The following is a 230,686-nucleotide window of genomic DNA, read 5'->3' as shown; positions in this document are numbered from 1 at the left end:
ATGCTTTTATAATTTTGCCCTCAGGCATAAAGTCCCTCCTTTATTCATCATCAGGGTATTCGATCGTTTTCGAGCTGACGACTTTATCATCCACCGTCACTTGATAATATCCTTTTTGACCTGGTTCAATCTTAAATTTAATGGTCCGTTCAGTCGGCGCAGTGATTTTAAAGCTTTCGTATGAATCAGAGATGCTATGCTCCGCATCATCAATGGAAATTTGGACATTCATCTCCTGCCCTTCCGCTTCTGGTTCATAAGGGATCGCAATCTTTTCAGTCACCGTTTTGGCTGGTTTTTCCTTCGGTCCAAGAGAGAATGTAATCTTGACCGTGTCACCTGGTTTAACAGCCGTCCCTGCTCCCGGTTCCTGCTTCATGACCTCGCCTTTTGGCACATCGTCAGAATGCGCTTCTTTTTCATCGAGCTTTAAACCGTTATCCTCTAAATAATTCGATGCCGCTTGCTTACTATACGTCGTTAAATCACGTAATGTAATATCGGCAGGACCTATGCTGACAGTCAACGTGACCTCTTCATCTGCTGCTACAAGCTCAGTATTCGCTGAAGGACTCTGTTCCATGACAATCCCAGACTCGGTGTCATTATCATTCACTTCCTCCACAACGACCTGTTTAAACCCTTTTTTCTCTAATATTTCTTTTGCTTTATCGACCTTTTCGCCTGTAACATCAGGTAATTCGGTCTTTTCCTTGCCAGTACTTTCGTAAAGCTGAATCTCTGTTCCTTCTTTGACCTTTGTGCCGATTTTCGGGTCTGTTTTGACGACGAGACCTTTTTCAATTTTCTCATCAGCGATCTCTATTGACTCCGAAGCGACGGTGAACCCAGCTTTCTTCAAGGTATCTTCTGCTTTTTCAACCGTCATGCCAGATACGTCTGTGACTTCCACATCTTTTGGAAAAAGCAGCCCTGGAAACACAGTGATGGCTAAAATTGTCGCAGCAGTCAATATAAATAAGATGGATGCCACAATCCATGGCCATTTTTTTCGTTTCTTTTTCGGCTTTTGTTTCTTTTTTTTCTTCGGTTTTTGAGCCGAGTGGACGGCTGTTTTTTCATTGTCTTGATCAATTTGATGATCTTGAATGATTGGGATCGCTTTCGTTGCTTCATGGTCTTCTTCAATAACAAAGCGTTTTTCTTTTAGTCTGGCTGGATCGAAAGCGGTTTTTAAGTCTTTTTGCATTTCAGATGCATCTTCATATCGATAAAATGGATCTTTGGCCATCGCCTTTAAAATGATGTTTTCCACGCTTTGTGGAACAGAAGGATTCCATCTTCTCACAGATGGTGGCTCTGATTGCAAATGCTTCAGTGCAACACTGACAGCCGATTCCCCTTCAAATGGCATGCGTCCTGAGATGAGTTCATAGAGCACAATCCCAAGCGAATAGATGTCTGACTTTTTCGTTGCAAGTCCCCCGCGTGCTTGTTCTGGAGACAAGTAGTGCACGGAGCCTAGGACAGAATTTGTATGGGTAATGGTCGCTGAGCTGAGTGCCATGGCAATCCCAAAATCAGTGACTTTGATGTTCCCCATATTGTCTATTAATATATTGTGAGGCTTAATGTCACGGTGAACGAGCTGTTTCGCATGGGCTTCTTCCATCGCCGCAACGACTTGCTCCATGATGCGAACGGCTTCTTTCGGATGAAGCGGGCCATTGGCGTGTATGTATTCCTTCAGCGTCATTCCCTCGACATATTCCATGACAATATAATAAATGTCATCTTCTTCCCCGACATCGTAGATGCTGACAATATTCGAATGATCTAAGCTTGCAGCTGACTGCGCTTCCCTCCGGAAACGTCTAATAAAATCATCATCGCTCGCAAAGTCAAACCGCAAAATTTTAATCGCTACTTCGCGATCTAAAATCATATCCTCCGCCAAATAGACGTTTGCCATTCCGCCTCCGCCTATGACGCGAAGAATCTGATAACGGCCGCTGATCCTTTTTCCGATCAACACTTGCTGTCACCCTCCTCTGGCTGGGAGGAGATTTCTAACAATACTGCTGTAATGTTATCTTCACCGCCGTTGTCATTCGCTGTTTGTATTAACTCTGTTACTTTTTCCTCTGGTGCGGTCGTTTGCGTTAATATATGAGTCAAATTCTCTTCTTCTACTTTATTCGATAGACCATCTGAGCAAAGCAGGATTTGATCTCCTGGGTCCACTTCAAAAGTGCGTGCATCAATTTGAACACGTTTATCTGTTCCTAATGCTTTCGTGAGCACATTTTTTCTTGGATGATATTCTGCATCCGCTTTTGAAATTTCACCCGTTTTCACAAGCTCATTCACGAGTGAATGATCATCTGTTAATTGGGTCAGCGCTCCTTCTCTTAGCAGGTAGCAGCGGCTGTCTCCAATATGCGCAATTGTGACCGTTTGCAAATGAACGAGCGCGCATACAATGGTCGTCCCCATTCCTTGGCACTCCTCATTGTTTTGCGCATGTTCATAAACTTGGTCATTAATGTCACTGATTTTTGAGATTAACCAGCTTTCTTGATCGGCTGGCTTTTCTGGAATTGAAGATGTTTCTTCCCAGTATTCTTTTAAAGAAGAGACTGCCATCTTGCTGGCGACATCACCAGCAAGATGACCTCCCATGCCGTCTGCTACAACAGCGAGAAGTGAATCTTCTTTTGCTGCAAAAATACCTGCATCATCTTCATTATGCTGACGGACTTTTCCTGTATCGGTAAGAAAGGCTGCCCTTATCAACATTCGTCACCTCGTCTCTTCCTGACGCTCCTTCGCTCTTAGCTGACCGCAAGCAGCATCAATGTCATGGCCTTGCTCTCGTCTAATCGTTACGTTTACGCCTCGTTCTTTCAGCGTTTTTTCAAATAGGAAGATTTGTTCTCTAGGTGTTCTCACATAATCTCTCTCTGGTACATAGTTCACCGGAATGAGATTCACGTGGCACTTAATTCCTTTTAATAGGTCTGCAAGTTCTTCAGCATGGTGAACTTGATCATTTACTCCGCCAAACAGACCGTATTCAAAGCTGACACGTCTACCCGTCTTTTGAATGTAGTATTCGATGGCTTCCATTAATTTTGGCAGCTTATATGCCTTATTGATCGGCATTAGGCGGCTTCTGATCTCTGTGTTCGGTGCGTGCAATGACACAGCAAAGTTGATTTGCATTTGCTCATCAGCGAATTGATAGATCTTTGGAATGATTCCGCTTGTCGAAACCGTAATATGGCGTGCACCAATATTTAAGCCATGATCATGGTTGATGATTTTAAGGAAAGCAAGCATTTCTTCAAAGTTATCAAACGGTTCGCCAATTCCCATGATGACAACAGAGCTGACTCTCTCGTCTGTTTCGTCAAGTGCCTGCTGTACTTTCAATACTTGTGCAACGATTTCTCCGGCTTCAAGGTTTCGTTTTAAACCGCCAAGTGTAGATGCACAGAATGTACAACCAATTCTACAGCCAACCTGTGTTGTCACGCAGACAGAGTTTCCATATTCATGACGCATAAGCACTGTTTCAATTGTATAACCATCATGCAGTTCAAATAAAAACTTGATCGTTCCGTCTTGAGACGTTTGTTTGATCACGGTTTTTAATGTTGTGATTGTAAATTGATCTTTTAATTTTTCTCTTAAATCTTTGGAGAGGTTAGACATTTCATCAAAGGATGTCACACGTTTCTCATAAAGCCACTCAAAAATTTGCGCTGCGCGGAAAGGTTTTTCGTCTTGTTCTTTTAACCATTCTTTCATTTCGTGAAGCTCAAATGAATAGATCGACGGCATATCTGTTTTCAGTTCTTTTCTTACTTTTTGTTCTGTCATTTTTTATCCCTTCTTTCTCATGCTGCAAATAAAGAAACCATCTGTTCCGAAATAATGAGGAAGAATTTGCACACTTCCGTTTTGAACAAACGGAGCAACCTGCTCAGGCAGCCGTTCATTAAGAGATAGATCGGGTTCGAAGTCTTGGTGTTCTTGTAAAAACGCATGGATCACTTGTTGATTTTCTGTTGGGTCCATTGTACATGTACTATATACAAGGGTTCCGCCAGGCTTTAAAAGCGGAGCTGTTTCTTTTAAGATTGCCTGCTGAATTGCAGCAAGCCTTGCTGAGTCTTCTTTAGACTTTGTATATTTCATATCTGGTTTTCGTCTAATGACGCCAAATCCAGAACACGGCGCATCAATCAGAATCCGGTCAAATGAAGCTTCGCTGTAATCGCCCTTTGCTTTCCTTGCATCAAGCGCTTTTGCCTCAATTTGAGTAAGGTTCAGACGTTTTGCTGCTTGTTTGATGAGTTTCACTTTATGTTCGTGCAAATCTAGTGAAACAATTTGTCCTTCGTCGTTCATACGCTCTGCGATATGTGTTGATTTTCCGCCTGGAGCCGCACAGGCGTCAAGCACAGCTTCTCCCGGCTGAGGGTCTAGTGCTCTTGCGACAAGCATTGAGCTTTCATCTTGAATGGTCACATAGCCTTCTTGAAAAGAAGGGGTTGAAACGATGGACCCTTTCATCAGCTTAAGTGCATCTTCTGATAAGTCGCCAAGCTCCGTTTCAATTCCGACATCCAGCAGTTCTTGCTGCAGTGCTGCGCGGCCGGTTTTCATTCGATTGACACGAAGGGTTTGCTTTGGCGGTACTAAATGAATGCGGCACATGCTTTCTGCCGCTTCAAATCCGTACGACTGAACCCATTCCTGCACGAGCCATAATGGGTGGCTTGTCTCAATCGAAAGCCGCTTGACTGGATCTTTGATGTCATCAAAAGCCGGAACGCCTTCTCTTTGCACGGATCGAAGAACGCCGTTCACAAGTGAAGATATACCCTTGTGCCCTCTCTTTTTCGTTAGCTCAACTGCTTCATGGATGGCTGCACGATCTGGAATCTTTTCAAGGTACACCATTTGATAAAGGGACATCCGCAAAAGTTGCATGACCCACGGAGCCACCTTTTGCGGTTTTTTCACAAATGGTACCAGCATATAATCTAATGCCAGCTTGTTTTGCAGTGTACCGTACACAAGCTCTGTTAAGAGCGGTTTGTCCTGATCTGCCAAGTCTTTGTCTTTCATGACTGACTGTAAAAGTAAATTACTGTAAGCTTGGTTTTGTTCGAGTTTGATTAAAGCGTCCAGCGCTACTTCTCTCACATTACTTTTCTTCATTCATTAACCCTAATTTCTGTCCCATTTCGATATTTGCGCCTCTTAGGAAGTCTTCGCCGCTCATCTTTTTCTTACCAGCTGGCTGTACACCTGTTAATAAAAGGCCTTGTTTATTCCCAGTTCCAATGACTGGACCTTCTTTTTGAAGCTCAATCACTTTCCCAGGTTCTTCTTGCGCTTCGAGTGGAACTTTTTTCGCTTCCCATACTTTTAGATGAGCCCCGTTCCATTCAGTATAGGCAACTGGCCACGGATTTAAGCCGCGAACTTGGTTGTAAAGCTCTTCACCAGTTTTTGCCCAATCTATTCTTTCTTGCTCCCGCTTAATATTAGGTGCGTACGTTGCCGCTTCTTCATTTTGCGGAATTGGCGAAATAGATCCGCTCAGAACATTTGGCACAGTATCTTTCAATAGTGCAGCGCCTGCAACACTTAATTTGTCATGCAATGTTCCGACATTGTCTAATTCGTCAATTTCTACTTCTACTTTACTGATCATGTCCCCTGCATCAAGTCGTTCCACCATGTACATGATCGTGACGCCTGTTTTCTTTTTGCCTTGAAGGATCGCATAATGGATCGGCGCGCCCCCTCTTAGTTCTGGCAGCAGTGAGGCATGTACATTGATACAGCCAAACTGAGGTTCATCTAGTAATCGTTTTGGCAAAATTTGTCCAAATGCCGCCGTGACAATTAAATCCGGCTTTAAGGCAAGCACTTTATCAATTTCTTCATCAAGGCGCACCTTTTCAGGCTGCAAGACCGGAATGCCGTGCTTTAAGGCTTCCACTTTCACAGGAGGCGGCGTGAGTACTCGTTTTCTGCCTTTCGGGCGATCTGGCTGCGTGACGACCCCGACAACTTCGTATCCTTCTGTTATGAGTGTTTGCAGCACAGGTACTGAGAAATCAGGGGTTCCCATAAATACAATACGTGCCATTTTCTTCACCCTTCCATTTCCGCAAGTTCTTTTTCTGTATAGGTTTGAATGATTTTGGACGTAAATAATATCCCGTCTAAATGATCAATTTCGTGCAATAAGGCTCTTGCTAAAAATCCTTCTGCTTCTATTGTAAATGGTTTGCCTTTCTTATCAAAGGCTTTTACCTTCACATAGCTCGGTCTTTCTACTGTGCCGTATAAAGATGGAAAGCTCAGGCAGCCTTCAATATCTGTTTGATATCCTTTTATTTCAAGAACCTCAGGATTCACTAAATCAATTCTGCCAGGTTCTTCTCCGATATCGACAACAGCAATTCTTTGTGAAATGCCAATTTGTGGTGCTGCTAGTCCGACTCCATCTAGCTCAAGCATTGTATCATACATATCATCAAGCAGTTTTTTGAGCTTTTTATCGAACGTATCGACAGGCTCTGCCTTTTGTTCAAGTACTTCTGCCGGATGCATGACTATTGGTTTTACTGCCACTTAAAGCCCTCCGTTTTACATCATCATATATGGATTCATATCTATTGAAATCATCAATTGTTTTTGTTCCATTTCCTTTTGATAATGATCTTGTATTTTCCGTAGTAAACTTGCCAGTTCATTTTCCCTTTTGTATTTTATCACGCATTGATATCGATATCTATCTTTGATCTTAGCGATTGGTGATGCAGCCGGACCAAGAATTCTTGTATTCGGTGCACAGTTCATTTTGAGGAACTGAACAATTTGATCCGTGACATGTGCTGCCTTCGTCACTTCCTCATGTGATACTGTCACCATCGCCAAAAAGTAATACGGCGGATAGGACTGGTGGCGGCGATGCAGCATCTCCTGTTCATAAAAGGCTTCGTAGTCATGCTGCTTCGTTAATTCAATACTATAGTGAGAAGGCGTATACGATTGAATGATTACAGAGCCCTCTTTTTCATGTCGTCCTGCCCTGCCGCTGACCTGCGTGAGAAGCTGAAATGTTTTTTCACTTGAACGGAAATCAGGGATATGAAGAGACGTATCCGCACTTAGAACACCAACAAGTGTGACATCTGGGAAATCTAGCCCTTTTGCAATCATCTGCGTCCCAAGCAAAATATCTGCTTCTTTATTGCCAAAAGATGTGAGGAGCTTTTCGTGAGCACCTTTACGAGACGTTGTATCCACATCCATTCGGATGACTCTTGCCTCTGGCAGTACTTTTGTCAGCTCTTCTTCTACACGCTGCGTACCCGTACCAAAATAGCGAATATGCTCACTATGGCATTCTGGACATTCAGCTGGCACCGGTGCCTCGTGACCGCAATAATGGCATTTCAGCCGTTTTTGATAGCGGTGATAGGTGAGAGAAATTTCGCAATGAGGACATTGCTCCACATATCCGCAATCACGGCACATCACAAAGGATGAATAGCCCCTTTTATTCAGAAATAAGACGGCTTGTTCTTTTCTTTCAAGCACTTCCTTTAATCTGAGCATTAATTCTTCTGAAAACATGGACCTGTTGCCATTTCTCAATTCTTCTCTCATATCAATTAACGAAACGTGCGGCAGCTGCTGCTGGTTGACTCGGTTTTTGAGCGTCAACAATGTAAACACGCCTTTTTTGGCACGCGCATAGGTTTCAAGTGAAGGAGTTGCACTACCTAAAACAACTGGGCAACGATGCCTTCTGGCTCGTTCAATGGCGACGTCCTTGGCATGATAACGAGGCATTTCCTCTTGTTTATAAGAAGATTCATGCTCTTCATCTATGATAATCATGCCTAGATTTTCAAATGGTGCGAAAACAGCCGATCTCGCGCCCACGACAAGTTTGACTTCCTTGCGGTGGATTTTCCGCCATTCATCATATTTTTCCCCTGTCGATAAGCCGCTATGAAGTACAGCCACATTTGAACCGAATCGTTCTTTAAACCTCTGAACCATTTGAGGGGTTAACGAGATTTCTGGAACGAGGACGATCGCTTCTTTTCCTTTTTGTAGGGCATGATCAATCGTCTGCAAGTAAATCTCCGTTTTACCGCTTCCTGTCACCCCGTGCAGCAGAAAGGTTTCATGCCGGTCACCGCTGACTGCTTGATGAATATGTTTTGCCGCTTCTGCTTGTTCTGGCATAAGGTCAAGTGAAGCAGAAGGTGTAAATGCCCGGTCACGATAAGGATCCCGGTAGACCTCTTCATAGCTTTCTGTTAGCAGCCCCTCTTGAATAAAGGTTTTAAGCGTTTGAGAACTCGCGCCTGTTTGCTGCTGCAAGTCTTTCGCTAAAAAGGTCGTCTCACTCGCTTGAAGCAAAAAGGAGAGCAGAGCCTTTTGTTTCACCGCATTTTTCTTCAGCTGCTGCTGTTTTTCTTCAAGCTTATCTTTTGATGCAGCTAGTTGGAGCGTGCGCACTTTTTTCTTTCCAGATTTTTGCGAGACGTGATACCTTACCTCTAAATGACCTTTTTGGACATGCTTTTGAATCTGTTTTAGTTGTTCGGCTGGGATGTCAGCGTAAAGAATGCTGTCTCGCTGACCGAAAAGCTCTTTCAATGACTGCGGAAGTTCTTCATCTGACAGCACTTGAATTTCTTTTTCATACTTCGCCTTCATGGCTGCAGGCAGCATCGATTGAAGTGCCGTAATGTGATAGGACAATGTTTTTTCCGTCAGCCAGTGGGAAAGCTCCAATAGCTCATCTGTCAGAACAGGTGATAAATCAAATAAATCGACAATGTCCTTTATGCTTCCTGTTTTTACATCTGTTTCTTCTTTGACTTTTGTCACAAACCCTTGAATCTTCCTCGGGCCAAAGGGGACGACCACCCTCATTCCCGCTTTGACGAGATCTTTGAATCGATCTGGTACACGGTAATCGAATGGCCGGTCAATGGCTTTCGTTGTGACATCTACGATGACTTCAGCAATCATGCGCGATCACGCTCTTTTGGCAACAGCTGTTTTGCCTCCTTTAAGATTTCAAAAGCGAGGTCTTTTTTGCTCATCATCGGCAGTTCTGTTGTTGTACCATCTGCTTTGATGATTGCTGCTACATTTGTGTCTGTGCCAAAACCTGCACCTTCTTTTGTGACATTGTTGGCTACAATCATATCTAAATGCTTGGATTCGATTTTCTTTTTCGCATAATATTCTACATCCTGCGTTTCAGCTGCAAAACCGACAAGAACTTGATGCTCTTTTCTTTTCCCCAGCTCTTTTAAAATATCTTTTGTCCGGGTGAATTCAATTTCTAAGCCGCCGTCCTGTTTTTTCATTTTATGAGGATATGAGGTCACAGGGGTATAGTCGGCGACTGCTGCTGATTTAATGACAAGGTCCGCTTCCTCGTACACAGCTAATGCGGCTTGATACATGTCCTCTGCCGATTCAACGTGTACCACATGTACATGATCAGGTGCCGTTAAAGAAACAGGTCCTGAAATAAGCGTGACATCAGCTCCCATCTGCTGCGCAGCCTCTGCAATTGCATAGCCCATTTTTCCTGACGATCGATTTGTAAAGAAACGCACAGGATCGATGACTTCTCGTGTAGGACCTGCTGTCACCACGACTTTTTTACCTGAAAGTGGTAAATTTTTTGGCTCTTCAAAAAATGCACGGATGTGCTCAACTATTTTTTCAGGCTCCTCTAATCGCCCTTTTCCAATATAGCCACAGGCTAAATAACCTTCACTCGGTTCAATAAACCGGTAGCCGTCCTCATATAATGTGCGAATGTTCCGCTTTACAGCCGGGTGATCATACATATGCACATTCATAGCTGGTGCGATCCATACAGGAGCAGTTGAAGCAAGTAAGGTCGTCGTGAGCATATCATCTGCAAGCCCTGCCGCCATTTTGCCAATCGTATGTGCTGTTGCAGGGGCAACAAGAATGAGGTCGGCCCAGTCAGCTACGTCAATATGCGCAATGACTTTTGGATTGTTTTCTTTAAATGTATCCACATACACCTCATGTCGAGACAGTGCTTGGAAGGTAAGCGGAGACACAAACTCACGGGCAGATTCTGTCATAATCACTCTTACATTTGCGCCCGCCTGTACGAGTTTACTAGTAAGTGCAGCTGCTTTATATACGGCGATTCCTCCGCTGACGCCGAGCAAAATATTTTTTGACTGTAACATTCGTTTGTCCCCCTTAACGGCCTTTTTCACAAATTCGTCTACAATTCAAAAAAGTCAAAACCAATCATAGTTTTGACTTTTTTGAACGTATCGTATCTGCATAGCAGAAGCGATGTGTTATTCTTGATCCTCTTTTTCAAATGTCAAAAGACCGGCATCAATTTCTTCAAGTGCTTTGCCTACAAATTTGTAAGACTTTGTATTTTCAATTTGCTGATCTTGATGGATCTGCATTTCACGTGCACGGCGTGCAGACACTGTCACAAGTGTGTATTTTGAATCAAGTTTGTTCATCAATGAGTCAATTGAAGGATCTAACATAGTTTATTCTACCCCCAGCATTTTTTTATATCTTGGTGCGACTCTGTCTCTGCGCAGGTGTTCTGCAAGGACGATCGCTTTGATTCTTTCACAAGCAAGCTCGACATCATCGTTTTCCACGACATAGTCGTAAGCATCCATCATTTCAATCTCTTCTTTTGCAGCAGCCATTCGATTTCGAATGAGCTCCTCAGACTCTGTACCACGTGTAATGATGCGGTTCTGAAGTTCTGAAAGACTAGGCGGTGCAAGGAAAATAAAAAGACCTTCTGGGAATGCTTCTCTTACTTGAAGTGCACCTTGCACTTCGATTTCAAGGAAAACATCTTTTCCTTCGCTTAATGTCTGTTCTACATAGTCAACAGGCGTGCCGTAGTAATTCCCGACATACTCTGCCCATTCTAACAGCTTTTTGTTTTCAATCATATGTTCAAATTCTTCCCTGGATTTAAAGAAATAATCGACACCATTTCTTTCACCTTCACGCGGTTTACGTGTTGTCACAGAAATTGAGTATTCAAATTTCGTATCTTTCTGGGAGAAAATGGCTTGTCTGACCGTTCCTTTTCCAACTCCCGAAGGTCCAGAGAGAACGATTAATAGTCCTCTTTCTTTCATAATGGCGTATTACCCCTGCCCTTCATCTATGATTTCTTCTTTTACAGAAAGTCTTTGCGCGACAGTCTCAGGCTGAACGGCAGATAAGATGACATGGTCACTGTCCATAATGACAACAGCACGGGTTCTTCTTCCGTATGTAGCATCTATGAGCATGCCTCGATCTCTTGCGTCTTGTATCATTCGTTTAATCGGTGCTGATTCCGGACTGACGATCGAAATCATCCGATTCGCTGAAATGATGTTTCCAAATCCGATATTGATCAACTTTATGGTCATCTTCTAACGTCCCCCTGTATTATAAACGTCTCTAGTCTCGCCGAAAGAGACGTACTGTAAACAGCATACACAATGACTATTCTATATTTTGCACTTGTTCTTTTATTTTTTCAATAGCACTTTTCATTTCAACCACCAGCTTTGTTAAGTGATGATGGTTCGCTTTTGAGCCAATGGTGTTCACTTCACGGTTGAGCTCCTGTACAAGAAAATCAAGTTTTCTGCCAGCAGCACCGCCTTGCATCAAGATTTGCTGGAATTGCTGAAAGTGACTTTTCAATCTCGTAATCTCTTCTGTAATGTCACAGCGGTCAGCAAAGATCGCAGCCTCTGTTGTCAATCTGCTTTCGTCAAGCGCCTCTCCGATCCATTCTTGCAATCTCTGATTGAGCCTGTCTTTATACTGACTCACAACCTCTGGTGCAAAGACTTTGATTTCTTCTGTATAGGCCTCTAATTCAGAAAGCCTCAACTCACAGTCTTTTTGAAGTGATGTTCCCTCCTGCTCTCTCATGAAGCAAAGCTCCTTGACAGCCGTTTCACAAGCTTCCATCAGCAATTGCTCTAATTGCTCATTTCGGCTGGACGATTCTTCTACTTGAACGGCATGCTCTAGCCCCAGTAAGTCATGTGCATGCTGAATGCCTGAAATGTGATAGCGTTTCTCGAGATCTTTTGCGGCTTTCATGTATTCATCAAGCAGCGGCCAGTCGATCTGCAAGGACCGGCTTGCTAGTTTACCGCCTTCAATCGTAACAAACAACTCAATTCTACCACGCTGCACGTGACGAAGAATGATTTTTTTTAATGTGTCTTCGAAATATAAAAGCGGCCTCGGCAAACGGGCATGAACCTCTTTAAAACGGTGATTGACCGATTTTAACTCAACTGACACTGTCAGTTCTCCATCCGTTTTACTCGCTTGACCGAATCCCGTCATACTGCGTATCATGTCAAAACACCCAATTCTTTCATATTAATAAATGAAAAAGGTAATAGCAGACACTATTACCTCAAAATTATACCATAACGAATTATTTTTTTCTTGTCAAAAGTGATCCTGCCAGTAAAAAAGTTGGCAGTGCAGACATACCGATGATCAGCAGCCAATCAATTGGTGCAATCGCCACCGTTTTGAAAATCGGCTGAAGCGGCGGATAATAAATGACCACAAACATCAGTAAAAGTGATGACAAAACCGCACCGATTAAGTAGAGATTCCCGAATGGATTGCGTTCAAAGATAGATCGTTCACTTCGGCAGTCAAATACATGAATGAGCTGCGCCAACACAAGCGTACTAAATGCAACAGTCTGTGCATATGGCAGGTTGTTTGGATCACGGTGATACACAAACATAAATGCTAAAAGGGTCGCAAGTCCAATGAGGAACCCTCTAGATACAACCTTCCAGCCGAGCCCTCTAGCAAAAATCCCCTCTTTCATATTCCTCGGCTTCCTTTTCATGACATCGCCTTCTGGCTTATCCATACCAAGCGCCATCGCCGGAAGACCATCTGTGACAAGGTTGACCCATAAAATTTGAATAGGAACGAGAGGAAGCGGAAGCGCTAGAAGCATCGCAAACAGCATAACCAAAATTTCTCCCACATTTGATGCGAGCAAATAGCGAACAAATTTACGAATGTTTTCATAAATATTTCGGCCTTCTTTAATGGCCGATTTAATGGTCGCAAAGTTGTCATCAAGTAAAATAAGAGAGGACGCTTCCTTGGCTACGTCTGTTCCAGTGATGCCCATGGAGATACCGATATCTGCTTGCTTAATTGCAGGCGCATCATTGACCCCGTCACCTGTCATCGCTACAATATGTCCATTTTTTTGATAAGCCTTCACAATTCTCAGCTTATGCTCCGGTGATACCCGTGCAAAGACGTATACATTTTCAGCCGTTTGCTCAAGCTCTTTGTCACTCAGCTGATCCAGCGCTTTTCCGTCGAGCACCTTTCCTTGCTTTGGTAAAAGGCTCAAGTCTTTTGCGATCGCTTTGGCTGTTTCCACGTGATCCCCTGTAATCATGACTGTTTTTATGCCCGCATCCCTACACTCTTTAATCGCTCGTCTCACTTCAGGACGAGGCGGGTCGATCATGCCCTCTAGTCCGATAAATGTTAAATCAGTTTCAGCCTGCTGGACAGTGGTGATTTTCTCTGTCAGACCAACTTTTTTATACGCAATGGCAATCGTTCTCAGCGCTTGTCTTGCTAATCCTTGAATCGCAGCCTCTGTTTCTTGCCTGTGAGTGGTTGAAAATGAAGCTGTGCGTCCGCCGTGCATGATATGGCTTGAACGGTTCATCAAGACATCCGGCGCACCTTTTGCAATGACGTACCGCTCTTTTTGATTCGTTTCGACGACGACTGACATCATCTTTCTTTCTGAATCAAAAGGAAACTCTTCTACTACGTGAAATCCTGCTTCAATGAATTGCTCTGTAAAACCCGCTTTACGTGCTGCGGTGAGAAGTGCCCCCTCTGTCGGATCACCATCAAGCCTCATTTCGCCATCTTTTTCAACGATGGTCGATGTATTACAAAGCGCCCCGTATAATAACACCTTTTGCAGGCTTGGATGTTTGTCTACATGGACAAGTTCTCCGTTCAAGGTGAAATCACCAGATGGCTCATAGCCCGTACCAGAAATATTCCACGTTTTGCCCTCTGCCCATACATGGGTCACAGTCATTTTATTTTGCGTCATGGTTCCTGTTTTGTCTGAGCAAATAATCGACGCACAGCCAAGAGTCTCCACCGCCGGGAGCTTTCTGACAATCGATTTTTGTTTGATCATCCGCTGTACTCCTAAGGAAAGTGCGACGGTGACAATCGCCGGCAGCCCTTCAGGAATGGCAGCAACCGCAAGAGATACTCCCGCCAGGAACATATGATACAAATCATGTCCTTGCACAATGCCAAGAACCACAACGAGCACAGTTAAAAATAAAGCAGCCACAATGAGGATTTTCCCCAGCTGTTCGAGACGTCTTTGCAGCGGTGTTTCCATATTCCCTGCTGCATCCAGCATGCCGGCAATTTGTCCCATCGCTGTATTCATTCCTGTACCAATGACAACGCCCACGCCGCTTCCTCTAGTGACAAGCGTCCCCATAAAGGTCATGTTCGTCAAATCTCCAAGCGAGACATGATTACTAGAAAGCGGACTTGCGTGTTTGACTGCTGGAATGGATTCGCCAGTGAGAGCAGACTCCTCGATTTCCAGGCTCTTTGTTTCTAGTAATCTAATATCTGCCCCAATCCGGTCTCCACTTGAAAATTTCACAATATCCCCTGGCACGAGATGTTTGGACGGGATCTTGATCCATTCATTATTTCTCCTTGCATACACATGCGGGGTTGATAATTCCTTTAGCGCTTGAAGGGATTTTTCCGCCCGGCGTTCTTGATAAAATCCGAGCACTCCATTAATTAGAACAATCGCTACAATGGCGACTGCATCAATGTATTCGCCTAGAAAAGCAGAAATGATCGTTGCTGCAAGCAAGATTAACACCATAAAGTCTTTAAATTGCGCTAAAAAAATGATCAGAGCCGACGCCTTTTTCCCTTCTTGCAATTCATTTGGCCCGTGTTTTTCAAGCCGTTTTTGTACATCTTTTTCTGACAGTCCGTCACCTATCGATGTATTCATTGTTTTTAATAAATCGGTTTGGTTCAGTTCATGCCAATTCATTTGACCTCGTCCACTCCTCTTTTGTTCTCTCTCATATGCAGTGTTCTATAAGCCAGTTTATTCAGACTCGTCCTAAATCATGCTATAATAATAAGACTGCCTAAAGAACGAGAAATGGAAGGTTCTTTCAGTAGATTTGTGTGAAAGAAGAGGGTGTATCCAACATGTCATTTGACGGCATTTTTACATATGGTATGACAAATGAATTGCAAGAGACATTAACTGGTGGAAGAATTTCAAAAATTCATCAGCCATATAAGCACGAGTTGATTTTTCATATCCGGGCAAACGGAAAAAATCATAAGCTCCTTTTATCCGCTCATCCGAGCTACGCTAGAGTGCAGCTCACAGAGCAGCAATATGACAATCCAAGCGAACCTCCAATGTTTTGTATGCTCCTTAGAAAACATCTTGAGGGCGGATTCATTGAGCGTTTTGAACAAATTGGATTTGACCGTGTGATCGTACTTCATGTACGAAGTCGCAATGAAATTGGCGACGAACAGACTCGAAAGCTCTACATTGAAATCATGGGAAGGCATAGTAATTTGATTCTTGTCGAAGATGACACGCAGCAGATCATCGATGGCTTGAAGCATCTTTCTCCATCTGTGAACAGCTATCGAACAGTGCTTCCTGGTCACGAATACCTTCTGCCGCCTGCGCAGCAAAAATTAAATCCGTTTGCAGTAACGAAGGACGATATTTTAAAGCATTTACGCTTTCAAGAAGGAATGATCGCAAAGCAAATTGTCGAAACATTCTCTGGGGTTTCTCCGCTGTTTGCAAAGGAAGCTGTACACAGGGCCGGTCTTGCCAATAAGGAAACTATTCCAAATACGCTACTCGACATGTTCCAGCTGATTCGCATGCATTCCTTTACCCCGCAGCTCACAAGAAAAGACGGGAAAGAATATTTCTATTTATTAGAACTGCAGCATGTCGATGGTGAAATAAAGACATTCGACTCTCTCAGCCAGCTGCTTGACCGCTTTTATTTCGGCAAAGCTGAAAGAGACAGAGTGAAACAACAAGCGTCTGACCTTGAACGGTTTGTCGTAAATGAAAAAAAGAAAAATGAAAACAAACTCAAAAAACTGAACAGAACCCTTGAAGAATCTCAAAATGCCCATAAATACCAGCTCTATGGCGAATTGCTAACAGCCAATTTATATGCCATCAAAAAAGGGGATAAAGAAGCGACTGTCATCAATTATTACGATGAAGATGGCGGAGAAATCACAATACCGCTCAAAACAAACAAAACCCCTTCTGAAAATGCGCAAGCATATTTCATAAAATATCAAAAGGCAAAAAATGCAGTAGAAGCGGTCAATGAGCAAATTGAGCGGACGCATGAAGAGATTGCTTATTTTGATGAGTTGATTCAGCAGCTCTCCTCTGCCTCACCGAAGGATTTAGAGGAAATGAGAGAAGAGCTTGTTGAAGGGAAATATTTACGCGCCAAACAAAAGCGTAACGCCAAAAAGAAAAAAACGGCGGCCATTCAGCTTGAAGCGTATGAATCGTCTCAAGGGATTCCGATATTAGTCGGAAAAAACAACAAACAAAACGAGTATTTAACCATAAAGGCGGCTGCCCGTGACGACATTTGGCTACACACGAAGGATATTCCTGGATCACATGTCGTCATCCGGCATCAAACGCCTGATGAACAGACGCTACTTGAAGCGGCTCAAATCGCTGCCTACTTCTCGAAGGCAAAAGAGTCGAGCTCCGTTCCTGTCGATTACACGAAAATCCGGCATGTGAAAAAACCAAAGGGAGCCAAGCCCGGATTTGTGACGTATGATCAACAGCAAACATTATTTGTCACGCCTGACGAAGATGTGGTGCTAAAGCTGCGAAAATAATAAAAGCCGATAAAATCTTTTCAAGAGATTTTATCGGCTTTTTCTTTGTTGTTTTTTTCTTTCGATATAGAGAGCATCAAGTGTATCTACATCCTCTTGTTCAAGCAATGTCTCAATTTCCGCAGCCAGCTGTTTTGTCCGGGCTGGGCTCGCACCGCTTGTAGAGACTGAAATCGTCACTTTCCCTGCTTTGACCACCTTTGGCACGATCACATTGCCAAGCTCTGATTGACTCACACAATTCACAAGCTGGTGAGGTCGTGCTGTTTGTGCAATCCATTCATTTACAGCCGGATCGTTTGTAGCAGCGACAATGAAAAACACATCCTCTACATCTTCAGCTTCCACTTTCTTTTCTTTCCAATTGAGGTTGTATGTATCAATGAGACGTGCCATCTCTTTAGAAATGTCAGGACTCACGATGGTGATGTGGCAAGGCTCTATGCATAGCGCCTCTGCCCTTCTTGCGGCTATTTTTCCACCGCCAGCGATGAGCACTTGTTGATTGGTTAAATCAAGATGGACTGGAAGCATGGCTTTCTCCTTGGAAATGAAACACATCGTCTTTGTTTAAAATGGTTTCTTGCACGCGTTCAATATAAGCTGCTTTTACATGCGGATGAAAGCCAATATACCGGCATACCCGGACATCTTTCAGCCTCTCTCTCGCCTGAGCCGCTTCATTTTCAATCTCTTTCATTAAAATACCCGTAAACAACAGATAAGGAACGAGATAGACAGGCGTATCATCATCTGCTGTTAATTGCGCAAGAACATCTCGGTAATTTGGCTCACATGCTGTAATAAAACATGGCAAGACCTCAGCAAGAGGCAGCAGGCGCCGGACATCGTCCGCAATGCCAAACACATCTCGCTTCACATCTGGATCAGAGCTTCCGCGGCCAATTAAAAGAATCCGTGCTTTCCCGCTTTGATATCCTGCTTCTTCAATTCTTGCAGCAACTGCTTTTGTCACTTCTTGATTGACCCCAATTGGTTTCCCGTATGTGACCTTCACTTGCGGGTATCGTTTTTGAACTTTCTCAATCTCAACTGGAATATCCGATTTAGCATGCATAGCAGTTAAAAGGAGGAGCGGGACAATTGCAATGTGTGTAGCTCCTTTTTTCACACAGGCTTCAAAACCTTCCTCTATAGAAGGGGCTGTCAGTTCTAAAAAACAAATTTCTTGTATTTCGGCTTCTACTAACGGCATACAGCTTTTCATAAAAGAAATGGCTTTATCTTGTGCTTCTTTTACCCTGCTTCCATGCCCAACGTAAAGTACAGCTTGTTTCATGCGGCTCCTCCCTCTCACTTGTTTTGTTCAGACGAAAAGACACGATCAATGTACGTGTCTTGTCTTTATCAATCTCATTTCTCAATAAGGGCAGGTTCAAACCAGTTCAGCTTTTGGTGAAAATGAACGACATCTCCAACAACTATTAAGCTTGGATGCTCGATGCCTTCTTTTTCAACGGTTTCAGACAGTGTCGCCACAGTGCAGCAAGTCGTCTTTTGCCTTGTCGTGGTTCCCCAGTGTATAAAGGCTGCTGGCGTTTCAGGATCACGTCCATTTTTTAAAAGAAGCTGCTGCACTCTTTCTACGTTTTTGACGCCCATGTAAATCACAAGGGTATCAATCCCCGTAGCCAGTGCCTCCCACTTTTCTTCAAAATGCTCATCTTTTTGATAGTGACCCGTGACAAACGCAACATTCGAGCTGAATTCACGGTGCGTCACAGGAATGCCTGCATAAGCAGCTGCTGCAATACCAGAGGTAATCCCCGGGACAACTTCATATGGAATTCCGTGCTCAGCTAAGCATTCGATTTCTTCACCGCCGCGGCCAAATACGAAGGGGTCGCCGCCTTTCAGACGGACGACAACATTCCCTTCCTTTGCATGGGTCACAAGGGCTTCATTGATGGCTTCCTGTCTCATCGTATGATGATTCGGGAGCTTGCCGCAATAGATTAATTCCGCCTCGAGTTTGGCGTGGGCGAGTATATCTTGATTGACAAGGCGATCATATAAAATGACATCTGCCTGCTGTATTGCCTTATGGGCTTTTAATGTAATTAAGTCTGGATCCCCAGGTCCAGCCCCCACAATGTATACTTTCCCCATCGTGCTTTTCTCCCCCTGCCATCAGGCGATTATTTCGCTCTTCCCTTTACATAATCAACAAGACGCTGTTTGGACTCTTCACGCGATAATTCACCTGTATCTAGAACGAGCTCAGGTGCAGCTGGCTCTTCATACGGTGAATCAATTCCGGTGAAAAATGGAATTTCACCATTTCTAGCTTTTTTATATAAACCCTTTGGGTCACGCTCTTCGCATACGTTCAGATCACATTTCACAAACACTTCGTGAAATTCTCCCGCTTCAACTAACTGTCTGACAATGCGGCGGTCTTCTTGAAATGGTGAAATAAAAGCCGTGATGACAATCGTTCCTTGCTCAACAAATAATTTCGCCACTTCTCCGATACGTCGGATGTTCTCTTTTCTGTCATCATCTGAAAACCCTAAATCTTTATTCAGTCCATGCCGCACATTATCGCCATCAAGAACAGTGACTTGATAACCTTGTTCAAACAGCTCTCTAGCCGCTGCATTTGCGATTGTTGATTTACCTGATCCACTTAGACCTGTGAGCCAAATAATGCCGCTTTTATGATTGTTTTTTTGTTGATATTCTTTTTTTGTAATAGATGAATCATGCCACACGATATGTTCGTTGCTCATGTCATACCCTCCCATTAAGATACCGTCGTTTTTAATCCTTCGATTAATGTTTCAATGACTTCTTTTCGGCTGAACGTGCTTGGCGGTAATTCTCCGTTTCTCAGCATCGTTCGAACCTTTGTACCTGAAAGAATGACATGCTCGCTTTTATCGTGAGGACATGTTTTTGGTGTTGCCATTGCTTCACATGTATTACAGTAGAAGCTATGTTCAAATTTTAACGGGGTAATGCCAATTTCTTCGCTTGTAAATTGTTCAAATAACTCCTGCGCCTCGTATGTGCCGTAATAATCACCAACACCTGCATGATCTCTTCCCACAATAAAGTGAGTACAGCCGTAATTTTTACGAACAAGCGCGTGAAAGATTGCTTCCTTTGGTCCAGCATAACGCATTGCCGCAGGAAAAACACCTAAAAAGACGCGATCCTTTGGGTAATAACCGTTCAATAACACTTGATAGCTTTTCATTCTCACGTCTGCCGGAATATCGTCTGATTTTGTTTCACCGACAAGTGGATTTAAAAATAAACCATCGACGGTTTCAAGTGCTGTCTTTTGAATATATTCATGGGCACGGTGAACAGGGTTTCTCGTTTGGAAACCAACAATCGTTTTCCAGCCGTTCTCTTTAAAATGACGTCTTGTTTCTTCCGGCTCATACGTAAATTGAGGGAATGGTTTTTCGCTGCGTTTTATCAGTGTAATTTTACCACCAATGTACGTGTCACCGCGTTCAAATAATTTTTTCACACCTGGATGATTGCGGTCATCAGTTTTATACACATTCACCGCTTCTTTTTCCTTATCTGGTGTGTATTGATCCTCTACTTCAATCACGCCATATACAGTTCCGTTATACGATAGACGCACAATATCGCCTCGATGGATTTCCGTTGCCTTTTCCTTTGTCACTGGCAGTGTAATTGGAAGAGACCAAACGACACCACTTGCTAGCCGCATACTGCTCACAACCGCTTCATAATCAGCTTTTGTTAAAAACCCTTCAATTGGACTATACCCGCCAATTGCTATGAGTTCAAGGTCTGCAAAAGAGATAGCATCTAGTTCAATTTCCTTCGCAGCCATGCTGAGGTCATACTCTTCATTTACTCGATTAATTAATACGCCACCATGTGGTGTTAAACTCATTTGTTCATCTTCCTCTCAATGTTCTTATTTATTAGATGTAAATAGTCGGATTTGTCGTTAAATCCCGCCGCCCTGTTCATGAATCGAGCTGCTTTCATTTTTGACTGCCTTCATCAGACTTAGCGCACCAAGTGAGGCAAGCAGTACACTCATCATGATAAAGATAGAGTAATAGTCTCCTTTTAAGAAAAGACTCACCAGCAAATACGATAGACTGAGTGATAAAAAGGGTGATACAACCCACACTTTCAGCATTTTTTTCACCACATGTTTATGAAAAATATTAGGTCCGCCTTTTGCCATGCCAAGCCCAATGATAGACGAGGAGGTGATTTGGGTAAGTGGGACTGGTAGCCCAAAAATAGAGCTGACGATGACAAGTCCAGCACCGGTACTCGAAAGCAATATCCCTTCGCCCGTTTGATAGCGGGTAATTTTCTTTCCGTTTGTTTCCAGTACTCTTCTACCAAGCAAGAGGGCTCCAATAGCGACAAAGATTCCGCCGTAAAGCGTTCCTTGCCCAACTGACAAAACGCCCGCGGCAACAAGTGGACCGACTGCATTTGCCACATTGTTCATGCCTGCTGAAAATGCTTCTAAAAATCCACTAAGGATTAAAACAATGGATAAAATAATTGTTCCTTTTTTAGACAACTTACGTTTAGGGAACATTCTGATGATTTTGACTACAACAAAGGTAAAAAGAAAGGCGACAAGCGGAATGATGACCCAAAATGCCACAATGACTAAAATGGATTTCACATACAATACTTTATATGCGACCGCGACACCAACTACAGCTCCTACTGTCACCTCACTCGTTGACAAAGGAATGGCCATCAGATTCGCTATAAAGAGTGATAATGCAGCAGAACCAATAATAATACAAACAATTTCAAGTGTAATGACGGATTCAGGCATAATCCCAGAGCTAATCGTTTTGACAACCTCACCACCGCCAATAACTGAACCTGCTAAAATCCCAACTGCGCATACACTGAGTGCATAGATCGGCTTTCGAATCGCACCTGATCCGTACGCGATTCCCATCGAAGCTGCTGCACCACTCGCGCCAATGTTTAGAGCGAAAAATAAACTAAATAAAATTGCGGCAATTTCCATACACTATGCTCCCTTACTCATGTAATCCGCACTCAGTCTTAGCTGTGCCTGACCATCTGCCAGACCGCAGATCTTCGGCAGTAAATGCTGGCTGTGTACACGGGGCACACCCGATACTTGGATATCCCTGATCATGCAGCGGATTATAAGTAAGTTCCTCTCTAGATGCATATCTCCATATGTCCTTCCACGTCCAGTGGATAAGCGGACATACTTTCACTGATTTGAATTTTTCATCCTTATTTAAAAAGTTCGTCCCTGCTCGCTTAGGTGACTGCTCTCTCCTTAAGCCAGAAAGCCATGCCGGATAGCCAGATAGCGCTTCTTGCAAAGGAATGACCTTACGCATATGGCAGCAGCTTTGAGGATCTGTTTTCCATAGCTGATCACCATGCTGCTCGTTTTGCTCCTCAACCGTCAGCTCAGGGGTTTTCAGCACAATATCTAAACCCGGGTATCTTTCCTTTACCGCATCAATTGTGTCGTACGTTTCCTTAAAATGCAGACCTGTATCTAAAAAGACAATTCTTGCATCCTTTTTTACTTTCGCAATCAGATCAATGAGGACGATGCCTTCAATACCAAAACTGCATGCATAAACGAGCTGATCACCATAATGACCGTATGCCCATTTCAGCACAGATAAGGCCCCTTTATACAAATCATCTTCTTGAAATGTAATGGACGGCTCTTGCCAATTTTCATAAGTTAACATTGTTTCTCCCCTTCCGGAGTATCACTACTCTCCGCACTACGTCAACTGAATTTTTTTCTGTCTTCTGCCACTTGAATCACTTGACCGTCCTGAACAATCAGTGTAACTAAACTGAATTTATATCCCCAATCAGTTTATGCATAGGCTTCAATTAAGTCTTCATCCTGCTTTTGCTTCACTTCCCCCTCACCGTTAAAATAAAAAAACTTCCTTTCAGTCCGAAAGAAAGATGAGGAAGCTCACGATTTCCTTATCTTTCAAAATAGAATCATTTTGTAGGAAGTAGCACCTTGCAAATCGCAGGTTGCCGGGCTTCATCGGGCCAGTCCCTCCACCTCTCTGGATAAGTGTTTTAATTTGTCTTAAATATTAACACAATTCAAACAAAAGTCAACCCGACTTTATTGATAGGATTAGTTTTTATTTAAATTTGAGTCTATTTTACTATTTTTAACCAAATAAAAAAGCTGTGCGGGGAGGCGCAGCTTTTTAGACGGTTTCTTCCATCCAAGATTCAGAGGAAGGATCTTGTCTCCAGCGTTTCAATTTATTCATAGCAGAAGGCTCAATCGCTTTCAGCTCAAGTGCCACGTCTGTGAGGGTATCATAGTCTGTTAGGGTGACATATGGAATGTTTTTCTCTTGGAATGCTGCCGCAGCTTTTGGCAGACCGTATGTGAAGATCGCGGCAACGCCTAGTACGTCACAGCCCGCTTCTTGAAGAGCAGCGACCACTTCAAGCACACTGCCTCCTGTTGAAATCAGGTCTTCTACGACGACCACCTTTTGGCCTTTAGATACGGCGCCTTCAATTTGATTTCCTTTTCCATGTGCTTTTGGCTTACTTCTGACATAACACATTGGGACGTTCAGACGGTCTGCCGCTAATGCCGCATGCGGGATGCCTGCTGTTGCAGTACCAGCAATCACCTCTGCTCCCTCAAAATGAGTGAGAATCAGCTCTTTAAGACCTTCAGCAATGTCATGTCTGACTTCTGGATAGGACAAGGTGAGACGGTTGTCACAATAGATCGGTGATTTGATACCGCTTGCCCATGTAAACGGTTCGTCTGGTTTCAATGAGACCGCTTTGATTTGTAATAGGTGTTTAGCGATTTTTGTTTTCATCTGGCAGTCACTCCCACTCTTTCAAAATTTGATGATAGGCTTCCAATGGTTCTTCAGCTTTTGTGATTGACCTTCCGACAACAATTTGTGAAACACCTTGCTCTTTTGCATAAGCAGGGGTTGCCACACGCTTTTGATCATCGGTTTGATCATTTAGTAAACGAATCCCTGGCGTAACAGTGAGGAAGTCAGGTGAGATGTGCTCATGAAGGGCTTTGGATTCATGAACAGAGCAAACAACACCGTCTAGTCCACTTTCATATGCCAATTGACCGTACCGGATAACAGTCTCTTGCAGCGGACGGTCTATGAGTAATTCACTTCTCATCATGTCTTCAGATGTACTCGTCAGCTGAGTCACTGCAATAATGCACGGACGTTTTTGTCCAGCAGGCGTTCCGCTTTCAAGCCCTTCTAACGCAGCTTGCATCATCTGTTTCCCGCCAGCAGCATGGACATTGACTAGATCAACGCCAAGTGCGGCAAGCCGGTTCATTGCTTTTTGCACCGTTGTTGGAATGTCATGTAATTTGAGGTCGAGGAAAATGCGACAGTTTTTTTCTTTAAGTGCGTCAAGGATGGCAGGTCCTTCTTGGTAAAACAGCTCCATGCCGACCTTCACAAATAATGGTGTCCCTTCAAAGGGTTCTAAAAAGGCAAGCGCCTCCTGCCCTGATGGAAAATCAAGCGCGATGATGGGCGAGTGCTTCATGTTTCCAGCTCCTTCCTGTACATTCCTCTACAGATGAATACCCGTAGGCTGCTAATACATTCGGCAGTTCTTCAATGATTTCTGGGCAAATAAATGGGTTTACAAAATTGGCTGTGCCAACAGCTACTGCACTCGCACCTGCTAGTAAAAATTCAAGTACATCTTCAGCATTTTGCACTCCGCCCATTCCGATAATCGGGATAGAAACCGCTTGACTGACCTCATGTACCATGCGCACAGCGACAGGTTTGACAGCAGGGCCTGATAATCCGCCTGTTTTATTGGCAAGAATCGGTTTCCCCGTTTTTAAATCTAAACGCATACCGATTAACGTGTTAATCATCGTGAGTCCATCCGCTCCAGCAGATTCAATCGCTTGAGCAATCTCCACAATATTGGCTACGTTAGGAGACAGTTTGACATAGACAGGAACGGAGGACACGTCCTTCACCGCTTTTGTCAATGCTGCTGCCATTTGAGGATCTGTACCAAAAGCAATTCCGCCTGTTTTGACATTCGGACACGAGATATTCAGTTCAAGGGCATGGACATTTTTTGCTTGGCTGATCTGCTTCGCTACTTCAACATAATCATCGACCTGTGAGCCAGCGACGTTTGCAATAATAGGCGTATCAAACTGCTCAAGCCAAGGCAATTCATTTTCCAGCACGCCTTTTAGGCCAGGATTTTGAAGACCGATGGCATTGAGCATCCCGGCACCTGTCTCTGCTACCCTTGGTGTCGGGTTGCCAAATCTCGGTTCTAAGGTTGTGGCTTTGATCATGATACCGCCAAGCACGGATAAGTCGTATAATGAAGCAAATTCTCTCCCGAATCCAAAGCAGCCTGATGCAGGGATAATCGGATTCTTTAAAGATAAGCCTGGTAACTCAACGTTTAGCATGACAACGCCACCTCCTCTGCTTTAAATACAGGTCCATCCAAACAGACTTTGACGTAAGCTTTTTCGTGCTGGTCTGTATGACAGACACATGCAAAGCAAGCACCAATTCCGCAGCCCATTCGTTCTTCCATTGAAATGTAGACAGGCTTATCAGGGTAAGAGTCTTTTAGTGCTTTTAACATAGGGGTCGGCCCGCAGGAAAGCATGACATCAAAGCTCAAATCATTCTCTTCAATGACACTTGTCACGAAGCCCTTTGCGCCATATGTTCCATCAACTGTCGCGATAAATGTATCTCCGAGTGCTTGGAATTTCTCCTCGTAAAATACATCCTTTTTCGATTGAAAGCCAAGGACATGCTTGACGATGACGCCTTTTTTCGTTAAACGCTTGGACAGCTCATATAAAGGCGGTACTCCAATTCCACCACCGACTAGTAACGCTGTCTGACCTGGCTGAACAACTGATGGATCATACCCGTTGCCAAGCGGCCCTAATACATCGATGGATTCCCCATCGCGCCTTTGGGAAAGGAGTTTTGTGCCCTCTCCCTCTGCACGGTAGATGATGGTTGCTTCTTGTTTCTCGGCATGAATATTGGCAATACTGATCGGTCTTCTCAGCAGCGGTGTCATGGACTCGCTGACCTTGATATGAAGAAATTGTCCAGCCGTTTGAAAGGAGTCCACAAGGTCACCTTTTAATGTCATTTCGTAAATATGATCAGCGATCTCTCGATTTGAGACGACCGTCAAGTATGCTTTTTTCATATCGTTACTGTCACCTCAGCATTCGTTTTCACTTCTGGCATTTCGTCCGCTCTAAATGTCATGCTTTCTAGTACTCTTAAAATCGCTTCTGCTGTATCTAGCGACGTTAAGCAAGCTACGCCATTTTCAACAGCTTCCCGTCTGATTCTAAAGCCGTCTCTTGCCGGCTGTTTTCCTTTTGTCAGAGTGTTGATAACAAATTGTGCTTCCCCGTTTCGAATGACATCGAGAAGATTTTTGCCTTCTTCTCCTATTTTGCCAACAACACTTGATGGGATGGAAGCTTGTTTTAAGTACTTCGCCGTTCCTTCTGTCGCTAAAATATGGTAGCCGATTGAATGGAATCTTCTCGCAATCTCAAGTCCTTCTTCTTTATCCTTATCAGCCACTGTCAGAAGAACTGTCCCGTCTTTAGGAATTTGAATGCCTGATGCAATTAATCCTTTGTAAAGAGCTTTTTCGATTGTGACATCTTTCCCCATGACTTCACCTGTTGATTTCATTTCAGGTCCGAGTGTAATATCGACTCTTCTTAGTTTTGCAAAAGAGAAGACTGGAACTTTGACGTACACCCCTTCTTGCTCTGTGTGAAGTCCTTCTTCGTAGCCATAGTTTTTCAGTTTTTCTCCTAAAATGACTTTTGTCGCAAGGTTTGCCATCGGGATGCCCGTGATTTTACTTAAGAAAGGAACTGTCCGGCTTGAACGCGGGTTCACTTCAAGTACGAACACTTCACCTTTTGAGAGAACAAATTGAATGTTTAGCAGCCCAATAATATTGAGTCCTTTTGCGAGCTTGATCGTGTATTCTGCGATCTTCTCTTTGATCTCTTCAGACAATGTTTGCGGCGGGTAAACCGCAATCGAGTCACCAGAGTGAACCCCAGCTCTTTCAATATGTTCCATAATGCCTGGGATCACGACAGTTTCGCCATCAGACACGGCATCTACTTCGATTTCTTTTCCTGTCAAATACTTGTCAATTAGCACTGGGTGCTGCGGATTGACTTTCACTGCATTCTCCATGTAGTGAAGAAGCTCAGCTTCTTGATAAACAATTTCCATTGCGCGACCGCCTAATACATAGGAAGGACGGACAAGGACTGGGTAGCCGATCTGATTGGCAATCGCTACAGCTTCTGGCACAGACGTAGCTGTTTTCCCTTTAGGCTGCGGCACGCCGAGTGCTTCTAATGTTTGTTCAAACTTGTCCCTGTTTTCGGCTCGGTCTAGGTCTTCAAGAGAAGTGCCGAGAATCTTCACCCCTCTATTTGATAATTCATCTGCTAGGTTGATTGCTGTTTGTCCGCCGAACTGGACAACGACTCCTTCAGGCTGCTCAAGATCGATAATGTGCATTACATCTTCTACAGTAAGTGGTTCAAAGTAGAGCTTGTCTGAAATACTAAAGTCTGTTGAGACCGTTTCAGGGTTGTTGTTAATAATGATTGCTTCATAGCCTGCTTGTTTGATTGCCCACACAGAATGAACGGTCGCATAATCAAATTCTACTCCTTGACCGATTCTGATAGGACCTGAGCCTAATACGATGACACTTTTCTTGTCTGTACGTTCTGATTCATTTTCATCTTCATACGTGCTGTAGAAATATGGCGTCTCGGATTCAAATTCAGCCGCACAAGTATCTACCATTTTGTAAACAGGTACGATGCCTGCTTCTTGTCTTAGCGTGTAGACGTCCGCTTCATTCATATTCCACTCGCGGCTAATATAGATGTCTGAGAAGCCTTTTTCTTTCGCTTCTTTTAATACGTCTGTATTGCCTTTGTTTTCTTTTAATGTCTTTTCAAAAGCGATGATGCCTTCCAGTTTATGAAGGAAGAAGTAATCAATTTTTGAGAATTCATGTATTTGTTCAACCGTATAGCTTCTTCTAAGCGCCTCGGCGATATAGAATAATCGTTCGTCTCCCGCCTTGATAATCCGCTTTTCAAGCACTTCGTTTGTGATATCTGCTTCATCTTTTAATTCAATGTGATGCACATCAGCTTCAAGTGAACGGACAGCTTTTAGAAGAGACTCTTCTAATGTACGGCCGATCGCCATCACTTCACCCGTTGCTTTCATTTGCGTACCAAGACGTCTGTTGGCAGATTCGAATTTATCAAACGGCCAGCGCGGGATTTTAGACACAATATAGTCGAGTGCCGGTTCGAAGGCGGCATAGGTTTTACCTGTGACTGGGTTCATCATTTCATCAAGCGTTAAGCCGACAGCAATTTTCGCTGCAAGTTTGGCAATTGGATAACCTGTTGCTTTCGACGCAAGTGCAGAAGAACGACTCACGCGCGGGTTTACTTCGATGATATAGTATTGAAAGCTGTCTGGGTCAATCGCCAACTGTACGTTACATCCACCTTCAATCCCAAGTGCTCGGATTAGCTTGAGCGACACATTGCGAAGCAGCTGATATTCACGGTCACTTAACGTTTGGCTTGGCGCCACAACGATACTGTCACCTGTGTGGATACCGACTGGATCAAAGTTTTCCATGTTACAAACAACGATCGCAGTATCACCGCTATCACGCATGACTTCATATTCAATTTCTTTAAAGCCTGCAATACTTTTTTCAAGTAAACATTGTGTGACTGGGCTTAGCTTCAAACCATTTTCGACGATTTCCTTCAGCTCTTGCTCGTTTGTACAAATTCCGCCGCCTGTTCCGCCTAATGTATAAGCTGGTCTCACAATGACAGGGAAACCGATTTGATTCGTAAACGCCATCGCTTCTTCTAGGTTATGGATGATTGCACTTTCTGGTACAGGCTCATTTAGTTCATTCATCAGATTACGGAATAGATCTCTGTCTTCTGCTTTTTGGATTGCTGACAGCTTTGTACCGAGTACTTCAACGCCGCATTCAGCTAATACACCAAGGTCTGATAATTCAACAGCAAGGTTAAGTCCAGTTTGTCCGCCAAGTGTTGGCAAGATCGCATCAGGACGTTCTTTTCGAATGATTCGTGTTAAGAATTCTGGTGTCAGTGGTTCGATGTATACCTTATCGGCCATTTCTGTATCTGTCATGATGGTCGCTGGATTGGAATTCACAAGAACGACTTCATAGCCTTCTTCTTTTAGTGCTAAGCAAGCCTGTGTGCCTGCATAGTCAAACTCCGCTGCCTGACCGATGATGATTGGACCTGATCCGATAACTAAAATCTTTTTGATATCTACGCGTTTTGGCATACTTCTTCCCCTTCTTTCTCAGTTGTATGAATCATGTCCATAAACTGGTCGAATAAGTAGTTCGCATCTTCTGGACCTGGTGATGCTTCTGGGTGGTACTGGACAGTGAATGCTGGTGCTTCTTTATGTTTTAACCCTTCAATCGTATTGTCGTTTAGTGCGATATGTGTGACTTCAAGCACGTCCTCGTTAATCGCACTGACTGTGTAGCCGTGGTTTTGAGCTGTCAATGTCACCTTGCCAGTTGCTAGTTCCTTGACTGGGTGGTTCGAGCCTCTGTGACCGAATTTCATTTTTTCAGTACTTGCACCGCACGCAAGAGCGAATAATTGATGTCCAAGGCAAATGCCAAAGAGTGGAACTTTCCCAATCAAGTGCTGAATCATCTCGACTGCTTCTGGTACATCAGCAGGATCCCCGGGGCCGTTTGAAAGCATGATTCCATCAGGCTTTAACTGCAATACTTCATCTGCCGTGATATTGTACGGCACCACGATGACATCACAGTCACGTTTATTGAGTTCGCGCAAAATGCCGTGCTTCATGCCGAAATCGACAAGGACAATTCTTTTTCCTCTTCCTGGGCTTGGATACGCATTTTTCACAGATACTTGACTTACTTGATCAGTTGGCAGCTGCATTGTTTGAAGGCGGCGGACCACATATTCCACTTGTTCATCCGGTCCTGCAAATGCCCCTCTTAAAGTACCTGCACTTCGAATCATTCTCGTCAGCTTCCGTGTATCGATTCCGCTAAGGCCTGGAATGTTTTTCATTTTCAAATACTCATCAAGCGAGTATGAAGAGCGCCAGTTTGAGGGCTTTTCACAAAGCTCCTTCACAATCAGCCCTTTTACAAACGGTGTGATCGATTCAAAATCATCACGGTTGATGCCATAGTTGCCGATAAGCGGGTAAGTGAGTGTGACAATTTGTCCGCAGTATGATGGATCAGACAAAATTTCTTGATAGCCCGTCATCCCTGTATTAAAGACGACTTCTCCGACTGACGATTCTAAGCTGCCGAAGCCTGTTCCTTCGAATACTGTTCCGTTTTCTAGCACTAAGCGTCTCTTCATTTTACTAGTCTCCCCTCTTCATACACGACTTTCCCAGATGCAAGTGTCATGACCGGCCATCCTGATACAGTCAATTTGTCAAACGGTGTATTTTGTCCTTTAGATAAGAAGCTTTTTTTATCGATTGCCATTTCTTTGTTTAAATCAATGAGTGTAATATCAGCTGTTTGTCCTTCTTCCAGCTTTCCATAAGGAAGGGAGAAAGCTTCTGCTGGCTTGATCGTCATATAATCAACGAGTTCTTTTAATGTCCATTCGCCCGTTTTGACAAATCGTGTGTACAGAAGCGGGAACGCTGTTTCAAGTCCGACTATTCCAAAAGGTGCGCGCTGCATCGTTTCGTTCTTTTCTTCTTCTGTATGCGGTGCATGGTCTGTTGCGATGAAATCAATCGTTCCATCTAACAGTCCCTCAATTAGTGCCTCGCGATCCTCTTTTCCTCTGAGCGGCGGGTTCATTTTATAATTTGTGTCAAGTCCTGGGATGTCTGCATCACATAAGAGCAGGTGATGCGGTGACACCTCTGCCGTCACACGGATGCCTGCTTTTTTTGCATCGCGAACGACTCGCACAGATTCTTTCGTACTGATATGACATACATGATAATGACAGTTCGCTGCTTCTGCTAAAAGAACATCTCTTGCAATATGCACCGATTCACAAATGGACGGTATTCCGTTTAATTCATTTGCTTTTGAAAATTCTCCTTCATGAACGCATCCTCCGTAAATGAGCGAGTTATCTTCACAGTGTGCCACAATCGCTTGATCAAGACTTGCTGCCTTTTTCATCGCTTCGTACATCATGCCTGCTGTTTGGATGCCAACCCCGTCATCTGTGAAAGCGAAGGCGCCTGCTTCTTTTAGTGCTGCAAAGTCTGTCATCTCTTCCCCAATTTGCCTAGTTGTGATGGAGGCGTATGGCAGTACTCTGACAGAAGAGGTCTCTTCGATCCGATTCATGAGCCATTCCATTTGCTCTTTTGTATCTGGAACTGGGCGTGTATTCGGCATCGCTGCAATCGTTGTATAGCCGCCTCTTGCTGCTGCTTTAGAGCCTGTTTCAATCGTTTCCTTTTTCTCTCCACCTGGCTCTCTTAAATGTACATGCAGATCAATTAAGCCTGGTGAAACAAATAGCCCTTTAGCATCAATGACCTCTTCTCCATCTTCTCTTTCTAAGTGACCAATCGCTTGAATCACTTCTCCTTCTACCCTAATATCCTGCTTCACTTTTTCACCTGTGCTTGTTAAGATAAAACCGTTTTTAATGAGATACGACATAGACAGAATCTCTCCCTTTTTGATGTAGTCTGCTATTTTGAAAAGCTCTTTTTAATACCGCCATTCGGACATAAACGCCATTTTCCATTTGCTTGAAAATTCGTGACTGCTCTGATTCCACTAAAGAATCATCTATCTCCACACCTCTGTTTACTGGTGCTGGATGCATGATAATGGCTCGTTCTTTCATGTTGTTTGCCCTGTTTACTGTTAATCCATAAGTCGATAAGTAATCTTCATTGCCCATTTTTTCAGCGTGCCGTTCATGCTGGATTCTAAGCAGCATCACCACATCAGATTGTCTAATGGCTTCGTCTACTTGGACATACGTTCCGTGAGGGTTTTGCTCATCTTGGAAGGAAGCAGGCCCTGAGAAAAGGACTGTCGCTCCGAGCCTTGAGAGTACTTCAGCATTCGACCTTGCCACCCTGCTGTGCTTGATGTCTCCATGAATCGAAATCGTTAAGCCCTCAAAGCCGCCAAACTCTTCATAGATGGTCATTAGGTCAAGCAGTGATTGGGTCGGGTGCTGCCCGCAGCCATCTCCAGCATTGATGATGGGAATCCCAACCTTCCCGATTAGCTCGTTGTAATATTCATCAGTGCTGTCTCTGATCACACAAGCTTTCACACCGATGGATTCAAGCGTTTTTACCGTATCGTATAGGGTTTCGCCTTTTTGAACGGAGGTGCTTGCCGCATCTAAGCTCAGTACATTCATCCCCAGTTTCTTTTCGGCGACTTCGAAGCTAAATCGTGTTCTTGTGCTTGGTTCAAAGAAGAGGTTTGCTACAAATTCTCCCGCTAAGCCAGGCTCTTGCTTCCCCTTTTTGAGAGCCGTTGCTTCTTCAATCAGCTGTAAAATCTCTTCTGTAGACAAGCTGCTCATAGTCGATAGATCATTCATTTTTTCTTCCCCCTCTAGTTTTTCATCACTTTCAGGTTCAAAAAAACCCTAAGCCTCGGCAGCTTAGGGTTCTCCAAAAGAAGCAGCGGCACGTTCGTGCATTCTGCTCATTTTAGAACCCTTGTCAGCCTCACTGGACTTCTTTTAAAAGGTTTTCTGTATTCGATTCATTTGACTCGTCATCATCCGCTTTTTGCTGCGGCAGGATCAGGTTTAACAGGACACCCGTGATGGCAGCAAGTGCCATTCCAGATAGTGTGAGGTTGATTTGTTTCACCTCAATGAATGCCCCGCCAATTCCGATGACTAAGATGACTGATGCGATAATGAGATTACGCTTTTCTTCAAAATTCACTTTATGATCAATCAGGATTCTCAGACCGCTTGAGGCAATGATCCCAAAGAGCAGGAATGAAACGCCTCCCATGACCGCGGACGGCACTGTACTGATTAATGCTGAAATTTTTCCGACAAAGCCGAAGCAGATTGCAAATACTGCTGCTCCGCCGATGACGAAGATACTGAACACTCTTGTGATGGCAAGGACGCCGATATTCTCTCCATACGTTGTTGTCGGCGGTCCGCCAATGAGTGAAGCGAAAATTGTCGCCGCACTGTCTCCTAAAATGGAGCGGTGAAGACCAGGTTTTTTAATGAAATCTTGCCCTACAACTTTACTTAACACCACTTGGTGGCCGATGTGCTCAGACATTGTCACAAAGGCAACCGGCACCATTACGGTGAGAATGCTTAAAGTCACAGCTGGTGTGTAGTCCACAAATGGTACAACGAAGTCTGGTACAGCAAACCATTTTGCATCAATGACCGGCTGGAAGTTCACAATTCCTTGTGATAAGGCAAAGAGATAGCCGCTGATAATGCCGATTAATACTGGGATCAAGCTAAGGAATCCTCTTAGGAAAATCATGCTGATAATCGTGACAGCCAGTGTGAAGCCGGCGACCATTAAGTGCTTCAGGCTGTAAACAAGCTCGGTTGCATTCGGATCAACATACATCGCCATGTTGACAGCTGTTCCAGCGAGTCCGAGTCCGATGACCATAATGACCGGTCCTACGACGACAGGCGGTAGAAGCTTCATCAGCCAGCCTGTGCCGAGCCATTTAATAAATAGTGCAATGAGTGCATAAGCGACACCCGCCATGAAGGCACCGACCATTGCGGCTCCAGGGCCGCCTGTGGCTTTCACATTCAGTATGGGGGCGATAAAGGCAAAGGACGATCCAAGATACGCCGGAATTTGGCCTCTTGTGATGATTAAGTAAACAATGGTTCCAACACCACTTGAGATGAGCGCGACTGCTGGACTCATATCAATAATCTTTGGTACAAGTATGGTCGCTCCAAACATGGCAAACAAATGCTGAAGGCTAAGTGATAGCCATGTGAACGGTTTTGGGATATCTCGAATGCCTAAATTGGCTTTTTGCTGACTCATGATTTTTCCTCCTAGATGTGTCCTTCTTCATTAAAAAAGCCTCTTTGCGAGTATGCGCAAAGAGGCCTAGAAAAACCGTACACGTCATGTTTGCCGTGCTCGGTATCTCTGTTATTGCCCTCTTTGCAAACTCTCTGGAATGCATTTAAAAAGGTTATTTTTCATATATAGCGACAAGGTCGTTTTGATCTACTTCATTCAGCTGAACCATAACTGTCTCTGCTTTTGATGTCGGAATGTTCTTCCCGATATAATCCGCTCGAATCGGCAGCTCCCGGTGTCCCCGGTCGACGAGAACAGCAAGCTGAATGGAAGATGGTCTTCCTACATCCACAAGGGCATCCATGGCCGCTCTGACGGTTCTGCCTGTAAACAGGACATCGTCAACGACGATCAGTGTTTTGTCATTAATGTCAGCTGGGATGTCTGCACCCTTTACAAGCGGGTCTTGGTTGTCTGTCTTTTTTGTCAGGTCATCACGGTATAGCGTAATATCAAGTTCACCCACTATGACTGGATTTCCTTCAATTTGCTCGATGCGCTCTGCAAGGCGCTTTGCAAGATGAATGCCTCTTGTCTTGATCCCCGCAAGGATGACATCTTTCATCCCTTTGTTGCGCTCAATCATTTCATGTGCAATTCGGGTAAGCGCTCGTCTGATCGCTTGTTCATCAAGAATGACTGCTTTTTGTTCCATCTTTTACACCTCTTTTTGACAAATAAAAAGCCCCTTCTGCAAAGGGCAGAGAGGGGCGTTCATTTGTGCATACACGTGCACAAATTGATCCGTTATCCTTCTCAGCCTCTCTGGACTGTTTTAAAGAATCTTCATTTCTTCGTTTATTATTTCAAAAAAAGAACGGCCTGTCAATCGTTATTTCTTAATGAATCGATAAAAGCTTGCATATCAGCAGGAATCGGTGCTGTGAACTCGATATATTCTCCTGTTCTAGGATGATCAAATCCTAAAACACCTGCATGCAGCAGCTGACCATTGAAATCGACTGTCTTTCTCGGTCCATATTTCGGATCTCCTGCAAGCGGATAACCGATATATTTCATATGAACACGAATCTGGTGTGTTCTTCCTGTTTCAAGTCGGCACTCCACCACCGTGAAGTCCTCAAAGCGTTCAATCACATCAAAGTGAGTGACGGCTTGTTTTGCACTTTCTTTTGTCACCGTCATGCTTTGGCGGTCTTTTTTGTCTCTGCCAATTGGGGCATCAATTGTGCCTGTATCATGCTGGATAATGCCATGGACAACGGCCGTATATTTTCTTGTGACGGTCTTAGCCACAAGCTGATTGACGAGTGATTCATGCGCCATATCGTTTTTTGCGACCATTAACAGTCCAGACGTGTCTTTATCAATTCGGTGGACAATTCCAGGACGCATCACACCATTAATGCCTGATAAGTCCGTGCAATGTGCCATCAGGCCATTCACAAGTGTTCCGGAGACGTGACCTGGCGCTGGATGAACAACCATTCCTCGAGGTTTATTCACCACTAGCACATCTGCATCCTCATAATAAATATCAAGATCCATTGGTTCTGCTTCTACATCTAGTACTTCTGGGTCTGGAATCTCGACTTTAATCTGATCTCCAGGTTGTACTTTGTAATTGGCTTTCACTTGTTTCCCGTTTACTTCGATCAGCCCATCCTTTACCCACTGCTGGACCTGGGTTCTTGACCATTCTGGTTCTGTCGTGCTTAGAAATTTATCAAGCCGTTCACTCGTTTGTTCTTCTGAAACGGCAATATTTACTTGATTCATGTAGTTGACTCCTTCGTTTTCTTTCCATCTAAAAGCATTTGAATAAAGAGCAGAATAACCCCTACACATAGAGAAGAATCTGCAATATTAAAGATTGGGTAGTGATAATTCCCAAAGACGAAATGAGCAAAATCTACCACTTCCTGACGGAAAACGCGGTCGATAAAATTCCCAATCGCTCCGCCAAGCATTAAGGCCAGCGCAACTCCAAGCAGCTTGTCCTTTTGTCCATGCTTTTGCAAATAATAAACAATTCCCGCAATAACAACGAGTGTGATCACATAGAAAAACCACATTTGTCCTTGGAGAATTCCCCACGCGGCGCCTGAATTTCGGTGTGACGTGATATAAAAGAAGCCATCAATCACTGGATAAGAATCTCCGAGCATCATATTTTTGACAATGAGCCATTTTGTTAATTGATCTAAACAAATCATCACGAATGCGATTATGTAATAGAACACACACGTTCCTCCACTTTCATACTTTGATCTTTAAGCATTTTATCAAGAAAACAGGGAGGAGTAAAGAAACTTTAGTTGACAGACAAAAACCTCCCTACATGTGGAAGGCTTCAAAATGAGAATCATCTGATTCATGAGGATAAGGAGTGAATGCTTTTTTCTCGTATTGCTTATGATATAAAAAGTCGTCAGCCGTGCGGGCGGTAGGAAGAATAATCATTTGTTCAAGCGGAATGACATGACCTGTCGCCTCACATATACCATAGGTTCCTTGTTCAATTTTTGCAATAGCGAGAGACACATCTTGCAGCTCTTCTTTGATGTGATAAAGAAGCGTGGTCGTTTGGACCTCGTTCATTGAGACATGCTCAGCGGGTGAACGAAATGATGCGTATTCAAACAGTTTAGCTTGCAGCTCTTCTTTCATTTGAAGGAGTTCCGTGTAAATCGTCTCTAGATCGCCATTCATGTCGCTATTTCAACTCCTGCCCTGTCGTGATAATCATATTGTTACCCCGCCTGATCACTTTAAAGCCATAAGATTTTTCCTTTCGTTCTAAACGCTGTCATTTTCTCAGAATAGAAAACGCCCCGCTTATGGCGGGGCGCTAGTTGGTCATATCACACTGTTAATTCTGGTAATATTTTTCCACGATTTCAGCATTTTTAAGTGACAATGTTGGATATTTCGGATTTGCACCAACATCTTTTGAAATAACGCGAGAACGTTCGCACAATTCTCCTTCTGCTTTTTGAACCACAATACGTCCTGATGTGTATTCAGGTGCTGATGCATCTGCATTCTGCTTATCTTCTACCGCTAGTTCAGAGATGATAAAGAGCTGCTTCACATCTTCTTTAATGGATGCAAGAAGGTCTTTCACTTCATCTGTCGCGTAAAGTGTCACACTTGCTTCAAGAGAACGTCCGATGACTTTTTCGTTACGCGCAATTTCGAGCGCTTTTAGCACATCGTCACGCACTTCCATGAAGCGGTCGAACTTCGCTTCTGTCGCTTCTGCTTGAGAAACAGCCACACCTTCTGGCATATCTGTTAACTGAACACTTGGCTCTTCAACAAAGCTTAAGTGGCTCCATAATTCATCTGCTGTATGCGGAAGAATTGGTGCAGTCAGCTTCACTAACGCCATTAATGTTTCGTAGAAGACGGTCTGCATGCTGCGGCGGTCTGGATGATCTGCATGCTCAATGTACACGACATCCTTTGCAAAATCGAGATAGAATGAGCTTAGCTCAATCGTACAGAAATTGTGAATTGCATGATACACGACCGCAAATTCGTAATCATCATAAGCCTTTTTCACTTTATCAATCAGTTTGTTTAATTTGATCAAAATATATTGATCCACTTCGCGAAGCTCTTCTACAGGTACTGCATTGACTGCTGGGTCAAAGTCAAATAGGTTACCGTGCAGGAAGCGGAACGTGTTACGGATTTTACGATAGACCTCTGCTACTTGTTTTAAGATATCATCAGACACCGGGTGATCGGCTTGATAGTTAACAGAAGATACCCAAAGTCTAAGAATTTCAGCACCTAGTTGTTTAGCTACTTTGTCAGGTTCAATGGTATTTCCTAAGGATTTACTCATTTTACGTCCTTCTTTATCCAAAGTCATTCCATGGCTAACCACTCCTTTATAAGGTGCTTTTCCTGTGATAGCTACAGAAGTAGATAAAGATGAGTTGAACCATCCACGATACTGGTCAGAACCTTCAAGGTAAAGGTCTGCCGGACGAACAAGGTCATTTCTTTCTTCTAAAACAGCTTGGTGAGAAGAACCAGAATCAAACCATACATCCATGATGTCCTGCTCTTTTGTGAATTCTCCGTTCGGGCTGCCTGGATGTGTAAAGCCTTCTGGCAATAGTTCTTTCGCTTCTTTTTCAAACCAAATATTCGAGCCATGTTCTCTAAATAATTGAGAGACATGCTGAATGGTTTCATCTGTGATGATTGGCTCACCATTTTCGGCATAAAAGACCGGAATTGGAACGCCCCATACACGCTGTCTTGAAATGCACCAGTCACCTCTGTCACGCACCATATTGAATAGGCGTGTCTCGCCCCATGCTGGCACCCATTTCGTTTCTTTAATATTGTCTAGTAGCGCTTCTCTAAAGTCTTTAATCGATGCAAACCACTGAGCGGTTGCACGATAAATCGTTGGTTTTTTCGTTCTCCAGTCATGCGGGTAAGAGTGCGTGATAAAGTCGAGCTTTTTCAGCGCGCCTTTTGCTTCAAGCTGTTCTGTGATGGCTTTATTGGCATCTTCGTAGAATAGTCCTTCAAAACCAGGCGCTTCTTCTGTCATGACACCTTTTTCGTCTACTGGACATAGTACGTCAAGACCGTACTTCATGCTGACAACAAAGTCATCTTCCCCGTGACCTGGTGCTGTATGAACACAGCCTGTACCTGCATCCGTTGTCACGTGGTCACCAAGCATCACAAGTGAATCTCTACCATAGATCGGATGCTCTGCAACGACGTTATCTAATTCTTTTCCTTTTAATGTTTTCACGACTTCATACTCTTCAAAGCCAAGCGTTTTTGCCACTTGTTCAACAAGCTCAGATGCGACAACATATCGCTCAGCACCTACTTGAAGAACGCTGTACTCTAGGTTTGGATGAACACAAATGCCAAGGTTTGCAGGAAGTGTCCAAGGTGTTGTTGTCCAGATGATGAATTGTTCGTCATTTTCAAGTACGCCTTTTCCATCTTTCACTTTAAATGAAACGTAAATGGATGGTGAACGTTTGTCTTTATATTCAATTTCCGCTTCAGCAAGAGCTGACTCACTCGAAGGAGACCAGTTAACAGGTTTTAGTCCTTTGTAAATATAGCCTCTCTTCGCCATTTCACCGAAGACAAGAATTTGTTGCGCTTCATACTCAGGCTTTAACGTGACATATGGATTATCCCAGTCTGCTCTGACGCCTAATCGCTTAAATTGATTGCGCTGACCTTCGATTTGCTTCCAAGCATACTCCTCGCATAGTTTGCGGAATTCAGCTGTCGACATTTCTTTACGTTTGACTTTTTTATTTTTAGTGAGCGCTGTTTCAATTGGTAAGCCGTGTGTATCCCAGCCCGGTACGTACGGTGCATGGAAGCCATTCATTGATTTAAAACGGACAATAAAATCTTTTAGGATTTTATTGAGTGCGTGCCCCATATGAATGTCACCATTCGCATATGGAGGTCCATCATGCAAAATAAAGGTCGGGCGTCCTTTTGTACGCTCTAAAACCATTTGATAGATGTCTTTTTCTGCCCACTCCTCTTGGATTTCAGGCTCTTTGTTCGGCAAGTTCCCTCTCATTGGGAATTCTGTTTTCGGCATTAATAAGGTGTCTTTGTAGTTCATACCCATTCCTCCATATGCAAATTCTGATTAAAAAACAATAAAAAAAGCCCTCTCATCCCATAAGGGACGAGAAGGCTTGTCTCGCGGTACCACCCTTTTAGACAAGCGCTATGACACAGCCGCTTATCCACTCTAAAATCGTAACGTGATCAGACGCCTTTTCTTACTGGTCATTTCAGAAAAGGAACTAAAGGGGTGATCTCATTGCAGCGTCTCGTAATGTCAGGCTTCCACCATCCCTGATTCGCTTTATTACGCATATGACAACTGCGAGTGTCCCTTTCAAACGTTTATCTCTTGTTAATTTATGATGGTATTATATGCAACTTGCACACATCATGTCAAGATGATGCGCTTATTCTTTTTCGTCAAAGACAGCGTCAACTTCATATTCCAGTAAATGATCCCAATCGTCATTTTTTAGAAGATCAAGCTGAGCTTCGATGAGCATTTGGAATCGAGTTCTAAAGACTTTCGACTGCTTCTTCAGCTCTTCGATTTCCATCGCAATCTTTCGTGATTTAGATAGCGCTTCGTTGATAATACGATCTGCATTTTTCTCCGCTTCACGAATAATCAATTTCGCTTCTTTATCAGAATGACGTTTGACGTCTTCTGCTGCTTCCTGCGCCACAAGAATTGATTTGTTTAATGTTTCTTCAATTATTGCAAAATGACCTAGTCTTTCGTCAAGCTCGTTTACTTTTTCTTCGAGTTCATTCTTTTTGCGAAGCACGATTTCGTAATCTTTACGTACTTGGCTTAAAAACTCGTTTACTTCATCTTCGTCATATCCGCGAAAGCTTTTTGTGAACGTTTTATTATGAATATCATTAGGTGTTAATGGCAACCTCGCCACCTCCAGATTCAAGTTCGTTATATCAGAAGCTCAAATGTTACTTTAAATTTATCTTTTTTGGTCTTCCCATCAATCGTTTTGAGGCTAAAGCGGCCAAACCCCCTGACAGAGAGCTGATCGCCTTCGCCAATTGTAAAGGAAGGGTCCTCAGTGACTTTCCAGTTAACTTTGACAAGCCCATTTTTGACCAAAAGCTGTGCCTTTTGCCGAGACTGACGGCTGATTGCAGCACATACCGCATCAAGCCGCAGTGAAGAAATTGTATCTTCTTTGATGTCAGTCTTGCTGATAACCGGCTTTAAATCTGCTTGCGTGATTTCCTCTAATGAAACGGAGGCTCTGCCGACATGCGTCAGCTGCGCTCGAACAAAATCGGCGACATCACTCGTACAAATAAACTGCACATCTTCCTCTGAAAATAACAAATCTCCAAACTTTTGACGCTTCAAGCCTGTCCCAATCAGTGAACCAAGGAGCTTCGGGTGTTCTAACGAAATAAATTTTTTCGCATAGTTCACCTGAAAATAAGACAGCTCAGTATCCTGAGTAGCCGGTTCTAAATATTCAGGATAAATGAGCGCTCTTTTACGCTCCGCTCCTTCATACCCGCCAAAAAACATGATTCCAAGCTCATCAGCATGCTGGATGACGGACTCGGTAATAAACTGCTCACGCGGATCAAGAAAGTCTGTTAATTTCAAACGATACTGGTCGAGTGCGATTTTTTTCCAGCCTAACACTTGGTCGACAAATGGCTGTTCGTCTTTTCTAAAATGTTGATAAATATCGCTCATTTTGTTCCCCTCTTATGTAAAAGAGCCTGGCAGCGCCAAGCCCGGCAGCCTGTCTACATGAAGCGTGCAATCATATTGTAAAGACCAGTTAGTCCATATGTTGATGCAAAACGAATCACAAGCAATGCCACAATTGGCGAGATGTCAATCATGCCAATTGGCGGAATAATTTTACGAAATGGTTCTAAATACGGTTCGCAAATATTTGTCAAAAAACGCCCAATTGCTGTTTCTCTTGCAGATGGCACCCATGACATAAAGATGTAAATAATAATCGCGAATGAGTAAATCGTTAATACCGTTCCTAAAATATTAAAAATGAAATTTAGAATCACTATGATTTACCACCTCTGAGGTTCTTCCTCTGTCAAAAGTTCTGATATTGTGCCAGATACATCCACATTATCAGGTGTGCAGAGGAATATATTCGAGCCAATGCGCTGGATGTCTCCACCGATTGCATAAACAGTTCCGCTTAAGAAGTCGATGATTCGCTTTGCTTGATCGTGCTGAATGCGCTGCAAATTTACGACGACTGCACGTCTGTTTTTAATATGGTCTGCAATCTCCTGCGCTTCTGCATAAACACGCGGCTCACTTAACACCACTTTAGAGGATTTCTGCACGCTTTGCAAGCTGACGACATTTTGTTTTCCTGTCTGCGGACGCTCTTGAAATGCCGCTTTGTCCTTCGTTCCTTTTTCTTCCTGGACTGGTTCTCTTTCTTCATCAATATATTCGTACTCATACTCTTCATCGTCGAGAGTGAAAAAGCTTTTAAACTTATTTTTTATGCTCATGTCACGCACCTCCTGTTTCATTTCCAACAAGTGAAGAGCCAATCCGAACGAATGTCGCACCTTCTTCAATTGCGATTTCAAAATCATTTGACATGCCCATCGATAAATGCTGACAAGGTGCATTTACTTGGTTAAGATGTTTTACTTCTTCTTGAAGGTTTTTTAATGTTTTAAAGCAGTTTCGTATCACAGTGTGATCGTCTGTAAATGGAGCCATCGTCATCAGTCCAGCAATTTCAATCTTTTTGAAATCGGCGAGCTGCTTCACAAATGGAATCACGTCTTCACTTTGTAAGCCATGTTTTGACTCCTCCAGCGATGTGTTCACCTGTACAAAACAGCGAACCGTGTGATCCACTCTTTTTTCAATTTCATTCGCAAGAGAGATCCTGTCGAGCGAATGTAAGTAGTCAATGCTCTGAATGACAGATTTTACTTTTCGTGTTTGTAAACTGCCGATGAAGTGCCAGCTAATGCTTTCATCGGTTATGGCCGCTTGTTTTTCAAGTAACCCTTGGTCACGATTTTCTCCAAAATGCAAAATTCCTGCTTCTTTGGCTTCTTGTGCTCGCTCAATCGAGACATATTTTGTGACAGCGACGACTGATATATCGTCTGGGTTCCGGCCGGCTCTTTTACATGCTTCGTTTATTTGTTCATTTATTTGTCTGAGATTCTCTCGTACATTCAATTGCTCTTATGCCTCCTTAAACCCGACAAAAGACATCATACGTCCTGTTTTTCCTTGATCACGCCGGTGTGAGAAGAATAGCTGATCATTGCAGCTTGTGCACATCGAACTGACATGTATGTTTTCTTCTTTCATCCCTGCATGAAGCAATACGTTTTTGTTTAATGTTTTTAAGTCTAATTTATATTGTCCTTGTGATATCTCGGAATACACATCCTCTGTCAAAAAGGGAAGCTGTTTCACTTGATTCAAGACCACATCATCAACTATGTAGCAGCAGCTGCCAATGGATGGTCCAATGACGACTTGTATTTGATCGGTCTTAGCACCTTCTTGATTGACCCATAGATCTATCATTTTTGCACCAATTTGCTTGACGGTTCCTTTCCACCCGGCATGGGCTGTTCCGATGAGTCCATGTTGCGGAGCTAGAAAATAAAGCGGAACACAATCGGCGAAACAAAGAGCGAGCATGATGTTCGGTTCAGACGTATATAAGCCGTCTGTTCCAGGCAGTGCCTCATGATAATGAAGACTTCCTTTTCCTCTTTGCTCCTTGGTGACTTTCTTGATACGGTCCTCGTGTGTTTGGTCTGCAAACACCCAATCAGAGAGCGGCACAGCAGTAGCATCTGCTATGACTTGACGATTCAGTTGGACACTAGAAGCATCATCTCCTACATGGAGTCCAGTGTTCAATGATTGATATGGAGAAAGGCTGAAGCCGCCATTTTTTGTCGTAAATCCGGCCAATACCTCTTTACCAGAACATGTCATGTTCGTCCAATCATGAATCATCATTGCATAAGGTGATTTCTGCTGAAAGGGGTCATAATTGTGTGTCAAAGCTGCCCTCCCACCTTTCATTCATCTCTCTTTATATCGCTCCTATTTTACCACAAGACATGCGTAGACAGTTAGTGGGATTCATTAAATATTACACTCAAATGTGCCCTTTCTACAGGTTTTTTTGCAAATTGATATGAAAACGTAATCTTTTTACCCGAAAAAGACATTGTTTGCTGAGAATGGAGAGCTTATGTTAAGGATCATTAAATGATTCATTGAGGAGTTATACGAATTTTAAGAAGACAATCGGACAAGTATCACATCTTCGCCAATTTTTACTATATTTCGCCACGGGACAATCATTTCCTCTTCTTTTCCGAAAAATCCCATCATTTTACCTGTGCCGCCGATAATGATTGCTTGTATTTTACCACTCGTAACATTGATATCAATGTCCCCAATGGTGCCTAGTTTTTTTCCGCTAGACACATCGACAACATCCTTGATTTGGAATTCAGAAATACTGATCATCTGTCCTTCCCCGCCTTTCGTTTTCTACTATAATATGTATGATGGAAAAGCAGGGACGCAGACCAATAGTTTCTTTTATCTACAATTTACTTAAGTGAGGACGGCCATTTCTCCACATCACATCTACCGGACATTCAAAGAAGGAAGAAAGCAAGTCGCTTGTCATCATCTCTTTTGTTTCTCCTTGATCAAAAACAGTCCCATCTTTTAATAATAAGGTATGCTGAAAAACAGGCAAAATCTCTTCTGCATGATGGGTCGTGTAAAGCAAAGTAGGCGCATCAGGCTTTGAAGCAATGAATGAGATGGTCTCCAGCACCTGTTCTCTTGCTAAAAAATCAAGACCTGTCACAGGCTCATCTAAAATCAGGAGCTTGGGATCATTCATTAAAGCCCTCGCAATCAGGACTTTCTGCTTTTCTCCTTGTGAGAGTGTTTCATATGTCCGGTTTGCATATTTGAACGAACCAAATGCTTTTAATAGATCAATGGCTTTCTCTCTTATCTCATCTGTCGGGGTTTCATAAAGCCCGATGGAGGCAAATGCCCCGCTGAGAACAATTTCAAATGCATTGTCGTCTCTGTGCAGTTTCTTTTCAAGTCCCGCAGAAATGAGGCCAATTTTCTTCCTGAGCTTTTCGCCAAGAGCCTCTTTGCCAAAGATATGTCCCAGCACGGTCATCTCACCTGATGAAGGGAAATAATATGAGCAGAGCATATTTAATAAAGCGGTTTTCCCCGCACCATTTAAACCGTAAAGCACCCAGTGCTCCTCTTTGTTCACATGCCAGTCAACAGACTGAAGCAGCCATTTTCCATTTCGTTTTAATGAAACATTCTTCAATTCAAGTGACACCATCATTTCCCCCTGAGTAAAAATTCTGAATAAACAAACAATGAATGTTTACAGCATATCGCAATTGCTCTTTCTGGTAAACCTCACATAAAAAAAGCTGCTCCTTTTACGGAACAGCTTTTCTTCATAGCTACGAAATTTCAATTCGTACGCCTTCTTTTATATCAGGAAACGTGTGCGGGGATGCAAAGACAGCTCCCGGTAATACATCATCAAACGGCTCTTGGAAGTAGATTGAAATATGGCCGAGTTCTTTAAAGTTGTCATTTGCTTTATTGCCAAGGGCTGTGATCGTGTACGTTTGATCGCCCACTTGAATGGTACCGCCCAGTTTCAACGGCTCTTCTTCTAAATGTTCGAACTCATGTATGACGGACATATCTCTTAATTCCTGCGGCGCTGCGGGTCCAAATAAAACAATCAGCTTATCTTCTTTAAATTGCGGGACTAAGATCCCGATTTCTTTTACAACAGATTGTGTGACCATGTATCTCGATTCCTCCTTTAATACGTTTAATACATACCGAAGCTGGCAGCGTATGCGATCACAACAGATAGAACCCCTGTAATGAGACGGCTATACAAAACAGCTGGTACTCCATATTGTACCGTTTCCGGCTTCGCTTCACCAAGTGATAGCCCAACTGGAATGAAATCACACCCTACTTGACCGTTGATGGCAAATAATGCAGGAAGTGCAAATTGAGGCGGAATATTTCCTAGTGCAATTTGACTACCAATCAGAACACCGATCACTTGTGCAATGACTGCACCAGGTCCTAAGACAGGTGATAGGAATGGCAATGTACAGACCACAACGAGCAGTAAGAGTCCCCAAATAGATCCTGCCAGTGGTGATAGAAAATGGGCAATCAAGTCACCAATTTTTGTATAATTGATAATTCCAATTAACATACTGACAAATGCCATGAATGGAATAATGTTTTTCAAAAGCATATCAACGGAATCACGACCAGCCTGATAGAACGTACCGGTGACTTTCCCAATTCCTCTTGAGAACCTCATCAGGAAATTACCTTTTTCCTGACGCTCGAGATTTTCCTCTTTCAGTTTTGAATAGGTTTCTTTGAAATTCTCCTTGTCAATCGGCTCACTGTTTTCCTGACCTTCTACTTTTGCCTCACCACCCGATGCTTCCGCAAAGGAAATATCTTTTTCTGTAACGCCTGATACGAAGATATCCTCTGTAATATGTTTTGCAAGCGGTCCAGAAGGAGAGGATGCCAAAACGTCTACAGTTGGAATGCGCTTCATTGGATAAAGTCCGATTCGCGCGGTTCCTCCGCAATCAATGACAACACACATCATTTCATCTTCTGGTATCGAGTTTTTAAAGCCATCACATGCTTCTGTCCCTGTCATTTCTGCAATTTTACGTGCAACTGGGTGAATGCCTCCCCCTGTAATGGAAACAACCTTTCTTTTTTTACCGGTTGGTTCAAGCTCCAAGCCTTGTCCCCATCCGCCAGCACCTTTTGCAACAAATACTTTGTGGTTTGTCATGTCTAACCCTCCCCTATTGTGAATTCGCTTTCATTTTTCCTGCTAAGTACTTTGTAATCCATTCAGTAATAATACCGCGAAGTAAAATGACGACGATCCCGACTAAGAAGTACCGAACAGCAAGCTCTGACATTGAGTATCCTGCCTCTTTAATACCGTTCGCAATCCCTAAGTAGACAAACAGTTCTCCTGCGTTGGCATACGGAAACAGTGATGTCACCGGATGAACAAATGAAACAGCTGAATCATAGAATGCTGGTTTTTGTTTTTCGGGTAAGAAGCGGCCAAACGTATAAGCCATTGGGTTTGTCAAAATAAGAACGGATAAGATCGGCATTAACGTGTAGCGCAAAATGGTATATTTCGCAGCAAACTGAATCGCTCTATTCACTCGCTCTTCTCCAATAAACTTCATGACAGCATAAGTGAAAGTAAGTAACACAACAAGCGTTGGAACGATACCTGTAACAAGACCCATGAATTGCTTTCCGCCGGCTTCAAACATTCCGATAAAGTGCTCTCCAAACCATTGAATCCATTCCATGTTTCATCTCCCCTTTCTTTAGTTCACATTTGTTATATTTTTTTTCGAAATCGAGACAAGTGCCTGTTCAGCCGCCATGGAAAGTGCGTGCATGACAGCTGGCCCCTTTTTGCGTTTTTTCAACGTCTGCTTCATCATATGGTGTTCGTCTAACACAGCCCCTACATGCTTTCCTTCATATGAAGGGACTTCTTTAAATTTAGATAAGATCGACACACCGCCAAGCACATGGCATTTTTGAATGATATACGATTCATCTACAATGATGAGCGCAATGGCTCCAGGGCCAACTTTGCGCCGCTCCATTCCTGAAAATAAGTGGTAGCCTTGCTTCCCTCTGTAATCATCAATAAGTGAATCCATGCTCTTGCGGTAGTACTTGATTTGAATAAAAGATAACCCGTACTGCACAATGAGAATGATACAAAGTACGATCGCTAATTTTTCCACAGCTTCACGTCCTTATGATTGAAATAAATGATCTTGTAATGAACGCAGCTTCCAGACCGTTGTGTTTGAATCAAGCTCTACATCATCATGAGTCAGGAATTGTCCTAGTTTGATGTCTTTTTTCGCTACGACTTTTCCGCTGATTAAACCAATTGGAATGTGACCGTTCGTTTTCATGTCTTGATGTGTTTCAAGAACACCTCTTACGGAGTATCCGCCAATCCCGTCAAGTGATTCTCCAGCTTTAATATCTCTTTTTGCCACAGCGACTGTTTCTGATACTGGTACACCAATTGGGTGGATGGATGAATCATGCTGTAAAACTGCTTTTGCGATGGTAACAGGTGTTTCAAGACTCGCTAAGTGGAAAGGACGGTAAAGTGTGTAGTGTGGGCCTTTTCCAACTTTTAAGTAGCGCAGCTCTTCATCTACTGGCTCAAGGTCACTCTTCACGATGACAAATACACCTGGTGCAAGTCCATTTACATATTCAACGACTCCGAAGTTATCGAGCACGCCGCCTTGCTGTTTTTGATTCAATTTATCTGCTACATTTTCTAAATTGGCTTCGACTCCGTGCATACCGACTTTATCTGGCAGAAGCCCTGTCGCGTTACTTAATAAGTTCATTTCCGCCATTGTTTTTGTTCCGTCCTGGAATGCAGCCAGCATATGTGCACTCATATGTTTACTATCTGCTTCTGCTTTACACGTATCTGGATTTGCTTCTGGGAAGAATGGGTTGTTCTTTCCTTTCCCTGCAACGAGTACCTCAAGACCCATTGTTTTCGCAAATTCATATAATTCTAGTGTTGCTGCTGGTTCGTCTCCAGCTGATCCTGAGTAAACAAGTCCTGCATTTGTGAATAACTTATGCATGACCAACCCGATGGTAATATCAACTTCTACATTTAAAAGAACGAGATGTTTTTTCGAATTAAGCGCTTCCAAAGAAATGTTTGCTCCGACTTCTGGGACACCTGTTGCATCTACGACAACTTCTACGGAATCTGATTGAATCACTTCTCTGTAATCATTTGTGACAACCATTTGATTTGGCTTTGCATGCTGCTTGTAAAAATTCGCTGCCTTCTCTGCTGCACTAAGGTGAATATCACAAACACCAGCAACAATCATGCCTGGAATTTTAGAAATTTGCGAAATGAGTCCAAAGCCCATTTGGCCTGCTCCAATAATCCCTACTTTGATTGGATCTCCACTGCGTTCTCGAGCTAACAATTGTTGATAGATAGACATTTAAATCATCCTTTCAGGTTTTCTTGCTTCTCAATAGATTGCTAGAAATATAATCTGAAACTTTTAACAAATGTTATAAAAATTAACAAAAATCTGTTTCTTGTAACATTTGTTATTTTGTTTATCATTTGTTATGAACTTAGTTTATATGATGTGTCAACTTTGTGTCAAGCTAAAATCGATAAAATTTTCAATCTTTTTGAGTCTAAAGACTCAAAAAAACTACCTAATGATATTAGGTAGTTACTTTAATAAGGCATCTCCAGTTCGTTCATCGGTAATTAATACATGAATTAATCCACCTGCTAATGCCGCCCGAATTGCTTCAATTTTCTCTTCGCCACCAGCGACACCTATGACAAGCGGAATTTCTTTTAGCTTTTGGGGGCTTATGCCCATCACCCGGTCGTTCCATGGGTGGGGATATACTTCCCCTTGATGATCAATAAAGTTATAGCAAATGTCACCTGCTACATCCTTTGCTTGAAGGATGTCCTCTTCGCCGCTTGTCATATAGGATTTCACCATCGTTGAATGCTGCGGAACACCACCAATTCCGACAACCGCGATATTTGATGATTCTCCTAGTTCAATCACTTTTTTGATCGACGGCTGCCGGATCAGTACATCTTTCGCTTCTTTCGTATCAAGCATGACGGGTACATGTAAAAACTCACATTTAGATTTGAGTGCCTCTGTGCATCTCGCAATAATATAGTTGGCGTGGATATCGACATCTTCATTTCCCACACCTCCGACAAGCGGAACAAATGTCACGGATGGATAATGCTGAACAGACGTAAGCGCTTTCGCCATTTCATGCAGCGTTGTCCCTGAGGAAAACCCAATAACTTGTCCATCCTTCATCACTTTTAATAAAAAGCTTGCCGCCGCGGCACCGATTCGGCTTTTGGTTGTGTCTTTGCTGAGTGTTTCCACACAGACGACTTCTCGCAGCCCATATTTGCGTTCTATTTTTCTTTCTAACGATCCATACTGTTGGTTGACTTCATCATGAATAATGATTTCCACGATTCCTGCTTCACGTGCTTTTGCCAAATATTTCGATATGAGCGAACGACTAACCCCAACCGCTTCTGCGATGTTAGATTGAGTGGCGCCTTCTTCATAATACATATGCGCAACTTTAATGAGCAGCCTTCTTTCATCATGGAATGTCATAATAACCCTTCTTTCCGCTTAAGTGTTCCCTAACAAATGCTATCTAAAATAACATTTGTTAAAAACAGATTAAATGAAAAAAATAACAGAGTCAATACTAGAGGCGTGTTCTCTCACAAGAATGAAAAAAGCCGCACATGAAGCGGCGGCTTTAAAAGATGTTTTTATTCATTTGTTTAATGGCTGCTTTTTCAAGCCTAGAGACTTGTGCTTGAGAAATCCCGATCTCTTCGGCAACTTCCATTTGCGTTTTGCCCTGGAAGAAGCGTTTGCGAAGAATCATTTTTTCCCTGTCATTCAACCTACGCATGCCTTCTTTTAAGGCCAATTCTTCCACCCATTGTGTGTCTTTGTTCCGTTCATCACTAATTTGATCCATCACATAAATCGGATCTCCTCCGTCATTATAGATCGGTTCAAACAAAGATACAGGATCTTGAATCGCATCTAGGGCAAAGACAATTTCCTCATGAGGCACTTCCAGCACTTTGGCAATGTCTTCTGCTGTTGGCTCCTTGCTTGTCTCACTAATCAGCCTCTCACGGACCTGAAGTGCCTTATAGGCAATATCTCTTAGCGAGCGAGACACCCGAATCGGGTTGTTATCACGCAAGTATCGACGGATTTCTCCTATGATCATAGGAACCGCATAAGTTGAAAATCTGACATTGTGGCTTAAATCAAAATTATCAATTGATTTCATTAATCCGATACAGCCTACTTGGAAGAGATCGTCGACATATTCGCCTCTGTTGTTAAAACGCTGAATCACACTTAAAACCAACCGTAAATTGCCATTGACTAGCTTTTCTCTTGCTGTATCGTCACCCTCATCTTGCAGCTGTCTGAACAATTTTCTCATCTCGTCGTTTTTCAGAACAGGCAACTTGGAGGTGTCGACTCCGCAGATTTCCACTTTATTTCTGGACACTTTTTTCCCTCCCTACAGGAGCTGTTGTACAAAGTTCAGTATCTCCTTGGGATGGAAAAATATGCACGAGCGATGACGAGAATTATGAGAAAAAAGGTTGTTTCCTTTGACAGTGCAGGAACAGAGCTTTTTTTAAAAAAATTTTTAGACCATTTTATTAAATTCTTTTTGTAATCGTTTAATAATTCTTTTTTCAAGCCTCGAAATATAAGACTGTGAAATCCCAAGCATGTCAGCGACATCTTTTTGGGTTTTTTCCTCACCGCCAACTAAGCCAAATCTTAGTTCCATGATCTGCTTTTCGCGGTCATTTAATTGCTCGAGCGCTTTTTTCAGCAATTTTTTATCTACATTTGCTTCGATATCCCGCGTGATAATATCATCATCTGTTCCAAGTACGTCTGATAAAAGCAGTTCATTTCCGTCCCAATCAATGTTGAGCGGCTCATCAAACGAAACTTCTGACCGGATTTTATTATTTCGACGCAAGTACATCAAAATCTCATTTTCAATACATCTCGAAGCATATGTTGCAAGCTTGATCTTTTTTTCTGGGTTAAATGTATTGACTGCTTTGATCAGACCAATGGTTCCGATACTGATTAAATCCTCAATATTAATACCTGTGTTTTCAAATTTTCTTGCGATGTAAACGACTAAACGCAAATTTCTTTCGATTAGAATCGCTCTTGCGGTTTGATCACCCTTTGGTAATTTGACAAGCAGCTCCTGCTCTTCATCCTTTGATAATGGAGGCGGCAGCGCTTCACTTCCACCAATATAATAAATTTCATCACTCTTTAGACCTAGCTTCATGAGGAGTTTATACCAGTAGTAAGTGAGTTTAAATTTTAATTTTTTCATCTTCTTCTCCCTTCTAAATGTCAAGTTGACCTCGTAAGATAAAAGACATCACCAAAAAACTACGACACCCCCTGAATGATTTTCCCGTCTAACATATCTGGATGAATGATGGATTGAAATTCCTGATCTGCCGATAAACCGCTCAGACTCAACCCTACAAAACACTTAGCTGGCTGAATCATGTGTTTCTTTGAATAAATGAAGACTGTATCTGGTTTTAGGCATAGTAGAAAGCCGTGATCATGACCGACCGCTCGATATGGAACAAGTCTTAATCGATCAAGAAGAGGAAATTGATCATCGATCTTTTGCATGACTTCAACAGGATGAGACTGTTTCATGAGCTCTATAAATGGCTCTCCGCAAATGGCCGTTAGCTGGTCGGCCTGGACGATCATGACAGGTGTTTTTGTCATAGGATCATACAGCTGGTTACCAGAATCGACGAGTCCCTTTAAACGGATGGTCTCTCCATGAATGTGTATTTCCACAAGCACTTGTTCATCAACCTGTCTTTTTTTCGTACCCACCTCGCCTAATCTTTTCTTTGAAAACAGCCAAATCGCAGGAAACCCAGTTAAAACAAAAAGCCAGCTAATCGGATCACCAAAGCCATCATTTTGTGAAATCAGCAGGCCATCTTGAATGACTGTATTGGTTTGCAAAAATGAATGAACCCCGATCATACCTCCTCCCATCAAAAATGTTACAAAGTAAAAAGCAAACAGATTTTGAAAAAAGGAACGAAATCTTTGAAAACCAAAGGTTGCAAGAACGATGAAAACAGAAAAAAGTAGTTTGCCTAAAGGGTGTGACACAACCATTGCAAATGGTGTAAAGAGCAAGAGAACAATGCTCGATCCAATGAGAGCTCCTAACATATATCGCCTTTTTTTTACTTGTCGTTTGAGAATAAATGCAGTGAGTAAGAGAAGCAATAGATCAAAACAAAAGTTTAACAGCCAAATCACATCTAAATAAATGACCACCTTCTGCTCCTTTCATCTGAAACAAAGAATCAAAAGCAGTACTTGCACTTGTTTGTACCAGTATAAAACAGTCATGAGATGGAAGTCTGTCAATTCTTGTTGGGGATGATAGAGAACTTTTGGTGGATTGTTATTGTTTTTGTCGAGGAATGAGAGAGAGTATTCTTCTGGACAAGCCTTCAAACAATTGTTGAAAGAAAAAAGACACGCTCCTAGAAGTCGTGTCTTTTGTTTAAGTTACTTTTCATTGATGTTTAATGTGCCTGAAGCTTTTTGTCTTGTGACATTTCCATAATCATCTCGCACAATCACCTCAATGACCGCACCTTTTGCTTTGGCGGTAGAAGTAGCAGTCCAGTAACCTTCATACGTTCCACTCGATACTTCGCGAAGCGGCAGCTCTGTAGTATTTTGAAGCTTTGATCTCGCGTTTGTCAGCGGCATGTGAATGACAAATGTTGCGTCTAGCTTTTCTCTGCTGTGAAATGAAATTTTAACAGACTCCCCTGATGCCAGATAGACATTCTCTGCTGGAGTCAGCTTAGAAATCTCAGGTGCCTCGTATTGGACATCGATATTGATTTTTTTAGTCGTTTTGTTTCCTGCTGCATCTTTCGCTGTGACTTTGATCGTATTTTTCCCGTTCTCAAGCAGTATTCTTGCGGAATATTTTTCACCTTTTATGGTTGCCTTTTTTCTATTTACAGTGACTTGATCAAGATGATCATCTGTGACCTTTCCTTCTACAGTGAGCGATTCTTTATTCGTCTTTTCCCCTTTTTTCGGTGTATCGATGGTGAGCACCGGAGCTGTTTGATCAATGATCACCTTTACTGGTTTGGATCGTTTTGTTGCACCTTTATCCGTAACAGTTGCAGCCGTGAATACATGCTCTCCACTTGAAACTGTAAGCTTTTCTTTGAAGGCGCCTGACTGATCTGTTTTCACTTTGGCAATCTCTTCATCGTTTTGATAGATCGCTACATCGAGCCCAGGAGAGGCTTTTCCTTCGATCTCCAGTTCATCTTTGCTCGTAATAACTCCTGTCTTTGGAGATGTAATCTCTGGCACATCTGCTTCATAGTCAACAAGCGCACGAATCATATAATTTCCCTCTTCTTTTGGAGAAGGAGAAAATGCACCGCTTGTCAGCTGCCAGCTTCTTTCAGCATTTGGTCCATCTTCATCTGTTGCAAGCCCTGGAGATTCCGTATTTTTTTTCGTTTGAATATAGACAAGATAGAAATCTCCATCCACCGTAATGGCTTGATCTTCTAAATCTACTTTTGTCCATTCCCCATTACGCAGCGCTTTCGCTTTTAGAGGTCCTGCCATTTTCTTCCCTGGAGCTCCGTTCTTCCCAGAAGCGTCATACACTTCAACTGCAAATTCATTCCCTCCAGGAGCTGGCCACTCTGATGACCAGAAACGGAAAAGCCCTCCTGTGAGTTGCGCTTGTTTCTTCCCCTTTTCTAATGAAAATTTCACAGCCCAGCCATTGCCAGGATCATAGAAGGCTCTCGCATTTTCAGCTGTTCCATCATCATAGCCAATTTCCCCAGCAAAGCCGATGAATGGCTCTAGCTGAATGGCTTTTTCCACCGGCTTTTCTGTCACATCTGCTGTAAAAGAATATCCTTTAAACCCTTTGGCAAATACTTTGACGGTATAGACACCGCTCAATGCCTTTAGAGAAAATTCGCCAGATTCATTTGTTTTCACCGGCTTAATTTTCGCATCTTCTACAAGATAAACCGTGGCATCCTTTATTTTTTCACCCGTTGTTTCGTTGGCAATTGTGCCAGATATCGTTCGTTTCTTTAGTGGCTGTAAGGCGAAATTCGCCTCTGCCGTTTCATTTGAAGAAATATGGACGGTTTGTGTGCGTGATTCAAATCCGTAAGCTTCCGCTTTTACTGTGAATTCTCCTGCACTGTGAGGAAGCTGATATCTCCCTGTCGCTTCATCTGTGTACGTTGACTTGCCGCTTTCAAGAACACTAATTTCCGCTTTCATAGGAAGAGCTTTAATGGACGAAGCAGCTAGATTTTTTTCCTTTTTCATTTCTTTTATGTTCGCAGGCTTCTTAAGTGGGTGTACAGCCTTATCTTTTTGAGGCAAGACTTGATCTGTTATTTTCATATCATCTAAATGAACATCTTCGTTTGTCACCTGTCCTTCAATCATGCCAATTCCATCTGTTAATGCCGTAATCGCCTCTCTTGCATCAACTAAACCTGCCCCATAGCCATTGTTTGGGGATTCCGGGAATTGCTGATCAGTTAACGGCTTCGCTGTATTAATCAGAATTTGTTCAATTTCTTCAACAGAAAGATCTGACTGTACTTGGCGAAGAAGAGCCACAACAGCTGAAACATGCGGACCAGCCATCGACGTCCCATTCCAGCCATCCTCATACCCTTTCCCAGGAATGGATGAACGAATGTTTACCCCTGGGGCCGCAATGTCTGGTTTCATGACACCATATGGAGACGGACCTTGCAGCGAGAAAGACCCCAATTTGTTATCTTGATCCGTAGCACCCGTTGCAAAGACCTCTTGATAGTTCGCAGGATTCGCAATGGATCCTTCACCACCAGGGTTGAATAAATCGGTATTGCCAGCTGAAAACTCTGGAAAGATGTCCGCTGCTCTCCAAGCATTGACGACATCTTTATACCAATCATCAAGGCCAGGCCCACCTCCCCAAGAATTATTGACGACATCTGGTGCCTGTTCTGGATGTGGGTTGCCGGCCTCATCTTTTGGTGCTAAAATCCACTCACCTGCGTCAAGCAGATCAGCATCTGTACCACCATCTTCTGAGAAAGCTTTCACCGCAATCCATTTTGCGCCCGGTGCGACTCCGATTTGATTCTTTCCATCTGGCTCAGAGCCAACCATCGTTCCCGTTACATGTGTACCATGCTCTAAATCATCATATGGCGCTTCAGATCCTGTCGTAGCATCGTACCAATTGAATTCATGAGTTGGTTTATTCGGATGTGCTGGATCAAATCCGCGGTATTTTTCCTTTAAAGCAGGATGATCCCATTCCACTCCTGTATCAATACTTGACACAACTGTACCAGTACCGTCATAACCTAAAGCCCACGCTTCTGGAGCATGAACTTGAGAAATGTTCCACTCGACTCCATCTACTGCTTTCATTTGTTTTTTCTGCTTCGTCTTCAAATCAACCGGCCGGTGAATTTGACGGGTTTCATTTGGCAGCACTTGATCTACTTCTGGGAAGGCAGCCACCTTTTCCATGACTTCTTTCGTTCCCGTCACCGCTAAACCATTCACAATATAGTACGAATGAATCTCCTTCACTTGCTTTTTCTTTTGTTCCTTTTGTAAATACGTAAGGAGCGCTTCCTGCGTCTCCTCAGACGTTGCTCTTAATTCGGATACGACAGCTGATCTTTTTGTGTATTGCGTTTTAGCCGCTGTTAATTTCTGTTTTTTGGCTTCGGACACCGCTTCCTTCGCCACTTTTTGCGTATTTGTTTGCTCTTTCATTTTGATTAAAAAAGTCACCTGATCATCCTGTTGAAACTGCTTCATTAATCTAGATGAGATCTTTGCTTTTGTTGTCTTAGAGGAGACAGCTTCCTCCTGATATGAGGTAGAAGTCGATGTTGCTTGAACCGTCCCAAAGCTTGTCATCGTTAAAGTACCAATCACCAAAAGACTCATCAAACGATAGCCGGCGGTCTTGCGAAACTTCAATTTCAATCAAATCCCTCCTCCTCAAGTGGCCAAACAGAGTATAGGTCTCACTCCTTTCCTTCTGTTGTTCATGACAAGATTCATGGTGTTCTATTTAATGTAGTCAAATAAAGTTCATCATTTTGTCGTTTTTTGTAGGAGGGAGTAAAAATGATTCTTTTTTCTTAAACACCATAAGTCAAATTACATATGGAAATTGAAAGACCTCTCACGTATTTAAGACTTTTTGATTAGAAACCCTTATAAGTTGAGACATAAAAAAACCCCTTCCATTGGAAGGGGTTAAGCTATACTCGATTAGCGTTTATTGCGGTTGCGTAAGAACGTTGGAATGTCTAGCGTATCATCACTTGATTGTGTATTTTGTCTTGGCTGAGATGATGGCTGTTGATGTTCCTCGCGTTTTACTTCACGTTTTTGAGGAATGGATTGATTTTGCTTTAATCCTTGTCCTAATGGGTTTCTTTGTGATTTTGTCACTTCTGGTTCTTGCTCAATGAATCCAGTAGCGATCACAGTCACCACAATTTCATCCTTCAAGTTATCATTGATGACAGACCCGAAAATCATGTTTACATCTTCGTCAGAAGCAGAAGCCACAATATCCGCCGCTTCTTGCACTTCATAAAGACTTAGGTTCGTACCACCCGTAATGTTCATGATGACGCCTTGAGCACCATCAATCGCTGTTTCTAGAAGTGGCGAGGAAATGGCTTTCTTCGCGGCTTCCGCAGCACGATTTTCACCTGTTGCGACGCCAATACCCATTAGAGCCGAACCTTTATTGGACATGATGGTTTTCACGTCAGCAAAGTCAAGGTTAATCAGACCTGGTGTTGCAATTAAATCGGAAATCCCTTGAACACCTTGTCTAAGCACGTTATCTGCCGCGCGGAATGCTTCCAGCATTGGCGTGTTTTTATCAACAATTTCAAGCAAGCGATCGTTTGGAATCACAATTAATGTGTCAACTGCTTCTTTCATAGAAGCAATTCCTTCTACTGCTTGAAGCTGACGCTTTCTTCCTTCAAATGTGAAAGGACGAGTCACAACTCCAACTGTCAATGCACCAGAATCTTTTGCGATTTTTGCAATGACAGGTGCAGCACCCGTACCAGTTCCACCGCCCATACCAGCTGTAACGAAGACCATGTCTGCGCCTTTTAATACTTCTTCAATCTGCTCTTTGCTTTCCTCAGCAGCTTTTTTACCGACTTCAGGATTCGCACCTGCTCCAAGCCCTCTTGTCAGCTTAGCACCGATTTGCATTTTAGTTTCTGCTTTTGATAGATTTAACGCTTGTGCATCAGTATTGACTGCAATAAAATCGACACCTTGTACGTCATTTTCAATCATTCGGTTGACAGCGTTATTCCCGCCGCCACCTACTCCGATTACTTTAATTGATGCTAGGCCGTCTATATTTGTTTCAAACTCCAACATGCTGAATCCTCCTAATCCGTCGAAAATCTAATTCTATTCCCAGAACATATTAAATAGTTTTTTCATTTTGCCCGGTTTTTTATTTGTCTCTTGTTGTGCTTTTTGTTTTACTTTCGGTCTTGGCTGCGCTTCTTTCACTTGTGGTGCAGAAGAAACCGGCTCCATGGATGCGCCTACTTCATGAAACGCCTCATCTGGCATTTGGAATCCAACCTGTCTGCCCTGAATCTTTGCATTGCGATAAGCAAAGTGGATCAGACCCACTCCTGTCATATATTGAGGCTCTCTCACCCCGATATAATTCGGACTTGCAATCCTAACATTGTTTTGCAAGACCGTTTGTGCAAGAGAAAGGATACCTGGAATAGCTGCTTGTCCACCTGTTAGAACGAATCCACCAGGCAAATCATGCACATCCATATTTCTTAATTCCTCCGCCACAAAGAGCAAGATTTCTTCCAGCCGCGCTTCAATAATGTTGGCTGCATCAAGCTGTGTATACGTTTGTTTTTGATCGGTACCGATTACAGAAACTTCAAATGTCTCCTCCGTCGATGCCTCATCATAAAACGCATGACCAAATTGTTTTTTGATTCGTTCAGCTTCTTCAGTGGAAGTTCTAAGTCCTATAGACAAATCTTTTGTTATGTTCTCTCCGCCCAAAGGGATACTGTGAGTAGAATAGAGATGCCCGTTTTCAAATACGGAAATCGTTGTAGATCCGCCGCCAATATCGACAAGAGCTACCCCAAGATTTTTTTCATCTTTCGATAATGCTGCCGAGCCCGATGCGAGTGGCTGCAAGCATATATCCATTATTTCAATTCCAGCTCTTTCTACACATCGGAGCCAGTTATGTAGAATCGTTTTAGAACCTGTAATTAACGATCCTTCCACTTCTAGCCGAACACCAAGCATTTTTTTCGGATCTGTGATTTCATCTCTTCCGTCGACGATAAATTGTCTCGGAATTACGTCTACGACGAGATGTTCTTGAGGAATAGATACTACTTGTGCAGCATCTAAGACACGTCTCACATCTTCAGCATGTATTTCTTTGTTTTCACTAGATACTGCGACTACGCCGCTCGTATTCTGAATATGAATATGGTTTCCGTTAATTCCGACAATCGCCTTTTGTAAAGGAAAACCTACCATTCTCTCAGCCTGTTCAAATGCTTGTCTAATAGAATGAACTGTCTCATCTATATCAACAATCGATCCTTTTTTTAACCCCTCTGAAGGGACATTTCCAACACCTATAATGTTAAGCGAATCATCCGCCATTTCTCCGACGATGACTTTTATATTGGATGTACCGATGTCAAGGCTGACGTAAATTTCATTGTTGTTCATTCTATGGCACCTCCTCACATTTCAATACTTTCTATTCTATTATTTGCTGAACAACAATACAATGAATGTGTTTTTACAAGTGTGTAACAAAACTTAAAAAATCAACATTTTTTATTAGGATTACTAAAAATATTCGTTACATCATATGTATATCCTTTTTTATGACTCACTTTTTTTCTTTTTTTCTCTAGAAATTGTCCATTTTGTTAGGAGAATTCTTCTAATCACTGCTATATTTTGAAACAATCTAACGCCGAATGCAAACATTCCGACTAAGTACAAGTCTACACCAAGATGGACGCCCAGAAAAGCTAAACTTATTGCCAGTATAATATTAAAGAAGAAGCCTGATACAAACACTAGTTCATCGTATGCCCCTTGCAGATGTGCCCGGATTCCACCAATCAATGTATCAAGTGCAGCAAGTACAGCGAGGGAAAGATAATTAGAATACTCATTCGGTATCGTAAAATTAGTTAAGAAACCGATCGCAACTCCTATGATTAAGCCAAGTACAGGAAGCCACATTAAGATTTTTCCTCCTTTACATCGTCAAGAGGCTTCAATTCGTTTACTTGAATTGCACCGTCATATGCTTTTAAGTGGATTTTTTTCTTCGGCTGGCTCATACTCAAGCTGAAGTTTTCCTGAGCAAACAAATCACTAATATCTGATACATTTAAACGGCTGTATAATTTGTCGGCCTGCTCACTAATCATTTTAATGGTGACTTCATCACTATCTAAGCTGTAGCCATCCATTTTTGTCGTGCCATTAATATCTCGAATCACACTTGTATTAATGACACGGCGATCATTGATGGAAATATGTTTTGCCCCAAACATATTGGCTTCATTAATTAACTTTTTCAGAAGATCAGGTGGGATATTTTTCACTTCTTCTCCAGTAAGGTCCTTGGAAAAAAGCTGAGATATTTCAATTTCAATCCCCTCCCCTTCCACTTCTGTAAAACCAGCCTTTTCTTTTAAATCCTTTAACGTTTTTGTTAATTGTGCTTCTTTTGATCGATCTCCTTGATGACCATATTTTTTTAGCATCTCGTCGTATTTATCAATTTCTTTGAGCAAATCCAATTCCTTACTTTTAGATGCAGATAAATCCTCTCTCAGTTCCCACACATCACGAGTATCACGAACTTTGGGCTTTTGTAAGGAATTGAATTGGATGGAAACCATGATGCCAAATATGATCATTAAAGCTGTTAAACTAAGTAAAGGCTTCTTTTTCCTCAACACCACTCACCTTTTCACTTTTAATCTTTGTTTCTTAAAAGAGGGTTCATACGAATATCCGTTTTCTCGATCGTCATTGAAATGTGATCACTTGTCAGCTGATCGACCACTCCCCCTGCAATATTTAAAGCAGGTATTAACACAGCAGGATCACCAATAGCAGATATGACAAATGGTGCTGGATGCTGAACACCATCTACTGTGACAACTGGACCGTTACAATGTATGTATGATTGGTGTGTGATTCTTTGCCCATTAATAGATACAGCAGAAGCCCCTGATATAAATAGTTCGTTTATCACATGAAAAATGTGGCTCTCATGCACAATGTAATTATTAACATTTTGTCCACTCGGGATATAAGATGCATCTTCAAGAGACACTTTTACCCCTTTTCCTTTTACACCGATCTCTCCTGTAAACATTCTATATTTCTCAACATCTTCCAGCACATTAAAATACTGCTCTTTTTCATTTTTCAAATTGGACTCTGTTGCTTGTACCTTTGATTGAAGACTATATAATTCTTTTTCGAGTTTCTGATTTGCCTTTTCTTGCGTTGTGAGCTGACTTTTCAGAGAGTATTCTTTTTTCCATTGCTCTGTTCGAATGACATCTGCCTGATGCTGCTTTGTATATTGGTATGAAAAAGAAATCAGAAAACCAAGAACAAGCATGACAATCGAGAATATAACTGTTTTGCCTCTCAACGCTCATCTTCCTTTTTCTTAGATTTAAACGCTTCGAAATACGTAGCGACTTCCATATGGATTGTGCCTTTTTCAGATGATGAAAGTTCTTTTACAATGGCTGGATAGGTTTTCATTTTATCACCGAACGTTTTAATTGATGCAATCACAGTGTTTCCGTCATTCATATAAAATTTAACTAGCCAATTGTTTGAATTTGTTGGCACATAATATACTTCTGAGATGAGTTCCTGAATAGAGGCTGGCAGTTGATTTAAAGATTTAACAGTTTGCTTCAGCTTCTCCTTATTGTCCCAATCGACAAAAATAGGTCCTGCATGACTCGGTGTCACTTCTTCTGGTAAAGCGGTCCCATTTTCAAGAAGCTCATAATATAGATTTCCCTTTTGAAGATACGCAATATTTGCATATTCTTTGACAGCAATACTCACTTTATTTGGGAAATGCTTTTTGATACTGACACTTTTAATCAGTTTATTTTGTTTAATATGATCTGCTGTTAAATCTTTATTTAAATTCCAAAACTCTGTTTCGCCTTCTTTAATTTGTGAAAGTTTAACAAGCTGTTTTGTTGAGACATACTCATTACCTGTGATGGTTAAAGAAGAAATTTTGCTGATAGGTGTCTGCAAATAAATAATAATTAAAACCATGATAAAAAACAGTAGTATAAAAGAGATCAGTCTCCGATTCGCTTTTTGCTTCCTTTGTTCTTTAATTTTAGGAATTCGCTCTTCTATATTGACGATCTTTTCATTTTCATGATCAGGCCGCATATATACTCTTCACCTCATTCAAAGCTGCTTGTCCACATCTTTGGGTCATCATTTTGATGAGAAAACAAACGGCATTCTTTCATGCCGTTTGTTTTCCTCTGATGTCATCATTCATAAAAACTACCTGTTAATTTTCTTCACCGATAATTTCTACTTCTGTATGCATCTCTACGTTGTAGTCTTCTTTAATTTTCTTTTGGATGAACTGAATTAAGTCCAACACGTCTTGAGCATTGGCTCCACCAGCGTTGACAATAAAGTTGCCGTGCATATCAGAAATTCTAGCTCCGCCGATTTGGTATCCTTTTAAATTCGCTTTTTCTACAAGCTGTCCTGCATATTCAGGCAGCGGATTTCGAAAAATACTGCCAGCACATGGCCGATTATAAGGCTGGGTTTCTTTACGATAATCTTTATTTTGCTGCATCTTCTTTGTGATTTTCTCGCGGTCATCCTGCTTGAGCTTAAACACAGCTTCTAGAACAATGCCAGGTCGTTCCTTTTGTAGGACTGACGTTCGATAGCTAAAATTCATTTGTTCATTTGTGAGCCACTCGATGCTTCCATCTTCAAATAAGATTCTGGCTTTCACAAGAATCTTACTGATATCAGATCCATGTGCACCTGCGTTCATATAAACAGCGCCGCCAATAGATCCCGGAATACCAGCTGCGAATTCCAGTCCTGAAAGACCCTGTTTACTAAGTGATGTCGCGAGCCTTACGACAGAGTAGCCGCCGCCGACTGTAATTTCTTCATCATTTACAGTTAGGTGATCCAGTCCAGCACCTAGCTTTAGGACAACTCCTCGAATTCCTTTATCAAGGACAAGTAAATTCGATCCTCTTCCAATGACCGTCCAATTTGTATGGTGTTTTTTCACATGATCCATGATCGTTTTCACTGCATCGATATCTTTTGGGATGATCAAAAGATCTGCTGGTCCGCCTATTTTCATTGTTGTATGATTCGCAAGCGGCTCATTTTCAAGTACTTTACCAACTTGCGCTTCTAATAATTCATTCTTCAAGTTCTCCATATTACCCTCCGCCTTACCTAATATCATTCCATCATGTAGTCGTTATTTCTTTTAACACATTATATAAACGTGTAGCCGCATCTGGTACTCCGAGTTCTTTCGTTAAACGGCTCATTTGGTTGAGTTTTTCTTCATTACCAGCAATTTCATCAATGGCATGTAGCAAACGATCCCCTGAAAGCTCTGATTCTCTTAAAACAATCGCAGCATCATGTTTTTCAAGTGATCTTGCATTGATTTCCTGATGATTTGCCGTCACGTATGGGCTCGGAATAAAAATGGTTGGGATTCCAAGAGCCGTTACTTCAGCAATTGTTGTAGCTCCTGCTCTTGCAACAATCACATCGATCGATTTCAGGTACTCTGGCATTTGATGCAAGAAAGGTTTTGTGATCATGTTAGGTGCTGCACCTTTTTCCTTTAGTTCATTCAACACTTTTTCATAATGAACCTCACCTGTGATATATAAAAGCTGGTAGTTTTTAGCCTTTAAATCATCTTGCATTTCGATCACTGCTCTATTGATAGGAGCAGCACCTCGACTCCCGCCGAAAATAAGAACCGTTTTTTTCTTTTCATCGAGCCCGAATTCTTTAAGAGATTTCCCCTCTTTTATAGAGACGACTTCAGAGGCTCTAGGGTTTCCCGTAAATACAACCTTTTCAGAAGGAAAATGTGCCTTTGCTTCATCAAAGCATATGGCTACCCTATTAACATATCTCGCTAGGAACTTATTTGTAATACCAGGCAGGCTGTTTTGTTCGTGTATAATAGTCGGGATCTTCAGCTTAGAAGCCGCATAAACCACAGGACCACACACATAACCGCCTGTTCCAATAACCGCATCAGGCTTGAATTCTTTTAAGTAAGATTTGCTTTTTTGAACGCCTTTCAAAAATCTCATCACCGTTTTGACGTTATCAAAGGAAAGCTTTCGTTTAAAACCTGAAATTTCTATCGCCTTGAAAGGGATATTTTCTCTTTCTACAATTTTCTTTTCAAGTCCATTTTCAGTACCGATATATAAAAATTCCACATCAGGATGCAGTCTCTTCACTTCTTTAATAAAGGCTAAGGCCGGATAAATATGTCCGCCTGTTCCGCCCCCACTGATTACTATACGCATTATACCATTTCCCCTCATTTTTTTTCTGCTCTGAACAAAGTATAAACCCTGTTTTAAACAACAGGGCTCCGTTAAAACCTGTAAAGAAGAGTCAAAATACACGTTTTCGAAACAAAAACTGTCATTTTCACTCTTCAAATCATTTTTTTATACTTTTGCAAAATAAACGTCAACATGGTTTCATTAGCTTCAGCACGCTAATATCTTGCGTACCTGCTGACATTCAGAAGTACGCCAATCGCCATCAGCATTAATGTCAATGATGAGCCGCCATAACTAAGGAATGGGAGCGTGATACCTGTCACAGGAATAAGTCCAGTGACAACTGCGATGTTAATCATTACTTGAATGGCAACCATTGAAATAATACCAACTGCTAGGAAACTCCCATATAAGTCTGGGGCTCCAAGTGCTATTCGTATGCCTCTCCATAATAGTACACTAAAGAGGAGTAAAATGAGTGATCCCCCTATAAAGCCAAGCTCTTCAGACAATATCGCAAAGATGAAGTCCGTTTGGGGCTCAGGTAAATAGAAGAATTTTTGTCTACTTTGACCAAGTCCCATTCCGAACAGACCACCTGGACCAACAGCGTATAAGGACTGAATAATTTGAAACCCACTGCCTAGTGGATCTTCCCAAGGGTTTAAATAAGATGTAATTCGTTTTATTCGGTAGGGTGCTGATAAGACAAGTGCAGCAAACCCGCTGAGCCCTATAAGACCGAGAAATATAAAGTGAGCAATTCTCGCACCTGAAACAAATATCATAATAATACAGGTTCCAACCATCACCGTTCCTGTTCCCAGATCCGGCTGAAGCATGATGATGGCAAATGCAGAAAATACAATGCCTAAAGCTGGGGCAAAACCTTTGCGAAAGGATGTGATATTTTTTTGTTTTTCAGATAAGAATTTTGCAAGAAACGCAATCATCGCAAGCTTCATAAATTCAGAGGGCTGAATACTAAACGCACCGACACCGATCCAGCTTCTTGATCCATTTCTCTCCATACCAATGCCAGGAATAAGTACAAGCAGCAAAAGGAGAAAACAAACAGCAATCAATATCTTTGACCAAGTCCGCCACGTCCAATAATCGACTCGCATAATGAAAAACATTGCGATAACTCCGATTCCGGCAAACAAAAGCTGTCTTTTTGCAAAATAAAACGAATCATCAAATTTATACGATGCCCACACAGCACTAGCGCTGTACACCATAATTAAACCAATCGTCAATAAAAGTAACGTAATGACAACAAGCAAAAAATCCGGAGAAGTTTTCTTATTCGTCAAGAGACCGACACCCCAAGCATAATTTCATTTGGGCTGTCAGTCATATGAGAGACAAGCCCTTATTTAAGCATATGCACGGCGTTTACAAACATGTCTCCACGTTCTTCAAATGTTTTATGTTGATCCCAGCTTGCACAAGCCGGAGATAATAAAATCACGTCTTCTTCTTCAGATATGTTAAACGCCGCATGTACTGCTTGTTCAACATTATCGACATGTTTTACGTGATGTATTCCAAGCTCTTCACCAAGCTTCACAAACTTGGGTGCAGTCTCACCAAATGTGATAATTCCTTTTACATGTTTCATAAAAGGTTTCAACTCATCAAATTCATTGCCTCGATCAAGTCCACCTGCTAATAAAATAGTTGGTTGTTCGAAGGCTGACAATGCTTTACTTGTTGCCAAAATATTGGTTGCTTTACTATCGTTATAAAATTTCCGACTCTGAATTGTATCTACAAATTGCAGACGATGCTTCACTCCACCAAATGTCGTGAGAACGTGAACGATTGCTTCATTTGAGCAGCCTGCATTTTTTACAACACAAATAGCTGCCAGAATGTTTTCCTGGTTATGCTCACCAGGAAGGACAACATCCTTTACATCAATGATATGTTCATTCATGTAGTAAATTGCACCATTTTGAATAAACGCACCATGTTCTACTGGCTCTTTCACTGAGAAAAACACTTTTTTTGCTTTTAAACCTTCTGCTAGTTTTACAACGGAAGGATCATCTAGGTTAATTACAGCAATGTCATCTTCATGTTGATGTGCGAATACTTTCTGCTTTGCTTTTTCATATTCTTCACGAGTATGGTGATAGTCTAAATGTGCATCAAAAATATTTAATATTAAGCTGATTTTAGGTCTAAATTCAACTGTTCCCATTAACTGAAAAGAAGACAGTTCCGTTACGATCCACTCATCGCCAGCTGCATTTGCAGCGACTTCACTGGCAACTGTTCCAATATTACCCGCCACTAATGTTTTTTGGCTGTCTTTTTTCAGCATTTCATAAATCAATGTCGTGGTAGTGGTTTTTCCATTCGATCCAGTAATCCCAATAAAAGGAGATGAGGTTAAATGATACGCTAATTCTATTTCCGTCCAAACTGGAATTTGGCGGCGAAGCGCTTCTTGAACCATCACATTTTCATATGGAATTCCTGGATTTTTAATTAAAATTGTAATGTCTTTATCTTCGAATATACGAAGAGGATGACTGCCACAAATGACATCAATCCCCTTTTCAGAAAGTAGCTGAGCAGGTTTATTTTCTTCAAACGGTTTTTGATCATTTACCGTCACATTTACTCCATGTTCATGAAGAATTGAAGCTGCCGCATATCCGCTTTTAGCAAGACCTAATACTAGTACATGTTCGTTTTTTAACATTTGCATCTTATTCAATTATAACCACACCTCGATGTAAATTCCTAAAACAGCAAGTAATAAACCAGCTGTCCAGAAGGTGACAACTACTCTCCACTCTGACCAGCCAACTAACTCATAGTGGTGGTGAAGCGGACTCATCTTAAAGATTCTTTTGCCGGTTGTTTTAAAGGAGATGACTTGAAGAATAACGGATAACGTCTCAACAACAAATACTCCACCAATAATGACAAGTAAAATTTCAAGCTTCGTTAAAATCGCAATTGCTACAATGGCTCCGCCTAATGCTAGAGAACCTGTATCCCCCATAAATACTTTTGCAGGATGTGCGTTAAACACAAGGAAGCCAAGGACGGCTCCTGCAACAGCTACTGAAAAGATCGCTACATCATACTGGGATTGATTCCAAGCCAGTATAGCAAATGCTCCGAAAGCAATAGCAGCGGTTCCAGATAAGAGACCATCCAGTCCATCCGTTAAGTTCACAGCATTAGAACCTCCGACAAGCATGAAAACAACAAGGATAAAGTAAGCCCATCCTAAATCAAAGCTGACGTCTGTTCCTGGAATGCGAATCGTTGTTGCAAACTGATAATAATGGAAAACTGCATAAAAGATCACAGCGATCACAATTTGACCGATTAATTTCTGTTTCGATGTTAATCCAAGATTTCGTTTCATCGCTACTTTAATATAATCATCTAAAAACCCTAATAGGCCGTAACCAAGTGTGACAAATAACAGTAAAAACATTTCTGGACTAATCTCAGAAAATTTGTTGATCATCACAATTGTTGTAATAGTGATAGAAAAGATAATCATGATGCCGCCCATTGTCGGCGTCCCAGATTTCTTTTGGTGGGACTGCGGGCCCTCTTCTCTAATACTTTGACCAAATTTTAGTCTTCTTAAAAACGGTATAAAAATCGGGGATAAAAGAACACTGATTAAAAATCCCATTATGATTGTAAACAATATCACCTGTTCAAGCATCGTTCTTTACTCCTTCCGAATTTCCAAAGCCGTTTTCCATCAGAAAATTGCATTCATTATTATGGTATTCATTCGCGTTCTTCGTATGTTGTTTTTGTACAAAATGCTTCATTTCATTACACTCTTTTCATCATTTTAAGATTTGTTTAGATCTAAAATAGCGTCAATAGCAACCTTTGCATCATCAAAGTCATAGACTTGATCACCAATAATTTGATAGGTCTCATGGCCTTTACCCGCTATTAAGACTGTATCGCCTTTTTTCGCATTGGCAATGGCAAAGAAGATCGCTTGTTTTCGATTCACAAAGCTATGATAATATGCGTCTGGCACCCCGTGTTCCATATCTTTTAAAATGGCTGAAGGATCTTCGCTTCTTGGGTTGTCTGATGTAAATACAGGTTCATCTGCATATTTCACAGCGATTTGAGCCATTTGAGGACGCTTTGTTTTATCACGGTCGCCGCCGCAGCCAATTACACAGAAAATTTTGCCCTCTGTTAATTCTCTACATGTTGTGAGGACATTTTCTAAACTATCAGGTGTATGTGCGTAATCGACGATGACAGGGAAATCTTGATCGCAGTTTACAAGTTCAAATCTGCCCTTGACTCCTTCCAGCTCTTCAATCGCACTCACGATCGTCTCAAATGTTAAACCAGATACGATCCCAACTGATACAGCTGCGAGGATATTATACACATTGAACTTTCCGACGAGAGCAACCGTCACTTTCTTGGTGCCGATTGGAGTGACCAAATCAAATTGAGTTCCCTTTGGCATGATTTGAATATTTTTTGCCATGACATCTGCTTTTCGCTCTAGGGCATACGTCATGATTTCAGCAGCTGTGACTTTTTCAAAATAACTCGAAGCCTCATCATCTGCATTTAAAATCGCATGCTTCGGTTTATTATGATGAAAGGCACTTCCGAGCTGAGAAAACAGTAAGCTTTTCGCATGTTTATATTCTTCCATTGTGTTGTGGTAGTCAAGATGGTCCTGCGAAAGATTTGTGAAAACAGCAATATCATAGTCACATCCATGCACCCTGCCAAGATGGAGGGCATGCGATGATACTTCCATGATGGCTGTGTCTACATCTTGATCAAGCATCTGTTTAAACGTTTTTTGAAGTGTGACACTTTCAGGTGTGGTGTTTTTCACGTCGAGAATGTCATCATTCACCTTCATATACATCGTACCGATTAAGCCTGTTTTCTTCTCGGCTTTTCTCATCATTTGTTCGATCATGTGTGTTGTTGAGGTTTTTCCGTTTGTGCCTGTGATCCCGATGAGATTCAGCTTATGAGTGGGCTGTTCATAAAACGCATCAGCTATTCTTGCAAGTGCTCTTTGAGAGTGTTTCACAATAATGACTGGTACCTCTGTTATGTTAAGAGGGTGTTCTGCTACAATGGCTGCAGCCCCGCTTTTCACCGCTTTTTCAGCATAATCGTGTCCATCTACTGTATAGCCTTTTATACAGACAAAAAGGCTTCCCTCTTTCACCTTTCTTGAATCCATCTCAATGGAAGTGATATCAGGATTTTCGTTTATCAATTCGTTGTTTTCACTTTTAAAGTATGTAAGCAGTTCTTGTAATTTCATTTTCATATCAAACCTCTCAAATTCGTTCACGTGCATGTCTTGTGAAAAAAACACACAGTCTATATTTTATCGTAAAAAAAAGGATACATCCAGCGTATTCCTTAAGTTTCTGTTGGAAAAAACACACTTTGGACTCTTTTTTTCAAACTGTCCTTCTCTTTCAACAAAAAGAGGCAGCCAAATGAGTGCGGCTACCCTCTGTTCATTCTTTATTATTCATCGTTTAAGTATAATCTGATCGTGGAGCCTTCTTTGACCTTTGTCCCAGCAGCAGGTGATTGCTTCACTACTTTACTGCCAGTTCCTGAGGCATCGATCTTTAGGTTGATCAAGAGGGATTCAAGATCTGAAACAGATCCTCCTACAAGATTCGGTACTTCAATGGTTTTTGTGTCCAGCCACTGATACTTCTTTTCAATTTGTCCTTTTCTTTTTTTCACACCCATCTCAGGCAGGCTATCCCGCATAATATGACCAACAATTGGTGCGGCAACGGTACCACCAAATTGAATGGTGCCTTTTGGGTTATCCACAGCTACATAGACTACGATACTTGGGTCATCTGCAGGCGCAAATCCGATAAACGACACAATGTGGTTATTCTCCATATACTTTCCGTCCTTTACCTTCTGTGCTGTTCCTGTTTTTCCGCCGACCCGATACCCTTCAACAAATGCATTTCGGCCAGTTCCTTGAGCGACTACACTTTCAAGTGCATACCTGATTTCTTTAGATGTCTCTGCTGAAATCACTTTCTTTTTGGCAATCGGTGATTGCTTTTTCACGACCTCTTTTGTGATTGGATCTATCCATTCTTTTGCAATATAAGGTGTGTAAAGTGTCCCACCATTTACTGCAGCTGCTACTGCAGCTACTTGCTGAATTGGCGTAACAGATACACCTTGACCAAAGGCCGTGGTCGCCTGCTCTACAGGACCTACACGATCAAGCGGGAACAAAATTCCCCGCCCTTCTCCTTGAAGGTCAATTCCGGTTTTTTGGCCAAATCCGAAATTTTTGATATAAGAAAATAATTTTTCTTTACCAAGACGATCTCCTAGCTCTACAAAGCCGGGGTTACAGGAATTTTGAACTACTTCCAAGAATGACTGTGATCCGTGCCCGCCTTTTTTCCAGCACCTGAGTCTTGCACCATCAACTGTCACAGATCCGCTGTCAAAAAATGAATCGCGTTTTAAATTCACTTTCTTCTCTTCTAATGCTGCTGCAAGTGTAATAATTTTAAATGTCGAACCCGGCTCATATGTGCTCCACACCGGAAGATTTCGGTTAAACACTTTTGAGTCAACTGATTGATAGTCAGCTGGATCAAAATCTGGTCTACTTGACATCCCTAGCACTTCACCATTTTTCGGATTCATCGCAATCGCGATCATACCATCTGGATTATACTTTGCCTGCGCGTTGTCTAATTCCCGTTCTATGATGGTTTGTACTTTTGCATCGACTGTTAATTTCATATCAAGACCATCTTTAGGCGGAGTATAATCGTCTGCTTCATCTGGCATTTTCTGCCCTTTTGCATCGGAATAAAACTTCACAGACCCTTTTTCGCCTTTTAGGTCATCGTCATAGTAGGCTTCAAGTCCAAGTAAGCCTTGATTATCGATTCCAGCAAAGCCCAGTACATGTGAAAGAAAGCTGCCAAACGGATAATGTCTGATGCTGTCTTCTGCTACATACACGCCTTCTAAATCAAGCTCTCTTACTTCTTTTGCTTTTTCATGAGATACCTTTCTGCCCTCAGGAGAAATTCGTTCAATTGATGTTTTCTTCGTGACGTGCTTGTACGCTTTCTCTTCAGACATATTCAGCACAGCTGCCAATTTCTTGCTTGTTTCGGCAGGGTCTTTAATTTGCCGAGGGACGACCAAAATAGATGGAGCACTTTTGTTCGTCGCAAGCTCTACCCCATTCCGGTCCAAAATATCTCCTCGTTCCGGTTCGAATGGAAGGTTTCGGCTCCACGAATCTTTTGCTAAGCTTGTCAGCTTCTCACCCATAATAAACTGCACATATCCTAATCTAGTATCTATGATGAAAAAAATGATCACCCCAAACAGTAGCACGAAAAGCAATCGTTTTCTCACGGTTACACTCGACACTCGCACGCCCGGTTCACTCCTTACATATGGCTTGTTTTCATCATATGCAGGCCCGTCCTTTTGTAGAACGCACCGTGATATTCTGCTGGAGCAAAAGAAAAAACCTAGCAAGTGATTTGCTAGGTTTACAGTTAATTTGGGCTTTTAAATGTCACAGTGACGACTTTGTCTGAAATCTCCGCTCCACTTTTGACACTTTGTTTCACAGCATATCCTTGTCCATTTGTTTCTATATGCACACCGGCAATCGAAGCATATTGAAGGACTTCTCTTCTGGACCAGCCTGTCATATCAGGCATCTTAATGGTTTTCCCTGCTGTTTTCAAGAACACTTTCTGGCTTTCAGAGAATTCAGAGCCCGCACTCGGCCACTGGCGTTTAATGGACAGACCGTCGCCGATGACAACAGGTGTTAAGTGTTTATTTTTGACTTCTGTTTCTGCCTGCTTCACTTCTAAATCCAGGAATGAAGGCATCGTTTCTTGTTTCACTTTTTGTTCGCCTGATTTTTTATCGTCTGTTTTTGTTGGTGCAATATTTAAATATAGCAAACTATTTTTCATGACAGGGTTAAAAATTTGAGAAACCGGAGCAGACCCTGTTTCTGTATCAGACAGCTGCGGCTGCTGAACAGCCACATAAACAAGTAGCTTCGGATCATCTTTTGGCGCCATTCCCATAAATGAAAAGACGTAATCGTTTCTTCCTTGGAGGTAACCGCCGGCACCGCCAATTTGTCCCGTTCCTGTTTTTCCAGCAACGTCGAAGCCTTTGATTTGATAAGGCTGACCTGTTCCGATTTTCGAGGAAACAACCTCACCTAAAATATCACGAACTTGCTTCGCTGTATCAGATGAAATCGGTTTTCCTGCTGCTGTTGGTTCGTGCTGCAAAATCGTTTTGTTTGTGTTCGGGTCTGTAATATGGTCAATGACATATGGCTTCATCATTGTTCCGCCGTTTGCTATCGCAGTGGCTGCTTCGATTTGTTGAATCGGTGTGATGGCTGATGCTTGACCATAAGCTGTCGATGCTTTGTCATATTCATATCTAAAATTGATTTTACTAGACGCTTCGTTCGGCAAGTCAACCCCCGTTTTGTCATAGAAATGGAATTTCTGCAAATATTGTTCGTATCGTGTGAAGCCTAGTTTTTCTTTTGCCAGCTTTGCAAAGGCCACATTTGACGAGCGAAGAACTCCTTGATGAAAGTCAATTTTCCCCCAGCCATTTCCGTTGTTGTGGTCTCGCACAAGGCCGCCACCTACTTTATAAGTACCAGATTGATATTTTTCACTGCTTTGGTAGACCCCTTCTTGGATCGCCGCAGCGAGGGTAAAGATCTTCATCGTTGAACCTGGTTCAAACGCATATGAAATCACATCATTGTTATAATTCGTAATGTCTAGTTCATTTAAATTAAAGCTTGGTCGCTGCCCCATCGCGAGAACCTTCCCAGTTTTCGGATCAACGACTGTGGCAATGATTTTCTTCGGCTTATACTTTTTGGCAACCTGCGTCATACTTTCTTCAAGAAACGCTTGAATTTTCTGATCGATGGTCAGCGTGACATTTTTCCCGTCTTTCGGGGCGACAATGTCTTCTTTACTATTCGGCAATGCCCATCCGCTTCTGTCACTGTTATATGTCACATAGCCGTCTTTTTCTTTTAAAAATTTGTTCAGTGCCTTCTCAAGTCCCATTGCACCTGACATGTCCTTTGTCGCCTCATTTAATCTGGCATAACCGATTAGGTTAGAAGCAAACATGCCGTTTGGATAATATCGCTTCGTGTCTTTTTCAAAAGCAACACCTGGAAGCTTTAGCTTTTCAATTTTTTCCTTCGTTGAAAAACTAATATCCTTCCCCGCTTTACCAAACTCCACTTGGAATGCATCTTTTGTATTGAGACGCTTTAAAATTTCGCTTTCACTCATATCGATGACTTTCGAGAGCTCTTTTGCTGTCTTTTCTTTATCGACGACATGCATTGGATGCTTAGGGTCCACTGTCATTTTCTTGCTCATGACCGCAATGAGCTTATACACAGATGTATCCTCAGCAATCACATTCCCATTCCGGTCTAAAATAGATCCTCTTTTGGCTTCAAGTGTTTTCTTCGATTGATATTGTTCATTTGCCTTGGCAGCTAATACTTGTCCATCAACTGTTCCTGTAATTTGAATATAGATAAAACGTGCTAGGATGATAAAGAAAAACAGGGCGAAGCAAATACTTGCAATTGCCGCGCCTCTGTTCATCATTTTATTCTTTTTAGGCATCGCCATGTTAATCGACCTTCTTAACATCTTTCGAAATAGTTAAGCCTGCTTTTTTCGCAGCATCAATGATTCTTTCTGGTTCACTCAGCAAATCTTTTTCCTTTTGTAGCTCAGTGATCTTCTTCGATTCTAAAGATACTTGCTGTTCTAGCTTCTGCACTTCGATATTGGCGTGATAGACAGCAAAGGCTTTAGAAATGATGAGAATCGAGCTGCACATAAGAGCCATGACAAACATGACAAGTAAGATTTTTTCACCAAGTGTGATAGAACCTCTTCTTTTAATGACAACCGATTGGCCTTGCTGCTCTGTTTGATGTTGCTTCACTTCTCTTTGATAAGCCAAATTACTCATAAGAAACCTCCTTTTTATCATCATCTATGGTGTCGTTTTACTTTTTTTCTGCAATTCGGAGCTTCGCTGAACGGGCACGGTTGTTATGTTCCAGCTCTTGTTCTGATGCAACGATCGGTTTTCTCGTGATCAGCTTCAGCTTTGGTTCAAGTCCTTCTGGAATCACTGGTAGTCCGTGCGGAAGTTCTGGAAGAGAAGACATTTCTCTAAATGTACTTTTACAAATCCGGTCTTCAAGTGAATGGAATGTAATGACAGAAATTCTCCCCTTCGGATTGAGTAACTCTATTGCTTGTTCTAGTGCTTCTTCAAATACTTTCAATTCATCATTTACGGCAATTCGGATCGCTTGAAACACTCTTTTCGCTGGATGTCCGCCAGTTCGTCTTGCAGGTGCCGGAATTCCTTCTTTGATAATGTCGACAAGCTCACCCGTTGTTTCAATTGGCGCTTTTTTTCTTGCTTCTTCAATTTTGCGTGCGATTTGCTTGCTGAACTTTTCTTCCCCATATTTGTAGAAAATCCGAACTAGATCTTCAAATGGCCATTCATTCACCACTTTTTTTGCCGACAATGCGGCTGATTGATCCATTCGCATGTCAAGAGGTGCATCATGGTGATAACTAAAGCCTCTCTCTGGTGTGTCGAGCTGAGGAGATGATACCCCAAGGTCAAAAATCACACCGTCTACGCTTGTAATACCTTGTTCATTCAGACGTTCTTTTAAATATCGGAAGTTGCTTTTTATGAAAAGAATGTTCGCTTTAGAATCCGCGAGCTTCTCTCGTGCATGATCCAGTGCAGCATCGTCTTGGTCAAATCCAATCAATGTTCCTTTTTCTGATAATTGAGATAGTAAATATGAGCTATGACCTGCTCCGCCTAGCGTGCAGTCCACATATGTACCGTCTTCTTTTACGTTTAAACCGTCAACTGTTTCTTTTAATAATACTGTCTCATGTTGAAACATGATGTTATGGTCCCACCTTTTTCAAATAGAAATGAATGTGTAGAAAGCTTGCTGCACAAGGGATTATTATATATCAAATCCAATCATGTTTTCAGCAATTTCAGCAAAAGAATCTTCTTGCTCTTCTGTATATTGTTCCCAGATCGACTTACTCCACAACTCAATTCGATTTGAAACGCCGATGACCACACATTCTTTTTCGAGTTTTGCATATTGGAGTAGGTTTGATGCGATGTTAATACGCCCCTGCTTGTCCAGATCGCATTCGACTGCGCCAGAGAAGAAGAACCGGGTAAACGCACGTGCATCTTTTTTCGTTAGCGGTAGTGCTTTGAGTTTCTCTTCGATTAGTTTCCACTCACTCATAGGGTAGCCAAATAAACATTGATCAAGCCCTCTCGTCAGCACAAACTGTTCTCCGAGACCGTCTCTAAATTTAGCAGGGATGATCATGCGCCCTTTTGTATCAATCGTATGTTGGTATTCACCCATGAACATGATAATCAGAGCCCCACTTTCTCACCCTTACTCTCCACTATCCACCACTTCTCTCCACAAAACTTATTCTACACTGTTTCTACATAAAAAAAAACCCTGAACTAGTCAGGGTTCATTAAAACTTTATTTCAAAGTTTGACAATTTGTTGCTTGTTTTGAAATGAAAATGGCATATTTTTGAATGTTTTGAAGAATTCTGGACCATATTTGTTTAAAAAGTACATGATATTCCAAATTCTTTCCTGCGGGGCATCTAGTGGTTTTAAACTATTTTCAATCCGTTCAAAGTCCCGAAGAATGTATCCTTCCTTCTCCTCCACACGCTGCGCCACCTTTTGATACACAAATTGAAGCTGGTCTTCAATAAATTTGGCATTTTTATCTAGCAGCTGCTCGAAGTTTGGTTCAATCTCCAGTGCTTCTTGTCTCATCACACCATGAGCATTTGCTAATTCTCGTTTGGCGTGTTGAACCGCTTGAACAAAGCTGTCTGGAAGACTTTGCTGAAAGTGCGCTTCTTTCTTTTCTTTTACTCCATTTGTCAGCACTTCTTCTACCGACAGTTCTCTAACTGGCAGTTTCTTGTCGATGTGCCTTTCAAGAATGGTCACATGCAGTCTCGGCAGAACAGGCGCCATCTTTAATTTAAAATGCTCAAAGATTCCTTTCAGCTCTCCCCAATAGTTAACCTCACCGTGTCCTGCCATAAAGGCAAGTGCCGGGAGAAGGGTTTCCTGCATCAAGGGACGCGTCACCACATTGTTGCTAAACCGTTCTGGGTGCTCCTCGACTTCCTGCAAAAGCTCTTCCTTCGTCCACGTAAGCCCCACTTCTGATATAGAAAACCGGCCGTTCTCTTTTTCAATCAAGAAACGTTCCTCATCATATTCGTAAAACAGATTCGCCTGATTGTCACCAGCTTCAATAATTGGCTGATATCCTGCTCGTTTCATAGCAGCCTGCGATTCATTTAAGCGAGCAGTAACCGCATCATTTGTCTCGACAATGTGCTTGAATAACGAACGCTCAAGCGGTTTGACACCTAAGTCACCTGAATTAAATAAAAGCAGTCCATCTTCTTCAAAGAGGTCACATACAATCCATTCAAAGAAATCAGTAAACGTTTGTGATTTGCGTAAACATCGAAGAAGCTGTTCAAGCAAGTCATTGGTGTAAGCAGATTCTTCATACGTTGAAAACACATCACGGAGCCATTTCTCAGTTTTTTCTTGATCAAGCGGGATTCTTTTCGCAGCCGCTTTTTTGACGTTATGTAATGACAGCTTTTGTTTCACTGGCCCCTTTTCGCCAGATGTGTACACAAAATTAATTTCATCTACGTCATGATCCTCACCGGCTACCCAAAAGACCGGAATCACTGGGACGCCAAGCTCTGTTTCTTTTTCTTTTGCAAACTGAATGATGGATATGATTTTATGTATGGTATAAAGCGGTCCTGTTAATAGACCAGCCTGCTGTCCTCCGACCACCATGACACTCCGTTCATCACGGATCTTTTCAATGTTCTGGCGCATCGCTTTCGATTCAAACTTTGCATGGTACGCGCTCATATAATCCGCTAAAGCCTCGCGCGGGAAGCTCATTTCCATGAGATCGTCGTATCTCTTTTTCCATGTGTGTTCAGAATGTATATCATAATCAAAAAAAGTCGTCATCTCTTTTTTTTCTTCTATATAATCACGTATGAATAAATTCTGACTTCGGATGGAAAGTTCAGTCAATTGCATGTTTAGAACTTCCTTTCTTCAATAAATAGTTAGTTTCCCGAAAAAAGTATAGCATGTAAATGAGCTCACTCAAAAGATTTTGTTTGCTTTTTTTCCAATACTTCCAAGCTTCGATCAAAGAAAGTGAGATGTGGCGCCGCAACGCCGTGAGCTTGAGCCTTTTTTAAAAGATAGCCAAGGATGGCTTTTCTTTCGGTTTCGCGGCCTTTCACTATATCTTGAAGCATAGACGACTGATTCTCAGCTGTTTTCTCACAAACAGAGACTACATAAGACCAGAGCCGCTCTTTTTCAGGTAAGCCCAAGATGGAAACTGCTTCTTCAAATGCACACTTCATCATGTATTCATATGAGGGGTTTGCGATCAATTCCCCGTTTCTCACATGCAACAAAGCCGTGAGCGGATTAATACAGACATTGACAAGCAGTTTTTCCTCCAGCACCTTTTTCCATTCATCCGTATAGATCATCTGAAAATGAGATGATGTCTCATTCAATGCTTTTTTTATATCAACTGCTTCTTCATGCTGAAATGCCCCCCACTTGATGACACCGATACCTGTATGGTTCACTGCATGATCTGATATCTTCATAGCTCCGTGCTCTACCACACCTATGTATAATGAATGTCCCGTTTCCCAATTCTCCAAATCTAATAAGTGAGCCATTCCGTTCTGTAAGAATAAGATACGATGAGGAGGTAATGTCGATAGTTCACCAAGCACATCTTGCAAATGATGATATTTCACTGTCACGATGAGCAAATCAAATTCTCCTGTTATTCCTGTCTGTGCATGAACAGCCGCCTGGCGTGTTTCTCCTTTTACTGTTCGCTCTATGCCTACTGCTCGAATCTCTTCTGCCTGTTCGTTTCTTCTTGTAAAGACTGTGACGTCATGATGCTGCGTTAAATAACTAGCACAGAGCAGACCAATCGCACCGCCGCCAATGATTCCAATGTTCAACTGCCGCACATCCCTTTTTCGTTTACTTCATGATATCAACTATTTTAACAGGTTCATGTCGTGATGCAAAAAGCAGATGACGCGCTATGATTGAATTTTTTTAATTTAAAAACTATAATAATAAGTGTAAAAACTTTTTGAGGCGGATGGGATGAAAACGCCTTCAATGACATCACTGTCGACATTATGTGTGTAAGGGGGAAGATCATATGGCACAAGTAAAACGACTTCTAATTAATTACAAAACTTTAGAGGAATTTAAACAATTTAAGGAATACGGCATACAAGAGCTATCCATGCTCGAAGACCTTGAAAGCAATATGATTGAAAATGACAGCAACTCTCCATTTTATGGGATTTATTTTGGAGATAAACTAGTGGCACGTATGAGCCTTTATCAAGTGGACGGCTCAACGACAACGTATTTTAACCACAACCATGATTATTTAGAGCTGTGGAAGCTGGAAGTGCTTCCTGGGTATCAGCGCAAAGGGTACGGCGAAGCACTTGTTGAATTCGCTAAATCGTTCGGATTGCCAATTCGGACCAATCCACGCGTCAAATCTGCCGGTTTTTGGGATAAAATGGGCTTTGAAGCAGTCAAATATGATATGGAGCGCGATAAGGGTGAAAATCCACTCATCTGGGAGCCCGCACATATTCAAAAAAATACAGGTGAGTCCGCTTAAAGGCTGATCACAAAACGCCCCTCCTTTCTCTTGAGGGGCGTCTCTTTATTTAGCATATTCTTTTAAGCTAATATTCTGTTTGACTCTTTCAACAATACTTATGAGTGCCCGGTAATCTTCTTCTGTCATTTTTAATTGCCGCTTTAAGTGTTCATTTTCTTCTGTAAGTGACTTCAATTGATGCTGTGCATCTGCCAGTTCTTCGCGTAAATGAGCAGGTCCATCAGGTTCTTTTTCAAGCTGCTCTAAAAACTGAATCACTTCTCGAAGGGTCAATTCAGCCTGATTTGAAGAAGTCTTCTCTTCTATGGTTAACGCATGCTGTGGTAAACCAGAGGAATGAATACCTATTTTTTTACGCAATTCTTTCCGCTGTTTTTTTGCCAGCTCTATGCCTGCCTGATATTGTTTTCTAACGTATGAGTTCCACCTGAAACCACATGCTGCCGCTGTTCTTGACAATGCTTTCCCGACCTCCTCAAATGCGGAAAGCTGCGTCCCTCCATCTCGAATGTGCCTTAAGACGACTTCTGCTAAAAGTAAATCTTCATCTTGTGTCCATGCGTCCTGCCTTGTAATTGTCAATTGATCATCCCCCCTGAATCTGAATACCACATCATATGCGCCTACTAGAGTAGATAGACTATTTGCAGGGGAGAAACCTAAAAAATAGACAAATAAAAAAACGCAAGGGAAGATTCCCTCACGTTTTTTTATCAAGCATTAGTTGCTTTTTACGTCTTTGCCTTTGTATGTTCCGCAAGATTTGCAGACACGATGAGAAATTTTCATTTCACCGCATTCTGGGCAAGCTACCATACCAGGTACTTGTAGTTTGAAATGCGTACGACGCAATCTTTTTTTCATTTTAGAAGTTCTTCTAAAAGGTACAGCCATTATTCCCACCTCCTTAAAGAGTTAAGATTCATTATTTTCTTCTAAGAGCTTCTTCAAGCCTTCCAGACGCGGATCAATTCGGTTTTGATGTGCATCTTCCGAAATGACCGCCCAGTCATTCCCTTCTTGTGGTGCAGCACCTTTTACGTCCGTTTGGTCGCAAAAGATTTGCATCGGCACTTCAAGAAGAATTTCTTCCTTGACTAAAGGCGTTAAGTCGATGATGTCGTCTTCTACAATAGAAACGTCTTCATCTTCTATGTCGTCTGTCTTATGAAGTACAAATAGTTCTTTCGTTGAAATCGCAAATGGATAATTTACATCAACAAGCGTTCTTGAACAAGGCAATGTCATTTCACCTGTGATGGTTAAATCAAATGCGACTTGCTTTGATTCGATCACTCCAGTCCCTTTCACCTCTACCGGTGAAATGCGACGTATATCTGAATGAAGGCTAGTAAGTTCATTTAAGTCAACCGTCTCATGAAAATCGAAGCTGTTTTTAGCTTTTTGATGTAACTGATAAACTGTCCATTTCAATTGTATCACCTCTAAGAGCAACAAACATGATTATAGCTTTCATCATGTTATTTGTCAATATTTTTTCTTTACAGTCCTTTGTGATGTCAGAGCGTTGTTTGACATCAGTTCTCGGAATGCCTACACTGAAAAAAATGGGCTTCATTTTTCCCTTATGCTACTGTAGCATAGACCATTTAACCATAGCAAGAAAGGCGGAACATCTATTGAAAGCAACAGGAGTCGTTGTCGAGTATAATCCATTTCATTATGGACATGCCTATCATGTTCGTCAGGCGAAAACACATACCTCCTCAGATGTTGCCATTGCCGTCATGAGCGGTTCCTTCCTCCAGCGCGGTGAGCCTGCCATCGTCTCAAAATGGGCGCGGACAAAAATGGCACTGCAAAACGGTGTAGACATTGTGTGTGAGCTTCCATACATATACGCAGTGCAAAAGGCAGAAACCTTTGCAAACGGTGCTGTGGCGATTCTAGATGCTTTAAAATGCCACTCCCTTTTTTTCGGCAGCGAGGATGGTGACATCAAAGCATTTGAGCGAACGGCTCGTGCTTGGCATGAGAAAAAAGAAGAAATTGACCTTTTCACAAAAGTAAAAGTAAAAGAGGGCCTTAGTTATCCAGCTGCTGCTGCTGCTGCGTTTCAAGAGGTGATTGATCCTAAGCACTTACTGGATCTGTCTCTGCCCAATAACATTTTAGGTTTCCATTATGTCAAAGCCATCTTGGAGAGATCCCCTCACATACAGCCCTTTACCTCTCAAAGGATTTCATCTGGTTATCATGATGAAGAACTACCTGAAAATCAGAAAATCGCAAGCGCAACAAGCATACGAAAAGCGTTAAAAGATCATGGTACATTTGAAACAGTCGCCCCTTATCTCCCAGAAGCTACGCTCAAGCAATTACATGACTATCATTCTTCATATGGTCTTCTACATACACAAGAAGCCTACTTTAGCTTCTTAAAACACGTCTTTCACACAATGGATACGGCAGAACTAGAAGGCATCTATGAAATCGAAGAAGGCATCGAACACCGCATGCAAAAGGCGATTACACATGCGTCCTCCTACGAGGAATATCTATCACTTGTGAAAACAAAACGCTATACGTGGACAAGGTTGCAACGGATGAACACACATCTCTTAATGAGGGTGAAAAAGAGTGCCATGCATGAGCTGCTGAAAGAGAAAAAAGCGCCTTATATTCGTTTACTTGGTATGTCAAAGAAAGGGCAGCAATACTTATCTCTTGTGAAAAAAGAATTGGACGTGCCGCTCGTTAGTAAACTGTCTGCCTTTTCACATCCCGCACTTGATCTTGATATTCGCGCATCCCGCGTCTTCAGCCTGCCCGTTAGTGAGCCGATGCAAACGAACTTAACGGAAGCGGAATTTAAAACCTCACCGATCCGATATGATGAAGAGACTGGTCTCTTCCAGTCTTAGCAAAAAGAGCAGCCTTGCGTAAGGCTGCTCTTTTTGTTTAAGATGCTTTCTCTTTTAATTTGTTTAAATAGTTCAGCGCATCTTGCATTGTATCTACAGGCACAATTTTCATATTACTTTTAATATCTTTCGCTGTTTTGACAGCATTTCGATAGTCTGAATTTGGATCACCTTTATCATTCGGTGCAAAGAATATATCTTTTCCGGCTTTATCTGCCGCCACGACCTTTTGATCGATTCCGCCAATTGGACCGACCGTTCCATCGGCGTCAATTGTTCCCGTTCCTGCAATCGCATAGCCATGTGTTTCGTCTTCTTTTGTCAGCTGGTTATAAATTTCAAGTGACATCATAAGACCCGCTGACGGTCCGCCGATATTTTCAATATCCACCTTAATAGAAGGTGAGACTTTCACATTTCGGTCTGTAAATAATGATACGCCAATTCCAACTCGATTCGGCTCTTCTTTAAATGGTTTTAACGTCACTTTCTCCGTCATGTCTTTGCCATTTCGTTCAAGGACAAAACGGACAGATGTACCTGCTTTTTTGCTGCTGATATACGAAACCATTTTATCAGCAGAATCATAGGTCTTACCATCAACGCTTTTGATTCGGTCGCCCACTTCAATTTTGCCGTAAGCAGGCATTCCTTTCATCACGTAGCTTGCATATACGCCGTTAAACGTATAATCTACTTTTTTACCTGCTTTTGTATATGCTGCAATCATGGCATTTTCTTGAGAGCTTTTCATCAGCTGAAGCTGCCTTTTCATATAATCCTGATCCGACTCCCCGTCTGCTTTCATATTTTCTTCTGGGACGATTTCGTCATATTTATTCATTTTCGCAAGCAAATACGTATACGGATTGGCTGGACCTACTTTAATTGTCATAAGAGAGAAGCTGCCCTTCTCGCCATATCCGCCGTCTACTTGAATGTGGGGAGCAATCTCGGTTGCATCACCCGGCTTTGTCACGTAATATGGCAGTTTGACAAAGGTTAAGCCACATAATACAAAGATAACGACAAAAAAGCTGAGCCAGCGAATATTTAATTTTTTCATTCGATTAACACTCCCATTTATCAATGACATCTTTCAGTTTACCTGTTAGTTGATCTGCGGCAAGCTCACCTGCTTCAATCATCTCCTGCACCTGCGCGAACGCACTCGAGCTAAATGTTTCAAGCTTCGGCCGGATCATGACATCAGCGTGAACGGTTTGATGACGGACCAATTCATTTTGAAGGATGTCCAAACTTTGCATAATCACATCCGATAATCTCGTCGCCTTTTCTGTTTTTTTCACCCTTGATACATCAGAGGCGATAATGAGGTCTGCGCCCATATCTTTTAAAACAGACACAGGAATGCGGTCCACAACCGCTCCATCCACTAGCTGTCTGCCACCCATTTCATGAGGAACAAACACGCCTGGAATGCTGATGCTTGCTCTGACTGCTTGTGAGACAGACCCTTTTTTAAACACGACCTTTTCCCCTGTCTCGAGGTCACAGGCAACCACTGCAAGGGGCATTCTTAATTCTTCGAATTTTTTCCCATATGTAAACGTGTGAATCAGCTGCAAAATTCGATTTCCTTTTAAAAGACCGATTTTTGGCAGTGTATAGTCAGCATAATACTTTCTTCTGAAGACAAGTGCAAGTTTTTTCATTTTTTCTACGTCTTGTCCTGCTGCATAAAAACTCCCAACAAGTGCGCCAATACTGCTGCCAGCGATCATATCTACCTGAATACCTTGTTTCTCAAGACTAGATAAAACTCCGATATGTGCCATTCCCCTCGCACCCCCAGAGCCTAACGCAAGCCCGATGACTGGTCGCCTCATGAAAATCCACCCTCCTCTTTTCTATGCATATATACGAATCTATTGGTCTAAACATGCCCCTTCTGCTCGTATAGTAATAGAAGACAGGCTCGGCTAGTTTCTTTCTTTTTTGATCACGAGCTCGCCAATAGATCATAACGGCAAGGGGCGAAATCTCCATGAAAAAATGGAACACTCTGTTCATCGCTGCTTTTTTTATCTTTTTAACAGCCACTGTGATTACACATCCACAAGCCTCTTTGCAAGCGTCTAAAAATGGACTTGCAATGTGGTGGGAGGTTGTATTTCCATCATTGCTTCCTTTTTTTATTTTGTCCGAGCTATTAATTAGTTTCGGGATTGTCAGATTTGTCGGGGTATTATTAGAACCATTTATGCGCCCTATCTTTCGAGTACCTGGTGTAGGCGGATTTGTCCTAGCAATGGGAATGGCATCAGGCTTTCCTTCTGGTGCGAAATTAACCACAAGACTCAGGCAGGAAGGACAACTGACACAAATCGAAGCAGAGCGCCTCGTTTCTTTTACAAATTCATCGAATCCATTGTTTATTTTCGGTGCGGTGGCTGTTGGTTTTTTTCATCATCCAGCTTTAGGAATTGTTTTGGCCTGCGCACATTATTTAGGGAATCTCGCTGTTGGGGTGACGATGCGGGGATATAAAGCACGGCATGATGCACATCTGAGGAGCCGTAAGCGATTTTTATTCCCACCGTTTCAAGAGGCATTCAGCGCTCTTCATACAGCAAGACTCGCAGAGAAAAGACCGCTCGGCCAAATTTTAAGTGATGCGGTCATGTCATCAGTCCAAACACTCTTTATGATTGGCGGCTTTATTATCTTATTTTCTGTGTTTAGCAAAATGCTGTCAGTTGTTCATGTGACGGACCTCTTATCCATAGGGATCGGATATATGCTGCAAACGATGCATCTTCCGCCAGAATTAGATCTTGCAATGATTGCTGGTTTATTTGAAATCACATTAGGAAGTCAGCTGACAGGGTCACAGGAAGTCACCCTTCTTGCTAAAACGATTGTCGTCAGCTTTATATTAGGATTCAGCGGGTTTTCTGTTCAAGCTCAGGTCGCTGGCATTTTGGCGGCAACAGATATACGCTTTAAACCGTTTTTCTTCGCTCGTTTGCTTCACGGGATTTATGCAGCTGTTTTTGCCTTCTTATTGTTCAAGCCTCTTTATGTCTCTCGATCTGACATGGCTCTCCCAGCAGGTGCCTTTGAAGCAAGCCAGCAGGTCGTCATGTACAGCAGTGTGCTTTGGAATCAGCTTGTGACAGCTGGCCCTTTGATCACGCTATGCAGCTTGATCTTGTATACGGCGCTATACTATCAGAAATTAAAAAAAGGATGAGTACACGGTGCACTCATCCTTTAAATTTTTCTATCAGCGCTTCTTCTACCTCTTTTGGCACAAGGTCTTTGACTGAACCATCATATTTCGCTACTTCTTTGACTATGCTGGAGCTTAAGAAGGAATACTGATTGTTGGTCATCATGAAGAACGTTTCAATGTCATCGTTTAACACTTTATTCATTGATGTGCCTTGCATTTCATATTCAAAGTCTGTCACAGCTCTTAATCCGCGTAAAATGACTTTGGCTTCTTTTTGTTTCGCATAATCAACAAGCAGACCGTGAAAGGATTCAACTTTGATATTTGGCAGATCCTTCGTCGCTTGGCGAATGAGCTCACACCGTTCTTCAACGGTAAATAACGGTTTCTTGGATGAGTTATTTAGTACACATACATACACTTCATCAAAGATCTTTGCACCTCTTTTGATGATATCCAAATGGCCCAATGTGACTGGATCGAAGCTACCCGGACAAACGGCTATGTTCCCCATGCTTTAATTTCCCCGCTTTCTATAGATCGTAATACCAGTCAACCCATACAGTTCCTGTCTTGATATGTAAAGCTGTCCAGCTTCCTCTGGCAGTATAACGTCCTTATCATGCTCACACACGATCACGCCGTCATCTGTTAATAAGGCATGCTCGTCAATCATGTCAAGAAGTGCTTTCAGCTGTTGATCTTTGTAAGGCGGATCAAGAAAGATCGCTTGAAAGGATTCCTCTCGTTTCACAACGGCTGCGAGTGCACGCTTTGCCTCGTTTCGAAACACTTCACTTTGATCAATCAGCTCCAATTGATTGAGATTTCCTTTTATCGTTTGAATCGCCTTCATATCTCGATCAACGAATATGCAATGATCGAATCCTCTAGAAAGCGCTTCAATCCCTAAACCACCGCTTCCCGCAAATAAATCAAGGGCCCATCCGCCATCAAAATACGGGCCAATCATATTAAATATCGATTCTTTTACTTTATCTGTCGTCGGTCTTGTTGATTGACCTGGTACCGCTTTAAGTGTGCGGCCTTTTCTCGTTCCAGAGATGACTCTCATTTTCCCACCACTTTTTCTGCTTGCTTCTATTGGTTATTGTGTATGACAAAAAATCCAACATTATCTTACCACAACACTCCGCAGGGGACAATGCGCGGACTTTCATTCATTTTCTATGTATAGATCAAGGAAAGCGGGGTCATACTACTTATAACAGCATCTGATGTGGTGCTGTTGCCAACCGCGGAGAAGACTTACGTTTCCCCATAAGTTCTTCCTCCGGTTTCTCCTCTCCCTTTGCCTTCTCCTTAATGAATCATTAAGAATAGAAGGACCCCGCGGGTGATGCCGCGGGGGTTTTTTTGTGTCTTTAAAAGCCCACTTTATAATCATACTCTTTTGCTTTGTCCAATTTGGATTCGTACTCTAATTTAATAAAAGGTTTATATGAAGGCTCAACACGCTTCACAAATGGCAATGAGCTGAGCTTAGCCATATGGCGCTCGAGATCATTCATATCACAATAGATCACTGCATATTTCATTTTCCTTGAAATATAGTGAACATTTCCAAATTTTCTTAGCGCCTTTGACTGCTTTAACGAATGCAGCCAAACGACCATCCCTTGACGTTTGGTTTCCATCTTTTCACCTGCCGCTTTTTCAATTCTTTTAAGTCATTATGTAAAAGACGAGACATTCAAGTCTCGTCAAGATACTTTACAGCCACAGCTGCCACCAGATCCACAGCCACCGCCGCATGATGATAGACCATCAAAATATGGGTTCCCTGTTGGAACTTTGATATATGCTGATACAGCTTGACCGATTTCAATACTAATCTCATCTAAGATGGATTGAATCGCTGTTTCTGCTTTTTTGAAATCAACCACTGTATCGTGAAGATCTATCTTTCTTTTGACCTCACGCATTTCCTTTGAGATCGTTCTATAGTCCGGATGGTATTTGCCGAACCGCTGCACATCCTCATATTGCTCTTTTACTTTTGTAAAATGGGCAATAATTTGTTGGGCTTCTTCGTCTTGCTGGAGACGCTTAAAGCAGTTGCGGTAATGTTCAGCCTCCTCCGACTGAAGAATCATGGCAGCCAATTGATTCGCTTCCTCTTGGAGCTCCACAGATTCGATTGTCGCATACATAAATGATGCACCTCCAATTCATAGTTTACCACGAAACCTATGGATCAGAAAATGCTTTTACGTCACAAATACATCCCATGTCTCTCTTTTCTGCCTATATTCTGGATGACGAGAATTGAGCACAACGGTCATTTTATGCTTTCCTTTTGAGAGATGCTTGACCACAAATGCAGCAGTATATTCATTGCCTGCACGTTTTCCGTCTACATACACTGTAAAATATCCCGCCTTCTCATCCTTTTTTAGTCGCGTAGGCTCAAGATGAAAATCTTGCAGTGTACTTTCTATATAAACAGAAGACCCCTGCACTTTGTATTTTAAAAAGCCTTGCTGCTTCATTTCACTTTGGGCTTGCTGCATCACGGGTACAGCTGGATCTTGCTTCATGACTTGCTTCTCTTCATGTTGACTTTGACACCCGGTGACAAGAAAAAGCAATGCGCATATTGACAGCATCCATTTCATCATCTGATTCTCCTTTCATCTACTTTTATAGGATGCTCAGGAAATGGACATCTTAATCAACTCAAAAAAGCCTCATCCGGCTCCATTTTGATTGCGCATTGCTTGGAACATTTGAATCATCATTTCAGCCATTTGGACACTGTTACTCAACTGACTCACACGATGAGGAATGGTTTTTTCGTAAAAATTCATTTTATCTAATTCAAAGGACGATAGCTTATCAGGATGTCGAGTCAGCTGTCTGTACCAGAGAGGACGCTGTCTGATGAATTTGATTCGATCCTCTTCGGCCATGACAAACTCCTGTACTTCTTTCCGCACCAAAAGCATCCCCTTTCACTTAATCTTTCCTGAAGGAGAATGGGTGCTGACTGCCTCCAGATGAACCTTTCTTTGAGCCATTTGATGAAAATTGTCCGAGTAAGCTTTGTAAAGAGGAAATAGACTGGCTCATTTTGTTGATTTGTTCATTCATTTGATCAGCGTCCATTTTTTTCACAGCAGAAACCATTTTAGACATAAAATCGGCTTTTCCCGCTTCACTTGGCTTAGAGGCTTTTTCTTCTTTCACGTCTTCAGACTGCGTTTGCCGGTAAGGAGACCACATCTCATCTTCTTCACCAAACATGACCCAATTTTCGTATACACTTTGCCAGCTTTTTTCTTGCGTTTGCACTTCTTGAATTAACTTCGGATGGCGTCTGACGAATTGTTTAAATTCATCAATGGATGTTTGTTTTTGCTTGTTTGTCATATCCTCACCCCCCATACAAATGCCTACTATACTATATACATCAGCAGTTATTTTGGTGAGCCTCTTTTTCAATCAAAAAAACAGCTGTGATGGTGCAGCTGCTTTCGTTTAAGATGTTTTTTTGATGAAGTTTTGGGTGTAGTATTTTTCTTTCACACCGACGCCAAGGTGTGTGTAATCTTTATTTAATAACGCCTTTCTATGACCTTCACTATTGAGCCAGCCTTCTATCGCTGCAGGTCCATCTACATAATTATAGGCAATGTTTTCACCTGCGAGCTGAAATGCCACCTCGCCTCTTTCTAATCGGTCTTTCAGCGTACCGTATTTTTTAGATTCATGGGAGAAATAATGATTCTCTTTCATGTCCTCACTATGCATGAATGCCACTTCAGAGGTTTCATCATCCCACTTTAAGATCGGCAGTTTGTACTTATGACGAATAATATTGGTCATATCAAAAATTTGTTTTTGACTGGAAGCTTCGATCTCTTTCCATTTTTCACCCGATATTGCCTCTGGTTCTATCAATTGACCACGATAGACGACTTCGTATGGCTTTTGTTTCACAAATGTATCTGCGTTAAACGCCCTGATACTTGAAAGGGTGCTTTCAAACTTATCCATGTAAAGCTGAACATATACATCATCGTCCACTTTCACGGTGGGTCTTGTATTCATATCATCTTCTGAGAATTCAAAGCGGTATGAATTTTGTTCATCCTCTACATGAATGTAAGGTGCAATTTGTGTTTTTTTAAATACCTCACTTGTGGCTTGACCGATTTTAAACGGTTCAACATTGAGCCCGTCTCCTGTTGCAAACAACGTCACCACTTTACTATCCTTTACCCCTACTTGAATATAGTGCTTCTTCGATTGATTGTATATCCACCAGTCATAATCATATGCGGAAGGATCAATGCGATCTGGTTCTCCCAGCTGTTTAAGCACTTCGTTTGAAGATTTCCCCATAAAGGACATGAGCCCCTTTTTCGGGATGTTGATCGGCTTATCGCTAGATGTTTCTTCATTAGACACCTTCGGTTCATTGCTGTTTTCTTTTTCTGGTGAAGATCCATATTGAATAAACAGAACGTACGTTCCAGATATAATCAGGAGGATGAGGAGTGTTTTGAGCACAGTTTTCAAATAAACACCTCCGTTAAATTGGCAAGGTACAAAAAGTACCTTCTACTGTCATTTAAACAAAACTCGCTCTATTTATCAACGACAATACAGCCTATTTAACACGAATTTAAAATATGCCCCTCTTAATGAAGAAATCCTTGCCCATGATCTTGATCCTGCTGAGAGATTTCTGTCAGTGCATCCCCTGCGCGATCATTCGATAAATCTTCGACGGATAAATCTCCAAGAGCGACAATCCCTGTTAATGCACCGTTCTTCACAACAGGAATGCGGCGAAGCTGGTGCTCTGACATCAGCCGGACAATTTCTTCAAGCGTTGCATCTTCTTCTGCTGTCAGTACTTCCTTTGTCATCAGCGAGCCTACTTCCTGTGAGTTTGGCTTTTTTTCTGCAATGCCTCTGAGTACAAGGTCACGGTCTGTCACGATACCAACGAGTTGATCTCCGTTAACCACGGGAATGGCTCCAATGTCTGCGTCTCTCATTTTGACTGCCGCTTCATACGTATTGTCATCTTGCTGACATGTCACTACTTTTTTTGTCATAATATCTTTGATTTTTTTCGTTTTCACGTTGATTCCTCCATCTGTTATTTTCTTTATTACTGTAACCAGGTTATAAAAGAACATACCTTTCACAGTTGAAAGTTTAACGCTTTCATACTATGATTGTCAGTAAAGGGAATTTTTATAAGGAGGGGTTTTGGGTGAAGTTTGAAGGTACGGGGATTGAAAAGGTAGCAACTGACTTAAATAAATTAGATTTCATCATGGAAAGTGAAGGATTTGTACGAGCCGATCAATGGGATTATGAGCGTGTGACGTACGACAGAAAGTATAACATGGTAGAGGGAACCTTTTATTTACGCATTTCCGGCTACGCCACCGAAGGAGATGTTGGTTCAAAAAGAGCACACATACAGCTTCTCACACCTTTACTCGGAAAACATTATTATCCGCACGGTGTTGAATACGGTGAAGGCGAAGATTTCCCTAAGTCTCTCATCCAATCAAGCAAAAAAACGCTTGAACAGCTGAAAGAAAAACTAGAAGCAATGACTGCAGAAGCATAAACGAAAGCACAGCCTTATGGCTGTGCTTTTTTCATTCATATTTAGGAATCAGGGCATCTGGTACGGCATCTTTCGCTCTTTCTTTTCTTGCCCAGTCAAAGAAGACAACAGCAAGAATCGAGCCGTACACAATCTCCTGAATAATTTTCATCAAAATCGCGCCTAGCTGCTGGTCTTCTAGCAGCGGCAAGGTATGGAACATTTCAGGACCTGTGAGCGCAAGACCTGCCAGCGTATCACTTGGTACGCATAGATGCAGCGCCTGTATCCAAGCACCAGCATCAGAATAGGTTGCATAGATCGGTGCCTCACTAAACATGATAAGTGCACACGCAGGAGTCATTAATATCCCGTCTGCCATGATATAACCAAGCTTTAAAATGCCTGTAATCTGAGGCTGACTTTGGACTTTATGAACGAGCGGCCACCACATGAAAAAGGCAGCGATAAAAATGACCACTGTCATCAGCGCATGATAAAACGGATCTGTTTTCACAAAGTCAAACACAAGCGGAATATGGTACATCGAAAACAAGCCGTTAAACCCAAGCAATGCAATTAAAGGCTTGGAAAACAAACGAAACATCTGCTGAATGCCTGGTGTTTGTATGATCCGCTCCCAAATGGCCGCAGGTAATCCTGTAATAAGGAGAGGCGGAATGACTAAATAGAGCACCGCCATTTGCGCCATATGTGCACTAAACATAATATGCCCCATTAAATCAATTGGGCTTCCTTTTACGGCGTATAACAGAACAAGCCCCGTCAGAAACAACGTTTTCTCTTTTACCGTCGCACGATGCTTCCCCTTTGTCACAAGAAGCAGATAAAGAGCAGTTGCTATGACAATACTAGTCAAATAGTAAGGGCTCCATAATGCCCGAAATCCGAATATTTCTAAGTTCTCCATTGCTGCGCCTCCTTCAAGGGCAAAGCGGGCTTACCACCAAATAATGGTCAAAAAGGCTAATACGGTAATAAACGCGACAAACACACCTGAGTAAAGAAACAATGCGGGTGTTTCATGCCCTTTTTGGTTCATGTGCATAAAATAATAAAGCTGAAAAGCCACCTGAATAACGGCAAGCAGTAAAATAAATGGTACTGCGAACCAGTTTCCTACGTCTTCAGAAGCGATTGTTAAAAAGGCAACAAAGGTTAATCCAATCATCAAGCCGAAAGAAATGAGCTGATGCTTCATTTCTTCGGCATTTTTCTTTTTACGGTATACAAGATCGACTTTAGACTGATTTGTGCTTTTATTTCCCATTCTTATCCCACCATTCCCATTAAATATACAACGGTAAAGATGAAGACCCACACAACATCAATGAAGTGCCAATACAGACTTGCCACATAATATTTCGGCGCATTGTATAAATCGAGTCCACGTCTCATATTTCGAATCATAAGAGCGGTAATCCAGCAAAGTCCGAAGGCGACGTGAGCCCCGTGAGTTCCTACAAGTGTATAGAAGGAGGAACCAAGAGCTGAGCTGGTAATGGTAAAATCATACGCATGCACATAATGATAGAACTCATAAATCTCAACCCCTAGAAATGATGCACCTAATAGCACAGTCACGCCAAGCCAAAGCTGCATCTTTTTAAAGGCAAAGTTTTTCATATGATACATTGCATACACACTCGTTAAACTGCTCGTCAAAAGAAGCATCGTGGCAATAAAGACAAGTGTGAGATCAAACATATCCGTTGTTTTTGCTCCGCCTGCATTAGAGTTTTTCAGCGCCAAATACGTGGCAAATAGCGATGCAAACAGAACGGTTTCTCCCCCAAGAAACAACCAGAACCCGACGAACTTATTCTTTCCTTCTAACGTGGCTTTCTCAGGAGAAGCCGGAAAAGTTTCTGCTGTCATTTTTTGTGGTTCCATTATGCTTTCACCCCTTTATCATCGTCATCGGTCAAATCTTCTTTGTGAATATGGTACCCATGATCGTCTTTAAGAGAGCGAACCAGCATGGTCGCAAATGTAATGCCAAGACCAATGAGAATCACTGGAAGCCCCCAGCTATGCTCTTGACGATACATGAAGCCAAACGCTGACACAAATAGACCGAATGAGATAATGACAGGTAAGATGGAATTATTCGGCATGTGAATATCATCGAGCGGTTCAGATGCTGTCATTCCTTTTTTACCATCCATTTTTTCAATCCATAATGGATCTAGTCCTCTGACAAGTGGAAGCTGTTTAAAGTTATATTCTGGCGGAGGTGAAGACACTGCCCATTCAAGCGTTCTTCCGTCTCCCCAAGGATCTCCCGATACACGCTCTCCTTTTGCTGTCGTCCAGATGACGTTAATCAGCAGAATGATAACAGCTACAAACATAAACAGCGCCCCAATCGTACTGACCAAGTTCCCAAGGTCTAACCCCTGACCTGGCAGGAATGTAAAGACTCGGCGCGGCATGCCCCAAAGACCTAGGAAATGCTGAATAAAGAAAGTTAAATGGAAACCGATGAAAAATAGCACAAAGCTAATTTTCCCAAGCTTCTCATTCAGTATTTTTCCAAACATCTTCGGCCACCAGTAATGCACACCAGCTAAAATACCGAATACAACCCCGCCGATAATGACGTAGTGGAAATGCGCCACAACAAAGTACGTATCATGGAACTGATAATCTGCTGCAGCTGCTGCAAGCATGACGCCGGTTACCCCGCCAAGTAAAAACGACGGTATAAAGGCAACGGAATACAGCATCGGCGTTGTAAACTTCACATTACCGCCCCATATGGTGAGAAGCCAGTTAAATACTTTAATTCCTGTTGGCACCGCGATTGCCATTGTGGCTACAGCAAAGATCGCATTGGCAATTGGACCAAGTCCTGTTGTGAACATGTGATGCGCCCACACCATGAATCCAAGGAAACCAATCAATACAGTCGCAAACACCATGGACGAATAGCCAAACAACCTTTTTCTTGCAAACACTGGAATGATTTCAGAAAATATTCCGAATGCTGGCAGGATTAAGATATAAACTTCTGGGTGTCCGAAAATCCAGAACAAATGCTCCCAGATGATTGTATTACCGCCGAGCTCTGGATTGAAAAAGCTCGTATCAAACATTCTATCAAGCATCAGCATCGCAAGCCCTGCTGTAAGTGGCGGGAATGCGAATAAAATCAGTGCTGAAGCGACAAATGTCGTCCAAGTAAAGAGCGGCATTCTCATATACGTCATCCCAGGCGTTCTCATATTAATAATCGTTGCAAGAAAGTTGATTCCGGCAATTAGTGTACCAATACCCGCTATCTGCAAACCTAAAATATAGAAATCCATGCCATGACCTTCTGAATTCAGCGTGAGCGAAGCGTATGCAGTCCAGCCTGCATCCGGTGCCCCGCCCATAAACCATCCTAGATTCAAGAAAATTCCTCCGAAAAAGAACAGCCAAAAACCAAGTGAATTCACAAACGGAAATGCTACGTCACGTGCACCAATTTGAATAGGTACAACCGCATTCATTAATGCAAATAAAAGCGGCATTGCTGCAAGGAAAATCATCGTTGTTCCATGCATCGTCATGACTTCATTGTAAAACCCTGCACTTACAAAATCATTTTCAGGGATGGCTAGCTGAATACGGATTATCATCGCTTCCAGGCCGCCAATTAAAAAGAAAAATCCCCCTGCCACTAAATATAGTACGGCAATTTTTTTGTGGTCAACCGTCGTCAAGTAATCCCATAAGACAGCGCCAAACCCCCGCTTTTTAGCTATAGTACTCACCATGAAATCCCCCTCTTATCTCCCATTTGCCCCTTTTCATATAGATGTCTATTTTAACTTTACACAGACTGTGTCTGACAGATGGCTATTTCTTGGTTGTAGAGACATATTCGGGAGCTTTTAACAAAAACTTCACATCAATTACATACCCTCTTACACATGCTTATTAGAAATTACTCGATTTTAAGTCCTTTTAAATACTCATAAAGTGCATCTGCTTCTGAGTCATTTAATTTAGGGTACGTCCCTGTCATTTTATTCCCTGGTTTAAAGCTCTCTGGATCTTTCAGCCATGCTTTTACGTTTTCTTTGTTCATGTCTTTAATTCCAGCTACTTTCGTTCGCTCTCCGAAGGTTGCAAGGTTTGGTGCTGTCCTTGCCGCTTCCGGCCGTTCATCCCCAGGCTCAACTGCGTGACAGCTCAAGCAGTTTTTCTCTTTAAATAATTTTTCACCTTCAAGGGCGAGATCTTTTGTGGATGTAGGCTTCTTGTAATCAGCCATTTTTTTCGTCCATCCTAAAAACTCATCTTGAGAAAGCGTTTTAACTTTAAAGTCCATTAAAGCATGTGAGGGACCGCAAAGCTCCGCACATTTCCCGTAGAAATATTCTCCTGCATCTTTCGTTCGTTTTGAATCAAAGGTTAAATAAAACTTGTTTTCATTGTCTGTGTTTGTATCAATTTTACCGCCAGCCGATGGAACCCAAAAAGAGTGTTTCACATCAGATGCTTTCAACTTAAAGTAAACCTTTTGATCTGTCGGTACAATCAATTCCTGACTTGTGACAATCCCATAATCAGGGTATTCGAATTCCCACCAATATAAACTGGCTCTTACATTGACAACAAGTGTCTTTTCAGGATCTCGTTTTTTCTTATCCATAGCGCTTGTATCCCCAAGCTCAAGCGTGTATGCCACGACAGGCACAACGAGAATAATGAGGAGAAGAATCGGAATCGCTGTCCACGTAATTTCTAGGTTACGGTTCCCTTCCACCTGCTTTGGAATCGTATCTTCTCCCACTTTAGAACGTTTGAATTTAATGATGACGTAAAAGAAAATGATCGATACAACAATGACGACAAGAACCATAATGAGTGTACTCAGTACCGTTAGGAAAAATTGTTTATCTGCTACTTCCCCAACTGGTTTGAGTGTTGATAAGTATGGTTCACCACAGCCCGCCAAAACGAGCGTCAATAAGAGAAACAGTGAATAAACACGCCATTTTCTTATCATAATTTGTCCCAACCCCTTTTGCTTGATCTCCTTTGCCTTTCGCTTTTTACCTCTTATTTATAAAATCACTTTTCACCCATCCATAACCCCCGCCTCTTATAAAAGCACTTACATTTCCTCTTTTCATAAAAAAATGATGTTTTTACTCAAAATACCATCTATGTATAAACAGAAAGCCGCCTAAATAGAACTGAATATCAGGCGGCTTTCATAGTTGTTAGAAAATGTTGTGTTATAAGATATAGCCTTGTTTTGATGTGATCAAAGTGTATTTTACTCTAGAATAGTGTAATAATAATCATCGCGACGAAAAAGATGGTTAAGTAGTTTAATGAATAAACGAACATGAGCGTTGACCACTTCATGACGTCTTTCATTTTAAAGCCCATAAGGCCAATGACGAGCCATCCAATATTCAGCAATGTGCCAAGTGCGACAATCGGCCATCCTAATCCACCTAAGAAAAATGGAAGAGGGAGAAGACATGCTGTCCAAATGATGATTTGGCGCTTCGTGACTTCAAAGCCATAAACGACTGGCAGCATTGGAATACCTGCCTTACGGTAATCTTCCGTTTTCTTAATCGCAAGTGACAGGAAGTGCGGGATTTGCCAAATGAACATAATCATAAACAAAACCCAAGCCGTTGTATCGATTGTACCTGTGACAGCTGTCCAACCGATTAATGGCGGCACCGCACCAGATACACTTCCAATAACGGTATTAATGGTGTAATGACGTTTAGACCACATGGTGTATAGAACCGCATAAGTAAAGACTCCGATAAATCCAATCACTGCTGATGTTATGGTTGTCATCAGAAGCATGATGAGTCCAAGTACAACAAGCAAAATACCAAATGCATACGCTTGCCCCGGCTGAATTTTACCTGTGACGGTCGGTCTTGTTTTTGTTCTTTCCATAACTATATCAATATCACGGTCAAACGCATTATTAATGGCGCATGAACCGGCAATAATAAGAGAAGAACCAATCATTGTTAACAGCACAATATCAAGATTCCCAAGGAAACTCATATCTGTAAAATAAAAAGCAAGCCACATTCCAGTAAATGTTGTAATGAAGTTGGAATTGACGATGCCCATTTTAATAAGTGCAAGAAAATCTTTCAAAGCTGTGGTTTCTTCTATTTGTCCATGAATAGCTGCTTCCGCGGCTGTTTTGGAATTTGCCAATGTGTATAACCTCCCTTGCCCAAACCTTCAAACTAACAATAAAACGTAAAATCGTTACAACTCTATCATACAAGATAAAGAGCTGTAAAAAAACATCCTATTAAATAATAAACGACAAACTTGAAGTTATTTGTGAACGTTTCGTGAATTTATTAGGATATACGTGTGTTCAGAAGGCGGTGCAATATGAATTATTCTCTCCTCTATTTCTATCAGACTGTGAAAGAAAGATCAAGCACTCTAAATCTGTAAACTTTGTGAACTAACATATCATTTTTTTGTGAACTTTGGTGATTATGAATTGCAACAGAACACGCATTTGGCTTAAACTTGAGAGCATGTGAGGTTTTTCATTTAGATCAGAAGTTTTTTAGAGAAGGTGAAATAATTTGATGAAATTTGCTTTAAGGTTATTGAGCGTGATCACAACGTTTGTGATGCTGATCGTTTTGATTGGTGGTGCGCTTGTGACGAAAACCGGCTCGGGTCTTGGCTGCGGCAGGCAGTGGCCCCTTTGTCACGGTCGTTTCTTCCCTGAAATGAACCCTGCTTCCATCATCGAATGGAGTCACCGCATGTCAACAGGGGTTTCAACCATTCTTGTCTTGGCACTGGCGGTCTTATGCTGGAAAAAGATTAGTCCAGTATTCCGTGAAACCAAATTCTTGGTCATCATGTCGATTATATTCTTACTTCTACAAGCGCTATTAGGGGCACTCGCCGTTGTGTTTGGTTCTAACGCACTTGTGATGGCACTGCACTTCGGTATTTCACTGATTTCTTTTGCTTCAATCTTACTGCTTGCCCTTCTTGTGTTTGAGGCAACCAGATCTGAAACAAAGCTTGTGAAGCCGCTCCATATCGGAAAAAGAATGCAGTTCCATATTTATGGCTTGATCACATATACGTATATTGTGGTGTATACGGGTGCTTATGTGAGACATACAAAATCAAGCCTTGCTTGCTCTGTCTTCCCGTTTTGTTCAAAAGACGGTGCACTTCCAGCATACTTTAATCAGTGGGTGCAAATGTCTCACCGAGCAGCAGCACTTCTTTTATTCGTCTGGATATTTGTTGCGATGTTCCATGCCATGAAACATTATAAAGAACAGAAGCAGTTGTATTATGGATGGATCATTTCAGCCATTCTCATTACACTTCAAGCGATTTCAGGTGTGATGTCTGTGTATTCTCAGCTCGCACTAGGTTATGCGCTGGCTCATTCATTCTTTATTTCCTGTTTGTTTGGAGTACTCTGTTACTTCTGCTTACTCATTGCCCGGTTTAAATATGAAAGCAAAGAACCATTCAAATAAGAATTTGTATCCCCCTTCCATACGGAATGGGGGATTTGTTTTATTGTTGTTTTGCTTCTTCAAATAGCGAAATGGCTTTTTTGCGTCTTTCCTGGTGGTCAACTGCCGGCAGCGGATATGTATCACCTAGCACACATCCCGATTTCAATTGCTCATCAATCGGCATTTTACTTGGTTCATGAATCCATTTTTCATCGACATGCTCCAGCTCTGGTACATATTTTCTAATAAATTCCCCGCTCGGATCAAATCGCTTTGACTGAGTGGTCGGGTTGAAAATACGGAAGTACGGCACCGCATCTGTTCCGACCGAGGCTGCCCACTGAAATCCTCCGATATTTGACGCCTCATCATAATCGACAAGTTTTTTTGAAAAATACGATTCGCCTTTTCTCCAATCAATCAAATAATCCTTTGTTAAAAATGAGGCTGTAACCATTCGCAAGCGGTTATGCATCCAGCCCTCCTCATTTAACTGTCTCATCCCTGCATCAACGAGCGGAAAGCCTGTTTCTCCTTTACACCAAGCTTCAAACAGCGTCTCATCTTCATTCCATTTCATTCCTTGAAACGCCGAATTGATTTCTTTTTCTTTCATCTCAGGATAATGCGCATAAATCATATGATAAAAATCGCGCCATGCCAGCTCTTTGATAAAAGTCTCTCTGCCCTCGTCTTCATAGAGTGCTTCTTCATATATCGCATGGAAGATCATTCGAATCGAAATAGTGCCTGTTTTTAAAAAACGCGACAGCTTGCTCGTTCCAAAAACAGACGGAATATCCCGTTTCTCATGGTAACGCGTTAGTCTTTTTTGGATAAAGTGATGAAGCGTGTTCATCGCTTTGTCTGAGCCGATTTGATCAAACTTCCTTGAGCAGCCCTTTATCAATTCTCGCAGTTTGTCATTTCCTTTTTGCGAAAGTGACTCATCACAAAGCGTATTCTCGCTGCTGAAAAATGATTTGTCAACTTTTATCACAGGCTGCTTCTCTTGCTTCCGCCATGATTGATAGTATGGGGTAAACACTTGATAATGTGACCCATCTGCTTTTAAAATATCCCGCGCCCCGTGAAGGTGTGTATCTTGCCATGTTGACACATGAATGCCCTTCTTTTCTAAAAAATCGGTTACTTGCTTGTCACGCCTTTGGCCCATACCCACTTCATCTTCATTAAAAAAGACGGCTTTGATGTCATACACATCCATGACCTGCTGAAAGGCGCGTAGGACATCATCATGGAGAAGGTGAACATACACTTGAGATTCTCTCGCTTCCTTGATGAAATGCGTCAAGTTTTGAAAGAAATGTTCGTTGTTGATATCCATTTCCATTTCAGTAAAAAATGGATCTAGATGATAAAGAGCCAATAATTTGTACTCATGTTTTTTTGCATATGTGATCGCTTTTGATAAGGCGATATGATCATCCAATCGCATATCTCGGCGAAACCAAATCACGACAATTTCCAACTTTCTTCACCTCAATCTATAGTGTAATCACTCTCACAGGCTGCTGCACATTTTAATGCGCTCAAAAAAGACACATCACGATGGATGTGTCTCACTTATTATTCAGGCCTTAAAACAATCAGCAGATCTCCGGTTTGAATCGGTTCTCCATTTGTCACATGTATTTCATCAACGACCGCAGTGAATGGGGCTTGTACAGTCGTCTCCATTTTCATGGCTTCATTGATCATCAAATGCTCACCTTGCGAGATTTTCTGTCCTTTTTCCACGAGCACTTTGATGACAGTGCCTGGCATTGATGCGGCAATGTGATTTGGATTTGAACGGTCCGCCTTCATTTTTTCTTGAACGGATGATTTGATGCTCTCATCCTTAATCACGACTTCACGCGGCTGTCCATTTAGCTCAAAGTAAAGAACTCTTGTGGCATCTGGATTCGGTTCTCCAATTGACACGAGTTTTACAATGAGGGTTTTTCCTTTTTCAATTTCTACCTCTATCTCTTCACCAAGCCTCATCCCGTAGAAGAACGTTGGTGTGTCAAGAACAGAGATGTCTCCGTAGCTTTCTGCTGTTTGGACAAATTCAGAAAAGACTTTCGGATATAAGGCATACGCAATCGCGTCTTGCTCTGTCAGCGTCAGGTCATGAGATTCTTTGAACTGCTGCTGAATAGCTTCAAAGTCAACTGGCTTCAGCTTTTCACCAGGTCTGACAGTGAGCGGTTCTTCTCCTTTTAAAATCAGCTTTTGCAATTTTTCAGGGAAACCGCCATGCGGCTGGCCTAAATAGCCTTTAAATAGTTCCACAACAGAATCCGGGAAGTCTAAAGTTGCTCCTTTTTCATAGACATCTTCCTCTGTTAAATCATTTTGCACCATATAAAGTGCCATGTCTCCGACTACTTTAGAGGATGGTGTCACCTTCACAATATCACCAAACATGTCATTCACACGTCTGTACATTTCTTTTACTTCGTTCCAGCGGTCGCCAAGTCCGACACCTTTCGCCTGCTGCTGCAAGTTACTATACTGACCGCCAGGCATTTCATGCTCATAAATTTCTGTATGCGGCGAATTCATGCCGCTTTCGAACTCATGATAGTATTTTCTGACAGAATCCCAGTATTGAGAAAGGTGTTCGACAGATTGGACGTTCATGTCTGGCTTTCTTTCATGTCCATCTAAAGCATAGTACAGTGAGCTTGCGCTTGGCTGCGATGTAAGTCCTGCCATAGAGCTGACGGCAACATCGACAATATCAACACCTGCATCAATTGCCCTTGCATAGATGAACAGTCCATTTCCACTCGTATCATGTGTATGAAGATGGATTGGGATGGTCAGTTCATCTTTTAAAGCAGATACAAGCTCGTAAGCTGCCTGCGGCTTTAATAATCCCGCCATATCTTTAATACCTAAAATATGTGCACCGGCAGATTCAAGCTCTTTCGCAAGAGATACATAATACTTAAGATCATATTTCGGACGAGATGGATCAAGAATATCCCCCGTATAACAAATAGCTGCCTCAGCCACTTTGCCTGATTCACGAACAGAATCTATGGCAAGCGTCATGCCTTTGACCCAGTTTAAGCTATCAAAAATACGGAACACGTCAATGCCTGCCTCAGCCGATTCCTTTACAAATGCTTTAATTACATTATCTGCATAGTTTGTATATCCGACAGCGTTTGATGATCTTAAAAGCATTTGGAACAAGGTGTTCGGAACTTCTTGACGAAGCTCTTTCAGCCTTTCCCAAGGATCTTCTTTTAAGAAACGATACGCAACATCAAATGTAGCACCGCCCCACATTTCCATACTGAATAGCTCTGGCCATAACCCTGCTGTTGGCTGGGCAATTTTCTTTAAATCGCGAGTTCTGAAGCGGGTCGCAAGCAGAGACTGATGCGCGTCCCTAAAGGTTGTATCTGTTAAAAGGACGCTCTTTTGTTCTTTCACCCAATTGGCAAGGCCCTCAGGTCCATGCGCATCTAACAATTGTTTAGTCCCAGATGGCATCTCTTGCTTGAGAGGAAGCTTCGGTACAATAGGCTTGTCAAAATGAGGCTTCTTTTTCTCTGCAATACCAGGGAACCCATTAATGGTCACGTTACCAATATAAGTCAGCATCTTCGTTCCACGGTCTTTTTGTTTTGGGAAATTAAATAGATCTGGGGTTGAATCGATAAACGACGTATCGTATTCCCCTTTTAGAAACTTCTCATGCTTTGCCACGTTTTCAAGAAACGGAATGTTTGTTTTAATTCCGCGAATCCTGAATTCCTGTAAATTACGGACCATTTTTGCAGCAGCCTGATCAAATGTGAGCGCCCATGTGGACAGCTTGACCAATAATGAATCGTAATAAGATGTAATGACCGCACCTTGGAAGCTGTTCCCAGCATCTAAGCGTACACCAAATCCCCCACCTGAACGGTAGGCCATAATTTTTCCTGTGTCCGGCATAAAGTTATTTAAAGGATCCTCTGTCGTGACCCTTGATTGAATGGCAAATCCATGTGTGAAGATATCTTCTTGCTTTGGTATTCCGACTTCATTGCTATGGAGATCATGGCCCTTTGCGACAAGAATTTGGGTTTGTACGATATCGACACCTGTGATCATTTCTGTGATCGTGTGTTCCACCTGTACCCTAGGATTGACTTCAATAAAATAAAACTCACCATTTGCGACTAGGAATTCTACAGTCCCAGCGTTAATATACGACACATTTCGAGCCAGCTTAACAGCCGCTTCGCAGATGTCCTCACGTAATTGATCTGTAAGAGATACACTTGGCGCAACTTCAATGACCTTTTGATGACGCCTTTGGACAGAGCAGTCACGCTCATATAAATGAATGATATTGCCGTGATTATCACCAATCACCTGCACTTCTATATGTTTCGGATTTTCAATCAGTTTCTCAACATATACTTCGTCATTTCCAAAAGCAGCTTTCGCCTCTGACTTTGCACGGTCATAGCCTTCATTTAGCTCCTCTTTTGATCTGACAATCCGCATACCCCGGCCGCCGCCGCCTAGTGAAGCTTTAATAATAAAAGGGTAACCGTATTCTTCACCGAATTTTTCGACTTCTTTGACCGAATCAACTGGTCCGTCACTTCCTGGAATGACTGGAATTCCAGCTTTTTTCGCTTCTTCTCTTGCCTTTACTTTATCTCCAAACATATCTAAATGCTGAGAAGTTGGACCGATAAATTGAATGCCTTCCTCTTCGCATCGTCTTGCAAAATGAATATTTTCAGATAAAAATCCGTAACCTGGATGGATCGCATCCACATCATTTCGTTTTGCAATTTCGATGATCCCCTCGATATCAAGGTAGGCATCAATCGGTTTTTTTCCTTCTCCAACTAGATATGCTTCATCTGCTTTATAGCGATGATAAGAGCCCGAGTCTTCTTTGGAATAAATGGCTACTGTACGTAAATTGAGCTCCGTACAGGCCCTGAAGACTCTGATAGCAATTTCCCCTCTGTTTGCAACTAGAACCTTTTGAATTGTTCTCTGTGACATTTCTCACTCCTCCATATCCCTTAAAATTTTATATGTACTCTATAATAAAGGAAGAAATGAAAACTGTACACTTTTGTTTTCTAAAGATTCAAAGTTTTCTGCAATCCTTTTTTTTGAACTGATGGCTTGCTCATTGATTTTTTCTTTTTGTAACGCTCTTTATATTCAGTAAACATGCTGATATTCAGCAATATTCCCATACAACCGCTCAGTAAAATGATGGACGATCCCCCGTAGCTAATAAACGGAAGAGTGACCCCAGTAATCGGAATCAGACCTGAAACACCGCCTAAATTAATGCATGTTTGGATCGCAATCATGGAGGAAATTCCTATTGCAAGCAAACTTCCAAATGGATCTTCACACTTTCTTGCAATATAAAAACCTTTCACGACGATGAAGCCAAGGAGAGCGAGTACAAAAAATACTCCGAAAAAGCCAAGCTCTTCTGAAATGATGGCCATGATAAAATCTGTGTGCGGCTCTGGAAGATACCCGTACTTTTGAACGCTTTCTCCTAGACCCAGTCCAAAAAAGCCGCCTGATCCAATGGCGTAATAGGAATTAATCAATTGATGTCCAGTATCCCCTGCATCTTTAAAGGGATCTTGGAAACTCTCAAAACGCCCAAGGCGATTTTGCGTGAATATTTTATCCCAGAACAGAATAATAAATGGGGTTACGATGACCATCACGGCACTAAATAACGCCAACAACTTAGCAAGTGTTTTCCCGCTAAACCCTGAGCATAAAATCATGGCAAGAGCAATCATGCCAATGATAAAGGCTGTCCCATAGTCTGGCTGCAAAATGATAAATCCGCATAAGATCGAAACAATCACGATTGGAGGTGTGACTCCTCGTAAAATATGATCAATATAATGCTGCTTTTTTGCATACACAGCAGCAAGATAGATAATAACGACAATCTTCACAAATTCCGCAGGCTGAAGACTGAATGGACCTACTTTAATCCAGCTTCTTGCGTTCCCTGCAATATGACCGCCAAAGTACACATAGATGAGGGAAAAAACGGATAGCAGCAGCATACCGATTTGAAATTTCTTATTTGAAAACAGCTGATATGGAACTAATGCTGTAAAGAGCAAGATGACCGCTCCAACGATCATAAATAAAAGCTGTTTCTTAAAAAAATTATCTGGCGCGGCATCGTATCTAATCACAGATGTAATCATACTTGAGCTATACACCATGACCAAACCGAATGCGCTAATTAAAATAATGGCGAACAATAATGAGTAGTCATACGATTTTAGCATTCTCTTTAACATATAATCCTCTTCCTAACGTCTGTTTCTACTGCTTGATATCCTCTTAGCTGTTTTTATTCTACTACATTTTCTCTGTTTGATCTCGTTTTACCTCTTTTATATTGTTCGTCATTCATGAAAGAATCAAGTCCGTTTGACATGAAACAATGAAAAGAAAATAGAGGACAAAAAAACTCAAACTTATGTTAGGGAAGTTTGAGTTTTCAATCATTATTTTTTTGTGAACGCATCATGAAGTGCGGAAAGCTCTCTCTCAAGTTTATCGAGAAGTTTCTTACCTTCATGTTGATCAACTAATCCAAGCCGGACAGCAAAATCAATTTCTCTCGATAATCCGAACATTTGAGTATCTAAAACCTCTTCATAAAGAGGACATTGCGGCATCGTTAAGTTGTCCATTTGCACTTGGATCAATTTTAAAATTTTATCTGCATCCAATTTTAATAAAGACAGTGCTTTTTGCCGATGATCGACTAAAATTTCTGACGCCAAAAGTATCCCTCCGTTCCCCAGGCGAGTACCTAATTCTTCTATTTATCATAAAGCGAAACGCCCAAAATTGCAAGCAGATTTGTACAGTTCGCTTTGTAAAAATAAAAAGAAGCCCTGCTTCATTAAAAGATACTCATCTCGTATTTTTCACTCATCAGCTCAAGCAGCTTAATCCCAGCAATACTATTCCCTTTTTCATCCAGAGCCGGACCGAAGATACCGATTCCAAAATCATATGGTGCAGCTCCCATAATCCCTCCTGAGACACCGCTTTTTGCAGGAATTCCGATGTTAATGGCAAATTCTCCGCTCGCATTGTACATGCCGCACGTCACCATAAAGGTTTTACAAATTCTAGCGACATCTTTTGAAAGAATTTGCTTCCCCGTTTCTGGATGTCTGCCGTCTAATGAAAAAACACAAGCAATTTTCGCCAAATCCAAGCTGTTCATCATGATGGCACATTGTTTCGTATAGACGTCCATGACTTCCTCTACGTTCCCTCTAATAATATGATATTGCTTCATATAATAGCACATCGCCCGGTTAATCATGGATGTCTCAAATTCGGAGGCTGCTGTTTCCTTGCAGTATGTAATGCTTTTGTCATTTGCAAGCTCTCTAATGAAGCTAAGCAACCGGCCCAGCTGATCTTGCGGAGTCGCTCCTCTGATTAAACTCGTGACTGCGAGCGCCCCTGCATTAATCATTGGATTCAGCGGTTTATTCGGACTCGCTGTTTCCAGTTTGATCATTGAATTAAACGGGTCACCTGTTGGTTCTTGTCCAACAAATTGAAAGACTTTTTTTGGCCCTTCTTCTGAGAGCACAAGCGCCAGTGCTAATACTTTTGAAATGCTTTGAAGGGTAAATCGTTTATCTACATCTCCAGCTGAGTGGCACGTATTGCTCACATGATACACAGCCACAGATAAATCCGTCTGATCCGCTTTGCCGAGAGCGGGAATATAGGATGCTACTTGACCATCTTTGGCCACTTTTTTTGCTTCTTCTACAAATCGCTGAAGCTCTTCATTGTCGCGACATGCCATGCCTCATACACTCCCTATCGTTCATGTACGATTAGTGTGTACAAGGTGCAGCATGTTTATGAAAGTGACAAAGCGGGAGAAAACTTCTATAATTTATGTTGGAAAGGGGTTGTCTTGAACATGAGCATCATTCAAATCAAGGGGAACGTACAGTACAAGATCACCATTGATCCAAGTGTATGGATTTTTGATGACCGTAAATTTTTAATGGATTCATTCTTTGAAAAAAATGCAGCAAGTGAAGAGAAGCAGCTAGATCAGGAGCTTGACCAAGAGCGGGTTATAAGAGAAGGTCAAACTCTTCCACCCACGTTAAAAACAGAGAAGAAGTACGAAAAGGAAAGACTCGTCACAGGCAGCTTCGGGATGAAGCTTGGCGATATGCTAAAAAATGCTGAGCCGCTTGAACATGCGGATACATGCGAATTTGTCACAGAAACAGGTACAATTGCTGTGCCGCTTTCTCAGGCAATGGAAAGCATTGCTCATTTCAGCCAACATGGTAAGCCAATCACAGAAGAAGGACCAATCCACGTCTATTTCGCGAATCAGTCCAACCTCACTCAGCCGATAAAAGGTGTCAAAGAGCTCATCATTACATAAGAACAGAGGGTCTGGACTATAGCAAATCAGCGGCAAGCTGTGCAAGTCCAGACCTTTCTCCTTTGACAAGCTTGACATGTCCAGATATTTGCTGCCCTTTGAACCGTTCAATCACATACGTAAGCCCATTATTTAAGCTGTCTAAATAAGGGTGATCAATTTGCTCTGGATCTCCCATCAGCACAATTTTACTTCCCTCTCCGACTCGCGTTAATAATGTTTTCACCTCGTGCTTAGTTAAATTTTGCGCCTCATCAATGATAATAAATTGATCAGGTATACTTCTGCCCCGAATATACGTCAATGCTTCGACTTGAATAGATCCAATTCCAGCCAAAATCGCATCAAGCTCACCCGGCTTTTTTGTATTAAATAAAAACTCTAGGTTGTCATAGATCGGCTGCATCCATGGTCTGAGCTTTTCTTCCTTTTCTCCAGGCAAATATCCTATATCTTTCCCAACAGGCACGATGGAGCGCGCCACGATCAACTTTTTAAACATACCGAGGTCCTCTGTCTGCATTAATCCGGCAGCAAGTGCAAGCAATGTTTTACCAGTCCCCGCTTTTCCAATCAGTGTCACGAGCGGAATGTCACGGCGCAAAAGCAGCTCGAGTGCCATCGTCTGCTGGACATTCTTTGGACGGATTCCCCAAATATGCTCTTGATCATAAACGAGACGTTTTACATGCTCTGCCTTTTGATCAAGCATTCCTAAAGCAGAACCACCTTCATTTCCCTTCATGATGACAAATTGATGAGGGTTGAATGGTGCGCTTGTGACCTCTTTTATTGGTAATTGATTTTGCTTATAAAATGTATTCAATTGCTCAGTCGGAATGTAGAGCTCATGATAGCCATTATCGATGTCCTCATTTTGCAAAACACGGTCACTTAAGAAGTCTTCTGCTTGAAGCCCTATAGCATCCGCCTTTACCCGCACTAACACATCCTTGCTGACCAAAATAACAGGCCTGCCATGAGGCTTTGTTTCTTCCTCTAAGCTTAAATTTTTCGCGACTGCCAAAATTCGATTATCGTTCGTTTTTTCAATAAAAATTTCTTGAAGCTCATGAAAAGAGCGGTGATTCAGTTCAATGCGCAACGTCCCATTTGACTCTAGTGTAATTTTTTCATGCAGTTTCCCTTTCGATCTTAAACCGTCGATTAGGCGTGAGACGCGCCGGGCATTTTGTCCAACCTCGTCCATATATCTCTTTTTTGAGTCTACTTCTTCTAACACAACGGCTGGTATGACGACCTCGTTGTCTTCAAATGAAAAGATTGAATTCGGATCCTGTAATAACACATTTGTGTCTAATACATAAATTTTACTCAGGTCCTTCGCCTCCTGATCGGGGTTTCATTCATCCTTGTCTTTCCCAAAACGATTGTTAAAATATATGTTTTCATGAATAAAGTTAGAAGGTTAATTCAACAATAAAATAAATCATGCAGTTTGTGAAGGAGGGAATACAGATGCGACTATTTTTGACATTATTCATGATTCAAGCCATCATTCTGTTGGGCGCTTGCCAGCAGCAGGAAAAGAGAGAGGCACTAGACAAGCAAGATGGTCGCCAGCACGTAGTACGGGTGTCAGACTCAACGAAGAAAAAGACCAATCAAGACCGGTCATCCTCAGATGTTGCGCAGCATCTTGTCAAAGTGACAGAGCACGTAGCAGATGTCAATGATGCAACGGCGATCGTCATCGGCCGCTATGCTGTTGTTGGTATTGATGTAAAAGATGATTTAGATAGAAGCAAAGTAGAAACCATTAAATATTCTGTTGCAAAAGCACTGAAAAATGATCCGGAAGGTGCGAATGCTGTTGTGGTCGCTGATCCGGATACAGTCAGCCGGTTAAAAGAAATGGGCAAAGAAATACAAGCAGGCCGTCCTGTCAGTGGGATTATGGATGAACTAGCCGCCATCGTCGGCCGCGTGATGCCAGAGATGCCGAGAAATGAAATTGATCGCCACGAAACAGATCCGACAAATGAGCCGAATGATCAGCTCAAACAAAATGATCAAAAGCAGTTAGACGAACATCAAAACGATCAATCAAACCATCATATGAATCAGAAGAAATAAAGAGAACGGCTTATATCTCCTGTGATATAAGCCGTTTTCTACGCTGATTTTAAGTAGCTGGAAAACATGCTATAATAAATGCAATAAGTGAGGTGAAAAGGATGAGAGTGAAGTGCTCAATATGTGAGAAGCTTGAAACCATTGATGATGATACACTCATTGCTAAGCGGTTAAGAAATCGACCGATTCATACATATATGTGCGATGACTGTCAGGAACGTATTAAAGTAAAGACAGAAGCACGCATCAAGACTGGCAGATTCTCTCTTTATCAAGATCCTGCGACGAAAGAGAAAAAGAAGAAAAAAGGAAAAAAAGAACAAAAGACATAAAAAAAGACCTGACACAAGTTCAGGTCTTTTTTTACGTATTCACTGTTCCTTCTTTTTTCGCACGATGCAGCCTGATTTTATAAATAATCAAAATGACAGCTGCCACGACTAGACCTTCCGCTACTGGCAGGAAGATTCCTAGAAATGTGAGAAACGTGCAGCCAAAAATCAAAAACAAGTAAATCACGAGTGCTTTTAAAATCGGTAAACGTCTAGCAAAGCCGAGCTTAAAAACAATAATCGCTAAAACAAGGATGGTGCCATATAGGAGCCACATCCCTGTTTGCGGATTTTCATCGACACGAAACAGCATCGCGAAAAAGGATAGATTTTCACTTACTTCCTGATCATTCAAAAAGATTCCCTCCCCTTATCTTTCAGGGTTCTATCTCTTTAATTCTTCATGGAATTAAGATAATCCTGCTAGCTTTTTCTTCTTCGCTGATTTCTCACGTTCGTTTTTATCTAAAATTTTCTTTCTTAAACGAATTGATTCAGGTGTAACCTCACAGTATTCGTCTTCATTCAAGTACTCAAGAGATTCCTCGAGCGACATAATACGTGGTTTTTTCATGCTCACCGTTTGATCTTTCGTCGCTGAACGTACGTTTGTTTGTTGTTTCATACGGCTTACGTTGACAACAAGATCGTTCTCACGGTTATGCTCACCAACAATCATTCCTTGGTATACTTCAACACCCGGCTCAACGAAGATCACACCGCGCTCTTCAACGCCTTGGATTCCGTAAGCAGTCGCTTTACCTGTTTCCATTGAAACAAGTACTCCTTGACGGCGTCCGCCGACTTGACCAGATTGCATTGGCTGGTAGCTGTCAAACGTATGGTTCAAAATACCAAAACCACGAGTTAATGAAAGAAATTCAGTTGTATATCCGATTAAACCACGTGAAGGCACTGTAAAGATCAGGCGAACTTGACCATTCCCATTATTGATCATGTCAATCATTTCACCTTTTCGTGCGCCCATTGATTCCATGATAGAGCCAGTGTGCTCTTCTGGTACATCAATTTGAACGCGTTCAACAGGCTCACATCGAACACCGTCAACTTCTTTTACAATAACTTCTGGCTTCGATACTTGTAATTCAAATCCTTCACGTCTCATATTCTCAATAAGAATGGATAAGTGAAGCTCTCCGCGTCCAGATACAACCCACGCATCAGGTGAATCAGTTGGATCAACACGAAGACTAACGTCTGTTTGAAGCTGCTGCTCTAAGCGCTCTTCAATTTTACGTGATGTTACGTATTTTCCTTCACGGCCTGCAAATGGGCTGTTGTTCACAACAAACGTCATTTGAAGTGTTGGCTCATCAATACGAAGGATTGGCAAAGCCTCTTGGTGTTCAACAGGACAAACCGTTTCACCTACGTTGATGTCTTCCATTCCAGAAACAGCAACAAGATCTCCTGCTTTCGCTTCGTTGATTTCCACTCGTTTTAACCCTTGGAAACCAAAAATCTTTGTCACACGGAATTGTTTCACACTGCCGTCAACTTTCATTAAGGCTACTTGCTGTCCTACTTGCATTGTTCCTCTGAATACACGGCCGATCCCAATTCTCCCAACATAATCATTGTAATCAAGTAGTGCCACTTGGAATTGAAGCGGCTCTTCATGGTTATCAACTGGGCAAGGGATATGGTTAACAATGGCTTCAAACAAAGATTCCATGTTTTCATCTTGCTTGCTCGCATCGTTACTTGCTGTACCATTGATTGCTGATGCATAGACAACTGGGAATTCAAGCTGTTCTTCTGTTGCATCCAATTCAATGAACAAGTCAATTACTTCATCGACTACTTCAGCCGGGCGAGCAAAGTCACGGTCAATTTTGTTGACAACAACGATTGGTGTTAAGTTTTGCTCAAGTGCTTTTTTCAGCACAAAGCGTGTTTGAGGCATACAGCCTTCATAAGCATCCACAACGAGAAGTACACCATCTACCATTTTCATGATACGCTCAACCTCACCACCGAAATCGGCGTGTCCTGGTGTATCTAAAATATTAATGCGTGTATCTTTATAATGGATCGCAGTATTTTTAGCTAAAATCGTAATACCGCGCTCTCGCTCTAAATCATTTGAATCCATGGCTCTCTCAGCGATATTTTCATTCGCACGGAAAGTACCAGCTTGATGGAGCAATTGGTCAACAAGCGTCGTTTTACCATGGTCAACGTGGGCAATAATTGCGATGTTGCGAAGATCTTTTCGAAGTTTCACATTTTCATCTCCTAAAATAATTAGATAACTTTCATATTATATCACAATCCCCTTTAAATGCCGATCGTTTTTCTGTAAACTTATATTAACTCTAAAAAAAGGGATGGAGAAAAATGAAACAAATCAAATGGCTTCTATTATTATGTGCATTACTTGCGGTTGTCAGTATGGCGTTTATTGGGGTAACTCTTGCAGAAAAAAACGTGCTGGGTATTTGTCTAAGTATTGTGTTTGCCATGATTTTCATGGGTACAGGATTTACATTAAAAAGAAAATTAAACGTGCAATCATAAAATTTCTAAAAAGCCTTTTACATTCTACATGTAGAAGGCTTTTTATTTCGAGTAAAAACAAGACCAACCACCTATGAAAACCCGAGTAATCAGACTGAAAATAGCATGTAGACTTGGCAAATATAAGCAATCTGAACCTCTTCATTTTTCGACAAGAACTTTTATAGTTCTCCAAAATCAAACACAAAGTTACAATTTTCCTATTCTTCCACAAACTTTCTCATGGTATGCTGTTCTTGCAACAAAATTTAACAGAAAAGGGAGAGAAAAGAAGCATGAAGAAGATTTTGAGCAAATCGCTCAGCTCTGTTGTATTTTTCGCTTTAGCTATTATTCTTACTTTCACAACAGTAGCTCCTGGGCAAGCAAGCGCTGCAACTTTCAAAGGGATTCCTTTCGAGCAGCAGCAAGTCATTAAAGAATTATTGGAGAAAAACGAGCGTGTCATCAACATTCTCATCAACTCATTTGTTGAGGAAGACAACAACTACACATTTGATGTGAAAAAAGCTGTTGAGCTCGGACTAACTGAAGAAGAAGCGGCGACTGCTGAGAAATTCTTAGATCGCGCAGCTGTTCTGACAATCGTTTTCAGTGAAAGCATCACTAAAAACGAAAAAGGAAAATTGGTTTTTGATGCAGCGAAAGCTGTTGAACTTGGTCTTACAAAAGAAGAAGCAGCTAAATTTGAAAAGCTGTTGAAATCAGTGATCAGAATTGCTGATCTTGCTGGTGATGCACTTGTTTTAGACAAAAAAGGTAATGTTGTCATTGATTCAAAAATCGCAAAAGGTATTGGATTCAGCTCTACTGAATTACTTGTTTTCAACCAAATGCTGAAGAAAATTCCTCAAGAGCAATTAAAATCGGTCTATGATGCAATTCAAATTGCTAAAGAAAAATTAAGCTAAGCTCGAAAACCCCCATCTGGATCGCCCAGATGGGGGTTTTTTTATTTCAGCCAATAAAGAATGATCATCTGGCTTTTTCATATCGATAGCCAGTTGTGCTTCATTAAAAAGTTTCATCAAATAAACCAAATCACTTCATTCTCATGAAGTGATTTGGTTTATTTTTTATTTCCACTGCCTTTTATGTAATCGTTCAAGATTTTTTTACAAACGGATCGATTTCCGGCGACGATACTGTTTTTGTCTAAAAACGTTAGGCGTTCTCCGTGTATATTTGAGTAGACTGCCCCTACTTCATCAAGAAGCACACAGCCTGCTGCATAATCCCACGGTGCAAGCCTTAACGTGACGTATGCGTCACTTCTGCCGCTTGCGATATAAGCGAGCTCCAAGGCAGCTGATCCAATCGTTCTCGTCCCTCTCACATCACGCACAAGACGGGCGAACGGTTTAGCATCAAAATAAGGGCTTTCAATCGCCCATGTCGGGTTAATGCCAACGATGGCTTTTTCAATCGCTACATCTTTTAATGGAGGAAGTAGGGTATCATTCATATAAGCCCCTTCTCCTTTGATCGCATGGTAAAGCTCGTCATGAATGACGTCATAAATGAGACCGATTTTCCCAATGCCATTTTCAAATATCCCGATTGAAATGGCAAAGTTGCGTTTTTGATGGACAAAGTTCATTGTGCCATCGATTGGATCAATGATCCACACGATCCCATCCAGTGAGGTCACCTCTTCCCCTTGTCCCTCTTCACCTAAAATATGATGATCTGAAAATGTCGATTGTATCTTTTCAATGAAAAAACGTTCTGTTTCTTTATCGATATTTGTGACAAGATCATTTGGATTTGATTTTGTTTCAATTGATAGACCTTCCTGCATGGATGCTTTAATACGGCTTCCTGCTTCTTTTACCCAAAGCTTTGCAAGACGGTCAATTTCCACCCAGTTTGTCATCAGACTGTAAACCTCTTTTCTATGTAATACCTATTTGTAATAGCATACTGATATTATGTGCGTAAAAGCAAGAAAAAAGCAGCTTCATACAAAAACGAACCGATGAATTGGTTCGTTTTTACCTCACCTTGTTTTACCCTTTAAGCTGCTCCCATTCTTTTCTTAGGCGCTCAAGCTTTCGTTTGCTGCGTTCGATTTGGATGTCATCTTTTTGCTCGATGGCTTCATGAAGCGTAGAAAGCTCATAGTCCACCTCTAATCTCCACACAGCGATGCGATTCTTATTCTCCTGTCTATACCCCTGCTTCACGATTTGCTTCATTTGGTCAACGCCCCTTCCAGAGAATGATTCATTCCTTGTCAGTTTTCATTGATAAAAAATTCAATCGATAAGAGAATTGGTTCTTGCTTATATCGTATGAAGCGATCGCATAACCGCAACGACATTCTGAAAATTGTGTTTTTACCTATTTGTTATGTACCACAAAATCGTTGTTTTTAAACGCTGCCCTTCTTCCTCTACAATCTTTGATCCGACGGTGCATCTTTTTTTGAGCTTAACCCAAGCTATGATAAAATATGATCAGTGAAAGAATACAGGAGGCATAATATGAGTGAAATGCGTTTTAGAGATGAAGATTTTGAGACATTTACAGTTGACGGTTTAGATGAACGAATGGTCGTATTAAAAGAAAGAGTCCGTCCAAAGCTTGAGGCGCTTGGTGAACACTTTGCACCACTTCTTTCTTCTATTACAGGAGACGAAATGTTTGTACACGTCGCAAAGCATGCTAGAAGATCAGTCAATCCGCCAAATGATACGTGGGTTGCTTTTGCAAACAGCAAGCGTGGGTATAAAAAACTCCCTCATTTTCAAATTGGGCTTTGGAAAACACATGTCTTTGTATGGTTTGCTCTTATTTATGAATCTCCTGTGAAAGGCGAATATGGTCAGCTATTTGAAAAAGAACTAGACACCATTCAGAAGAAAATACCGCAAGATTTTGTTTGGTCTAAAGATCATATGAAACCAGATGTCATGCGTCACAGCGAGCTCGATGCAGAACAGTTGAAAACGCTGTTTGAACGTGTCCAAACGGTGAAAAAAGCCGAGCTCCTTTGCGGCATTCAGTTGCCTAGAGAAGAAGTCGTTCAAATGAATAATGAAGAATTTTTATCAAAAATCGAAGATGCCTTCCGCACGTTGACTTATCTATACCGCTTTACACAAAAACAATCTGTATAAAAAAAACGAGCCCATCTAGGCTCGTTTTTTCTTACATACGTATAATGGCGGACTCTTCTGCCTCTCTTGCCGTTTTCACTGTACGATAAGGAGAATACCCGCTTTCCTTTTCAAACGTTGCACAATGCGTCTTTTCTTCTGCTTTTGATGGCACAATCTCTTTAAAGCGTTTATAAGTATCTAATAACTCCTGTTTCGCTATTCCTTTTTCATAGGCTTTTTCAACAGCTTGAAAAAACGAAATAACCGCAATTTTTTCCTCTGTTGTCCAGTCGACGTCCATTGGATATTGATATTCCATTTACTTGTCCCTCACTTTAACACTCATTTCTTATTTGAACTTTTATTATAGCATCTGTTCGATCAGAAACCGATTGATTTTATGCTTTACATTCCGATCAGTTCATAATATAATTCTTTTGTTTTATGCAATGAAATCTGTCGTTATTGGCACAATAATAGCAGGTATTTCGATGAAGGTGGGAAAGCAATTGTCACAACATGATACACCCTTATACACTGGACTAAAAAAACACGCAGCAACCAATCCAGTTCAATTTCACATTCCTGGCCATAAAAAAGGAGCCGGAATGGACCCTGAATTTAGAGCATTCATTGGCGACAATGCACTAAGCATTGATCTCATTAATATAGAACCTCTCGATGATTTACACTCACCTCGAGGAATGATAAAAGAAGCACAAGATTTAGCTGCTGAAGCCTTCGGTGCTGACCATACGTTTTTCTGTATTCAAGGAACAAGCGGCGCCATCATGACAATGGTGATGACCGTATGCGGACCTGGGGATAAAATCATCGTTCCGCGTAACGTCCATAAATCGATTATGTCCGCGATTGTATTTTCTGGCGCAGTTCCTGTTTTTATTCACCCAGAAATAGACAAAGAGCTTGGCATCTCTCACGGCATTACACCAGAATCAGCGAAAAAGGCTCTCACGGAGCACCCAGATGCAAAAGGTCTGCTTGTGATTAATCCGACGTATTTTGGCGTTTCAGCAGACTTAAAATCGATTGTAGACATTGCCCATTCATTTCATGTGCCTGTCCTTGTCGATGAAGCACACGGCGTGCATATTCATTTTCACGATAAGCTCCCGCTATCTGCCATGCAGGCAGGTGCCGACATGGCAGCAACAAGTGTCCACAAACTCGGCGGTTCCCTGACCCAAAGCTCTATTTTAAATATGAAGGAAGGGCTTATCTCAAAAGATCGCGTGCAATCGATTTTGAGCATGCTGACAACAACGTCTACTTCTTATTTGCTCTTGGCGTCACTTGATGTCGCTCGAAAGCGATTAGCTACTGAAGGAAAGGCACTAGCAGATGAAGCCATCCGTTTAGCTGAATCAGCGAGAAACCGTTTGAATCAAATTGATGGCATTACGTGTATTGGCAAGGAAATACTCAGTTCAGCTTCTACGTATGATTATGATCCAACGAAATTAATTATTTCAATTAAAGACCTTGGCCTCAATGGCCATGATGTCGAAAAATGGTTGAGAGAAAGCTACCGGATTGAAGTGGAGCTTTCTGACCTTTACAACATTTTATGTATTGTGACCCCTGGTGATTCTGATGAAACAATCGATACGCTTATAACGGCTATGAAAGACATTGCCACAACCTCTACAAGTGAGAGCGGCACACAACCGGTAACAGAAGTACTGCTGCCTGAGATTCCATCGCTTGCCATGACGCCGCGTGATGCCTTTTACGCCACAACTGAAGTGGTTCCGTTAAAAGAAGCAGCTGGCCGCATCATCGCAGAGTTTGTCATGGTGTACCCGCCAGGCATACCTATTTTTATACCAGGAGAGATTATCACAGAAGAAAATATCTCCTATATCTTTAAAAACATTGAAATTGGTCTCCCTGTCCAAGGACCAGAAGATTCAACGCTAGAAATGATCCGCGTGATTAAAGAACAGAAAGCAATTTTATAAAAAAGAAACATGCAGCCCCAAATGGAGCTGCATGCTTTTTTATTTATTCAGAGGCTTCATCACAGCAATGACAGTGACCACACGTTCCGTATAGTGTTGTCACTTTTTCATTTTCAAATTGATCAATGGTCTCATTGCAATCTTGACAAATAATTGTACCCACGTACATTCCCCTTTTCTTCATTCAATATTTGAAAGCGTTTAATCTATTTCATACTTCTATAATATGATGTCACATTTAAGTTGTCAACGGTTAATTGTATGACACATTTAATTTTTTTTATGAATATATGCTATTTTCTCATCATATTGAGAGAACGTTTCAATTGTATTTTGCTTCATATCAATTCTGTAACAATTGAGTAACAATCGAAAATTGTCAAAAAGGACATGATACACTAGAGTGACTAACAGGTAACCAGCTCCTAAAAATGTTGGGACAACCCCAAAGGATTTTGAGGTGAATAGATTGAATTTTATGAGGACACTTCTCATTATATTCCCCATGCTCTTTGTACTTAGTTCATGCTCATTTGCGTATATCATACCGAATCAGACAGACCAAGTCAGTCATATTCAAAAACCAAGAATTCTCTTTTTTACAGATGCAGAAAATCTCGATAAAGAAAGTCCTTATTATGATGCAGTCCTCGATTTAAAGAATGAATACCCGAAGGAAATGTCAAAGATGATTGTGAAAGAAGATCGTAAAGGCTGGAAAAATGAAGTAGACGAATTACCGGCTATTTTACTTGTAAATAATGAAAAAGTCATTGTGAAGGTTGAAGGAAATGTCAGCAGCAAAGAGGATATTTTATCGCCTTTATGCCACGCTTTAGACCGCGTGAATACAAATTAATGGCTTCACCTTGCACTTATATATCCATATGAAAAAGCCCCTCATTTCATGAGGGGTCTTTCTCATACAGCGCTCAAAAAAACCCTCTCCTTGATGGAGAGGGTTTTAATAAGTTCATTATTTTACGATATGGATTGGGCTTCCAATTGCTACTTCAGCCGTTTCCATTGTAATTTCACCTAAAGTTGGGTGAGCGTGAATTGTCATTGCGATATCTTCAGCAGTCACTCCAGCTTCGATTGCAAGGCTAAGCTCTGAAATCATATCAGAAGCGCCAACACCTGCGATTTGTGCACCAATCACAAGACCATCCTCTTTACGAGTGATCATCTTCATGAAGCCATCAGTTGCGTCAAGAGAAAGTGCACGTCCGTTTGCTGCGAATGGGAATTTCGCTGCAACGATGTCGATTCCTTCTTCTTTTGCTTCTGCTTCAGTGTATCCAACAGTTGCAAGTTCTGGCTCAGAGAATACAACAGCAGGAATACCAAGGTAATCAATTTCAGCTGGCTCTCCAGCGATTGCTTCAGCTGCAATTTTACCTTCGTAAGAAGCTTTGTGTGCAAGTGGTGGTCCATCAACGATGTCACCAATTGCATAGATGTTAGATACGCTTGTACGGCATTGTTTGTCTGTTTTGACAACTCCGCGGTCAGTCAATTCAACACCAACTTGCTCAAGACCAAGCTCATCTGTGTTTGGACGACGACCAACTGTAACAAGTACGTAATCAGCATCAACTGTTTTTTCTTCACCTTTTACTTCGAAAGTAACAGTGACACCATCAGATTTTTCTTCAACGCCTTTTGCAAGAGCGTTTGTATGGATTTCAACGTTTCCTTTTTTCTTCAGGTTACGTTTAACCAATGAGCTCATTTGCTTTTCGAAACCTGGAAGGATTTCGTCTCCACCTTCAAGGATGACAACTTCTGTTCCAAAGTTTGCATAAGCAGTACCAAGCTCAGTACCGATATATCCACCACCGATAACAACTAACTTCTTAGGTACTTCTTTAAGCGCTAAAGCACCAGTTGAGTTGATCACGCGGTCTGTGTATTTAAAAGTAGGCAATTCAATTGGACGAGATCCAGTTGCAAGAATTGCATTTTTGAAAGTGTAAGTCTGTGCTGAATTTTCATCCATTACACGTACAGAGTTGCTGTCTACGAAATAAGCTTCACCTTTAACGATGTCTACTTTATTTCCTTTAAGAAGACCTTGAACTCCACCTGTTAATTTGTTTACAACAGAAGCTTTCCACTCTTGAACTTTTGTGAAATCAACTGTTACGTTTTCAGCTTTGATACCCATGTCTTCAGAATGCTTAGCATTTTCGAAACGATGGCCAGCATTGATTAATGCTTTGGAAGGAATACAACCAACGTTTAGACATACACCGCCAAGAGTTCCTTTTTCAACAATTGTTACTTTTTGTCCAAGCTGTGCAGCACGAATAGCAGCTACATATCCACCAGGACCTGCACCGATGACAAGAGTATCTGTTTCGATTGGGAAATCTCCTACTACCATGACATTACGCCTCCATTAAAATTAATTGTGGATCATTCAATAAACGCTTGATGTGGTTAAGGGCATTTTGCGCAGTAGCTCCGTCGATCATACGGTGGTCAAAGCTTAGGGAAAGAGCTAAGACTGGAGCTGCAACGATTTCGCCATCACGAACAACCGCTTTTTCAGCGATACGGCCAATACCAAGGATCGCTACTTCTGGGTGGTTGATGACTGGAGTAAACCATTGTCCACCAGCAGAACCGATGTTTGTGATTGTGCAAGATGCACCTTTCATTTCAGCTGGAGCCAATTTACCATCACGTGCTTTTGTTGCAAGCTCGTTGATTTCGTTAGACACTTCGAAAATTGCTTTGCGATCTGCATTTTTCACAACTGGAACGAGCAGGCCTTTTTCAGTATCAGCTGCAATTCCGATGTTGTAGTAATGCTTTTGAACAACTTCATCTGTTTTATCATCGATAGAAGTGTTAAGTACTGGGTACTTTTTCAAAGCAGAAGTAAGAGCTTTTACAACGTAAGGCAAGTAAGTTAACTTGATTCCTTGATCAGCTGCAACTTGTTTGAATTGTTTACGATGTGCAACAAGGTTCGTTACATCAACTTCATCCATTAATGTTACGTGAGGAGCTGTATGCTTAGAGTTCACCATTGCTTTCGCGATCGCTTTGCGGATTCCGCTCATTTTCTCGCGAGTTTCTGGGAATTCTCCTTCAAGAACTGGAGCTGCTGCCGCTTTAGGAGCTGCTTCTTCTTTCGCACTTTCAGCTGCTTGAGGTGCTGCTTCTTGAGCTGCAGAACCACCATTAACGAAGCTGTCGATATCTTCTTTTAACACACGACCGTTTTTACCAGAACCTGCAACTTTGTAAATTTCAATGCCTTTTTCACGAGCATATTTACGTACAGATGGCATAGCAATTACGCGTTTGTTTGGATCAGCATCTACTTGCTCTTGTGCGCCTGCACCAGTTGCTGCTGCCGCTTCTTCTTGTGCCACTTCTTTCTTCTCTGGCTCGTTACCAGCTTCAGCAGTACCTTGGACTTGAGCTTCAGTTTTTGCTTCGCCTTCTTCTTCACTGCCTTTAAATTGAAGATTTTCGTAACCAGGTGCATCAAACGTAATGATTGTTTGTCCTACAGTTGCAACTGTTCCCTCTTCAACTTTTAATTCTAATACTTTTCCTTTAACAGGTGAAGGAATTTCTACAACTGCTTTATCGTTTTGTACCTCTGCTAAAACGTCATCTTCATTAATTTCGTCGTTTGGTTTTACAAACCACTTAACGATCTCACCTTCGTGAATACCTTCTCCGATGTCCGGAAGTTTAAATTCAAATGCCACTGTTTTTCGCCTCCTAGATTTTGTTGAATCCTTGTTGTGTAAACATTACACGATCATGTAATTGATAAAGGGGAAGAGAAATAAATTCTTTTCCCCCCTTGTCATTTAATTAAAATTCAAGAACTTTCTTAGCTGTTTCAAGCACGTCTTTATGGTTTGGAAGCCATACAGTTTCAGCTTGAGAGAAAGCAAATACAGTATCAGGTGCAGCTACACGAAGTACTGGAGCTTCTAAGCTAAGGATTGCTCTGTCATTGATTTCAGCTACTACGTTTGCAGCAATACCAGCTTGTTTTTGTGCTTCTTGAACAACGATCGCACGGCCTGTTTTTTCAACAGAAGCGATGATTGTTTCAATATCAAGCGGGCTTACTGTACGAAGGTCGATCACTTCAGCAGAAACGCCTTCTTTTTCAAGTTCTTCAGCAGCTTTAAGTGATTCGTGAACCATTGCACCGTAAGTAATGATTGAAAGATCAGAACCTTCACGTTTCACGTCAGCTTTACCGATTTCAATTGTGTACTCTTCTTCAGGAACTTCCTGACGGAAAGAGCGATAAAGTTTCATATGCTCAAGGAATACAACTGGATCGTTGTCGCGAATTGCAGAAATTAATAGTCCTTTTGCATCGTAAGGTGTTGAAGGAATAACCACCTTGATACCAGGCTGTTGTGCGATAAGACCTTCTAAGCTGTCAGCGTGAAGCTCAGGTGTATGAACTCCCCCGCCGAATGGAGAACGGATTGTCACTGGAGAATGCCAGCGTCCGCCAGAACGGTAACGCATACGAGCCATTTGTCCAGAAACAGAATCTAATACTTCGTAAACGAATCCGAAGAATTGAATTTCCATTACTGGGCGGAATTCTTGTAGTCCAAGGCCAATCGCAAGACCGCCAATACCAGATTCAGCAAGTGGAGTATCGAATACGCGATCCTCACCAAACTCTTTTTGCAATCCTTCAGTCGCACGGAATACGCCGCCGTTTTTACCAACGTCTTCTCCGAAAACGAGAACGTTTTCGTCATTTTTCAGTTCTGTGCGTAACGCATCAGTGATCGCTTGAATCATTGTCATTTGCGCCATGGCTTACTTCGACTCCTTCTGTTTGTAAATTTCAAGCTGTTCAACTAGGTTGAATGGTTTTACTTCATACATGTTTTCAATCAAGTCAGTGACTTTTTGCTTAGGCTGTTCGTCAGCTTCTTTGATTGCTTGTTTGATTTGTTCTTTTGCATCTTCGATGACTTTATTCTCTTCTTCTTCAGACCATAGGCCTTTGTTTTCCAAGAATTTGCGGTAGCGTACCAATGGATCTTTTTGCTCCCACTCGTTTTCATCTTCTTTTGTACGATATCTTGTTGGATCGTCACCAGCCATTGTATGTGGGCCGTAACGGAATGTAAGAGTTTCGATTAATGTTGGACCTTCACCATTTATAGCACGCTCACGAGCTTCAGCAGTCACTGCATATACAGCTAATGCATCCATACCGTCAACTTGTACGCCTACGATACCAGCTGCAGCTGCTTTTTGTGCAATCGTTTGCGCAGCAGATTGCTTTTCAACAGGTGTAGAGATCGCATATCTGTTGTTTTGGACAACAAAAATCGCTGGCGCTTTGTAAGCCCCTGCAAAGTTAATACCTTCGTAGAAATCACCTTGTGAAGCTCCGCCATCACCTGTGTAAGTGATTGCAACAGCTTTTTTACCGCGTTTTTTCAAACCAAGAGCTACACCAGCAGCTTGAATGATTTGTGCACCGATAATGATTTGTGGAGAAAGTACATTCACACCTTCAGGCATTTGGTTACCAACAAAATGTCCTCGAGAGAACAAGAATGCTTTTGTTAGTGGCAGGCCATGCCAGATTAATTGTGGTACATCACGATATCCTGGAAGAATGAAATCTTCTTTCTCAAGTGCAAAGTGAGTTGCAAGCTGAGAAGCCTCTTGTCCAGCTGTTGGCGCATAGAAGCCAAGACGTCCTTGACGGTTCAATGAAATTGAACGTTGATCTAATACACGTGTAAACACCATACGGCGCATTAATTCTTTTAATTGGTCATCTGAGAGATCTGGCATTGCCGCTTCGTTTACGACTTCGCCTTTTTCGTTTAAAATTTGAAACGTTTCAAACTGCTTTTTGATGGCATCAAATTGCTTTTTGCTATCAACAATTGCTTTTTTTGTTTTTGCAGCCATTCTAAAGTCACCTCTTCCTTTCTTTTAACAGTCAATTTGTCGTGAATCCATTTATACATACAGATATAGGATAACCCAAAATACACATATGACTCCTGTATTTAATAGCCACTAGGATCGTTGTCGAAACATGAGATGATCGCTCGTTTTTGAGTTCTTCTAACTGTATTAACGATAGTTCACAAATAACTAATACAACTTCTGTTAACAAGGACTAGTTTACAACAAGAAAAATAGTCCGTCAATTGATTTAACGGCTTTATTTAAATAAATGTATTCGCTTTACTTTTTATGGTGAGCTGTATCAATCTGTTTAACAAACACATCGAACTGTACTAGTATAGAGTATACTACTGTACTACAATAGAAAATGTTTGTTTTTGTCGAAAAATAAAAAAAGAGCTGTTTTTTCAGCTCTTTTTGGACTCTTGATCTGCCGCTTTAGACAAAGCCTGTTTATGCTCATTCAATTGCTTTGTATATTGATTGAACTTTTTACCTTCTTTTCTGACTTTGCTATAAGAACGGTTCACCGTCTTCAGCTTGGACTTTAGCTCTTTATATCCTAAGTCCTTTTTCTTTAAAGTTTGATATAAATGCTGATCTTGTTTCAACGCCTTTTGATATTCCTTGTAAAGCTGGTCATACGACGCATATCTTTTCTCAAGCGATTTGACCGTTTCATCTGCTTTTTCTTTTAAATCCGTATCTTGTATACGTCCCGCAGATTTCTTGACCGTTTTCAATTCTTTTTTCGATTCATCCATGCTGTCTTTTTCTGTTTTCAAATGTTCTTCTCGTTTCGCTGCAGATGCTAACGCCTGATCAGAAAGGCTTGTCACTGTTTTAGTGTGATCCTTTGTGGTTTGAATCATTTTTTTATAGAGCTGCTGCTCTTTTTTCTCATAGCTTTGCAGTGTGCCTTGCTCTTTTTCAAAGGATGCTTCTTTTTCGCTCATTTTCGTCATCGCATCTTGCATGTCATGAAATGAACTTTGACCTCCGCATCCCGCCAGCAAAAGGGTACATATCCCCGCTAAAGCAGCACCTGCTTTCATGCTTCTTCTTATTTGTTTCATCACAAGGTTCCCCCTTTACATCTCCACATACCACTATAATTTTTATAGGCGTTTGTGACAAGGAAAGAGGTCATTCTGATGAGCTAAAGAAGATTTTTTTCAAGTGATAGGCGCATGACTATACAAATAGTGCATTCATACATAGTTTATATTACACGCTTCGCCTTCACTTATGAGAGGCCGAGTGTATTTCCAAAGGAGGTCAAAAGTATGTCTAATTATAGTCATGGAAGTATGTATGGTGGATACGGCGGTTACGGGTATGGACACGGTGGTGGATATGGCGGTGGCTGTTGTTACCCAAGTTATGGCGGTGGATACGGATACGGCGGTGGACGGACATTCGCTTTAATCGTTGTCCTTTTCATCCTATTAATCATCGTTGGCGCAGCATTCTTAGGCGGCGGTGGCGGCTGCTGCTAATGGCTGTTTAAGCCTCTGACCGGTCTCATAGGACCGGTCTTCTTTATTTCATTGCATATGTTGTGTATCATTTTATATACTTTACATACAAAGGAAATAGGAGTGAAGATTTGTGATTACCATGGAAGATATCGTACGGGACGGACATCCCGTCTTAAGACAAACAGCTGAAGCGGTCGAGCTCCCGCCGACAGAAGAGGAAAAACAGCAATTAGCTGACATGATTGAATTCGTTAAAAATAGTCAGGATGCTGACATAGCTGAAACGTATGGACTCAGACCCGGCGTTGGACTCGCGGCTCCGCAAATTAATGTCAGTAAGCGAATGATCGCTGTTCACTGTGAGGATGAAGATGGAGAGGAATACAGCTATGCCCTTTTCAACCCGCGCATTGTCAGTCATTCCGTCAAAAGAGCTTATTTAACTACTGGTGAAGGCTGCTTATCTGTTGATGAAGCCATTCCTGGATTTGTCCCTCGATATCAAAAGATCAGGGTGAAGGCCACAACGCTTGAAGGAGAAGACATTGATATTCGCCTAAAAGGGTTTCCGGCCATTGTGTTTCAGCATGAAATCGACCATTTAAACGGCATTATGTTTTATGATCATATTCAAAAGGATCAGCCATTCGCTGAGCCTGACAACTCTGTTGCGATCGGCAGATCATAAAATAAAAAGAAGACCTAATAACCTAAGGGTCTTATTAGATTGTTGACAAAGTGCTAAAATGATGTTTATTTTAGCACTTTGTCTTCTTTTCAGCGTGATAGAAAACCTTTGCAGTCTAGGAAGGGCGAGTACTGGCGCGGAGCGAATTGAACATTCGTGAGCACCAGCGCGCAGACCTGACAACGAATGCGAGTGTTTGTCTACACGCTGAGAAGACCCAATCACCTAAGGGTCTTTTTTTTATTCTTCAATCAAGCCTAAATGAGTCACTGAATGGAATATGCCGTCTTCATCCACCGGCTTTGTCACAAAATCAGCCAAATCTTTTAGTTCATTCACAGCATTTCCCATGGCGACGCCTATACCAGCAAACGAAATCATCTCTCGATCGTTCAGACCGTCTCCAAAGGCAACGGTATCCTTTTGCTCGTAAGGCAGTCTTTCGATAACTCGTTTAATGCCTTCAGCCTTCGATCCGCCTTTTGGCAAGACATCTGTTGACAGCTCGTGCCATCTGACAAGATCAATTTCTTCGCGGAACGCCTCGTATTGGACTTCCTCTTCTGCCTTACAGAATAACAGCATTTGAAAAATCTCATTTTGTTTAAAGTAAGACAAATCATGTTCAGGATGCTCTGTTTTTAAAGTCCCAATCCCCTCATGGATAAACGGATGATTTGGCACAGAAGCCTTCATCGCTTTTTCCCCCATGAAAACAAGCGGATGATCATGACGATCCGCCGTTTCATAAATTTGCTCCATTAGCTCCAGTTTAAGCGGATTGCCGTAAATGACTTCTCCCTCATACATGACATACTGACCGTTATAAGCTATAAAGGAGTCAAGCCCCAATTCCTCTAAAATAGGCTTAATTAAAAAAGGCGAACGCCCAGATGCAATGAAGAGATGATGGCCTTTTTCTTTTAATAAACGAACCGCTCGCTTTGTTGATTCAGGTATTTTTTTATCATGATCATATAAAGTACCGTCGATATCAAAGAAGATGACTTTTTTATTCATATCCCGTCTCCTGTCTCTTGTTATGTATACCCACTCCCTTTTATCATACAGAAAGATTTCTGCTTTCGAAACCACTTCCTATGAAAACGCCCATTTCCCACATATAACCATGTAACATTCAATGGAAACGTCATATAATACAAGTATAAAGAGAGAACGGAATACAAGGTCTAATCTAACTTCAATTCGAAAGGAGGCGACCTGCGATGCTTCGTCGTCTGCGCAAGAAAATTAGAAGACAATGGAAGGACATGCTTCGTAAAAAATCGATCGCTTAAAAGGATCTTCCGCACATTTGCTGAAGGTCCTTTTTTCTCAGAGACTTTTCTTATGCGCGTTTTTTTAATATAATAGAAATAGCGAGTGTAACATACGGTATTTAAGGAGAGATTTGGATGATATATAAGGTATTTTTTCAGGCAAGTACTACTGAGGTACCTGTAAGAGAACACACAGATTCACTATACGTTGAAGCGGTTTCTGAAAGAGACGTACGCGATAAGTTGAAAAAACATAGCTACAACATTGAATTCATTCAGCCTGTAGACGGTGCTTTTTTAGACTATGAACGAGAAAGTGAAAATTTTAAAGTATTGGAGCTATGAGAGGAATGAAATTTGTAAAAAACGATCAGGCGGCAGTTTTTGCGCTCGGCGGTTTAGGCGAGATCGGTAAAAACACGTATGGCGTTCAATTTCAAGATGAAATCATTTTAATTGATGCTGGTATTAAGTTCCCTGAAGATGAGCTTCTTGGAATTGACTACGTCATCCCTGACTATACGTACTTAGTTAAAAACGAAGATAAAATCAAAGGTCTTTTCATCACTCACGGACATGAAGACCACATCGGCGGTATACCTTACCTTCTCAAGCAAGTGAATATTCCAGTTTACGGCGGCAAACTCGCAATCGGCCTACTTCGTAATAAATTGGAAGAGCACGGTCTCTTGAGACAAACAAAACTTCACATTTATGAAGAAGAAGATACCATTAAATTTAGAAAAACAGCTGTGTCTTTCTTTAGAACTACACACAGTATTCCAGATTCTTATGGAATTGTCGTGAAGACACCTCCTGGTAACATCGTACATACAGGTGATTTCAAGTTTGACTTTACGCCTGTTGGCGAACCTGCCAACTTAACAAAAATGGCTGAAATCGGGAAAGAAGGCGTTCTATGTCTTTTATCCGATAGTACAAACAGTGAAATTCCAGAATTTACGATGTCTGAAAGACGCGTAGGCGAAAGCATTGATGACATCTTTAGAAAAGTCGACGGACGTATCATCTTTGCTACGTTTGCTTCAAACATTCACAGACTTCAGCAAGTGATCGAGTCCGCTGTTGCCAACGGCCGAAAAGTTGCGGTGTTTGGACGAAGTATGGAGTCTGCCATTGATATTGGACAAGATCTTGGCTACATTAAATGTCCAAAAAACACGTTCATTGAACATAATGAAATCAACCGTCTACCAGCAAACAAAGTGACTATTCTTTGTACTGGGAGCCAAGGTGAGCCGATGGCTGCTCTTTCTCGTATTGCAAACGGCACTCACCGCCAGATTTCGATTAATCCTGGTGACACTGTTGTCTTCTCATCTTCACCAATTCCGGGTAACAATATTAGCGTAAGCCGTACCATTAACCAGCTTTACCGTGCTGGCGCTGAGGTCATTCATGGCTCACTTAATAATATTCATACATCTGGTCACGGCGGACAAGAAGAACAAAAGCTGATGCTCCGTTTAATTAAACCAAAATTCTTTATGCCGATTCACGGCGAATACCGCATGCAAAAAACGCATATTAAACTTGCGAATGATTGCGGAATTCCTGAGGAAAACTGCTTTATCATGGATAACGGTGAAGTACTTGCACTAAAAGGTGACGAAGCAAGTGTCGCTGGCAAAATTCCATCAGGTAACGTGTATATCGACGGAAGCGGAATTGGCGATATCGGGAATATCGTCTTAAGAGACCGCCGCATTCTTTCAGAAGAAGGTCTTGTCATTGTGGTCGTCAGCATGGACATGAAAGAATTCAAAATCTCTGCTGGTCCTGATCTCATCTCAAGAGGCTTTGTCTACATGAGAGAATCTGGAGATCTCATCAACGACGCACAAGATCTCATTTCAAAGCATCTTGAAAAAGTAATGGAACGCAAGACAACTCAGTGGTCGGAAATTAAGAACGAAATTACGGACACACTTGCACCTTTCCTTTACGAAAAAACAAGACGCCGCCCAATGATCTTACCGATTATTATGGAAGTGTAATCACAAAAAGAGACACGAGCCGACTGGCTGTGTCTCTTTTTTTCATCAAGTATTGAAAAAGCCGCATATATACATCGTACACATGCGGTTTCTCACTTTTTATGATTGAATTGGGAGGTGCTGAAAGTTTCTGACATCAAACAAGCCCTTTGTCGTCATTTTCACATCAGGAATGACTGGAAGTGCCAAGAAGGACAGCGTCAAAAACGGATTAAAGTCTAAGGTAAAACCTGTTTCTTTAAGCGCTTCATGAAGTGTATGAAGGCTTTCATTGACGAGATGTGCCGGCTGATCTGACAATAAACCAGAGATCGGTAATGGCAGCGTATGAAGAGAACGCCCTTCTTTAACAACAGTCAAACCGCCGCCTGCTTCTTTTAACGCCTCAATCGCTTTGATGATATCAGCATCATTTGTGCCAACTGCAATTAAGTTATGTGAATCATGTGCAACCGTTGTTGCAATCGCGCCCTGTTTGATGCCGAAGCCACTGACAATCCCTACGCCCATTTCAGATAAACCTTGATGACGTTCAACAAGCACCATTTTCAATACATCTCTGCCTGTATCACTTGTAAATTGTCCGTTCATTTCTGAAGGAGAGACTCGTTCTAACTTTGTTTCAAGCTGATTCGGAATAATACGGATGACATTCATATGTTGATCGCCCGTGATAGGTAGTGCAATGTCTTCCTCTTGAACATCTACTGCATGAACAGATTGTAATAATGCTGGGCTCGGTGCGCTCTTTTCGACACTCGGCTTGTACTCTCCGTTCTGTGCAACCAATTCACCTGCGATAAATACGCTTGTAATGTCTACATGATGAAAGTCTGAAACGAGCATAAAATCAGCATCATAGCCTGGTGCAATGGCTCCCTTTGTTTTAAGACCAAAACACTCTGCGGCATTTAAGCTTCCCATTTGATAGGCTAAAAATGGATCTAAACCTTCTTTTATGGACATCCGTACTTGCTCATCAATACTTCCCTGTGCCATTAAATCATCCAAATGTTTATCATCTGTACAAAAGAAAAAGCGTCTCGCATTCTTTTCATTGACAGCGGGTAAAACATTTTTCACGTTTTTGGCAACAGATCCTTCTCTCAGCATCACATACATACCCCTTTTCACACGTTCAAGGGCTTCCTGTGCAGTTGTCACCTCATGGTCTGTTTGGACATTGGCCGTCCGGTAGACGTTGATTAATCGATCTGTTAAGCCTGCTAAATGGCCATCAATCAGTTTATTCTCATTTTGAGCATCAAGCAGCTTTTGAAGCATATCTTCTTCTGCCTGCTCCACACCGACATAGTCCATCACCTCAGCAAGACCAAGCACCTCCTTTTCTTGATAAAGAGGCTTTAAATCTTTCGCTTTTAATGTAGCACCTGATCGTTCAAAACTGACTGCCGGTACACAGGATGGCAGCATGAAATAAATATGTAAGGCAGCTTTTCTCGCTTCTTCCAGCATAAAACGGATGCCTGTTATACCTGACACATTGGCGATTTCATGAGGATCTGTTACGACAGTTGTCACACCGCGCGGAACGACAGCTTTGGAAAATTCAGCAGGGGTAACCATAGAAGACTCGATATGAACGTGGCCATCAATAAAACCAGGCACAAGCATTTGACCTGCTGCATCCAGCTCCTGCTCACCCTCGTACTCTCCTATCCCGACTATTTGTCCATTTTCAACAGCGACATCTGCGTCTATCCATTCCTGGTTAAACACATCCATGACTTTCGCATGTTTAATCACGAGGGCTGCTTTTTTTCTCTTTGCTGCTACCTCAATTTGATGTCTGAAAAGCTCCTTATCCAACGACACTGCCTCCTCCAAGTAAACAATATAATGTTTCTTATCGTAAACGAATCTGTTTGTCCAGTCAATGACATTTAGAGAAAATCAACCATATCAAAACACTGATTTTTATTTCTGAATAGTGATAATTGCATGAAAAATAGGATGACTTATTTTTGCGGTTATACATGAACAAAACAACCCTTTTCAGTGTATATTTCCGTCTCAATGTCCACCTACCATGAACACATTCATATAAAAAAAACACCCCGTCATCGGAGTGCTTAATAATCGTTCTGCATTTCTCGTTTTTCAAAGCGTCCTATATCGGCTACTGCCCCAATGACAATGAGGATATCTTCTTTTTGAATCATTTCATCTGCCAGCGGGGAAACAATGACTTCTTTTCCGCGCTTAATGGCCACGATGTTGATGCCGTACCTTGCCCGTATATCAAGATCTAAAAGAGAATGTCCCGCAAGCCTGCTGTTTGCCACAATCTCAATCAGGCTGTACTCATCTGACAGCTCGAGGTAATCAAGCACGTTATTTGAAATGATTTTATGTGCAATCCGTTTGCCCATATCTCGCTCTGGATGAACGATGCGATCCGCTCCAATTTTGTTGAGCACCTTTTCATGGTAGTCATTTTGCGCTTTCACGGTGACCATTTTGACGCCAAGCTCTTTCAACATAATCGTTGTTAAAATACTTGCCTGAATATTTTCACCGATTGCAACGATGACATGATCAAAGTTGCGAATACCAAGATTTTTTAAAACGTTTTCGTCCGTCGAATCACCAATGACCGCATGTGAGGCAATTTTCGCGTACTCGTTTACTCGATCTTCATTCATATCCATCGCCATGACTTCAAGTCCTTCTTCGCTCAGCGCCTTGCAAATACTTCCGCCAAAGCGTCCAAGACCAATGACTGCATATTCCTTTTTCATGTTCAGACTCCTTTTATCTCACTTACCATGCATTTTACTACGGTTTGATTAATGAATCCATATGCGAACGAATTTTTCTGCGGAACGCTTCACTTAAGTAAAGGTCTGCTCCTTTTTCGATTTCACTTCGATAATGGGCTGGCGGAGCGATTTCTTCGCTCTTTTGAAGCACAAGAAAGGTTAAACAGTCCTCATAAATTTGATCACCTATTTTGACATCGACAAAAGCTGGACGATATGTACCTTCATATACTCCCTCTCGTTTATACAAATAACGAATGGCATCAAAAGGAACTTCATATAATACACCCTCTGTTTCGCCGCCGTCTTCTACCATATCAGCTCTTGATCCATCTGGCCTCACCAATGTAAATCTCGTAGTAAAACCATTTAGTACACCACCGCCGATGATTTGTCTGAAGTGATGATCGACTTCTGCTAGCTTAAACCTAGCATCATCCATACAGGAGCCATAGGCAAAATAATAGAAGGATGATGGCTTCTGTTGCCACAGTTTATAAGCTTTCCAGCACCCTCTCTTTATTTCTTTCAGCGCTGATGCCTTCTGCTCTGGCAAAGTGTATGTCACGGCTGCTATCTGACCTTGATCCGTCATGACATTGATTTCCTGCTTGTCATACCCTTCCTCTAGTACGTCTATCTTATTCAACGTGTCAGCGGTTACCTCGTACAATTCCCCGTATACAGTGCCTTTTTCTGCGGGAACACACGCTGGATATCCTTGACCTGTATCATAAATCCTTCCATTCATCCAAGCAGATTTAGCTATTAGTCTGCTTTCTTTCATGTACGCTTCGTGGTGCTCTTCATGCTGCAATAGCGTCCCATATACAAATAAAGCTTTCACCGTCATGACTTCACGTCCTCTCAACTTGCTGCTGTCTGCTTTTTTGACACACAGGCAAATAAATATGAAAAGCTGTGCCTTTTCCAAGCTCACTGGATACGTCCATTGTTCCGTGATGATCTTTTAAAATCGTCGCACAGATGGTCAGACCAAGCCCTGTCCCTTCTTTTTTCGTTGAAAAGAAAGGATCATATATTTTTTGAATATCCTTTTCAGACATCCCTTTTCCTTCATCTTGAATGGTAATCTTCCATTCATTCAATACTTTTTCTGTAGATATGTATATGCTACCACCTTCAGGCATTGCCTCAATCGCATTTTTGATTAAATTAATGAACAGCTGCTTCATTTGGTTAGCGTCTGCTAGGATTGCGCCGGCATCCTGCCTTTTAAATGGCTGCTTGAGATCAATATTTGAAAGAACGGCATTTGTTTTTAATAAAGTAATCACTTGTTCTAGAAGCTCATGAAGCTGAACTTCTTGAAAATGGACCGATTGAGGCTTAGCCAATACAAGTAGCTCACTTAAAACAAAATCAATCCGTTTAATTTCAGAGAAGATAATGTCAAAATAATCGGTTCTTTCAGGATATTGTGTCTTCATCAGCTGTAAAAAACCATTTACTGATGTCAGTGGATTTCTGACTTCATGGGCGATTCCAGCGGCTATTTGTCCAGCGACGGCCAGCTTTTGCGCCTGCATTTGCAATTGCTGATTGGATCTTTCAAGCTCAAGCTTTGCCTGCTTTTGTTTCGTAATATCTGCTACTGTTCCAATTCCTCCGGTAAACTGGTGATGCTCATCAAAATAGAGCTTGTAATGAACGTCTCCCCATACCTTCTTTCCCTCTTTATGTAGAAGCTGCAGTTCTACCCGCCCCGCATCCTTATGCTCCTTGATCACAGATAACAAATGCTGCACCACGCGTTCCTCTTGATCAAAGTACTGATTGTACATGGTGCCTAGACATTCATCAATGTCATATCCTGTCATTTGTGTCCATGCTTGATTCAAAAAAATAATTTCACCTTTTTCGTTTGTTTCAAAGACGATTTCTTGCAAGTTATCTGTGATTCGATTCAGCCGCTCTGTCAGTTCGTGTGCTTCTTTCTCTCTCGTATTTAAGTCTGACACAAATAGATTTAAGCGGTCTACATAGCCTGAGACAACCCAGATCCCTGTTAGAACAAGGACTGTAAAGGCTAGATCGAGCGGCCAATTAATTTGATAGCCGCCTAGATAATAAAAGAAATCCCAGCTTAATATTAAAATAAATGCAAGAACAGATAACACGATCCGCACTTGATATGTTTTGTTCAAATGATTCCACCTGCCGCCCTGAGATTCTTTGTCAATTGTACCATTTTCCACTTATTTTTTGAGGGAGATGGGGCATTTTTAAGGAACTTTTTTCATAAAAAATAGCCTGTTCTCCGCACAAAGAAAGAGAGCAGGCTATTTTCATTACTGTTGAAGGGCTTCTTGCAGCTCTTTTAGCAGTAGTTCTGCGCCTTCAGCGCTTAAATTAATTTTACCATTTCCATATTCATGATTCTCAGAAGTAATCTCACCAGTCATGAGACAAACACCTTGAGGCTGATATTTTTTCAAGACGATTTTATCTCCATCTATAAAAAATTCCATACTGTCTTTAATAGCAATATCAAGTGCTCTTCTCAATTCGATTGGCATCACAATACGCCCTAGTTCATCTACTTTTCTTACGACTCCGATAGATTTCAATTTCGTTCCCTCTTTCTTTCATTAGCTCAAGATCAATCTGTTTTTCACCAATTGATATATCGTAGACGTAAGAGATTCACGAAAGGTTTCTCCAACTTGAAAATTTTTTTCACAAAAGAAAAAACAAAGGGAAAATTTATTGTGATTGTCAAAATGATACTTGAATTTTACAAGTTCATTTCAAGGTCATCACAAACCCCCACAAATGACCTCAACCCTCTGAACTTTTAAATGTAAAATTGTTTAAAACAGCAAAAATAGAGATTGGGTGAAAACATGTTTCAAAATGCCGAAATTGGAATTGATTTAGGAACAGCTAACATATTGGTTTATAGTAAAAATAAGGGAATTATTTTAAATGAACCGTCCGTCGTGGCAGTCGATACAGAAACAAAAACTGTACTTGCCGTCGGAACAGAAGCAAAAGAAATGATTGGGAAAACTCCTGGGAAAATTGTGGCGATCCGTCCGATGAAAGACGGTGTCATCGCTGATTATGATATGACAACAGATTTACTCAAACAAATCATGAAAAAAGCAGGGAAAAATATCGGGTTTACCTTCAGAAAACCAACGGTCGTCGTATGTACACCTTCTGGTTCAACAGCTGTTGAGCGCCGTGCCATCAGTGATGCTGTGAAAAACTGCGGAGCAAAGCACGTGCATTTAATTGAAGAACCAGTTGCAGCCGCAATCGGCGCTGATCTCCCAGTAGATGAGCCTGTTGCAAACGTCGTAGTCGATATTGGCGGAGGAACAACGGAAGTTGCCATCATTTCGTTTGGCGGCGTTGTCTCTTGTCATTCCATTCGAATTGGTGGAGATCAGCTGGATGAAGATATCATTACATTTGTGCGAAAGAAATATAACCTATTAATCGGCGAGCGGACAGCTGAGCAAGTTAAAATGGAAATTGGTTATGGTCTCATTGAGCATGAGCCAGAGTCATTAGAAGTACGTGGACGTGATCTGGTGACAGGCCTTCCAAAAACGATCACACTTGAATCTCATGAAATTCAAGGTGCCATGCGAGAGTCACTTCTTCATATTTTAGAGGCGATTCGTGCCACATTAGAGGACAGCCCTCCAGAGCTTAGTGGTGACATCGTAGACCGCGGCGTGATCTTAACTGGCGGTGGCGCTTTGTTAAACGGGATTCAAGAATGGCTCTCACAGGAGATTGTTGTTCCAGTTCATATTGCAGCAAATCCACTTGAATCTGTCGCAATCGGAACAGGTCGTTCACTAGAAGTCATTCATAAATTGCAAAAAACATTAAAATAATCTTCTTGTTCTACTTCTTTTTTTATCATTTCGATCATATCGTGAGGAATGGATAAACGTGAAGGAGGAAGAACATGTTGCTTGATTTAGGTAAACGGGTCGTTGTCACAGTCATTTTAACGGGTATTATATTAGGAGGAATGAGCCTGTCGTTTTCACATATGCCCCCTTCTAATGCACAGCCTGTGAAACAACTGAACCGCTAAAAAGCCGCATGAAAGCGGCTTTTTTATTTTGGCTTTTCGCGTGCTCCCCATTTTCCTTTTCGGTCTTAAATCTGATATGATGAACATGACTAAAGGAGGGTTTTTATGAATTCATTTGAAAAACAACTAGATCAATATGCGAAGACCATCGTTGAAGTCGGTGTGAATGTTCAAAAAGAACAAGAAGTCGTCGTATCTGCATCTACTGAATCTGCAGACCTTGTTCGTCTTGTTGCGAAACATGCGTATGAGCGCGGGGCGAAAAACGTACATATCCGCTGGAGTGACGGTGTTCTTGCTCGTTTAAAATATGAACATGCACCGCAAGATGTGTTTGAGCAATTCCCAGAATGGGAAGCACAGATGATGGAAACCATCGCAAAACGCGGCGGCGCTTTTATCACGATCTTGTCAGAAAGCCCTGACCTTCTGCGAGGCATTGATTCGAAAAAAATCGCCGCACAGCAAAAAGCCGCTGGATCCGCCCTTCATACATATCGCCAATACGTTCAATCAGACAAAGTGGCTTGGACGGTTGTAGGCGCTGCATCAAAAGATTGGGCGAAAAAGATTTTCCCTGACCAGACAGATGAAGAAGCTGTCGCTTTATTATGGGATCAAATCTTTAAAGTCGCTCGCGCTGATCAAGCAGATCCTGTGGAGGCTTGGAAAAAGCACGATGAGTCGCTAAATGAAAAGGTCAAAATCCTAAATGAGCGCCACTACCAGAAGCTTCATTATGATGCTCCTGGCACTGATTTAACGATTGAGCTCCCTGAGCAGCACATTTGGGTAGGTGCCGGCAGCGTGAGTGAGCGCGGCGTCTCTTTCATGGCTAACATGCCGACTGAAGAAGTCTTTACTGTACCTAAAAAAGACGGTGTAAATGGGACTGTCTCAAGCACAAAACCGCTCAGCTATGCAGGAAATATCATTGATGAGTTTACTTTAACATTTGAAAATGGCCGAATTGTCGATGTGAAAGCGAAGGAAGGCGAAGACATTTTAACTTCGCTCGTTGAAACAGATGAAGGCTCTCATTATCTAGGTGAAGTTGCTCTTGTACCAGATGATTCACCAATCTCAAACTCGAATATTCTCTATTACAATACCCTTTATGATGAAAACGCATCGAACCACCTTGCCATCGGCAGCGGATATGCGTTCAATATCGAAGGCGGAAAAGAGATGAATCGTGAAGAATTGGATGCAGCTGGTGTAAACAACAGTATCACACACGTCGATTTCATGATTGGTTCAAAGGAAATGAATATTGACGGTATTACAAAAGACGGAAAACGTGAACCGATCTTCCGTAATGGGAATTGGGCGATTTAATCGAAAAAAAAGACATCCACAATTGGATGTCTTTTCTTATTTACGCATAAAGCTCAACGAGTCTCTTTTGAATCTCTTGATCTGATAAGAACTCATCATATGTTGTTTGTTTATCGACGATGCCATTTGGCGTCACTTCGATAATACGGTTTGCCACTGTTTCAACAAACTGATGGTCATGAGATGAGAAGAGCATCGCTCCTTTAAAGCTCATTAAACCGTTATTTAGCGCCGTAATGGATTCTAGGTCTAAGTGGTTCGTCGGCTCATCCAGAAGCAGTACATTCGCTCCTGACAGCATCATTTTCGATAACATACAACGAACCTTTTCTCCTCCTGATAAGACGCTTGCTTTTTTCTTTACTTCTTCCCCAGAGAAAAGCATACGTCCTAAGAATCCGCGTAAGAAGCTTTCGCTTTGATCATTAGGAGAATATTGGCGAAGCCAATCCACTAAATCGACATCGTTTCCTTCAAAGTATTCACTATTGTCTTTCGGGAAAAAGGCTTGAGATGTTGTGACGCCCCATTTATATGTCCCGCTGTCTGGCTCCATCTCACCAGCAAGAATTTTAAATAAAGTAGACACAGCAAGCTCATTACGGCTTAGGAACGCAATTTTATCCTCGCGATTCATGATAAAGCTGACGTTATCAAGTACTTTCACACCGTCAATTGTTTTCGATAGACCTTCTACTTGAAGGACATCATTTCCGATTTCACGCTCTGGCGCAAAATGAACATACGGATATTTACGTGAAGAGGGCTTAATATCGTCTAAAGAGATTTTATCAAGCAATTTCTTTCTTGAGGTCGCTTGCTTCGATTTAGAAGCGTTCGCACTGAACCGGGCAACGAACTCTTGAAGCTGCTTAATTTGCTCTTCTTTTTTCTTATTTGCATCTTGGCTGAGTTTCAGCGCTAGCTGGCTAGACTCATACCAGAAATCATAGTTACCGACATATACTTGAATTTTTCCGAAGTCTAGGTCCGCAATATGTGTACACACTTTGTTTAAGAAGTGACGGTCATGCGAAACGACGATGACGGTATTTTCAAAATGAATAAGGAACTCTTCTAGCCACTGGATGGCTTGTAAGTCCAAGTGGTTCGTTGGCTCATCCAGAAGAAGGACGTCAGGCTTGCCAAATAACGCTTGGGCTAGTAGTACTTTTACCTTTTCAGAACCACCAAGCTCAGACATTTTCTTCGATTGAAGGCTCTCTGGAATGCCAAGACCTTTTAATAAGATCGCTGCTTCACTTTCTGCTTCCCAGCCGTTTAACTCAGCGAACTCACCTTCAAGCTCTGCTGCACGAATCCCGTCTTCATCTGAGAAATCAGGTTTCATATAGATCGCATCTTTCTCCTGCATCACATCATATAAACGCTTGTGACCCATCATGACGACTTTTAATACTTCAAATTCTTCGTATTCAAAGTGGTTCTGTTTTAAAATCGCTAAACGCTCACCAGGGCTCATATGAATATCGCCCGTCTGAGCCTCAATTTCACCTGAAAGAATCTTTAGAAACGTTGATTTACCAGCTCCATTGGCACCAATTAAACCGTAGCAGTTGCCAGGAGTGAATTTAATATTTACTTCTTCAAATAGTTTACGATCAGCAAATCGCAAACTAACATTATTTACTGCAATCATTTATTAATCCTCCATCACTCATTCATCATTATGAAGTATAACATGAATAACGTTTGATAGAAACGTCTCTCACTAAGAACGAAGGCAAATTGTCCAATATGGTATAATAAGTGGGAATGATTTATTGAAGGAGTTCGTGCGATTTGAGATTACTTACACTGATGGAATACTGTTTATTGATTTTCTTTATGGGTATTTATTTATCTGCAACAGGCTTTAATGCGAGGGATTTTGGCCTTTATATTGGGCTTGTGCTTATTTACACACTGGTACACATCTTTTCGAAACGCTTTTTACAAAAGCGAGGGAAAGAAAATCATAAGATCGGATTGTTTCGGTCCGTTTTAGCCATTACTGGGTCTGTCTTCGCTTCTGTGTTGGCTATTGTGCTCATTGTTACAGTGCTCACGCCAAATTAAAAGCGACCCTTCTTTTAAGGGTCGCCCATTCAAGCACTTTTCTCACACACCTGAGAAGGGTGCTTTTATTTTGTTTGCCGAATGTCGCCAAATGGGAAGAAAACAAATTCTGATGTCCCGACAACCCGATCCTTTTCAATGAGTCCAAGTCCATTTCTGCTGTCCATGGAATTGAGTCTGTTGTCCCCCATCACAAAGTAATCGTTTTTCGGTACTTTCACTGGACCAAAATCACCTGTCAAATGCACTTCATACTCTTTCGCATGTGCCTTGTTCTCTTTTAAATAAGTCTCATCTACTTTTTTACCATTAATGTAAAGCGTATCATCCTTCATTTCAATCGTGTCTCCCGGAAGACCGATCAATCGTTTTACATAATGAATTTTCTGGCCATCTTTTCCATTAATAATCACGATGTCACCTCGTTTGACACCACCTAGATAGTTAATGGTTTTGTTGACAAACAGCTTTTCCCCATCATGAAGGGTCGGTTCCATTGACTCTCCTTCCACCACATACGGCTCAAATATAAACGTACGGATGAGCAAGACGAGCGCAAGTGCAATTAAAATGGCTTTGATCCATTCAAACAGTGAACTTTTCTTCTCTGTTTTGGCTTGCTTTGCATCAGATTGAATATCATTTTCGTTTTGTTTGTTTTCTTCGTTCAAAATACTGCTTCCTCCTAAGACTTTCTGCTAAAAGACTTGAAACGTGAATTGAATAACTTTACTTTATCACATGTCATTTAAAAATTCACAAGACAACCATTCAATTAGATATTTTTTCCTAATTTGTTCATAATTAAACAAAAAGAAGCACCGCTGTTCACGATGCTTCTCTTCTACTTTACGCTTCTAGTTTCACTGGTTTTTTCAAAATACCAAGTAAAATCGCTGTTACAACGGCACCGATTAAGATGCTGATGATATAAAGTATCGGATGATTTGTTACCCAGAAAACGAATAGTCCGCCGTGCGGTGCAGGAAGCGTGACTCTAAAGAATTTCGTTAATCCGCCAGCCACAGCTGCTCCAATGACAGCTGAAGGAATCACGCGTAGAGGATCAGCCGCTGCAAACGGGATCGCCCCTTCAGTGATGAAGGCAGCTCCCATGAAGTAGCATGTAATTCCTGCTTCTCGGTCACGTTTTGAGAATTTATTTCTAAAAATTGTTGTAGCAAGTGCAATACCTAATGGTGGTACCATTCCGCCTGCCATAATGGCAGCATGCGGTGCATAGTTTCCAGCAGCAATCATTGCAAGACCAAATGTGTAAGCCGCTTTGTTAATTGGCCCACCCATATCAATCGCCATCATACCTGCCAAAATAATGCCCATTAAGACAAGGTTTCCAGTACCTAAAGTTTCAAGCCAATGAGTTAATCCGTCCATCACCATTTTTACTGGTGTGTTAACAACGTAATGCATAATGATACCTGTGAAGAAAATACCGAACAATGGATAGAGCAGAACCGGTTTAATCCCGTCGAGCGACTGCGGTACGAAAGTGAATACTTTTTTAAGTAACACAACGACATAACCAGCAAGGAAACCGGCAATGAGTCCACCTAAGAATCCTGCACCTGCTGCTGACGCCATAAATCCACCGACCATACCTGGCGCAAAACCTGGACGATCAGCAATACTCATCGCAATAAATCCGGCTAATACAGCCACGATTAAGGCAAGTGCATTATCTCCGCCAATTCCTTTTAAAACAGCTGCAAATGAATTAAATGAAGGGTCATTAGGGTCAGCCGATTTAATACCCCAGAAGAATGAAATTGCAACAAGGATACCGCCCCCGACAACAAATGGAAGCATGTTGCTTACACCGCTCATTAAGTGCTTGTAGAAACCACTTCTCCCTTTGCCAGATGACTCATGTTCGTCTTTTGAAGAACTGCCGCCAGATCCTTTATAGATCGGCGCATCTTGATTGACTGCTTTTTCAATCAATTCCTGCGGACGACGAATTCCTGCTGTCACAGGTACTTCAATGACATGTTTGCCTTTAAAGCGTTCCATTTCAACTTGCTTGTCCGCTGCCACAATGATGGCTGGTGCTTCTTCGATTTCTTTTGCCGTAAGAGCGTGTTTAATACCACCAGAGCCGTTTGTTTCGACTTTAATGTCAACGCCCATTTCTTTCGCTTTTTCTTTCAAAGCATCTGCTGCCATAAATGTATGTGCAATACCTGTTGGGCAAGCTGTTACTGCTAAAATCTTAGCTGGTTTACCTGATGCAGCCGGCTCCTCTTGAACTTCCTCTTCTTCATCGTCCTTGTCATGCGTATTGATGATATCGATGATTTCATCTTCAGTAGCCGCTTCAAGAAGCTGCTTTCTGATTTCTTCACGCATCAGAAGTGTTGATAAACGAGAAAGTGCTTCTAAGTGCGTGTTGTTTGCGCCTTCAGTTGCTGCAATCATAAAGACAAGATGACTCGGCTGCGCGTCCAGTGATTCATAATCTACACCAGCTACCGAGCGGCCAAATGCAATGGCAGGCTCTTTGACACTTGCTGTTTTAGCGTGAGGGATAGCAATTCCTTCACCAATACCAGTAGAGCTCTGTTTTTCACGGTTGATCACTGCTTCTTTGTAGCCCTCTTTATCATTTAACTTGCCAGCTGTATCTAAAACAGTGACTAGTTCTTCAATGACTGCTTCTTTCTGCTGGCTGTCTAATTGAAGCTTAATGGTTTGCTTTGTGAGTAGTTCTGTTATTTTCATGATGACTCCTCCTTTAAATGCGTGTGACTTTTACTTGTGGTAATAGTGTGTCGACAAGCTCTTTTGTCCCAAGCTCCTCAGAAAATGCTGTAGCACTGCCTGATGTGACGCCAAGCTTAAATGATTCTTCAATCGAAAGGCCTTTCGAAACGCCGGCTAAAAATCCTGCAACGACTGAATCCCCTGCACCAACCGAATTAACAAGCGTACCCTTTGGAACATTGGACTGATAAATCCCTTCCTTACTGAATAAGAGAGCGCCATCTCCAGCCATGGATACGATGACATGTTCAGCACCTTGTTCTAACAGCTTCTTCCCATAAGGAATGGCTTCTTCTGCAGTAGAGATGCTCGTCTCAAACATTTCACCTAGTTCATGATGGTTTGGCTTCATTAAGAACGGTTTCAAGCCTGCTGCTTTTTTAAGGGCTTCCCCGGAAATATCAAGAACAACTCTAACGCCTTGCTTTTCGCACACTTCAGCAATACGTTCATATGTGTTATGAGGCAACGAAGAAGGAATGCTGCCAGCTAACACAACGACATCTCCTTCAATCAATGAGGTAAATTGAGACAGAAACGACTCAAATTGCGCTTCAGTAATTAATGGGCCGAGTCCGTTGATTTCGGTTTCTTCACCTGTTTTTAGTTTCACATTAATTCGTGTATCTTCTGACACCTCGTGAAAGGCTGTTTGTAATTGTTCGTTTTGTAAAAAGTCTTGAATATATTTGCCTGTAAATCCGCCTATGAATCCAAGCGCTTTTGATTCAACACCGTGACGTTTTAAAAGCCTTGAGACATTGATCCCTTTTCCGCCTGGATATTTTTTGTCATAGGTTGAACGATTCAAACCGCCGACTGCGAAATCCTCCACGTGTACGATGTAATCAACTGATGGGTTTAAAGTAACTGTATAAATCATGTTTTCACTACCTTTATAACCGTTTTTTCATGGTAATTATCGAATGAATCCTCTTTTGCGTCGTTTGTGATAATGGTGGCTTCCTGTAAACTAGCAAAGGTTGAAAACGATATTTCGCCAAATTTAGAGGCATCTGTTAAGATATAGGTTTTTTTCGCCTGCTTCATGGCCCTTTTTTTCATGAGCGCTTCCTCTGGATCAGGTGTTGTAAACCCTGCCTCGGGATGAATGCCGTTCGTCCCAACAAAGCTTTTGTCAAAACGGTAATTTTCCATCGCCGTCAAAGCTGCGGCTCCCACCATGGCTCCTGTTCGATGTTTCACTGATCCGCCTATCAGGTAAAAAGAAATGCCTTTTCTCATGAGTGCTTCAATGTGCATAACACCGTTTGTCACCACAACAATATCTTGTTCTGGATCGATATATTCAATCATTTGCTGTGTGGTCGTACCAGCGTCTAAATAAATACAATCACCTTGTTTTAAAAGTGAAGCAGCTGCCTCTGCAACCAATGACTTTTCTTGAAGGTTTTTGGCAGATTTCTCAAATACATCTGGTTCAAGACGGATACTTGATATCTTGGCTGCTCCCCCATGAACTCTTTTAAGAAATCCTTTTTCTTCAAGGGCTGATAAATCTCTTCTAATAGTAGATTCAGACGCATCCGTCATAATCGTTAAGTCCTGTATTTTGATGACATCATTTTCTTCTAAACAGTCGATAATGAGTTGATGTCTTTCCGGTGTTAACATGAAAACACCCCCTTTTGAAAACGTATTCATTTTGCGCGCACCTTTATTGTAATCGCTTTTTTCAACATTATCAATACAAAACAATCAAATACATTCAATAACTATCAAAATCTTTCACAATGGTCATCTTACCTTTATATGTACCATTTGTAAACTGAAAAATATGTGACATTAAGATGAAAGTCATGATCTTAGCATTTCTATCATTTTTCATTTCATTCAATAGAACTAAAAAAAGCTTTTATGCGATGTGCATAAAAGCTTTTGATGTTTGATTACAGCGGAATTCACACTGTTTGTATACTTTTGTTCTTCTCGAAATTATTCATATCTAAGAGAATCAATCGGATCTAGTCTTGCTGCTTTATTCGCAGGAATTAACCCAAAAACAATCCCAATAAACATACTAAACAGCACACCTACACAGATGATTTGCCAAGATACTAAGGACGGCCAGCCGGCAATGAGTGATACTAACGAGGCACCGCCTATACCTAGTGCAATCCCCATCAACCCGCCGATCAAGGTTAAGACGACAGACTCAATTAAAAATTGAACGAGTATTTGAGCCCTCGTTGCTCCAATCGCTTTTCGAATACCGATTTCCCTTGTCCTCTCTGTCACAGAAACAAGCATGATATTCATCACGCCGATACCGCCGACAAGTAAAGAAATTCCAGCTATTGAGCCAATGATTGTGGTCATAACAGACGTGATTTGACCAATGCCTTCTGCGATTTCTTCCATGTTGATCATTTCATAAGCATCTTCTGTATGATGATTTTCATTTAATAATGCAGCCGCACTCTTTCCTACTTCCTTCATTTGATCAGCATGTGCGACTTGAATTGACAACTTATCGTATTCATTGATCCCAAATGTGGAGGTGAGCATTGCAAAAGGGACATATATTTCATTCATATCGAATGAGAGCATCCCTTTTTGTTTGGCTAAAACACCGATGACTTCAACCGGCTGTCCGTTCATCCAAATCATTTCGCCCAATGCCTTCTGTCCATTAAATAATTCTTTTTGTAAGCCTTCAGAGATGAGGGCGGCTCTTCTGCCGCTTCTAAAGTCAATATCTCTTAAATTCTGCCCTTCTGCTATTTGTAATGAATGTACATTCGTATACCCTTCATTTATACCGTTAACTGTCGCATCCACTGTTGTATCTTGAAATCTCAGCTGCATTCCTTGCGCAGTCGAAGAGGCAACCTGATTCACCCCATTGATTGTCTTAATACTTTTTATGTCTTCCTCAGTAAATGTGGCATCGAATAAAGCGTTGGGATTTGCATTTAACTCTTCGTCAGACGGCGTATACGTCATATCAACGGTATTGTTTGGACCTGAAATTGACCCTTTTAGCATTTGCTCGCCGCCTTGACCGATAGCCACGACCGCAATGACTGATCCAACACCAATAATAATCCCAAGCATCGTTAAAATAGAACGTAATTTATGAGCTAAAACAGAATTCATCGCTATTTTGATATTTTCAAAGAGTTTCATTCATAGCGTCCCCTTGTGTCAATCTATCTTCAACGAGTCGGCCATCTCTTACAACGACCGTCCGATTTGTATATGCAGCTATTTCTTCTTCATGGGTGACAAGCACAATCGTTGTCCCTTCCTCATTCAGCTTAGTAAACTGTTCCATGATTGAGAAGCTTGTTTTTGAGTCAAGAGCGCCTGTCGGTTCATCTGCTAAGATAAGCTGCGGCTTATTGACAATTGCACGGGCTATTGCCACTCTTTGCTTTTGTCCTCCCGACAACTCACTTGGCATATGTTTCATTCGGTCTGTCAAACCAACCTTTTCAAGTGCCATCTCTGCGCGTTCTTTTCTTTCCTTTTGACTGATACCAGCGTAAATCATCGGAAGCTCAACATTACGCCTCGCATTTAACCTCGGCAGCAGATGAAATTGCTGAAAGACAAATCCAATGAATTGATTTCGAATCACTGCGAGGTCTTGATCCTTTGCTGCTGACAGCTCTCTTCCTTGAAAATGATATTGTCCTGTAGTTGGCCGGTCTAAACAGCCAACGATATTCATTAACGTCGATTTTCCAGAGCCGGACGGGCCCATAATGGACATATACTCGCCTTTTTCGATGACAAGATCGACCTCACTTAATACATCAAATGATTCTTGGGCAACCTCGTAGCTTTTTGTCACGTTTGAAAGCTGAATCATTCAGCATTCACTTCCATTCCGTCATACATGTCATCTGATGGATGAGAAATGATTTGATCCTCTGCTATGACACCTTTTGTCACTTCAAGATCATGACCTGACGTTTCCCCTAGCTCCACTTTTACTTTTTTAAGTACATTCTTTTTGACAACATATACATATTGTCCATCATCCTCTTTTTTTACAGCTGATTCAGGAATCGTTAGGGCTTGACGCTTATCTGTTTCAATTTCCATGATCATTTTAAAACCAGGTTTTGCTTCAGGTTTTTTTCCCTTTATTTCGATTTCAACTGGATATTGCACCGTTTGATCACCTGCAGTTGTTTCAGATGCTGCCTGAGCAGGTACAACCCCCACTTTTTTCACGACCCCTTGCCAGCTCTTTCCGCGAATGACATCAGACGTTATCTTTACTTTTTGTTTCTTTTTCACTTTTATGGCGTCATACTCAGAAATCAATCCTCGCACAATCATTTTTTTCTCATTGCCAATATGAATGATCGGCTGCCTTTCTTCCGGCTTTCCTGCCCCTCCTTCTTGCTCAATGGAAATGACTGTACCGGCAATTTTACTATGTACGATTAAATCTTCTATTTGTGTTTTTACTTTTTCTTGGCTGATCTCTGCTTGTTTTTGTTCTAATTCAGCCGCTTTCAGCTCTAGTTCAAGCTGGTCTCGCTCGGTTTTAGGATTGGCAGCGGAGTCGCCTCCTTGTTTTTTATCTAATTCGCTCAATCTATTTTGTAATTGTTCGCGTTTTAACGTACTGGATTCAACCGCAAGAGCTTGCTGCTCTTCTTCAAGCTCCAGCTCTCTATTTTCATATGTAAGAAGCGGCGTTCCTGGCTTTACCTTTTCTCCTTCTTTCACAGAAATCCCCTTCAAGTGTCCCTTTTCCTCTTCTGCATAAATGAACTGCTCTTCAGAGAATGAAAGTGTCCCTGGCGTCATGACCGTAGTGGTGATTTCTTTTTGCGTAGGTTTTACTGTTTTGATAGCTGCTGACGAAGCAGGCTTTGATTGATTTTTCGCAATGTTAAAGCCAATAAATAGACCGATAACAATAATAAAAATGGATCCGATGATGATTTTCTTTCTCATAAAGACATTCTACCCCCAGCTTACTGATATGGTGATTGCAGTTCCTACATATTGAAAAATGATAGATAAGAGATAAAAGACTCCTATAATGGTCCAAGCGATTCTTGGCGATATATGGCCAACTTTCATCAATAAAAAGCCTGTTAAAACAAGGTTCCAGATCACAAATAGATCAATATTGGCAAGCACAGCATGCCATGGACCAGGCGTTTGAATGAGTGCATTTAATGAGGTGATTGTGATGTTTTTTGGCACATGGAACAGAATGATGGACAGATGAGAAATAATCGTACCAACGATCGTAACTGGTGTAATAAAAAGGACTGCTGAAAATAGCTGCTGAAACGATGCATCACCCTTTGCTAAAAATACGATGAACTTATATATTGCAGCATTAATCACAAGCCCGAGAAGTAGACCAATTAGCGTCACCACATAAACGACCGATACCGGCAAGCTTAAATCTGCCCACATTCCTTCATTCACCAGCTCTGACAAATAAGTGACAATCACTGTTAAAAGAAGTACACAGGATAAAGGCCACCAAACCACCGGATTTTCCCATAATCTTTTCAGGTGCTCTGAAGGTCTTATGCTCACTCCAATGATCGTAGGCTTTTGCATATTTTCTTTCATCAAATGTCACCCTCTCTATGTCATGCAAGTATGCAAACGCACATGCTCTCTCTTATTCTTTCTATTTTATCAAAAGATTGCCAATAAGTGATGGATGATTTGATTTTCTTATTTTCATTGCGGAAAAAAATGATCTATTATTCTATTATCATGAATGACAACCTCCAAATGACACCATGACCAGACAATATTCATATCAAAAAATAGAGGTTTTACTGACCTAAAAACATTTTATCAAAAAAACACATGTCTTTCGGAATAAATATCCTTTTCCTTTGAATTTGGATAGTCTTCGTGAGACACAACAATTTTTTGTTAAAATAATCCTAGTAATTTCAACAAATCCCGGCTTTATAGGACTACGAATGGTTTCTTTTATAGAACAAATGAGCCTTTAGTAACAATACTTTCATATTAAAAAATTAAAAATATAATGATTTTACTTGATCAAAAGTTATTTTTTCATATAATGTAAAATAGAGGTAGGTTAAATGATAGTGGAAATGGAGTCAAGTGAATGTTAAGAGAAAAATTGAAAACGCAATTGATTTTACTTTATGAAAAGGAACAAGAAGCATGGCAATACTTTCGAAAGGAAAGAGAACTGATTTATCATGAGCTCAAATTACTTGATATGAAAGAAAGCAGACCATCTAATGACAAAATATACTACGCTGCCAGATGTGTAGATATTATTAAAGAGAAAAAGGGTAGCATTGTGAGCACAAAAGAATTAAAAGAACAGCTTCAAGCCCAGACAGATTTCAATGTGAGACGAATTAGTGAATTGTATGATCTGATTCAGCAGCTCGATCCTCACATATCTAAAGCACGAAGGGGATGTTTTATTTACGAAGATCACACCCAAATACCTCTACAATCTTTTCACACATAAAAAATTGGTTACAGCCGCTGGCCATAACCAAATCCTCTAATATCTATTATCCACCGCTTACAGGAGGAATGAATGCAACAGTGTCCCCGCTACGCACTTCAGCGTTTCCCCTCGTATATAGTTCGTTGACTGCAACCATCACATTTTGTGCAGCATCAACACCATATACCTCCTGTAATTCTAATTTAATCTCATCAACCGTTGTTTGATCTTTTTGAATGATGATTTGTTGTTTACCGGCCTTCTCAGCAAGGCCGGCGAACAATAATACACTAATCAAGCTGATCACCTTCTTTCTTTGCAAGTTGAAGATCGCTAGGTTTCCCCTCTGGATATGAAACTTTTTCAAGCTGATCACCTATCCAGGCTTCCCCGTCTTCCCAATATTCTTTTTTCCAAATCGGAACGATTTCCTTAATTCGCTCAATGGCATATTCGTTCGCTTCGTATGCAGCCTTCCTATGAGGAGATGAAACGGCTATCGCAACAGCAATATCCGTTATATCAAGTGTCCCGATCCGGTGCACAATGGCTGCTTCAGTATCAGGCCATCGTTTCTTGATTTCTTGTCCAATTTGACTTAGCATACTTTCAGCCATTGGTATGTAAGCTTCATAAGTTAAGCGCAACGTTTTCTTACCGTTTGTCCACTCTCTGACCGTCCCGATAAACGTCGTAATGGCCCCTGCCTTCCGCCTTGTCACATGCTGAATCAATTCATTCACATCAATCGGCACTTTTGTTATTTTAAAAAGTTCACTCAAATAGAGCCACCTCCCTTCAATAAGTTATAACAAAATGTATGCGCATCCTTTTCAAAGGCTGAAAACACTGGAAAAGAGTAATTTTTGGCTAACTGAAACTCTTGAGAAAAATAAATAGCTGCTTGTATATCGGAAAGTGTTGAAAGATCAATGAGCTCCTCTTCATTCTTCACACAAACGATTTTGCGGTATGGTGCCTGTTTATACCCTTCTATCAAGACCGCGTCTAATGGAAGATACTGACACATGTTGAGCAATTGCTTTAACGTGATGTGCTGCATTGAAAAGTGAAATTCACCCTCTCCTTCTACGCCAGTGGCAAATGCACCTGCCCCGACATATCGATCGGTGTCTTTTTCTTTCAAAAGACGATCTGGTTTACCGCCATGTCCATGGTGTTTAAAACAGCCTAGCTTCAGTTCATCAATTACAGCCAGCTGACAGAGCTTTTCAATCAACGACGTCTTTCCGCTGTTTTGATAACCGACCACCTGTAATATGCTTAATGTGTCATCCAGCATGGGGAACCCTCGCCTTCGTGCTGAAACAGCAGAACATGCACCTGATCACCAGCCTTAAAACCTCTTGTTCCACCTGGCAGCACGATGAAACAGTTAGCCTCTGCTATTGAGGTCACGGCACTTGATTTATCGAGACCTGTTGGGGTCACACTGAGCTGACTGCCAGTGAACTCAAGTGCCGCTCTAACAAATCGAGTAAACGGATTGGCTTTTGGGAAATCGTGTGTCAGCTTCGCCTCAGCAAAATCGGGTAACGACTGTGTCTTGAAAGACCATTTATAGATCATCGGTTTCACAAATAATTCAAAGCCAACGAAACAGGCAGCAGGATTTCCAGACAGCCCAAACAGCAGTTGACCATTTGGCATTGCAGCAACCGTCGTCACACTGCCGGGTCTCATGGCCACTTTATTAAATAGCACCTGAGCTCCCAGCTTTTCATAAATTGCAGGAAGAAAGTCAAAATCACCTACAGAAACTCCGCCTGTTGTAATTAAGAAGTCTACCTTGCTTAAGGCTGCTTTGACTGCATGATAGCTTTTGTCAAATTCATCGGACACACCGCCTAAATCAAGCGGCTCTCCCCCAGCCTTAAGGATCTGGGCATAAACCATACTAAGGTTACTGTTTCTAATCTTCCCGTCCACCATCGCATCACTCACTTGAAGAAGCTCTGTACCTGTTGAGATGATGCCGATCACTGGCTTTTTGACAACTGGAACTACCGCATATCCGAATGTCGCCAATAAGGCCGTAACGCCCGGAGTTACTTTGGTTCCTTTTTTGAGCATCACATTCCCTTCAAGTACCTCTTCTCCTTGACGAGAAATATTGTCCCCTTTTTTCAGCGGTCTTTTAAGTGACATGTAGGATTTTCCATCTTTTTCAAAGGTTTTAGTCAGCTCAAGCATGATGACGACATTTGCTCCATTCGGGATTTTTGCTCCTGTCATGATACGAATGGCTTGAAAGGGACCGATGGTTTTTGCTGAGACCACTCCTGCCCCAATATGATCAATGACCTCAAATTCAACCGGATGCTCGCTTGACGCTTCTTTTGTATCTTCTGCCCGAAGTGCAAAACCATCATACGGGGACCGATCAAATGCAGGCACATCATGATCTGCCAAAATATCTTCTGCAATGAACCTTTCAAGGCTATTTCTTAAGGGCACCCATTCTGCTTCTCCATGCTTTTCATATTGATGGACTTTCTGAATGGCTTCTTGTACTGGAATTGGCTGACGTCTTTCCATCACACTTCACTCCTATATCCCTAGCAGTTTTGCTAGTAATGAATTGGCTGCTTTTTCATCATTTGTCCCATGGATTAATGCACGTCCACCTTTGAAAAAGACAATACGATAAGATTCATAGCGGACATGGATTAAGAAGTCATTCACTTCCACCTCACAAATGGATGACAGTCGATCTTTCACATGCTGAAATGATAGATTAGCTAGATCCTTAGATACAACTTGGACTGTATCCCGCCCGCAAAGAATCGTCGTTTTTTTACGCTGCTCGTGTAAATAAGGATAGGTTCTATCTTTGCCGCAAGATGGACAGTCCTTCTGCTTAGTAAGAGACAAATCCATTTTAAACGATGTCGCCTGCCAAAGATCAAATGTGACAAATTTCCGTTCGATTTGATCTTCATGTCCTGTTAAATACTTTAGCGCCTCTGTTTGCTGATAAGCAGAAACCATCTGAACTGCTGGAGAAATAATCCCCGCTGTATCACACGTCAAGCCGCCAACAGGCAGTTCTGTAAAGACACACGATAAACACGGCGTTTTATCCGGTAAAATGGTCATATACAACCCCTGACTGCTCACACAAGCGCCATATATCCACGGCGTCTTCGTTTCCTGCGATAAATCGTTCATAATCATTCTCGTCTCAAAATTATCCGTCGCATCAATGACAATATTTGCGCTTTGAAATAACGGTCTTAACAGCTCCACCCCTGCATCTTCAATCAGGGCGTGTATGGTCACTTCATGATTGATCTCTTGGAGACGTTTTTTTGCCGCAGCTGCTTTTGGCACATGTGCCTTTGCATCATCTTCTGTGTACAGCTGCTGCCGCTGTAAATTTGAAAACTCTACATAATCACGATCAACAATCGTCAACTTGCCGATCCCAGACCGGACAAGCCCTTCCGCAGAGGCCGTTCCAAGTGCACCCGCTCCAACAATTAGAACATGACTGTCAGCAAGCGCACGCTGACCCTTTTCCCCAACCGGAGGGAACAAGATTTGTCTTGAATATCGGTCATTCAATGCTGTTCTCTCCTCACCATTTTTATGTATCATATCATACCGTTTTCAGGTAAATCGCTTCTTTTATTGATATTTCGAAATTCATTTGGTGTTGCGTTCAGTTGCTCCTCTGGGACGATACGCACCTTAAGCCTTTGAAGCAACTCTTTCATGGCTAATTGATTCTCTTTTAAACACGCATCAATGGACGGCAGACAGCGGCGGTGATAAAGCGCAAATAAAGGCTGTAATCTGCCCTGAACAAGCGGGATGATAGCATCTGCATGATCGCTGCAATAGGACGATAATGCTTCGGCGGTCTCCCTCCGTATGAAAGGCATGTCACATGCCGTCATTAAATACCATGCTGCTTCTTGCTTTTGCATCGCCGTATACATGCCGGCAAGCGGCCCGCATCCGCGAACCTGATCATCATCCAACCACACATCTCGTTCACCTCTTTCTTTAAAAAAAGTTAGAAGTGATGGATGGCTGATGATAACTGTCTGTCCTTTCAAAAGCTGCTTTTTCACATGCTCATATAGTGGTTTTCCTTGATACATATAACTTGCCTTTGGCTCTCCAAAACGTCTGGATGCTCCTCCAGCTAAAATGACATTGACTACGTCCATCCGCTCACCCTCCTTTGATATGGTTGTTCTAATCGCACTCATCTCGCATACTTTATTGGTAACATGAATAAGGAGGGTCTATCGATGAAAAGGCGCCATGCTTCTCCCCTATTCCATGACCTATCTCAAGAGAATTTATACTTAAAAGCGGAAACAGCCAAATATCAACAAATGATCGCTGATTTACAGTCCTCATATACGTATGCTAAAAATAAGAAGTTAACTCAAGAATATCACGAGATGAAAAAGGATTACACGCAATTAAAACAACAATTGGATGAAATGACCATTGATCAAGACGATGCAGCCTCAAAAATACAGGATCTTTCCTACAGCAAATCTGAATTATTACATAAAATAGTCCTTCTTCATGAAATGCTCCAAAAAGAAACCTTTCATAGAAGGAAAGAAACGGAAGAAAAACACCGGCTGCATTTAAAAGTAGTCAAATATAAAGAAATCTCTCAACAATTAAATGAACGGATGCAGGATCAAGATAAACGGCTTGCAAAAGAGGAGAAAAAAGGAAATACTTTATCCGCTGTGATTGAGAAACTGCAGCAAACATTAGGTGATAAAAACGCAGAGCTCAATCTATTACAGGAAGGCGTTAAACACCTGCAGGAGCGTTTTTTTGAAACACAAGAGAAATTACTGCAAATCGAAAAAGCAAAGGAAGCGATTTTTTATGAAACACTCACAAGCTATCAAAAGCAGTTAGCAGAAAGTGAGGAATGGATCGCATCTCATTTTGCTGATATTGACCAGTCAGCCCAAGCAAATTCACAGCCATTCTCTCGAGACAGCCTCCTGCAAACAACGGAAGAAATCGAACCCATCTTGAAAAAGCTGAACGAACAAGTTCAAACACTCCAAGCACAAGTCGATGCGGTGCAGCAAAATGGAGAAGTCATGACAGTGAAGATTGAAGGCTTCAAAAAACAGCGTGATCACCTGTCAAAGGAACGAAAAATTGTCTATACAGTTGATCAAAAAAAGTAATGCTCGCAATAAAAAAACTGCTGGCTTTTCGTCAGCAGTTTCTTTTTTATTTATTCGTCTTCTGTTTGAATATCGCCTTCTAAAATATACTGTCCGCGATATGGCTTTTTCACTTCAGGATACATTTTAATTAAGCTTTGCATAAACGTTGTCATATTTGGAATTTCAAGACCGCTCTCTTTTTCAATTTCTTTTTGAAGTTCAGAGCTTTTAATCGCTGCATTATGACGCTTTAACGTTTTAATCGCAGCTTCACGAAGCTTAGCTGCCTTTGAACCAGGGCGAGCTGTGCCTCTTCTGCGTCTTGTAGATCCTTCAGGAATACCTACAGGTGCACCGTTTAGCTGTCCTGTTCCTAAAGTTGATGCAGAATTTGATTGTGATTGTGCAGGCGGCTGGTAGCTTCTCATTTCTTGTGCAGCCAGTTCAGCTAATACAGGCAGTGAATCCGTTTTTCTTTCTGTACGCACTTCTTTTTTTGTATCTGACACTAGACCTGTTCCTTGACGGTCTAATTCTCTTAATTTTGCATAAATCGCATCTCGCTCAATTTGATATTCACGGATGACCTTTACTTCTGCTTCGTTTAATTGTTCCAATCGTAATCGTAACGCTTCCCTCTCATTAAACAATGGATTTCCCCCTCATCATATAAAAAATATTCTATAGTAAATATTAGATTAGAAAACTAATTTTATCAACTATTTTTTTATCATTTTACAGTTTGTTATCAGATAGGTATTTTCAACTAAAATTTTGCCAAAGAGGAACAATCGGCATCCATTTCATTGCCACTAAAGGCTTTTGACAAACCTTAAAATATTGTAAAAAATTTGAATAAACACTTATACTACTTGATTTACATCGTTATTTACCAAACTGAAATTTCTTTTGTGCAAAAACGTTCTGAATAGTAAAAAGTTAAAATCTTTACATTTTCATTTCAAAACAAAAATGTAAATAGGTCGTTATACCTTTTTGTTTCAGGAATATTTTTTTATAAACTCCCTCAATTTCGCTTTTCTTAGAAAGGCGAAGTCCATTCCGTGCAATAGGTCGCCTATTTTTGTCCATGAAAAAACCCCCATTTATGGGGGAAAGCCTATTCTGCAGCCTTTTCAGACTCAGAAAGCACTCGATTGACACGTTTCTCAAGCATTTTCATTCCGCTTCCGCCAGCTTGGAAGTGGCGCAGAGCACCTGTTTTATCAAATACATAATATGCTGGTACATATTCATTTTCAAAGGCTTCTGTTAATTTATGATCACTGTCCACAAAAATTGGCTGCGTGATTTCATGCTCTTTCGCAACTTCCTTGATCTTATCCAGATCTAGGTCATCCTCTGAACGCGGCATATGAACGGCTATCACGTTTAGTTGATCCTTGTATTCATCACGGAATTGATTGACTTGAGGCATTGCCTCTTTACAAAGATGACAGCTGACTGACCAGAAATGAATCAATGTTGGTTTCTCACCAATCAGATCTTCTTTTGTTACTTCTCCATTTAACCATTCTTTTGCACCAGTTAGTTCTGGCATTGGTTGACGTAATTTCATTATGAAGCGCCTCCATCCATTGTATGTGTCGAAACAAAAAGGTCTAACATTAGTTAGACCCTTCTGTTTCTTCAGCTATCAATTAAAGTGTTTTTTGACCAGGCTTCCAGTTCGCTGGGCAAAGTCCACCAGTTTGTAATGCTTGAAGAACACGTAATGTCTCATCTACATCACGACCGATATTGTTGTGGAATACTGTTTGATATTGAAGTTCGCCTTCTGGGTTGATAATGAATAAACCGCGAAGTGCAATTCCTTCTTCTTCAATTAAAACGCCGTATTCTCTAGATACTGTGTGGTTTGTGTCAGCAGCTAGCGGATATTTCAATTCACCTAGACCATTGTCTTTACGGTCTGTGTTGATCCAAGCAAGATGCGTATGGATTGTATCAGTAGATACACCAATGATTTCAGCATCTAAATCTTCGAACTCATCATAACGATCGCTCATTGCTGTAATTTCAGTTGGGCAAACAAATGTGAAATCCATTGGGTAGAAGAAAAGAACTGTCCATTTGTCATTCTTCATGTTTTCTTCTAAACTCACTTTACCAAATTCCTTGTTAGCAAGTACTGCTTCCATTTCAAAACGTGGAGCTTGTTTTCCTACAAAACGCTCTGCCATATGTAAATCCCTCCAAAAATAATATCTTTATACAGACTTCTAAGCTGTATATAAAATGAGAATCAAAAGTTGAAATTCTCATTTAGTTAATAACTTCACAATTACAATTATAATACTTAAGCGGTTTTTAGTCAATATTAATTAATAATAAATTTAATTAACGATTTGTCACAATCTCTTTCTCCACTTAACAAAAGTTTAACATGTCTTGCAGAAGGGAACAAATGATTAGCTTCTCTATTAGAGCATACATAGAAAGGTTTTGAAGATCATGAAAGGATTTGAACAAGTAGATTGGGTTTCCATTATCCTCAATAGCAGTATGATTTTGCTAAAACTAATCGCTATTTTCGCGATTTATTTTATCATTAGAGCCATCGGAAATAAGATGATTAAGCGTGCCTATTCCACATTCTCTGAAAAGCATGATGTCTCTTTATCAAGAGCTCAAACGCTGCAAAGTCTTACGTTAAATATTTTCGCCTACTTATTGATTTTTATTCTAGTGGTCATGATCCTCGACTTATTTCATTATAACCCGACCGCTTTATTAGCTGGGGCAGGCGTTGTGGGGCTTGCAATCGGCTTTGGCGCTCAAGGGCTAGTGAGTGATATTGTGACAGGATTCTTTATCTTATTAGAGAAACAATTCGATGTGGGAGAATATATAACAGTTGCTGGCTTTGATGGGATCGTAGAACAAATTGGACTTAGAACCACGCAGCTTCGAAGCTTTGACGGCACCCTTCATTTTATTCCAAATCGAAGCATATTGAACGTGAGCAATCATTCAAGAGGGACTATGCAGGCACTCGTCGATATCGAGCTATCTCCAGAAGAGAATGTGGATCAAATGATCACAGCTCTTCAAGCTGCGTGTGATGAGGTACGAAAAGACATTCCTCAAATTATCGAAGGCCCTCAAGTTGTCGGCGTGGAGGCGTTCGGATCCTCTTCCCTTGTACTGCGCATCATTGCAAAAACCGAAACAATGGAGCGATGGCGGGTAGAACGAATCTTGCGCAAAAAAATGAAAGAAGTTCTCGATATAGAAAAAGAGCAAAAAGAACCGGGATGATAATCTACCGGTTCTTTTTCTTGTTAGTTTTATTGAACACGCTGTTCTACTTCTTGACAAATTTCATCAGCCGTCATACCTGACGCGGTAATCACAGATGCTTTTGTCGTTGTGTCTGAGATGCCAAGAACATTTGAATCTAGTCCTGTGACAACATAGCAGTCACACTGATCCATTTGCTGTTCATTTTGAATACGTACGACGTCATATCCTTTTTGCTTCAGTAGTTCTTCTACATCGGATAAAGATGGTTCTACACCAATTCTTGTCATAATCAAGAACACCTCCTGTTCATAAGGTGTACAGGAGGCAGCTTGATTATTCATTCCCCTGCTTGCTTTTTGAAATAAGCTGTCATAACGTTTACAGCTGTTTCAATCGCTTTTTCATCAGGCATGAGTTTTGCATGATGCAGGCCATATTCTGAATCGACCCCTAACCAAAACATGAATCCAGGGTATTTTTTCAGCATGTAGCCAAAATCTTCTCCTGTCATGGCTTCTCTGCATTCAACCACATTCGCAAGCCCTTCTCCGGCAACATATGACATGAATTCCTCTGTCAGTTCCTTTGAATTGTCCACTTCGTAATAAGATGAAGGATATCGCACGGTTGCCTTGCATTCGTAGCCAATTTCAATCCCTTTTGCTAGTGCTTCAATTCGCTTTCTCACTTTTTCCATAGATTCTGGTGAAAGTGTACGAATGGTGCCATCAAGCTTCGCATGCTGCGCAATGATATTTTGAGCCGTTCCTCCTGTAATCGTGCCAACCGTAATGACCGCACTATCAAGAGGATCGACATTACGAGAAATAACCGATTGCAGCTGACCTACAAGTGCACTCGCAGCCACAACCATATCATTCGCTAAATGAGGGTAAGCAGCGTGCCCGCCTTTTCCTTCAAGATCAATTACAAGCTCACTCGTATTGGCAAAAAGCAGCCCTGGCTTTGTGGCTATCGTTCCGACAGGATACTCAGGTGCAATATGCAGCGCTGTAATAAAATCTGGCGTCCATTTTTTCAGCACATCACTTGTAAGCATCGGTTCAGCTCCGCCTGGACCTTCTTCTGCCGGCTGGAACATAAATAATAGATCTTCTTTGATTGGCTCATGAACAAAATGATCAATGATACCGAGTGCAATGGTCATATGAAGGTCATGTCCACACGCATGCATCTTCCCTTCATGTACTGATTGAAATGGATACCCTGTGTCCTCAGGAATTGACAGACCGTCCATATCTGCACGATACGCAAATACGCGCTCAGGATTTCTTCCCTTTACTTTGACAAAAAGTCCAGTTCGCCAAGTTTCTATCTCAACTCGATCTTTTGAATAAGCACCAAGATGATTGATGAGGTACGCTTGTGTTTTGAATTCCTTAAAACCAAGCTCAGGGATTTGATGTAAATCTCTTCGAATGGATATCAATTGCTCACGATTTAACAAGTGAACTCGCTTCCTTTCCTCTATACGAATAAGACGTGGATATATCATCCACGTCTATGTCTTCAGCTGCGAATTATTTGAATTAAAGCTGACGCAGTTCTTGTTTAATTTCTGTTTTACCTTTTGTTTTTTCATCAATGTCTTTGATTTTCTTTGCAGGTGTACCTGCTACAACTGTGTAAGGCTCTACATCGTTCACAACGATCGCACCAGCAGCTACGACTGCACCTTTACCAATTGTCACACCTTCTAGAACAACAGCGTTCGCACCAATGACAACTTCATCTTCTACGACAACTGGTTTAGCAGACGGTGGCTCAATGACACCTGCAAGGACAGATCCAGCACCGATATGACAGTTCTTACCTACTGTCGCACGGCCGCCAAGCACCACGTTCATGTCAATCATCGTACCTTCGCCGATCACAGAACCGATATTAATAGAAGCCCCCATCATGATGACTGCATTATCACCGATTTCAACTTGGTCACGAATGATCGCACCTGGCTCAATACGTGCTTTAATGTTCTTTAAATCTAACATCGGGATTGCAGAGTTGCGGCGGTCATTTTCCACGACAACATCTTCAATTTTGTCTTTGTTCGTTTCTAGCGCTTCTTGAATGTCGCTCCACTCACCGAAAACAACTCCAGTGTTTCCTGTGATGAACGTTTTTGCATGTTCACCAAACTCAATACCTTCTAAATCACCTTTAATGTAGACTTTGACAGGTGTTGATTTTGTACTATTTTGAATAAATGAAATAATTTCATTAGCGTCCATTTGTTTCATGTATGTATGTCCTCCTCTTAATTTATACTTCATTACTGTACCAAAGGAGAGTTTTAATGACAAGTGAAAGAGTTGACTCTTCAATGGAAAATAAAACAAGCGGGACCGATTACCCCGCTTCCTGCTGGTGAAGATGAACAAATTGCTTGCCAAAAGAAATCAATTTCTCCTCTTCTTCTCCTTCTGGATTTAGCTCGATCTTGACGGATGGCAGGACAATGTCACCGCCAAGCTCCTTCACTTTTTCTTCGATTAGGTCAACAGCTCCACAAAAATGCTCATAAGATGTATCCCCGGAACCGAATACAGCAAATGCTTTTCCCGTTAAATCAAGCTCTTCCATTTCTTCATATAAATCAATAAAATCATCAGGAAGGTCACCATCTCCCCATGTGTACGCACCTAACATAATGTGCGTGTAATCATTGAGAAGCTCTGCATCAATATCCATCGCTTCATGACGGTCCACGCTAGCTCCTGCTTCTGTTATTCCTTTTTCAATTAAATCTGCCATCGCTTCTGTATTCCCAGACATCGTGGCATACACCAGTAAAACCTTTTCTGTCACTTTTTCTTCCTCCTTATCAATGAATCAATGCCGGCTCCTCATATGGCCTCACAAACTTGCTTTCATATAAACCAGCACAGAAAAAGTTTTCATTTTGATTGGCTACACGAAAACCGTGTCCTTTGATCGTATCAAACCATTTGAGCTCTTTTTGCTCAATATCAAGCTGATACACTTTAGAAAACCCGTGTTCGTCTTGTGAAGTCGTCACATACACAATGCCATTATCCTCTGACACATCCAAGAATGATTCCTCTCTAGCAAAGGCTTGTGATTGAATATCATGCAGCATATTGGTATGTAAATCTAAAATTTGAACAGACCCCTTTTTACCTTTTTTTGACCCCAATGCGCAAACAAGCAGATGCTCCTGACAGAACAGCATAGAAGCTGTCATCCGGTGCTCCTCTCTGTTTAGGAGAAAAACCTGTTCACTCTCCAAGTCATACACCCATATTCCTCCGTGAACCTCATGAATCTGTGTTCCAATATAAAGGTGATCACCCGCAGCACATAAAGAACGAATGACAGGCGGGTGGTTCACATGAGCAAATGGCTTCATAATTTCCCAGGAAATCCCGAAATCATTTGACACATAAATACTATGTTTTCCATGTGCACACACAAACCCATCTTTGCGTCCTGTAATAGACCAAACGACTGCATTTGTTGGAAATGATGATAGCGCCCATGTATGGCCTTCATCTCCTGATCTAATCACTGTGCCATTTTCACCAACACCGAATAAATAAGGTCCAATATAGCTAATGGCATGAATTTTATGCTTGAACTTAAACAGTTGCTGCCACCCGCGCTCCACACTGTAGTGAAAAATACCTTCACGTTTTACAGCGACAAAGTATCCACCGTTTTTAGATGCAGCAACAGCTGTCGCTCCTTTATGAAACATGATTTTCAACTCGTTTCTCAGATAACGCCGCCCACGTTAAGAAACTCGTGGCAAATTCCTGACAGCACGCCACATCCTCATCGGTATCAGGCGCAAGCTCCATTTTCAATGTTTCAGGAAATACAGATGCACCGGTTGATTTGAGCATGTCATGAAATGTATGGACAGCCTCACAAAACTTCGGGTAGCTGTAATCTCCAGATCCGAACACAGCTGCTTTGATGTCACTTAGTTCAAGCGTAGAGACCTCTTCATAAAAGTCCTCAGCTTCATAAGGTAAATCACCATCACCCCATGTATAAGAACCGATGAACACATAATCGTATGAAGAAAGGTCCTCTGCGCTTGTATCATCAAATTCCAACATCTCTGTATCGATCTCTTTTCCTTCTAGTGTTTGCTTTATGATTGCTGCCATATCTTCTGTATTACCAGACATACTCGCAAATGCAATTAGTGCTTTCATCTATCGGTCACCTCATCTAAATGATAATCATTTTCAATTATTATATGTACACTTTAAATGATAATGATTTTCATTGTCAAATGATTTCATAAAAAAGCTTTGACCAAATCAACACTATAACCCAATGAAAAACCCGCTCATTCCAATTGGAAGGCGGGTTTTTCGTATCGAAGAGATCATCGGTTCCTCATTCGTTCGTTTCATCTATTCGAATAAAATATGGACCATAATCCGTTTCGTGCGTCATCACAAATGTCCATTTTTCATTCCAGTCCATCACATACATATCGTTATAATCCATATGATTAGATTGATATGGTAAATCATTGATTAAAAGAGAGCTGGCATTTTCGAAAAGATACGCCTCGTCAACAAATTGATAAAAAACAGTACACTTATCCTTTGATTGTTGAAGAAATGCGTCTATCGCTTCAACCTTTTCAAGGCATGTAACCATTCCAAAACTGCATAAATGCCATAAAAAATCATCTATTGATATCTCATTTTGTTCTTTAATTGAAAGATGACTAGCAAAACGTTCACGCCACCTCGCGCGCAAATGATCTCCCCATTCAGGTTTGTTGATTTTGATTAATTGATTGTTTTTCATAAGATCAAAGTCTCCTCTATGATTCGCTCCATCTATCTGTTGCTTTGATATGCGTGCAATAAGTAAATGATCATTCAACTAAAAAAAGCACCTCCTCTTCCAAGAAGGTGCTTACACGGCATCACTTTCAAGCATTTCTTTGACCACACCAACAAATGCTTGCACCTGTTTTAATTGAAAAGAAGCTTCATAGCCTAGCAGCCATGTGTCACGTCCGATTTGCTCTCCATTCACGTCAACAAGCGGTGTTTTATGAACACTTTTTTCGTGGTCGTATAAGGTGACCGAAGGCAAAATGGCGTAGCCGATGCCGTGGTAGGCCATTTGTTTACACGTCTCAATCTGGTCCACTAGAATCGTCTGCTTTGGAGACACTTTGAATTTTTGATGCCACCAGTGCTGGATTTCCTGATAATACGTGCTGTCGCTTTTAAATTGAATAAACGGGCGTTCTGTTTCGATTAACTCGTCCACGTCTTTGATAACAGAATCGACTAAATATAAATGATCTGTCATCAAATATTCCTTTGTTCCTTTCCAATCAGGGTTTCCGCGAATGATCCCAATGTGCACATGGTCCTCATATAAACTTTTGAGCATTTCACTACTCCAGCCGGTCACAAGTGATACCTTCGCATTTGGGTACTTTTGGACATATCGCTTTAACACTTTCGGCAGCCAGTGCTGTCCAATAATGGATGCAACCGCAAGCTTTAGTGTACCGTGAATTTCCCCTTCAAGTTCATCGATTCGTTCTCTCACTCGATCTTGCTCAACCGTCACCTCTTTTGCAAATTGAATGATCTGTTCACCTGCTGAAGTTACGGTGAGCCCTTTCTGAGAACGAAAAAAGATTTTGATTCCCCACTCTTTTTCGATCGTCTGCAATCTTTGAGATAAAGCAGGCTGAGAGACAAAGAGCCGCTCCGAAGCCTTTCTCATATTCAATTCTTCACTTAGCACAACAAGCATATGTAACTCCTGAAGCTGCATGGGCGTCCCCTTTCTCTCTATAAGTTTTTCTTATTCTATATGGTCATTATATAAATTATAGCTTATGAAGGCAAAAAAAATAAGCTGGGTTTCAGCTCATTTTTTCGCGGCATGAATCACTTCATTTAAGCGCTTTAATACAACACGTCGTGTAAATATTCCTTCAAAGACTTGCTCCTCATTTACGACACAAACAAATCCATTATTCGTTACAGCATGAACGCCTTTTAGCACAGGATCCGTCGTTTTAAGCCTTGGGATATCAGTAAGCATAACCTCTTCTACCTTCAGTTGGTCCAGCTTTTCGAATTCAATTCGTTCTAAACCAAAGATCTTATCCATGATCATATTCGTTCCAATTAACCCATGCAGGTGATAAGAAGGATCTAATACCGGGATGGCTGTATATCCTGTTTTTGTAAGGACCAATAGAGCATGCTCAAGGTTATTTCCAATTTGAACATGTGCCACTTTATCTGCATCAATCATATGCTCGGCTACTGTTGACTCAAGCAATTGAGTTGGTTCTATCTCTATCATGTTTCTTCGACCCCTTTTCTCTCAATCATCAATCATACATTCCCCTTTACCATTAAGCATAAACTAAAACGAAATTTGTCGAAAGATTTTTTCTGCATAAAAAAGATACTCAGCTCCCGAGTATCTAATAGAATGTTAAATCAATATTAATTCTCAAACCTTACTCTGTCATACAATGTGATCAATTGCTTATACGTATTGTCATCGACATTTTTTGTTCCACATTCTATATCATTGATCTCACTGCTTAGTAATTCGACAGCATATTCCTGATTCAGCAATACGTTTAATAATAGCTTTTTCTCTTCTTCATTAAAACGATTTTCGATGACGCTCATCCAACATCAGGCCCCCTGTTTCATATATGCTTTTATATTGATTAGCAGGCTTTTGAATGTCTGCTTCCTCTCTATACAGCTAGAATAAGGAACTAGAATCGAATCGTCAACCGCACGTTTCGACAAGGTTTGGAGAAAAATGACGGAATTTATTTTGTGTATCGATTGGCATAGCAAAATGCTGCGTATGAGTCGGGTTTTATTTTAGCTTCAATTCCCATAGCTGTGATCATTCCGGTCATTTCCTGAATCAGATCTTTTGTACTTCCTTTTTTGCCAATATCCAGATGGGCTTCAAAACGGAGGTCTGCCCCTTCCTCAGCAAACGGAAGAAGCAAATCCATCAGTTCTGTTAAAGGCCCCTCAAGGATGTCTGCACATACCTTTTGGCTAAACGCTGTCTCTAATGAAATTTTTTCTCTAAGGCTTTGCACAGGCCTGCTGATCACTTGTTGCGTGAGGCAACCCCAAGCCCCTTTGCCAATCCGGTGGAGATGAATTGCAGTCATAAATCTTGTGACATTTTGATTGACCTGAGAGTCCGTACCAATTGATAACACATAGGCGGATCTAGGGTCTTTTCGAATAAAGTCTTTCATTCTCATGACGACATCAGAAAACGCTAAATGATCTTCAGAAAGATTGTAGTAAAAAGAATCACTCACAGAAAGGAACTCCTTTTTAATGGTCTCTTATCCGAAATGTGCGCTGATTGATCATCTTCCATTACACTGCCAAAAATGACACATGTATATTGCCGCAAATAAACGAAGGAATCCTTAGAAAAAACATTTCATACGATTCAGCTTAGGATTGTAGAAGCTCAAAAATCTCAATCGAAATCATATCAATGTTGTCAAATGGGAAAGTGTTTGGCTTATCCCCTTGTTGAAAAACAGTCAATTCAAACGTTTGATTCTTTTCGAAATACTTAACACTGCAGATTTTCTCACCGTTCACTTCGAAATAACGCTGTGCCGGTTCGTTTGCAGCTTCTGCTGTCTCTTGAAGACTTTGCAGCCTTGTAATGATACCCATTAATTGTGACATTCTAAAAAAAGACTCCTTTCAAAAAAACAACTCAAGATGAACCCGTATTGATTATACACAAGTCCTACAAAGCATCATACCATAAAGTGTTCTCAGATGATATTTTTCCTCTTGAATTCAAAAAAAGAAAAAGAATCTGTTTTTTTAGTTTGAGTCTTTTTTCTGATCTCATGCACCATGTTTTTATAAACCTGCAGATCTCATCAGCCGTTTGGCAATTTCGTCAAAATCCTCTTTGGAAATGCCTGGGGCAAACTCTTCCGGCAATTCTCTATAATCTGGCACAGGTGCTCCTTGCGGGGTGCCCTCAATCACTGTCAGCGGCTTTCCATCAATCGGATGGCTGCCCTTCCAAATCTTATTGATATCCTTGTAATCCGTATCACTAAATGTGTACAGCTTTGTATGAACATTTTGGTCTTCAAATTTCCTCGCTGAATCAAAGTATTTGTTGTCGAGGTTTGGGATCGGCAGCATCTTTCCTACATCTACTCCTGTGGCTACCTCAAGCGCCTTTGCATATGCCACAACATGCACACCGCCCCTGACGAGTAAATAACCGATCATCTCTCTTGCTGTAGGATGATCTGTCATTTCATATACGCGCATTTTGTGCGTACGTGCTCCGCATTCTAGGAAGAAATTATGAAGGAGATCAAGAATCAGATTCCCACTTGAGAACACATTCTCCCCGGTCCAAGGTTTTGCCATGGAATCAAACGGATAGCCTGTTTGAGCCGTTTGAATAAAATGCTGTGTATTTCGTTTATCGACAGCCGCTTTCATCGGTGTCGTATCTGGATCTCCACCATGAGTGGTCCCTGTAATCATGAGGTTCACAGCTGTGGTCACTAGCTCTACATGACCGAATTCTTCAGCCGTAATGCTGGATACGAGGTCATAAAACGGCTTGAGTTTTCGTTTTCCTCGAAAGTTAAAGGATTGAAACATGTAATTATTTAATGTGGACATTTCACCGAATTTTCCGCCGAGTAATTCTTGCACAGCAGCAGCACCATTTGCATCTGGGTGATCTGGTCTTGGCAAATCAATCAGCAGCCGCTTGTCGCGTTTGATCATGACGTTCCCTCCTACCATCTAACTGTCATCACTTAAGATGTATGGAAGGATTGGGCTGTCCTATGCATGAGGCAAAGATGAAAAGCACAAAAAAAACTTGGCGGGGGTAGCGCCAAGTTTTTTGGATCTTGATCTGATAGAGGGGTTGGGGAACAGAGAGTAGCTTCTCTCTATAACTAAATGATAATGATTATCAGTTTCATTGTCAACCATTTTTTATTTCTTTTTTTCAATCAAAAAAAGCAGCCTAAAAGGCCACTTAGATTGTTAATAAATGGATAATACGATCTTCACACTTTACTTTTAAATTAATCCATCTTGCTCATATAAATAGGCATACGGAAGATCTATAAATAAATACATATCTCCCTCTAACGGGTAAGAAAACGTACGTATCCTCTCACCAGTTTCTAAATCGCTGTATATATCACTGAAAAATCCTTTCCCGCTCATTCTCATTTGGAGAATATTTGCTAGGAAATAAGGACGCCAGCTCCAGTTTTTCTCGATATATTCAGGCTGAAATAGCCATTCTTTTTCTTTTTTAAACACATTTCCAGTGATTTGAAAGCCTTCTTCATTACACATATAAATTCGAAAGCTGCAATCCGTTAATTCTAATGCCAGCTTTTGGATGAGTTCATCATTTGTACTGCATGATTTTTTTAAGGTCGTGACAGCTTGGTGAATTCGCTTATAAAATGTTTCAGAATGTTCGTAGACAGTTTGAAGTTTCTTTTTCTCATGGGCAATAAATTGCTGGAATTCTTCTCTCAGCTGATCTTTTCGTTTATTGCGGTCAATTAATTCCGCCGCCGGCTCGTGAAGATAGAACCCTTGAAAGTATCTGCCACCATTTCTCCAAGCATATTGCAGCTGAAAATTTGCTTCAATGTCTTCATAAATTAAAGCCGCCCCTATTTTTCTCGCAAGCAATGAAATGCTGTACAAGACATATTCATAGGAAGGAGAAGGCGCCGATGCCCTTAATGCGTGTAAATCTATTTTTAATAGATCGGGTGAGAGCAAGGCAATCCGGTCAAGATTGCTGCTTTCTTTTCCGATATTCGAGATGGCGATTTTAATACCATATGTACGAAAATACGTTAACGTATGGTAAAGCTGTTCAATATCGCCGCTAAACGTATGCTCTGTAAATTCGATAACAAATCGATTAAGCTGAATGCCCCTTGCTTCATATCGCTTCAAGAGTTCTAAAAAGCTTTCACCATGATCAAGCATCAGGATATTGGCATCATGATTAATAAAAATGAGCAAATCATCATCTGCTGTTGTGAAAAGATCGAGTGCTTGCGTCAGTACTTTATGATCTACTTCCACTTTATATTCGTCAGGAATAGATGAATCCGTAAAGAAGGAGCCTAGGCTAACTGTTTCAGACTCGAGCTTCATTCTTCCTAAAATCTCATAGCCTATCACTTTTTGCTCTTCCGCACTGAATAACGCTTGATAGTGCGGGAAAACATCTTCAATATTCGTTAAAATATCCAATGGATCGACCATTTTCATCACCTGCTTCTCTCTTTGTGTGATTATAACACATCAAAAGCAGGTCTTACATCGTCATTCAAAATGGGGATTGGTTGAGCCATTGCCCCCCATCCATTGTGATACAATCTCCATTTATATAAGACGCTTGTTCAGATAATAAAAAGCTTGCAAGCTTTGCAATTTCCTCTGGTGTGCCAAGTCTGCCAAGAGGAACACTATCTAATGTTCTTTGCGCTGCCTCTTCCGATTCCCATAGTTTATCCGCACCACCTGTTCTCTCGATTGGACCTGGCGCGATGGCATTAACGCGAATTCGATATTGCTTTCCCCATTCCACTGCAAGCGTTCGAGTGAGAGATAAAACACCTGCCTTTGCTGCCGCTGAATGCGCCACACCTACACCAGCACCCCATGCATAAGTCGCCACCATATTGACCATACTTCCCCTTTTCTTTTGACGAATCCAGTAATTGCCCACTGCATGACTGCAAAAAAATGTTCCATTTAATACAATATCAATGACAGCCTTCCAGCCGTTAGGAGATAGTTTTTCTGCTGGAACCAAAAAGTTTCCTGCAGCATTGTTAATCAGAGCATCCACATCGCCAAATGTATCTACGGCAAAATTGACCATTTGATCAGCATCTTCTGGGTTTCGCACATCCATTTGGAAGTAAGCGATCGAGCCGCCATTTTGTTTTATTTCATTTGCTACCTTTTCTAACGTTTCTTCTGTTCTTCCAGTAATCACGACATTCCAGCCTTCATGTGCCAAATGGACAGCCATTGCCTTCCCCATTCCGCTTGATCCTCCTGTGACAATCACTGTTTGTTTCGTCATTTGTTCTCCCCCTCTTTGGTTTTGAATGACTATTCATTCATTATTTTCTATCATATCATGATTGACCCTAGATGCACCATATGGGAGATTCTTTAAATATGATGCTATACTTAATTTTATTTATAAAGGAGTCTTATATGAAGCAACTTTCTCGGAGACAGTTTTTAAAAGGAGCAGCTGGCGCGAGCATTCTCGGTTTTTTAGCTACAACATGTGGATACGGATATGCCAGATACATCGAACCACGCATGATCGATACCGTGTCAATGACCATTCGGGATGCTCAGCTTCCAGCTTCATTTGACCATTTTAAAATCGCTCAATTTAGTGATGTTCATTTAAGTGATACATTTCCTGCGAAGGAATTAGAATCCGTCGTCCAGCAAATCAACGCTGAGTCTCCAGACCTCATTGTGTTCACAGGTGATCTCGTTGATTTTCAAGCATCGATTGATGAGCATGAAAAAGCGAAAGCCTATTTGACTAAGCTCCATGCCCCGTTTGGTAAGCTCGCGATATGCGGTAATCATGACTACGGGCCATTTGGCATTGATCTTTATGAGAAAACGATGAAAGATTGCGGCTTTACAATATGTAAAAATGATGTGTTTCCATTAGAAAAAGAAGGGGCGCATATTCAGATTGCTACAATGGATGACCTGATGATGAGTGTGCCGGATTATGACCTGATTAAGCGAGAAGTATCATCTGATTTATTTACCTTGCTGCTCGTACATGAGCCTGATGCAGCATTGGAGCTGGATACAACCCCCATTAACTTGCAGCTTTCTGGACATACCCATGGCGGACAGGTGCAGCTTCCTTTCTACGGACCCATTCTCACAGCACCTTTTGGCCATACATATGTGGAAGGTTTATACGGAAGTTATCAGCACCGAATCTATGTCAACCGCGGACTTGGGACAACAAGACTGCCGCTTCGATTTTTAGCAAAACCTGAATTAACCTTTTTCACCCTCTCTTCTCGCATTTAGACAGAAGCCAAACCGCTCCTTTTTGCATATGTATAATCAAAGATCTTTCTCATGACAAATGTTAGGAGAAACCTTCCTTAGCCTGATTCCGTCCATATATATATCAAGTGACGGGCATCATGGCTTCTTTTATTTGAGAAAAAGGAGTGTCCTTTGATGCTGCGATATACGGTAAAACGCGGAGAAACGCTTGCTTCTATAGCGCTTGATTTTCGAAGAACAACAGAAGCTTTAAAGGCTGCAAACCCTTCACTTCAAGGTCAAGAGCCGGTACAAAATGAGGTCATCATCATTCCTGGTCTGCCCGATCCTAATACGATCCCTTACCGCATCTCTGTTTCGATTTCAAGGAAACGTCTCGTCTTGTTTTCTGGATCAGAGCTTATTCGGTCGTATCCGATTGCAACAGGAAGAATTTTAAATATGACACCGACAGGTTCTTATTATATTGTGAACAGACAGCCAAACCCAGGAGGTCCCTTTGGCGCCTATTGGCTGAGCCTCTCGAAAGTTCATTACGGCATCCACGGTACGAATAACCCGTCTTCAATTGGTAAAGCTGTGTCTAGGGGATGCATTCGTATGTATAATCAGAATGTCATCGAACTTGCTTCAATCGTTCCAAATGGAACACCTGTGACCATTAGCCAGTAGGAGAAATTAATTGTATGAATGCTTAAAATTTTATATGATATAAAGTGGGATCTTCAGGGTAAGGAGCGTATTTATGGATATTTTTAAAAACAGAAATTTTGTTCGTCTCTTTTTTGCAGCACTAGCTTCGCAAATGGGGACAACAGTAGGCAATATGGCGTTTGCCTTTTATTTGCTCGATCATTTTAGTCATCAGCCCGCCTATGCCACATTAGCAGAGCTCATGTATTCACTTCCAACGATCTTTGTCTTTTTTATGGTCGGTGTCGTAGCAGATCGTTTTGATCGTAAAAAAGTCGCAGAGAATTGCGATTGGATACGAGCTGGGCTGACGATTGTTTTATTCATTGTTATTTATTTCAATTCACTTCCACTTATTTTCTTGATCTTGTTTATACGAAGTGCCATTACGAAGTTCTTCTATCCAGCTGAAGCCTCTCTCGTTCAGGCGATTTTAAATAAAGATCAATATGCAAAAGCCGCTGGCTTAAATCAAATGCTGTTTAGTTTATTCATGGTATTTGGTGTTGGAATCGGTGCGATTATGTATAAGACAATTGGACTTCACGGTGCCATTACCATTGATTTGATCAGTTTTATTGTGTCAGGCATCCTGATTCGTACATGTAACATTCCAATTGAAGCACGTCAGCCAAATGGACAAGCAGGCTGGAGAGGCATGACCATTAAAACGTCTCTAAAAGATTTTAAAGAAGGCATTCTTTACATTATAAAAAATAAATTGTTGGCTTCTTTAATTTTTGGCTTCTTTGTTTTTGGTCTAGTCAATGGCGCATTTGCTGTACTTCCGATGTTTACAATGAAATATGGCCTTTCACCGGACCATTTTGAACTGCATACATCATTCTTTACAATCGCGATCGGTGCCGGTCTACTTGTTGGCAGCTTAATGGGCTCTGTTCTCGCTAAAAAAGTAAAGATGCAATATCTCATGTCGCTTCCAATTTTGGTTGCAGGCATTCTGATTTTTGTACTTGGTTCCACGCATACACTATGGTTGTTTTATGTCACATCATTTGTCATTGGTACATGCATTGGCCCAGTCAACATTGTCATTGGCGGCTGGCTGCCGAGAATCGTCCATCCTCGTCTGATGGGACGTGTGTCAGGATGGGTTGATCCGCTTACCATGTTTGCTCAATCCTTGACATTAGGTTTGATTGCGGTACTATTTCCAAAACTCATTACAAACGTTTCTTATATTTATTACGGAATGGGCGTTATTATTTTACTCGTTTTCCTTTTTTACTTCTTTACACTGCCAAAGTTCAGCAGAGAAACTGACGACTTAGACGTGCAGCGTGAACTTAAAGGTCAGGGAGCGCAATAAATGAAGCAAAAAGGACTTTCTTCTATAGAAAGTCCTTAGATTGTTGACAAAGTGCTAAAATGATGTTTATTTTAGCACTTTGTCTTCTTTTCAGCGTGATAGAAAACCTTTGCAGTCTAGGAAGGACGAGCACTGGCGCGGAGCGAATTGAACATTCGTGAGCACCAGCGCGCAGACCTGACAACGAATGCGAGGGTTTGTCTACACGCTGAGGACTTTCTTCTATAGAAAGTCCTTTTTGCATGGCTGAAACAGAAACGGCGCTTATTTTTTCTGCTCATCGAAATGATTCGAAGCAAAATGAATGATTCTTTCAACTGCATAAATGCTAATAAATAGGATGAGAAATAGAAGCAAAGGATGAATCGACCGATCATCTATCACGTACACAATGCCTCCAACGACAAATGCGACCAATAAAGGAGTTAACATCTCTTTCAATCTAAACAGTCCTTTCTGTTCTCATTCACTTTGATCTTCTTATCTTATAACATATTTTTTCTTTTTATGAAATAAAAGGAATGTGTATAAAATCGCAATATTTTTAATTAAAAATATTTACATCACTGGAAGTTTTATAGTAGTATAGTCAGGTTGGAGGTGAGGGGTATGCTAAAAAGTTATTATTTTATTCATACAAAAGATGATCAAGGTCAGTATGTTGTACATACAGAGGATTGTGCATTTTTAGGTGATGCTTCAAGCCGTAAATTGATTGGTCTGCACATGAGTGGTGAAAGTGCCATTGATGAAGCTAAACAAATGACGAATGAAACTGATTTTAATGGTTGCTTCTACTGCGCTTATTCAAGTCATAAGAAATAGACCATGTGATTAAACCATATGTTCGGGCATGTTGTCTGGCATATGGTAGATTTTCAAACGCAACATGAATACAAATTGAGAAACTACCCATTTATTTAAAATAGGTAGTTATCACGAAGTAATAGTTCACTTCATATATATTTAACCCAGTCAATTCTTCTTGCAATGAAAATCTCTCTTTGAACACCCTTCCTTCTCATTTATTCGGCTGATATAATGCCATGAATAAAATCATGTATACAATACAAGCTGTCCCAGCCCATTGAAATAAACCAAATGGCTCTTTTAACCAAAAAACAGTCGTGACAACTGCCGCAAGGGGCTCGACACTTCCAATTAAGCTTGACTCTTTCGGTGATAAATATTGCAAACTTTCTATGTAAAACCAAAAAGCGATCATTGTACCAAATATGATAACAAACAATAAATAAACATACGCTTCAACAGGTAAATGTGACAGATTTATCTTCCATGGCGGATGGACTAAGCTAAGGACAGTTCCCCCAATCAGCATCGCCCAGCCGACAACGACTAGAGAATCAAATTCTTTTAACAGATTGATTGGATATAGCGTATAAAACGAAAGCGCTACAGCAGACAGTATTCCCCAAACCACTGCGACAAATGGAACGGTTAATGTTGAAACAGAACCATTCGTCAATAAGAGAAACATGCCCATGAACGCCAATGACACCGTCAGCATATCTCTTTTGGTAAAAGTAGATTGGCGGCGAAGTACTAAATACATGATAATCATAACAGGGGCCGTATACTGCAAAAGCGTCGCCACAGCTGCATTCCCAAGTTGAATGGATGCCATATAAGTATATTGAACAGCTAGCATGCCCATTACTCCAAATATAAGGACTTGCATAGCCGTCCTCTTCTTTTGCCACACACCAATTAGTTGCGCTCGTTCTTTTGTCATGAAATGAACAAATAAAAGCAGTCCACCTGAAATAAGCAGCCTGACAGTCACAAGCCAATTGACATAAATCCCATATTGCTGAAACAATTTTTGTGAAACCGTTCCTCCTACTCCCCAACAGATGGCACCAATCAGCACAAGCAAAATTCCCTTATTTCTATCCATTTCATTCTCCTCAACTCTCAAACAATCATGATAATATAGTTGATAGTAGTTCACTTTGTTACATATTGATATATCAATTGAACATAAAAATAAAAGAATATTGAGGAGAAACATGAACAACCATCATTTTCTTATTGACTACAATTTGAAAGAATTAACGGAGCATTCTACTACGACCTGGTCTATCGCTCTTTATCATACGAAAATTTGTGATCATAGAAGCGGCCACATCCCTCTACACTGGCATGACGAATTTCAATTTGTTTTTATTTTAGAGGGGGAAGCTGAATTTCACATCAATGAAGAGACGATATGTTTGAAGGAAGGAGATGGCGTATTCATCAATAGTGGCTGCCTTCATATGGCAAAAGATGCGAATGGGACAACATGTACATATCTTTGTCTAAACGTTTCCCCACATTTCATCACAGCCAATGAATTATTTACCACTTTCGTTCATCCTTATATGCATGCGAGTCAGACACCTTATATTTTATTGAACCGAAAAGACCACTGGCCAAATCATATCTATCAATGTATTCAAACCATTCAGCGATTAATTGATGAAACTCCAGCATATTATGAGCTTGAACTCAATATTCAACTCATCACCATGTGGAAATGTTTATTACAAAATGGCTTTCAAATAAAATATGATGCACGGCAGCATGATAAAAATGAACGGATGAAACCTATGCTGAATTGGATTCACCAGTATTATCATGAAAAGGTGCACCTTCAAGATATCGCTCGAGCAGGTCAGCTAAGCCGATCTGAATGCTGCAGATACTTCAAAGATATTCTAAAGAAGACACCTCTTCATTATGTGAATGAATATAGAGTTCAACAAAGCCTCATCCTGCTTCAAGAAACAGACTTCAATATAACAGAAATTGCTTACAAAGTCGGCTTCAACAGCACAAGTTATTTTATTAGTATGTTTAAAAGAATAAAAAATACGACACCTTTAGCATATAGAAAATTAAAAGCGCCGCATTCTTTGTAACTGAAACAGATTGAAGAAAAATCATGATGGATAGATACTAGTGTCTTTGCACACCATTCTGTATTTTTATATACAGACACGTTTTAGAACCGTCATGAATGGCTATTGTATATTGTAAATAAGAACAATGGAAATCCTATCGCTTTTTACAATAAGTCTATTTGCAATTTACTAATAAAAACGTATAATTTATACTAAGCACAGGAAGACGAAAGACAAAGGAGAGAAAAAATGGACGATTATGCTCATACTAAAGACATAGAACCTACAGCAGAAAACATCGCAAAAGCCATTTATACTGTTAACCGTCATGCTAAAACCGCACCAAATCCCAAGTTTCTTTATCTTTTGAAAAAACGTGCGCTGCAAAAACTATTGCAAGAAGGTAAAGGAAAAAAAGTGGGCCTACATTTCTCTAACAATCCCAAATATAGTCAACAACAGTCCGACGTGCTGATTGAAATTGGAGATTATTATTTTCACCTGCCACCAACCAAAGAAGACTTCGAATTTTTGCCACACTTAGGAAATTTAAATCAATCATATCGCAATCCGAAAGCGAATATGTCATTAAACCGAGCAAAGCAAATCCTTCAAACGTATGTCGGTTTAAAAGAAAAACCTGCCGCCACAAAACAAAAATCACATTATACGAAACCCGTCTTCAAACGACTAGGGGAAAGTTATTTTTAAACAAAAAACCACTCATGACGAGTGGTTTTTTGTTTAGATAATAAAGTGATCAACCTTTTCAATGAGCTGATGAATTTCTGGTTTACTAATTTGATCATCAGCACCAATTGTTTCCCCTTTATGCCGCAAATCTTCAGTGATTAACGAAGAGAAGATGAGAATCGGTATGGAACTCGTTAAAGGGTTTTCCTTTAGCAGTTTTGTTAATCGGTGACCATCCATTTTTGGCATTTCAATATCCGTAATAATCATATCAATTTCTTCTGTCACAGTAATTCCTTTGCTAACAAGATCCATGACGTGATCATATGCCTGTTTGCCATCTTCAAAGGTCACAATGTTTTTATAGCCTGCTTCAGTTAATTCATTTGATAATAAACGCATGAGAAGCGGAGAATCTTCAACGACATATAGCTTCTTCCCTGTTCTTCTTTCGTCTTTCTCACCGTCAAACATATGGTACGTTTCTACACCAGAAGCCGATTCAATATCATAAATGATTTTTTCATAGTCTGGAAGGAACATCATTTTCCCATCAAGCTTAATAATGCCTGTTAAATGACGTTCCATACCTTGATTGAGTGCAGTTGGCTTTTCAATCTCTTCCCAGCTGACGCGGTGAATTTGTGAAACCGTTCCTGTATGGAACACAAATTTCCGTTGGTTGAATTCAGTCACGATATACTTCTCTTGTTCGGACTGATCTGACTCGACATTAAAAAAGGAAAATAGATTGATGACTGGCAAAATCTCGCCTCGTAAACTAATCATACCTTCTACGTCTTTGTGAGAGTGCGGTACAACAGTCAACTCTACCGGCTGAATGATTTCTCTTACTTTCATCACGTTAATGCCGAATTGATTTGAACCAATTTCAAACTTTACAATTTCCAATTCATTTGTACCAGAATCAAGTAAAATTTCTTGTTTGTTTAAAGCCACGGAAATCCCTCTATTCTTCAATATAAGATTGTACTTTTTATATCGGCAGCATAGGTAAAAAGTTGACGTTTCTTTACGCTTTCTCTCGTACGAATTGATGAATCACAAGTCCTATCGCTGCGAGAATGAGTAAAGACCCTAGCGCAAGACGGCTTGCGAGGTTTCCGTGCTCTGCAAACAGCAGAGTGACTGACCCATAAATGATGGGTCCAATAATGGAAGACACTTTCCCTGAGAATGCAAAGAGACCAAAAAACTGTCCTCTCTTTTCCTTTGGTGTCAGCTCAATAATCAATATTCGTGATGCCCCCCAGCTTGCGCCGAGTGAAATACCGAATAAACTGCCAGCCACCCAGAAGATCCATTCTGTTGTGGCTGTCACAGCCAGAATCAGGGCAACGATCAAAATCACATACACGACTGTAATTGAGCGCTTTGCCCCAATCGCTTTTGTGATATATCCAAATAAAAAGGAGCCAATGATACTTGAAATGGTCGACACAAGATAAAGCAGAATAAATTGTCCTGCAGTAAAGCCAATGATGATTTTGGCATACACAGCCATCATCGCAATCGCTGTCTGTAAGGCATCATTCATAAAAAAGAAAGCAATCATAAAGATAAAAGCCGGCTTGTAATGCTTCATCTCTTTAAACGTGCGAATAATTTCTTTATACCCGCTGAAAAATGACGCCTTTTTCTCTTGCTGCGGAAGTGGATGAGGGTCTTTTACAAAAAAGAGAAATGGCAGGAAAAAGAGAAAGAATAATAGTGCTGTCGGAATAAATGCTTCATGAAATTGGTCATTGCCAACAAGTAAATAAACTGAGAGACCGACGAGTGTCCCTAAATAACCAACGGCAATGCCAAATCCAGAAATTAGTGGTATTTCATCCTTTGTCCCAAGATCAGGCAGGATGGTGTCATAAAACACTAGGCTCGAGTGATAGAAAAATTTTGCAATCACAAACAAGGTGACCACTACTAATAAAGAGACAGGCAGCCCAAACCATTCGGCTGAGAAATCAATTCCAGCAAAGATCCCCATCAAAAACGTACAAGCTATACATATTAGAGTAAACACTGTGATGTAGCGCTTCTTTTTTCCTGTACGATCAATCAGGACTCCATATAATGGTGTGAAAATGACGAGGAAAAAACTAGCTAGTGCGTTTGCATAAGATATAAATGTACTAGCGATCTGATCCATTCTCGCACTGTCACCGATCGTTTCCTGCAAGTAGAACGGGAAGAAAATGGTGATCATATTCGATGAAAATATCGTATTTGCAAAGTCATACAATGCCCAGGCCAAAATGGGTGCTGTCAAAAACAACCCGAAGCCTGCCCTTTTTTTCTGCATGGTCTTTTTCCCTGTTTTCAATCGTTTGTCTCCCTTCCCTGCCTAATTTTCCACTATCATTCTATTTTATGTCATACGTCCCTCTTCCATACAAGCAATCTATATAAAAAGCACCTCTTACGATTGAGCAGAGGTGCTTTTTTTCATTATTTCTTCACAACAATGGTACTTGCAATTAAATCGTGAAGTGCTTGTTTTTTCTCTGTGAAAAAGGCAATGATGTAGCCAATATATAAGATTGGAGACAAAAAGCCTTTTGCAAAGAAGCGGCCTGTTGCACGGCCGAATGTCACTTTTTCGCCCGTTACTCTTGTCACTTTAATCCCAAGAGCCATCTTACCAAGCGTTCCTTGCAGTTTTGTTGATTCCATAATGGCGTAATAAAGCCATGTCACCACGATACCGATCAAGATCGCTCCTATATAGAAAAAGATAAGTCCCATAATCACTGCCCATTCTTCATCTGTCATCACGGTTGTTGAATAGTAATAGCTGTCGTCATCCATCATCAAGGCTGCCTCTGGACTTGAGACAAAAAAGAGTGTTGCCAAAATAAACATGATAAAAGAATATGGTACGCCGATGATGATACCATCCAAAAGGTGTGCAAGAAAACGATAGCCTACGCCTGCTAGCTCAGGATGCTTCTTTTCTTGAATGTGTGGTTCTGTTATGTTTGTTTCCATCCTATTTCTCCTTTATTATGTATGTTTTCTATAAATTTCTTATAATCATTCGTTATTATATCTTATGAATATCGCAAGATCAATGTAACTTTACACTTTTACATATATTTCAGATCAGTTCATCCTCAATGATTTATGTGAATAAATACTGAAAATTTGTGAAAATCATGGCATTTCTAGTTCTTTTACCTCCTGATTTTTTAACATTTTGTGATATTTTCGTCTTGTTTCCATTCTGCTGTTGACAATCGTTCTTCACATGGTACAATAGTCAAGGATTTTTTAAAGAAAGGTGTTCATGATGGGAACTGTCGTACTATTAAAGAACAATGAAATGACTGTGATTGAAGATATTTGCGAAGCTGATTTTTTAGACATGAAGCATGATTTGTCAAATGATGACGCAGCTTATATCTCTTGGTATGAAGATTACGATACTGCTTATGGATATTGATTTCATTTCATAGATGAAGCGTAAAAAAAGGCGATACAACCTAAGTTGGTTGATCGCCTTTTTTACGTTTGTGAAGTCCTTTCACTTTCAGGTTCTACATGAATAAAGATTTGTGCATGCGGAAATTCTTGCGAAATCTTCTCTTCAATTCGATCACATAATTGATGAACATCTTCAATCGTTGTCTTGCCATCTACAATCAAATGAAAATCAATATATTCCTCTGCACCGGATCGTCTTGTTCGAAAGTCATGATATTCGATAAATTCTTGACTGAATCCTTGAATGATTGCTTCGATCGATTGTTCTTCCTCGGGCGTTAGCCGGGCGTCTACGAGCGGCGGGAAGGCTTCTTTCATGAGTTTAAATGCTTCACGCATAATAAAGAGAGCAAGTATCATTCCAATGATCGGATCTAAGAAATACCAGTCGGTTAATGCGACGAGCAATAAACTGAATGCGACCCCTAATGACGTATACACATCTGTTAACAGGTGCAATGCATTCGATTTCATGGCGACAGAATGTACTCGCTCTGCCTCTTTGTTCACAACCTTCGATACGATAAAATTGATGAGCGCGCCTATCAGCATCACCACAATTCCAAGCACAGGCAGCTTGACTGGCTCTGGATGCATTAGTTTGTGAACACATTCGTAGATGATCCAAATGCCCGCAACGAAAATCAGCAAGGTCTCAATCGTTCCAGAAATATTTTCGACTTTTCCGTGTCCATAAGGATGTTTAGAATCTGCTGGCTTTCTTGAAATACGAACAGAGATAAATGCAATAAAAGATGCCATTAAATCGAGAAAAGAATGAATGGCTTCTGATAAAACCGCAACAGATCCAGTGAGCAGACCTACAATGACTTTTAAGATGACAACAAATGTGTTACTTATCACGGATAGAAACGCTATTTTTGATGTCTTCGCTGATTGTTCCATTTATCGTCCTCCTTTAGGAGATCGTATGTCTATGAAAGCAATTCCCATGACCCTGATTCTCACGTTCTTTCAGTTTACGCAGTTGTGACGTTTTCTAATCATGTTCACCGCAGCCTGTATTTTCTCGTGAGGTTACGCTATAATAAATGTTGCTCTTTCTTCAATATATCACTCATGCTGTGATGAATAGGAGAATAGACTACAGATAATGATATCCAGTGCCTTTCGCAGGTGACATTTATGCAGTGAATGGTAAAATAGGATAAAAACATAAATTTTTAAGGTGATGAGAAATGGAGCATTTGCTGAATCCAAGAGTAAAGGATATTGAAATTTCAGGCATTCGAACATTTTCAAATCTCGTATCGTCATATGAGGATGTCGTTTCTTTGACGATAGGCCAGCCCGATTTTTATACGCCGCATCATGTCAAAACAGCTGCAAAAGCAGCCATTGACGAGAATTTTACTTCGTACACTCATAATGCTGGTTTCCTAGAGCTAAGACAAGCAATCCAGCACTACATCAAGAAGAAAGTCAACCTTGATTATGATGCAGAGTCAGAAATCATTGTGACGACAGGTGCAAGTCAAGCGATTGATGCTGCGTTTCGAACCATTTTGTCAGAGGGTGATGAAGTGATTTTACCTGGACCTGTCTACCCTGGCTATGAACCGATCATTCGAATGTGTGGCGGGAAGCCCGTACATATCGACACAACGAATGCTGGCTTTAAATTAAATGCCAAGCTGATTGAGGATGCATTAACGGAAAAGACAAAGTGTGTTGTGCTTCCTTATCCTTCAAACCCAACTGGTGTCACGCTTTCAGAAGAAGAATTGAAAGAGATTGCCCAGCTCCTTGAAGGAAAAGACATCTTTATTTTATCCGATGAAATCTATAGCGAGCTGACATTTGACAGGCCGCATCATTCAATCGCTTCTTTCTTAAAGGAACAGACCATTGTGATTAACGGACTGTCTAAGTCTCATAGCATGACCGGTTGGAGAATTGGCTTTTTATTTACTTCAGCTCCCATTGCTAAACATGTATTAAAAGTACATCAATATAACGTGTCTTGTGCCTCGGCTGTCTCACAAAAGGCGGCACTTGAAGCTGTGACAAATGGTGTGGATGATGCACTCATCATGAGAGAGCAATATAAGAAAAGGCTCGATTATGTATATGATCGGCTCATTTCTATGGGGCTTCCGGTCATTAAGCCTTCTGGCGCTTTTTATATTTTTCCATCCATTGAATCGTTTGGGATGAGTTCCTTTGATTTTTGTATGGAGCTGTTAGAAAGTACAAGACTCGCTGTCGTACCAGGGTCTGCTTTCTCTCCACTCGGCGAGGGGTATGTGCGTCTATCCTATGCTTATTCACTTGAAACACTGAAAGAAGGACTTGACCGCCTAGAACAATTCGTTCTTGAAAAACGTTCCATTCATTTAACAGACTGAAACAACGGCTCTCCTGCCGTTGTTTTTATTTTGCAGGAAACATGATGTGAAATGCGGTGCCCTTTTCGGGATGACTATCCACACGGATCGTGCCGTTGTGATTTTCTAAAATATTAAATGTCACCATAAGGCCAAGTCCAGTCCCTTTTTCCTTTGTCGTTAAAAAGGGCTCTCCTATTCGCTTCATGACCGATTCAGGAATACCGACCCCTTCATCACGAATGGTAACGTGGATTCCATCTCTTTCTGCTTTGGCCGTAATGTCAACCTTCCCTCCGTCCGGCATGGATTCTACGGCATTTTTGATTAAATTGATAAACACCTGCTTGAGCTGATTTTGATCCCCGTTCATCAGGAGACCCTCTTCTATCTCACTAGTATTCATTAAAATGCCATTTAAGTTCGCTTGTGTTTCTAATAAAGCCGTGACTTCGCTGATGATTTTTTTCAAATCTAGTGTCTGCATCGATGCCGTTTGCTGCGGTTTTGCCAGCATGAGCAGCTCACTTAAAATAATTTCTATCCGGCTCAGTTCAGAGAAAACAATCTCGAAATATTGATCCCGATCTTTTGTTTGCGGTTTAATGAGCTGTAAAAATCCTTTGATGGCAGTCAATGGGTTTCTGATCTCATGTGCAATGCCCGCAGCCAATTGGCCTGCGATCGATAATTTTTCAGATCGGAGCATGAGCTCTTCTGTCTGCTTGCGTTCGGATATATCTCTTAAAATAATTTGAACGGCTGTTTCTCCAAAAAATGTAGTTGGGATACACACCATTTCTGTATAAATCAGCTTGTGTTTAAACGTATGACAGCTCATCGTGACAATCTCAGAATCTGATGCTCTTTCAATAATACGTGATATGCTTTTTTTCACTTTTTGCTGGTCACATGAATGGATTTGATGGAAAATATCTTTTCCTATTAATTTATCGTAATGCTCGGCTTCAAATAATTTAATGCCTGATTCATTCATAAACACCCATTTGTGATCATGAATAACCGCAATCGTATCAATGGAGTTTTGGATGAGCAGCTGATACCGCTCACGGCTTTTTTGCAGAACGGTTTGAAATTTTTTACGGGATGAGATGTCTACTAATAGCAAAAGCTCTGCCCGCTGATTTTGATAGATCGTTGGTGATGACTTCACTTCGATATGAATGCTGCTTCCATCTTTCCGTTTCCAAATCTGTTCAATCATTCCGACTGGAAGACCTTGCTGCAGCCTTGTAATTCGACTTCTCACAATGTCATGGTACTCCTCAGCAATAAAGTCAAATGCAGTTTTGCCGATCATGTCATCTCTTGTACTTACCCCCATTAATTGAAGCATCACATCATTCGCATAAACAATTTCCCCTAAAATCGTAATACATAACGGATTTGGCAGCATGGCAATCAATTGTTCAGCTTCACTGACATGTTGGAAAGCCGGCAGACTGCCTAACGACTGTTCTGACACTTCTGATGTTGTTTGAAATGCTGCTTTTTGCGGTTCAGCGTCCAGCACCCTCATTTTTAGGATCATTTCTCTACTTAATTCACTGTCTAACTCATCACAAGCAACAAAATCAATACTAGCTTCAATCCATACAGCTGTTAGGTCACTTCTAAGCAGCCTAAAGTGGGAAATCTCTAGCATGTGCTGATTGTAGAAATAACTCTCGACGAGAAATTGATCTTCGGTATGAACAAAGTCTTTCAAAAAACACCCTAGTAAATCCTTTTGTTCATAGAGCAAAAGCTGCTTACAGCTAGAAGAAATGTAGAGAAAGCGGCCATTAGAAGAAAGAACGGCATGTAAATCAATATTCGAATAAAGCTGATTCGAATCTTTCATTTTTTGTTCCATCGTCGTCCGACCCTCCTTTTCATTTTTTAGGGTTGTCCTTAGATTGATGTATAAAAAAGATTCGCTAGAAAACCCGTATTTTCCTTCCGTCATCGAGGGAAACGTCCATATTTTCAGCAAAAAAGAGCACATTCTCTTGCTGTGCTCTCTGCTGTTTACTGCTTTTCGTATTTCTTTTGTAATTCAACGTACTTATCAATAATTTTACTTGGGATGGTTTTAATGACGGAATCTTTGTCTGAGACATAAGGGGTTACGACACTAAAAGCCACCTTCGGATTGGACGATGGATAATATCCCCCAAAGGTTAAATTGTACGTGGCATTTCCCCACCAGCTGCGGTTAGCACCATAGTAAAAGGTTTGGGCCGTCCCTGTTTTTCCTGCGACATCATGCTGACCAAAGCGGCCAGCGGCAGTACCGCCAGTCGATGTGACCATTTTCAGCCCCATTTTGACGCGGTCAATATCTGCTTTTGAATTGTTAATCGTGTTCAGCACCTTCGGCTCATATTTTTTCACGACTGGGCCTACTTCATTCTTCTTCGTTGGAAGGTGAACGCTTTTCACCACTCTTGGCTGAACGCGATTTCCTCCATTGGCGATCGTCGACATGTACTGGGCAACTTGAAGCGGTGTATACGTGTCATACTGGCCAATTGCTTCATCGAGCAAAAGTCCGCCGACCGTCTTCGGATGTGTCTGCATCCCGCTTGATTCCTGCGGCAAATCGATCCCTGTTTTCACACCAAGACCGAATTGCGCATAGTAGTTTCTCATTTTTTGCAAGTGCTCAGGTCTTGCTCGTAACGGACCATTCTTTTGATAGTTAATACCTGCCATTCTCATCGCCACATGAAACATATAGACGTTCGAACTTTTTTGGAGTGCCCGCAGATCGTTGACCCATCCTAGATTGTTGTAAGACTTCTTAGGCTTTCCACTTCCTGCAAAATAGAGCGGTGTATCCATATAGGATTGGTTGTGCGACATACCGTCTTGATAACCAGAGAGGACAGTAGCTCCTTTGACAACAGAGCCCATTTCGTACTGGGTCGTAAATGTTCCGATGGCATAATCAGTGACGTCTCTGCCGTCCATTTTCTTGCCAGACATCGCAAGAACATCCCCAGTGTTAGGGTCCATCATCACGACAAATGCACGGTCCATCATATAGTTTCTCGCACTAGCGGATCTAAGCTCTGATTCGACGATCTTGTCGACTTCCTTTTGCAGCTCCATATCAAATGTCAGTGCAAGATCAAGTCCTCTTCGTCCCTCTGTCCGCTTGATTTCATCGAGCAGCTTCCCGCCAACCTGAGTATATTGAACGGTCGCTTTCTCCGGGTTCAGAAAATCCTCGTATTGATACTCTAAATAGCTCTTCCCTACTCGGTCATTACGTGAGTAGCCTCTTGCCATATAGTAATCTTCACGCTCTTTTATAATCCCTTGCTCTGGTGTGGTCACACCGCCAAGTACATTATAAAGGGTCTTCTCATACGGATATTTTCTTGTCCAATCATTGATGACATTCACACCAGGCAGTTCATCAAGATGCTCTGACACAAGTGAAATCTCTTCATAGGTCAAACTCACAGATGATGTCTGCTTTGACTCTTTTGTTTCATCGAGTAAAGCAACTTTTTCGTCCCCTTTTTTCTCTTCATTTGGGTCCATTGCTTTCACGATTTGAGGCTCAAAGGCATATCCGCCTGTAAATCGACGATAGATCGCTGCAACTGCTTTTTCCTCTGCATCTTTTTCGATCGCCTTAACTTCTTTCTTAGGCACACGCTCTACTTGAAGCGGATAGACATCTTTTGCTTTAAGATTCTTTTGCTCTGCTTTTGAAATGAGCTTATCCGCTTCTTTCGGATGGCTTGCCAGCCAAAAATCTCGAATGTCACGCTCTCTCAAAAAATCAGTATCCATTTTTATATAAGTTGCAAGTTTCCTTGCTACCTTAATCTTATCTTTCGCTTTCACACCGCTTTCTGATGTATAAACGATGGCAGGTACACTTTCATTATCAACGACGACTCTTCCTCTCGCGTCATACATTTTTCCTCTCGGAGAAGGGTATGATGCTGTTTTGACCTCTGTTCGGTTTGCTTGCTTTTTATAATCCTCACCATTGACGATTTGCAGCACACCAAGCTTGATCACAAGCACAGCAAACAAACTAAAGACAGCGAAGAAAAAGAGATTAATCCTCCAGGCGTTCCGGCGCTTGAATTTTTTCTGCTCGGCACCACCTTGATGCTGTTTCTCTCCCACTTATGTAGCTCCTCTCATCCTTTCAATCTTTTACAATTACCACTCATTATTGTAACACTTTTGTAATAGTTGTTACAGCGAAACAAGTGAAAAAAAGCTGTCAATCCCTATTATGCAAAAAAATATACTAACACTTTAAAATATTGGTATGTTTATGTCGTTTTCATTAAATGGAAGAATTCCCTATCCTTTGATATGAGGCGGGTTTTTTTGTGACTTTAACAAAAATGACAAACAGGCATTGTCAATGGAGGATGCTGGTACGTTTATAACAAAAAGTCCATGTTATGATTTTCTGTGAGAAAACAAAACAAAGATTTTAGGAGGAGTTACAATATGAAGAAGAAATCATTCTTTTTTTCAGCGCTAACGGCTGCTGCACTCATCACATTCACTGGGGGACATTCAGCTGATGCGAAGGAGCTTAACCTGAAACAAGTAATACATGTACAGCATCAAACCATTGATCTTCATACATTAGCTACAAAATTACATATCTCTTCAGATGTAAACAAGCTAAGCAAGTCGAATCAAAAAGAGATCGAAGCTCTTTTAAACAAGCTGATTAAAAGCGGTCAACCTGTCACTGGCACAAAAGTGGTGAAAGAAGTAAACAAAGCAAAAAATGAACAAAAACAAGAATCAGTGAAAAAACCTACTGCTTCTAAACCAAGTGCGCCAGCAAAACAAAATACAAACAACAATAACAATACAAAAGCTGATCAAAAAGACACAACGACAGCAAAAGCAGACAGCAGCTTGAATGCCTTTGAAAAAGAAGTCGTTGAGCTTACAAACAAAGAGCGTGCAAAGCAAGGATTAAAAGCACTTTCTGTTGATTCAAAGCTAAGCAAATCTGCTCGCGCAAAATCTCAAGATATGAAAGATAAAAACTATTTCTCTCATACAAGCCCAACTTACGGATCTCCATTTGATCAAATGAAGAAATTCGGTATCACTTACAAAACAGCAGGTGAAAACATTGCCCAAGGTCAAAGATCTCCTCAAGAAGTGGTGACTGCTTGGATGAACAGTGAAGGTCATAGAGCTAATATCTTAAACAAAAACTATACACATATCGGTGTTGGTTATGTGAAATCTGGCAACTACTGGACGCAACAATTTATTGGAAAATAATATCAAAAAAACCTGTCCCTCATTGGGGCAGGTTTTCAATTTGTCTTCTTTTTAGCGTGATTGAAAACCTTCAAAAAATGAGAGGGTTTGTTTACACGCTACAATCTGTCCCACGTAGATGGGACAGATTTTTTATTTCATCCATAATTTATATATACTTTGGGTGCCGCTGTTTTCTTCTCCCTGCTCACTCAGCTTTTCATAAAGTGACTTTGCAAGTGAGAGTCCTGGCATTTCTTCTCCCATCAGCTCTGCTTCTTCAAGTGCAATGCCCATATCTTTAATAAAATGCTTCACGTAGAACCCTGGCTCGAAATCACCTTTCAGCATTCTTGGTGCAAGGTTTGACAAGGACCAGCTTCCTGCCGCGCCCGTTGTGATGCTTTTGAGCACGTGCTCTGGATCAAGTCCTGATTTTTCGGCATAGGCCATAGCCTCTGCGACACCTACCATGCCTGCTGCAATCGCAATTTGGTTACACATTTTGGTATGCTGGCCGCTTCCTGCAGGTCCTTGATATTGAATGTTTTCGCCCATTTTCTCAAATAAGGGCAAACACGCTTCATAGGCTGATTTTTCTCCGCCAATCATGATCGCAAGCGTTGCATTTTTTGCGCCTACGTCTCCGCCAGAAACTGGTGCATCTAATGCAAACAGCCCTTTTTCTTTCGCTTTCACTTCAATTTCTTTTGCCAGCTGAGGCTTCGATGTCGTCATATCTATCAGATAAGTACCAGGCGCAGCATGTGCCACAAGCCCCTCTTCACCTAAATAGATTTCTTCTACATCTGATGGATATCCTACCATTGTGATGACAGCATCTGCATGTTGTGCAATTTCCTTCACTTCCGGCTTCCATGATGCGCCTTTTTGAATGAGTGCATCTGCTTTCGCTTTTGTTCTTGTATAAACGAGAACTTCATAACCTGCATCCATTAAATGTTCTGCCATACTGCGTCCCATTACACCAGTTCCAATAAAACCAACTGTTTTGATTTGTGTCATCACTTGTTCCTCCTTAAAGAGACTTTGTCAATCCACCATCAATGATAAGTGTTTGACCTGTCATATATGTATTGGCTTCAGATAAAAGAAAAGCTGCATATGCTGCAAATTCCTCTGGCTGTCCATAACGGCCAAGCGGAATCGTACGTTCAGCCTGTGCTTTGATTTCTTCAACCGTTTGGTGCTCTACCTGCGCGCGGTGCTTATCTAGCTGTTTGACGCGCTCTGTTTCAATTTTCCCTGGGGCTAACGTATTAATCAAAATACCATCCTTTGCAAGCTCCTGAGCGGCTGTTTTTGTCCAGCCGGCAATAGCCGGTCTAAAAGTATTTGACAGCATTAAGCCTGGGATCGGTTCTTTTACTGACATAGACGCAATGTTTAACACGCGTGCACTGTGTTTTTTCAAATAAGGCAAGGCCTCTTTTAATAATCGAATATAGCTGAGTAAATGAAGCTGAAATGATTCCATCCAGTCTTCATCTGTTAAGGTTTCAAGCGTCCCTGTTTTAGGCCCGCCTGTATTGTTCACAAGAATGTCTACACACTTCTCATCACCAGCTGCCGCTTGAACTAGCGCCTTGATTTGCTGCGCGTCAGACACATCACATACTTGATAAGTCAGCTTTCCTTTTACAAGCGGAGATAATTCTTTCACCGTTTCTTTCAGCGTGTGCTCATGCCTTCCTGAAAGCATCACATCTGCTCCCTCTTTTGCTAGAGCAAAGGCAATCGCTTTTCCGATACCTTGACTGCTTGCAGCGACCAATGCTTTTTTTCCAGATAAATTGACATTCATGTCAACACCTCCTCTGCTTTATTTTATCATACAAAAAGAACCTTGCTCACGTCGCAAGGTTCCTTTCCGCTTCATTACAGCTTAAACCGATCTACTGCCTGACGTAATGCATTGCTTGATTCGTTCAGCATTTCAGTCGAGGTTTTCGTTCTTTCTAAAACTTGGACTTGTTCATCTGTAGACGCATGCACTTCCTCAGCTGAAGCCGCCGATTCTTCTGAAATTGCAGCAATGCTTTGAATAGAGTCACTCATCTTCTGCTGTTCTTCTGTCATTTCATTGATCTGTGTATGAATGCTGTCAATTGTACCGACAAGTGCCTGCATTTCCATTGTGATGCTGCTCAGTGCCTCACCTGTTGCATTAATGGCGTCACCTTGTTCCTCATTCATCTTGCTTGCTGCTGTCATCGCTTCAGCCGCCTTCTTCGATTCATCTTGAATGAGTTTGACGGTTTCACTAATGTGTTTGGTTGATTGCGCAGATTGTTCAGCAAGCTTTCTGACTTCTTCTGCAACAACAGCAAATCCTCGTCCGCTTTCTCCAGCTCTCGCTGCTTCAATGCTTGCATTCAGTGCAAGTAAATTCGTTTGATCCGAGATTTGAGAGATGGCTGTCACCACGTTTTCGATATTTTTCGTTTTATGCTCAAGGTCTAGCAGCATTTGCTCTACCTTTTTCGATTCTTCGCTCGCTTGTGTTGATTTTTGAACGAGCACACCAAGTGCATCAAGCCCTTTATAGCTTGCATTTTCAGATGATTTTGAGTTGGTTTGCATTTGCGTGGCAAGCTCACCCATATGGCGCACTTTCTCATACAGTTGCTCTGATTTCTCATTAATTGTTTCTGCATCTGATGCCTGTTTAGACGCGCCTGTTGCCACCTCTTGAATGGCGGTCGCAATCTGTTCGCTCGACAGCAAGGTTTCATTTGAAATTTGTGTGACTTCATCCGTTGATGTCACTACTTGGTCTGAAGCCCCTTTCACTTTTTCAATTAACTCTCTGATTCCCTCAGTCATTTGGTTAAAGCTCTTTGTGAGGATACCAATCTCATCTTGAGATTTCGTTTCAAGTGAATTGGTTAAATCACCTTCAGATACTTTACGCACATGCTCGATCAGACGCTTGATTGGCGTTGTAATGCTTTTTGCTAATAAGAAACTGAGAATGATCGCAAGAATAATGGCAATCACTGAAATAATGATGCTCGTCTGATTCATTTGTTCTGTGATCCAAAGCAGTTTCTTTTTCTCAAAGCTGACACCTATTGTCCAGTCTGCCTCTTTGATTTTAGAAATGACCGTCAGTTCTTTATTATCATCAATACCGGAATTGTCGATCGCTTTTTTTACAGAAGCAACTTTTGATATGTTTTTTCCTTGCTCAGTTGGATGTGCCAAAATCGTTCCTTTGCCATCAACTAAGAAAGCAGTTCCCATATAAGGAATCTTTTGTTCCTTAATATATGATTGAATGGAAGACAGCTTCAAATCAAGTCCTGCGACGCCAACAACTTTTCCATTTCGCACAATTGCCTTGGTGGCTGAGACAACCATTTCATTCGTTGCTTTATCAATGTACGGATCTGTCCAGATGACTTCATCAGGCTTTTCAGCAGAATTAATAAACCAATCTCTCTTTGTTGGATCATATCCCTCGCCAAAATCAGATTCTGGGAAGGCAAACATTTTGCCGTCACTTGTTCCTATATAGGCAAGTGAGATCAGTTCATCCTGCTCCTGCAAGCCTTTTAGTTCATCGTTTTCAAAGGTTAATGTTTGTTTTGTTTGCTTTTGGGCAAAATCTTTTGTCAGTGTACTTGTTGCCAGTCTGTTTATTGTATCCCCGTAATTATCAAGCTTTTGAGCAATAATATCTCTCATGCTTTCTGCTGTTGCTGCTGTAGTCGTTTTTGCATCCCGTTCAATGAGTGGTGTCAATACTATGTTGGAACCCACTTGAACTGCCACAACGGTTAAAATTAAAATAACTGAGATAAAAACAGCTATTCTCACTTGAAGTTTCTTAAACATCTCATCACCCCTACATCCTACTTTCGTATCTTATTTTGTATATCGGCAAAATTGGTACCGCATTCAATAGTTGCAAGAAAATTTAAATAGAAAAAAACAAGCCAAAAAGGCTTGCTTTAAGTAAAATATTCAATTTTTGCAGACGGAAAGTACTGATCAATATATGATTCTAACGTCTGTCTTAGTTCTTGTTCCTCATCTTTTTGGTAGATATATTTCCCAATTCCATACCTACCCCACTTGTAACGTCTTTTTTCTTCATCTAATTCTAATTTTGATTTCGGATAGTTTTTTTGGATCACACGCTTCGCTGGTTTTGTAAAACGATGCTGGATCATTTCAAAGGTGATATCGTGCCTCACATCTTCAGGAAGAGCTGCATCGAGCTTTTCAAAAAGAACTTTATATCCTTCCTGCCAGCCTTCATGAATGTAGATTGGGGCAATAATAAAGCCAAGAGGATAACCTGCTTTCGCAACCTTGACAGCCGCTTCAACCCGCTGATCTAACGGTGATGTACCGGGTTCGAAATATTTAATGACATAATCCGCATTGATGCTAAAGCGGAATCTTGTCCGGCCATTATGTTTTGCATCAAGTAAATGATCGACATGATGAAATTTTGTCACAAAGCGAAGCTTACCAAGATCAGTCTGGCCGAAGTATTCAATCGCTGTCTTTAGTGTATGTGTCAAATGGTCAATTCCTACAATATCTGACGTACAAGAAGCTTCGAATCTCGTGATATCCGGTGCACGCTCGTTCATGTACTGCTCCGCCTGATCTAATATTTCTTCAACATTCACATATGTTCGAATGTATGGCTTACTTCCCATCGTCGTTTGCAGGTAGCAATAATGGCAATGCCCCATACAGCCTGTTGCAAATGGGATCGCATACTCCGCAGATGGTTTAGACGTATCAAACTTCAACGTTTTCCTCACACCAATGACAAGCGTTGATTTCGCATTACGATACTTTTGCAAGTCATTTTTACCCGGAATATTTCTTACTTGGTTATGTGAAGTCGTTTCTCTTATTTCAATACCCATCCCCTCGAACTTTTCCTTCAGCTCTCGTCCTAACGGGTACTCTAACGCCCGTGGTTCAATGTACACAAGCTGGGGCACAAAAGGTTTGATCATATTTAGCACATCCTTACCTTATAGGTTTTCATACCGTTACTTTAACCGTGCAGGATGGCTTTTATCCTTTCTAAAATCTCCCTTATTCAAATAAATCTTGATAAAGAGCTTCTGCTTCTTCATATGTCGGAAAGACCGCATCATCTGGAGCTAAAGGATGGTACGTTTCAAGTAAAAATAGGGCAAGCTCCTCTTCGTTGTATGGATGTGAAACGATTTCTGCTTCTTTGATTTGTGCTACGTTTGCTGCATGTGGATTTCGATAAATCACATATACTTGATCACCCGGTTTATAGTCTGAGAAAGGCAATCTGGACACCTCCATTTTTCTTATAGAATGCCCTTCTCTCTGACGGATATGACCCAATATGATAAAATTCGACAAAAAAACCAGACAGGGTTACTGTCTGGTTTGAATTCACTTAGTGATGTTGAAACGTTTTCTTCACGAAATCAACCACTTCTTCTGTAGTGCTAAGTGATAAAATATGCTCTTTAAATGATGCAGCTTCTTTCTTAGAAAGCTTGCTTAGCTGAGTTCTTGCTGGAAGAATAGATGTTGCACTCATTGAGAATTCATCTAATCCTAATCCAAGAAGAAGAGGAATTGCGATTTCATCTCCTGCCATCTCTCCGCACATGCCAACCCATTTACCTTCTTTATGCGCTGCTTCAATAACAAGCGTAATCAGACGTAAAATCGCTGGATTGTAAGGCTGGTAAAGATAAGACACTCGTTCGTTCATTCGATCAGCAGCCATTGTGTATTGAATCAAGTCATTCGTTCCAATACTGAAGAAATCCACTTCTTTTGCAAATTGGTCTGCAATGACAGCTGTTGATGGAATTTCTACCATTATACCGATTTCAATGGAATCGGATACGTCTATACCAGCGGCAACCAATGCTTCTTTTTCTTCAAGTAAAATGGCTTTTGCTTCTCTAAATTCTGATAACGTCGCGATCATAGGGAACATGATTTTCAAGTTTCCATATGTACTTGCACGAAGTAAGGCGCGTAGTTGTGTTCTGAAAATCTCCTGTTCTTCGAGGCAAAGGCGGATCGCTCTAAAGCCAAGAAACGGGTTCATTTCTTTTGGAAGCTGCAAGTAAGGGAGTTCTTTATCCCCACCAATATCTAGTGTGCGGACAACCACTGCTTTGCCTTCCATTTTCTCTAAAACAGTTTTATACGCATCGAACTGCTCTTCTTCTGTAGGAAGCTGATCTCTGCCCATGTATAAAAATTCTGTACGGTACAATCCGACTGCTTCGCCGCCATTTTCAAGCACACCTTTTACATCTTCAGGTGTTCCGATATTTGCAGCTAGCTCTACGTGAACGCCGTCTTTTGTGACCGTTGGCTGGTCAACCAGTTTCGCCCATTCCACTTTTTTAGCTAAATAGTCTTCATGCTTTTTTTGATACGCTTTCACTTCATCTTCAGAAGGCTGAATGATGACGTCTCCGCTAATACCATCAACAATGATCAGATCATTGTTTTTCACCGTTTTTGTTGCTTCTTTTGTTCCAACAACAGCTGGAATCTCCATTGATCTTGCCATAATCGCTGAGTGAGAAGTACGACCGCCGATATCTGTCGCAAATCCTTTGACGAATTGTCTGTTCAGCTGAGCAGTATCAGAAGGAGTTAAATCTTCAGCAATGATGACCACTTCTTCAGAAATCATGCTTGGATTCGGAATGTCAACGCCTAGCAAATGTCCAGTTACACGTTTTGTTACGTCGCGAATATCCGCTGCGCGTTCCTTCATGTATTCATTGTCCATTGCTTCGAACATCGTAACAAACATTGTCGCTGTTTCTTTTAAAGCAAATTCAGCATTTACTTTATCAGAGTTGATTTTATCCTTTACTGGGTTTAGCAGCTCTGGATCACTTAACACAAGAAGGTGTGCAGAAAAGATATCTGCTTTGTCTTGGCCAAGCTCTTTTAGCGCATGTTCTTTAATTGCTTCAAGTTCTTGTTTAGAAACATGAATTGCTTCTTCAAAACGCTTCACTTCTGTCTCTGGATCGTTGATGTCTTTTTGGTGAACTGTTAAATCTGGTTCTTCCAGACGATATGCTTTTGCAATCGCAACGCCTGCTGAAGCACCGATTCCTTTCAGTTGTTGCATTACTCGCCTAGGCCTTCACTTTTCATTGTGTCTTTAAGCGCAGCAAGTGCATCATTTTCATCAGAACCAGAAGCAGAGATAGTGATTGTAGCACCTTTCGCAATTCCTAGAGACATTACACCCATAATAGATTTCAGGTTCACTGTTTTACCATTATATTCTAAGTTGATATCAGCATCATATTTACTAGCAGTTTGTACAAGTACTGTTGCAGGACGTGCGTGAATTCCAGAATCTGCAGTTACTTTGAATGTTTGTTGAGCCATTTTTATCAATCTCCTTTTTATACAATTAATACATCCACAATATTATATCATACTGCCGAGCTTGTCATCTAACAAGAACGGCAGTTATGAAAATTATTTTGAAATTTTCATGATGTTTTCTTGACCAGCTTTGATTTCACCGGATTCTTGAAGGTCAATAAATTGTCCTTCACTTAAGTTGGTAAATACAATTGGTGTCATCAAAGATGGTACTTCAGACTTAATTTTATCAATATCAACCTCTAAGAGTTTTTGACCGATTTCTACTTGATCTCCCTCTTGTACAAATGCTTCAAATCCTTCTCCTTTGAGGCTGACCGTATCAATACCGAAGTGGATCAAAATTTCAAGTCCACCATCAGATTGCAGGCCAATTGCGTGTTTCGTTGGGAATACATTTAAGATCTTCCCTTTCACCGGTGAAACCACCGTTCCATCTGTTGGCAAGATGGCGAAACCGTCACCCATCATTTTCCCTGAGAATACTTGATCTGGTACATCTGTAATCGGATGAAGCTCCCCTGTAATTGGTGAAGCAAAGATTTCTTCACCTAGTTCGTTTTGAAGCGGTTTTGCAATGACTTCTTCGACCTGCTGGCTGACTTCTTCTTTTGCAGAAGGGTCTTTCGCTGGACGAGGCGTGCGGCCTGCAATGATGTCCTGCATTTGTGTTTTTAAATTATCAGAGCGAGGACCGAAGATGGCCTGGATGTTGTTCCCTACTTCGAGAACTCCTGAAGCACCAAGCTTTTTCAAGCGGTCCTTGTCCACTTTCTTCTGATCGTTAACAGTGACACGTAAACGCGTAATACAAGCATCAAGGTGTTTAATGTTTTCTTGGTCACCCATTGCTTCAAGAATTTCATAAGGTAAGTCATTACCCTTTTCAGACTTAGCACTATCTGCACCGTCAGCTGCTTCATCCTCACGGCCTGGCGTTTTCAGATTAAATTTGCGAATGGCGAATCTAAATCCGAAGTAATAAATAGCAGCAAGTGCGAGACCAACTGGAATCACAAGCCACCAAGCGGTTCTGTTTGGCAAGATACCGAATAAGAAGAAATCGATTAATCCTCCTGAGAAGGTCATACCGATTTTCACGTTTAGAATATCCATTATCATAAAGGATAATCCAGCAAATACACAGTGGATGGCAAATAACACTGGTGCAACAAACAAGAATGAGAATTCAAGCGGTTCAGTAATCCCTGTTAGGAAAGAAGTCAGGGCTGCTGATCCCATAATTCCTGCGACAAGCTTTTTATTCTTTGGTTTTGCTTCATGGTAAATCGCAAGTGCTGCTGCTGGCAGACCAAACATCATGAACGGATATTTCCCTGTCATGAATGTACCAGCTGTCAGCTGAACACCATCTTTGATTTGAGCCATGAAGATACGCTGATCACCACGGATAATATCTCCTGATAAGCTCTTATAGCTAAAGAACTCATACCAGAATGGCGCGTAGAATATGTGGTGCAGACCAAACGGAATTAATGAGCGTTCAATGACACCGAATACAAAGGCAGCAAGCGGCTCATTCGCTGCGAGCAGTCCTGTTGAGAACGAGTTCAGTGCACCTTGGATTGGCGGCCAAATGACTAGCATCAAAAGCCCTAAAATAAGTGCTGAAATAGATGTAACAATTGGAACAAAACGCTTACCAGCAAAGAAGCCAAGATATTGCGGGAGCTCAATTTTGTAAAATTTATTAAACATATAAGCTGCTAATACCCCGACAATAATCCCGCCAAAAACTCCGGTAGACAAGGTCGGTATGCCGAGCATATTAACATATGCTGGATGGCTTTCCTTAAAGAACTTAGCCAATTTGATTGAATCGGATGGAATGGATCCGTTGGCCATTAATACGGCACTCATCGTTACGTTCATGACAAGATAACCGATAATTGCGGCAATCCCTGCCACACCGTCTCCATTAGCAAGACCGATGGCAACCCCTACAGCAAATAAGAGCGGAAGATTCGAGAAGACAATGTTCCCCGCATTTTCCATGACGCTTGCAACAAGCTGAATTGTATCATTGCTTAAAAATTGAGCCACATCGATCAGCTGCGGATTTTGCATCGCATTCCCAAGTGCTAGTAAAATACCAGCAGCAGGAAGGATCGCAACTGGAAGCATAAGTGCTCGTCCAATTTTTTGCAACACACCAAAAAGTGATTTAAACACTAGTTGAACCTCCTTTTATTTTCGCTTACAACATACATGTGGGACGCTCCCTGACATACATTTCATAGTTAACCGTTTACATTTCACTTTCAAACACAAAAAAAGGCATGGTGATATAAGGTTGCGCAAATAACAGGATCTTATCCTGTATTTACCTTAAGTCACTCATGCCTGATCGAATCAGTTACACGTTTCAAGGAAACTATGAAATTTTATTTGTCAATCTGTACAGATGAAGGGTCAGGTAGACAGCCTCTGCATCTTGTACAGGCTTTTTCAATGCATGTTGTAATATTTTGATCATTTTCCAAGCAGTATTGTAGCATAAAGGATATTCATTTTTCAATAGATGAAGCAATTTTTCTGGCTCCTCTAAAGATTCTTCCCGTTTAATACGCTCAATCGAAAACGTAATATGGCGCAATAAGCGTAAATAATGAATACTTTCTCTGTCTACTTTCATATGAAATGAATCTTCTATGACTTGGACCATTTGCGTGATGAGCTGCGAATGACGGTTCACCTCAGATAATGGCCGATTCGTTAAAGCTGAGTGAATGTGGAGCGCAATAAAGCCAATCTCTCCTTCTGGCAGCTTTGTTTCGACATCAGGACGCTCGTTAATTAGCTCAACGACTTCCTTTGCGACCTCGTATTCTTTCGGATACAACGACTTCGTCTCAAGCATAAAGGGATTGGTGATATCATATCCTTGCTGCACCCGCTTAAAACTAAAGGCAATATGGTCAGTCAGGGCAATATGAATATGCTCATTCAAACGGTGTCCCATTTTTTCTCGTATATGATAAATGACGTCATTGGCAAGCTCGATCATGTTCTCATCAATGTGGTGAAGCAGTTGTTTATATTCTGTTTGTTCCTTTGTATTTTTAAGGACAAACATTTTTTCAAATGTATCTTGATCGAGAACATCACCCGATTTTTTCCCGAAGCCGATTCCTTTCCCAATCAGAACTACTTCGCCCAAAGAAGGGTGTCTTGCAATGATGACATTATTATTTAACGCTTTATCAACGGTGAAGGATTCCATGAACATCCCCACCTCCTTCTTATTCAATCCCTCTTATCGTACAAAACAGATGAAACGTGCGTCAACGATTGTTTTTGAAAACGGTGGTTGATCGCTCGATCAGGCGAAATGGCAGCATTCTTTTCTCTGGCACCTCTCCCTTTATGGCCCGATCGAACAAATCAAACGCTTCCTGACCCATTCGTTTCAGCGGAATATCAATGCTGGAAATCCCCAAAGCCTCACTTAATTGGTTATATTGAAAGCTCAGTATGGCTGGAAATTCTCCTACTTTTATGTCATGACGCTGCGCCTCTAATAAAAAGCCTGCAGAGACATCGTCATTTGTAATGAATAATGCCGTAGGGCGATTTTTCATTTCCTTCCATTCTGCAAACAATCGTTTTCCATCAAGAAGTGATAGCTTCCCTTCGATGATCCACTCTTCATCAATGGCCTGCCCGAGCGATTTCATCATGTCTTGATAAGCCTGAAGGCGCGACTCGCTATTCGCTCCTTCTGTTCTGGCGAGAACAATCGCAATTCGTTGATGGCCGCATGCTGCCAAATGATGCAGACCTTCCTTAAATGCTTGATCATGCGCAATTGACACTGTTGAGCATGTATCATGCGGCGTGGGATGACAAAATATAATCGGCCCAGATTCCTGCCACTTTAGAAGGTGCTCATCACTTAACGCATTTGAACAAAATATTAAACCATCCACACGGCGTTCTTTTAAACTCATTAACGCTTCTTTTTCTTTTAATGGATCATACCCCGTTTGAAATAAAGCAAAATGCATACCGCGCGCCTGTGCTTTTTCTGCAATACCTGTGACAAGTCCGCTGAAATAAGAGTGTTCAATCGTCGGAAGAACGATGCCAAGCATATTTGAATAGCCCTTTGCTAAATGGACAGCTTGAATGTTTCTCGTATATTTAAGCTCTTTCATCGCATGTAGAACACGTTCTCGTTTTTCCTCTTTGACATAAGGATGATCATTCAACACACGTGATACAGTTGTCACAGATACGCCCGCTCTTTTCGCAATCTCCCTTATGTTTGCCATTTTTTCTCCTACTTTCTCTTGCTATGGTAAGCGTTTCATACTTTAAGATGTATGTGAGCTGAACAAATCACTGGATGGAAAGGGGAATTCAAGATGGGTTTCATCATATGGATTATATTATGTATGACTGTTTTGTTTTCTGCTCGTTTTGCACTACATCCTTTAGGAAAAGAACATAAAATCAAACCGTTTGAATCAATTGATGATTTTTTTGTTGATAAGGATCGAAAAGAGTGACAAAAAATCACGATGACACTTCCAAGACATGGACGTTCATCGTGATTTTTTTATTACTTGATGATCGTCAGCTCTTTCGGATAATTGGTTAAAGTGACTGGACCGTCTGCTGTGATCAATACATCATCTTCAATTCTGACGCCGCCGACTCCTGGGACGTAAACCCCCGGTTCGATCGTATACACCATGCCTTCTTGGAGAAGATCATCATTTGCCTGGCTCATCGAAGGAAACTCATGAACAGACACCCCTAGACCATGTCCAAGGCGGTGAGGGAAATAGTCTCCATATCCAGCATCTGTGATCAGCCCGCGTGCTTTTAAGTCCAGGTCTCCAATTCTCACACCCGGCTTACTCATTTCAAGTGCTGCCATTTCTGCGTTTAGAACGGTTTGATAGATGTCCTTTTGCTGATCAGAAGCTTCCTGATAGATGAATGTTCTTGTAATGTCTGAGCAGTACCCATCAACAATGACTCCAAGGTCAAATAACACAAAGTCGCCTTTTTTTAAGGCTGCCTGTCCTGGATTTCCGTGAGGCTCTCCTGATTTTTCGCCAAAGAGAACCATCGTCGAAAAGGACATGCCTTGAATGCCTTTTTTCTTTAGCTCATATTCAATGACAGCGAGCACTTCTGTTTCGGTGACTCCTTCTTTTAAGGCGTTCACTCCAACTTTTACCCCTTCATCTGCCAATTGAGCTGCTTTTTTCAGTGTAGCAATTTCAGATTCATCTTTAATCAGCCTTAGCTGATTGAGCTCTTCTTCTGCCCGGACAAAAGTTTCTGCCCCAGTGGCAGCTTGAAGCTGTTCTGCTCTTTGAAGCGGAATCGACTCTTTTTCAATTGCAAGTCGAGTTGCTCTTATACCGCGTTTTTCTACTGCTGACTGAATGAAATCAAATGGATTTTCATGGTCTTCATAACCAATGATATCGCCTGACCATCCAGCATTTTTCGCCTGTTCGACTTCCATTTTAGGCAAAATAAAAAATGGATCTGCCTCTTGAAACACAAACAGCCCCATTACTCTTTCATGCGGCTCTGTGAAGTATCCAGATAGATAAAACACATTTTCCTTTGTATGTATAAATGCACCTTGAATGTCTTTTTCCTTTAGCCAAGAAGACAAGCTCTTCATTCGGTTCATCGTGATCCTCCTCACACGTTTTACTACTGATCTATTGTATCAGTTTTTGCTTTATTTCGCACAAAAGCGCACTGGCAGAAGCCAAGTGCACTATGATGATTTGCTTAAGATGCACGAAGCAGACGCAATCCATTTAAAATGACCAAAATCGTACTTCCTTCATGCCCGATGACGCCAAAAGGCAAATCAAGCACTTGTAAGAAATTCGCACAAATTAACAAACAAATCACCGTTAATGAGAAAATAATATTTTGCTTAATAACTCGATTCATCTTTCTTGAAAGACGGATCATCTTTGTTAAGTTATTTAAATTGTTTTTCATTAAGATCAAATCTGCTGTTTCTAAGGCTACGTCTGTGCCTCCGCCCATCGCAACCCCGACATCTGCTGTGGCGAGTGCCGGTGCATCATTGATTCCGTCGCCTACCATGATGATCGAGTTCCCTTGTTTTTTTAATTGATTGACCTCATGGACCTTTTCATCTGGCAGACACTCAGCAACAACCGTTTGGATGCCGGCTTCCTGCGCTATGGCTTCAGCCGTTTTTTGCTGATCTCCTGTCAGCATGACGGTTTGAATGCCTAAATCATTCAGCTCTTGAATCATTTTCTTCGCTTCAGGTCTAATTTGATCCTTAAGGCCAAGGCATCCAACGACTTCTTGTTCCTTCTGAACATACACCACTGTATATCCTTTTTCAGAAAGATGCTCTCCTGCCTCTTCAATCTCGCGGTCCATTGAAGCCTTGCCAGCAAAGTCTTTCTTCCCAATCCGCCACGTTTCTCCATTCAATTGTGCCTTTACACCAAAACCAGAGGTTTCTTCAATGGTGACATGAGCTAATCTTTCTATTTGTTGCTCTTGTGCCATATCAGAGATCGCTTTCGCTAATGGATGGTTTGATTGACTTTCAATTTGATAAAGCGCCTGATAAAAGGCCGCTTCCTCTTGTCCTTTAGCGATCACCACCTGCTCCACAGCTGGCTTTCCGCTTGTAATCGTTCCCGTTTTGTCAAAAGCAATCATGCTGCTTGTGCCTAGCTTTTCTAAAAAGACGCTCCCTTTGACGAGCATTCCGTTTCTTGCGCCGTTTGAGATCAGTGACAAAGCAGCTGGCATAATGGATGCAACAAGCGCACAAGGTGATGCAACAACCATAAACACCATGGCCCGGTAGAAGGTTTCACTCATACTCCAGCCTAGTACAAAATGAGGCAGAACCATTAAAATCGCAACGGTGATCAGTACACCTTTTACATACACACCTTCGAATTTTTCAATAAAAGCCTGGCTTGGTGACACACTTTCTTGAGCCGATTCGACAAGTTTAATAATTTTATGGAAAAGTGTTTCTTCATTATGTTTTGTCACTTCTACTGTTAAGGAACCATTTAAGTTCACTGTTCCCGCAAACACATCTTCGCCTTGCCCTTTTTCCTGGGGCACAGACTCGCCCGTAAGCGCAGATTCATCCACACTTGTTCTGCCGCTTAGAATCACACCATCTGCTGCAATACGTTCCCCAGCTTTGATCATGATACGGTCACCTGGTGTTAACGATGAAGCAGCGACTTGAATGGTCGTGCCATCTTCTTCAATTAAAGTCGCTTCATCTGGTGCGATGCTCATTAAAGCTGTTAAATCCTTCTTGCTTTTATTTGAAGTATACGTTTCAAGCGCACCACTAAGTGAGAAAATAAAAATTAAGATCGCGCCCTCTGCCCAATATCCAATGATTGCTGAGCCTATAGCTGCGAAAATCATTAAAAGTTCAACATTCAAGCTTTTAGACGAAATGGTTTCTTCAATTCCTTCCTCCGCCTTTGCAAAACCTCCAATAATAAACGCAAGGATAAATAAAGGAATACTCCACATGCTCTCATCCTTTAACATCCATCCAACCAAAATGAGAATCCCCGAGATACCTGCTGCTATTAATTCTCCGTGCTGTGCCCATTGATGAAGGGACCCTTTCGATTCCTTTTGATTTGTTGTTTGATAAAGTGCTGTATTCTCATTCATGATTGTTTTCTCCTCTCTAATTGATAATGATTTTCACATCATCAATTGTTGCCCGTTTCCTTTTTTCATCTATATTTTCTGCTATTTTAAGCTTTTTATAGGTCTGTTATTCATTATAACAGGTTCTGACCGATTTTCAATTAATAATTATTATAATTTCTTTTTGATAATAATTATCATTATTGATGTAGACCATTTCATCTCTTCTGAGCACAGTTTATTCAGATAAAAAGCAATTGAACACAAAAAAGAACCAAAGGAATGATCCTTGGTTCTTGAAATCATGTTTCGTTCTAAAAATCCGTCCACTCCTTGATTTGTTTTTTCGTCAGTGGACCTACATGATTTTTCACAATTTCCCCTTTTTCATTTATCAAAAAGCTGGTTGGAATGGTGATGATTTGGTATTTCTTCATCATTTCCCCTCGCTCATCTAGTATGACCGGGAATGTAAACTTTCTGTCTTTCACAAATTGGGCAACCGCATGTTTACTTTGTTCTGCCCCTAGTAAATTCACCGTTAAGATATCAACATCACTCTGATTTTCTTTCACGATCTGGTCAAATACGGGCAGCTCCATTTTGCAGGACGGGCACCATGTTGTCCAAAAATGCAAAATGGTCTTTTTTCCTTTCGCCGGAATCATCTGCGTTTCACCAGTTAATGCAGGAGCCTCTATCTTTGGCGCCATAACGGGCTCTTTCGCTTCAGCCTCGCTGCCTATGAGTAATAGAAGCAAGGTCATTATAAGAAGACTGGCGGGTAGATATTTACGATTCATCAGGATCTTCCTTCCCAGTTTTCTTATAGCTTGCCCGCTCGACGAAGAGGACATTCATGCTTTTTTCACTCTAAGAAACATGGAAACGCCGAGCTCCTTACAAATCGTCGCATAATGCAGTGCAGTCAACAGAAGCATGCCCGTATTCATCCCTAATATGACCCCCATCATATTCAAGCTTTCAATTGATCCGAGAAAATACACCATTGAAAACGAGACGACATGCACCCATATATTATGTAGGAACACATCTTTAATGAGCCCCATACCGATTAAGCACGCTTGAAATGGCATCACAAACAGGTGGCATAAAAAGTACGGCCAAAGCAGCTGTAAGTAGACAGCAGCTTGCGGTGAATCAAAAAAGAGCTGCGTGAGCGGATAAGCAAAATAATACATCACCATCACTGTCGGCACCCCGTACCCAAATGTAATGAGAATCGCCTGCCTGACACGTTTTTTCACAAGGTCATATTGACGTAAAGCATAGGCTTCAGATACACTCGGAATCATCACAATCATGATGGAATGAGCGATAAACGCAGGGAAAAAACCGATCGACATCGCGACACCAGCCAGCATGCCGTAATGATCAACAGCAAGTGTGCCAGAGATGCCTGCTGCAATAAGGGCTCCTTTGATTAAAAATGGTTCTATGGCATTTGCGATCGCATGAAAAATCCGCATGCCCGTTGTCGGAATGGAGACAGCTAATAGGCGCTTTCTCACGTCAATTCCTCTTAATTCAACAGACCTGACATTGACAGCATTTTTCGCCATGACGTATTGGGAGTATAAATAAATAAAGACGACGAGATCACTCGCGACAATGACACCGATGGCAATGAGTACCGCTGTTTCAATATCAAACGAATACCAATGGAAGAACAAAAACAAGCAGATGAGCTGGATCGTTTTCTTCAGCATATTGGCAAGAGCGATCCTGCCCATTTGCTGCTTTCCCATAAAATAGCCGCGTGCGATCGAGGTAAACGCAATAATTGGAATAAGAGACAGCACAAGCCCTTTCATGAGCGGATGATACGACTGAAAGACTGGAATGAACGGCAGGACAATCGCAGCGATCCCCGTTGTTGTACATGTGACCACAAGCGTCATTTTAAACGCATGGCGGAGCATACTTTTATGGAGCCGCTCATGCGATTCTGCAATGAATTTAGAAATGGAGACTGGCAGCTCTAAGCTGGCAATCACAAGGACAAGCATAATGATTGGAAGGATACTCATATATAGACCCATTCCATGTTCTCCAAGCTCTCTCGCTAAAATCATATTGACTAAAAACTCGATACACTCCGCAATGAAAGCTGCGACAGATAGCAGAATGACCCCTTTTACAAATCGATTCATGTAGCCTCCCCTTTATCTAAAGCAAATTCTTTTCACATTCTATGAGACAAGTCCTGAAAATATTTTGATAAATGAAGACAAAAAAAGAAGCGATCCATCAAATCGCTTCTTTCTTTATATGGCAAATACGTGACGACCGATACGTTCTACAATTTTGCGAGAACGAATCCAGTTATCTGTTGCCGTTTTGGGATTATAAAAATAAATGGCCTTTGTTGTTCTGTCATGTTCTTTCACTACTTGCTTCACAGCTTTAACAGAATCTTGATCTGCTTTATCATGAATACTTCCATTCGATACTGGCTGGAAAGCATTTCGCTGATAAATAACACCTTTGACACTGTCAGGAAAAGAGCGATGCTCCACCCTGTTTAAGACGACGCTTGCCACAGCTTTTTTACCTGCGTAAGATTCACCTTTCGCTTCAGCATGTACCAATCGTGAGAGCAGCTCCATTTCTTCATTAGAATAGCGTTTGGCGCTTTCCTCATTCGTCGTTTCTGATTTTACTCTTTTCTTTTGCTTCGTTTTTGAAGACTTTTTTTCTGTAGACGTACTTAGCATTTTGACTTTCGGCTGACGCTTCTCCTCTGAAAATGCTGGGATGACTTGATCGTGATCATCTTGATCTATATATGAAAGCTCATGCTTAACAGGTGCTTGTGAAAGTTCGTGACTTAGTGTGCCTTGCTGCTCTTGTATATTGTCCATCTTCATGGCTGCGATTAGCATAAGGATGACAAAAAGAGCGGTATGAATTTTCATCATTCGCCTCATTCCTCCTTTATCAAAATAGGCGGTAAGATACTTGTCCACTCTAACAAGAGCTCCTTTTATTTTCACGCACAAAGATTTGCATGCTTGTCCAAATTCCGTCATTAAATGGCATGTCCTAGTTGAATTGCGTATCAACTGGAATTGTTAGCGCTTAAAAAGGCCCCTTTTCCGCCTATAATCATCCTTATGCTCCTGATTATGGGTTATTACATTTTCTTTTCAGATGTATCAAGCTCGTTTGAAGTGTGACAAAAGAACTAAAATAAAAAAGCTTTCTCTCATTCATGAGAAAAAGCTTTAGCTTCTTGCTTCTGTAAGATATTCAAAAATAACATCTCCACCATGTTTCGCAATCCCGCGAAAATACTTAAAATCATCTTGATTCACCAAGATCGAACGAAACGTTAAAAAATCATCTTTCTGAATGGTCACTTGCTTTTCTGTCCCATTTCGTAACGATTCAAGTATTGTGAGGATTTGTTCTTCCGTCAAATAAACCGCTCCTTTACAGCCATCATCAAATATTAAATATACCATCCGTTAGGAAAGCATACAACGAAAACAAAACAAAAACGTCTTTATCCTTTACATTGGTATGAAAATATTGCAAAATACTTTTTAATAGGGAATGAAATCTGTTTTTAAAGGAGAGGGATCGGTTGAAGATTGCAAAAATTGGAAATGTGATCGAATTTAGAAATGGTTTAACAGGTGTAGTTGAAAAAGTGAATGAAAACTCTGTCATTGTCGATGTCACCATTATGGACAACTATAGAGATTTAGAACTGGATTCACTAACAGTCGTTAATCATAAAAACTATAAAATCATCAAAGACTCCGTACATTAATTTGCAATCCTCAATTCAGACTATCGATACATACGTAAATACGAAGCAAAGCTGCTTTCTGACAGTTTAGCTCTCTTTGACAATCACATATGAAAAAGACTGACACCATATGAAGAAGTGTCAGTCTTTTTGCGTATGAAAGGTCTGCATTTCCGCTTTCGTTTTGTACATGTCCACTTCCTCGGGGGTGATAACGCCTTTATCAATCAAAAGTGCAATCACTCCAAGCAATGTGGAGGCACTCCATTTATATCGTTCTTTGTTTTGATGTTCGAGCATTTGAAGCTCTTCTTTTAGCTCCATCAGCAGCTTCTCTGTCTTTTCTTCTTTGTTTGCCAACTCAAACGCCTCCGTTATTCGTTCATTGCCTCTATTTTATCTCAAAGCAAATAAGATAAGCAAAAAACACAATTTATCTTTACAAACATACGTTCTGTCATGTATAATAAATTTACGAGCTGGTAGCCCCCAGCCGTCCTAGCAAGTTCTATTCCCATTTGTATGAGGAGAGCGACATGACTCTTCTCTTTTTTTATCACTTCAGTCTAATTCATCTCATTCAAACCCATAAAAAAAGACATGTCATTAGGCATGTCTTTTCCTTTATTAGCGATTATCAATCGTTTCAGGATACATATCATGATTCATCATGCGATATGAAGCCATTTCTTCATATTTGGTACCAGGTTTTCCGTAGTTCGTGTACGGGTCAATTGAAATACCGCCTCTTGGTGTAAATTTGCCCCATACTTCAATGTATCTTGGGTCCATCAATTCAATGAGATCATTCATAATAATATTCATACAATCCTCATGGAAATCACCATGGTTACGGAAGCTGAACAAATACAATTTTAATGATTTACTTTCAACCATGATTTCATTTGGGATATAGCTGATATAAACTGTCGCAAAATCCGGCTGACCTGTTTGCGGACAAAGTGACGTAAATTCTGGGCAGTTAAATTTCACAAAATAATCTCTATTTGTATGTTTATTCGGAAATGTTTCAAGCACTTGCGGTGCATAATCAAACAAATAATTGGTTCCTTGATTTCCTAGTAAAGTGACACCTTCTAATTCTTCTGGTTTTCTTGTCGTCATGTCGTCTCTTCCTTTCTATACGCCTCGTTTATTTCCCCACAATAATGTGTGCAGCTGCGGCAGCACTCTTACGCGATTTAAGTCTGGATCTTGCGCTACTTGATCAACAAGCGCTTCATATTTCTTTAATAAATGCGTCAATAAGTACGCATCATCACCTGTCGTCGTGTCATCATTTCCTACCTGCAAATAAAAAGGAAGCTCTGGATATTTCGCATGAACATCCTTTGCATAGGCTAGATCATGATCGTCAAAAATCACGACCTTCAGGCTTGCATGCTGTAATCTATTTTCGTTTTTCAGCTCATCTATAATACGTGTGAGTTTCGTAAAATCTGTTTTCATATTAGAGCTTGGCGGCTTCGGAGAAATGGTTAAATCATCAATTTTCAAAAACCAGTCCTGATACATCGTCCCTTGTGTTTCAAGCGCTGTATCAATTCCTTCTTCGTGAAGCAAATCAATAAGTGATTCCATTTGTTTTAAAAGCGCAGGGTTTCCCCCTGAAATGGTGACATGGGAAAAAGCCTGTCCACCTATTCTTTTTAATTCTTTGACAATGTCTTCAGCGTGAAGCCACTGAATGTCATGCTTTGCTGAGCCATCCCATGTAAAGGAGGAATCACACCAGCTACATGAGTAGTCACAGCCAGCTGTTCTGACAAACATGGTTTTTTGTCCAATGACCATCCCTTCTCCTTGAATGGTCGGACCAAAAATTTCTAATACAGGAATCGCTTTAGCCATTGTGTTCAACTCGTTTCGGACGGTAAATGCAGTAGCTTGTTGGTGTCTCCCTAACAAAGACCTGAACACATACTGGTTTATTTGCTAAAGTCGATAAATATACTGCGACTTTGTCATGGACTGTCTTTGCCACAACCTCTGTAGTAGGCATCGCGTATGGATCGATTGATGAGAATTCCTCATGATCATTGAGCAGCGTGTGATCATACTGTCCATGAATAAGTTTTTTCAATGTACTAAAATTGACAAGGAAACCCGATTCATCTAGGTCGTCCCCAGCAATGGTTATATTGATGGTGTACGTATGACCATGTACACGGCTGCAAGCACCTGCATCTTCTCTTGGAATGAAATGAGCAGCCGATATATGCATATCTTTGTTCAATTCAAATGAGTATGGATGATTCGCTTGTGGATAGATTTGAGAAAGCATTTATTTTGCCTCCTTCATTTCCATATAAGTGTCATAGCCATTTTTCCGAAGCTTACACGCAGGACATTCCCCGCAGCCATCAGAAATGATGCCATTATAGCAAGTGAGCGTTTCATTTTTCACAAAATCTAATGCACTCAGCTCGTCCGCCAGCTTCCATGTTTCTGCTTTATTGAGCCACATGAGTGGTGTATGGATGACAAATGGTTTTTCCATCGCTAAATTCACTGTGACATTACAAGACTTTACAAACTCGTCACGGCAATCTGGATAGCCGCTAAAGTCTGTTTCACATACACCTGTGATAATATGTCTTGCACCGATTTGATACGCAAGAATAGAAGCGAAGGATAAGAACACTAAGTTTCTTCCTGGTACAAATGTGGAAGGCAGCTCTCCTTCTTTTTCCTCAATGTCAATGTCAACTCTTGTTAAAGCATTTGGTGCCAGCTGATTCAAAAGAGACATATCTAATAGATGATTCTTCACACCTAACTTGTCAGCAATTCTTTTGGCGACATCAATTTCTTCTTGATGACGCTGATTATAATGAAAGGTCACGGTTTCTACCTCTTCGAATTGTTGAAGTGCCCATAACAAACATGTCGTACTATCTTGTCCCCCGCTAAAGACAACAACTGCTTTTTCATTTTTCATTTTCTGTTCTCCTCCTTTTGCAGATCTATACCATCGTACAAAGCTGCATCTGAAAGGCTCATGAAAACCCCTATTTTTCTCAAAAGAAAAGACACCTTTACATGTGTATGAGGTGTCCCAGCCATAAAAAATAAAAAATGCCACATCCAAGGATACGGCAAGTCCTTAGTTTTTTATAGAGGGTTTTGCTAGAACCTCTCCCGTTTACACGGATTTTTGTTCAATTTTCACAGAGGATAGTGTACCACATATTTTTCATACAGGCTATCCCTTCTTCACTTATCAAAAGATGCGGGCACTTTTTTTAGAAAAAGAAAGAGGATAAAAAAGATGCTCACATATCCAAAAATAGGATAAACCGTTGATATCAATGTACCGTAACCAATTTTACTAATCACATAGCAGCACAAGAGAATAAGGGATATCGTCAAGACACTGTTCATTCGTATATACGCCCTCACTTGTCTCTCCAGTCCATATAAATTGCCTATGACGGATGTAAAGACTTCGCCGAAGATCACAAATAAATAAATGAGGTGAATGGAATTTGCTACTTGATACACGACCTGAGCCATTGGAATATCAAACACCTCCAGCATATCTAATGAAGAAAGAGATAAAAAGCATACAAATAAAATAACTGTCAGCATGACGCCCCCAAGCACAGCTCCCTTTTTAATCACCGCTTCAGAGGTCATTTCATTTGCGACGGGCACTAATACCGCTTGAGAAAGTGCCAAATTAAAAGCACCATATGAGATAGCTGATAAAATCCACTCTCCCTCACCCATTTTCAGCGCAAGAACATAACTTTCACTACTGCTAAAAACGAATGAATCAAGAAATACAATCAATGAAAAGAAAATAAGCATTGGGACGACGAGAACATTGACACCAAATAACCCTTTTGATCCTTTCAAAAGCACAATTACGCTCAGAATAATCGTTAAAAAAATGCCATATTCCTTCGATATGCCAAGCTGTTCTTCAAATATAGCACCTGCGCCAGAAATCATCACTGAAGTGACGCCTAATAAAATAAAAAACATGACGACATTAATATACCTGCTTGCAGCTGCGCCAAATAGAAACCGGTTCATATCTTGATAAGACTCCGCTTCAATTCGTTTAGAAATGAGCATCATTTTTGCCCCAAGTCCAGTAAAAATAGCGCCGCTAATCAAGATTCCGAATAATCCAATCCAGCCAAAACGAACAAAAAATTCTACGATTTCTTTTCCTGTCGCAAACCCAGCTCCAACCACTGTTCCTACATATACAAAGGCAAGCTGAAAAGCGGATTCATTTGAACGTTTCATGTGACCCCTCCGCACCCATCACTTTCGATTGTCTTTTTTTATCCTATGAGACAAGTTCCTTGAAAAGAAGGACAAACCATGATTAAATGCAAAAAAGGATTTTCACCTGCCTTTGAGCAAAACAGTTGAAAGTCAAAATAGGTCAGAGTATACTATAGTCAAAGATGGTCAAACAACAGACCATTTTCTTTAAATTCATTGGTCAAATAAAGTCAAACTTTTATCATAAGGAGGTCATGGCAAATGCGTTGTCAACATTGTCAAGTAAATGAAGCAACAATTCGCCTGAATATGCAAGTGAATTCATCCCGGAGCCAAATGGTTTTATGTGAAGACTGCTACACCTCTTTGATGGAGCAATCAAAAATGAAAATGGGACCTCAATTGTTCGGAGGAAGCTCATTCTTCTCTGGGCAAGAGCAAGCAGGACATACGCAAAACGTAGAGCAGCCAAAGCAAAAAGGCTTACTCGATGAACTTGGCCGCAATTTAACAGATGGCGCAAATGCTGGTTTAATTGATCCAGTCATCGGCCGTGATGAAGAAGTCGCAAGAGTCATTGAGATTTTAAATAGAAGAAATAAAAACAATCCTGTCCTCATTGGTGAACCAGGTGTTGGGAAAACAGCGATCGCTGAAGGACTTGCACTGAAAATTGCAAGTGGCGATGTACCAAATAAATTAAAGAACAAACAAATCTATTTATTAGATGTCTCCTCCCTTGTAGCGAATACAGGGATACGTGGTCAATTTGAGGAAAGAATGAAGCAGTTAATTAAAGAACTACAAAGCCGTAAAAATATTATCTTATTTGTAGATGAAATCCATCTTCTTGTAGGCGCAGGCTCTGCTGAAGGGTCAATGGATGCTGGCAACATTTTAAAACCAGCTCTTGCACGAGGCGAGCTCCAGCTAGTAGGTGCGACGACATTAAAAGAATATCGTCAAATTGAAAAAGATGCCGCACTTGAACGACGCTTTCAGCCCGTCATTGTAGATGAGCCAACACAAGCTGAAGCGATCGAGATTTTAAAAGGCATTCAAGATAAGTACGAAAGCTATCATGGCGTCACCTATTCAGCGGAAGCCATTCAAGCGTGTGTTCAATTATCTTCCCGGTATATTCAAGACCGTCATTTGCCGGATAAAGCCATTGATTTAATGGATGAAGCAGGTTCAAAAGCGAACCTCTCCATTGATGCAGCAAGTGAAGATGAACTAACGAATCGTCTGACAGAAATCGCTGCTGAAAAACAAGCTGCTTTAAAAGAAGAACAATATGAAAAAGCGGCGAAGCTTCGAGATGAAGAAGAAGCCATTGAAGCAAGACTTCAAAACAAAACAAATGACAAAGAACATGTCGTCACAGCAGAAGACATTCAAGCCATTGTGGAACAAAAAACAGGCATCCCTGTCGGCAAACTGCAAGCAGACGAACAAACCAAAATGAAAGAAATTGACGTCCGCTTAAAAGCACGAGTGATCGGCCAGGAACATGCGGTTGAAAAGGTAGCGAAAGCTGTGAAAAGAAGCAGAGCCGGCTTAAAATCGAAACATAGACCAACTGGCTCCTTCCTTTTCGTTGGACCAACAGGTGTCGGGAAAACCGAATTGTCGAAAACGCTAGCTGAAGAATTATTTGGTTCAAGAGATGCGATCATCCGTTTAGATATGAGTGAGTACATGGAGAAACACTCAGTATCTAAGCTCATCGGTTCTCCTCCTGGTTACGTTGGACATGATGAAGCAGGCCAGCTGACAGAAAAAGTGCGCAGAAAACCATACAGCATCATTTTGCTGGATGAAATCGAAAAAGCACATCCTGATGTGCAGCATATGTTCCTTCAAATCATGGAAGATGGCCGGTTAACAGACAGCCAAGGCAGAACCGTCAGCTTTAAAGATACAGTCATCATCATGACAAGTAACGCAGGCAGCACAGATAAAACGGTCAAAGTCGGCTTCCAGTCTGATCAGGAAGAAGCGATTGAAGAACAATCACTCATTGATTCACTCAGCGCCTATTTCAAACCAGAATTTTTGAACCGTTTTGACAGCATCATTCAGTTTGACTCATTAGATCGAGATGATTTAGTGAAGATTGTGGATCTTCTGCTCAATGAGCTGTCAGAACAATTAAAAGAGCAGAATTTGACAGTCCATGTGACAAAAGAAGCGAAAGAAAAAATTGCAGAACTTGGATATCATCCTGCATTTGGTGCTCGTCCACTGCGAAGAACCATTCAAGAGCACGTTGAAGATCAAATGACGGAAATATTGCTTGAAGAAGAAAAGTTTTCAGGATTTACTGTAGATGTTGAAGATAACGAAATTGTCGTAAAAAAAGGATAGTTACATCTTAAGAAGGATCTACAGCTCCATCATGTTGCGGTGTCTAAGTTCCATCTGCACGCCGACGCTCCCCCGCCTCTTTTCCTTTAAGATAAAAGAAAAAGAGGTGGATCACATGATGAATTGGAGCTATGATCTTGTCAAAATCATGTATGAAGAAAAATTAAAAGAGCTGCTTTTAAATGAAACTGCTCAAAGAAATTAAAAGAAACTCCCTTTATATCAGAGGGAGTTTCTTTTTTAAGGTAATAGAAAGCGCTTTCGTCAAAAATTCTTCACAGAAACTGCCTTAATTTGATATTCAGACTAAAACCCTTCTAGAAGACACCGATATTAACTATAGAAAAAGATAGTTAAAGGATTTGGTGAGATAATGGACAAAACATCGTTAATAGGTATTATTTTAGCATTTATTGCACTGAGTGTCGGTATGGTTCTGAAAGGTGTAAGTCTAACCGCTCTTATCAACCCAGCGGCTATATTGATCATTGTGGTTGGGACGATTGCAGCTGTTGTCATCGCATTCCCATCTAGTGAAATTAAGAAAACACCAAAATTGTTCGGCAAAATTTTCAAAGACAATAAGCTTCCAACGATTCAAGAAATGATCCCTCTTTTTTCAAACTGGGCACAAATTGCGCGTCGTGAAGGTCTTTTAGCATTGGAAGCTAGCATTGAGGAAGTAGATGACGATTTCCTTAAGAACGGCTTAAGCATGGCGGTTGACGGTCAAAGTGCAGAATTTATTCGCGACGTCTTAACAGAGGAAGTTGACGCCATGTCTGAAAGACATCAGTCAGGCGCATTAATCTTTACACAAGCCGGTACATACGCTCCGACGCTTGGTGTACTTGGCGCAGTTGTCGGACTTATTGCCGCACTTGCAAACATGGGAGATATTGAAGCACTTGGACATGCAATCAGTGCAGCCTTCGTTGCCACACTGCTTGGGATTTTTACCGGGTATGTGTTATGGCATCCATTTGCCAACAAGCTGAAGCGTAAATCAAAGGAAGAAGTAAAACTTCGTCTGATTATGATCGAAGGGATCCTTTCTGTTCTTGAAGGTCAATCTCCAAAGGTGATTGAACAAAAACTTCTTATGTACTTACCAGCGAAAGAACGTGCAAATCTTGTCATTGAAGAAGGAGAAAAACAAAATGGCTAGGAAACGTAAAAAACATGATCACGATGACCATGTAGATGAATCTTGGCTGATCCCTTATGCCGATCTTCTGACGCTTCTTCTCGCTCTCTTCATTGTGCTTTTTGCATCTAGTTCGATTGACAAGGCAAAGTATGAACAGATGGCCAAGTCTTTTAATGTCGTCTTTACGGGCGGAACTGGTGTCATGGATCAGACCAGCATGCAAAGCACTGAAGAAACTGAAAATAGCAACCAGACCAAGAAAGCTGCTGAAGAAGATGAAGAAGCTAAAGCGAAAGCTCGAGATCATGCCGTTCTCTCAAAGGTCAAAAAGCAAGTGGATTCCTTCATTGCCAATAAGAAACTTGGAGCTAAGCTCGAAACAAAGCTCACGGACGAAGGTTTGCTCATTACGATAGAAGACAGTATCTTCTTTGATTCTGGCCGGGCGGTTATTCGCCCTCAAGATGTCCCGTTAGCAAAGGAAATCTCAAAACTACTCGTCATTAACCCCGCTCGTGACATCGTCATTAGCGGACATACTGATAATGTACCGATCAGAAATTCAGAATTTGAATCCAACTGGTATTTAAGTGCCATACGTGCTGTAAACTTTTTGAGTATTATTCTTGAGAACAGCAATTTAAACCAAGAGAACTTTAGTACAAAAGGTTTCGGTGAATTCAAACCAATCGCTTCAAATGATACAGCAGAAGGCAGAAGTAAAAACCGACGCGTAGAAGTACTTATTTTACCGATTGAGAAAAAAGCAAAATAAAAAAGGGAGCCCTCGGCTTCCTTTTTTATTTATTCTTTATGATCATATAAATGTTTTGCACGGAGTCCCACATGTTTAAGCATGTCAATGCAGGCATCCTTCTCTTCTTCGCTCAGGACACTGATCATCTCATGAATTTCTTTCGCATGATCTGGGAAGATATCATCAAGCAAAGCTCGTCCCTGCTCGGTAATATGCGCAAATGTGACCCTGCGGTCTTCTGCACAGGCCTTACGACTGAGGAGTTCTTTCTTCTCCAATTTATCGACCACATACGTGATGCTGCCGCTTGCAAGTAAAATCTTATCACCGATTTGCTGAAGCGGCTGATCCCCTTTATGATACAGCAATTCTAATACTGCAAATTCAGTCGGATTCAGCCCGTGCTTCACAATATGCTTGTTCATGTGATGATTAATCGAGCGATATGCACGTGATAATACAATAAATAATTTCAAAGATTTCTCAACATTATGATTTTCCATTTTTTTATCATCCTTTATGAAATGCAACCCACTAATGTGACATTAATAAACAATAAGTAAAATGTCAACATCTTGATCCATCTTTAGCATGAAAATGAGACCAGAACGAATCACCTAATTTTTTAAAAATCACACAAGTCATCGTAATAAAGATAGGTTCAATGCTATAATAAGTCTATTAGGTAATACGTTGGAGCGATGAATGATGAGTATATTGAAAGGGTTTTGGAAGAAGATCAGGCTGTACCTTATTTTGGTCATGATTCCAACCCTAATCATTAGTTATTTTATCTACGAAAAAGAAACGGAAAAAATCGACTTAAAAAACAAACAAACTGCTACACTTATGTTAAATATTCACAAAAACCAAATGAATTATTTAATTAGTGAAACAGAAGCGAGATTAACTTCTCTTGCCATGGGATTTGACCAGCCTCTCGAGACGAAAAAAGTACAAAACATCCTAGAGAAAATCTATAAACAAGAACCTCGTTTTTCAGGTCTGTATCTCCTAGACAAAAAAGGAAATGTAACAGTAAGCACGACACCGTTAAAGGAAAAAATCAACCTATCATTCAGAGATTACTTTAAGCGCATTCAAGTGACCAAGCAGACGGTGATCACAGATAACTATGTGAGCCGAATTACAAAACAGCGGATTCTTTCCATTTGTGTGCCTGTGCTGGATGAAAACGAAGAAGTCACCAATGTGCTAGTCGCCGCCATTCAAATTGATTATTTAAGAAATATTATGAATGTATTGAACCCTGATCTTCATTTTAAGATGCTGAATCAAAATGGACATGTCGTGTTTACAAGTGGTCCACAGCCAGCATCAGAAAATGGCAGCACCGTGTCTACATATTTAGATGAAAACAGCTGGAAGCTGGAAGTCTATCCGCAGCGCGCTTCTACAGGTGAAGTGCTGTCTGTTATGCTGATCCCTTTATCCAGTGCTTTTATTTTATTAAATATTTTATTCACACTTGTTCAATATATCATTTTAAGGCGTCAAACCCAGCAGGAGCGTCACCAAAATGAAGCGCAAAAGCTTGAATTAATCGGGACCCTCGCAGCAAGTACAGCACATGAAATTCGCAACCCATTAACAGGGATTAGTGGATTTATACAGCTTTTGCAAAAGAAGTATCACTCTGAAGAAGATCAGCTCTATTTCTCTGTCATTGAAGAAGAAATCAAACGAATTAACCAAATCGTCAGTGAGTTTCTTGTATTAGGGAAACCAACGGCAGAAAAATGGCAGAATAACTCTGTAAAAGAAATTGTAAGTGAGATCATGCCGATCGTTTTCTCTGAGGCGAACCTTTATAATGTTGAGGTTGATTTGCAAATTAATACGATTCAAGATGTTGGGGTTTATTGCACAAAAGATCACATTAAACAAGTCGTATTAAATGTAGCGAAGAACTCATTAGAAGCGATGCCAAATGGCGGTCATTTGAAGATTTTGATTGAGGCTGAAAAAGAACATGTCATTATTAAAGTGAAAGATACGGGTGAAGGCATATCAGAAGAAATGTTAAAACATATCTTCCTCCCTTTTATTACGTCGAAGGAAAAAGGGACAGGTCTTGGGCTTGTCGTGTGTAAACGAATCATTTCGATGTATGGCGGAACAATTGATATCGAGAGCGAAGTGAATAAAGGATCAACCGTCGTGATCATGCTTCCTTCTGCTCACTCAGCATAGCTGAAACATTCAGCCGGTTTTGCTTAGGCAAGACCGGTTTTTCATGTCAATAAGAGGGACGGTTTACAGATAGAAGACTCATTTGAGATACAAGATCATGAAAGGAGGGGGCAGATTGTTTCTCATGAAAAAGGAGATGCTGATACTCATTCATCAGGTTGTCCAGTTCTTGACTATATTTAATTGTCGTCTCACCAGTGTAGCCTTCTGCTTGAGCAGCTTCTACCATCTGTTTTCTCTTCTCATCAATTGACATTAGCAATTGTTCTTTCCTTACATAACTATTCATGATCTCAGCTCCCACAATGAATTCGACTGTCTATGCTCAAAATGATCCGACACCAAAATTATACTTTATTTGTAAATTAAATTAAATATGCTAATTTTATTTAATTTTATACAGCCTAAAGACCTCTTACCCAATCATATTTGGGGGTAAACTTCAAATTTGGACAGGACTGACACATGGATTAAACAGAATTTTATCCTATGTAGAAGATCAAAATCAACTATTTTCTTTCTCATTTTATGTCTATTTCCCTAAAAAAAAGCTGATCTTCCGCCTCATGCGGAATGATCAGCTTTTGTCATTAAACCTTTTCTTCCTCGTAAATTGGCACCCAGCCCTCAGTTGTAACAAATATGCGAACGGCAACCACTTTTCGATCCTCTTGCAGTGTAAAGTAGTGACGAATATGTGGCGGAACAGAAATTAAATCGCCTGGATTCAGTCTCACGTCAAAAAAGACGCCATCCTTACCTTGAATGGCAAAGATTCCATGTCCGCTTACAATAAAACGTACTTCATCATCTGTATGGTGATGCTCACGCTGAAAGTTTTGGAGCAGCTCGTCAAGATTTGGTGTCGCATCAGATAATGAAATCACGTCCTGCGCTTTGTATCCTCGTTTTTCAGATATACTCTCAATTTCCTTTTGGAAAACAGTCAAAATCTCTTTCTTTTCCTCATCTGTTAAATCATACTTTTCTGATAATCGGTTTGGCAGCTTTGCAATATCCCAATGTTCATAAATGACCCCTTGGTTTTCTAAATAGGCTGCCACCTCTTGCTCGCTTTCAAGTAATGTGTTCTCTTCATTATGAATCAAAATCGTCGCCATGTGCTTTTCCTCCTTTTTATGTGACAAGCTGCTTTTGATAAAGCGTTAATTTTAAGTGGTAGCTAAACAAAAATTCATACGCCTCTAATACTCGTTTTGCTTCAGAGGCTGTTTTTCCCCAGACTGTGATGCCGTGATTTCGAATGAGCACAGCACCTGATTCCGACTCTTCAGTGAGATGCTTTGCAAATTGTGCTGCAAGATGCGGGATATGGGCTGGATTTTCAATAATCGGTAACGACACTTCTGCATCCTCCTCCCAGTAACCAAGCGCTTTGATGATTTCGTTTCCTTTGAAACGAACCTCGCCCTTATCCCCATACAGTTCAGAGATCACATTATTATCGATTGTATGGACATGGAGACAGCAGCCTGCATTCGTCTGCTCATACACGTAGTTGTGAAGCAGTGTTTCAGCTGATGGTCTAAGCGGTTCATTCAGATCAACAGGCTTACCTGCTGCATTTACTAAAACAAAGTCTTCATCTGTTTCTTTTCGTTTATCTTTGCCGCTTGCCGTCACCAAAAACGTGATTGGATCATCCGACACCTTGATCGATAAATTGCCGCTTGTTCCATAAAACCAGTCTCTTTGTGCCAGTTCACGTTTGACGTCTGCTAGCTCCTGCCAGCGCTTGCTCTTTGCGTCTGCCATTCCTTCACTTCCTTTATTTGATCAAATTGTGCTTTAAGATCAATAAATGTTTCATACTCTAGATGGACAAGCCCGAGCTCTTTACATTCGTTTAGTAAGTAGTCACGCGCAAATGTGAGATCCGCATGCTTTGCCGCCTCCACATCGGTGACTGAATCTCCAATCATGATAATGAAGTCATTCTCATGGGTCAGCTCTCGAATGATTGACGGCTTGCAGCATCCGCAGCCATTTTGACATTGCGAATCGCAGGCATGCGGCCATTCAATCTGAATATGCTCTTCCCCAAATGACGCATGATTGCAATAAATATCGTCTCGATCCACAATGCCCTCGAGTATGGGATAAACAAAGAAGTCCATCCCGCCACTTAGCACATAGAAGGGAATATCAGCCTTTTTCACATGATCAACAAATTGCTTGAATCCTTCTCGAATCTCTGTATCTTCTAAAATAAACGATTGAATGGCTTCTTTTTGATCACTCGTCAGTAATTGAAACATCTGCCCGACGCCTTCTTGAATGGTGATCTCCTTTGTGAGAACATCGTCCTTCAGCTCCGTCCATTCACTTGGTGCAAAGTGTTTCATGATGCGAATGATATTATCATTTTTCGTAATGGTTCCATCAAAATCACAACATACAATTGGTTTTTTCATTTATTCTGCTACCCTTCCCCATAGTTCAAGTGCTGCTTTTAAATCTTGGCAAGAAGCTGCCTTCTCTTGGATCGACTCTCCATGTGTCACCGCATCAATGATCGATCGAAATGCTTTCCCTCCCCCGATGGCTCCATGCGGATGTCCGTGAATTCCTCCACCAGCATTTATCACATGATCGAGTCCAAAATCTTTCATCAAAACTGGTACCATTCCAGGATGAATGCCTGCTGACGGAACAGGGAACGTTTTTTGAACCGAATCCTCTTTTACACAAGCTTCATAGATTCCAAAGGCATCTTTTTTCGGAAGTGCGACCGACCCATACGGTGAGGGAAAAAGACTCAAATCAGCACCAGCATATCGATTTAATTTACCTAAAAGAAGAGAATGGGAGAATCCATATTCGTGCGATGATGTTAAAGCGCCGCTTACTGCGGGATGGGCCATAATAGGCAATCGAATATCTGGATCCTCAGCTAAGCTTTGCATGACATCTAGCCCGTAGGCAAAGACATTGAATAAGAGTGCATCCGCTCCAAGCTCAGCTGCCTTTCTTGCTCGATCCTTTAGTTCAAAGGTTCTGCCTGTTAAATTAACGGCATATAGCGTTCGGTGCCCTGTCTCTTCATATGTTTCTTTTAATATCTTTTTTCCTTCTTTGATTCGTTCTTCAAAAGGGGCTAGTGGGCTCTCAAATAAAATTTCATCGTCTTTGATAAAGTCAACGCCGCCTAATGCTTGTAAACGGAGCTGTTCTTTTAAATCTGCCATATCACGGCCAATGACACCTTTAAAAATACTCATCAACAAAGGTCGATCAAACACGCCTGCTTTTTTTCGTATGCCATCAATTCCAAATACCGGTCCTGGCAGACTTCTTTTAAATCTATCTGAGAATTGAATGTCGACTAGCTTCACTTTTCCATCTAGTGAAAGCTTTCCAAAGATCGTCGTCAAAACGGCCGGTATATCCGCTGAAAAGTTAGCCTCAGGATAAGCAATGGTCACCTCAGATTGATATAGGCCATTTTCGGCTGGAGCAAACTTTTCTGATACCTTTTCCACCCGGCCTTTATGCTTTTGAAGCTGCTCTTTTTTGAGCTGCGGCAAATCCGTCCATGATCCAACTGTTAAACCAAGCGCGATCTGCTCCGCTTTTTGGTTCACTTGTTCATCCTCTCGATGTGTTAATACGTATGTTGCCAGTAATTCACTCACTAGGAATCCCCTTTCGATTGCGTCATGCATATGGTCAATAAAAAAACCTCTTCTAGTGCTTTATCAGCGCCTTAAAGAGGTTGTTTCGTGTCATTCATCCGAATCTTATCTCTCAGCGCTTGCTGCAAGAATTAGCACCGTGCTTCATGGAAGTCGGTTGCCGGGCTTCATTGGGCTAGTCCCTCTGCCTACTCTTGATAAGAATATTCATTTTTCTTAAATATTGTCTGAATTATCGCACCGTTTATTCATGTTGTCAATGGCTTATTTTCAAACAGATTCAAGGCATCGATTCGCCGAGCGGCTTCTTTTAACCTCTCCTCATTTGTTAAAAGTCCTACTCTCACGTATCCTTCACCGTGAGTACCAAACCCATTCCCCGGCGCCACAACCACATGTGCTCTCTCTAATAATACGCCAGCAAAAGATTCAGATGTGTATCCTTCTGGCACCTTTAGCCAAGCAAAAAACGATCCCTTTGGTGCAGTGACCTCCCAGCCAATCTCCTTGCAGGCAGCAATCCACACATTTCGCCGATTCTCATATCGATCATTTTGCACCTGTACGCACGTTTGGTCGCTTAACAAAGCTTCCGCTGCCGCATCTTGAGTGGCTTTGAACAGTGAAACAAACAGGTGATCCTGATAAAGCTCAATCGCTTCAATAACAGACGGATTTCCTGCTGCAAAACCTACTCTCCAGCCTGCCATATTATACGTTTTAGACAATGTGTATATTTCAATTCCTGTCTCTTTCGCTCCATCTGTTTGCAAAAAGCTGATTGGCTTTTCCCCATCAAACCCAATGCCGCCATAGGCAAAATCATGGACAACACAGAGCTTGTGATTTTTTGCGAATGTAACGGTTTCTTCAAAAAATGAACGGCTTGCCGTAGCACCTGTCGGATTGTTGGGATAATTTAAATACATCAACTTTGCTTTTTTCTTAACATCCTCAGGCAACCGGTCATAGTCAGGTAAAAAATCATTTTGTTCAAGAAGCGGCATCGTCACCATCTGAGCTCCAGCAAGCACGGCACCTGACCAATAATCAGGATAACCTGGGTCTGGAACAAGGAGTGTATCACCAGGATTCAGCAGGCATTGCGGCAGCTCAACAAGCCCCGCTTTTCCGCCAAATAAAATCGCAATTTCCGTCATCGGATCAAGCGTGACACCATATTCTCTGTCATAAAAGGCAGCGGCAGCCTTTTTTAATTTCGCTGTTCCGCGGAATGACGAGTATTGATGATTTTCAGGTTTTAATACCGCTTCCTGCATGGCTTTTACAATGTGCGCGGGAGTTGGCTGGTCAGGATTTCCCTGCCCTAAATTAATAATATCTGCGCCTTCCTGCACTTTTTTCTGCACCTTTTGGACAAGAGATGCAAAAAATTGTGTCGGTAATTGTTTCAATACATCTGATTGCTGGAATTCCATTTATCTTCACCTTCTATTCAAGTTACATAGCAATACAAATACTGTAATGGATTGTTTTACGAATTGTAAAGCAATTTTGAAAAAGGATTGACATGTGAAGCGCAGCTCTGATAATATCTTGAATTAAGAAATGCAAACAGACACGAGACAATGACATATTGATTTCTCTTATCGAGAGTTGGGCGAGGGATTTGGCCTTTTGACCCCAACAGCAACCGACCGTTAATACCACTGTGAAGTGGGGCGCAGCAAGTAAGCGCCAAGACAATTTTGTCTTATAGGGCACGGTGCTAATTCCATCAGACGTATGTGCTGAGAGATAAGAGAGGCTTTGAGCATACACACCATCAAGCCTCTTTCTCTCAGGAGAAAGAGGTTTTTTTATATGATTTGGAGGGGAAGCAATTGGTTACACTTACGGCATCATATGAAGAATTAACAGAAAGCTCGGCAGTTGCACTCGCAATTAGACTTGGCTTGATCCAAGAAAGCAGTCATTTGACATGTACGGAAATCGGTGACGGGAATTTAAATTACGTCTTTCATATTTTTGATCATAAACAAGAAAAAGGTTTGATCATCAAGCAGGCACTGCCTTACGCCAAGGTGGTCGGAGAGAGCTGGCCGCTTACATTAGACCGTGCGAGAATCGAAAGTGCTGCCCTGATCAAGCAGTCAGAGTATACACCGCATCTCGTACCAGCAGTCTATTATTCAGATACAACTCTTGCTGTGACGGCAATGGAGGATCTATCACACCTAGAAATCGTCAGAAAAGGGCTAATTGCCGGAAAACAATATCCGCATTTATCCGATCATGTCGGAGAATTTTTAGGAAAAACACTTTTCTACACTTCTGACTTTGCCACAAATCCTAAAATCAAAAAACAATTTGTGAAGCAATTTACGAATCCGGACCTTTGTGACATTACCGAAAAGCTCGTCTTCACAGATCCTTTCTTTGATAGCGGCACAAATGATTTCGAAGAAGAATTAAGAGAAGCTGCCGAAGCGCTTTGGGCAGATCTTGAAGTGCAGGCAAAAGCAGCTGAATTGAAGCGTATTTTCCTGACATCTGCCGAAACACTTGTTCATGGAGATCTTCATACAGGTAGTATTTTTGCAAGTGAGACGGAAACCAAAATCATTGATCCAGAATTCGCATTTTATGGTCCCTTCGGATTCGATATCGGTCACTTTATCGCTAACCTGTTCCTGAATGCTTTGTCCCGTGAGAATGAACATGATCAGCAGCACCTTTTTGACCATGTCGTCAATGTATGGGCAACCTTCAAAGAAGTGTTCGCAAAAGCTTGGAAAGAAGACAGTATTGAAGCGTTTAGTGTATCTGACAGTTTTTTAGAAACAACCTTTGACCGTATTTTAAAAGAAGCGACAGGCTTTGCGGGCTGTGAGCTTGTCCGCCGAACAATCGGTCTTGCTCATGCCGCTGATCTCGATGCGATTCCATCACCATCTATACGGATTCAGCAGAAAAAAGCAGCACTTACGCTCGGAAAAACATTCATCAAACAATATCATGCAGTGGAAACAGCGTCTGACCTCGTCGCATTATTCCAGCAATCTGTAAAGGAGTGACGGGTTTTGTCTAAAGAATTTGAAGTCCCCCGTTCTGTCGAATGGGAAGAAAACCATATTAACATTTTGAATCAGCAAAAATTACCGGCAGAAACCGTATTTGAACATCTATATACAAAAGAAGACGTGTATAATGCCATTGTCACGTTAAAAGTGCGGGGAGCACCTGCCATTGGCATCACAGCAGCTTTTGGACTGGCGCTCAGTGCCCAAGACATTGAGACAGAAGAGATTGATGTGTTTAAACAAGAAGTCATTCAAATAAAAGAATATTTAAACAGTGCTCGTCCAACTGCTGTGAATCTAGCTTGGGCATTAGAGCGATTGTTGCAGCGCATTGATCGTGCAGCTTCGGTCAATGCAGCCAAAACAGACCTTGTCCATGAGGCCATTCAAATTCAAATTGAAGATGAAGAAACATGCAAACAAATCGGTCAAAATGCACTCCATCTCTTTAAATCGGGTGATCGGATTATGACCATTTGCAATGCAGGCTCCATCGCCACGAGCCGGTACGGAACAGCCCTTGCTCCATTTTATTTAGCCAAAAAGAAAAATCTCGATCTTCACATTTATGCCTGTGAAACACGCCCTGTTCTCCAAGGGGCTAGGCTGACAACATGGGAACTCATGCAAGGCGGCGTAGATGTGACGCTCATTACAGATAACATGGCAGCCCATACGATGAAAGAAAAGCAAATTTCTGCTGTCATTGTTGGAGCTGATCGCATTGCCCGTAATGGAGATGCGGCGAATAAGATTGGCACGTTAAGTCTTGCCATTTTAGCCAAGCATTTTCAAATTCCGTTTTTTATAGCTGCACCGCTTTCTACCTTTGATATCTCAACCAAAGACGGGGCAGATATTCCAATTGAAGAGCGCGACCCGCTGGAAGTAAAGGAATTAAACGGCGTCCAAATTGCACCACCTGATGTTCAGGTATTCAATCCCGCCTTTGATGTCACTCCTCACCATCTCATTTCAGGGATCATTACAGAGAAAGGGATTATTACGTCGAACTATACAGAAGAGATTGATGCTCTGTTCACTGACAGCATCTCACTCTGATCATAAAAAAAGCGCCGTGTACTTATTATTTAAGAGCACCGCGCTTTTTTATTTCATTCGTTTTTGCTAAAATTTCTTTTTTCTGTTCTTCTGTCAAAACCTTCATTTTGACACATAGTGATGTGACGGCATACATTTTATTCTTTTTATCCCAAAACATTCCCTAGCGCCCTCCTTTTTCCCTCAACCAACTTTTTTAGCTTAATAAAAGGATATGTCGCTAGGAAAACATTTGGAACAGGTCAATCGATTTATTTTTGAACAAATGGGATACCTTCTAATTCAAGCAGAACCGCTTTCATATCTGTCTTCGTTCCTGCATAGCCCGTCAGAGAACGGTCTTTTCCAATCACTCTGTGACAGGGAATAAAAATAGGTAATGCATTGCGTCTATTGGCTTGTCCAATCGCCCTCACTGCCTTTGGGTTACCAATCGCTTTTGCAATGTCTGCATAGCTTTTTGATTCACCATATGGAATAGTCGAAAGTGCTTCCCACACTTGCTCTTGAAACGAAGTTCCCTTTTGCTTGAGCGGGAGATCGAATACTTGGCGCTCCCCCTTGAAATATTCATCTAGCTGCTTTTTCGCTTCTTGTAATACTGACGTTTCTTCTTCTTTTAGATTAGATTCTTGCTTTTTTGCTAAAAACGGCTCATCATCAAACATCACTTCGATGATGGCATCGTTTTTTTCTAGTATGTATAATGCCCCAATTGGTGCGTGATAGACGGTATAATACACGTTAATGCTCTCCTTCTTGTTTCTTCTGCCTCAGTGGCAGCGTGAGATGGAAGACAGTTCCTACCCCTTCCTCACTTTCTACCTCAATGGTTCCTTGATGCTCTTCAATAATTTTATAACTAACCATTAAGCCAAGTCCAGTTCCTCTTTCTTTTGTCGTATAAAATGGTTCCCCTAGACGCCTCAGCTTGTCCTCTGCCATTCCGCAGCCTTCATCCCGCAGTGAAATGACAATATGCTCTTCGCCCTTCCGCTGAATGCTCACATAGACATTTCCTTTTCTCGGCATGACTTCAATTGCATTTTTTAAAATGTTAATAAAGACTTGTTTTAATTGGTTTTGTTCACAATAAATGAGCGGAATCTCATCCATCACATTGAGATGCATTTGAACGTTGCCAAGATTCGCCTGTGCGTGCAGCAGATCCATCGTGTCCTTCACAATTTGCACCACATTTTTTTCTTCATATACGATGGCTTGCGGCTTCGCTAAAATCAAAAATTCGGTGATGATCGATTCAATTCTTTTTAGCTCTGAAGTGATGACATTGAAATAGAGTGAATACTCCCCTTCTATATTTCCTTTTAGCAGCTGAATAAAGCCTTTTAATGCTGTCATCGGGTTTCTGATTTCATGCGCAATTCCAGCGGCAAGCTCTCCGACCACATGAAGGGTATCTGATTTTCTCACCCGCTCTTCTAATTCCTTCCGCTCTGTCACATCTCTAAAGATCGCCAAATTCATATTATGAATGATGTTGCGTTTAAAAGAGAATTCCAATATACGCTGATCTGGATGGTTCAGCACAAACGGGACTTCATTGTCCATTTCATCTAATGACATCGCCTGGGCAGGCTGTGCCAAATGTTCAATTTGATAAGGTGCAAGGATATGGAAAAGGTTCATTTCCGTTAAATGATCATCTTTCAATCCGAGCAGCTCGCTTGCGGATGGATTGACTTCAATAATGCGGTATTGGTTATCAAAAAGAACAATGCCATCCATTGATCCATTAAATACTTTACGGAATTTGAGCTCACTTTCGCGCAGCTCCTCCTCCATCCTTTTTCGATCACTCACATTACGTAAAATGGTTAAGTGCTGTCCTTCTAATACCGCATGCTTTGATGTAAACTCGAGCTCTTTAAACTGACCATTTGCCATTCTGAACAAAAGCTCTTCCCTTATTTCATGATTCCGAATATATCGTCTTCTAGTCGGTCTATATCTCTGATCAGATTTCACGAGAAAGTCTGTGAGTTTTTTGCCAATCAGTGAATGCATAGGCAATTCAAAAATGCGACAGGCTGATTCATTGGCTCTCACAATCTCTCCATCATCTGCCCATATGATGATTGCATCCATTGCATTTTCAAAAATTTCTCTAAAGCGTTCCTCACTTTTTAACAGCTTCTCTTCCATTAACCTTTTTTCTGTAATATCCCGCATGATGGACATATAAAAACCGCTCATCACATTTGATGTAATGGTGAGCTCGAATAATTTGTACTGGCCAGATTGAAGGGTAACGGGAAGTTCTCCCTTGGCTTTCCCTGTTTCTTTAAGTGACGTTAAAAGGTGCTGCAAGGCTGGAAGATTTTCATCTTCGACAAATTCATTTAAATAACGATCGGTTAAATCAGTCTTTTGCAGCTCAAAGCTCTGACAAAAAGAATGATTGGCGTCGATCATGCAGCCATCCTGATCAAAAATGACCATTCCGTCAATGGCTCGGTCAAACAAATCTTTGAACAGCTGCTCATTCATGGATCTTTCTCGTTCTAGTATTTTCTTTGAGGAAATATCTCGCATGACGACAATATATTGCTGATTCAAAACGTCATGCTCTGCAACAAATTCAATGTATTTTGTTTCGCCGTTTTCAAGCTGAATGGAAATTTCTCTTCTTAACGTTCCTTTTCGAAAAAATAAATCGAGGGAGCATTCAATTCTGTCTTTCGGGATGCCATATAGGAAATCTAGAACGGATTTATTGAGGAGGTCTTCTTTCGATGTCTGTACAAGCCTGCATGTCGCTTCGTTGGCTTGGATTATATTGAGGTGTTGATCAAATATGAAAATGGCATCTAACGTCTTATTTAACAGCATTTTTTGCTGCATCAACTCTGTTCGCAAATATTCGTTCTCTTTTTCTAATTTTCTGATATCTTCTGCGCCATCGAGCGTTTCAGTCATTTTCTTACACTCCTTTTCCAGCCTCATTCCTCTACAATATTTCTACAATATTTTCATTGTTCCTTCATTCGACTCATAAAAAAAGATAACTTCTTACATGAAGACTGTCTCTTTTGTTTCATTTGGATGACAGGATTGAACCTCGATTCTCTTTTCTTACGCTTCTTTTACAGCCGTTCTACAATTTCACATCAAATAGCGAAATGAGCCAAAATGTATTTTAAAATGGGGCAAATACGGGAACAGTGCACTTAGAGCATTTATGTTTGAAATCAAACAGGAAAGGTGATGTTATGGCATCTTCACGAGATAGTTATTTTGATAATGCGAAGTTTCTTCTTATTTTTCTAGTTGTTTTTGGTCATTTGTTACGATCATTCATTCATGATAATGATTGGATGCTTTATTTATACAAGTTTATTTATACTTTTCATATGCCTGCCTTTATTTTAGTTTCCGGTTTCTTTGCAAAAGGGTTTAGAAAGCCAGGTTTTATGAAAAAAGTTGCTGTTAAGCTGATCATCCCATATTTCATTTTTCAGGTGATCTATTCCGTTTACTATTATCTCTTGCAGGATCAAAGCATGGCCAATTTAAATCCAATTGATCCTCAATGGTCTTTATGGTTTTTAATTAGTTTATTCTTTTGGAATTTGCTGCTCATTCCTTTTTCTAAACTGCCATTTCACTGGGCGATGATCGTCAGTTTGTCGATTGCGTTACTTGTCGGTTACGTGGACAATATTAGCAATACGCTGAGCTTATCACGTACGTTTGTCTTTTTGCCAATGTTTTTAGCAGGCTTCTATTTAAAAAAGCAGCATTTTGAATTCATCCGTACAAGCAAAGGAAAGCTGGCAGCACTTCTTGTATTAATGGCTGTATTCTTGTTTTGCTATTTCTATGAATTTGATTATTCCTTCTTATTTGGATCACAGTCATATGCTTCTCTTGGTGATGAGGGAGTGATTGCGCCAATGAAACGAATGGCATGGTATCTGCTTGCATTCGGCGCTACATTCAGCTTCTTTGCTTTAGTGCCAACACGCCATTTCTTCTTTACAAAATGGGGCACAAGAACGTTATATGTGTATTTATTACATGGCTTTGTAATTAAGCTGCTTAGAACGACTTGGTTTGATGACTGGGCCCTGAATGCAGCAAGTGTGCTCATGTTATTGCTGCTAACCATTCTGTTAACCTTTACCCTGTCTAGCACCTTTGTTAAAACCGTTGCACAGCCAGTAATTGAGCTCAAAATGACCAATCTCATGCGTACAATCACCGGCAGACAAGGCAGTTATAGCAAATAAAAAACGATCCCGCGCGGATCGTTTTTTCTATTTTTCATTCATGTGTCCATTGTGACATTCAGCATCTTTCTTAGGCTTTACAAGCGTATCAATCCATTTGCTGCTGTTGATATCTCCAAGCTCACTGCCAAATTCCTCTTCTAAGATATCTGGGTCCATTGGCTTTTTATGGTTTTTCATGTCCTTGCTTTTTACATGCTTCTTAGTCACGAGATCCTCCCCCTTGTTTCCCTTTATGAGAATTTCGGTTTGCCTGACGATCTCTTGATTGTTCATCAAATTGGGTTTGTCCTTGATCATGTGCCATGCTTTCTGTCGGTGTCATATTATTTGTCAGTGCTTCATTTTTCGCTGCTTTTCTTTTCATCTTAAATCAGTCCTTTTTTAACATATTTAGTTCTTCTCTTAATTGGTCTAGGAGTTCCTTCATTTGTTTGACCGTCACGGGCTTTTCCTCTGGCTTTAACTCATAGCCGATTTGTCCATTGGCTTCTAGGGTGGCTTTTTTGAGACTGCTGATCTCTGTAATGCCTTGCTGCTTTAAGCGCATTTTGAATTCATCCCTTGTGAGCCTCGTTTTCTTCAGCTTGTGATCAAGCATTTCTCCATCCTGCAAAATGACCACAGATTTCCCTGAAACCAATTTTTCAAAGAAATCAGATTGGATAGATAATTTTTCCATGATGACGAGTGCAATGATAAATGTAGCGGCGGCATAAATCGTTTCAAGTAAATTGTGCTCAATAAAGGGTTGGATAATAATCGATCCGATTGAAATCATGATCACTGTTTGTTGAACAGTTAATTGACTAATGGATTTAGGCCCTGCTATTCTCAGCAGCAAGGTACCAACTAGCAGCATGACAATTGCTTTCCATATTACATCCAGCACGTCTCGTTCACCTCTTACCTATAGATTGCGAACATCCCATATAATTTAGCCAGTTAGATAATGGAAATAAAAAAACAGCATTCGCTCGGAATGCTGTTTAGCCGATGATGACACGCTCTTTCGGATAATGATAATTCGCTTCGCTTTCTCTTCGGCCAATTAAATATAAGAAACTTGGAATGCCGATTCGCCCAATAAACATGACGACCATAATGATACATTTACCGAACACCGTAAGGTCCGAGGTGATTCCTAGCGATAGCCCTGTTGTTCCGAATGCAGAGCAAACTTCAAATAAATTTTCTAGAAGTGTATTATGCTCAGATAAGGATAACAGGAACGTAGCGCCAAACACCAAAATAAAGGCCATCATTGTCACCATCAAGGATTTGTTAATATCCGCTTGATGAAGCTCTCTTTTGAAGATTTTAATGGACTTATTTCCCCTAGCAAAATGAAACAGTGCGAGTAAATTAAGAGCAAACGTAGTTGTTCGAATTCCGCCTCCCACAGAGCTCGGGGAAGCCCCGATAAACATAAGCATACATAGAAATAAAAGGGTCGGTTCTGTCAGCTGGGTAATATCTAATGTTGTTAAACCCCCACTTCTTGTTGCGGTCGATTGGAAAAAAGAATAAAACAAGATTTCGTGCCAGCTTTTCCCTAGGAAACTGAACCCGGCTTCAAGTGCATAAATGCCAATCGCTCCAACAACGACAAGACCGCCAAACGTAATCGTTGTGATTTTTGTAAACAATGAGAACGATGCGTGCTTTCGGTCCTGATTAAATAAATAATCCTTTACTTCCACGAGCACAGGAAAGCCAATCGCTCCAAAGATGATTAGCAGCATCGTAATAAATTGGACGAAATAATCATCTTTGTATGGGATGAGCGAGTTCCCTGTAATATCGAAGCCCCCATTGGTGGTCGCACTAATACTTGAGAAGAAGCCATGTAAGAATGCTCCTTGCACATCGTAATATTTAAGAAAATACATGCTTAAAATCAGACCGCCTACAAACTCAATGAGCAAAATTAAATAGAAAACCTGCTTCATTAATTTCACAATTCCTGATAAATTGCTCTGGTTTTGATCTGCCATGATGAGCTTTCTTTCTTTAATCCCGATCCTTTTTCGCGTGACAATCCACACAAAGGTACCGAGCGTCATAATGCCGATACCTCCGATTTGCAGGACAAACGCAAGGATCCACATACCTGCCACACTAAATGTTTGCGAGGTATCAACAACAGTGAGTCCTGTGACACTTACCGCACTCACCGCCGTAAATAAAGCATCAATAAATGTCCATTTCACTCCCTCTTGATGGGCCACTGGCAGGCTGAGAAGAATAAGTGATACGGTTACAGCAAGAAAATAATAAAGAGCAATCAGCTGAAATGCTGACAGCCGGTCAATTAGCTTTTTGATAGGATTCATTGTCATTCCTTCTTTTATCTATCTTTTCGAATACTTTATCATTTTAATGAAAAGAGACATGATTTTAAAGATATTTTATGCTTTATTTTCTTTTTCATCAAAAAGAAAAAGACATCCTGTTGCAGAATGTCTTTTCGTCTTTCTTATTTTGCTTCTAGTCTTCTGATTCTTTCGTTTAAATCAGGGTGTGTTGAGAAAAGAGAAGCTTTTCGTTTACCACTGATTTTAAGGGTAGCAACTGCTGTTTGATCATCATCTTTGATTCTTGACGTATACGCCTCAAGTGAGCGAAGCGCATGAACCATTTTATCTTTACCGGCAAGGTCAGCTCCGCCGCGGTCTGCATGGAATTCACGATGTCTAGAATATGCAAACACGACAAGGCTTCCTAGGACAGAGAAAATGATTTGGAAAACAATCACTGCAATAAAATGAACAATCGGAACAAGCTCTTCACGCGAAACAAAGCGGCTTGCGATCCATGCCGCAATTCTTGAAAGGAAGACAACGAACGTGTTGACAATCCCTTGAAGCAGCGTCATTGTCACCATATCACCGTTCGCAACGTGAGCAACTTCATGAGCGATGACACCTTCAACTGCTGCATCATCCATTTCATGAAGCAATCCAGTTGAAACGGCAACAAGTGATCTTCTCTTAGAAGGACCTGTCGCAAAAGCATTTACTTCAGATGATTGATAAATACCAACCTCAGGCATTTTAGAAAGGCCTGCTGCTCTTGATAACCTGTGCACGCGGTCAACAAGCTGCTGCTCATCATATGTTAATGAATCCTTTTCAGGGTTTAACACACGCACACCCATCATCATTTTTGCCATCCAGCGAGACATCGCTAGTGACATGAACGAGCCAACAAAACCAACAACTGCACTGAATACTAGCAGTGCCACCAAATTAATTCGACCGTCTGCTCCTATATAAGAACCAACACCAGTTGCTGCACTAATAACCGACAGTACAATACCAATCGTAGTGATAACAAGAATGTTCGTTAATATAAACAGAAATATTCTTTTACCCATACATAACCTCCGCTGTCATATTAAGTTCATTTGAACTTATTAATAAAATTATAAAAATAAACGTCTTAAATTGCAAGGAAAAAGGAATCATTCCTTCTGTTTATCATAACGGCTTAAGCCCCGTCACTTCAATATTTACGACTTTGTCACAGCTGAAAAGTGAACAAATTGTGACGCTACGTTCTGGATTTTAGTTTATTTTGCATTTTCATCAAAAAGAGATTATGATGTTGAATTAGATCAATAATCACGTTTTTGACGTACAAATGAGGTGGAACATGGTGACTTTTAAATTAACGAGAATTGACATGACGAGACTTCTATATTCTCTAAAAGG

At 41.3% G+C, this 230,686-nt stretch carries 237 protein-coding genes, 4 riboswitches and 1 other annotated feature (2 of these 242 cut by a window edge); of the genes, 44 read left to right on the top strand and 193 right to left on the bottom strand.

Annotation, left to right across the window (positions count from 1 at the left end):
- The 14 genes from rsgA to MKY18_RS07610 form a co-directional block, all read right to left on the bottom strand.
- Window positions 1-28, bottom strand: partial view of a ribosome small subunit-dependent GTPase A gene (gene rsgA, locus MKY18_RS07675; protein ID WP_044141944.1) — the 5' end (the start) only. It extends 869 nt beyond the left edge of the window; the window shows 28 of its 897 coding nt (coding positions 1-28); it begins with the start codon at window positions 26-28; the stop codon falls past the left edge of the window.
- A gap of 12 nt (window positions 29-40) precedes the next feature.
- Complete coding sequence (gene pknB, locus MKY18_RS07670; protein ID WP_065097259.1) at window positions 41-1,996, bottom strand: Stk1 family PASTA domain-containing Ser/Thr kinase; 1,956 nt, start codon at window positions 1,994-1,996, stop codon at window positions 41-43.
- Entirely contained in the window at window positions 1,990-2,760 is a 771-nt protein-coding gene (locus tag MKY18_RS07665) for a Stp1/IreP family PP2C-type Ser/Thr phosphatase (RefSeq protein ID WP_342497800.1), read from the bottom strand. Before MKY18_RS07665 ends, pknB begins: the two co-directional genes overlap by 7 nt.
- 3 nt (window positions 2,761-2,763) lie before the next feature.
- Window positions 2,764-3,846 (bottom strand): 23S rRNA (adenine(2503)-C(2))-methyltransferase RlmN, encoded by a 1,083-nt coding sequence (gene rlmN, locus MKY18_RS07660; RefSeq protein WP_003212089.1) that lies wholly within the window; start codon window positions 3,844-3,846, stop codon window positions 2,764-2,766.
- A 3-nt stretch (window positions 3,847-3,849) separates the two neighbouring features.
- Entirely contained in the window at window positions 3,850-5,193 is a 1,344-nt protein-coding gene (gene rsmB / locus MKY18_RS07655; protein WP_185107224.1) for a 16S rRNA (cytosine(967)-C(5))-methyltransferase RsmB, read from the bottom strand.
- A complete protein-coding gene (fmt, locus tag MKY18_RS07650; RefSeq protein ID WP_113767652.1) occupies window positions 5,180-6,133 on the bottom strand; it encodes a methionyl-tRNA formyltransferase in 954 nt (317 codons plus the stop codon). The genes rsmB and fmt overlap by 14 nt, the downstream gene beginning before the upstream one ends.
- Before the next feature lie 5 nt (window positions 6,134-6,138).
- The gene (gene def, locus MKY18_RS07645) at window positions 6,139-6,621 is read right to left on the bottom strand and encodes a peptide deformylase (protein WP_065097256.1); all 483 of its coding nucleotides are present in this window, start codon (window positions 6,619-6,621) and stop codon (window positions 6,139-6,141) included.
- 15 nt (window positions 6,622-6,636) lie between these two features.
- Window positions 6,637-9,045, bottom strand: a complete 2,409-nt coding sequence (gene priA / locus MKY18_RS07640; protein ID WP_106067450.1) for a primosomal protein N' — start codon at window positions 9,043-9,045, stop codon at window positions 6,637-6,639.
- Entirely contained in the window at window positions 9,042-10,259 is a 1,218-nt protein-coding gene (gene coaBC, locus MKY18_RS07635; protein WP_113767650.1) for a bifunctional phosphopantothenoylcysteine decarboxylase/phosphopantothenate--cysteine ligase CoaBC, read from the bottom strand. Before coaBC ends, priA begins: the two co-directional genes overlap by 4 nt.
- Window positions 10,260-10,376: 117 nt before the next feature.
- Window positions 10,377-10,580, bottom strand: coding sequence for a DNA-directed RNA polymerase subunit omega (gene rpoZ / locus MKY18_RS07630; RefSeq protein WP_003211647.1), 204 nt, complete (start codon window positions 10,578-10,580; stop codon window positions 10,377-10,379).
- Window positions 10,581-10,583: 3 nt separating this feature from the next.
- The gene (gene gmk, locus MKY18_RS07625) at window positions 10,584-11,198 is read right to left on the bottom strand and encodes a guanylate kinase (protein ID WP_044141952.1); all 615 of its coding nucleotides are present in this window, start codon (window positions 11,196-11,198) and stop codon (window positions 10,584-10,586) included.
- A 9-nt stretch (window positions 11,199-11,207) separates the two neighbouring features.
- The gene (remA, locus tag MKY18_RS07620; protein ID WP_008344898.1) at window positions 11,208-11,477 is read right to left on the bottom strand and encodes an extracellular matrix/biofilm regulator RemA; all 270 of its coding nucleotides are present in this window, start codon (window positions 11,475-11,477) and stop codon (window positions 11,208-11,210) included.
- 76 nt (window positions 11,478-11,553) lie between these two features.
- On the bottom strand, window positions 11,554-12,429 hold the full coding sequence (locus tag MKY18_RS07615) for a YicC/YloC family endoribonuclease (protein ID WP_044141956.1): 876 nt from the start codon (window positions 12,427-12,429) through the stop codon (window positions 11,554-11,556).
- Window positions 12,430-12,511: 82 nt separating this feature from the next.
- Complete coding sequence (locus MKY18_RS07610; protein WP_283924480.1) at window positions 12,512-15,187, bottom strand: calcium-translocating P-type ATPase, SERCA-type; 2,676 nt, start codon at window positions 15,185-15,187, stop codon at window positions 12,512-12,514.
- Between the two features lie 164 nt (window positions 15,188-15,351).
- Between MKY18_RS07610 and MKY18_RS07605 the strand changes: the two genes are divergently transcribed.
- Window positions 15,352-17,061 (top strand): NFACT RNA binding domain-containing protein, encoded by a 1,710-nt coding sequence (locus tag MKY18_RS07605; protein WP_185107220.1) that lies wholly within the window; start codon window positions 15,352-15,354, stop codon window positions 17,059-17,061.
- A 30-nt stretch (window positions 17,062-17,091) separates the two neighbouring features.
- On the opposite strand, the gene MKY18_RS07600 is transcribed toward MKY18_RS07605, so the two are convergent.
- From MKY18_RS07600 to MKY18_RS07315, 58 genes are all read right to left on the bottom strand, one after another.
- Complete coding sequence (locus MKY18_RS07600) at window positions 17,092-17,595, bottom strand: bifunctional precorrin-2 dehydrogenase/sirohydrochlorin ferrochelatase (RefSeq protein ID WP_185107218.1); 504 nt, start codon at window positions 17,593-17,595, stop codon at window positions 17,092-17,094.
- Window positions 17,576-18,361, bottom strand: a complete 786-nt coding sequence (locus tag MKY18_RS07595) for a sirohydrochlorin chelatase (protein WP_335351659.1) — start codon at window positions 18,359-18,361, stop codon at window positions 17,576-17,578. Before MKY18_RS07595 ends, MKY18_RS07600 begins: the two co-directional genes overlap by 20 nt.
- 74 nt (window positions 18,362-18,435) lie before the next feature.
- Window positions 18,436-19,191, bottom strand: coding sequence for a uroporphyrinogen-III C-methyltransferase (cobA, locus tag MKY18_RS07590; RefSeq protein ID WP_342497799.1), 756 nt, complete (start codon window positions 19,189-19,191; stop codon window positions 18,436-18,438).
- A gap of 29 nt (window positions 19,192-19,220) precedes the next feature.
- A complete protein-coding gene (gene cysC, locus MKY18_RS07585) occupies window positions 19,221-19,814 on the bottom strand; it encodes an adenylyl-sulfate kinase (RefSeq protein ID WP_044141963.1) in 594 nt (197 codons plus the stop codon).
- Between the two features lie 14 nt (window positions 19,815-19,828).
- A complete protein-coding gene (gene sat / locus MKY18_RS07580; protein ID WP_342497798.1) occupies window positions 19,829-20,965 on the bottom strand; it encodes a sulfate adenylyltransferase in 1,137 nt (378 codons plus the stop codon).
- 57 nt (window positions 20,966-21,022) lie between these two features.
- Complete coding sequence (locus MKY18_RS07575) at window positions 21,023-22,087, bottom strand: inorganic phosphate transporter (RefSeq protein ID WP_065097246.1); 1,065 nt, start codon at window positions 22,085-22,087, stop codon at window positions 21,023-21,025.
- 13 nt (window positions 22,088-22,100) lie between these two features.
- Window positions 22,101-22,802 carry a phosphoadenylyl-sulfate reductase gene (locus MKY18_RS07570; protein WP_003211029.1) on the bottom strand — a complete coding sequence of 234 codons (702 nt, stop codon included), beginning with the start codon at window positions 22,800-22,802 and terminating at the stop codon, window positions 22,101-22,103.
- Between the two features lie 247 nt (window positions 22,803-23,049).
- Window positions 23,050-23,152: riboswitch (SAM riboswitch) on the bottom strand.
- A gap of 139 nt (window positions 23,153-23,291) precedes the next feature.
- Window positions 23,292-23,930, bottom strand: a complete 639-nt coding sequence (gene pyrE / locus MKY18_RS07565) for an orotate phosphoribosyltransferase (protein ID WP_044141967.1) — start codon at window positions 23,928-23,930, stop codon at window positions 23,292-23,294.
- 7 nt (window positions 23,931-23,937) lie between these two features.
- The gene (gene pyrF, locus MKY18_RS07560) at window positions 23,938-24,642 is read right to left on the bottom strand and encodes an orotidine-5'-phosphate decarboxylase (RefSeq protein ID WP_342497797.1); all 705 of its coding nucleotides are present in this window, start codon (window positions 24,640-24,642) and stop codon (window positions 23,938-23,940) included.
- The gene (locus MKY18_RS07555) at window positions 24,614-25,546 is read right to left on the bottom strand and encodes a dihydroorotate dehydrogenase (RefSeq protein WP_126741205.1); all 933 of its coding nucleotides are present in this window, start codon (window positions 25,544-25,546) and stop codon (window positions 24,614-24,616) included. The genes pyrF and MKY18_RS07555 overlap by 29 nt, the downstream gene beginning before the upstream one ends.
- A complete protein-coding gene (locus tag MKY18_RS07550; RefSeq protein WP_003211895.1) occupies window positions 25,540-26,316 on the bottom strand; it encodes a dihydroorotate dehydrogenase electron transfer subunit in 777 nt (258 codons plus the stop codon). The genes MKY18_RS07555 and MKY18_RS07550 overlap by 7 nt, the downstream gene beginning before the upstream one ends.
- Window positions 26,313-29,528 carry a carbamoyl-phosphate synthase (glutamine-hydrolyzing) large subunit gene (gene carB, locus MKY18_RS07545; protein ID WP_065097242.1) on the bottom strand — a complete coding sequence of 1,072 codons (3,216 nt, stop codon included), beginning with the start codon at window positions 29,526-29,528 and terminating at the stop codon, window positions 26,313-26,315. The genes MKY18_RS07550 and carB overlap by 4 nt, the downstream gene beginning before the upstream one ends.
- Window positions 29,513-30,607: a carbamoyl phosphate synthase small subunit gene (locus MKY18_RS07540; protein ID WP_126741206.1), complete on the bottom strand. Its 1,095-nt coding sequence runs from the start codon at window positions 30,605-30,607 to the stop codon at window positions 29,513-29,515. The genes carB and MKY18_RS07540 overlap by 16 nt, the downstream gene beginning before the upstream one ends.
- Window positions 30,604-31,890, bottom strand: coding sequence for a dihydroorotase (locus MKY18_RS07535; protein ID WP_065097240.1), 1,287 nt, complete (start codon window positions 31,888-31,890; stop codon window positions 30,604-30,606). Before MKY18_RS07535 ends, MKY18_RS07540 begins: the two co-directional genes overlap by 4 nt.
- Window positions 31,874-32,797 (bottom strand): aspartate carbamoyltransferase catalytic subunit, encoded by a 924-nt coding sequence (locus MKY18_RS07530; protein WP_126741207.1) that lies wholly within the window; start codon window positions 32,795-32,797, stop codon window positions 31,874-31,876. Before MKY18_RS07530 ends, MKY18_RS07535 begins: the two co-directional genes overlap by 17 nt.
- A 130-nt stretch (window positions 32,798-32,927) precedes the next feature.
- Entirely contained in the window at window positions 32,928-34,256 is a 1,329-nt protein-coding gene (locus tag MKY18_RS07525; RefSeq protein ID WP_065097238.1) for a solute carrier family 23 protein, read from the bottom strand.
- A gap of 154 nt (window positions 34,257-34,410) precedes the next feature.
- The gene (gene pyrR / locus MKY18_RS07520; RefSeq protein ID WP_012009892.1) at window positions 34,411-34,953 is read right to left on the bottom strand and encodes a bifunctional pyr operon transcriptional regulator/uracil phosphoribosyltransferase PyrR; all 543 of its coding nucleotides are present in this window, start codon (window positions 34,951-34,953) and stop codon (window positions 34,411-34,413) included.
- 170 nt (window positions 34,954-35,123) lie between these two features.
- Window positions 35,124-36,038: an RluA family pseudouridine synthase gene (locus MKY18_RS07515; RefSeq protein WP_044141977.1), complete on the bottom strand. Its 915-nt coding sequence runs from the start codon at window positions 36,036-36,038 to the stop codon at window positions 35,124-35,126.
- Window positions 36,035-36,502 carry a signal peptidase II gene (lspA, locus tag MKY18_RS07510; RefSeq protein WP_012009890.1) on the bottom strand — a complete coding sequence of 156 codons (468 nt, stop codon included), beginning with the start codon at window positions 36,500-36,502 and terminating at the stop codon, window positions 36,035-36,037. The genes MKY18_RS07515 and lspA overlap by 4 nt, the downstream gene beginning before the upstream one ends.
- A 94-nt stretch (window positions 36,503-36,596) precedes the next feature.
- On the bottom strand, window positions 36,597-36,971 hold the full coding sequence (locus MKY18_RS07505; protein WP_265208337.1) for a TraR/DksA family transcriptional regulator: 375 nt from the start codon (window positions 36,969-36,971) through the stop codon (window positions 36,597-36,599).
- Window positions 36,972-37,131: 160 nt separating this feature from the next.
- Window positions 37,132-39,897: an isoleucine--tRNA ligase gene (gene ileS / locus MKY18_RS07500; protein WP_342497796.1), complete on the bottom strand. Its 2,766-nt coding sequence runs from the start codon at window positions 39,895-39,897 to the stop codon at window positions 37,132-37,134.
- A 59-nt stretch (window positions 39,898-39,956) separates the two neighbouring features.
- Window positions 39,957-40,191: a binding site (T-box leader), on the bottom strand.
- A gap of 61 nt (window positions 40,192-40,252) precedes the next feature.
- Window positions 40,253-40,747, bottom strand: a complete 495-nt coding sequence (locus MKY18_RS07495) for a DivIVA domain-containing protein (protein ID WP_044141980.1) — start codon at window positions 40,745-40,747, stop codon at window positions 40,253-40,255.
- 26 nt (window positions 40,748-40,773) lie between these two features.
- On the bottom strand, window positions 40,774-41,550 hold the full coding sequence (locus MKY18_RS07490; RefSeq protein ID WP_342497795.1) for an RNA-binding protein: 777 nt from the start codon (window positions 41,548-41,550) through the stop codon (window positions 40,774-40,776).
- 53 nt (window positions 41,551-41,603) lie between these two features.
- On the bottom strand, window positions 41,604-41,885 hold the full coding sequence (locus MKY18_RS07485; RefSeq protein WP_113767636.1) for a YggT family protein: 282 nt from the start codon (window positions 41,883-41,885) through the stop codon (window positions 41,604-41,606).
- A gap of 6 nt (window positions 41,886-41,891) precedes the next feature.
- Window positions 41,892-42,350: a cell division protein SepF gene (gene sepF / locus MKY18_RS07480; RefSeq protein ID WP_003212271.1), complete on the bottom strand. Its 459-nt coding sequence runs from the start codon at window positions 42,348-42,350 to the stop codon at window positions 41,892-41,894.
- A gap of 1 nt (window position 42,351) precedes the next feature.
- On the bottom strand, window positions 42,352-43,041 hold the full coding sequence (locus MKY18_RS07475) for a YggS family pyridoxal phosphate-dependent enzyme (protein WP_044141983.1): 690 nt from the start codon (window positions 43,039-43,041) through the stop codon (window positions 42,352-42,354).
- Between the two features lie 6 nt (window positions 43,042-43,047).
- A complete protein-coding gene (gene pgeF, locus MKY18_RS07470; RefSeq protein ID WP_081277109.1) occupies window positions 43,048-43,887 on the bottom strand; it encodes a peptidoglycan editing factor PgeF in 840 nt (279 codons plus the stop codon).
- A gap of 237 nt (window positions 43,888-44,124) precedes the next feature.
- Window positions 44,125-44,361, bottom strand: coding sequence for a YlmC/YmxH family sporulation protein (locus MKY18_RS07465; protein WP_008344958.1), 237 nt, complete (start codon window positions 44,359-44,361; stop codon window positions 44,125-44,127).
- Between the two features lie 79 nt (window positions 44,362-44,440).
- On the bottom strand, window positions 44,441-45,217 hold the full coding sequence (locus MKY18_RS07460) for an ABC transporter ATP-binding protein (RefSeq protein WP_044142098.1): 777 nt from the start codon (window positions 45,215-45,217) through the stop codon (window positions 44,441-44,443).
- Window positions 45,218-45,347: 130 nt separating this feature from the next.
- A complete protein-coding gene (locus tag MKY18_RS07455; RefSeq protein WP_007499733.1) occupies window positions 45,348-45,704 on the bottom strand; it encodes a PTS glucitol/sorbitol transporter subunit IIA in 357 nt (118 codons plus the stop codon).
- Between the two features lie 26 nt (window positions 45,705-45,730).
- Window positions 45,731-46,741 (bottom strand): PTS glucitol/sorbitol transporter subunit IIB, encoded by a 1,011-nt coding sequence (locus MKY18_RS07450; RefSeq protein WP_044141984.1) that lies wholly within the window; start codon window positions 46,739-46,741, stop codon window positions 45,731-45,733.
- A gap of 13 nt (window positions 46,742-46,754) precedes the next feature.
- Entirely contained in the window at window positions 46,755-47,285 is a 531-nt protein-coding gene (locus MKY18_RS07445; RefSeq protein WP_003210918.1) for a PTS glucitol/sorbitol transporter subunit IIC, read from the bottom strand.
- 18 nt (window positions 47,286-47,303) lie between these two features.
- The gene (locus tag MKY18_RS07440; RefSeq protein WP_003212289.1) at window positions 47,304-47,735 is read right to left on the bottom strand and encodes a transcriptional regulator GutM; all 432 of its coding nucleotides are present in this window, start codon (window positions 47,733-47,735) and stop codon (window positions 47,304-47,306) included.
- Window positions 47,736-47,747: 12 nt separating this feature from the next.
- A complete protein-coding gene (locus tag MKY18_RS07435) occupies window positions 47,748-48,992 on the bottom strand; it encodes an SAF domain-containing protein (RefSeq protein WP_265208333.1) in 1,245 nt (414 codons plus the stop codon).
- 243 nt (window positions 48,993-49,235) lie between these two features.
- Entirely contained in the window at window positions 49,236-50,174 is a 939-nt protein-coding gene (locus MKY18_RS07430) for a sugar-binding transcriptional regulator (protein ID WP_034662535.1), read from the bottom strand.
- 151 nt (window positions 50,175-50,325) lie between these two features.
- On the bottom strand, window positions 50,326-51,105 hold the full coding sequence (gene sigG / locus MKY18_RS07425) for an RNA polymerase sporulation sigma factor SigG (protein WP_003211879.1): 780 nt from the start codon (window positions 51,103-51,105) through the stop codon (window positions 50,326-50,328).
- Window positions 51,106-51,249: 144 nt separating this feature from the next.
- The gene (gene sigE, locus MKY18_RS07420; protein WP_007499746.1) at window positions 51,250-51,969 is read right to left on the bottom strand and encodes an RNA polymerase sporulation sigma factor SigE; all 720 of its coding nucleotides are present in this window, start codon (window positions 51,967-51,969) and stop codon (window positions 51,250-51,252) included.
- A gap of 59 nt (window positions 51,970-52,028) precedes the next feature.
- A complete protein-coding gene (spoIIGA, locus tag MKY18_RS07415) occupies window positions 52,029-52,958 on the bottom strand; it encodes a sigma-E processing peptidase SpoIIGA (protein WP_126741211.1) in 930 nt (309 codons plus the stop codon).
- Window positions 52,959-53,195: 237 nt separating this feature from the next.
- A complete protein-coding gene (locus MKY18_RS07410; protein ID WP_342497794.1) occupies window positions 53,196-56,699 on the bottom strand; it encodes a S8 family serine peptidase in 3,504 nt (1,167 codons plus the stop codon).
- A 291-nt stretch (window positions 56,700-56,990) separates the two neighbouring features.
- Entirely contained in the window at window positions 56,991-58,136 is a 1,146-nt protein-coding gene (gene ftsZ, locus MKY18_RS07405) for a cell division protein FtsZ (protein ID WP_003211613.1), read from the bottom strand.
- A 33-nt stretch (window positions 58,137-58,169) separates the two neighbouring features.
- Window positions 58,170-59,492, bottom strand: a complete 1,323-nt coding sequence (gene ftsA / locus MKY18_RS07400) for a cell division protein FtsA (protein WP_044141988.1) — start codon at window positions 59,490-59,492, stop codon at window positions 58,170-58,172.
- 159 nt (window positions 59,493-59,651) lie between these two features.
- On the bottom strand, window positions 59,652-60,020 hold the full coding sequence (locus MKY18_RS07395) for a small basic family protein (RefSeq protein ID WP_003210988.1): 369 nt from the start codon (window positions 60,018-60,020) through the stop codon (window positions 59,652-59,654).
- Window positions 60,020-60,745, bottom strand: a complete 726-nt coding sequence (locus MKY18_RS07390; protein ID WP_106067388.1) for a DUF881 domain-containing protein — start codon at window positions 60,743-60,745, stop codon at window positions 60,020-60,022. The genes MKY18_RS07395 and MKY18_RS07390 overlap by 1 nt, the downstream gene beginning before the upstream one ends.
- Before the next feature lie 20 nt (window positions 60,746-60,765).
- A complete protein-coding gene (locus tag MKY18_RS07385; protein WP_003211621.1) occupies window positions 60,766-61,455 on the bottom strand; it encodes a DUF881 domain-containing protein in 690 nt (229 codons plus the stop codon).
- Window positions 61,452-62,231 carry a cell division protein FtsQ/DivIB gene (locus MKY18_RS07380; RefSeq protein ID WP_106067387.1) on the bottom strand — a complete coding sequence of 260 codons (780 nt, stop codon included), beginning with the start codon at window positions 62,229-62,231 and terminating at the stop codon, window positions 61,452-61,454. The genes MKY18_RS07385 and MKY18_RS07380 overlap by 4 nt, the downstream gene beginning before the upstream one ends.
- 127 nt (window positions 62,232-62,358) lie before the next feature.
- Complete coding sequence (murB, locus tag MKY18_RS07375) at window positions 62,359-63,270, bottom strand: UDP-N-acetylmuramate dehydrogenase (protein ID WP_065097231.1); 912 nt, start codon at window positions 63,268-63,270, stop codon at window positions 62,359-62,361.
- Between the two features lie 31 nt (window positions 63,271-63,301).
- Window positions 63,302-64,396, bottom strand: a complete 1,095-nt coding sequence (gene murG, locus MKY18_RS07370; RefSeq protein ID WP_003212323.1) for an undecaprenyldiphospho-muramoylpentapeptide beta-N-acetylglucosaminyltransferase — start codon at window positions 64,394-64,396, stop codon at window positions 63,302-63,304.
- 197 nt (window positions 64,397-64,593) lie between these two features.
- The gene (gene spoVE, locus MKY18_RS07365; RefSeq protein ID WP_003212197.1) at window positions 64,594-65,694 is read right to left on the bottom strand and encodes a stage V sporulation protein E; all 1,101 of its coding nucleotides are present in this window, start codon (window positions 65,692-65,694) and stop codon (window positions 64,594-64,596) included.
- 59 nt (window positions 65,695-65,753) lie between these two features.
- Entirely contained in the window at window positions 65,754-67,109 is a 1,356-nt protein-coding gene (murD, locus tag MKY18_RS07360; RefSeq protein WP_106067386.1) for a UDP-N-acetylmuramoyl-L-alanine--D-glutamate ligase, read from the bottom strand.
- Window positions 67,110-68,084 carry a phospho-N-acetylmuramoyl-pentapeptide-transferase gene (gene mraY, locus MKY18_RS07355; RefSeq protein WP_003211854.1) on the bottom strand — a complete coding sequence of 325 codons (975 nt, stop codon included), beginning with the start codon at window positions 68,082-68,084 and terminating at the stop codon, window positions 67,110-67,112. It abuts the gene before it with no gap.
- A 135-nt stretch (window positions 68,085-68,219) separates the two neighbouring features.
- A complete protein-coding gene (locus MKY18_RS07350; RefSeq protein ID WP_185107335.1) occupies window positions 68,220-69,695 on the bottom strand; it encodes a UDP-N-acetylmuramoyl-L-alanyl-D-glutamate--2,6-diaminopimelate ligase in 1,476 nt (491 codons plus the stop codon).
- Between the two features lie 212 nt (window positions 69,696-69,907).
- Complete coding sequence (locus MKY18_RS07345; RefSeq protein WP_012009866.1) at window positions 69,908-71,827, bottom strand: stage V sporulation protein D; 1,920 nt, start codon at window positions 71,825-71,827, stop codon at window positions 69,908-69,910.
- 125 nt (window positions 71,828-71,952) lie between these two features.
- Window positions 71,953-74,103, bottom strand: a complete 2,151-nt coding sequence (locus MKY18_RS07340) for a penicillin-binding protein (protein WP_221450652.1) — start codon at window positions 74,101-74,103, stop codon at window positions 71,953-71,955.
- Between the two features lie 7 nt (window positions 74,104-74,110).
- Window positions 74,111-74,458 (bottom strand): cell division protein FtsL, encoded by a 348-nt coding sequence (gene ftsL / locus MKY18_RS07335; protein ID WP_044141994.1) that lies wholly within the window; start codon window positions 74,456-74,458, stop codon window positions 74,111-74,113.
- 37 nt (window positions 74,459-74,495) lie between these two features.
- Window positions 74,496-75,428, bottom strand: coding sequence for a 16S rRNA (cytosine(1402)-N(4))-methyltransferase RsmH (gene rsmH / locus MKY18_RS07330; protein WP_003210993.1), 933 nt, complete (start codon window positions 75,426-75,428; stop codon window positions 74,496-74,498).
- A gap of 66 nt (window positions 75,429-75,494) precedes the next feature.
- Window positions 75,495-75,926, bottom strand: coding sequence for a division/cell wall cluster transcriptional repressor MraZ (mraZ, locus tag MKY18_RS07325; protein WP_003211163.1), 432 nt, complete (start codon window positions 75,924-75,926; stop codon window positions 75,495-75,497).
- A gap of 128 nt (window positions 75,927-76,054) precedes the next feature.
- Entirely contained in the window at window positions 76,055-77,674 is a 1,620-nt protein-coding gene (bshC, locus tag MKY18_RS07320; protein WP_065097229.1) for a bacillithiol biosynthesis cysteine-adding enzyme BshC, read from the bottom strand.
- A 65-nt stretch (window positions 77,675-77,739) separates the two neighbouring features.
- The gene (locus MKY18_RS07315; RefSeq protein ID WP_106067383.1) at window positions 77,740-78,639 is read right to left on the bottom strand and encodes a 2-dehydropantoate 2-reductase; all 900 of its coding nucleotides are present in this window, start codon (window positions 78,637-78,639) and stop codon (window positions 77,740-77,742) included.
- Between the two features lie 209 nt (window positions 78,640-78,848).
- On the opposite strand from MKY18_RS07315, the gene MKY18_RS07310 reads away from it, so the two are divergent.
- The gene (locus MKY18_RS07310) at window positions 78,849-79,328 is read left to right on the top strand and encodes an N-acetyltransferase (RefSeq protein WP_003211702.1); all 480 of its coding nucleotides are present in this window, start codon (window positions 78,849-78,851) and stop codon (window positions 79,326-79,328) included.
- Window positions 79,329-79,373: 45 nt separating this feature from the next.
- On the opposite strand, the gene gerR is transcribed toward MKY18_RS07310, so the two are convergent.
- The 3 genes from gerR to MKY18_RS07295 form a co-directional block, all read right to left on the bottom strand.
- A complete protein-coding gene (gerR, locus tag MKY18_RS07305; protein ID WP_065097227.1) occupies window positions 79,374-79,913 on the bottom strand; it encodes a sporulation-specific transcriptional regulator GerR in 540 nt (179 codons plus the stop codon).
- 138 nt (window positions 79,914-80,051) lie between these two features.
- Window positions 80,052-80,225 (bottom strand): 50S ribosomal protein L32, encoded by a 174-nt coding sequence (gene rpmF, locus MKY18_RS07300; RefSeq protein ID WP_008354700.1) that lies wholly within the window; start codon window positions 80,223-80,225, stop codon window positions 80,052-80,054.
- A 21-nt stretch (window positions 80,226-80,246) separates the two neighbouring features.
- Complete coding sequence (locus MKY18_RS07295; protein ID WP_003210956.1) at window positions 80,247-80,765, bottom strand: DUF177 domain-containing protein; 519 nt, start codon at window positions 80,763-80,765, stop codon at window positions 80,247-80,249.
- 206 nt (window positions 80,766-80,971) lie between these two features.
- Here MKY18_RS07295 and MKY18_RS07290 point away from each other — a divergent pair, with 206 nt between their 5' ends.
- Entirely contained in the window at window positions 80,972-82,216 is a 1,245-nt protein-coding gene (locus MKY18_RS07290; protein WP_065097414.1) for a nucleotidyltransferase, read from the top strand.
- Window positions 82,217-82,253: 37 nt separating this feature from the next.
- On the opposite strand, the gene MKY18_RS07285 is transcribed toward MKY18_RS07290, so the two are convergent.
- Window positions 82,254-83,282, bottom strand: a complete 1,029-nt coding sequence (locus MKY18_RS07285) for a SepM family pheromone-processing serine protease (protein ID WP_065097226.1) — start codon at window positions 83,280-83,282, stop codon at window positions 82,254-82,256.
- A 4-nt stretch (window positions 83,283-83,286) separates the two neighbouring features.
- Window positions 83,287-84,066 carry a patatin-like phospholipase family protein gene (locus MKY18_RS07280; RefSeq protein ID WP_065097225.1) on the bottom strand — a complete coding sequence of 260 codons (780 nt, stop codon included), beginning with the start codon at window positions 84,064-84,066 and terminating at the stop codon, window positions 83,287-83,289.
- Between the two features lie 158 nt (window positions 84,067-84,224).
- Between MKY18_RS07280 and ylbJ the strand changes: the two genes are divergently transcribed.
- Window positions 84,225-85,433 carry a sporulation integral membrane protein YlbJ gene (gene ylbJ, locus MKY18_RS07275; protein ID WP_044142000.1) on the top strand — a complete coding sequence of 403 codons (1,209 nt, stop codon included), beginning with the start codon at window positions 84,225-84,227 and terminating at the stop codon, window positions 85,431-85,433.
- 13 nt (window positions 85,434-85,446) lie between these two features.
- Here ylbJ and coaD read toward each other — a convergent pair whose 3' ends face one another.
- The 9 genes from coaD to MKY18_RS07230 form a co-directional block, all read right to left on the bottom strand.
- Entirely contained in the window at window positions 85,447-85,929 is a 483-nt protein-coding gene (gene coaD, locus MKY18_RS07270) for a pantetheine-phosphate adenylyltransferase (protein WP_044142001.1), read from the bottom strand.
- A gap of 3 nt (window positions 85,930-85,932) precedes the next feature.
- Window positions 85,933-86,520 carry a 16S rRNA (guanine(966)-N(2))-methyltransferase RsmD gene (gene rsmD / locus MKY18_RS07265; protein WP_257736834.1) on the bottom strand — a complete coding sequence of 196 codons (588 nt, stop codon included), beginning with the start codon at window positions 86,518-86,520 and terminating at the stop codon, window positions 85,933-85,935.
- Window positions 86,521-86,800: 280 nt separating this feature from the next.
- Window positions 86,801-87,073, bottom strand: a complete 273-nt coding sequence (locus MKY18_RS07260; protein WP_003212137.1) for a YlbG family protein — start codon at window positions 87,071-87,073, stop codon at window positions 86,801-86,803.
- Between the two features lie 66 nt (window positions 87,074-87,139).
- Window positions 87,140-87,589, bottom strand: a complete 450-nt coding sequence (locus tag MKY18_RS07255; protein ID WP_003211139.1) for a YlbF family regulator — start codon at window positions 87,587-87,589, stop codon at window positions 87,140-87,142.
- 57 nt (window positions 87,590-87,646) lie between these two features.
- Window positions 87,647-88,054: a hypothetical protein gene (locus tag MKY18_RS07250; protein ID WP_106067381.1), complete on the bottom strand. Its 408-nt coding sequence runs from the start codon at window positions 88,052-88,054 to the stop codon at window positions 87,647-87,649.
- Between the two features lie 72 nt (window positions 88,055-88,126).
- Window positions 88,127-88,375, bottom strand: a complete 249-nt coding sequence (locus MKY18_RS07245; RefSeq protein ID WP_044142004.1) for a YlbE-like family protein — start codon at window positions 88,373-88,375, stop codon at window positions 88,127-88,129.
- Window positions 88,376-88,394: 19 nt separating this feature from the next.
- Window positions 88,395-88,808: a YlbD family protein gene (locus tag MKY18_RS07240; RefSeq protein ID WP_044142005.1), complete on the bottom strand. Its 414-nt coding sequence runs from the start codon at window positions 88,806-88,808 to the stop codon at window positions 88,395-88,397.
- Window positions 88,809-88,916: 108 nt separating this feature from the next.
- Window positions 88,917-89,960, bottom strand: a complete 1,044-nt coding sequence (locus MKY18_RS07235; RefSeq protein ID WP_044142006.1) for a CAP domain-containing protein — start codon at window positions 89,958-89,960, stop codon at window positions 88,917-88,919.
- 122 nt (window positions 89,961-90,082) lie between these two features.
- A complete protein-coding gene (locus MKY18_RS07230; RefSeq protein WP_044142103.1) occupies window positions 90,083-90,505 on the bottom strand; it encodes a CBS domain-containing protein in 423 nt (140 codons plus the stop codon).
- A gap of 161 nt (window positions 90,506-90,666) precedes the next feature.
- Here MKY18_RS07230 and MKY18_RS07225 point away from each other — a divergent pair, with 161 nt between their 5' ends.
- Window positions 90,667-91,032 carry a YugN family protein gene (locus MKY18_RS07225; protein ID WP_065097222.1) on the top strand — a complete coding sequence of 122 codons (366 nt, stop codon included), beginning with the start codon at window positions 90,667-90,669 and terminating at the stop codon, window positions 91,030-91,032.
- Between the two features lie 31 nt (window positions 91,033-91,063).
- On the opposite strand, the gene ctaG is transcribed toward MKY18_RS07225, so the two are convergent.
- The 6 genes from ctaG to cyoE form a co-directional block, all read right to left on the bottom strand.
- Window positions 91,064-91,942: a cytochrome c oxidase assembly factor CtaG gene (gene ctaG / locus MKY18_RS07220; protein WP_065097221.1), complete on the bottom strand. Its 879-nt coding sequence runs from the start codon at window positions 91,940-91,942 to the stop codon at window positions 91,064-91,066.
- Between the two features lie 30 nt (window positions 91,943-91,972).
- A complete protein-coding gene (ctaF, locus tag MKY18_RS07215; RefSeq protein WP_044142009.1) occupies window positions 91,973-92,302 on the bottom strand; it encodes a cytochrome c oxidase subunit IVB in 330 nt (109 codons plus the stop codon).
- Between the two features lie 2 nt (window positions 92,303-92,304).
- Entirely contained in the window at window positions 92,305-92,928 is a 624-nt protein-coding gene (ctaE, locus tag MKY18_RS07210) for a cytochrome c oxidase subunit III (RefSeq protein WP_088001578.1), read from the bottom strand.
- Window positions 92,925-94,796: a cytochrome c oxidase subunit I gene (gene ctaD / locus MKY18_RS07205; RefSeq protein WP_065097220.1), complete on the bottom strand. Its 1,872-nt coding sequence runs from the start codon at window positions 94,794-94,796 to the stop codon at window positions 92,925-92,927. Before ctaD ends, ctaE begins: the two co-directional genes overlap by 4 nt.
- A 170-nt stretch (window positions 94,797-94,966) precedes the next feature.
- On the bottom strand, window positions 94,967-96,034 hold the full coding sequence (coxB, locus tag MKY18_RS07200) for a cytochrome c oxidase subunit II (RefSeq protein ID WP_003212202.1): 1,068 nt from the start codon (window positions 96,032-96,034) through the stop codon (window positions 94,967-94,969).
- Between the two features lie 278 nt (window positions 96,035-96,312).
- On the bottom strand, window positions 96,313-97,230 hold the full coding sequence (cyoE, locus tag MKY18_RS07195; RefSeq protein WP_106067379.1) for a heme o synthase: 918 nt from the start codon (window positions 97,228-97,230) through the stop codon (window positions 96,313-96,315).
- A gap of 392 nt (window positions 97,231-97,622) precedes the next feature.
- Here cyoE and MKY18_RS07190 point away from each other — a divergent pair, with 392 nt between their 5' ends.
- Window positions 97,623-98,546: a heme A synthase gene (locus tag MKY18_RS07190; protein ID WP_065097218.1), complete on the top strand. Its 924-nt coding sequence runs from the start codon at window positions 97,623-97,625 to the stop codon at window positions 98,544-98,546.
- Window positions 98,547-98,586: 40 nt separating this feature from the next.
- Here MKY18_RS07190 and MKY18_RS07185 read toward each other — a convergent pair whose 3' ends face one another.
- The 5 genes from MKY18_RS07185 to glsA form a co-directional block, all read right to left on the bottom strand.
- Complete coding sequence (locus tag MKY18_RS07185) at window positions 98,587-100,020, bottom strand: deoxyribodipyrimidine photo-lyase (RefSeq protein ID WP_106067378.1); 1,434 nt, start codon at window positions 100,018-100,020, stop codon at window positions 98,587-98,589.
- A 98-nt stretch (window positions 100,021-100,118) separates the two neighbouring features.
- Window positions 100,119-103,565 carry a pyruvate carboxylase gene (gene pyc / locus MKY18_RS07180; protein WP_342497793.1) on the bottom strand — a complete coding sequence of 1,149 codons (3,447 nt, stop codon included), beginning with the start codon at window positions 103,563-103,565 and terminating at the stop codon, window positions 100,119-100,121.
- 80 nt (window positions 103,566-103,645) lie between these two features.
- A complete protein-coding gene (gene ftsW, locus MKY18_RS07175; protein ID WP_185107969.1) occupies window positions 103,646-104,857 on the bottom strand; it encodes a putative lipid II flippase FtsW in 1,212 nt (403 codons plus the stop codon).
- A gap of 210 nt (window positions 104,858-105,067) precedes the next feature.
- Entirely contained in the window at window positions 105,068-105,349 is a 282-nt protein-coding gene (locus MKY18_RS07170) for a YlaN family protein (RefSeq protein ID WP_034318078.1), read from the bottom strand.
- A gap of 122 nt (window positions 105,350-105,471) precedes the next feature.
- Complete coding sequence (glsA, locus tag MKY18_RS07165) at window positions 105,472-106,401, bottom strand: glutaminase A (RefSeq protein ID WP_003211229.1); 930 nt, start codon at window positions 106,399-106,401, stop codon at window positions 105,472-105,474.
- A 120-nt stretch (window positions 106,402-106,521) separates the two neighbouring features.
- Here glsA and MKY18_RS07160 point away from each other — a divergent pair, with 120 nt between their 5' ends.
- Entirely contained in the window at window positions 106,522-107,004 is a 483-nt protein-coding gene (locus MKY18_RS07160) for a peptidyl-prolyl cis-trans isomerase (RefSeq protein ID WP_185107971.1), read from the top strand.
- Window positions 107,005-107,020: 16 nt separating this feature from the next.
- Here MKY18_RS07160 and MKY18_RS07155 read toward each other — a convergent pair whose 3' ends face one another.
- The gene (locus tag MKY18_RS07155; protein ID WP_106067375.1) at window positions 107,021-108,343 is read right to left on the bottom strand and encodes a PhoH family protein; all 1,323 of its coding nucleotides are present in this window, start codon (window positions 108,341-108,343) and stop codon (window positions 107,021-107,023) included.
- Between the two features lie 140 nt (window positions 108,344-108,483).
- On the opposite strand from MKY18_RS07155, the gene MKY18_RS07150 reads away from it, so the two are divergent.
- Both MKY18_RS07150 and MKY18_RS07145 read left to right on the top strand, forming a co-directional pair.
- A complete protein-coding gene (locus MKY18_RS07150) occupies window positions 108,484-109,101 on the top strand; it encodes a YhcN/YlaJ family sporulation lipoprotein (RefSeq protein ID WP_065097215.1) in 618 nt (205 codons plus the stop codon).
- A gap of 101 nt (window positions 109,102-109,202) precedes the next feature.
- Window positions 109,203-109,433: a YlaI family protein gene (locus MKY18_RS07145; protein ID WP_111911433.1), complete on the top strand. Its 231-nt coding sequence runs from the start codon at window positions 109,203-109,205 to the stop codon at window positions 109,431-109,433.
- Window positions 109,434-109,464: 31 nt separating this feature from the next.
- On the opposite strand, the gene MKY18_RS07140 is transcribed toward MKY18_RS07145, so the two are convergent.
- Both MKY18_RS07140 and typA read right to left on the bottom strand, forming a co-directional pair.
- Window positions 109,465-109,788: a YlaH-like family protein gene (locus MKY18_RS07140; protein WP_080773040.1), complete on the bottom strand. Its 324-nt coding sequence runs from the start codon at window positions 109,786-109,788 to the stop codon at window positions 109,465-109,467.
- A 54-nt stretch (window positions 109,789-109,842) separates the two neighbouring features.
- The gene (typA, locus tag MKY18_RS07135; RefSeq protein WP_044142019.1) at window positions 109,843-111,681 is read right to left on the bottom strand and encodes a translational GTPase TypA; all 1,839 of its coding nucleotides are present in this window, start codon (window positions 111,679-111,681) and stop codon (window positions 109,843-109,845) included.
- Between the two features lie 113 nt (window positions 111,682-111,794).
- Here typA and MKY18_RS07130 point away from each other — a divergent pair, with 113 nt between their 5' ends.
- Together MKY18_RS07130 and MKY18_RS07125 are read left to right on the top strand one after the other, a co-directional pair.
- Window positions 111,795-111,974 (top strand): DUF5325 family protein, encoded by a 180-nt coding sequence (locus tag MKY18_RS07130; protein ID WP_003211596.1) that lies wholly within the window; start codon window positions 111,795-111,797, stop codon window positions 111,972-111,974.
- Window positions 111,975-112,249: 275 nt separating this feature from the next.
- Window positions 112,250-112,885 (top strand): hypothetical protein, encoded by a 636-nt coding sequence (locus MKY18_RS07125; RefSeq protein ID WP_044142020.1) that lies wholly within the window; start codon window positions 112,250-112,252, stop codon window positions 112,883-112,885.
- Between the two features lie 158 nt (window positions 112,886-113,043).
- Here MKY18_RS07125 and MKY18_RS07120 read toward each other — a convergent pair whose 3' ends face one another.
- Entirely contained in the window at window positions 113,044-113,850 is an 807-nt protein-coding gene (locus MKY18_RS07120; protein ID WP_342497792.1) for an inositol monophosphatase family protein, read from the bottom strand.
- Between the two features lie 133 nt (window positions 113,851-113,983).
- On the bottom strand, window positions 113,984-114,172 hold the full coding sequence (locus tag MKY18_RS07115; RefSeq protein WP_106067373.1) for a hypothetical protein: 189 nt from the start codon (window positions 114,170-114,172) through the stop codon (window positions 113,984-113,986).
- 288 nt (window positions 114,173-114,460) lie between these two features.
- Between MKY18_RS07115 and MKY18_RS07110 the strand changes: the two genes are divergently transcribed.
- On the top strand, window positions 114,461-115,096 hold the full coding sequence (locus tag MKY18_RS07110) for a DUF1054 domain-containing protein (protein WP_003211740.1): 636 nt from the start codon (window positions 114,461-114,463) through the stop codon (window positions 115,094-115,096).
- Window positions 115,097-115,127: 31 nt separating this feature from the next.
- Here the strand turns inward: MKY18_RS07110 and MKY18_RS07105 are convergent, their stop codons facing one another.
- A complete protein-coding gene (locus MKY18_RS07105) occupies window positions 115,128-115,397 on the bottom strand; it encodes a UPF0223 family protein (protein WP_065097212.1) in 270 nt (89 codons plus the stop codon).
- Between the two features lie 190 nt (window positions 115,398-115,587).
- Between MKY18_RS07105 and MKY18_RS07100 the strand changes: the two genes are divergently transcribed.
- Window positions 115,588-117,060, top strand: a complete 1,473-nt coding sequence (locus MKY18_RS07100; protein WP_106067393.1) for an aminotransferase class I/II-fold pyridoxal phosphate-dependent enzyme — start codon at window positions 115,588-115,590, stop codon at window positions 117,058-117,060.
- A 43-nt stretch (window positions 117,061-117,103) separates the two neighbouring features.
- Here the strand turns inward: MKY18_RS07100 and MKY18_RS07095 are convergent, their stop codons facing one another.
- Window positions 117,104-117,223 (bottom strand): GapA-binding peptide SR1P, encoded by a 120-nt coding sequence (locus MKY18_RS07095; RefSeq protein ID WP_003212464.1) that lies wholly within the window; start codon window positions 117,221-117,223, stop codon window positions 117,104-117,106.
- A 315-nt stretch (window positions 117,224-117,538) separates the two neighbouring features.
- Between MKY18_RS07095 and MKY18_RS07090 the strand changes: the two genes are divergently transcribed.
- Window positions 117,539-117,919: a hypothetical protein gene (locus MKY18_RS07090; protein WP_223250645.1), complete on the top strand. Its 381-nt coding sequence runs from the start codon at window positions 117,539-117,541 to the stop codon at window positions 117,917-117,919.
- Window positions 117,920-118,036: 117 nt separating this feature from the next.
- Here the strand turns inward: MKY18_RS07090 and lpdA are convergent, their stop codons facing one another.
- From lpdA to MKY18_RS07065, 5 genes are all read right to left on the bottom strand, one after another.
- Window positions 118,037-119,449: a dihydrolipoyl dehydrogenase gene (gene lpdA / locus MKY18_RS07085; RefSeq protein WP_003211097.1), complete on the bottom strand. Its 1,413-nt coding sequence runs from the start codon at window positions 119,447-119,449 to the stop codon at window positions 118,037-118,039.
- 4 nt (window positions 119,450-119,453) lie between these two features.
- On the bottom strand, window positions 119,454-120,794 hold the full coding sequence (locus MKY18_RS07080; RefSeq protein WP_003211261.1) for a dihydrolipoamide acetyltransferase family protein: 1,341 nt from the start codon (window positions 120,792-120,794) through the stop codon (window positions 119,454-119,456).
- A 109-nt stretch (window positions 120,795-120,903) separates the two neighbouring features.
- On the bottom strand, window positions 120,904-121,881 hold the full coding sequence (gene pdhB, locus MKY18_RS07075; RefSeq protein ID WP_003211433.1) for a pyruvate dehydrogenase complex E1 component subunit beta: 978 nt from the start codon (window positions 121,879-121,881) through the stop codon (window positions 120,904-120,906).
- A gap of 3 nt (window positions 121,882-121,884) precedes the next feature.
- Window positions 121,885-123,000, bottom strand: coding sequence for a pyruvate dehydrogenase (acetyl-transferring) E1 component subunit alpha (gene pdhA / locus MKY18_RS07070; protein WP_044142026.1), 1,116 nt, complete (start codon window positions 122,998-123,000; stop codon window positions 121,885-121,887).
- A 410-nt stretch (window positions 123,001-123,410) separates the two neighbouring features.
- Window positions 123,411-124,079: a YkyA family protein gene (locus MKY18_RS07065; protein WP_065097209.1), complete on the bottom strand. Its 669-nt coding sequence runs from the start codon at window positions 124,077-124,079 to the stop codon at window positions 123,411-123,413.
- A gap of 234 nt (window positions 124,080-124,313) precedes the next feature.
- On the opposite strand from MKY18_RS07065, the gene MKY18_RS07060 reads away from it, so the two are divergent.
- Both MKY18_RS07060 and def (MKY18_RS07055) read left to right on the top strand, forming a co-directional pair.
- Window positions 124,314-124,502: a YjcZ family sporulation protein gene (locus tag MKY18_RS07060; RefSeq protein WP_106067392.1), complete on the top strand. Its 189-nt coding sequence runs from the start codon at window positions 124,314-124,316 to the stop codon at window positions 124,500-124,502.
- 112 nt (window positions 124,503-124,614) lie between these two features.
- Window positions 124,615-125,172: a peptide deformylase gene (gene def / locus MKY18_RS07055; RefSeq protein WP_065097207.1), complete on the top strand. Its 558-nt coding sequence runs from the start codon at window positions 124,615-124,617 to the stop codon at window positions 125,170-125,172.
- Window positions 125,173-125,412: 240 nt separating this feature from the next.
- Here def (MKY18_RS07055) and MKY18_RS07050 read toward each other — a convergent pair whose 3' ends face one another.
- Window positions 125,413-126,192 (bottom strand): Cof-type HAD-IIB family hydrolase, encoded by a 780-nt coding sequence (locus MKY18_RS07050; protein WP_106067370.1) that lies wholly within the window; start codon window positions 126,190-126,192, stop codon window positions 125,413-125,415.
- A 395-nt stretch (window positions 126,193-126,587) separates the two neighbouring features.
- On the opposite strand from MKY18_RS07050, the gene MKY18_RS07045 reads away from it, so the two are divergent.
- Window positions 126,588-126,797, top strand: coding sequence for a DNA-directed RNA polymerase subunit epsilon (locus MKY18_RS07045; RefSeq protein WP_003211882.1), 210 nt, complete (start codon window positions 126,588-126,590; stop codon window positions 126,795-126,797).
- A gap of 5 nt (window positions 126,798-126,802) precedes the next feature.
- Complete coding sequence (gene rnjA / locus MKY18_RS07040; RefSeq protein ID WP_003212511.1) at window positions 126,803-128,470, top strand: ribonuclease J1; 1,668 nt, start codon at window positions 126,803-126,805, stop codon at window positions 128,468-128,470.
- A 99-nt stretch (window positions 128,471-128,569) separates the two neighbouring features.
- Here rnjA and ade read toward each other — a convergent pair whose 3' ends face one another.
- From ade to MKY18_RS07015, 5 genes are all read right to left on the bottom strand, one after another.
- Window positions 128,570-130,300 (bottom strand): adenine deaminase, encoded by a 1,731-nt coding sequence (gene ade, locus MKY18_RS07035; RefSeq protein ID WP_106067369.1) that lies wholly within the window; start codon window positions 130,298-130,300, stop codon window positions 128,570-128,572.
- 263 nt (window positions 130,301-130,563) lie between these two features.
- Entirely contained in the window at window positions 130,564-131,232 is a 669-nt protein-coding gene (locus tag MKY18_RS07030) for a TrkA family potassium uptake protein (RefSeq protein WP_106067368.1), read from the bottom strand.
- 37 nt (window positions 131,233-131,269) lie between these two features.
- Window positions 131,270-132,106: a gamma-glutamylcyclotransferase family protein gene (locus MKY18_RS07025; RefSeq protein WP_106067367.1), complete on the bottom strand. Its 837-nt coding sequence runs from the start codon at window positions 132,104-132,106 to the stop codon at window positions 131,270-131,272.
- Window positions 132,107-132,110: 4 nt separating this feature from the next.
- Window positions 132,111-133,421 carry an ATP-binding protein gene (locus MKY18_RS07020; protein ID WP_185107983.1) on the bottom strand — a complete coding sequence of 437 codons (1,311 nt, stop codon included), beginning with the start codon at window positions 133,419-133,421 and terminating at the stop codon, window positions 132,111-132,113.
- A 144-nt stretch (window positions 133,422-133,565) separates the two neighbouring features.
- Window positions 133,566-133,844, bottom strand: a complete 279-nt coding sequence (locus MKY18_RS07015) for an AbrB/MazE/SpoVT family DNA-binding domain-containing protein (RefSeq protein WP_034325036.1) — start codon at window positions 133,842-133,844, stop codon at window positions 133,566-133,568.
- 276 nt (window positions 133,845-134,120) lie between these two features.
- Between MKY18_RS07015 and mreBH the strand changes: the two genes are divergently transcribed.
- From mreBH to MKY18_RS07000, 3 genes are all read left to right on the top strand, one after another.
- Window positions 134,121-135,128, top strand: a complete 1,008-nt coding sequence (gene mreBH / locus MKY18_RS07010) for a rod-share determining protein MreBH (protein WP_012009812.1) — start codon at window positions 134,121-134,123, stop codon at window positions 135,126-135,128.
- A gap of 74 nt (window positions 135,129-135,202) precedes the next feature.
- Entirely contained in the window at window positions 135,203-135,334 is a 132-nt protein-coding gene (locus tag MKY18_RS07005; RefSeq protein ID WP_003210922.1) for a protein YkpC, read from the top strand.
- A gap of 105 nt (window positions 135,335-135,439) precedes the next feature.
- Complete coding sequence (locus MKY18_RS07000) at window positions 135,440-136,672, top strand: aminopeptidase (protein WP_065097201.1); 1,233 nt, start codon at window positions 135,440-135,442, stop codon at window positions 136,670-136,672.
- A gap of 40 nt (window positions 136,673-136,712) precedes the next feature.
- Here the strand turns inward: MKY18_RS07000 and MKY18_RS06995 are convergent, their stop codons facing one another.
- A complete protein-coding gene (locus MKY18_RS06995; protein WP_065097200.1) occupies window positions 136,713-138,332 on the bottom strand; it encodes an ATP-binding cassette domain-containing protein in 1,620 nt (539 codons plus the stop codon).
- Between the two features lie 143 nt (window positions 138,333-138,475).
- Between MKY18_RS06995 and MKY18_RS06990 the strand changes: the two genes are divergently transcribed.
- Window positions 138,476-138,751: a hypothetical protein gene (locus tag MKY18_RS06990; RefSeq protein WP_034619939.1), complete on the top strand. Its 276-nt coding sequence runs from the start codon at window positions 138,476-138,478 to the stop codon at window positions 138,749-138,751.
- A 65-nt stretch (window positions 138,752-138,816) separates the two neighbouring features.
- Here the strand turns inward: MKY18_RS06990 and lepB are convergent, their stop codons facing one another.
- The 8 genes from lepB to MKY18_RS06950 form a co-directional block, all read right to left on the bottom strand.
- Window positions 138,817-139,389, bottom strand: a complete 573-nt coding sequence (gene lepB, locus MKY18_RS06985) for a signal peptidase I (RefSeq protein WP_034620046.1) — start codon at window positions 139,387-139,389, stop codon at window positions 138,817-138,819.
- A gap of 211 nt (window positions 139,390-139,600) precedes the next feature.
- Entirely contained in the window at window positions 139,601-141,490 is a 1,890-nt protein-coding gene (locus tag MKY18_RS06980; RefSeq protein WP_342497791.1) for a fructose-specific PTS transporter subunit EIIC, read from the bottom strand.
- 13 nt (window positions 141,491-141,503) lie between these two features.
- Window positions 141,504-142,415 (bottom strand): 1-phosphofructokinase, encoded by a 912-nt coding sequence (pfkB, locus tag MKY18_RS06975; protein WP_065097198.1) that lies wholly within the window; start codon window positions 142,413-142,415, stop codon window positions 141,504-141,506.
- On the bottom strand, window positions 142,412-143,167 hold the full coding sequence (locus MKY18_RS06970) for a DeoR/GlpR family DNA-binding transcription regulator (RefSeq protein ID WP_003211999.1): 756 nt from the start codon (window positions 143,165-143,167) through the stop codon (window positions 142,412-142,414). The genes pfkB and MKY18_RS06970 overlap by 4 nt, the downstream gene beginning before the upstream one ends.
- A gap of 321 nt (window positions 143,168-143,488) precedes the next feature.
- Window positions 143,489-144,682, bottom strand: coding sequence for an ABC transporter permease (locus MKY18_RS06965; protein ID WP_044142039.1), 1,194 nt, complete (start codon window positions 144,680-144,682; stop codon window positions 143,489-143,491).
- On the bottom strand, window positions 144,669-145,370 hold the full coding sequence (locus MKY18_RS06960; RefSeq protein WP_217013110.1) for an ABC transporter ATP-binding protein: 702 nt from the start codon (window positions 145,368-145,370) through the stop codon (window positions 144,669-144,671). Before MKY18_RS06960 ends, MKY18_RS06965 begins: the two co-directional genes overlap by 14 nt.
- Window positions 145,367-146,473 (bottom strand): efflux RND transporter periplasmic adaptor subunit, encoded by a 1,107-nt coding sequence (locus MKY18_RS06955; RefSeq protein ID WP_268507298.1) that lies wholly within the window; start codon window positions 146,471-146,473, stop codon window positions 145,367-145,369. The genes MKY18_RS06960 and MKY18_RS06955 overlap by 4 nt, the downstream gene beginning before the upstream one ends.
- A gap of 9 nt (window positions 146,474-146,482) precedes the next feature.
- The gene (locus MKY18_RS06950) at window positions 146,483-147,109 is read right to left on the bottom strand and encodes a YIP1 family protein (RefSeq protein ID WP_342497790.1); all 627 of its coding nucleotides are present in this window, start codon (window positions 147,107-147,109) and stop codon (window positions 146,483-146,485) included.
- 517 nt (window positions 147,110-147,626) lie between these two features.
- Here MKY18_RS06950 and MKY18_RS06945 point away from each other — a divergent pair.
- Entirely contained in the window at window positions 147,627-148,004 is a 378-nt protein-coding gene (locus MKY18_RS06945) for a hypothetical protein (protein WP_003211488.1), read from the top strand.
- Between the two features lie 46 nt (window positions 148,005-148,050).
- Here the strand turns inward: MKY18_RS06945 and moaD are convergent, their stop codons facing one another.
- From moaD to MKY18_RS06915, 6 genes are read right to left on the bottom strand one after another with little or no spacing between them, the layout of a single operon-like run.
- Window positions 148,051-148,284, bottom strand: coding sequence for a molybdopterin converting factor subunit 1 (gene moaD / locus MKY18_RS06940; protein WP_065097192.1), 234 nt, complete (start codon window positions 148,282-148,284; stop codon window positions 148,051-148,053).
- A complete protein-coding gene (locus MKY18_RS06935; protein ID WP_044142044.1) occupies window positions 148,277-148,768 on the bottom strand; it encodes a molybdenum cofactor biosynthesis protein MoaE in 492 nt (163 codons plus the stop codon). Before MKY18_RS06935 ends, moaD begins: the two co-directional genes overlap by 8 nt.
- The gene (mobB, locus tag MKY18_RS06930; protein ID WP_065097413.1) at window positions 148,765-149,289 is read right to left on the bottom strand and encodes a molybdopterin-guanine dinucleotide biosynthesis protein B; all 525 of its coding nucleotides are present in this window, start codon (window positions 149,287-149,289) and stop codon (window positions 148,765-148,767) included. The genes MKY18_RS06935 and mobB overlap by 4 nt, the downstream gene beginning before the upstream one ends.
- The gene (glp, locus tag MKY18_RS06925; protein WP_260564573.1) at window positions 149,271-150,548 is read right to left on the bottom strand and encodes a gephyrin-like molybdotransferase Glp; all 1,278 of its coding nucleotides are present in this window, start codon (window positions 150,546-150,548) and stop codon (window positions 149,271-149,273) included. Before glp ends, mobB begins: the two co-directional genes overlap by 19 nt.
- Window positions 150,549-150,557: 9 nt before the next feature.
- Window positions 150,558-151,574, bottom strand: a complete 1,017-nt coding sequence (locus tag MKY18_RS06920) for a thiazole biosynthesis adenylyltransferase ThiF (protein WP_185107987.1) — start codon at window positions 151,572-151,574, stop codon at window positions 150,558-150,560.
- Between the two features lie 29 nt (window positions 151,575-151,603).
- A complete protein-coding gene (locus tag MKY18_RS06915) occupies window positions 151,604-152,185 on the bottom strand; it encodes a molybdenum cofactor guanylyltransferase (protein WP_185107989.1) in 582 nt (193 codons plus the stop codon).
- An 84-nt stretch (window positions 152,186-152,269) separates the two neighbouring features.
- On the opposite strand from MKY18_RS06915, the gene MKY18_RS06910 reads away from it, so the two are divergent.
- Window positions 152,270-153,187 carry a sigmaE regulated sporulation protein gene (locus tag MKY18_RS06910; RefSeq protein ID WP_065097188.1) on the top strand — a complete coding sequence of 306 codons (918 nt, stop codon included), beginning with the start codon at window positions 152,270-152,272 and terminating at the stop codon, window positions 153,185-153,187.
- Between the two features lie 50 nt (window positions 153,188-153,237).
- Here the strand turns inward: MKY18_RS06910 and rok are convergent, their stop codons facing one another.
- From rok to ahpA, 3 genes are all read right to left on the bottom strand, one after another.
- Window positions 153,238-153,819 (bottom strand): transcriptional regulator Rok, encoded by a 582-nt coding sequence (rok, locus tag MKY18_RS06905; RefSeq protein ID WP_044142051.1) that lies wholly within the window; start codon window positions 153,817-153,819, stop codon window positions 153,238-153,240.
- 470 nt (window positions 153,820-154,289) lie between these two features.
- Window positions 154,290-154,748, bottom strand: coding sequence for a TlpA disulfide reductase family protein (locus MKY18_RS06900; RefSeq protein ID WP_050945138.1), 459 nt, complete (start codon window positions 154,746-154,748; stop codon window positions 154,290-154,292).
- Window positions 154,749-154,830: 82 nt separating this feature from the next.
- On the bottom strand, window positions 154,831-155,373 hold the full coding sequence (ahpA, locus tag MKY18_RS06895) for a biofilm-specific peroxidase AhpA (protein WP_003211758.1): 543 nt from the start codon (window positions 155,371-155,373) through the stop codon (window positions 154,831-154,833).
- A 271-nt stretch (window positions 155,374-155,644) separates the two neighbouring features.
- Here ahpA and MKY18_RS06890 point away from each other — a divergent pair, with 271 nt between their 5' ends.
- Window positions 155,645-156,451 (top strand): mechanosensitive ion channel family protein, encoded by an 807-nt coding sequence (locus MKY18_RS06890; protein WP_185107991.1) that lies wholly within the window; start codon window positions 155,645-155,647, stop codon window positions 156,449-156,451.
- Window positions 156,452-156,480: 29 nt separating this feature from the next.
- Here MKY18_RS06890 and MKY18_RS06885 read toward each other — a convergent pair whose 3' ends face one another.
- The 15 genes from MKY18_RS06885 to fadH form a co-directional block, all read right to left on the bottom strand.
- Entirely contained in the window at window positions 156,481-156,723 is a 243-nt protein-coding gene (locus tag MKY18_RS06885; RefSeq protein ID WP_003211408.1) for a YkuS family protein, read from the bottom strand.
- A gap of 50 nt (window positions 156,724-156,773) precedes the next feature.
- Window positions 156,774-157,952: an N-acetyldiaminopimelate deacetylase gene (locus MKY18_RS06880; protein WP_065097186.1), complete on the bottom strand. Its 1,179-nt coding sequence runs from the start codon at window positions 157,950-157,952 to the stop codon at window positions 156,774-156,776.
- 34 nt (window positions 157,953-157,986) lie between these two features.
- Window positions 157,987-158,697 (bottom strand): 2,3,4,5-tetrahydropyridine-2,6-dicarboxylate N-acetyltransferase, encoded by a 711-nt coding sequence (gene dapD, locus MKY18_RS06875; RefSeq protein WP_044142056.1) that lies wholly within the window; start codon window positions 158,695-158,697, stop codon window positions 157,987-157,989.
- Between the two features lie 109 nt (window positions 158,698-158,806).
- Window positions 158,807-159,232 carry a flavodoxin gene (locus MKY18_RS06870; RefSeq protein WP_044142105.1) on the bottom strand — a complete coding sequence of 142 codons (426 nt, stop codon included), beginning with the start codon at window positions 159,230-159,232 and terminating at the stop codon, window positions 158,807-158,809.
- Window positions 159,233-159,281: 49 nt separating this feature from the next.
- Window positions 159,282-160,175 carry an exo-alpha-sialidase gene (locus tag MKY18_RS06865; protein ID WP_283924458.1) on the bottom strand — a complete coding sequence of 298 codons (894 nt, stop codon included), beginning with the start codon at window positions 160,173-160,175 and terminating at the stop codon, window positions 159,282-159,284.
- Window positions 160,165-160,641: a flavodoxin gene (locus MKY18_RS06860; RefSeq protein ID WP_065097184.1), complete on the bottom strand. Its 477-nt coding sequence runs from the start codon at window positions 160,639-160,641 to the stop codon at window positions 160,165-160,167. Before MKY18_RS06860 ends, MKY18_RS06865 begins: the two co-directional genes overlap by 11 nt.
- A 187-nt stretch (window positions 160,642-160,828) precedes the next feature.
- Window positions 160,829-161,251 (bottom strand): DUF4275 family protein, encoded by a 423-nt coding sequence (locus MKY18_RS06855; protein WP_113767752.1) that lies wholly within the window; start codon window positions 161,249-161,251, stop codon window positions 160,829-160,831.
- Between the two features lie 111 nt (window positions 161,252-161,362).
- The gene (locus MKY18_RS06850) at window positions 161,363-162,244 is read right to left on the bottom strand and encodes a LysR family transcriptional regulator (protein WP_065097183.1); all 882 of its coding nucleotides are present in this window, start codon (window positions 162,242-162,244) and stop codon (window positions 161,363-161,365) included.
- Window positions 162,245-162,340: 96 nt separating this feature from the next.
- Window positions 162,341-162,784, bottom strand: a complete 444-nt coding sequence (cbpB, locus tag MKY18_RS06845) for a cyclic-di-AMP-binding protein CbpB (protein ID WP_003210874.1) — start codon at window positions 162,782-162,784, stop codon at window positions 162,341-162,343.
- Window positions 162,785-162,930: 146 nt separating this feature from the next.
- Window positions 162,931-163,122, bottom strand: coding sequence for an antirepressor AbbA (abbA, locus tag MKY18_RS06840; RefSeq protein ID WP_003210802.1), 192 nt, complete (start codon window positions 163,120-163,122; stop codon window positions 162,931-162,933).
- A 149-nt stretch (window positions 163,123-163,271) separates the two neighbouring features.
- Window positions 163,272-163,787 (bottom strand): ribonuclease H-like YkuK family protein, encoded by a 516-nt coding sequence (locus MKY18_RS06835; protein WP_003212504.1) that lies wholly within the window; start codon window positions 163,785-163,787, stop codon window positions 163,272-163,274.
- 142 nt (window positions 163,788-163,929) lie between these two features.
- On the bottom strand, window positions 163,930-164,172 hold the full coding sequence (locus tag MKY18_RS06830) for a DUF1797 family protein (RefSeq protein WP_003212254.1): 243 nt from the start codon (window positions 164,170-164,172) through the stop codon (window positions 163,930-163,932).
- A gap of 183 nt (window positions 164,173-164,355) precedes the next feature.
- The gene (locus MKY18_RS06825) at window positions 164,356-165,252 is read right to left on the bottom strand and encodes a manganese catalase family protein (RefSeq protein ID WP_003210823.1); all 897 of its coding nucleotides are present in this window, start codon (window positions 165,250-165,252) and stop codon (window positions 164,356-164,358) included.
- Window positions 165,253-165,555: 303 nt separating this feature from the next.
- Window positions 165,556-166,776, bottom strand: a complete 1,221-nt coding sequence (locus MKY18_RS06820) for an EAL-associated domain-containing protein (RefSeq protein WP_065097182.1) — start codon at window positions 166,774-166,776, stop codon at window positions 165,556-165,558.
- Between the two features lie 64 nt (window positions 166,777-166,840).
- Window positions 166,841-167,605: a 2,4-dienoyl-CoA reductase gene (gene fadH, locus MKY18_RS06815; RefSeq protein WP_065097181.1), complete on the bottom strand. Its 765-nt coding sequence runs from the start codon at window positions 167,603-167,605 to the stop codon at window positions 166,841-166,843.
- A gap of 137 nt (window positions 167,606-167,742) precedes the next feature.
- Between fadH and MKY18_RS06810 the strand changes: the two genes are divergently transcribed.
- From MKY18_RS06810 to MKY18_RS06800, 3 genes are all read left to right on the top strand, one after another.
- Complete coding sequence (locus MKY18_RS06810) at window positions 167,743-168,600, top strand: metallophosphoesterase (protein WP_113767605.1); 858 nt, start codon at window positions 167,743-167,745, stop codon at window positions 168,598-168,600.
- Between the two features lie 156 nt (window positions 168,601-168,756).
- The gene (locus MKY18_RS06805) at window positions 168,757-169,254 is read left to right on the top strand and encodes a L,D-transpeptidase family protein (RefSeq protein ID WP_268484889.1); all 498 of its coding nucleotides are present in this window, start codon (window positions 168,757-168,759) and stop codon (window positions 169,252-169,254) included.
- 73 nt (window positions 169,255-169,327) lie between these two features.
- Window positions 169,328-170,605, top strand: a complete 1,278-nt coding sequence (locus tag MKY18_RS06800; RefSeq protein ID WP_044142063.1) for an MFS transporter — start codon at window positions 169,328-169,330, stop codon at window positions 170,603-170,605.
- A 264-nt stretch (window positions 170,606-170,869) separates the two neighbouring features.
- Here the strand turns inward: MKY18_RS06800 and MKY18_RS06795 are convergent, their stop codons facing one another.
- Window positions 170,870-171,046 (bottom strand): hypothetical protein, encoded by a 177-nt coding sequence (locus MKY18_RS06795; protein ID WP_185847334.1) that lies wholly within the window; start codon window positions 171,044-171,046, stop codon window positions 170,870-170,872.
- Between the two features lie 168 nt (window positions 171,047-171,214).
- Here MKY18_RS06795 and MKY18_RS06790 point away from each other — a divergent pair, with 168 nt between their 5' ends.
- Window positions 171,215-171,430, top strand: coding sequence for a hypothetical protein (locus MKY18_RS06790; protein ID WP_050945147.1), 216 nt, complete (start codon window positions 171,215-171,217; stop codon window positions 171,428-171,430).
- A 196-nt stretch (window positions 171,431-171,626) separates the two neighbouring features.
- On the opposite strand, the gene MKY18_RS06785 is transcribed toward MKY18_RS06790, so the two are convergent.
- Window positions 171,627-172,523 carry a DMT family transporter gene (locus MKY18_RS06785; protein WP_283924455.1) on the bottom strand — a complete coding sequence of 299 codons (897 nt, stop codon included), beginning with the start codon at window positions 172,521-172,523 and terminating at the stop codon, window positions 171,627-171,629.
- 112 nt (window positions 172,524-172,635) lie between these two features.
- Here MKY18_RS06785 and MKY18_RS06780 point away from each other — a divergent pair, with 112 nt between their 5' ends.
- A complete protein-coding gene (locus MKY18_RS06780) occupies window positions 172,636-173,529 on the top strand; it encodes a helix-turn-helix domain-containing protein (protein ID WP_065097177.1) in 894 nt (297 codons plus the stop codon).
- A gap of 231 nt (window positions 173,530-173,760) precedes the next feature.
- Window positions 173,761-174,222: a YkyB family protein gene (locus MKY18_RS06775; protein WP_044139814.1), complete on the top strand. Its 462-nt coding sequence runs from the start codon at window positions 173,761-173,763 to the stop codon at window positions 174,220-174,222.
- A 33-nt stretch (window positions 174,223-174,255) separates the two neighbouring features.
- Here the strand turns inward: MKY18_RS06775 and MKY18_RS06770 are convergent, their stop codons facing one another.
- From MKY18_RS06770 to MKY18_RS06760, 3 genes are all read right to left on the bottom strand, one after another.
- Window positions 174,256-175,164: a chemotaxis protein gene (locus MKY18_RS06770; protein ID WP_044139813.1), complete on the bottom strand. Its 909-nt coding sequence runs from the start codon at window positions 175,162-175,164 to the stop codon at window positions 174,256-174,258.
- Between the two features lie 73 nt (window positions 175,165-175,237).
- Entirely contained in the window at window positions 175,238-176,548 is a 1,311-nt protein-coding gene (locus tag MKY18_RS06765) for an MFS transporter (protein ID WP_113767602.1), read from the bottom strand.
- Window positions 176,549-176,673: 125 nt separating this feature from the next.
- Window positions 176,674-177,213, bottom strand: coding sequence for an RDD family protein (locus MKY18_RS06760; RefSeq protein WP_065097176.1), 540 nt, complete (start codon window positions 177,211-177,213; stop codon window positions 176,674-176,676).
- Between the two features lie 301 nt (window positions 177,214-177,514).
- Between MKY18_RS06760 and MKY18_RS06755 the strand changes: the two genes are divergently transcribed.
- Entirely contained in the window at window positions 177,515-177,667 is a 153-nt protein-coding gene (locus MKY18_RS06755) for a hypothetical protein (RefSeq protein WP_162839369.1), read from the top strand.
- A 62-nt stretch (window positions 177,668-177,729) separates the two neighbouring features.
- On the opposite strand, the gene MKY18_RS06750 is transcribed toward MKY18_RS06755, so the two are convergent.
- Window positions 177,730-178,614, bottom strand: a complete 885-nt coding sequence (locus MKY18_RS06750; RefSeq protein WP_185106953.1) for a cation diffusion facilitator family transporter — start codon at window positions 178,612-178,614, stop codon at window positions 177,730-177,732.
- Between the two features lie 293 nt (window positions 178,615-178,907).
- On the opposite strand from MKY18_RS06750, the gene MKY18_RS06745 reads away from it, so the two are divergent.
- Window positions 178,908-180,077: an aminotransferase A gene (locus tag MKY18_RS06745; RefSeq protein WP_113767601.1), complete on the top strand. Its 1,170-nt coding sequence runs from the start codon at window positions 178,908-178,910 to the stop codon at window positions 180,075-180,077.
- Window positions 180,078-180,102: 25 nt separating this feature from the next.
- Here the strand turns inward: MKY18_RS06745 and MKY18_RS06740 are convergent, their stop codons facing one another.
- The gene (locus tag MKY18_RS06740) at window positions 180,103-181,932 is read right to left on the bottom strand and encodes a PAS domain-containing sensor histidine kinase (RefSeq protein WP_065097174.1); all 1,830 of its coding nucleotides are present in this window, start codon (window positions 181,930-181,932) and stop codon (window positions 180,103-180,105) included.
- 155 nt (window positions 181,933-182,087) lie between these two features.
- On the bottom strand, window positions 182,088-184,211 hold the full coding sequence (locus MKY18_RS06735) for a penicillin-binding protein 2 (protein ID WP_185106956.1): 2,124 nt from the start codon (window positions 184,209-184,211) through the stop codon (window positions 182,088-182,090).
- Between the two features lie 336 nt (window positions 184,212-184,547).
- Here MKY18_RS06735 and MKY18_RS06730 point away from each other — a divergent pair, with 336 nt between their 5' ends.
- On the top strand, window positions 184,548-185,348 hold the full coding sequence (locus MKY18_RS06730) for a CAP domain-containing protein (protein WP_044139808.1): 801 nt from the start codon (window positions 184,548-184,550) through the stop codon (window positions 185,346-185,348).
- 132 nt (window positions 185,349-185,480) lie between these two features.
- Here the strand turns inward: MKY18_RS06730 and MKY18_RS06725 are convergent, their stop codons facing one another.
- From MKY18_RS06725 to MKY18_RS06680, 10 genes are all read right to left on the bottom strand, one after another.
- Window positions 185,481-186,353, bottom strand: coding sequence for an NAD(P)-dependent oxidoreductase (locus MKY18_RS06725; protein ID WP_065097172.1), 873 nt, complete (start codon window positions 186,351-186,353; stop codon window positions 185,481-185,483).
- Window positions 186,354-186,366: 13 nt separating this feature from the next.
- Window positions 186,367-187,152, bottom strand: a complete 786-nt coding sequence (locus MKY18_RS06720; protein ID WP_217012924.1) for an SDR family oxidoreductase — start codon at window positions 187,150-187,152, stop codon at window positions 186,367-186,369.
- A 74-nt stretch (window positions 187,153-187,226) separates the two neighbouring features.
- Window positions 187,227-189,188: a methyl-accepting chemotaxis protein gene (locus MKY18_RS06715; RefSeq protein WP_126741512.1), complete on the bottom strand. Its 1,962-nt coding sequence runs from the start codon at window positions 189,186-189,188 to the stop codon at window positions 187,227-187,229.
- A gap of 116 nt (window positions 189,189-189,304) precedes the next feature.
- The gene (gene splB, locus MKY18_RS06710; protein WP_065097169.1) at window positions 189,305-190,333 is read right to left on the bottom strand and encodes a spore photoproduct lyase; all 1,029 of its coding nucleotides are present in this window, start codon (window positions 190,331-190,333) and stop codon (window positions 189,305-189,307) included.
- An 82-nt stretch (window positions 190,334-190,415) separates the two neighbouring features.
- Window positions 190,416-190,658, bottom strand: a complete 243-nt coding sequence (locus tag MKY18_RS06705; protein ID WP_044139803.1) for a transcriptional regulator SplA domain-containing protein — start codon at window positions 190,656-190,658, stop codon at window positions 190,416-190,418.
- A gap of 97 nt (window positions 190,659-190,755) precedes the next feature.
- On the bottom strand, window positions 190,756-192,474 hold the full coding sequence (gene ptsP, locus MKY18_RS06700; RefSeq protein ID WP_106067351.1) for a phosphoenolpyruvate--protein phosphotransferase: 1,719 nt from the start codon (window positions 192,472-192,474) through the stop codon (window positions 190,756-190,758).
- Window positions 192,474-192,740 carry a phosphocarrier protein HPr gene (locus tag MKY18_RS06695; RefSeq protein ID WP_003211078.1) on the bottom strand — a complete coding sequence of 89 codons (267 nt, stop codon included), beginning with the start codon at window positions 192,738-192,740 and terminating at the stop codon, window positions 192,474-192,476. The genes ptsP and MKY18_RS06695 overlap by 1 nt, the downstream gene beginning before the upstream one ends.
- A gap of 93 nt (window positions 192,741-192,833) precedes the next feature.
- Window positions 192,834-194,933: a glucose-specific PTS transporter subunit IIBC gene (gene ptsG, locus MKY18_RS06690; protein ID WP_106067350.1), complete on the bottom strand. Its 2,100-nt coding sequence runs from the start codon at window positions 194,931-194,933 to the stop codon at window positions 192,834-192,836.
- Between the two features lie 202 nt (window positions 194,934-195,135).
- Window positions 195,136-195,990, bottom strand: a complete 855-nt coding sequence (locus MKY18_RS06685) for a transcription antiterminator (protein ID WP_003212366.1) — start codon at window positions 195,988-195,990, stop codon at window positions 195,136-195,138.
- Between the two features lie 55 nt (window positions 195,991-196,045).
- Window positions 196,046-197,035 carry a LacI family DNA-binding transcriptional regulator gene (locus MKY18_RS06680; RefSeq protein WP_185106958.1) on the bottom strand — a complete coding sequence of 330 codons (990 nt, stop codon included), beginning with the start codon at window positions 197,033-197,035 and terminating at the stop codon, window positions 196,046-196,048.
- 93 nt (window positions 197,036-197,128) lie between these two features.
- Between MKY18_RS06680 and MKY18_RS06675 the strand changes: the two genes are divergently transcribed.
- Entirely contained in the window at window positions 197,129-197,272 is a 144-nt protein-coding gene (locus tag MKY18_RS06675; protein ID WP_003211556.1) for a hypothetical protein, read from the top strand.
- A gap of 53 nt (window positions 197,273-197,325) precedes the next feature.
- Here the strand turns inward: MKY18_RS06675 and MKY18_RS06670 are convergent, their stop codons facing one another.
- The 6 genes from MKY18_RS06670 to MKY18_RS06645 form a co-directional block, all read right to left on the bottom strand.
- On the bottom strand, window positions 197,326-198,420 hold the full coding sequence (locus tag MKY18_RS06670) for a Xaa-Pro peptidase family protein (protein WP_342497789.1): 1,095 nt from the start codon (window positions 198,418-198,420) through the stop codon (window positions 197,326-197,328).
- Window positions 198,421-198,524: 104 nt separating this feature from the next.
- Window positions 198,525-200,444 carry a heavy metal translocating P-type ATPase gene (locus MKY18_RS06665; RefSeq protein ID WP_342497788.1) on the bottom strand — a complete coding sequence of 640 codons (1,920 nt, stop codon included), beginning with the start codon at window positions 200,442-200,444 and terminating at the stop codon, window positions 198,525-198,527.
- Window positions 200,445-200,737: 293 nt separating this feature from the next.
- Window positions 200,738-201,226 carry an endospore biogenesis thiol-disulfide oxidoreductase StoA gene (stoA, locus tag MKY18_RS06660; protein ID WP_044139797.1) on the bottom strand — a complete coding sequence of 163 codons (489 nt, stop codon included), beginning with the start codon at window positions 201,224-201,226 and terminating at the stop codon, window positions 200,738-200,740.
- Between the two features lie 54 nt (window positions 201,227-201,280).
- Complete coding sequence (locus tag MKY18_RS06655; protein WP_065097163.1) at window positions 201,281-202,597, bottom strand: polysaccharide biosynthesis protein; 1,317 nt, start codon at window positions 202,595-202,597, stop codon at window positions 201,281-201,283.
- 114 nt (window positions 202,598-202,711) lie between these two features.
- Window positions 202,712-203,365 carry a cell wall hydrolase gene (locus MKY18_RS06650; protein WP_065097162.1) on the bottom strand — a complete coding sequence of 218 codons (654 nt, stop codon included), beginning with the start codon at window positions 203,363-203,365 and terminating at the stop codon, window positions 202,712-202,714.
- A gap of 306 nt (window positions 203,366-203,671) precedes the next feature.
- Window positions 203,672-203,866 (bottom strand): hypothetical protein, encoded by a 195-nt coding sequence (locus MKY18_RS06645; protein WP_044139794.1) that lies wholly within the window; start codon window positions 203,864-203,866, stop codon window positions 203,672-203,674.
- Between the two features lie 167 nt (window positions 203,867-204,033).
- Here MKY18_RS06645 and MKY18_RS06640 point away from each other — a divergent pair, with 167 nt between their 5' ends.
- Window positions 204,034-204,222, top strand: coding sequence for a DUF2187 family protein (locus MKY18_RS06640; RefSeq protein WP_003211747.1), 189 nt, complete (start codon window positions 204,034-204,036; stop codon window positions 204,220-204,222).
- Window positions 204,223-204,342: 120 nt separating this feature from the next.
- Here the strand turns inward: MKY18_RS06640 and MKY18_RS06635 are convergent, their stop codons facing one another.
- From MKY18_RS06635 to MKY18_RS06610, 6 genes are all read right to left on the bottom strand, one after another.
- The gene (locus MKY18_RS06635) at window positions 204,343-204,561 is read right to left on the bottom strand and encodes a hypothetical protein (protein ID WP_044139792.1); all 219 of its coding nucleotides are present in this window, start codon (window positions 204,559-204,561) and stop codon (window positions 204,343-204,345) included.
- Window positions 204,562-204,828: 267 nt separating this feature from the next.
- Window positions 204,829-205,326, bottom strand: coding sequence for a preQ(1) synthase (gene queF, locus MKY18_RS06630; protein WP_003211403.1), 498 nt, complete (start codon window positions 205,324-205,326; stop codon window positions 204,829-204,831).
- Between the two features lie 15 nt (window positions 205,327-205,341).
- Window positions 205,342-206,073 carry a 7-carboxy-7-deazaguanine synthase QueE gene (queE, locus tag MKY18_RS06625; protein WP_126741507.1) on the bottom strand — a complete coding sequence of 244 codons (732 nt, stop codon included), beginning with the start codon at window positions 206,071-206,073 and terminating at the stop codon, window positions 205,342-205,344.
- Entirely contained in the window at window positions 206,066-206,506 is a 441-nt protein-coding gene (queD, locus tag MKY18_RS06620; protein WP_126741506.1) for a 6-carboxytetrahydropterin synthase QueD, read from the bottom strand. The genes queE and queD overlap by 8 nt, the downstream gene beginning before the upstream one ends.
- Window positions 206,507-207,163 carry a 7-cyano-7-deazaguanine synthase QueC gene (gene queC, locus MKY18_RS06615; protein WP_065097160.1) on the bottom strand — a complete coding sequence of 219 codons (657 nt, stop codon included), beginning with the start codon at window positions 207,161-207,163 and terminating at the stop codon, window positions 206,507-206,509.
- Window positions 207,164-207,322: 159 nt separating this feature from the next.
- Window positions 207,323-207,367, bottom strand: a riboswitch (PreQ1 riboswitch).
- Between the two features lie 71 nt (window positions 207,368-207,438).
- Window positions 207,439-208,482, bottom strand: a complete 1,044-nt coding sequence (locus MKY18_RS06610) for a hypothetical protein (RefSeq protein ID WP_342497787.1) — start codon at window positions 208,480-208,482, stop codon at window positions 207,439-207,441.
- Between the two features lie 243 nt (window positions 208,483-208,725).
- Here MKY18_RS06610 and MKY18_RS06605 point away from each other — a divergent pair, with 243 nt between their 5' ends.
- From MKY18_RS06605 to motB, 3 genes are all read left to right on the top strand, one after another.
- Window positions 208,726-210,834 carry an ATP-dependent Clp protease ATP-binding subunit gene (locus tag MKY18_RS06605; protein WP_126741504.1) on the top strand — a complete coding sequence of 703 codons (2,109 nt, stop codon included), beginning with the start codon at window positions 208,726-208,728 and terminating at the stop codon, window positions 210,832-210,834.
- Window positions 210,835-211,207: 373 nt separating this feature from the next.
- Entirely contained in the window at window positions 211,208-212,002 is a 795-nt protein-coding gene (gene motA / locus MKY18_RS06600; RefSeq protein ID WP_003212085.1) for a flagellar motor stator protein MotA, read from the top strand.
- On the top strand, window positions 211,995-212,759 hold the full coding sequence (gene motB / locus MKY18_RS06595; RefSeq protein ID WP_126741503.1) for a flagellar motor protein MotB: 765 nt from the start codon (window positions 211,995-211,997) through the stop codon (window positions 212,757-212,759). Before motA ends, motB begins: the two co-directional genes overlap by 8 nt.
- A gap of 29 nt (window positions 212,760-212,788) precedes the next feature.
- Here motB and MKY18_RS06590 read toward each other — a convergent pair whose 3' ends face one another.
- Window positions 212,789-213,244 (bottom strand): MarR family transcriptional regulator, encoded by a 456-nt coding sequence (locus MKY18_RS06590; protein ID WP_003211701.1) that lies wholly within the window; start codon window positions 213,242-213,244, stop codon window positions 212,789-212,791.
- Window positions 213,245-213,449: 205 nt separating this feature from the next.
- On the opposite strand from MKY18_RS06590, the gene MKY18_RS06585 reads away from it, so the two are divergent.
- Window positions 213,450-214,955 (top strand): ATP-binding protein, encoded by a 1,506-nt coding sequence (locus MKY18_RS06585; RefSeq protein WP_065097156.1) that lies wholly within the window; start codon window positions 213,450-213,452, stop codon window positions 214,953-214,955.
- Between the two features lie 46 nt (window positions 214,956-215,001).
- Here the strand turns inward: MKY18_RS06585 and MKY18_RS06580 are convergent, their stop codons facing one another.
- From MKY18_RS06580 to MKY18_RS06555, 6 genes are all read right to left on the bottom strand, one after another.
- On the bottom strand, window positions 215,002-215,244 hold the full coding sequence (locus tag MKY18_RS06580; protein ID WP_065097155.1) for an aspartyl-phosphate phosphatase Spo0E family protein: 243 nt from the start codon (window positions 215,242-215,244) through the stop codon (window positions 215,002-215,004).
- Between the two features lie 301 nt (window positions 215,245-215,545).
- A complete protein-coding gene (locus MKY18_RS06575; RefSeq protein ID WP_065097154.1) occupies window positions 215,546-216,076 on the bottom strand; it encodes a cupin domain-containing protein in 531 nt (176 codons plus the stop codon).
- A gap of 16 nt (window positions 216,077-216,092) precedes the next feature.
- On the bottom strand, window positions 216,093-216,731 hold the full coding sequence (locus MKY18_RS06570; RefSeq protein WP_065097153.1) for a methylthioribulose 1-phosphate dehydratase: 639 nt from the start codon (window positions 216,729-216,731) through the stop codon (window positions 216,093-216,095).
- Window positions 216,695-217,390 (bottom strand): 2-hydroxy-3-keto-5-methylthiopentenyl-1-phosphate phosphatase, encoded by a 696-nt coding sequence (locus tag MKY18_RS06565; RefSeq protein ID WP_065097152.1) that lies wholly within the window; start codon window positions 217,388-217,390, stop codon window positions 216,695-216,697. Before MKY18_RS06565 ends, MKY18_RS06570 begins: the two co-directional genes overlap by 37 nt.
- A complete protein-coding gene (gene mtnW, locus MKY18_RS06560) occupies window positions 217,391-218,641 on the bottom strand; it encodes a 2,3-diketo-5-methylthiopentyl-1-phosphate enolase (protein ID WP_342497786.1) in 1,251 nt (416 codons plus the stop codon).
- A 72-nt stretch (window positions 218,642-218,713) separates the two neighbouring features.
- A riboswitch (SAM riboswitch) is annotated at window positions 218,714-218,815 on the bottom strand.
- Between the two features lie 44 nt (window positions 218,816-218,859).
- Window positions 218,860-220,050 carry a pyridoxal phosphate-dependent aminotransferase gene (locus tag MKY18_RS06555; protein WP_265208312.1) on the bottom strand — a complete coding sequence of 397 codons (1,191 nt, stop codon included), beginning with the start codon at window positions 220,048-220,050 and terminating at the stop codon, window positions 218,860-218,862.
- Between the two features lie 165 nt (window positions 220,051-220,215).
- Window positions 220,216-220,376, top strand: a riboswitch (SAM riboswitch).
- 79 nt (window positions 220,377-220,455) lie between these two features.
- Between MKY18_RS06555 and mtnK the strand changes: the two genes are divergently transcribed.
- Together mtnK and mtnA are read left to right on the top strand one after the other, a co-directional pair.
- Window positions 220,456-221,649: an S-methyl-5-thioribose kinase gene (gene mtnK, locus MKY18_RS06550; protein ID WP_126741500.1), complete on the top strand. Its 1,194-nt coding sequence runs from the start codon at window positions 220,456-220,458 to the stop codon at window positions 221,647-221,649.
- 6 nt (window positions 221,650-221,655) lie between these two features.
- On the top strand, window positions 221,656-222,717 hold the full coding sequence (gene mtnA / locus MKY18_RS06545) for an S-methyl-5-thioribose-1-phosphate isomerase (RefSeq protein WP_342497785.1): 1,062 nt from the start codon (window positions 221,656-221,658) through the stop codon (window positions 222,715-222,717).
- Window positions 222,718-222,742: 25 nt separating this feature from the next.
- Here mtnA and MKY18_RS06540 read toward each other — a convergent pair whose 3' ends face one another.
- From MKY18_RS06540 to MKY18_RS06530, 3 genes are all read right to left on the bottom strand, one after another.
- The gene (locus tag MKY18_RS06540; RefSeq protein ID WP_003211599.1) at window positions 222,743-222,877 is read right to left on the bottom strand and encodes a hypothetical protein; all 135 of its coding nucleotides are present in this window, start codon (window positions 222,875-222,877) and stop codon (window positions 222,743-222,745) included.
- A gap of 91 nt (window positions 222,878-222,968) precedes the next feature.
- A complete protein-coding gene (locus MKY18_RS06535; protein ID WP_342497784.1) occupies window positions 222,969-223,460 on the bottom strand; it encodes a methylated-DNA--[protein]-cysteine S-methyltransferase in 492 nt (163 codons plus the stop codon).
- A 1-nt stretch (window position 223,461) separates the two neighbouring features.
- Complete coding sequence (locus MKY18_RS06530) at window positions 223,462-225,657, bottom strand: PAS domain-containing sensor histidine kinase (RefSeq protein WP_106065176.1); 2,196 nt, start codon at window positions 225,655-225,657, stop codon at window positions 223,462-223,464.
- 293 nt (window positions 225,658-225,950) lie between these two features.
- Between MKY18_RS06530 and MKY18_RS06525 the strand changes: the two genes are divergently transcribed.
- Window positions 225,951-226,970, top strand: coding sequence for an acyltransferase family protein (locus MKY18_RS06525; protein ID WP_044139772.1), 1,020 nt, complete (start codon window positions 225,951-225,953; stop codon window positions 226,968-226,970).
- Window positions 226,971-226,997: 27 nt separating this feature from the next.
- Here MKY18_RS06525 and MKY18_RS06520 read toward each other — a convergent pair whose 3' ends face one another.
- The 5 genes from MKY18_RS06520 to htpX all read right to left on the bottom strand — a co-directional run bounded on the left by MKY18_RS06520 (window position 226,998) and on the right by htpX (window position 230,349).
- Complete coding sequence (locus MKY18_RS06520; protein ID WP_342497783.1) at window positions 226,998-227,180, bottom strand: hypothetical protein; 183 nt, start codon at window positions 227,178-227,180, stop codon at window positions 226,998-227,000.
- The gene (locus tag MKY18_RS06515; RefSeq protein WP_012009727.1) at window positions 227,173-227,337 is read right to left on the bottom strand and encodes a hypothetical protein; all 165 of its coding nucleotides are present in this window, start codon (window positions 227,335-227,337) and stop codon (window positions 227,173-227,175) included. Before MKY18_RS06515 ends, MKY18_RS06520 begins: the two co-directional genes overlap by 8 nt.
- 6 nt (window positions 227,338-227,343) lie before the next feature.
- Window positions 227,344-227,862 carry a YetF domain-containing protein gene (locus MKY18_RS06510; protein ID WP_044139769.1) on the bottom strand — a complete coding sequence of 173 codons (519 nt, stop codon included), beginning with the start codon at window positions 227,860-227,862 and terminating at the stop codon, window positions 227,344-227,346.
- Between the two features lie 97 nt (window positions 227,863-227,959).
- Window positions 227,960-229,306, bottom strand: a complete 1,347-nt coding sequence (locus MKY18_RS06505; RefSeq protein WP_081277091.1) for a TrkH family potassium uptake protein — start codon at window positions 229,304-229,306, stop codon at window positions 227,960-227,962.
- A 143-nt stretch (window positions 229,307-229,449) separates the two neighbouring features.
- Complete coding sequence (htpX, locus tag MKY18_RS06500) at window positions 229,450-230,349, bottom strand: protease HtpX (protein ID WP_106067334.1); 900 nt, start codon at window positions 230,347-230,349, stop codon at window positions 229,450-229,452.
- Window positions 230,350-230,627: 278 nt separating this feature from the next.
- Here htpX and MKY18_RS06495 point away from each other — a divergent pair, with 278 nt between their 5' ends.
- A protein-coding gene (locus tag MKY18_RS06495) for a DUF1836 domain-containing protein (RefSeq protein WP_065097144.1) crosses the window boundary here: on the top strand, window positions 230,628-230,686 show its 5' end (the start). It continues 655 nt past the right edge of the window; only the first 59 of its 714 coding nucleotides appear in the window; it begins with the start codon at window positions 230,628-230,630; its stop codon lies beyond the right edge, outside the window.

The organism is Bacillus sp. FSL R7-0672, from assembly GCF_038601465.1.
GTDB classification, from domain to species: Bacteria; Bacillota; Bacilli; order Bacillales; family Bacillaceae; genus Bacillus; species Bacillus pumilus.
Note: the sequence above shows the minus strand (reverse complement) of the source record. Positions and strands in the feature narration are given on the sequence as shown.

What these genes read in the sequence shown, in the direction of transcription:
- MKY18_RS07665 (WP_342497800.1), bottom strand. Translation starts at nt 2,760, where the DNA reads ATGTTGATAAGGGCAGCCTTTCTTACCGATACAGGAAAAGTCCGTCAG.
- rlmN (WP_003212089.1), bottom strand. Translation starts at nt 3,846, where the DNA reads ATGACAGAACAAAAAGTAAGAAAAGAACTGAAAACAGATATGCCGTCG.
- rsmB (WP_185107224.1), bottom strand. Translation starts at nt 5,193, where the DNA reads ATGAAGAAAAGTAATGTGAGAGAAGTAGCGCTGGACGCTTTAATCAAA.
- fmt (WP_113767652.1), bottom strand. Translation starts at nt 6,133, where the DNA reads ATGGCACGTATTGTATTTATGGGAACCCCTGATTTCTCAGTACCTGTG.
- priA (WP_106067450.1), bottom strand. Translation starts at nt 9,045, where the DNA reads ATGATTGCTGAAGTCATCGTAGATGTCACAACGAAAGCCATTGACCGG.
- coaBC (WP_113767650.1), bottom strand. Translation starts at nt 10,259, where the DNA reads ATGTTACAGTCAAAAAATATTTTGCTCGGCGTCAGCGGAGGAATCGCC.
- rpoZ (WP_003211647.1), bottom strand. Translation starts at nt 10,580, where the DNA reads ATGTTAGATCCTTCAATTGACTCATTGATGAACAAACTTGATTCAAAA.
- gmk (WP_044141952.1), bottom strand. Translation starts at nt 11,198, where the DNA reads ATGAAAGAAAGAGGACTATTAATCGTTCTCTCTGGACCTTCGGGAGTT.
- remA (WP_008344898.1), bottom strand. Translation starts at nt 11,477, where the DNA reads ATGACCATAAAGTTGATCAATATCGGATTTGGAAACATCATTTCAGCG.
- MKY18_RS07615 (WP_044141956.1), bottom strand. Translation starts at nt 12,429, where the DNA reads ATGATACGCAGTATGACGGGATTCGGTCAAGCGAGTAAAACGGATGGA.
- MKY18_RS07610 (WP_283924480.1), bottom strand. Translation starts at nt 15,187, where the DNA reads ATGAATTGGCATGAACTGAACCAAACCGATTTATTAAAAACAATGAAT.
- MKY18_RS07605 (WP_185107220.1), top strand. Translation starts at nt 15,352, where the DNA reads ATGTCATTTGACGGCATTTTTACATATGGTATGACAAATGAATTGCAA.
- MKY18_RS07600 (WP_185107218.1), bottom strand. Translation starts at nt 17,595, where the DNA reads ATGCTTCCAGTCCATCTTGATTTAACCAATCAACAAGTGCTCATCGCT.
- MKY18_RS07595 (WP_335351659.1), bottom strand. Translation starts at nt 18,361, where the DNA reads ATGAAACAAGCTGTACTTTACGTTGGGCATGGAAGCAGGGTAAAAGAA.
- cobA (WP_342497799.1), bottom strand. Translation starts at nt 19,191, where the DNA reads ATGGGGAAAGTATACATTGTGGGGGCTGGACCTGGGGATCCAGACTTA.
- cysC (WP_044141963.1), bottom strand. Translation starts at nt 19,814, where the DNA reads ATGAGCAACGAACATATCGTGTGGCATGATTCATCTATTACAAAAAAA.
- sat (WP_342497798.1), bottom strand. Translation starts at nt 20,965, where the DNA reads ATGAGTTTAACACCACATGGTGGCGTATTAATTAATCGAGTAAATGAA.
- MKY18_RS07575 (WP_065097246.1), bottom strand. Translation starts at nt 22,087, where the DNA reads ATGGAAATTGCCGCAATTTTATTTAGTTTATTTTTCGCTCTAAACATT.
- MKY18_RS07570 (WP_003211029.1), bottom strand. Translation starts at nt 22,802, where the DNA reads ATGTTAACTTATGAAAATTGGCAAGAGCCGTCCATTACATTTCAAGAA.
- pyrE (WP_044141967.1), bottom strand. Translation starts at nt 23,930, where the DNA reads ATGAAAACAAAAATCGCTAAACACCTATTACAAATCAAAGCGGTCTCA.
- pyrF (WP_342497797.1), bottom strand. Translation starts at nt 24,642, where the DNA reads ATGAAGCACTCGCCCATCATCGCGCTTGATTTTCCATCAGGGCAGGAG.
- MKY18_RS07555 (WP_126741205.1), bottom strand. Translation starts at nt 25,546, where the DNA reads ATGCTAAACGTTGAGTTACCAGGCTTATCTTTAAAGAATCCGATTATC.
- MKY18_RS07550 (WP_003211895.1), bottom strand. Translation starts at nt 26,316, where the DNA reads ATGAAAAAAGCATACTTGACGGTCGTCTCAAATCGAGAGATCGCTGAT.
- carB (WP_065097242.1), bottom strand. Translation starts at nt 29,528, where the DNA reads ATGCCAAAACGCGTAGATATCAAAAAGATTTTAGTTATCGGATCAGGT.
- MKY18_RS07540 (WP_126741206.1), bottom strand. Translation starts at nt 30,607, where the DNA reads ATGAAGAGACGCTTAGTGCTAGAAAACGGAACAGTATTCGAAGGAACA.
- MKY18_RS07535 (WP_065097240.1), bottom strand. Translation starts at nt 31,890, where the DNA reads ATGTCGTATCTCATTAAAAACGGTTTTATCTTAACAAGCACAGGTGAA.
- MKY18_RS07530 (WP_126741207.1), bottom strand. Translation starts at nt 32,797, where the DNA reads ATGAATGATCTATCGACTATGAGCAGCTTGTCTACAGAAGAGATTTTA.
- MKY18_RS07525 (WP_065097238.1), bottom strand. Translation starts at nt 34,256, where the DNA reads ATGAGTCAGCAAAAAGCCAATTTAGGCATTCGAGATATCCCAAAACCG.
- pyrR (WP_012009892.1), bottom strand. Translation starts at nt 34,953, where the DNA reads ATGGAACAAAAAGCAGTCATTCTTGATGAACAAGCGATCAGACGAGCG.
- MKY18_RS07515 (WP_044141977.1), bottom strand. Translation starts at nt 36,038, where the DNA reads ATGAATCAAGTAAATATTGCCGTTTCAGAAGAACAAACGAGTGAACGG.
- MKY18_RS07505 (WP_265208337.1), bottom strand. Translation starts at nt 36,971, where the DNA reads ATGAATGGCGATCTAGAGACGATTTACACGGAACTCCTTCAAATGAAA.
- ileS (WP_342497796.1), bottom strand. Translation starts at nt 39,897, where the DNA reads ATGAACTACAAAGACACCTTATTAATGCCGAAAACAGAATTCCCAATG.
- MKY18_RS07490 (WP_342497795.1), bottom strand. Translation starts at nt 41,550, where the DNA reads ATGAGCGATATTTATCAACATTTTAGAAAAGACGAACAGCCATTTGTC.
- sepF (WP_003212271.1), bottom strand. Translation starts at nt 42,350, where the DNA reads ATGAGCATAAAAAATAAGTTTAAAAGCTTTTTCACTCTCGACGATGAA.
- MKY18_RS07465 (WP_008344958.1), bottom strand. Translation starts at nt 44,361, where the DNA reads ATGATCAGTATTTCTGAATTCCAAATCAAGGATGTTGTCGATGTGTCT.
- MKY18_RS07455 (WP_007499733.1), bottom strand. Translation starts at nt 45,704, where the DNA reads ATGGTCACACAATCTGTTGTAAAAGAAATCGGGATCTTAGTCCCGCAA.
- MKY18_RS07450 (WP_044141984.1), bottom strand. Translation starts at nt 46,741, where the DNA reads ATGACAAACCACAAAGTATTTGTTGCAAAAGGTGCTGGCGGATGGGGA.
- MKY18_RS07445 (WP_003210918.1), bottom strand. Translation starts at nt 47,285, where the DNA reads ATGGAATGGATTCAATGGTTTGGAGAGCACTTTATCGGAATGTTTGAA.
- MKY18_RS07435 (WP_265208333.1), bottom strand. Translation starts at nt 48,992, where the DNA reads ATGTCTATCTATCAACAATTGTTAGCTCGAGAACGCAGTGGAGATCCA.
- MKY18_RS07430 (WP_034662535.1), bottom strand. Translation starts at nt 50,174, where the DNA reads ATGACATTCCATGATGAAAGAAGGCTGCTCATTAAAGTTGCGCATATG.
- sigE (WP_007499746.1), bottom strand. Translation starts at nt 51,969, where the DNA reads ATGAAAAAATTAAAATTTAAACTCACTTACTACTGGTATAAACTCCTC.
- ftsZ (WP_003211613.1), bottom strand. Translation starts at nt 58,136, where the DNA reads ATGTTGGAGTTTGAAACAAATATAGACGGCCTAGCATCAATTAAAGTA.
- ftsA (WP_044141988.1), bottom strand. Translation starts at nt 59,492, where the DNA reads ATGAACAACAATGAAATTTACGTCAGCCTTGACATCGGTACATCCAAT.
- MKY18_RS07395 (WP_003210988.1), bottom strand. Translation starts at nt 60,020, where the DNA reads ATGTGGCTTCCTGTACTTGGCTTAATCATAGGAGTTGCGATCGGTTTC.
- MKY18_RS07380 (WP_106067387.1), bottom strand. Translation starts at nt 62,231, where the DNA reads ATGCGGCCTGATCATGAAAATGAAAAGATCGTCAATATAGAAGAGCGA.
- murB (WP_065097231.1), bottom strand. Translation starts at nt 63,270, where the DNA reads ATGGAGAACTTGAAGAATGAATTATTAGAAGCGCAAGTTGGTAAAGTA.
- murG (WP_003212323.1), bottom strand. Translation starts at nt 64,396, where the DNA reads ATGCGTATAGTAATCAGTGGGGGCGGAACAGGCGGACATATTTATCCG.
- mraY (WP_003211854.1), bottom strand. Translation starts at nt 68,084, where the DNA reads ATGCTTGAACAGGTGATATTGTTTACAATCATAATGGGATTTTTAATC.
- MKY18_RS07350 (WP_185107335.1), bottom strand. Translation starts at nt 69,695, where the DNA reads ATGAAATTACAAGAACTGCTTACATACTTTAAAAGTGAAAACAACGAA.
- MKY18_RS07340 (WP_221450652.1), bottom strand. Translation starts at nt 74,103, where the DNA reads ATGCCTAAAAAGAATAAAATGATGAACAGAGGCGCGGCAATTGCAAGT.
- ftsL (WP_044141994.1), bottom strand. Translation starts at nt 74,458, where the DNA reads ATGAGTAATTTGGCTTATCAAAGAGAAGTGAAGCAACATCAAACAGAG.
- rsmH (WP_003210993.1), bottom strand. Translation starts at nt 75,428, where the DNA reads ATGTTTCAACATGAGACAGTATTATTAAAAGAAACAGTTGACGGTTTA.
- mraZ (WP_003211163.1), bottom strand. Translation starts at nt 75,926, where the DNA reads ATGTTCATGGGTGAATACCAACATACGATTGATACAAAAGGGCGCATG.
- bshC (WP_065097229.1), bottom strand. Translation starts at nt 77,674, where the DNA reads ATGCAATTGACTGAACTTTCCATCCGAAGTCAGAATTTATTCATACGT.
- MKY18_RS07310 (WP_003211702.1), top strand. Translation starts at nt 78,849, where the DNA reads ATGGCACAAGTAAAACGACTTCTAATTAATTACAAAACTTTAGAGGAA.
- rpmF (WP_008354700.1), bottom strand. Translation starts at nt 80,225, where the DNA reads ATGGCTGTACCTTTTAGAAGAACTTCTAAAATGAAAAAAAGATTGCGT.
- MKY18_RS07285 (WP_065097226.1), bottom strand. Translation starts at nt 83,282, where the DNA reads ATGAAAAAATTAAATATTCGCTGGCTCAGCTTTTTTGTCGTTATCTTT.
- MKY18_RS07280 (WP_065097225.1), bottom strand. Translation starts at nt 84,066, where the DNA reads ATGAGGCGACCAGTCATCGGGCTTGCGTTAGGCTCTGGGGGTGCGAGG.
- ylbJ (WP_044142000.1), top strand. Translation starts at nt 84,225, where the DNA reads ATGAAAAAATGGAACACTCTGTTCATCGCTGCTTTTTTTATCTTTTTA.
- coaD (WP_044142001.1), bottom strand. Translation starts at nt 85,929, where the DNA reads ATGGGGAACATAGCCGTTTGTCCGGGTAGCTTCGATCCAGTCACATTG.
- MKY18_RS07260 (WP_003212137.1), bottom strand. Translation starts at nt 87,073, where the DNA reads ATGGAAACCAAACGTCAAGGGATGGTCGTTTGGCTGCATTCGTTAAAG.
- MKY18_RS07255 (WP_003211139.1), bottom strand. Translation starts at nt 87,589, where the DNA reads ATGTATGCGACAATCGAATCTGTGGAGCTCCAAGAGGAAGCGAATCAA.
- MKY18_RS07250 (WP_106067381.1), bottom strand. Translation starts at nt 88,054, where the DNA reads ATGAAATGGATGCTGTCAATATGCGCATTGCTTTTTCTTGTCACCGGG.
- MKY18_RS07240 (WP_044142005.1), bottom strand. Translation starts at nt 88,808, where the DNA reads ATGACAAACAAGCAAAAACAAACATCCATTGATGAATTTAAACAATTC.
- MKY18_RS07230 (WP_044142103.1), bottom strand. Translation starts at nt 90,505, where the DNA reads ATGACAAAAAAAGTAGTGACATGTCAGCAAGATGACAATACGTATGAA.
- ctaG (WP_065097221.1), bottom strand. Translation starts at nt 91,942, where the DNA reads ATGGAGAACTTAGAAATATTCGGATTTCGGGCATTATGGAGCCCTTAC.
- ctaF (WP_044142009.1), bottom strand. Translation starts at nt 92,302, where the DNA reads ATGGGAAATAAAAGCACAAATCAGTCTAAAGTCGATCTTGTATACCGT.
- ctaD (WP_065097220.1), bottom strand. Translation starts at nt 94,796, where the DNA reads ATGGTGAGTACTATAGCTAAAAAGCGGGGGTTTGGCGCTGTCTTATGG.
- coxB (WP_003212202.1), bottom strand. Translation starts at nt 96,034, where the DNA reads ATGATAAGAAAATGGCGTGTTTATTCACTGTTTCTCTTATTGACGCTC.
- MKY18_RS07190 (WP_065097218.1), top strand. Translation starts at nt 97,623, where the DNA reads ATGAAATTTGCTTTAAGGTTATTGAGCGTGATCACAACGTTTGTGATG.
- pyc (WP_342497793.1), bottom strand. Translation starts at nt 103,565, where the DNA reads ATGTCACAGAGAACAATTCAAAAGGTTCTAGTTGCAAACAGAGGGGAA.
- ftsW (WP_185107969.1), bottom strand. Translation starts at nt 104,857, where the DNA reads ATGTTAAAGAGAATGCTAAAATCGTATGACTACTCATTATTGTTCGCC.
- glsA (WP_003211229.1), bottom strand. Translation starts at nt 106,401, where the DNA reads ATGGCATGTCGCGACAATGAAGAGCTTCAGCGATTTGTAGAAGAAGCA.
- MKY18_RS07160 (WP_185107971.1), top strand. Translation starts at nt 106,522, where the DNA reads ATGAGCATCATTCAAATCAAGGGGAACGTACAGTACAAGATCACCATT.
- MKY18_RS07150 (WP_065097215.1), top strand. Translation starts at nt 108,484, where the DNA reads ATGCGACTATTTTTGACATTATTCATGATTCAAGCCATCATTCTGTTG.
- MKY18_RS07145 (WP_111911433.1), top strand. Translation starts at nt 109,203, where the DNA reads ATGAGAGTGAAGTGCTCAATATGTGAGAAGCTTGAAACCATTGATGAT.
- MKY18_RS07130 (WP_003211596.1), top strand. Translation starts at nt 111,795, where the DNA reads ATGAAACAAATCAAATGGCTTCTATTATTATGTGCATTACTTGCGGTT.
- MKY18_RS07125 (WP_044142020.1), top strand. Translation starts at nt 112,250, where the DNA reads ATGAAGAAGATTTTGAGCAAATCGCTCAGCTCTGTTGTATTTTTCGCT.
- MKY18_RS07120 (WP_342497792.1), bottom strand. Translation starts at nt 113,850, where the DNA reads ATGACAAACTGGGTGGAAATTGACCGTCTTGCAAAGCTTTGGGTAAAA.
- MKY18_RS07115 (WP_106067373.1), bottom strand. Translation starts at nt 114,172, where the DNA reads ATGAAGCAAATCGTGAAGCAGGGGTATAGACAGGAGAATAAGAATCGC.
- MKY18_RS07110 (WP_003211740.1), top strand. Translation starts at nt 114,461, where the DNA reads ATGAGTGAAATGCGTTTTAGAGATGAAGATTTTGAGACATTTACAGTT.
- MKY18_RS07105 (WP_065097212.1), bottom strand. Translation starts at nt 115,397, where the DNA reads ATGGAATATCAATATCCAATGGACGTCGACTGGACAACAGAGGAAAAA.
- MKY18_RS07090 (WP_223250645.1), top strand. Translation starts at nt 117,539, where the DNA reads ATGAGGACACTTCTCATTATATTCCCCATGCTCTTTGTACTTAGTTCA.
- lpdA (WP_003211097.1), bottom strand. Translation starts at nt 119,449, where the DNA reads ATGGTAGTAGGAGATTTCCCAATCGAAACAGATACTCTTGTCATCGGT.
- pdhB (WP_003211433.1), bottom strand. Translation starts at nt 121,881, where the DNA reads ATGGCGCAAATGACAATGATTCAAGCGATCACTGATGCGTTACGCACA.
- pdhA (WP_044142026.1), bottom strand. Translation starts at nt 123,000, where the DNA reads ATGGCTGCAAAAACAAAAAAAGCAATTGTTGATAGCAAAAAGCAATTT.
- MKY18_RS07065 (WP_065097209.1), bottom strand. Translation starts at nt 124,079, where the DNA reads ATGAAACAAATAAGAAGAAGCATGAAAGCAGGTGCTGCTTTAGCGGGG.
- MKY18_RS07060 (WP_106067392.1), top strand. Translation starts at nt 124,314, where the DNA reads ATGTATGGTGGATACGGCGGTTACGGGTATGGACACGGTGGTGGATAT.
- MKY18_RS07050 (WP_106067370.1), bottom strand. Translation starts at nt 126,192, where the DNA reads ATGAATAAAAAAGTCATCTTCTTTGATATCGACGGTACTTTATATGAT.
- MKY18_RS07045 (WP_003211882.1), top strand. Translation starts at nt 126,588, where the DNA reads ATGATATATAAGGTATTTTTTCAGGCAAGTACTACTGAGGTACCTGTA.
- rnjA (WP_003212511.1), top strand. Translation starts at nt 126,803, where the DNA reads ATGAAATTTGTAAAAAACGATCAGGCGGCAGTTTTTGCGCTCGGCGGT.
- MKY18_RS07030 (WP_106067368.1), bottom strand. Translation starts at nt 131,232, where the DNA reads ATGAAAAAGGAATATGCAGTCATTGGTCTTGGACGCTTTGGCGGAAGT.
- MKY18_RS07025 (WP_106067367.1), bottom strand. Translation starts at nt 132,106, where the DNA reads ATGACGGTGAAAGCTTTATTTGTATATGGGACGCTATTGCAGCATGAA.
- mreBH (WP_012009812.1), top strand. Translation starts at nt 134,121, where the DNA reads ATGTTTCAAAATGCCGAAATTGGAATTGATTTAGGAACAGCTAACATA.
- MKY18_RS07005 (WP_003210922.1), top strand. Translation starts at nt 135,203, where the DNA reads ATGTTGCTTGATTTAGGTAAACGGGTCGTTGTCACAGTCATTTTAACG.
- MKY18_RS07000 (WP_065097201.1), top strand. Translation starts at nt 135,440, where the DNA reads ATGAATTCATTTGAAAAACAACTAGATCAATATGCGAAGACCATCGTT.
- MKY18_RS06995 (WP_065097200.1), bottom strand. Translation starts at nt 138,332, where the DNA reads ATGATTGCAGTAAATAATGTTAGTTTGCGATTTGCTGATCGTAAACTA.
- MKY18_RS06980 (WP_342497791.1), bottom strand. Translation starts at nt 141,490, where the DNA reads ATGAAAATAACAGAACTACTCACAAAGCAAACCATTAAGCTTCAATTA.
- pfkB (WP_065097198.1), bottom strand. Translation starts at nt 142,415, where the DNA reads ATGATTTATACAGTTACTTTAAACCCATCAGTTGATTACATCGTACAC.
- MKY18_RS06970 (WP_003211999.1), bottom strand. Translation starts at nt 143,167, where the DNA reads ATGTTAACACCGGAAAGACATCAACTCATTATCGACTGTTTAGAAGAA.
- MKY18_RS06965 (WP_044142039.1), bottom strand. Translation starts at nt 144,682, where the DNA reads ATGAAACTCTTTGAAAATATCAAAATAGCGATGAATTCTGTTTTAGCT.
- MKY18_RS06960 (WP_217013110.1), bottom strand. Translation starts at nt 145,370, where the DNA reads ATGATTCAGCTTTCAAACGTGACAAAAAGCTACGAGGTTGCCCAAGAA.
- MKY18_RS06955 (WP_268507298.1), bottom strand. Translation starts at nt 146,473, where the DNA reads ATGAGAAAGAAAATCATCATCGGATCCATTTTTATTATTGTTATCGGT.
- MKY18_RS06950 (WP_342497790.1), bottom strand. Translation starts at nt 147,109, where the DNA reads ATGAAAGAAAATATGCAAAAGCCTACGATCATTGGAGTGAGCATAAGA.
- MKY18_RS06945 (WP_003211488.1), top strand. Translation starts at nt 147,627, where the DNA reads ATGTTAAGAGAAAAATTGAAAACGCAATTGATTTTACTTTATGAAAAG.
- mobB (WP_065097413.1), bottom strand. Translation starts at nt 149,289, where the DNA reads ATGCTGGATGACACATTAAGCATATTACAGGTGGTCGGTTATCAAAAC.
- MKY18_RS06915 (WP_185107989.1), bottom strand. Translation starts at nt 152,185, where the DNA reads ATGGACGTAGTCAATGTCATTTTAGCTGGAGGAGCATCCAGACGTTTT.
- MKY18_RS06910 (WP_065097188.1), top strand. Translation starts at nt 152,270, where the DNA reads ATGAAAAGGCGCCATGCTTCTCCCCTATTCCATGACCTATCTCAAGAG.
- MKY18_RS06900 (WP_050945138.1), bottom strand. Translation starts at nt 154,748, where the DNA reads ATGAAATTACGTCAACCAATGCCAGAACTAACTGGTGCAAAAGAATGG.
- ahpA (WP_003211758.1), bottom strand. Translation starts at nt 155,373, where the DNA reads ATGGCAGAGCGTTTTGTAGGAAAACAAGCTCCACGTTTTGAAATGGAA.
- MKY18_RS06890 (WP_185107991.1), top strand. Translation starts at nt 155,645, where the DNA reads ATGAAAGGATTTGAACAAGTAGATTGGGTTTCCATTATCCTCAATAGC.
- MKY18_RS06885 (WP_003211408.1), bottom strand. Translation starts at nt 156,723, where the DNA reads ATGACAAGAATTGGTGTAGAACCATCTTTATCCGATGTAGAAGAACTA.
- MKY18_RS06880 (WP_065097186.1), bottom strand. Translation starts at nt 157,952, where the DNA reads ATGATATATCCACGTCTTATTCGTATAGAGGAAAGGAAGCGAGTTCAC.
- dapD (WP_044142056.1), bottom strand. Translation starts at nt 158,697, where the DNA reads ATGAAACAAATGGACGCTAATGAAATTATTTCATTTATTCAAAATAGT.
- MKY18_RS06870 (WP_044142105.1), bottom strand. Translation starts at nt 159,232, where the DNA reads ATGTCTGGGAATACAGAAGCGATGGCAGATTTAATTGAAAAAGGAATA.
- MKY18_RS06865 (WP_283924458.1), bottom strand. Translation starts at nt 160,175, where the DNA reads ATGTTTCATAAAGGAGCGACAGCTGTTGCTGCATCTAAAAACGGTGGA.
- MKY18_RS06860 (WP_065097184.1), bottom strand. Translation starts at nt 160,641, where the DNA reads ATGAAAGCACTAATTGCATTTGCGAGTATGTCTGGTAATACAGAAGAT.
- MKY18_RS06855 (WP_113767752.1), bottom strand. Translation starts at nt 161,251, where the DNA reads ATGAAAAACAATCAATTAATCAAAATCAACAAACCTGAATGGGGAGAT.
- MKY18_RS06850 (WP_065097183.1), bottom strand. Translation starts at nt 162,244, where the DNA reads ATGCAGCTTCAGGAGTTACATATGCTTGTTGTGCTAAGTGAAGAATTG.
- cbpB (WP_003210874.1), bottom strand. Translation starts at nt 162,784, where the DNA reads ATGATAGAGATAGAACCAACTCAATTGCTTGAGTCAACAGTAGCCGAG.
- abbA (WP_003210802.1), bottom strand. Translation starts at nt 163,122, where the DNA reads ATGAGCGTCATCGAAAATCGTTTTAATGAAGAAGAGAAAAAGCTATTA.
- MKY18_RS06830 (WP_003212254.1), bottom strand. Translation starts at nt 164,172, where the DNA reads ATGTCACAATTAATGGGTATCATTACAAGGCTGCAAAGTCTTCAAGAG.
- MKY18_RS06825 (WP_003210823.1), bottom strand. Translation starts at nt 165,252, where the DNA reads ATGATCAAACGCGACAAGCGGCTGCTGATTGATTTGCCAAGACCAGAT.
- MKY18_RS06820 (WP_065097182.1), bottom strand. Translation starts at nt 166,776, where the DNA reads ATGGTCGATCCATTGGATATTTTAACGAATATTGAAGATGTTTTCCCG.
- fadH (WP_065097181.1), bottom strand. Translation starts at nt 167,605, where the DNA reads ATGACGAAACAAACAGTGATTGTCACAGGAGGATCAAGCGGAATGGGG.
- MKY18_RS06810 (WP_113767605.1), top strand. Translation starts at nt 167,743, where the DNA reads ATGAAGCAACTTTCTCGGAGACAGTTTTTAAAAGGAGCAGCTGGCGCG.
- MKY18_RS06805 (WP_268484889.1), top strand. Translation starts at nt 168,757, where the DNA reads ATGCTGCGATATACGGTAAAACGCGGAGAAACGCTTGCTTCTATAGCG.
- MKY18_RS06800 (WP_044142063.1), top strand. Translation starts at nt 169,328, where the DNA reads ATGGATATTTTTAAAAACAGAAATTTTGTTCGTCTCTTTTTTGCAGCA.
- MKY18_RS06790 (WP_050945147.1), top strand. Translation starts at nt 171,215, where the DNA reads ATGCTAAAAAGTTATTATTTTATTCATACAAAAGATGATCAAGGTCAG.
- MKY18_RS06785 (WP_283924455.1), bottom strand. Translation starts at nt 172,523, where the DNA reads ATGGATAGAAATAAGGGAATTTTGCTTGTGCTGATTGGTGCCATCTGT.
- MKY18_RS06780 (WP_065097177.1), top strand. Translation starts at nt 172,636, where the DNA reads ATGAACAACCATCATTTTCTTATTGACTACAATTTGAAAGAATTAACG.
- MKY18_RS06775 (WP_044139814.1), top strand. Translation starts at nt 173,761, where the DNA reads ATGGACGATTATGCTCATACTAAAGACATAGAACCTACAGCAGAAAAC.
- MKY18_RS06760 (WP_065097176.1), bottom strand. Translation starts at nt 177,213, where the DNA reads ATGGAAACAAACATAACAGAACCACACATTCAAGAAAAGAAGCATCCT.
- MKY18_RS06755 (WP_162839369.1), top strand. Translation starts at nt 177,515, where the DNA reads ATGGGAACTGTCGTACTATTAAAGAACAATGAAATGACTGTGATTGAA.
- MKY18_RS06750 (WP_185106953.1), bottom strand. Translation starts at nt 178,614, where the DNA reads ATGGAACAATCAGCGAAGACATCAAAAATAGCGTTTCTATCCGTGATA.
- MKY18_RS06745 (WP_113767601.1), top strand. Translation starts at nt 178,908, where the DNA reads ATGGAGCATTTGCTGAATCCAAGAGTAAAGGATATTGAAATTTCAGGC.
- MKY18_RS06740 (WP_065097174.1), bottom strand. Translation starts at nt 181,932, where the DNA reads ATGGAACAAAAAATGAAAGATTCGAATCAGCTTTATTCGAATATTGAT.
- MKY18_RS06730 (WP_044139808.1), top strand. Translation starts at nt 184,548, where the DNA reads ATGAAGAAGAAATCATTCTTTTTTTCAGCGCTAACGGCTGCTGCACTC.
- MKY18_RS06725 (WP_065097172.1), bottom strand. Translation starts at nt 186,353, where the DNA reads ATGACACAAATCAAAACAGTTGGTTTTATTGGAACTGGTGTAATGGGA.
- MKY18_RS06720 (WP_217012924.1), bottom strand. Translation starts at nt 187,152, where the DNA reads ATGAATGTCAATTTATCTGGAAAAAAAGCATTGGTCGCTGCAAGCAGT.
- MKY18_RS06715 (WP_126741512.1), bottom strand. Translation starts at nt 189,188, where the DNA reads ATGTTTAAGAAACTTCAAGTGAGAATAGCTGTTTTTATCTCAGTTATT.
- splB (WP_065097169.1), bottom strand. Translation starts at nt 190,333, where the DNA reads ATGATCAAACCTTTTGTGCCCCAGCTTGTGTACATTGAACCACGGGCG.
- MKY18_RS06705 (WP_044139803.1), bottom strand. Translation starts at nt 190,658, where the DNA reads ATGGAGGTGTCCAGATTGCCTTTCTCAGACTATAAACCGGGTGATCAA.
- ptsP (WP_106067351.1), bottom strand. Translation starts at nt 192,474, where the DNA reads ATGCAACAACTGAAAGGAATCGGTGCTTCAGCAGGCGTTGCGATTGCA.
- MKY18_RS06695 (WP_003211078.1), bottom strand. Translation starts at nt 192,740, where the DNA reads ATGGCTCAACAAACATTCAAAGTAACTGCAGATTCTGGAATTCACGCA.
- MKY18_RS06685 (WP_003212366.1), bottom strand. Translation starts at nt 195,990, where the DNA reads ATGTTCATGGAATCCTTCACCGTTGATAAAGCGTTAAATAATAATGTC.
- MKY18_RS06680 (WP_185106958.1), bottom strand. Translation starts at nt 197,035, where the DNA reads ATGGCAAACATAAGGGAGATTGCGAAAAGAGCGGGCGTATCTGTGACA.
- MKY18_RS06675 (WP_003211556.1), top strand. Translation starts at nt 197,129, where the DNA reads ATGGGTTTCATCATATGGATTATATTATGTATGACTGTTTTGTTTTCT.
- MKY18_RS06670 (WP_342497789.1), bottom strand. Translation starts at nt 198,420, where the DNA reads ATGAACCGAATGAAGAGCTTGTCTTCTTGGCTAAAGGAAAAAGACATT.
- MKY18_RS06665 (WP_342497788.1), bottom strand. Translation starts at nt 200,444, where the DNA reads ATGAATGAGAATACAGCACTTTATCAAACAACAAATCAAAAGGAATCG.
- stoA (WP_044139797.1), bottom strand. Translation starts at nt 201,226, where the DNA reads ATGAATCGTAAATATCTACCCGCCAGTCTTCTTATAATGACCTTGCTT.
- MKY18_RS06655 (WP_065097163.1), bottom strand. Translation starts at nt 202,597, where the DNA reads ATGAATCGATTTGTAAAAGGGGTCATTCTGCTATCTGTCGCAGCTTTC.
- MKY18_RS06650 (WP_065097162.1), bottom strand. Translation starts at nt 203,365, where the DNA reads ATGATGAAAATTCATACCGCTCTTTTTGTCATCCTTATGCTAATCGCA.
- queF (WP_003211403.1), bottom strand. Translation starts at nt 205,326, where the DNA reads ATGACGACAAGAAAACCAGAAGAATTAGAAGGTGTCACTTTACTAGGA.
- queE (WP_126741507.1), bottom strand. Translation starts at nt 206,073, where the DNA reads ATGGCTAAAGCGATTCCTGTATTAGAAATTTTTGGTCCGACCATTCAA.
- queD (WP_126741506.1), bottom strand. Translation starts at nt 206,506, where the DNA reads ATGCTTTCTCAAATCTATCCACAAGCGAATCATCCATACTCATTTGAA.
- queC (WP_065097160.1), bottom strand. Translation starts at nt 207,163, where the DNA reads ATGAAAAATGAAAAAGCAGTTGTTGTCTTTAGCGGGGGACAAGATAGT.
- MKY18_RS06610 (WP_342497787.1), bottom strand. Translation starts at nt 208,482, where the DNA reads ATGAAACGTTCAAATGAATCCGCTTTTCAGCTTGCCTTTGTATATGTA.
- MKY18_RS06605 (WP_126741504.1), top strand. Translation starts at nt 208,726, where the DNA reads ATGCGTTGTCAACATTGTCAAGTAAATGAAGCAACAATTCGCCTGAAT.
- motA (WP_003212085.1), top strand. Translation starts at nt 211,208, where the DNA reads ATGGACAAAACATCGTTAATAGGTATTATTTTAGCATTTATTGCACTG.
- motB (WP_126741503.1), top strand. Translation starts at nt 211,995, where the DNA reads ATGGCTAGGAAACGTAAAAAACATGATCACGATGACCATGTAGATGAA.
- MKY18_RS06590 (WP_003211701.1), bottom strand. Translation starts at nt 213,244, where the DNA reads ATGGAAAATCATAATGTTGAGAAATCTTTGAAATTATTTATTGTATTA.
- MKY18_RS06585 (WP_065097156.1), top strand. Translation starts at nt 213,450, where the DNA reads ATGAGTATATTGAAAGGGTTTTGGAAGAAGATCAGGCTGTACCTTATT.
- MKY18_RS06580 (WP_065097155.1), bottom strand. Translation starts at nt 215,244, where the DNA reads ATGAATAGTTATGTAAGGAAAGAACAATTGCTAATGTCAATTGATGAG.
- MKY18_RS06575 (WP_065097154.1), bottom strand. Translation starts at nt 216,076, where the DNA reads ATGGCGACGATTTTGATTCATAATGAAGAGAACACATTACTTGAAAGC.
- MKY18_RS06570 (WP_065097153.1), bottom strand. Translation starts at nt 216,731, where the DNA reads ATGGCAGACGCAAAGAGCAAGCGCTGGCAGGAGCTAGCAGACGTCAAA.
- MKY18_RS06565 (WP_065097152.1), bottom strand. Translation starts at nt 217,390, where the DNA reads ATGAAAAAACCAATTGTATGTTGTGATTTTGATGGAACCATTACGAAA.
- mtnW (WP_342497786.1), bottom strand. Translation starts at nt 218,641, where the DNA reads ATGCATGACGCAATCGAAAGGGGATTCCTAGTGAGTGAATTACTGGCA.
- MKY18_RS06555 (WP_265208312.1), bottom strand. Translation starts at nt 220,050, where the DNA reads ATGGAATTCCAGCAATCAGATGTATTGAAACAATTACCGACACAATTT.
- MKY18_RS06540 (WP_003211599.1), bottom strand. Translation starts at nt 222,877, where the DNA reads ATGTTTTGGGATAAAAAGAATAAAATGTATGCCGTCACATCACTATGT.
- MKY18_RS06530 (WP_106065176.1), bottom strand. Translation starts at nt 225,657, where the DNA reads ATGACTGAAACGCTCGATGGCGCAGAAGATATCAGAAAATTAGAAAAA.
- MKY18_RS06525 (WP_044139772.1), top strand. Translation starts at nt 225,951, where the DNA reads ATGGCATCTTCACGAGATAGTTATTTTGATAATGCGAAGTTTCTTCTT.
- MKY18_RS06515 (WP_012009727.1), bottom strand. Translation starts at nt 227,337, where the DNA reads ATGAAAAGAAAAGCAGCGAAAAATGAAGCACTGACAAATAATATGACA.
- MKY18_RS06505 (WP_081277091.1), bottom strand. Translation starts at nt 229,306, where the DNA reads ATGAATCCTATCAAAAAGCTAATTGACCGGCTGTCAGCATTTCAGCTG.
- htpX (WP_106067334.1), bottom strand. Translation starts at nt 230,349, where the DNA reads ATGGGTAAAAGAATATTTCTGTTTATATTAACGAACATTCTTGTTATC.